This is a genomic window from Maribellus mangrovi (assembly GCF_037646455.1).
Classification (GTDB): Bacteria; Bacteroidota; Bacteroidia; order Bacteroidales; family Prolixibacteraceae; genus Draconibacterium; species Draconibacterium mangrovi_A.
The window spans coordinates 1-204,487 of record NZ_JBBIXN010000007.1 but is presented as its reverse complement, the minus strand read 5'-3'; the positions used below and the strand labels follow the sequence as shown (position 1 = coordinate 204,487).

Here is a 204,487-nt window from a genome sequence, read left to right as displayed (position 1 = left end):
AAGCCAAAACTCAACCTGGAAGAAATTGTCGAAGAAAGACGTGTTTGCTCTTTCTCTTAGATCGAACTCACGTTAATCTAATAAATAAAGATTTGCTTGTCTTTTATTGTTTGCTTAACTTGTATACGGACATTTTAATCTTAATACTACAGAAGTTACAAATACAAGCAAAAAGAAATAACTCTGTTTTGGAGTAAATATTAACTACTCGAAAATAACTGAATTTGTGACTGAGAGGGCGGAGCTGTGTATAGGCATTTATAATTTTACAGAATCTAAAAGCTAAAAATGGTATTATTAGTTGTTCCAAAAAAATAAAATGCTTCTTCTGAAGATGCCGATGTCGATCTGCGAAAGAATCTCTTTGAATCTATATATGAGTAAAAAGTAAGGGAAATGAAATATTATGAGCCAAAATAAAGAAAGATTCTGGTCGCGTATTTTCCGAAGTGCGGCGATATTTAATTTCGCCATGGGATTACCGATCTTTCTATTTCCGCTTTGGAGCAATCAAGTAGCCTATCTAACTCAAAACATAGATGTAGCCAATACATACAGGTTTTGGCGAGATTTCGGATTTACGGTTGTTGTAATTGGTATTGGCTATTATATTGTATCTCTCGATATCACTAAAAACCGAGGTATTGTCTGGCTTGGGATAATCGGAAAGTTATACGATGTTTCTATACTGAGCTATCGTTTTATCATTGGTATTGCAGGAGCATTTGTCCTTGTACCTGTAATTGTTGATGCAATATATGTTCTGTTATTTATTCTTTTTCTGCGTAGAAAATATCAAGATAATTCTGGTGAGTTCAGATTTTCTTAAGCCTTCATCAATACTTATTTAACAGGGTATTCCCTGAAGTTCACCGGTAACTAAAAGATCACATTTATGAAAATTAGAATTTCTGTAATAATGGTTTTGATTCTAGTGGCTGTACTGGGATTTATAGCATATACCAACCTTTTTCGGGAGGTTCCTGTAATTTACACTTCTGATGAAGACCTTTTTAAATATGGTTCGCTGGGAACGGAGAAGTCGGGTCTTCCTTTTTATGTGTGGGAAGTATTTCCTCAGCTGTTTCCCGAGTATTTACCGGCAGGAGCAGATGGGATGAGACCCTATTCCTACTTTGGTTTTATCTGGGAAGATGGCCGGGATATCCCGATTGGATTAAGTAAAAAGACGATTGGATTTCCTCGTTTAGGCGTTAATTGTGCCATGTGTCACACTGGCACTTTCCGAACTCAACCAAATGATAAGTCAAAACTGATATTGGCCGGCTCGGCGCCTCAATTTGATGTGCAGGCCTATCAGCGTTTTCTTTTTAAATGCGTAAATGATCCAAAATTTTCTCCGGAGAATGTTGTGAATGAAATCAAGAAGAATCACGACTTATCATTAACAAAAAAACTTATTTACCGGTATCTGATAGTTCCTAAAGTTAAGAATGCACTGCTTGAACGTGAGGAAAATGTAGCCTGGCTTGAAGATCTTCCGCCACATGGTCCGGGCCGGTCGGGACTGGGTTTGCTGAGTCTTCCACTCGGAATTCCACAAGAGGATACGGAAACGGTTGGCGGTTACGATATAATGACATTGTGGAATGCAAAAGCACACAGAGGGCAGCCGATTCACTGGGATGGATTTAACACCAAACGATTTGAGGTGTTTCTTTCGGCTTCAGCAACGATGGGGGCGGTAAAAAAAGATCTTGAAATGGACAACCTCCGGCAGTTGGAGAAATACCTCGATGAGATACAACCGCCTGATTATCCGTTTCTTATAAATAATGAGCTGGCCGGAAAAGGACAGAAGATATTTGTTGAAAACTGTGCGTCTTGTCATGCTGCCGGCCATGCAAATGTGGGGAAAGTTATTGATATTGATTTGGTTGGAACTGATCCGTATCGTTTAAGCTCATGGCCGGAATCGGCAGTAAAAGCTTTGGAAGAATGGAGCACCGAAGAAGAGTATGATTCAATATTTACACATTTCCGAAAGACCAATGGTTATAAGGCCGTTCCGCTCGATGGCATTTGGGCAACAGCACCGTACTTGCATAATGGATCGGTACCAACTCTAATGGATCTTTTACTGGAACCTGAAAACCGGCCAAAAGTATTTTACCGCGGTTACGATGTTATTGACAGCCTTCATGTTGGTTTTGTATCGGACGTGCCCGAAGAGAGCGGATACAAATTCTTCAGGTACAACACTTCAGATATTGGCAACAGCAACCAGGGACATACCTACGGAACGCACCTTTCGCTCAACGAAAAGAAGTCGCTGGTTGAATATATGAAAACACTTTAGCAACTTCGATTTTAAAGCTATGCAACAAGGCGCTTGCACCCTGCAAACGAGAATTAAATCCAAGGCCATCAACGATCTGGAAGCTTTACTGGCAGTAATCAATAATGACCTTGAAGGAAATGGTATTATTCCATTAAAGAGAATGAGTGATACTCACTTTGCCCGCTTTGTAATTCTCAAAGAATTAAGTGAAGAAAATGGTCAGGATATGCGTTTTAGCCTGGTGTTTTCCAGTAATTTCGATGGCTCCATAGAAAATCATTTGAGGCAGATCGTGGAATTGGCAGGCGAAGGGCTCGATAAAGTTTATCAGTTTTGTGAGGATTATCCTGACAAGCCTACTCCGGACAGCCGGTTGAATTATTTGCGCAGTCATCAAATTAAGTCACAGGCTTTCTATGTCAATACAGTCGGTAGAACTCTCCATCAGGTTAAACAGGATATCCAGCTTCGCGAACAAATTGAGCAGTTTCTGGATCAACGTGATTGGTCGGATTACGATGTCGAAAATTTGCGTTCTGCCATTCAGAATTTTGTCACAAAAACTCCGTCACTCAAATGGGCGACACCTTCCGACACAAAACGCAAGTCATTTTGGAGCGCCGGAGAAATGTTCAAGTTTGCTGTCATTGTAGTGGTGGGTATTGTTTTATTACCGATTATAATCCCTCTGTCTCTGATTGGGATTGTAGCTTTGAGAATAAAAGAAAAACAAGACAACCGGGCGAGCGATCCTGTAGTCAAAAATCTCAAACGTCATCCCGAGCTTGTCATTCGTGAAGACTTTGCAGTGCAAAATCAGTTCAGTGCAATAGGATTTGTGAAACCGGGTTGGGTACGAAACCTGACCATCAAAATTGTGCTTTGGGGAATCAACCTCGGTGCGCATTTCCTGTATAATAAAGGCAAACTTACAGGTGTAGACACCATTCATTTTGCCCGGTGGATCATGCTTGATCAAAACCGGCGGGTACTTTTTTTTAGCAATTACGACGGCAGCCTGGAAAGCTATATGGATGATTTTATCAATAAAGTGGCCTGGGGTTTAAATGCAGCTTTTAGTAATGGCATCGGTTATCCGAAAACAAACTGGCTGGTTAAAGATGGTGCAAAAGATGAACATGCCTTTAAAGCATTTATAAACAAACATCAAATTGTTACCCAGGTCTGGGATACCGCATATCCGGGGCTTTCTGCCGTAAATCTTGCTAATAATGCAAAGATCAGAGAAGGTCTTTGGAGTACGATGGGGATAACGGAAATTGAAGAATGGCTGCAAAGATTTTAATCGAATCTGATTTTTTGTTTCATAATTAAACAGAATCTGAATGGGAACTCAAGAATACACATTAGAAGTTGATGACATTCAAGGCATAATTGTGCGTGGATATTCAAAGCTCGAGGCGGCATGTTTTGTATTTCTGAAAATTACGGATGCTGGCAAAGCAAAACATTGGTTGGCAAATATGGCGAATAAAATAGAGGATGGTACTTCCAACCCGGCGGACTCTTGTATGAACGTTGCTTTTACTTTTGAGGGATTGAAGGCTCTTGGACTCAATTCATACACTTTATCTTTATTCTCGAACGAGTTTCAGGAAGGTATGACATGTGAATACCGTAGCCGGATTCTGGGCGATCATGGTGAAAGTGCCCCGGATAAATGGCAGTGGGGAGGCCCGAAATCAGAACCAATTCATATTTTATTGATGCATTATGCCAGTGACGAAGAAACGCTTCAAGCATTTTACGCAAATAGCTCCGATGCATTTAAAAACGACGGCCTGACTCAGGTTGGTCCGAAACTGGAGACCTTATCACTGAACGGAAAAGAACATTTTGGCTTTGCTGACGGTATATCGCAACCAATTATTGCAGGGTTGTCAAAAACCGGTGCCGAAGAAAATACGCTTCGTGCCGGGGAATTTATACTGGGGTACCCGAACGAATACGGTCAGTATACGGTAAGCCCCATGGTAAAATCTGCCGATGACAGCAAAGAAATTTTACACGGAGATATTAATGGTTCCGAAGACCATGACTTTGGTCGGAATGGAAGTTACCTGGTCTTTCGCCAGTTGCATCAGAACGTTCAGGAATTCTGGCAGTTTATGGATCATGAGACTAGGAATCCGGATAACAGCGTTAATCCTGACGAAAGAATAAAACTGGCATCAAAAATGGTGGGGCGTTGGCCAAGCGGCGCTCCTTTGGTATTGAGCGAAGACCACGATCGGCCTGAATTGGGGAAAGAAAACGATTTTTCGTACCACAACACAGATCCACAGGGTTTGAAATGCCCGGTTAGCTCGCATGTACGCCGGACGAATCCACGAGGTTCGCTTCCTCCAAATCCCGGATCGAAGGGTGCCATTGCCATTGCAAAGCGTCATCGTTTGCTTCGTCGTGGCCGATCGTATGGTAAACCCGTCGATCCGTCGCTGGCTCCCGAAGCCATGTTGGGAAGCTCGGATAGAAATACCGAACGCGGACTTCATTTTATTTGCTTTAACGGTAACATCAGGCGACAGTTTGAATTCATTCAGCAAACCTGGGTGAATAACCGGAATTTTGCCGGATTATATACAGATCCCGATCCAATTATCGGAGATTGTGACACATTGAAACACGGACAGCCTTCAACATTTACGATGCCCGCACATCCGGTTCGAAAACGTGTACACAATTTACCGCGCTTTGTAGATGTTCGTGGTGGCGCTTATTTTTTTATGCCCGGTATTCGTGCGATTAAATATTTGGCAACCAATTCCTGATTGTCTTTATAAATAACTCCGGAAATAGAAATTGGACAAATGGCAAAGTGGTTCCACAATGTTTTAATTCGCATCGTATATTTTATCCGGCGCTTAAATCCCGTCTACCGAAATACTTTTGATAAATTGTTTAGAAAGCAGATCTCGGCTGTCACCCAGTTTTTGATCAATCTGTGGCGAAAAAACGAAAAGCTGGGGATCGCTGAAGAGAAGTTACTTCTTAATGAAGAAGAGATAACGCAGCAGATTACCAAACAAATGACTGCGTTCTTGGCCAAACACTATCAGCACAGTACCGCTGAGCGAGCCGGTAATACAAAAACGTACGGTTTGTTAAAGGCGCAATTCGAAGTTTTACCTGAGCTGGAAGAGCATTTAAAAGTCGGAATCTTTAAGCAGGGAGCTACTTATCCGGCATGGGTAAGATTTGCCGGTCCAGGCCCTTTGGTAACGCCCGATATAAAAAATAACGGGGTGCTGAGTATCGGAATTAAACTGATGGGTGTCGAGGGCAAAAAACTGATCGATGATGAAAAACATACCCAGGATTTTACTGGAATAAGCGCACCTACATTTACAACTCCGAACATTATTGAAAACCTGAAACTACAAGAACAAATTTATAAAGGAACGCCGTTGTATTACTTTCTCAAACCGTTCGACTCCCATTATCTCGATGCGATTATGCAGGGATTGTACGCCAAAACGCATGCGAGTCCACTGGATTTGCAGTATTACAGCTGTGCAGCCTATTTATTTGGTAACGGACGTGCTATCCAGTATTCGCTAAGACCGGGAACACACGAGAAATCGAAAGTGCCAAAGCATCCATCCGATAATTATCTGAGGGAGGCCATGGTAAAAACACTCGGAAAGCAAGAAGTATGTTTCGACTTTTTGATCCAGTTTCAGACCGACACACATAAAATGCCTGTTGAAAACGCATCGGTAGTATGGCCCGAAAAATTGTCGCCCTACATAAAGGTGGCAACACTGCGTATCCCGGTACAAAAATTTGATTCTCCTGAGCAACTTGCCTTTGTCCGGAATCTGTCGTTTAATCCCTGGCATTGTATTGCAGAACACCGTCCGTTGGGCAACCAGAACAGGGCCCGGAGAACCATCTATTACGAAACATCGAAAGAGCGGCAGAAAATGAATGCCGAAAAAAGAATTGAACCGGGGCCTGAAGAATTCTTCAGTGAATCAAATGTCGATTTCAACATGAAAACACAAAATTAAGGAGGCAATATGTTACAAGCAAAAGTAAAAAAGACACAAAATGAGAAAATGACCAATGTACGTTTGGATGACCTGCCCAAAATGCGGCGCAACGAATTGGATGAACTGTATTTACTGGCAACAACACCAACAATTGAAGAGGTTAAAGGAGTTACAGACGGCCGGATACTCACGGGAGTTATTCCATTTAACAAGTATTTTTCCTGGATTCCCTGGAAGGGAAAAGTTTTTGAACCACTTACTGCAAATTCCGGAAAGGGAATAAACCGAATCGAAGTCGGGAGCTTTAAACGGAAATGGTTCTCTTATGAAACCAGCATTATTCCGCCTTTGTTTGGTAACGACGATGTACTCACGCTCGATTATTCCAACCAGGGAAATATCTGGCCCATTCGGCTTGTCAGGGATGATCTTAAAAAACTGCACGACGGTTTGTTTCTGGGGGCAGTTTATTTGAGATCAAAAAAAGGATACAAGTTCACGCTTTATTTTGCACTTGGCCTGGCCAAAAATAACGAACCATTTAAATCAAATAAATACAGATAGGACTCAATTCCCTGAAATCTATCTTTCAACTAATAAGGAGGATGTAACATGAAAAACGCCCAAGAAGCAATTGCTGAAGTACAACTGCTATTTAAGGAGAACAAATACAAAGAGGCTATCGAATTTCTTAAATCGAAAAAGTTGGGACAGCATGAAGAATTATTAGCCCTGGCTTATTTCAAATCAGAAAATTACAAACAGGCCTCGAAGTATTATCAGGATGCCCTGACAAAGGATCCGGAGAATACGGACTTGCAGGAGATGTTGGCCTTGTCAAAAGCAAATGCTGCAGCCGAAGTAAATGTTCAGGTTCCCGATTTGCATTATTACGACCGTGATACGCTGCTGGCAAAACCCAGTGTTCCTGAAGGTGCCTTGCCACCCAGGCCAGCGCCGGCGCCCGCACCCGGTTTAATGACGAGCCTTCGATTGGTGTTGGGGAATACTACCGGAGCAATCGTATCGGTTTTGATGGATGGTTTGACTCATTTGTGGGGAGGAATTGCCGGTTACCGCGACAAGGTTTGGACAAACTGGTACCGGCGCCCCATTACCTTGGGAATTCTGACCCTGGCTTTTATGCGTGATAAGCTGAACAAAAACAACCTTAAAAGTACCTATCCAAAAGGAAGTTTAATTGGATTTCAGCCTGAAGGACAAACACCGCCCGAAGGAGTATCGCATTACCGAACCGCCGACGGGAGTTGGAACAATCTCACCAACCCGATGGAAGGTGCAGCAGGTACGCGTTTTCCCCGAAATGTAGAAGACGAAGCGATTAAACCGGAAACAGGCGATCAATTAATGACACCAAATCCGAGAAAAATTAGCCGAACACTTTTAACGCGCGGAGAGAAGATGAAAGAGGTGCCGTTTTTAAACCTGCTTGCGGCATCCTGGATCCAATTTCAAAATCATGACTGGATTACGCACGGTGAAATGGATGGCCGTCCGGGTGTTAAGCTCCACGAAATACCGCTAGACGAAGATGACCCGGCGCGCAAAAAATTCTGGCAGTCGAAAATATTTGTTGCAAAAACCCAGGCTGACCCGACTTATATGTCCGACAAAGATAAGACCCCGGTTACTTTTATTAATGAAGTGACCCATTGGTGGGACGGTTCGCAGATTTACGGCAGCGATCAGAAAACCGTTGACAGTTTGCGTAGTGGTGTCGATGGAAAAATAAAGTTGAATGATGACGAAACCCTTCCTCTCGACGAAGAAGGAATGGAGAAAACCGGAATGGTGAGAAACTGGTGGGTTGGACTATCCATGTTGCACACCGTTTTTTCGCGGGAGCACAATGCCATCTGCGACCATTTAAAAAAGCATTACCCCGATTGGGATGACAATCGATTATTTAACGTGGCCCGGCTGATCAATGCTGCAATCATGGCGAAGATCCACTCGGTGGAATGGACACCGGCTGTTTTGCCCAATCCGGGACTCGATCAGGCACTAAACGCCAACTGGTACGGCATCTTAACCAATCTTTTCAAGACCGGCAAGCACCGAAAAACGCTCGCGGATATCAATGTCCGCAACCCTGAAATGGGCGGTGTCGTAGGAAATCCTATCAATAAACATGGTGAAGCCTATGGCTTAACCGAAGAATTTGTTGAGGTTTACCGCCTGCATTCATTCTTGCCGGAAACACTCCACATAAGAAAACACGATAAAGGCGAAATTGAAGAAGAAATTCCTTTTGCGGCATCGCGACAAGCCGGATCGGGAAAAATAACCAAGCGGGTAAAAATGGCTGATCTCTTTTATTCATTTGGCAATCAGCATCCCGGTCAACTAGTACTCAATAACTTCCCGAAGTTTATGCAGGAGCTTGGCATACCGGGTAATCCCTTATTCGATATGGGAGCCGTTGACATACTGCGGGCTCGTGAACGAGGTGTACCCCGCTACAATGAGTTCCGCCGGCAACTGGGATTAAATCCAATCCGCACCTTTGAAGATCTTTTTAATCCGAAAATGGAAGGAAGTGTTGGAAAGGAAATGTTACCGAAACTAAAGGAAATATATGCTAATGATGTTGAAAAACTGGATTTACTGGTGGGAACATTAGCTGAAGAAAACCGTCCTACCGGCTTTGGATTTGGCGAGACCATGTTCCAGATTTTTATATTGAATGCAACCCGCCGGCTACAGGCCGATCGTTTTTATACCGATTGCTACACGGCAGAATATTACACGAAAGAAGGACTGGAATGGATCGATAAAACGGATTTTAAAACCGTTCTACTGCGGCATTACCCCGAACTTGCCAATACAGGACTGGCCAACATCAGGAATGCTTTCGAACCCTGGGATGCCAACGAAAAACTCGATCCGGGCAGACATCCCTTGCGTGCATTTAACAAACAAACTAAAAAGAATCCGTGGCTGGGAGATGCTTACCAAAAGGCAAAATAAAAGGAGAGGGGAGGTTTACTTTTCCCGGCAGATGATATTTAAAGCAAAAGGCGTTTACAAATTTGTAAACGCCTTTTGCTTTTTTATTTTACTACAATTTTTGTTTCGGCCGGCTCTAACCAGTTGGCTGAAAACTTTACTGTAAATTCGGCAGGCTCGTCTCCTGCACGAACGTACGCGATCATTCTGCCGTGATAAACACGGTGTTCATTGTCAGTATAATCCGACATATCTGAATTATTGCTGGATTCCAGTCCCAGTAACCTGGCATCGCCAAAAACCTGACATCTGACTTCGTCGTCCGACAGCATTACCGGCACTCCCTGCTCATCAACCACCTGAATAACAATTTGAGCAACTCCTTTTTTATCGATCGTATTTTCTCCATCGATAATCTTAATGGCATACGGACGTCCGGAAGATTGAATGTTGTAACTGCTTATTTCATTTTCATCAGCATCCATTCCCACGACTTTTAATGTACCTTCCCGGAAGGGAATATCCCAGAAAATAATTCCTGTTTCAGTGTTATAAGCTTGGGTTTCGCCTACCTGCTTCCCATTGAGTAAAAGTTTGGCTGAGGCTGCGTTGGTATAACACACCACGCGAATCAGTTGTCCTTCATCATAGTTCCAAATTGGCCAGGCATCCATCGATGGCCCACGTCTTCTCCATCTTTCATTTATTGGGTAGGTTCCCAGATATGCCATAGGTTTATCCGACCAAAGCGACTGACGAAAATATCCTCTTGGTTTGATAAATCCACCAAAATCGAGCAGACCAGAGTAAAACCCGCGAGACGGCCAGCGTCCCGATTCACCCAGATAATCAATTCCCGTCCAAAGGAACTGCCCAAATATAAAATCACGTGAAGTAACCGCTTTCCATGCATTCATGTCGTGTCGGTTTTCACTGCCGTAAATCACGCGATCGGGGTATTTAGCATGATCCTGATCATACAGACTCTCTGTATAATTATAACCGGTAATATCCAAAGCAAAAGGGTATCCGGTCTGGTTCGACATGGCCACACCCGCCAATCCGGCTGTCGTTGGTCGGGATGGGTCGTATTTCTTGACCACTTTCACCAAACGTTCGGCAATGGCGCCAAGCCGCATTGCATCGGGTGCATCTTCTTTATAACCACCAAAAATTGGTTGTGTAAAACCGGTTTCGCCACCACCATCCAAAACCGGATGAGAGTATGGATCGTTCGGATAATCCACTTCATTTCCAATACTCCAGGCAAAAATCGACGGATGATTCCGATCGCGCTGTACCATATCGCCCAAATCCTTCTCTCCCCATTCCTCAAAAAAATCGTATGATCCCTGGAATCCCGGAGTACCAACATTCCAGCCTTGCAACCATTTACGTTTCGGAAATTCCCATTCATCAAATGCTTCATTTAATACCAGCAGTCCCAATTCATCGCAAAGCTCATACAAATCGGGAGCCTGCGGGTTGTGACTGGTACGAATGGCATTTACCCCAATTTCTTTTAATTTCAGCAAACGCCTTTCCCACACTTCGCGAGGAACAGCTGATCCCAGCACACCGGCATCATGATGCAAACAAACACCCTTCAATTTCATCCATTCTCCGTTTAAAGCAAAACCTTTGTCCGGATCGAAACTAAATTCACGGAAACCAGTTGTTGTTGTGGTTTCGTCTATTACGGTTCCGTTCTGTAAAATCGAGGTCTTCAGTGAATACAAGGTTGGATCATCGAGCGACCAAAGTTCGGGTGCAGCAACTTTAAGTGCTGTTTTTATTTTCCCCGATTGTTTGGCTTCCACCTCCAATTTCTCGGAAGAATTAGCTACAACCTTATTATACGGAGAGAGTAACTCATTTTGAATAACCAGTTCGGTTGGCGAATTTGTTTCGTTCAATACTTCCACTTCCACATTCAGGTTATATCCTTTTTTTTGATTTTCCGGATAGGCATAAACGCCCCACTGGTCGATATGAACCGGATTTGCATAAACCACCCAAACGTCGCGATAAATTCCTGAGCCGGTGTACCATCTCGAATCGGCCGATTGATTGTGATCGACCCTGACCGCAATCAGGTTATCTTCGCCAAAATTGATATAAGGAGTGGCATCGTACGCAAACGAGATGTAGCCATTCGGACGCTTCCCGAGCGACTTGCCATTTACAAATACTTCGCTGCGGTTATAAACGCCTTCGAAATAGAGGTAAACTTTCTCTCCAGATTTTTCCGTCGGGATAAAGAGCTGCTTCCGGTACCAGCCAATGCCGCCCGGTAAATAGCCCGTAGCGCTGGCCAGCGTCGGACTCAATTGTTGTGTCACACTCCAGTCGTGCGGCAGGTCAATCCTTCGCCAACGGCTGTCATCAATGCTTGTCTGTTCACCATTCTCCACATCTTGCAGTGCAAACTTCCAGTTTTGATTGATCTTTTCTGCCTGCCCAAATCCAATTTGAGCAATAACTGAATTAATACTGATTGTGTTAAAAATCACAATTCCAATTACAGCCAAAGTAAAACGGGTGATGATTCTTTTGTACGAGTTGAGTAATCGCATTATTAAAGTTTTATTGGTTTATATCTTTTTAAGGCTGATAAAGCTACTTAATATTACCAAATCTCCATATAGCTTTTAATCGTCAGTTTGTAGATAAAAATTTGTCAGCGTTCCAACGGTCGGCAATTCTTCAGAATATTCGTGCTCAATTTTTAACTATCATTTAAAACTCGGTTGTGGCAAAGTAAGAAGCAGGAGTTTTATATGTTTATTTTAATGTAGCCGATCATTTGAATCTGTAAATTATTCCTACGAAAGTTGCTATTCAGAGGTAAATAACTATTTTTAGTGCCAAAATCAGAACTAAACTATTCTGTTTGGTTTCTCGTAGATGTCTAGGGTTTTCTTTGGAGTTATGCTGAAAATATAATCTACGAATGATTTATTATAAACGTTTTTATTACATTTTTGAATGTAACTTGCATCGATTTTTTTAGGTATTATTTTAATATTTCGCTATGTTTTTTCGAATAATAAGTATTGCAGTTCTTACCCTGTTATTGGCAACATCCGCTTATGCTCAGGATTTTGATGATATGCTGACCGACGCAAAACTTGCGATGATGGATGGTAATTACGAAGAGGGCTTAAAAATCTGTAAGGAATTAATTGCCGCCGAAAATGCCGATTCGGTGCAAGTGGCAGAGGCATATGCATCGGCCGGAATGGCAAGTGAGGCCTTGAAGAACCGTCCCGATGCCATAAATTATTATGCAAAGGCTGTGGAATATCAGGTTCCGCAACTTGATATTTACGACAAACTGATAAGCCTTTCGAAAAGTGAAAAAAATGATTCGATTTATGAAATTGCTTTAATGGAAAAATCGAAAGCTTTTCCCGAGTATGAGGAGGACATTACTAAAAGTCTGGCCAACCTGTATGCAAAGAATCAACAATACGATAAGCTGTTGAATTATTCCGACAAATTGCTGGAGTGGTACCCCAGCGAAACAAAGTATTTGTTTTTTAAAGCAGTGTCGTTGCAAAACTTAAACCGCTTCGATGAGGCAAAAGAATACTATGGCAAGGTACTGGAACTTGATCCTGATCATCCGGGAGCAAACATGAGCATAGGGTTGGCTTTATACAACCAGGGTAGCGAGATTTTTTCTGCACGGAAAAAGGAGTATGAGGCCATTGCAAAACCTGATAGGGTTGACTATTCAAAGTACAATAAAGGCATTGAAGCCGGTAAGAAATTGTATCGCGAAGCTGCACCATATTTAATTAAGGCATATGAAAGTGGCTCCTATCCAAGTCTGAAACGGGTATTGTTTAATCTTTATATACTGTTGGAAGAGAAAGACAAAGCTGAACCATACAGATAATAAAGACGTTTTTATTCTATAATAAGGGGTGTAAAATTTCGCAGCTGACATGATCTGAAATCTAACCACAAAATTAAATTTTGTGCTAGAATTGAATTAAAATTGTAAAAGGTTGAAAAACATTTTCAAATATAAAGTGTATAAATTACATTTGTGAGATTGTGACACTATTTGACGGATTTGAGATGATTGAATTTTGATCCGGAAAGTACATTCGCAATATAGATAGAAGAGATTTATACTTATAAACTGTAAAACTAATTTCTAACTAAACAATGAGAGTAGTCGAACCAAATATCGGCCGTGCAAAAGTCCCTCTGACTTCAAATTTGAACAAATCCATAAGGATGCTTTCTGAAGCATTCAAACATCTTTTTAAAAAGTACATCCATTTTGCTGTTGTTAATACAAGTGAGTGTCATTCGCATTTGGCAGTTATACTAAACGTGCAAAGCTCTGGTAAGTTGGGAGCTAATGGTGTGGAGACACAGTTTTTCTATTCAAGCTGTAATGCTGTGTCAGGGATCGATTCACGTGATATCAAAAGCATCTGGTGGGAACGCATTAAAAATCAGTACAAACTATGAAAAGTAAAATTCGGATTCATTTTAAGCGATATCTTCTGGTAGAATTAGTTCTGCTGATAATAGGAGTGCTCGTAACGGTTTCCTGTAAAGACGAATATCTATACGATAACAGTGAACCGGAATGGCTTGGTGCAAGTATTTACGATTATTTGAAATCGAACGAGAATTTCACGTATTACACCAGGCTGGTCGACGATCTGCAGGAGTCGGACAAGTATAGAGATGTACTATCAAAAACAGGTAGTAAGACACTGTTTGTTGCCGACGACGCTGCTTTCGAGCGTTTTTTCCAGAACAATCCATGGAATGTTTCAAGTTATGAAGGTCTGAGTCTGACTCAGAAAAGATTGATCATCAAATTTTCGATGATCGATAATGCCTACCTGATCGAAACCTTGTCAAACTATTACGATGGTCAGTTGCAGGAAGGATCGGCAATACGTCGCGCCACTTCGGTTTCGGTACTCGATACGGTTCCTCATTTGTCGGGGGATATGTTGCCTGATGGACCATTCTGGAATGACCATAAAAATAAGGGCATGTATTTATTACAGGATGCCACGTCATGGCCAATGGTCCATTTTCTGGAAGGATCATTAAAAAGTATCGGAATAGATGACGCTGATTTTAGCCTGATTACAGGAGTTGAAAGAAATCCCGGCGATGCGCACATTTTTAGCGTAAAAGTTAAAGAGCGTGACATCACTTGTAAAAACGGATATGTTCATGTTTTAGAAGATGTATTACTACCTCCGGTTAACGTAGCTGAATACCTGGATGAAAATCCCGATTCAAGAATATTTTCGGACTTGCTGGATCGCTTTAGTGCACCGTATTACAATGCTGCACAGACCAACGCATATAACCAGGTTAATCCGGAACATCCTATCGATTCGATATTCGAAAAAGTATATTATTCCGAATGGATGGGACAACAAAGATATCCGGATGGAAGATTGATCGGTAGCGATTTATTGCTTCCGATTAACCCGGGAAGAAACGAATATGTTTCTTCAGCCGCCGGAAGTTCTATGCAGTCGGATATGGCAGCTATTATAGCACCTACCAACGAAGCAATGACCAACTATTTTGAAAACGGTGCAGGAGTAATTCTGAAAAACCGTTTTGGAAGTTGGGAAGGTGTGCCGGATTATATCATTGTGAAACTGCTGAACCGACACCTTCGTGAATCGTTTGTCGAAACCGTTCCCGGACGTTTTGACAAATTGGTCGATAGCAATAATTCACCTATTCCAATATCACCTGACGATATTACCAGTTCGTACGTCGGAGTGAATGGTGTGATTTATAATACGAACAAAGTATATCCACCTGATGACTATATTTCGGTTTACGCTCCGGTGCTGCTAAGTGATGCCACCAGAGTATTCAACTGGGCAGTGGATGTAAACGAATTCGACTTGTACTTAAATGCGCTAAGAAGTACTTATACTTTCTTTGTGCCAACAGATAAATATTTCGAGAATTATCTGGACCCGATTGCATATGCAAAAGACGTTAAAGGAGTAATGAAGTATTGGTACAATACCGAAACTTCTGAAGTTAATGCAACGGTTTATACATACGATCCGCTTACCGGGGAGGTAGGTGACTCTGTTAATACGATAGACAATACTAATTTTATCAGTAATCGCTTACTGGATCTGCTCGATACACATATTGTGATTGGCGATGTAGAATCAGGCTCAAAATATTACTTCACTAAAAATGGTAATATACTTCTTGTTGACGGAACCGGTGCAGACCTTAAAGTACAGGCAGGCTTCGATTTTGAATCGGGTAATTCAATTAACGTTGTGGAAGACGGAGTTTACCGACAGGAAAACGGAACAACATTTTTTATCGACAAACCACTTCAGGCACCTTTACAATCCGTTTATGGTGTGTTGAGCGGAACACCCGAGTTTAGCGAATTTTTTAACCTGCTTAGCGGATTTCCTTCAGGAAAAGAAATATTCTTAAGAACGACAAACTATTATGGTCTCGACTTCAATGTTGAATTCTTTAATACGTTTAACTATACGGTATATGTTCCTACCAATGAAGCTATCCAACAGGCTATTAGCGATGGATTGATCATGAACTGGGAACAGATCGATGCCATCCAGGACAACCAGGAGCAGGCTGCCGAGATTGATAAACTTGAGCGTTTCCTACGCTATCATTTCCAGGATAATTCCATTTTCGTCGATGGTGAAACCTTTTATAAGTTGTATCAAACAGCCACCATCAAACTAGATGAAGAAGCAACTCAATTCGGAACATACAAAGACAAATATTACCGGCTTGGGGTCAATAGCGATGGTCAGAACATAACATTGGACACCGAAAATTATGGCACTGCCCATCTCATTCGTGAAGACGGATTATACAACATTTTGACACGGGATTATATATTTAGTAACAGTCCACAATCTTACCGAGAGATTGACGGAACAGGAAGCGGTACTAATTTTGAGAATTCAACAATTATTACTTCTTCAACAGCGGTTATTCACCAGATTGATAATGTTTTGAGGTTTGAATAAAATGACAACAGATATGAAATTTAAAATTGTTGGAACAATTCTGTTTTTTTATCTACTGATACCCTTTGTTTCAACGGGGCAGACAACAGGAACCCAGCGAGTGGTAAGGGGGACGATTACTTCAGCAACTGATGGAGAAACCCTTGTTGGAGCCACCGTAATCGAAGCAGACGATAAAAAAAGGATTATTAGCGCAACCATCACTGATATAAACGGGCAGTATGTGCTCAGGGTCAAGAATCCCGAGAATAATATTGCTTTCAGTTTTGTGGGCTTCAAAACCGCAGGCCAGAAAATCGGAGATCAGACTGTGATCGACGTGGCACTTGTAGAAGATCTTCAGGTAATCGAGGATGTGGTGATTAAAGCCGAAAAGAAGGTGTCCGACGGAAGTTTTGAGATTCCTGAGCGGGAACTTTCCACAGCGGTTCAAACACTTAGCACAAAAGAGTTCGAAGGAGTTCAGGTAACTTCTATCGATGAGGCAATGCAGGGACGTATTGCCGGTCTTGATATTGTTGCTAACTCTGGTGACCTTGGTTCAGGTGCTACAATGAGGATCAGGGGAACTTCCTCAATAAATGCCAATACTCAGCCTCTGATAGTTGTGAATGGTATTCCTTATGAAATTAATATTGATCCCTCGTTTGACTTTTCTGCAGCCAACGAGGAACAATATGCGAATATGTTGAGTATCAACCCCGATGATATTGAGGAGATAACAGTATTAAAGGATGCTGCATCAACAGCGGTCTGGGGATCGAAAGGAGCCAATGGTGTTTTGGTCATTAAAACAAAAAAAGGAGCCAAAGGACCGACCCGCGTTCAGTACTCTTATCGTTTCACCGTAGCCAAACAACCTAAAGGTTTGAATATGCTTAATGGTGACGACTATACAATGATGATGAAACAGGCCTATTTTAATCCACAACAAAATGAGGATGCGGCCAATGTCCGCGAATTTCTATACGATCCGACCTTCTCGGAGTACGAAAATTTCAACAACAATACCGATTGGGTTGATGCTGTAATTCAGTTAGGTTTTAAGCACGATAACTATTTAAATGTTTCAGGTGGTGGCGATCGGGCCAGATACCGCGTATCAAGTGGTTTCCTGACGCAAACAGGTACCGTTATCGGTCAGAAAATGAACAGGATAACATCGACTGCTTACCTTGATTATTCAGTATCAGATCGAATAAAGTTTATTTCTGAATTGACTTTCTTTTATACCGATAACCAGCGAAATTACTCCAACATACTGGGGATGGCATATAATAAAATGCCTAACGTAAGCATTTATCAGCAAGATTTACAAGGGAATAAAACGGATGTTTATTACAACATCTCGCGTAATTCCAGCCTGCATCCCGATCAGCGCGATATGCGTAACCCGGTGGCTTTGGCCAACCTGGCGACTAACAACCTTAAAAACTACCGTATTCGCCCGATATTCAGGTTGCAGTACGATCTTTTGGATCCGGAAATTCAGACGCTTCGGTACAACCTCGATGTTTCATTCGATGTAAACAACGATAAAGTAAGCAGATTTCTACCTGCCGAGGTTTCTAACTCACCGTGGAATGGTGGTGACATTAATTTTGCTGAAAGTTTCGATTCAGAGAGTACTACGGTTTTGGCCGATAACAAACTTACCTGGCAACCAAAAATTTACAATCCCGATCATTCACTACTTGTACAGGGTGCTTTCCAGTTTATTACCGGAAACAGTTCATCACAGGGTATGGGAGTTACAAACCTTCCATCGGGTACTATTGTTGATGCCTCCTCTGAAGGATATTCAACAGGTATTTCCTCAAGTCGTTTTGCTTATCGTTCAAACGCGATAACATTCAGGGCTCACTATGTTTTCAAAGATCGCTATATTCTTGGAGCAACCTTCCGTAGGGATGGAAGTACTAAATTCGGTGAAAAATACAAATACGGTAATTTCCCGGGATTATCGGCTAAGTGGATCATTTCGGACGAATCCTGGATGCAGAGTACAAACAAATGGCTGAGCATGCTCGCCATCCGGCCAAGTTGGGGGATAACTGGTAACCAGCCCGATGCGGAATACCTGCACTTTAGCCGATATTCACCATACGGATCATATATCGATATGGCGGCAACTCGTCCAACAACCCTTCGATTGTCTGACTTGAGGTGGGAAAAATCAACTTCATTCAACTACGGTCTTGACCTTGCCTTGTTCAATAATAAATTGAACTTCGATCTCAACTTCTACAACAAGCGCACAGAGGATCTGCTGTTTAAAGATCTTAGGGTGCCAAGTTCATCGGGATTTGGGAATGTTCCGTGGCAAAATGTAGGTACTATGGACAATAATGGATGGGAATTGAACTTTTTCACTCAGCAAGCGATTAAAGCAAAGGATTTAACGATTGATTTTAACTTCAACCTGTCGAATTATGTGAACACGATCGTTGAGTTGAGAGACGATATTCTTGCCAATTACAATGCTGATTACGACTATACGAACGGAACTTACCTGTCGCGTTTACAGGAAAACAACTCTTACGGATCGATTTACGGATTTAGATATAAAGGAGTATATCAGTATAATGATTACATTGAAGGTGTGCAGGAAAATGCACCTGTAGCGCGTGATGAAAACGGAAATGTATTTACGGATGAAGAGGGGAGTCCGCTGCCTATGTATTTCGCATATGGAAAGAGTAATGAATATGAGTTCAGGGGTGGTGATGCCATTTATGAAGATATAAACAGCGATGGAAACATCGACGAACTTGACATTGTTTACCTGGGGAACTCCAACCCAAAACTTAACGGTGGATTTGGTTCAACCATTCGCTACAAAAACCTTTCGGTTACAGCCTTTTTCAATTTCCGCTACGGAAACAAGATTGTAAACAGGGCACGAATGAATGCCGAGAATATGTATTACCTGAACAACCAGAGTGTTGCGGTAAACTGGCGCTGGAGAAAAGACGGAGATGTAACCGAGATGCCTCGTGCACTGTATAATTATGGATACAACTGGTTAGGTAGCGACCGCTATGTGGAAGATGGATCGTTTGTGCGTATGAAGTACCTCACGTTTAACTATTCAATTCCAAAAGCGATATTGGATAAGTGGAACCTGCATCAGGTAAGTTTTTACATGACCATTAATAACTTGTTTGTATTAACAAAATACACCGGAGTGGATCCTGAGGTAGGTTACGGCTCGTTTGGTGTTAGTGTGGATAATTCTCCGACACCGCGTTCAAAAGATGCGACTTTCGGAGTTTCTGTGACCTTTTAAATGAATTAAGATGAATATGAAAAAAATAATTTCCATATTATCAATTGCAGGTCTTTTAATCACTTCGTCGGGTTGTACAGATTGGCTCGACTTAAGACCTGAGAGTGAAATCGTTCTTGAGGATTACTGGCAAAATGAAAGCCAGGTTAACCAGGTGCTTGCAGCATGTTATCGTTCGATAACCGAGAGTGATGTGATGGGCAAAATGCTCGTGTGGGGCGAATTGCGGTCGGACAATGTATGGTATGGCAATGGAATGCCATCTGACATGTCAAAAATACTCAATGTGGATATTACCGCAGATAATGGCTATTGTCATTGGGGATCGTTTTATACTGTAATAAATTATTGTAACAACTTTTTGTATTATGCACCGGGCGTTGTCGACATAGATGCCAATTTTACCGAATCAAAGCTGCATTCGATGGAAGCGGAGGTGCTGACTTTACGGGCACTCATGTATTTTTACCTGGTTCGCACATTCGAACGAGTTCCGTGGGTTAATGAACCGAGTATCGATGATGCACAGGATTACAATATTCCACAATCGCCGGAAGACGAAATCCTAAATAATCTTGTTGCTGATCTGCAAACAGCTTTACGCTATGTACGCGACAGTTACGAAACTACGGCATACACAAAAGGACGAATTACGACCAATGCTGTAAGAGCACTTTTGGCCGACATTTATTTGTGGCAGGAGGATTACAACAAGTGTATCGAAATGTGTGATCAGATATTGAATGATCCTGAATCGGACCTTGAACTTGAAATGGGAGAAGATGTAATATCAAATGTCTTTTACCAGGGTAATTCCAAAGAAAGCATTTTTGAATTGCAGTTCGACGACGACCAGATGTTCAACTCAACTGTTCAGAATTTTTATGGTGGTTTTGGTAATTCGACAGGGCAGTGGTCTTTTCCTGCTCCCTTAATTATCGGACGATACAGTCCCTTTAATTTTAATATAGGAAGTGGAACAGAAAGCAGTGAAGATTTGCGCGAGAAAGATTTTCTTCGTCAGTATGCAGGTGGTGATACATACTATGTGTTTAAATACGCCGGTGCCGACAGGCAGGAAGATCCTACAACAGAGGCCAGTACGTATTACTACCGCAATGTGACGGCTAACTGGATAGTTTACCGCCTTTCTGAAATCTATCTGATGAAAGCCGAGGCATTGATTCAACTTGGAGGTAACAAGGAACAAGCGGTTGAGTTGATTAATACCATATACATGAGATCCAATATTGAAGATGATGAACTTGGATTAATGCCCGATAATTACACAACCGATCTCCAACTCAATGAGTTGTATATGCGGGAACGTCAGCGCGAACTGATGTTTGAAGGGAAAAGATGGTTCGACCTGATGCGCTTGGCGCGTCGTGTTGATTCACCGGATCCATTGGTAAGTTATGTGACTAAGAAATTCTCCGGAGGATCTTCCGGTGATATTAACAAAATGTCGGTAATGGATGCATTGTATTTACCAGTGCATACCGATGAGTTGAAAGCGAATTCTGCTTTAGTACAGAATGAATTTTACAGGATTCAGGCAGAGGAAAATCAGTAAAGGTTTACGACATGAAAATCAGTAAAAAGAATACAACAGTAAGCAAACATAGCCTAGCGAAAGTGCGTTACAAAGGCTTGGCACTGTTAACCATCGCATTAGCGGGGCTTATCTCCGTTTTGCCTTCGTGTAACAGCGACGATATTGGTGATAACTACTATACGTTTACCGGAGAAACAGTTGGTCAGTACATCACGAACCGACCCGAGAATTACTCCGAATTCGCAAAAATACTTGAGAAGACTGAAGTAATGGGCTTATTAAATTCCTACGGCGATTACACCTGTTTTTTGCCCGATGATATTGCAATGATGCGTTATTACGAAAGTAAAGGAGCAAGTTCAGTGGATGACTTTACGGATGAAGAACTCAAGAAAATTGCGTACAACCACATTATTAAAGACTTTGAAATTACCAGTGATCAGTTTGCTGAGGGTTTCCTTCCAAATCTGACCATGAGTGGCCGGTATCTGGACATCAGCATTGAAACGGGTACTAATAACATTATCTATCGGGTGAATACAGATTCGGAAGTATTGAAAAAGGACATTGAACTTCATAACGGAGTGGTCCACGCTATCGATAATGCCATTTCTCCCACAGAAAATACACTGGAGGAAGCGATTTCTCAGGATGAGAAATATTCGCTTTTCTACGAAGCATTAGTAGCAACAGGATTGAATGAGAAATTAACTCCAATTAAAGACGATAGTTATGATTGGACCGATTTCGAAGATGAAGATGATATACCATATGGTGCTGGTTGGATAATAACAGTTCCCCGGGAGCGAAAATACGGCTTTACGGCTTTAATGGAAAGCGATGCTACCTTCGCTGAAAACGAGATTAATAATTTGGATGACCTGAAAGCTTATGCAAAACAGGTTTACGATGCAAAGTATCCCGAAGATGCATCGATCACTGATGTGACTGATCGTAAGAACAGCCTGAACCGCTTTGTGGCTTATCATCTCATAAATAAAAAACTATCGAGTAGACTATTCATTGAAAAGTATGATAATACCGGCCGGTATAATGAAACAGATGGAACAAGTCATTCGGTCAAAATCGTGGATATGTTTGAATACATTGAACCCATGTGTCCGAATACACTGATTGAAGTACGTACACTTCGTACAACCAACGAATATAATGTTTTCAACATGTTGGAAAGCGGGGAAGCGATCAGGCTGACTGATGATTTTGATAATGATGCTTTAAACGGAGTTTATCACGAAATCGACAATATCCTGGTTTATACGAATAACGTTGAACAAATGCTTTCTACCAAGCGGCTGAGAATGGATGCGGCCAGTTTTTTCCCTGAATTCACAAATAATAATATGAGGGTTGGACATGCATCCATTCAGAAACCTGCAGAACAGTGGTATATTCCACCCGGATATGCGGACAGATTGTGGATATCGAAAACCACCCGATTCTATTATTATAATCCGGATGACCGCTTTTGCGATTACCAGGGAGATGAAATATGGATGAGAGGCCTTTATGAATTTGAGGCAACAACACCGCCCATCCCGGCAGGAACTTACGAAGTACGCTTTGGGTATCAACCTACAGCTTACCGCGGTGTGGCACAACTGTATTGGGATGGGGTTCCTACCGGTATTCCGCTTGATCTCCGCCTTTATGCCGATAATCCAAAAGTTGGTTATGAACGACCTGGATCGAATGCAAGAGATCCCGAAGGTTTTGAAAACGATAAAGCGATGCGTAACCGGGGGTACATGAAAGGTCCGGCAAGTTTCAAAGCAGTTCAACAAGGTTGGTACACTGGTGAACCCGCAAGGATGGACGTTGCGGTTTTAAGACGGATACTGGGAATATATACATTCACAGAAAACACCACACATAAATTCACTGTACGGGGAGTTATTAGTGGAGAATTTATGTTTGACTATCTGGAGTTTGTTCCGCTGGAAGTACTCGAGTATGAGGACATTTATTAAGAAATGAAATGCAATTAGAAATGAAATACAAATATTTTAAGGGATTTATACTTCTCCCGGCTTTGTTCGCTTTGTTGCTGGCCGTGTCCTGCACAAAGGAATGGGATGATCATTATGATGAAAGTTCTTTTGATTTGCCCGATAAGACTGTGACCGAGTACATAAAGGAGCAATCTGATTTGAGCAGCTTTTATAACATGCTGGAGATATCAGGTTACGATGAAATTCTGAATGCTTCGCAATCTTATACAGTTTGGGCTCCAAAAAACGATGCATTAAGCGGCCTCGATATGTCCGACACTGAATTGGTGACAAGAACTGTTCGAAATCATATTGCCCGCAGCAGGATAACAACATCCGGGGTCGATAATTCCTTTATTCGGATGCTGAACAATAAATATGTCAGCTTTGCACATGAAGGATCTGGTTACACATTTGGGGATAATAGTATTTCTGATCCTAATCAACCGGCTAAAAACGGTTTGGTTCATGTAGTTGACGGTTATGCACCCTACGTGCCCAACCTGTGGGAATACATGGGCGAAACAGATGGACTCGATTCATTACGCGAATATATTTACGGTCAGACAAGAATGATCTTTGATGCTGAGAATAGTACCGAAATTGGAACTGATGAAGAGGGAAATGTTTTATACGACAGTGTTTTTGTGGTGTCGAATCCGGTTTTGCAACGACTTGGTAACATAGATGTCGAAGACAGTATTTACACGGCAATAATGCCGAACAATACAGCCTGGAATGAAGCTTATTCCAGAATTGAAAGTTATTATAATTTTCCGGATGATGCCGGTGGTTCTGAACGTCAAAAAGAAATGGCGAAGTTTACACTTGTTCAGGATATGTTCTATCGTGGCCGAATAAGCGAACCCGAAAATTACGATTCGTTGAGATCGACCTATGGAAACGTATTCCATGATCCTGCAGAATTGTTCAAAGGTCTCGATTATGAATCGCTCAGCAATGGTCTTGCATACGTAACCAACCAAATGCCTTTCCCCGATACTACATCGTGGTTTAAGGAAATTAGGGTTGAAGCAGAATACGGTTTTGGAAGATCCAATTCAGGAAGTAATATTTTTACCCGCTCAAGTTTCGGAACCGAATTTACGGCTTCGAACAACTATTACATTTTGGTCGACCCAACATCGACATCTCCTTCTGTAGAATTTTCAATTCCGAATACTTTATCAGCTAAATACAACATTTATTGTGTATTTGTACCCGCTAAAATCGTCGATCCCAACGACCTGACACCAACGAAAGCAAAATTTCAGATCACATACATTCGCAGATCCAGTGGAAGTACCTTTATCAGGCGTGTTACACCAGAGAATAATGTTACCGATCCTGAAAACATGACAAAGATGTTTGTTGATCAGTTTGATTTTGAATTTGCCAACGTAATCGATCAGGAAAACCAAAGAATTGCAGTTAAACTGGAGGTGAGTAGTGATGTGAGCACGCCGGAAGAGCAGTCGGGCGAATTTACCCGGACGATGAGAATCGATTGTATCATTTTAGAACCCGTACTGGAATAGAGGGTCTAACCAATATATAAGATGAGAATGAACATAGACACTAAAATAACTAATACGATGAGGAATCATTTCTTACGAAAATTCCTGCGTTCGATCTTTATAGCCGGATCATTGGCAATTGGTACTGTGGCTTATGGGCAAACAGATTTATCAGCAGTTGTAAATACTCCGGATAATGATACAACACCGGTTGTCGATCCATCGGCATACATGGTACAGGGTATTGTTCGCGATGCAAAAACTCAGGAACCGATTGTGGCGGCTCAGATCCGTTCACAAAACCACAATTCAGCGGCTACCACCGATGAAAAAGGGAATTTCGAGATTGAAGTTGCATCTCCCGGTGAAGTGCTGATTGTTGTTGCATACGATTACAACATGCGGGAAGTAGCGGTAAGAGGGCGGCAAAGCCTGGAAATAGATCTTTATTCTGATGTGTTCAATGACATGTATAAAGAAATCGAGAGCCTTACAGGACCCGTCCGCTCTGCAGCAACCGCAAACGCGATAAAAGGTTCGCAAGAAATGGATTACGTAAATTACTTATCGGTTGACGATTTGGTAAATTCAAAAATGAATGGAGATGTACGTGCTTTGAGCCGTTCAGGTAGTAATAGGATGGGATCCAATTTATTTATCCGGGGTTTAAACTCGGTAAATATGAATGCACAACCACTGTTTGTGGTCGACGGGGTAATCTGGAATAATTATTTCGACGTACAAACTGTTCACGATGGTTTTTACAGCAATCCGTTGAATGATATTGATTTAAGTGATATTGAAAGCTTTACAGTGATAAAAGACGGAACATCGATTTATGGTTCGAAAGGTGCCAACGGTGTAATCATTGTAAAAACCAAAAGAGGCGTTGATGTGGCTACTAAAATCGTTTTTAACGCCTACGGTGGACTTACCGAACCTGCATCGTCACTTCCTATGATGAACGGCGATCAGCTTAGGATTTACACAACCGACGTTTTGGGAACGGCCGACCTGAGTATCCCAATCGACGACATGCCTTATTTAAATGACGATCCAAACTCCATCGATTACAAAAAGTATCACAATAATACGGATTGGGAGGATGAAGTCTACCAAAACGGTATATCCCAGAGTTATAACATTGGTGTAAGTGGTGGTGACGAAAAGGCGCTTTATTACTTCTCTCTGGGTTATACAGGAAATTCGGGCACAGTTAAAACGACCGATTTGCAACGAATGAACGCACGTACCAATGCCGACTTTTTCCTTTCCGAGAACATAAAACTGGGCATGAACGTTGGATATACCAGCGTTGATCATACCTTGCTCGACGATGGTATTAATCAGTATACATCGCCTACATTTTTGGCAATGGCTAAGGCTCCATTCCTGAATCCTTATTCTTACACAGCAACCGGAACATTAACAGCTGACCTCGAAGATTCAGACTTTTTTAGAGTTGGTAATCCAACAGCAATCATTGAAAATGCATTAAATACCAGTAAGCATTACCGCCTTTCTATTGGTTTTAAACCGGAGTTCAGGCTATCCCCGGCGCTAGTAATAAGTACACAATTTCAATATGGTCTCGATAAGTTCAAAGAAACCTACTATAGCCCAATCATAGGTGTGGTGGATCGTGAAATACCTGGTATCGGAATCTCTGAAAATGTATTTAAAAGCCAGCAAATGCGTAACATTTCTATTTTCGACGATACGCAGTTGAAATTTGATAAACAGATCGACCAAGTTCATACCATAAACGCCGTTGCAGGTGTTCGTTATATTTCTGATTTTTATGAAGCAGATTACGGAGAAGGACACAATTCGGGATCTGATCAAAAACGGAACCTGCTAGACCAGATTATTCGCTTTACTGACGGTGCCAATAACCGGGTGAAGTCCATAACAAATTATCTTTCGGTTGATTACAGTTACGATAACAGATACATGTTATCTGCCGCTGTTTCTGTAGACGGATCATCACGATTTGGACGCGAAACCCAGGGAGGCTTCCAGTTGTTCGACCGCAGTTGGGGAATTTTCCCATCGCTTAATGCAGCATGGATGATCTCATCAGAATCTTTCATGGCTGATGCAAATGCCATTGATCTGTTAAAACTTCGACTTGGTTACGGATTAACCGGAAACGACGATATCGAACCGTACATTTGGAGTGCTTATTTTGAATCGACCCGTTACATGGACCGTGCAAATGGATTGATTCTGGCAAACATCGGTAATACCGAAGTTCAGTGGGAAACAACAGCTAAGATGAGTGTTGGATTAGATGCAATCCTGTTTAACGATCGTTTGTCTTTGACAGCAGATGGATACTACAACAAAACAAAAGACTTACTGTTTCTGAAATCGTTGCCTGAAATTGCAGGTAGCGGATACTACTGGGGAAATGGTGGTGAAATGTCGAATATGGGAATCGAATTCTCTGCCGACCTGAAACTGATCAACCAGAATAGTTTCAAATGGGAATTTGGTGCCAGCATCGGACATTATAAAAACAAAATTGAATCGTTACCCGAAGGTGATTACGTTACATCGATGTACGGAGCCGATATCCTTACCTCTGTTGATAATCCGGCCGGCGTATTTTACGGCTACAAATCATTGGGTGTTTTTACCGGAGGAGACGCAGCTTCAGAAGCCAATTTGAGAATAATTGACGAAGATGGTGTTTCGCATTATTTCGAAGCCGGTGATATGCATTACGAAGATATAAACAGTGACGGTATAATTGATGATAAAGACCGCCAGGTAATTGGTGATCCGAATCCTGACTTTTATGGTTCGTTCAACAGTACATTCACTATCAAGAACTTTTCCATTGATGCACTATTTACTTATTCGTATGGTAATGATGTTTACAACGCACTCCGTGCAAATCTGGAAGCAGGAAGTTACCCTATGAATCAGACAACTGCAGTTCTTAACAGTTGGTTCTATGAAGGACAGGAAACAAGCCAGCCTAAGGTGAATTACGAGGATCCGATGGGCAACTCAAGTTTCTCTGACAGATGGATCGAAGACGGATCGTACCTTCGTTTTAAAACACTGTCGGTCGGCTATACTGTACCTCTAAAAAGTACTGTAATCGAGGGGCTAAAGGTGTGGATTTCGGCTAACAATCTGTTTACCCTTTCAAATTACCTGGGACGCGATCCTGAAGTATCAGTGAGTAACGAAGTGTTGTACCAGGGAATTGATGCAGGTATGCTGCCACAAACCAGAAGTTATTTTATTGGAATAAAAATGAACTTGTAATCGGCTAAAAAATTGTTTGTAGCAAGCGGAATTGGAAACCGTATTAAAGAAAAAAAGATGAAGAAATTAAATCAAATACTACTCGGATTAATCGTACTGTCGGTAGTTGCCACAAGTTGCGATACCTTACTTGATGTGGATTCTGAGCGTATCATGTTTCCGGAAGATCACCAGATCGATTCGCCGAATGATTCGATCTATTCCATGATCGGTATTTTCTCTCATTTTCAAAAACTGGCTGATCCTTATGTTTTGCTGGGAGAATTAAGAGGCGACCTCATGGATGTGACTGAAAACGCAAGACTTGAGCTGCGAGAGATCAATGATTTGGAAGTATCGGCAGATAATCCATACAACTCGGTCGAAGATTACTACTCGGTGATCAACCACTGTAATTACCTGATTAATAATATTGATACTGCATTTACTTCAAGTGGGGAAAAATCGTTATTGAAAGAATATGCAGCCGCTAAATCGATTCGTGCCTGGACTTATGTTCAGATTGCTTTAAATTATGGCACTGTAAAATATTATAACGATCCGCTTTTAACTATACACGAAGCAGAGAAAGATTTGCCTGAGTATTCGATCAACGAGCTGGTGCCTATGTTAATACAGGACCTTGAACCCGTAAAATTTGTGGAAAATCCCGGTGCAATATCATTGGGAGCAGATATGAACAGCGGAAAGATATTCATTCCTGTTCGGTTAATGCTTGGCGAGTTGTACATGTGGAATGGGCAATATGAAAATGCTGCCCGCGAATATTATGCTTTGATTGAAGAAGAACGTTATGTTATTGATGATAACTACAATTCGACCTGGCTTGTTGACAATGGTGTTTTTGTAGGTAGACAATATATTGATTTCGTTGACATTTTTGAACTCACCAATAACGAACAGATTACCCTGATCGCCGGATCGAAGGAATTGGGAGAAGAAGACGAAATGTACAATATAACGGTTGAAGATTATGAAGTACTTCCTTCCCAGGTAGCAATTGATAACTGGGATGCCCAGACCTACTATTACAACGCGAACGTTACAAATCCAGGTGATCTTAGAGGTGAACTGGGATCGTATGTTGGAGGCAACACCGCTTATGTGATAAATGGTAATTTGATTGGTATTAGTAATGAAGATGTAATTTTAAAATATTTTCTAATGGGCGAGCGGGCTGAAGATGCAAAGGCGGCCATGCTTTATCGTGTAGCAACGCTTTACTTGCGTTATGCCGAAGCGGTTAACCGCGCCGGCAAGCCGAACCTGGCTTTTGCAGTTATAAAAAACGGTATGAACATGGAGGCTCTTGAAGTGGATACCATCGTTCCACCCCGTGAGAAATACAGCGCCTATACCGACTCTACCGGGACATGGCTCGATTATGTCAATTTTAGTAATATTGCATTCGATAATAACATTGGCATACATTCACGTGGATGCGGAAATGTGGAACGGGCAACCGATTTTGTAATTCCTGCACTCAATACTTTAGAAGATTCCATCCTTTTTGTTGAAGATAAAATCATTGAAGAACTGGCACTTGAAACCGCTTTTGAAGGCAACCGTTTTCAGGATTTGATGCGCGTTGCTTTGCGTCGGGGCGATCCGTCATTTTTAGCCGATAAAGTCGCTGCCAAACATGTGGGCAACGAAGAAGCAATCCGTTCAAAATTAATGGATGAAGCAAATTGGTATCTAAAGAAGTAATTATAGAAAAAGTTCTACTTTTTAGAAGATATTCTCAAAAGCACAGTTTTAACTGTGCTTTTTTTTGATCTAGACTAAATATGTTTGCTATTATATTTTACGGCTGTGATTAATCTTCAAAAAATTGAAATTGATGCTTTTAGAGAATAAAATAAAACTCATCCTGATTTTTATACTAATCAATTCGTTTGCTAACTGTTTTGCCCAACCAGCCGACGAATGGAATAATAATCCAGCTGTATTTCAGGTAAACCGACTTAGTGCACATGCAACACTGGTCCCGTATATCACTTTAGCAAATGCATTGCAATGTGATCTCAAAGTATCAGAAAATTATTTCTCTTTAAATGGCCAGTGGAAATTTAATCTGGTGAATAAACCTGATTTGAGACCACAGGATTTTTATGAAGTCAGTTTCAGTGATCAATCATGGGATAGCATTTGGGTACCTTCGAACTGGCAGCTCCAGGGATTTGATTATCCGATTTACACCAATGTTACCTATCCATGGAACGGGTATGAAAATATTTCACCTCCTGCAGCTCCCACTGTTTACAACCCTGTTGGTTCATATCGAAGAATATTCAATTTACCGGCCAGTTGGGAAAGCAAAGAATGTATCCTGCATTTCGATGGAGTGGAATCGGCGTACTATGTATGGATCAATGGAAACTACATCGGCTACAGCGAAAACAGTTATTCTCCAGCTGAATTCGATATCAGCAGCCACCTTACAAGTGGTTCAAACACTATTGCAGTTCAGGTGTTCCGTTGGAGCGATGGAAGCTGGCTTGAAGACCAGGATTTCATTCGATTAAGTGGAATCTTCAGGGATGTATACATCTATAAAATCCCGCAAGTTCATGTAGAGGATTTCGATTACACAACCGATCTGGTAAATAACTATCAGGATGCTCAATTTGATTTTTCGGCTCGCTTAATTTCCCGTGATACTATGCTGCCAGTCGGCTACAAGGTTAGTGTCCAGTTATACGATAGCCTGAATTTACCAGTTTTATCGTCTCCATTGGAACAAGATGTGACTTTTAGTCAGAATTATTCCCAGGTTACCGGGACCGTTCATGTAAATAATCCTTTGAAATGGTCAGCCGAAGAACCAAATCTTTACACCATGGTTCTTTCACTGATGGATGGCAACGGAGAAATAACAGAAATGGAGAGTTGTAAAGTAGGATTCCGGAAATTTGAATTGAAGAACGGACAAATGCTTATCAATGGTCAACCAATTCTGTTCAAAGGTGTAGATCGTCACGAAATAGATCCTCTAAAAGGGCGGGCTGTAGATAGGGAATCGATGTTAAGAGATATTCTCATCATGAAGAAGTTCAACATAAATGCGGTCCGCACCAGTCATTATCCCAACAATCCATACTGGTTAGACTTGTGCGATAGATATGGTATTTACGTGATTGATGAAAATAATCTTGAGACGCATGGAATAAGAGGGAGTGTTCCCACAAGTGATCCGAACTGGACTGCCAACTGTTTGGATCGTATTACCAGTTTGGTGGAGCGGGACAAGAATCATCCCAGCGTTCTGATTTGGTCGCTTGGGAATGAAGCCGGTGCCGGTTCGAATTTCAAGGCAATGTTCGACTGGATAAAAGCTAATGATCAATCGAGATTGGTGCATTACGAAGGAGACAATCAGTATGGCGATATGACGAGCCACATGTATTCTTCAGTTAACACGGTAGAAAACTATGGCAAATCGGGCAATCAAAAACCACTGATCCTGTGTGAATATGCTCATTCCATGGGAAATAGCACAGGGAACCTCTATAAATACTGGGATTTATTTGAGGAATACAAAAATCTCCAGGGAGGATTTATTTGGGATTTTGTCGATCAAAGCCTAAAAGACAGCATTGGATACAAATTTGGTGGAGACTGGGGAGATGATCCCAATGATGGTAATTTCTGCGCAAACGGACTTCTGAATGCGGACCGAACACCCAAACCGGCCATTTACGAAGTAAAGAAAGTTTATCAGAACATTAAGATGAAGCCCATTGATTTATCTGCAGGAAAATTTATACTGAAGAACTGGTTTCTCTTCACAAATCTAAATGAATTTGCAGGCCACTGGCAATTATTGGCTGATACGACCGTAATTGATGAAGGTAGTCTTTCGGCCGATGATCTGAAACTTTCTCCTCTTCACAGTAAACTGCTGACTATTCAATTGGCTAAACCGGAACTGAAAGCAGGAGTGAAGTATTGGCTCAATATCAGATTTACGATTACCAAAGATTACAACTGGGCAAGTGAAGGGTATGAAATAGCAAAAGAACAGTTCAATATTCCGTTCAGCACGCCTGCAATAACAAAATCCAGCGATTTCGGTAATGAAGCTCTTCAGACCGCAGTATCAGATAACTTATTGAGCATAAAAAACAGCAAGGTTAATTTAAAATTTGATACGAATTCGGGGATGATCAATTCTTATACTTATGATTCGTTGTTATTGATCAATCAGGGACCAACTCCTAATTTCTGGCGTGCGCCGCTTGACAACGACCGCGGGAATGGTGAACCTTCTCGTTGCGCCACATGGGAAAATGCAAGCAAACAAAGAACACTGGATACTTTTTATTTTGATGATAGCAATAATAAACGAATAAAACTTTTTGCTTACATGACCGTGCCAACTCAACAACCCTCTACCGTACTTTTGGAGTACGATGTGATGGCTAACGGCGAAATTCTTGTGACGGAGAGATTTTATCCGGGTAGCAGTTCCCTGCCTGAAATTCCATTGATCGGTAATACAATAAACCTGCCGTCAGATTTTGATCAGCTGACATGGTACGGAAAAGGTCCTTACGAAAATTATATCGACCGTAACCTGGCTTCATTCAAGGGAGTGTACAAAAAGAGCGTAGATGAAAATTTCTTCCCTTATATTCGGCCTCAGGAAACAGGGAATCATATTGCCACAGACTGGGTTAAGATCGTTAACCAACAAAATTCCGGAATTATGGTTGTGGGAGATAGTTTTGAATTTAGCGCATTACGCTACACAGCTTTCGAGATGCAGAGTAAGCTTCATCCCTTTGAACTCGAGAAAAGTGACAATACTATTTTGAACATCAATTACAAACAAATGGGAGTTGGTGGAGATAACAGTTGGGGGGCAAGGCCACATGAAGAATTTCTCATTCAACCTGATAAATTTTTTAGCTATTCTTACCGGATTGTTCCAATCACCATATCAGGTAATGAGATGGAAATCAGTAAAAAAGAGTACATTCCAACTCCAACATCTGAAGTTCCTGATATAACAGGCCTAAATGAAGAGGAGGCTTTGCAGCTTATCAATCAATATGGATTTGTTCCCGGAAAACGGACTTTTCAACTTGGCAATACATTCGAAAAAGATCTCATTATGCGCCAGGTTCCTAAATCGGGAGAAGAAATGCCTACCGGATCCATCATCAATTATACCATAAGTCAGGGGAAAAACATAGCTTTGAATAAACCTGCTTCGAGCAGCACGCAGGAATCCGGGAACTTTACACAGGATGGTAATGACGGAAGTTACACAACCCGTTGGTGTGCATCGAATGGGACCGCAAACCAGTGGTGGAGCGTGGACCTTGGCGGGAAATATGATCTTTCCTCCTATTCTGTCAATTGGGAATTCGCTGCCGATTACGGATATGTTATCGAGGTCTCCGATGATAATACAAACTGGGAAATGGCCGCTGATCAGCAAAACAATACTTCAACGGAGCAGACGCAGAGTGGCACATTACAAGCTAAAGCTGTACGTTATGTAAGAATCAGGATCACAAGCAATCCATCCTGGTACTGGAGTTCCTTTTACGAATTTGAATTGTATGGAACAACATCAACGGGAACTGATTTAGTTGAAAAAAGATATCCGGATGATTTCAGTTTCGAGATTTATCCCAATCCTGTGGAGAACAATGCAACAGTAAAATACATGTTACCGGAATCCGCTTCAGTGCGGATAGAACTTTTTAATTCGGCAGGTTTAAAAATAAAAAACTTATTTGCAGGGCATCAGAGTAAAGGAAATCACGAACTTTCGTTCAGCTTAAATAATAACAGTGGATTGTATATTATTAAATTGATTTCCGATAAATATGCAAGATCAAAAAGTGTGCTTGTGAAATAAATTAAAACTGTGTTTTTGATATTAACTTCATAGTTAATTTACCGTTTGTATACTTTCACAGAGGGATTTAAAATTCTGAGTCAAGATTTTTCTTAGTAAATATCCTCAAATTCAATAACCTCAAGAGGAACAAATTCGAGGTAGTCAAACATAAACTGACCAGTTTTAACGCCTGTTACAGTAAATGTATGATTGGTTGCTTCCTGAAAGGTGTAAATACCAAGGATTCGACGAAGTGCCCCCTCTTCACCACGGGCCGCTCCTCCATTAAACCATACAGGATCGATAGTGCCAAAGCAGGCTGGAGCTTTCATATAACCCCGGTTACGCATCGCTTTATCGTTTTCAAAACCCTCGGGGTCTCTTGCATCCGTGCCAGGTCGTACATAACCAATTTGCGGATTGTTGGCAAGAATTGTGAGGTCCAGCGGGATACCGGTAGGTATGCCATCCCAGAACAGTTGCGCAACACCCCGGTTTCCATTTGGTACGTACCCAAATCGTATTTCATAGGTTCCCGGAGGAACAGGGGGGGTGATAATCTCAAAATCGTATAATCCTTCAAGCAGAACTTCATCACCCTGGTAATCACAAAAGCGGTCATCAGGATCATAATATCCAAAGGTGGTTGTTTTAGAAGGTTTTACCCGATCAAAATAATCTCTTGTGAAAAACCATTGTTGCGAAATATAATTGGGTGAAGCATGTCCAATTCGAATGTTATTGTTGGTAAACTCAGGGAAGAAACTTGCTGCGTCCATCCTTAATCTTTTACTTGATAGCATTCTTTCAACATCGCCCGAGTAAACGAGGATATTATCGATTTCATGGTATACTCCATTTACTGCATCATTGTCAAAATCATCAGTTAAACGAATAGCATTCCCGGTTTCCTCAATCATATTAATGAGATTATACTCATTGTTGAATCGCCATGTCCTTACCTCTATAAGAGTATTCGGACACATGGGTTCAATATATTCACACATGTCTGTGGTCTTTATAGAATGTGATTCTCCAGTTGATTGATAATCACGGCCGGTATTATCATAGGCTTCAATTAACAACCTTTTGGGTAATTTTTTATTAACCAGATGATATGCGATAAAGCGATTTAGGCTATTTTTTTCGTCGGTAATATCTGTAATGTTCGCATCATCCGGGTACATCTTATCATAGACATCGCTTGCAAATTTCTTTAAGTCATCAAGATTATTAATGTTATTTGCTGCATAGGTTTCATTACTTTCAACAAAGGCGGTAAATCCATACCTACGCTCTTTGGGTACACGAATTATTGATCCAATCCAGTTAATATCACCATCCATTTCCATCAGGGAACCGGGATCGTAATTTTCATCCCTGATAAGTACTAATTTTTCAATGAGTCCTGTTTCGTTCAGAGCCTCAGTGAAAAGTGAAAATTTTGGATCATTGGCAAGAACTTCAACAAGAGTGCTTTCGGTTGGCATAAATGTTTTGTCTATCCTGTGAATAATTCCATTGTGGACTTCGATATCCTTTGAAGTAATGCTAGATGAGCTATTAATCTCGTATGTTAACTTGCCATCCTGCGTAGAAGTGGACATACTCAGATAGCTTCCGCTCATGGTGACATTTGGAAGTAAGCCATCAACAAAATTAACCGATTCATATAAAAATCCCTTTATAATATGATCATAAGCAATTTTCTTCAGCTCTTCATCCGTAAAATCTTCCAACGAATTCTTCCCTTTTGATTGATAGAAATCGTACATCGCCTCATTATCAGGTATAAAGCAGGTGTATTCGCCGTAAGCTTTCATTAAACCCATTACCTTGCTTTTTTCGAGTAATTGCGTGAATTCGGAGTAAATTTCAGGTCGATTGGATACATACTCACCTATCGTTTCACCGGTAAAGGTATAGTAAGTATCTCCTACATCGTCACTGTCGCAGCTGAAGGTAAATAGACATACCAACAGAAAACTTAACACTTTAATTGGGTATGATTTGATTCTGTCTTGTACAACAATGAAAGGCACTCGATACATTTTATTGATAGATTAGTTAGCGTTTAAATATGGTTAAAATAAACCATTAACGGGTTATAAGTAGTCAGCGATTAATCAAGAATTGTCGTTTATTCGTCCTTTAATTAAGATAGCACTGCCCAAAATAGTCAGTTAGAAATATAATTGGAATTACAAATCAATGTTTGGTTCCTTTGCCAGAACAAAACTCTGGTAATTACATACAAATTAGAAGGTTGCCAATTCTTAATCTTCATATTCGGTAACATTGATCAGATACCGTACCTGCTCAAAGATTTCTTTGGATGGCGGTAATAGTCTTGAATCGCGCCACTCTTCCGGGTGATATTCAGGTGCACTTGTAAAGACAAGACGTTGATTCATGGTTTCCGGAGATAAGGGCTTGTAATCTTTGCCATTTCCCGGTTTCCAGACCACTTCACGCGATATTTTATTTAGCTGTTCATTTTGGTGGAATGAAACTGTTGAAATCGCAATACGCGGAATCCAAAATTCACCGTTAAAACTCCAGGTGGTTTCATTGTGCTCATTCACCAGATTAAAAGTATTGGGATCTCCTCCGGCAGCCAGGAATTCGTCAGGCATCAGGTATTTTTTACCTTTATCGCTTATTTGCCAGGTAGCCCAAGCCAGGCCAAAGGTTTCTGCATCAATCAACATTTCTCCCTTATACAATGCCCACGGCGAATCGTCTACCTGATCGAATAAAATGTGGTACATTTTTCGGCCCTGAAACGTGGTCTCACCTTTCAAAATATATTCATACTGTTTTCTGGATGCCCAGCTAAGAAATGATAAATTGGCAAATATGGGATCCATTACCGGAATGGGGCCATTAAATCTGTTTTGTGGTGTAAAGCTGATTTTATCGTTTAACTCATCTGACTGAAACCTTCTTCCACCATAAACCTGGTAATCAGTCGTGAAATTGCTTGACGTAGGTCTTTTCCTTCGCTGCGCAAAAGAATAGTCGATTAGCTGATGCAATTCATTTTCGCTGAACAACAATTCGCGATAAGCCCCCTCAAGGAAATAATCCTTTTTATTGTAGTTTCTTTCAAGGTACCGATCAAAGTTTTTTAAAATGTCCTGCACATCCATCGTTGATGGAGAATTGGGTGATGGAACTAACATTGTTATGCTTGACTTACTGCTATCCATTAGTTGCGTTAAAGATTGATACCCCGGTTTTGCAATCACAATACTACTGGTATTTTCCGTACATTTATCATCCACCGAATAATAGCCTTCAGGCGATGTGAAAGTACACCAATCTTTACGAGGACACATGACCAATGCATATGCTGCCGCTGAACTGTCGGGCAATAAAACGCGGTCATTATCGGGTGAATAACTGGTAGAATCCGGCTGTTTCTGTTCTGCCAACGCTATCATAGAATCTACATCGAACATGGGCTCTGACATTTTATGTATTGTGGCACCCAAGGCTCCGATGTTTGATATTCCGTTTACTTCAACCCGGAAGGTACCGGATACATCGGAAGTATAAAACGAAAATTCGGCTTTGCCTGAGTAGTCGGTACTTAAATTCGGAAACCAGGCAAGTGTATTTCTACGATCACTCACTATACTATCGGCACTTGCAGCAGAATAATCAGGTTGATAAAACTCCTTAACCCGTGTGAACCCATGAAGTGTAATATTGGATAAGCCTTTGTAGTTAACAGAACTGTATAAACCGGCTCCATCCTTAGTGTAAATCGATAAAATCGCTGCCGGGGTACTCATGTTTTCCGAATCCTCCGTTAGTCCCTGCACTTCATCCGGTGGATTTTCTGCATCCAAAACCTCACTTGTATTATAAAAAGAAGCATCGTTGTTAAGTGTTGTTCGGTTTCCATATTTCCTCGGAAAAATTAAATCGATTGAGGAAACTACCTTTGGATCGAGCGAAATTAAATCGGAAAGTGAATAACTGGCTAAGGCTTCTTGTATCTGTCCGTTTGTGTTGGAAGAAGCAATTAACTCGCCATCGACAAAAATAAAAAAGCGGTGCTTTTTTTGCCCCAATAGCTGTAATGATATACTGGGAGAATTGGAATAGGAAATCGTTGAACCTTGAGGAGGTGAACCAACCCCGTTGTATCTATTATTTGTTAAAGTTGATTGCATAGTTTCAATACGAAGGTTAGGAAACGCATCGGAGAGGATGGTCATCAATCCGTAATGCCAGGGTTTCTCCTCTTCCAGTTCACTGATCCTCTTTTTGCCAAGCGAATTATCCGGCGGGCCATACTTTTGAGTCATTTCTTCTTTTAGCGTCTTTGTTCGTTCTCCTTCCACCGTAACCTCCCCAATGGAATAATCGGTAGTTATTACAAAAGTATCTTTCGAGATTGCTCGAACCAGTTGCTTCTCCAGCACGCCTTTTTCAATCGTAGGACTTTTCTGATTCACTTTAAAATCATCTGATGTCCGGGATTGTTGGTGCACTTCTACCAGGTTTTGATATTGATCAGTCGGTTTTATGTGGTAGTTGGTACTCAGGCTGATCATAAAATCCTTTTTAGCTTCAATCCTGTTTTTTGTTTGAACAACCGCTCTTAAAGTATCTTCAAAATCTTTCAATAAAAACGTAAATGCTCCATCTTCACCAACTTTCTCCGAAAAAAGTTCCATACCCTTTCCTCCGGTGACCATGGTTATAAAAGCATCATCGGGTATGCGTTTACTTTTTGGTGATTTTCGTACTGTTCCGTCTACATAAATCCCAGGTTCTTCCAGGTATTCCGGCATTGCAATGGTATCAGAGAGTACTTCTTGCCAGGAATACCGCCTCCAGCCGTTGGTTAACATGAGCAGCTCAGATTTTACGTTCCTCTCAACAGTATTATCAAAAAGTGAGTTCGCTTCACTTTTAAAATCCGGAAGATCGGAATACAGCGTCAGGTATTGAAAAATATTTGGTGAATTATAAGCGGCATCAGGTATACGCAACGCATCAGTTACCGACAAGGCAAAATCACCTATTACAGGACTGCCGTTCGGATCAGTAACCTGCAAGGATAGTTTTACTTTACCTCGGGGGCTGTCAGCCAATACTTCTTCTTTCAGGTCAATGGAAAGGAGGTCGTTATTTTTTATAAAAAGCAGCCTTTCTGCCCGAGGGTTTTTATCTCCATCAAACAAGGTATACTGGACAATACCCGATCTAAAATCTGACTTATCAATTAGTATGTCTACACTTTGTGTGTTGGTGAAATCGATAGCAAAAGCTTTTATAGGTATTCCGTTTTGCATGCTTAAAAGCGTGGCGGACGAATCAGAAGCCGAATTCCCTATTCTGGTTGCATTTACTTTAATTTTTTGTTGTTTGGTCAATTCCGTAACCGACATGGCTAATCCATCGGCTTGTGCTTCCGGAAGCTTAAATTGTTGTGCGTTTGGAGTTGAACCAAGAGGCCGGATAAAATAGTCTTTACCTGCCTGAGGTTTCAGCATGAAGAATCCCTTTCCTCTCCACAAGGTTTTTGCCGCCGTTATTATTTCTCCGGATTCATCAACAACGAGTGCATCCAGGTCAACCGTGTGGCCATTATCATTAACCGCCTCAAAAGCTACTTTTGAAAGACTTCCGTCCATCAGATCTCCTCCTTCAGGGAAGAACGACAAATGTATTTTTGAAGACGATGTCAATTCCTCCTGATCAACACTTACTTGTTTGTTTTCAGCAGTTGAAACTGAAATGGTATCCAATGTCAAGTTCGCTCTTTCTTCACCTATATGAATTTGTTTCGAAAAATAGTAGTCACTTCCGCTGTTTCTCATCCAGTTTGTATAGGCAAGCAAATAATAGTCGCCCGATTCCAACTGTTGATCAAGCGTTATGCTTCCCCAGGCCCTTCCTGCATTTAATTTGAAAATGTCTTTTTGGCGGGTAGTTCCTTCCGGCGAAACCAAATCCAAATACATGACCCGCTCAGTTTGATTGAGTTGCTGAGAAGAGGCATTTAACAAAAATGCACTGAACCAGAGTTCTTCTCCGGGCAAATACACCGGACGATCTGTTTGAAGAAAGATCTTTTCCTGGTAATTAATGGCCTGGTATTTGGAAATTTTTGAGAGGATACTTTCATCTGCCGATTGGGCTGATGATGAAAAACCAAGAATCAGGAGCAGGTACATTAACTGTAATGTCTTTGAACTGCTTCGCGACAAATGAAATTGAAGGCTCATTATTCAGAATTTAAGTACATTCTATAACCGGAAGTGACATAAAACTACCGTTTAGTTTGTCTTTTTTATTAGTAGTAGTGGGGGAGCGGTATTAAGTTACACCTTCTTAATTTCGATGATGAGCTGTTTTTAAAATTCGTCGATCAGAAATTGCTTCTAATTTTTTATGATCTTCTTAACAAAGGATTTCTGAGCCGTTTGAATTCTAAAAAAGTAAACCCCTCCTTTATAGCTACTAATATCTATCTTGTTAACACCTCTGGTCATTTCGAAGTTACTAATTTTTTGCCCGGTTTGTGTAAATACGGAAATCAGGGCATTGTCTTCACATTCAATGGTAAGTTCACTGGAAGCCGGGTTGGGATAAATGAGAACGTTTCCCTTATCATTCAGGTTATTAACAGAACTGGGACTTCCTTTTTGGGTGACCACAATCGTTTCAGATATTCCACCGTTCGATACCAGGTAAATCCGGTTTCGCCGGTCAGCGGCATCCGGGTTTTCATCGTAAATGAGTTTTAAGGTGTCGTTTTCTATACCCGAAGCATCCACACTCATCCATGTATCGTAAAATACCCTGGTACTCCACAAACCATTACTTTCCACAAAAATACTGGTATCGATCCCGGCCGAATGTTCAATCGTAATTCTTTTTTCAGAAACCGATAAAGTTTCCTCAAAAGGAATCATGTTCCACCGCAAATAGCTTTGCGTACCCGCTCTTCTCAGATAAAGTTTATTATTGCTATTTGTAAGTTGAGGAAGTCCCCAAACAACATCTTCAGTTGACGGGTAAATGATGGTTTGCTCATTCACAGTTGTCAGAGTGCGAAAACGTTGATTAATCGAACCATCATAATTTGAAGTGACCACCAGATTCGATCCGTCTGCTTCGACATACATTTCCGGATCGGCATAGTTTTGGATGGTATATTCACCACCGCCGAGAGGATTAAAAACCCATTTCTGGGTATTTAATAAACTATCAGGAGTATACTGATAAAGTAAAGTTCCTTCGTTTAAGGAATGAGAATAAACATCGACAAGTTTATTGCTGTATACATTTTCGACGTGATAAGCACCTTCGTCCACAAAATCGAGCGAAATTGAAGGCCAGCCATCTTCTCCCCAAACCAGTTTAGCCAATCCAAGAGTCGGCCCTCCCTGGTTGTTTACATCCGGGTTGGGGTAAAACCCGTTCGGATCGTAATAATGAAATGTTACGTAGTCGACACCATTTTCGCTGTACATTCCAAAATGTCCCGGACCGTAATATCTGTCGTCCTGTCCGCGCGAATTATCGTGTCTGAAAACCACAGTTCCGCCACTGGGCTGAGCGGTTAAGCGCAAGGCTTTTCCTTCTTTGTCAACGAACGGTCCTCTGGGGCTCTTCGATCGTCCCATAACCATGTAATAGGTGCTGGCAATACCGGCACAACATCCGCCTTTATTGTAAAAAAGATAGTAGTAACCGTCGCGGTAGATCATCGAGGCTCCTTCGCCTTCTCCATAATTTGAACTCTGCGGACCTGTCCACGAATTGGCGATACTTTTACCGGGCAGGTTACCATCGTATGTTTTTGGTTTTCCGGAAACAGAATCAATTTCGGTCACCACTATTCCTTCTGCATTAAAAGAACCGTAAACCATCCATATTTTGCCATCAGGCCCACGCATAAGCGAAGGATCGATCGCGTTTAGTGCCAGTCCAGGCTGGTACGACCAGATTCCGAGAAATCCGACATCAACCCACTCGTAATCCGGATCGTCAGGATTCAGGGTTTTATTCGTAACACAGCCAATTGTTGAGGTCATTGTTCCCCATTCGGAACATGAATAGTACAGGTAGTACTGGTTGTTCATGTAAATAATATCGGGAGCCCAGAAACCTCCCTGGAAACCACCAACAACATCATTGATCCAACTCGGATAAACCGTTTTTGTAAAAGGAGTGGGGCCGGATCTCCATGTAATCAGGTCTTTTGAATAAATGCTGTAAATCCCGTCACCTGTTCCAAAAATCCAGTAGGTATCGTCGCACTTTACAATGCTCGACGGATCGTGAATGCCTGCGGGCCAACTCTGTCCCGAAACAATTAATGTAGAAAAGATTAGAAAGGCGGATAAAACGACAGTTTTAATATATCTTTTTAATATCCAATTCATAGTTTTTCAGTTTGCAATAAATTAAGGTTGATCTCGCTTTTGAAGCAATTCAATGACCCATAACACAAATATAGAATTTTCGGTCATCCTATTATCTTCCTTCAATTCTATGATCATATCTTATTTTGATTTAATAACCTTAAAGGTTCGGAATGATTTTTTATTTTCAACTTTCATAATGTAAATTCCTCTGTCGCGAATCGTTACAGTTTCAAGGCTGCTCTCAATTTCTTTCTTAAGAACCAGCTTTCCTGTCAGGTTGTAAACAGTGATCATACCACGACCTCCGTCTGTTTCCACCTTAAAGTCGCCGGATGAATACGTTGGATATACTTTGATTGAGCCTGAATTTAAATCTTCGATAGCGGTAGCCAAAGTATAATTTACGGTGTAGGTATTTATTGTTACACCATCCTCGGCCATTACTTTTATGGTAGCTGTTCCGGGTAACGCGCCTGGATCAGTTACTTCAACACTTGCATACTCGTTGCTTCCAACTGCAACTAATTCGGGCATGGCAGCGCTATCCAGTTCCACATCGTATTCAAAATTATTCGGTTCAAATCCCATAACTGTGCTATCATTTACCTGAAGATCGGATAAAGTAGCATCGGATGACAGTTCATACAATTCCCAGTTATCGATATAACCGGTTCCTGAATTAAAAAATACGCCTTGCGACGATTTCAAGGTATTACCTGTTCTGAATGTAAAGTCCACATCCTGCCATGATTCTTTTTCATTGACTTCGTGGTAAATATCTTCTTTGGTTGCATCCCATCCGTACACCCCCAATCCTACACCCGGATTATTGGTGGGCAATTCGCAATCATCAACCAACATGGCTTTCATTAATTTTACCGCATCAGCTAAGGCTTTAGTTTGCACAGCAGAAGAGCCCAGTCCTGTAATTTCTTCTCTTTGATTGATCCCATAAGGCCAGTAGTGAACAGGCGAGGGGTTATTATCTCCTGAAACGTATTGTGAAGATCCTCCGGTAATAGACTTTATCATGTTGTTTCCATTACTTCCGGTCCATCGTCCGTTAACCATTGTACTTTGCCATTCTGAGGTTGTCCCTGAACCAAAATAATGAGCCATTTCATGGATGGCAGTTCCTACCCACATGTAACGTGGATTGGCTCCAAAACCGATCTCGCCATGATACCCGGCTTGAGCTGTCGGAATACCGGCATTGTATACAACCCGTATGTTTTCGATAAATGGCGTGTATTTGCTGAAATAGTAGCAGGCGCTGTCCATAGCCGTTTTTATCATCCTGTATTGATCTGGAAATGCTGCACTGTCGAAAGCCATGGTAAAGGTAACTTTACCCATATTTTCACCGGTTGTACTGACCTTGTAGATTTTTGCCTTCATACGATAGGAAGAATTGCGCTTAAGTTTACCGGTCAGTTGTCGGTCTAACGATCCCGAGCCACTTATTTTCCCACTTCTGCTTCCGCAATACACAAAATCAGGATCGGAATTAATGCTCTTGCTTCCCCAGCCATCGCTCAAATACGAGTTGCAGGTCGGATCAACAATAAGGTTTTCCCTTTCCGGAAATAAGGGAGTGAAACATTCGTCGTTTCGTTCGGCAAACACCTGTATGCTGTCTGTAGCAGAGCCACTGGTCAAATAAATAAAACCGGATGACGAGGCATTGCCGTTAAAAGTTACCGTTACCGTTTCTCCCGTTGTGTTAGCTGGTAGTGAGGCTGCCGAAAGCGAAATGCCTTCGGGTGCTGATAAGGTGATTGTGGTACTAAGGTTGTACCCATTAACCTTAAATTCAGCGCTTGTACTGATCTCGTCCACTGAGACATAATCTACCGATGCTTCAATGGCAGGATCAGAAGAGCCAGTCACCAGTAAACTGTCTTTAACGTCACCGCTTTCAAAATAAATATATCCTAAAGCAGAATTTGTACCGGTGAATTCAATCGTTAAAGCAACTTTATTCGCATCGGCGGGTAACGTCGATTGGGAAACCGAGAATCCCTCAGGACTGCTGATTGAAATGTCTTCTTCCAAACTCACTCCGCTAACTGTAATGTTTTTTGATCCCGGGCTTTTGAATTCCAGTGTAGACTGAGACAAATAAATGGAGGGTAGGGCATACATTTCCCAATTATCGATATAACCGGTAGTTCCGGATAATCCGTAATTATTGAAGAAAATTCCCTGATTAGATCCAAGCGTGGATCCGGTAGTAATTGTAAAATCTATAACCTGCCATGAGCCGGAGGTATTGAACGTTTTTACAAAATCGCCCTGTCCGGCCGACCATCCAAACATTCCGATCTGGAATGCTCCACCGATGGTATAAACCTGGGCTTTTATTCGATAAACTGTATTCGGTTTGAGTTTTCCGGTTAAAGGTACATCGAGCGATCCCCCGTTTGATCCGGTAACTTTGCCGCTTGTAGCTCCGCAATATATGTAGTCCGGATCGCTGTTGATGCTTCTGTTTCCCCATCCGGTAAAAGCTGATAGCATGCTGACATACGGATCAGGGACCAGATTTGTTAAATCGGTGTAAAGTGGAGTAAAACAGTCGTTTGAATAGGATCTTACGGGTAATTCCAGGAAGCCTTCTCCGCTTGTAAATGTGATATTCCCATCAACAGGTGTTGTTCCGTCGTAGGTAATTTTTACTTCTGAATTGCTGGCATCTGCAGCCAGTGTTGTCGGATTTACTGTAATTCCGATAGGTGTCGAGATTGTAATTACAGTATTAAGATTTAATGCGTTAATCGTAATTGTTTCTTCTTTGTGGTTACTATCAAATGCCAGAGATGATACAGATGCAGTGATTATTGCCGAAGATTCGGCCCCGGTTTGATATAAAAACAGAACCTCATCGTCTGAAAGGGCTTTGTTGTAAATGGAATATTTTTGAGTGTAGCCTTTCCAAAGTTCATCGCCGCTATATCCGCTTTTACATAAGAAAGCATTAGCGGTACTTACTGCCGAAAGTTTGTTCGATCCGGTTAATGGTGCTGACCCCACTTTTTCGCCGTCGACATACAAGCTTACCGTAGTAGCATCAATTATGCTTATCAATTGATGTAACTGCCCGTCATCAATGGTGCCGGAAGGATTATTAACACCGTCCTCGGCTGACCATGGTTCTGAAGTATTACCCGTTGAAATGGCCAGACGGCAGTTCCCTCCGTTCGAAGGAGAGGTGAAAATGTAGTTTGTCCCTTTCCAGCCATCAACATCTGCATCGCCAAAATAGCTTAACATGGGGTGACCAGTATTCTGTCCGGCTGATGATTTAAACCAAACTTCGGTTGTCAGTTCAGAATAAGTGTTAATCCCAATTTCACTGCCCGAAAATGACAGGTATCCGCCTGTAGAAGTATTTAAAGCTTTATTACTGACTGTGGCTCCACCCTGCAAAGTTCCGTCTGCCGATCCGATTACATCAACAGCAGTTCCATCATCAAATGTCCACTGATGCATCAGGTTCTCAGTGCCGGGATCCGTTTGACTTCTTACTGTTCCACAAATGAAAAGGAACATCAATAAAGCCGCCGTTTTAGTAAGGTTTGAATTTTTCATTTTTTAGAATTTGGTCCAATCAGTTTTCTTCCGGAGTGATGCTGCATAATTCGCCATTTTTTATCGGAATATTATTTTCAGATTAGGACTTTATATCTGCTGCAAAGTTATTTTTTGAGATAGAATAACAGGCAAACATTTTTAACTTTTACAGAATACAAATTCGTCAGAATAAGTGATGTATTTCAATAATCATAAATCAAGACAAAACAAAAGTTTGCCTCAAAGTATGCCGGCTTACAGGTGTGAAGAGAATATCAACAAAAAAGGGCTGTCGAATTCATTTTCGACAGCCCTTTAACTTGTTAACTACCTATGATTAAATCATCAAATCTTATCTTGTTTTGAAGACTTTAAAGGTTCTGAAAGATTCTTTGTTTTCAACCCTCATGATGTACATTCCCCGGTCGCGAACCGTAACAGTTTCAAGACTGCTTTCGATTTCTTTCTGAAGAACGAGTTTACCAGTCAGACTGTAAACACTGATCATACCACGACTTCCGTCGGTTTCCACTTTAAAGTCACCGGTTGAGTAAGTCGGGTAAACTTTAATGTTAGCTTCAACCGTATTTTGTACCGGTATCGCTGTTAAAAAGTCATCATACCTTTCAGCAACAGTTGCTGAGTCCATTGCACCTTCCCAGATGTTGAATTCATCAATTGTACCCATCCAGGTTGGGTCGGCAGAATATCCGCCTTTACAGAGCCATGCATTTGCAGTACTTAGTGCTGCAATAGAGTTAGGATCTGATACTTCAGCTTGGTCAACCAATGCACCATCAATATACAATGCAATTGTAGAATCAGTTAGTACACTTACAACATAATGTTTCTCGCCAACTGCAACCGGAGAACCGGTAACACCTTGTTCATTTAACCATGGTTCGGTAACATTACCACACGAAATAGCAGTTCGGCTTTCCGTCCAGCGATCAGGTGTTAAGAAATATCCATTTCCACCAACATCGTTCTCATTTCCACCAAAGTAGGCCATCATAGTCGCACCTGTATTATCAACATCGCTATAGATGTAGCTTTCCAGGGTAATTGCGTAGTAATTATTGATTGCGATATCGGCAGCGGGAAGTTCAATGTAATCTCCATTAGCAGCGGCAGTATACGCCCCGTCTGCGATTGTTCCGGCTCCCATAAGGGTTCCGTCTGCATCGCCAACAACATCATCTGCTGTTCCATCATCAAATGTGTAGGAATGCATTAAGGTCAAACCTCCTAAGTATTGTTTAGCATGTTTAGCTACGGTAGCTCCATCCATTGCTCCGGAGTAAATGTTGTATTCATGAACCTCGCCAAGATAAGTCGGATCAGCTGTATAGCCTCCTTTACACAAATAGGCGTAGGTAATATCAACCAGACTAAGTGAATTGTTTTCAGCCAATGCAGTAGTACCAGCCAGAACACCGTCAACATACAACTTAACTTCATCTTCGGTTACTATTCCAACCAAATGATGCGGATTACCATCGTCCATTACACTTGGAGTTGTAACACCAGATTCAACAGACCAAGGAGTTGAATCGTCCCCACAACTTATACTTGCTCTGGTATTACCACCGTTGCCTAAAGAAGTGAAGAAATAATTATAACCATAATTATTGGAAGCATTGGTATTACCGAAATAGGTTAACATGGTATTCGAACCATTGGTAGTTGTCGGATCATCCATCGTTTGAATTTCCACCGTGATTGCCGGATACATGTTAACAGCCATATCAGCCGCAGGGAAAGTAATATGATCACCAGCCTCTGAAGCAATATATGCACCACCTGAAATAGTACCACCAATCAGGGTTCCATCAGCATCTCCCACCTGATCAAATACAGTGGTATCTTCATAGGTACCTTCTTCGAACGTATAAGAATGCATTAAGGTGTATTCTGCCGGTGTACTAAATGTGATGCTGTATGTCATTTGAGTACCAAATTCGGAAGTAACCACAACATCAGTACTACCTTTACCTGAAGAAACATCTACGATGGTATCACCAACCGTTGTAGCATTTTCATCGTTTGGCACGGCAGTAACTGTAACCGTCTCTGTACCTGCAGGAACAAGTACCTCATAGCTTGTTACCTCAGGGTTGAATCCAGGAATAATTTCCCCAACATCAACAGTCAACGACGACAATGTTGCATCTCGTGAAGCATCGCCCAGGAATTCTATCGCACGGTCCATAATAGTGGCCTCATCCAATCCACCTTCCCAGAGGTTGTATTCATAAAGCGAACTGTTGTAGTTAGGATCGTTCCATCCATCAACTCCCCTGAAGATATTGGCTACATCGGTACCAATGGTACTGATATAATCCATTCCGTTAGTAGATGATTCTGCAATAATTTCTCCATCGAGGTAATACTTCAGCGATTCCTTGTCAAGTACTACAGCAACGTGGTGTTTCAGTCCATCGTCAATTTCGTATCCGGATAAAACTGCGTTAATCGTATTGTTTCCATTATTTGTTTCAACTCTGGTCTCGTTACCGGCTCTTGAAGGCTGAATCCAAAGACAACCGTTACCCGGAGTAGAAGTTCCAAAATAGGTTAACATGGTATAGCTTGAATTTGCCATGTTCTGAGCTTCAAGCATCACCTCTATCGTAATCTCAGAGAAAGTGTGAAGTGCCAGAGCCTCGCCATCCATAGAAATCCATCCCATACTGTTGGATGTAGCTCCACTTACCGTAGCTTTACCATCAGCAATAGTTATACTGTCGCCACCAATTGTTCCGTTAACCGAACCTACCTGGTCATAAACCATGTTTGCATCGTAAGTTCCGTCTTCAAAAGTGAACTGGTGTCTGATGCCCGGATACATATAATGAATTTTGTATTCACGGGTATATTGAGGATCAGAAGCTGCTACGGTAATGGTTATTACACCTGCACCATCTGAAACATCAATCGTTCCGGTACCTGTTACTGTTGCGGCAGCATCCATAGCTGTTGCAGCTATTTCAACTGAAGATACACCAGCAGGAATAGAAGCAATATATGAAGTGTAAGCAGGATCGAAAGCAGGTTTGAATGATGCACCGGTCATGGTGAGGGCTGAGAGGTGAGTTTCGTAGGCACTAACCACATCTTCCGGAGATTTAATGTTCCAAACAGTAAATCCTGCGGCATCCCAAACACCACCAGGAGCTTTGTCGCTGAACAATGCAGAACCAAGCTGACCATTGTTTGGTCCAACCATATTAGCTGTTGCACTGGCAGTTTGTCTGGCAACTGAAATAATCTTAAACCTGTCGGGCTCAAATTCATTAACCATAAAACGTGCACTGTCAGGATCACCAGGAAGTTCAGGATAAACCTCCATGTCGTAAACAGCACCTGAGTTAGAGAGAGCCATATAATGACCATCTTTGTTCATGATGTAATACTGGTCCGCAACACCGCTTTCCACAAATTGCCAGATTTGCGGAGTTGAATCATGAACGGCTTCAGCAAGTATAATCTGATTAAATGTCGTATCACCGCTTTCGGTGGCTACAAAACCATTAGTCTCATGTACGAGATAAACGTCGGTTCCAGGTTCGAAATTTGATTCAAATATCTCGAGCGTGTAACTCATTGTTGCTGAGCCATCTTCCGAAGTAACAGTGATTGTAGTTGATCCCATACCATCGGTAAGGGCAATGGTTCCGTCACCTGTAACACTTGCACCTTCCCAGTTTGGAACACCCGTAACATCAACTGAAGCACTTCCGGTAGGAACGAGTGCCACGTAAGCGGTATCAAACATATCGAAATCACCGATCAATTTACCGGCTGAAAGGTCTATACTTGATAATGTAGCTGCTGATTCTCCCGCTTCAGGGAAGACATCAACTAAATAAGTTTGTTCAGTGCTTCCATCCAGTGCTGTAACTACGATTTCCAGAACTTCACCAAGTTCCTTGTCAAATGTTAAAACTCCATCTGTCAGTTCTTCTCCCAAACCATTGTACATGGTTAAACTAGCTCCTCCAACAGTTGGTGTTGCAGTAAAGGTTACCGATGTAATTCCATAAGGTACTTCTACCTCATACAAATCATTATCGGAAGTAAAGGCTGGATTCAGAGTACCAGGTGATACTGTAATAGTATCCAGGGATGCATTGTAAAGATCGAGTCCTAAATATACACCGGCACGTTGTCCGATTGTAAATGCATCAAGTTCGCCATCGTAAATGTTGAATTCCAGAACAGAACCGTTATAGTTCGGGTCGGTCCATCCGTCGCATCCTTTGAAAATGTTAGCGATAACAGTATCAAGGTCTGGAATATGGTTTGTTCCATTGGTAGATACTTGAGCAACATTTACCCCGTCTAAGTAATATTTTACATCATCCGGGGTTAAGATAGCCACAACGTGGTGCGGATCACCATCATCCACTTCAGTCCCATCCAATTGCGCAACAGGAGAGGTGTTTTTGACTGCAACTCTCGATGCATTCCCATTAATTGTTGGCTGAAACCAGAAACTCCGGTCACCTGCATTATTGTTACCGAAGTAGGTTAACATGGTGTAGCCTGAGTTGGCTGATGGAAAGGTTTCAAGGTACATTTCTATCGAAATAGCATCGTAGGTATACAGTGCGATTTCTGCGGCATCGAGCGAAACGTATCCGTCGAACTGACCCGTAGCACCTGTAACTGTTACCTTTCCGGAGTCAATACTTACGGCATCACCGATAAGTTCGCCGTCAGCGTTACCTACCTGGTCGTAAACGATTGTCCCCTCGTAGGTACCTTCCTCAAAGGTATACTGGTGTTTTAGGGTTGCCTGACCAAAACTCATGGAAGAGGAGAGCATTCCTCCGACCATAAAAATTGTCATTAAAAGTAAGCGTAAATTTTTCTTCATAGTTGTCTAATTTAGATTTAACAATGTTTTTATCAGTTTTTATATCAAGAATTGGAAAGTTAAATTTATTAAAGTTTCTTAAATGTTTACATATTCACCTTTCAATAGTTACAAATTCGTCAGCATAATTTTACATCATTTTTATCGATATTTTTCAGTATTCTATATCGATTTAAAAATGAAGTTAAAGCTGCTGTCGATTCTGTCTTAAATATAATAAATTGTCTTTGCCCACTCAACTTTTCGCGCATAAAACGTTTAAACGCGCTTCTCAATATATCAAAATTCACCTTTTAGTTAGGCAACTAAATATACATTAAATGTTTAATCTACACTAATCAATTTGCCAAAATATTTTCCATCTGCTTTCATCAAATAAATTCCTTTTGGAAGCGATCTGATATTCAGTGAATAAACAACATTCGATCCCAGCATTTTTCGTCCGGTCATATCAAAAATTTCAATGTATGTTGGCGAAATAAAGTTAAAATATACTTCATCTTTTGCCGGATTGGGGTAAAATTTGATCGGGGATTCAGTTCCGATTTCTCCAATACTTGTTCCGATGTCGGGTTGATCGGTGGCCAAATCCATAACCATCCAACCAAAATCATCGGCTTTCATTTCTGATTCGCCACCCGACAATTCCCGTTGTTTTTTCAGCTCGATTCCGGAATCTCCGGTTAATGAATAGCGTAATGTAGAAGCGAAATTATCTTCTGAAGACAATAAACCTGCAAAAACAGCCGGCTCGGAGTAGCTGGAATCATAAACTATCTCGATGGGGATTGTTGAAATAAGTTGGCCTCCGTAATTTTTTCCAACCGTTATGCGCTTTCCGTCTATTCCCCCGGTGCCGGGTTCAACAGCCAGATAATTAACTATTTCTCCGGTTAAACTTGCCGTATTTGTTTCTTCACTTTTCAGGCTGATTTCAAATCCGGTGGAGGTCACGTTTCTAACGGCAACCGTGAGTGGATAAAAGTTTACCCGGGTGCCAACAGTACAAAATACTACCGGCGCTTCACTGAACGCTTCATCAAAGGTCACAGAAACCCATTCACGAGTCACTCCCGACACCGAACCGGCGTCGGCTTGCAGTCCGTTTAAATCGTGTGCACCGGCCGGCAGTGCCAGCGCCGAAAGAACCTCGGGTCTTCTCAATCCCGAATTTTCGATGTACGACCACGGAAAGAAATTAAACAGGAATTGTGTGGTTGAAATACTGCCTATTCTCTGGGTCATAGCTACATTGTTATTCATAGTTGGAATACCAAGCAAAACAATAGGCGTTGACGAATATTTTACGGGAAACACCGCTGTATTTATATCCGAATTGTCCACACTAAAATTTCCAACCTGAATTTCATCTTCACCTGCTGTTTGATAGTAAGATTCTATATTGGATGTCTTAAAATTTCCATCCGCCGTCTGCAACATTACCCGATACGAAATGGTACCGTAAATTTCCGGATCAAGCGGATCAAGATAAAAGTCTTCTGAAGGATCCTCCGTTGTAAAAGTGGTTTCGAATGCCCCTTCATCAATTTTCCTTTGCAGTATATATTGCCGGGAAAGTTCTCCGTTTGGATTCGTCCAACTTACCCGAATTGAATTTCTAAACGAAAAATACCGGTATGAAAGTTCAGGTGATTTGTAATTCCAGTGTGGTATTACTTCCTTCTTATTGTTGTATGCAATCTCCGATTTATTCTGTGCATAATACTCGCCTGCAAGTGTCAATTCTCCATTTAATACCATCGCGCGACAATCCTGCACCCAATCGTAAATGAAATAACGCTCGATGAAACTAGCCGTGTCCAACACCTGAAGGATTCCCTTCATGTCGTTCAATTGTTTTTGGGCATTGGCCGGTGTATATGCTTTGCTGTCATCGGGCCACCATTCGTTGGTCCAGTTCGCACCGTTGTTCCATTCCGTTATCCATAATGGCCGCCCGGTTTGTTCATGAATATATTTTAGGTCGTTGTACCAGTTTTGCGGCGATTTTCCTCCCCAGTAACAGTGCAATGCTACAAAATCGACGCGGTAATTCAGTTCGTCGCACTTATTTATGAAATCGAAAAGATTACCACCATTTCCTCCCCAGGGATTCGACCAGGCGGGCGAACCTATTCTTAAACCTGATTTCATCATTTCGGGCCACTGATCAATCATGGCCTGGAAATTCATGTCAGCCTGGTCCGGCCTGTCGGGCTCGTTAAACCCGAGAAGATGTGTTATATTCTGTTTTTCATTAATCGCACTCCACGAAGGCCATCCTCCATTTTGCCGAATAGCGACATACTCCACGTCACTCGACGAACTGCCTCCAATGTTCCAGTCGTAATAAGTAGGAGAGTTAATGTCATTTGGATTCCAACCGGCTTTCCCTTTTTTACTAACCCACTCGTATTTAAAAACTCGTATAAACGAAACAGAACCGAATAACTCTCCAGGCATTTCTTCAAAGAGTAAGTCTGCTTCATCGGCAATAAATACGCGGCTGTAACCACTTCCATCAGCGTTATTGGCAAAGGTTGCCATATATCCACGTTTCAATTTAAACGACTTGATGACATTATCGAAATCTCCCAGGTTGTTGTGATAGGTTTGAATTGAAAGTTGGGTAGAATTTCCATCGAAATTTTCTTCGGTATAAACAGTCAATGGCTTAAAAGAGCCGGGAAAAGGCATAATTACTGTTCCTTGCCCGTAAATGGCAACTCGCCCGTTCGAACCAACTTTCAGAACTGCACCATTAATCTTCACTGAAGAAGTATAGGTGGCAATAACCTCAGATGGCCTGATATTATCGAAAAACAACCAGGCATCTTCATGTTCAAGGTTGACGGTACTGTTAACCAATGGCGATTCGGCAGAAATTATATGTAATTCGATGGCCGAAGAAAGCACCCGGTCCTCATTTACCAGGTTGTCGACCATCTCCTTTTCAATGGCAGAAGCTAATAAGGTTCTGCTTAAAAATAGCCCTGCTAATAGTAAATATTTTGAAAATGATCTGGAATATTTGAATGTTCGTTTCTGTTGTGCCATAAATAATTCTATTATCGGTTTGTTTAGCTCAGTTTCAATTTCAGAATTTAGTCGTTTTATTTGAAAGTACCTTGTTTGAACTGGAAATCTTTATTTTTAAATGTTTCCGACATCGATTTTGATACTTTTTGTTTTAGTGTTGCATTACAATCTTTTTAGTTACTATTTCTGCTCCGTTGTTCAATTGAAGAATATAAGTTCCCGTTGGCATTCCTGAAACATTGATTTCTCCTTTCTCTTTGTTTCTTAATGTCTTCTGTAATACAATATTTCCATAAACATCGTAAATTTTCAAGTCCGACTCGCCTGGACTGGTAGCGGAATCATAATTAAATTTCAGTACATTATCGGCAGGAACAGGATATACTAAAAGTTTTGTTTTACTCACAGTCTTTACCGAAATATCCGTTTTAACATCTTCATAAATTGCGGAAATATCTTCACCGGATAATTCGTAATTGTATATCCTGAAATCATCGAGGTGCCCATTAAACAAGCGAATGTTTTTCTGGTCGCGACCAATATAGTTGAATATCGGTTTGAAATCAACAGGCCGGATTGTAACAGACGTTTCCTCTTTTATCAAATCACCATTCATGTACATTCGCGCTCCTGATTCTCCGAGGGTTACAGCAACATGTACCCACTCGCTTTCCGGCAAGGACGAAGCACTTAGTCTTTTCTCTGATCCTCCGTCGTTTATTACAAATCGCATAAAAGGTGTCAAATACATGTAGCCTGAGTCATCATTTCCAAACTCAAAAATACGTTGAAGAAGTGAGCCTCCATTCCAGTAAACCCATGTACTAATGGTTATCTCTTCCTGATTAGCGATAGTGGGGGGCAACTGAATAAATGCGTCATCTCCGTTTAGCGAAATTGCCTGTGCATCTACTTTCCCTTCAACATAGGCGATTTCGCCAAGTGTGGCCCCGTGATTCAGGTTGACACTGCTATCCAATGTATTCTCATTAAACATGAAATGTACCACAAGATCGTTTTCAGCTGTAGGAGTCGCCTCAATTTCTGCTGAATATGCTGAACTGTTTAACGATTTATCTATTGCTTTCACCGCATAAAAATACTGTACGCCGGCTGTGCAAGTGTTGTCGACAAATGCTGTTGACTTTACATTACGGGCAATGGTATTGTAAAATTCACCGGCAGTTTCGGAACGAAAAATGGTATATCCTTCTACATCTTCTTCAGTACTTTCTGTCCAGTCGAGGCGAACAGATGCAGCATTAGCTGTGGCAATCAGATTCGTTGGCGGGGCAGGGGCTTCGAATTCCACTGCAGCATCAACCGGGATTAAGCGCCAATGTTGGTTATGTCCACCATCAAGCTCCCATTGCTGAATGTTTGCTCCATTTGCAGTACTGTTGTTGGCTACCTCTAAACACAAAGCACTGTGTCGGCTTCGTATATAAAACCAGCCGTCTTCTGCATATTCAAGATACCACTGCTGGTTAGCTCCTCTGGTGTCATCCCAGATAGCTATGTTTCCTCCATTATCCAGCGACCAATTGTAAACATCAATCGATTTGCCGCTGTTTACGGCTTTTATCGAAAAATAACTGAAATCGCCACCAATCCGAGCGTTCACCGGAGTGACATTCCATTGCTGATAGCTGGCAGCTGTACTGGTTGCCTGTCTTACATTTGCTCCTGCAGCGCTTGATCCTCCCGCAACTTCCATTACTTTGCCGCTGTTCCGGTTTACAAGCAAGTATCTGCCGTTAATGGCCGGTTGTATATCATCACCCCAGGTAATGTTGATCACTTTTTCTGCATTGGTTTGTCCTTGCTGGTAACCGGTTCCACCCGGCATTTCCAGAATAAATTGTCGTTGAGGACCATAGCCGTCATAAAAAACATCTCTGTCTTTCGAAATGTATGTGTAAGTGGTTGTTACTGCCTGTCTTTCAGAAGAGCCGCAAAATGCCTGTACTTTACCATCTGTACCCCTGTAAACCGATGCCGCAGTCCAGTTAGGTCGATGTTCTGCATAACCCAGTCTTTCACCTCTTGTTGCTTTACAAAATTCTCCCCGGGTGTATTCAGCCCAGCCCCACCATATTCCGGTTTGCAGACCGTACTCCAGGCCAACCATAGCATCCATCACATTATGCATTTCGTCGGCAGTTGCATGATCATCGTTGGCCCTAACGGCCTCAAAGAATGCGGCATAAGTGTCAAAAATTCCTGCAAGCTGATGGGTATTGCCTTCTTCGAGCCCGGCCGGATTAAGGTAATTGTACCAGTATAAAGCTTCGTCGTTATTCAGTGTATTTCCCCCTGAAATTCGAATCGAGTCGAATCTGGAAATTTTATTCAGTTCACGAATAATGTTATAAAAATCATCAATAGTGCCTTGTCCCCAACCATAATCAGGTTCGTTAAACGGAGAAACTGTTACTACATTGAATCCGGCCTGCTGATGCATTTTTGCTGTTACATCAATCAGCTTTGCCCAATTAGCAGCATTCCCCTGAAAATAGGAATGTACGCTTGGGTGATCGCTGTTGAGCGATACCTTAGTATTTGGGCCCAACAAATCGTTGATAATTTTAATTCGTTCTTTTGTATAAGTCAAAGCATCGCCCTGTAATGCTGTATCTCCAAGCAAAGGGTTGGTTGGCATAAACGACGACCGGATGATGTCTACATTATCGTGGCCCATAAATGCCATTCCGCGAATTATATTGTTCTTGTCGCGCCAGGCCAAATCTAATCCCCAATTTACGTCTTTGTGTTCTCCAGCATCAGAAAGATTGAAATTGACCGTACGATCAGTAGGCGGGAAGGCTTGAATATTATCGCTGGTACTGGCAATATCATCAGTTTGATTAATATTTTGCGCTCCAAGCGGAATACTAAACGTTATCAGGATTAGCAAGATAAGTGTAGTTAGCTTTCTTAGTTTCATTGGTCTTATTTTATATTAAAACCGAAACAAACAAAATAGGTTTAAATACAGTCTGTTTCTCCCCGGCAAAACTAACAAGGGGATCATTATAAATGCGTCATGAATAGGTCAAATGAGAATCTTAAACTCTGCAAATTTTTTATCCTTAAACCTGACTTTGGCGAACACGAAAATTTCCTGTTGTTACTGAATGAATTTGTCGCCTGCAATAAAATGAGCAAAAACTACTGAATAACTAATTTTTTGATGATTTCTTTATCCGTAAAACGAACACTTAAGAAATATATTCCGGCCGGTTGATCTTGCAAATCCAATTTAATTCGCCGGGAAGAATTGGGAACATCAGAATAAATTGTGCGCCCTTCTAAATTCGTAACTGAAATGGATTTTATGACGTCCGCCGATTTCAGTTTTAAGTAAAAAGTTCCTTCTCCCGGATTTGGATAAATAACCAGGTCATCGTTTTCAAGCACATTTACAGACGTTATATTTGTTACGCCAAGAATACCTTCTGCGATACCCGAAAGATCCCACTTCAAACCTTCGCCTGGTGTTTCAGGTTCTATAGCCTCAAAAGTGCCTTCTATGCTATTGGCATCCAGAATTTTAAAGCTGTCTCCGGCTTCAAACGGATTACCGCTTAATTCGGAAACTGACAAAATCCCTGCAAGGGTAATTATTTCGGCAGATTTCAGTGCGTCATTCTCTTCAAATGATTTATTGATCTCGATTTCCAAATTCACATCACTGGCTAAAGTCACTTCCTTTGCAAATTCCAGCGTTCCAATCCCGTCTGTTCCCGGCGCAACTGTGGCTCCATCGAAAAGTGTTAATTCGCCATTCACCTTTCCTTCGCCCGAAAGTGTACCCCTGGAACGAACAACTACCGGTCCGTTTAAAATATTATCTCCTTTACGAATACCGCCCGATAAAATCGTTATCCTGTCGTTTATATTTCCTTTTCCAATAAGGCTGCCCTGAACATTTACTATACCGTTTAAATTGGCTAAGGCCCCCAAATTGCAGGTGGCATCTGCATATATCCCTACAGTTCCGTCGATGGATCCGTTGCCTTCGAGCGTAGCACCTGCACGAATAAAAACTCCACCCGATCCTGTGGCACTCCCCGAAGAATTGGCTACAGTTAAAATGCCTTCGTAAACATTTGTTCCACCGGTGTAGTCATTGGCGTGAGAAATTGTCCAGTTTCCTTTACCATATTTATTGATGTTTGATGATCCGGTGATCAAACCCGAATAGCTTGCATCCGCATTGTTGTATCCGACACTCCATGTTCCCGAAGCCAGGGTGGCACCGCTGCTTCCTGAAAGAGCGCCAATTTTGGTATTAACATTTATCAGGTTGTACGCATAAACGTTGTTGTTTAGTTTAACTGAAGCATTCTCATAACCATAACTGTTATTGATTCGCCAGTCTCCTCCATCACCATCTGTTGTAACTTCAATAGTTCCGTTAAAATTCGACCAGTTTCCGCTTAAATCACTTCGCACGAAAGGAGTAAACAGAATCAGTTTTCCTGAACCTACAAGCTTTCCGGTAAGTTCACTTCTGCTGTCCAGCCTTAGTGTTCCGGTTTTTCCTTCAGGTACTACTATATGCCAGCCACAACCATTGGTCCACGTACCCGAATTATCATTCATGGCAAGTGTTCCACCATTAAAAGTAACAGTATCGCCAAGTCCCGAGATGTTCGCAGCATCATCAGCTAACTGAATTGTCCCCTGATTGATGACGGTTCCTTTGTGTGAATTGTTATTTTGGATGGATAAGGTACCGCTTCCGTTTTTAATGAGCCGCCCATTTCCTCTTAAATAGCCTGAAATGGTAAGGTTCGAAGACGAACTGTTCATTTTTACTGCGCCATCGTTCTCGCCAAGAGTAATGCTTTTGTCGGTAGTAATATTACCAGTATTGGTTACTTCCAGTTCTCCGCCATTAATTACGAGGTTGGCTGCATCAACTGAGGCAGTTCCTATGGCCGAAGGATATGCGGCATTGGTCAATTCCGGAACTCTTAACGTTCCTTCTTCGATAATTGTCGCACCTGTGTAGGTATTCTGAGTTCCGATGGTCAAACTGCCTGCTCCTTTTTTTACAAGATCTGCTTGCCCCGTAAAAGAACCTGAGCCATAAATACTATAATCTTTATCTGAATCGAAAAGGAAATGACTGATGGCATATTCTTCCAGAATTTCGATGGATGTTGACTGTCCGTTATCGTCGAAAACAACCGAGTCTTCACCCAGGAAATAATCTGCCGATCCTTCATTTAACCAGTTCAGGCGATTGAAAAGGTCCCATTTGTTGTCAACCGCACCTTCCCAAACTACTTTCCCGGGAGTACGGGTATTCGCCACCACAAGTTTTAGCTGGTGATCATTAAATTCAAGCGTGTACGGAACTCCTGAAATACCGTCGATCGTTATGTTTTCAAGGTTTCCGAGCAAGGTATCGCTAACGGTCATCAAAACATACTCGCCAGGAGACAGATCACCGTCTATCCGATTTATATCGATGGAAGTTGCTCCGGCTATTTTCACCATGCCATCCACGACAATCAAATCGTTTACTTTGGAAATCGCTTCATAATCATCTGTAAGATCCATGAAAATGGTTGAACTGGCGTTGGTTTCCAATGTTCCGCTTACAAACATTGTGTCAGCAGCCGACCTGGAATCACTTACAATCAGGTTGGCGTAATTCTCCAGTACAATGCCTTTGTTAAAAGAACCATTTCCTGCGAGGTTGGCAAAACGTTTTACGTAAACTTTGCTATTCGAAAGTACTCCGTTATTGGTCAGCTGTCCATCCCAAATCCGGGTAACTCCGTTGTAATTGTTCGTGTTGTTCAGCGTTAGATTTCCACTACCTGATTTTGTCAAATCTGTTGTCCCTTCGATACTTCCGGATCCCGAAAAAACATAATCGGTGGGGGAGATAACCCGAATATCGGCCGGTGTAATAGTGCCTTCAAGAACTACATCGGTATTGCTGTCGCCTGAAATATCGAAAAGCACCTTATCATCTTCTTCAAATGTTGCAGTAACATTATCCAATGTCCATGCCGAACTCGATCCAGTGTCCCATTTCCCTGAGGTCCAAACCTTTTGACCGGGAAAAAGAATCGGTGAAGGTGGTACTGAATCCATATCAGTTCCAATAAAAAAGCTTGGGTGAGGAGGCTGGTTGTATGAATTGGGTTGCCACCCGATCGCTGCACGATATTGCGGATCGTGCATTAAAGTATAAATTTTTGTCGTTGTAATATCAGTAGTAATGTACAAACGCAGAGCACGGTTGTCCGAAGTTCGCCAGATCACTTCTTCGCGCCAGTCGCCAAGAATATCAGCACTTAACGACGGATTTCCTTTTGTCCAGTTATCCGACAAGGTCCCGTCGGCGTAAAGAAGTTGCGTGTTGGCGCCGTTGTTGTATTTTGTAATGGTGCCAACTCCGTAGTTGCTGTACCATGCATGATCGAGCATTTCGCGCGAAAGGTCGCCATCCCACCAGATAAAAAAGTTCATTGAACCGGGAGGAGTTAAATTTGAAATCGCTTCGCCGGTTGAACTCAAAAAAGGGAAACCACTGGGGCCCCACATTTCATTGCCCGGATAATCGGGTGTTATATCGGCACAGCCTGCCCGGCCCATATCGCGACCAATATTAGTATAATGCAGTATCTCACCGGTTCCGGCATCGCGGTAATCTCCACCTGTCGCATTTTCGAGGCATCCAAAATATTCCAGTCCATCGCGGTTGGGATTTATATCGGTTAAATGCTGGGCATCGCCGTGGCCTAATTTTGTTGAATACAAGCCCTGTCCGTTGTCATCAAGAACCATCGATCCGTAAACCACTTCGTCTCTTCCATCGAAGTCAACATCGCCCTGTGTGAGATTGTGGTAGCCCGAACCTGCATAGTCCGGATTATTGTTGGTGTCGAAATGCCAGTTTCTGCTCAGACTTCCATTTTTGAAATCCCACGATTCCATTACAATTCGTTCGTAAATACCACGGCCAAATACCACACTGGGTGTTTTTCCGTCCTCGTAGGCAACCGTAAACATACATTTGGTTGCACGGTGTCCACCATCGTCTGCTTTTCCCCAGTCGCCTAAATCTCCTCTTGGAATATAAGTTGCTCTGTCCAGTTCTTTACCGGTTTGTCCATCTAAAACCGAAAGGTAATCGGGGCCTTCCTGACGATATCCGACCCATGAAATGGAATATCTGTAATTGATGGTTCCATCATTGTCAGCATCTCCAATATTGTTTCCTTCGCCATCGATAAAACCATCAGAAGTACGCAGAATCACTTCAGCTTTTCCGTCGCAATCCAGGTCCCATACCAAAAAATTGAATTCCACATCGTTGTAAATGTTCGGACCCATATTAACCGCCCACAGGAAAGTACCGTCCAATTCGTAAGCTTCCAGGTAGTGATAATAGTTGGATTCCACTCCGTCGGTAGCAAGTCGCTTCACTACAATTTCGTATTCACCGTCGCCATCCAAATCTCCTACCGATGCATCGTTCAGGATGTAAGAACCTTCATTGATTTCCCTGACAGGAATATCGATGTAATTCTTTTCCCAAACATCTGCCGATTCGTTTGTTTCGTGCTCCAATCCATCAATTACCGTCTTGATGGTATAAGTTGAACCTAATTCTCCGTTCCTGTCCCACAAATTACTGGCCCCGGTTATTGGTTCACTATTAATTAATGAACCATCCCGATACAAGTTATAAGCAACATCATCCCATTCTGATCCAAGCACTCGCCAACTTACAATTACTCCACCCGGTTTTTTTACAGCAACCAGGCCATGATCGAGGTTTTCCATAAAACGTTGAGCCATTGAAGCATTGCTCACCAGTAAGATCAATAACGAGAGCAATATGGTATATGTTCTTTTATTTTTTTTCATCATAAGCTTGTTTATTCCTGACTAATTTTATGCGTCATTTTTGCTTTGAATTTAAAATCCACAAGGTGGAATTACCGTTTCCCGGAAGATTTTTTAAAGGAAGATCGGCCAAAGATAGAAAACATCTTTGATGAACAGTTTGTTTAGTTCTCAATCTTAAAATATGATCGTTAAATTCATAAGTCGGCTACAAAAGTACTTTTACCCGATTATTAAGGTAAATACAAACTCGTCAAAAGGTAATCAGAAAATGTGCATAACAGTACGCACGTCATTCATTGGTAAATTAGGTTACAGGACCTTCAAAGAAATAAGAAAATTCAATCTTTCTTCTGGCTTTTCGGAGGATCTTTAATAATTAGCCAAACGTGCTTGTATATTCCGGAAGCAGCACTCCAGTTTCCGTCTTCTTGTTTGGTATTCATTACCTGAATTGCAATTACATTTTTGCCATCGAAGTTCAGGTAAGGATTAAGCGGTGCTTCAAATACGCACTTTGCATGTTGTGGAGTCTTGATAGCAATTCCGTTGACGAAAATCTTATTTTGTTCGCAGATTCCTTCAAAATTAATAAGAATGCTTTTCTCGTGCCAGTTGTTGGGAATTTCGAAATGTTTGCGGTACCAGCCTATTCCTGAAGAGTCATTGCCGGCAGCTGTATTTGAGGTAGTTAACAGTAATTTTTTGTCATTGCTCCAATTGTGTGGAAGATCAACATCCCGCCAGTTTTTATCGTTCATTTCAAGCTCGGTGGCAAAAACATAATTACCGCGATTAAATTTCCAGTTCAGATCGAACAGTTGTTTTTGACTACTATCATCATGCCTAACATCGCAGCTGTTGAGACTACTTAATATAATCATCAAGCTAACCAGGCTTAGTCTTATTTTTGTGCACATGTTGATAGTTTCAGTTCGTTCGAAAACAGATTTCTGAATTTGTCAAATCAGCCACTTCGATGCTCACCCAGGGAGCTGATTTCTAATATCATCCAATCCTCTGTATTTTCTTCCTCGTAAAGCTACTTTACTTTACTATTAATGTACTAACAAGGACTCGTCATTGAGTAAACAGAAATTAGTCAATGATGAAAACTGTAGATACAAGTATTATGGCTAGGCAGTTTTTCATTAAATTTACGCCTGATCGAAACCTGAGAATAAAGATGGAGATGAGTAGACTAAAACGATGGGGGCTGTTAATTTGCTTTATAACAGGAGCTTTGGCGAATGTTTGGGCGATTGGAGTTCAAAAGCTGGGGGTTGAACAGGGACTGTCGAACAATAATGTGGTAAGCATAACACAGGACAGAGAAGGATTTATCTGGATTTGTACAAAAGATGGATTAAACCGATTTGATTCGCATACTTTTACGGTTTATCAGGCTTCGGAAACTGATCCCAATTCGATCTGCAGTAATGTTTTAAATTCTGTTTTAGCTGACAAATTTGATGACATTATATGGATTGCTTCAGAGAAGAATGGCGTTGATGCCTACAACTATAAAACACATGTTTTTACGCATTACGAACATGATTATGGAAATCCTGATGCCAACGACCTTTCGTCCAATGGAATAACGCAGATCCATCAGGATAAACAGGGGAATATTTGGTTTGCCACATACGGTGGCGGGATCGATGTCCTGGACAGAGAAACAAAACAATTTACCAATTACAGCCAATCCAATGTTTCGGGAATAGGATCGAATTATAACTGGTGTGTTATGCACGATTCGAATGAAAGGGTTTATGTAGGACATGTTACTGAAGGACTGAGTATAATTAACACCGTAACAGAAACTGCTGTAAATTTTAAGCACGATCCCAATGATCCTAATTCGCTGGCTGATAACACTGTAACAAGTGTGCTTAAAGACTCATCCGGTCGGATCTGGATCGGGACAAGAAACGGGCTTACTTTATTTGATCCCGAAACCAACAGGATGATCAATTTCAGAAACGATCCTAAAAATCCGCAGTCCATTTCCAATAATTTCATTCAGAAAATGATTGAAACTGATGACCACAAATTATACATTGGAACAGAAGGTGGCGGATTGAACATCCTCGATTTAAAAGAACTGAGCGTTCATCCAAACGCTTCAAATGCAAAATTCCAACACATTCTGGCTTCCGAAACGCAAGATGGATTATCGAGTTTGTCGGTGCAGACTGTTTTTCAGGATTCATTCGGGAATATCTGGCTTGGCGGGTTTGGTGGCGGATTGAACTTTATTCCTAAAAACGAGCCGTTTTTCAAAATAATTAACTACCTGCCTTTGATTGGTAATGCCAATAGCCTGAATGCGAAAGCGGTTATGGACCTGTGCAGCGATAAAGATGGAAATATCTGGATGGCAAACGAATCGGGAGGAATATGTATATATAAAGACAATCAAAAGATTAAAGATTTTAATCGTGTGTTAAACGACCCCAAACCGATTTTTGCCATTTCGCTTTACGAAGATCGAAATAATAATATTTGGATAGGATGCGCAGACGGTCGGGTATTTAAATACGATTACAATTCGAAAAGGTATAGTCGTTTCACACGTTTTGCAGATCTGAGAAACATTCCGGTGTACGACTTTTTTGAAGACTCAAAGCAAAATTTGTGGTTAATAACCGACCTGGGTTTGTACGTTTATAATATTAACACGAGCGAGTCGAAAGTATACAGCATCTCCAATTCCGACTTAATGGATAATAACGTTAGGGCCGTTGCGGAAGATGCAAACGGAAATATTTGGGTTGGAGCACTAGGTGGCGGATTGTGCGTGTATGATAAGGAGATCAACCTTAAACACGATTTTGGCAAAGATTATGATTTTTATTCGATTAGTTGCATTTACAAAGATTCGCGCGACAGGATTTGGGTAGGAAGTCAGAACGACCTTTTTCTGTTTAAAAACTATACGCAGGAGTCTGTTATGCGCATTGGACAAAGTTCGGGCCTGGCAGATAATTCAGTCAGGGCCGTTGTTGAAGGAGAAACGGCAGATGAAATGTGGTTGAGTACCTCGAGCGGAATAAGCCACATTGATTTGAATACCATGCATGTTAGTAATTTCGATGTGCGTGATGGAATTGTGTTTGGCGACTATTTAAATCGTGCAGTATTAAAAACCGCTGACGGAGAAATTTATTTTGGTTCGCAAAACGGAATTACCTGGTTCAATCAGGTGCTTGAACATACAGAGGACCAGGTGCCCCAAACCGTAATTAGTAATTTCTCGGTAGCCAACAACAAGAGTTATTTCAGTGAATTTACAAATATCCCGTTTACAGATGAGATTGAGCTGAACCACAATCAGAATTCTTTTGAAATCAGTTTTAATGTGCTGGATTATTCGCTCGTCAATAAAGTCGATTTCGCCTACCGGATGACTGGATTGGACGAAGGATGGTTTCTTGTAAATACCGGAAATGAAGTGACATTCAGAAACCTGAAACCGGGTAACTATACATTTAGTCTCAGAACCCGCTTACAGAATAACGAATGGTCGGAACATATCATTTCATTGTCCATACATATTAAGCCGCCGCTTTGGCTAACCTGGTGGATGAAAATGATATACATGGCTGTGGCAGTGTTTATTGCATTTTATGCAATGAGTTTTTACAAAAACAAGTTAAAAATTGAGAACGACCTGTTGCTGGAGAAAAAGAGCCGTCAGCAGGAACATGAATTAAACGAAGAAAAACTGCGGTTCTTTACCAACATTACCCACGAACTGCGCAGCCCGATGACCCTGATTCTAGGACCGCTTGAAGATCTGACTTCGGATGACAGCCTCAAACCGGATCAAGCTAAAAAATTGCAGATGATCCAACGGGTTACCAATCGTTTGTTGCAAACCATCAATCAAATACTCGAATTCAGAAAATCGGAAAATAAAAGTCGTAAACTAAGTGTGATACGCGATGACGTGGCAAAATTCATTTACGAGATCGGAGAAAAATACAAAGGTTTGAATCAGAATAAATCCATTGATTTCATCATTAATGTTCCCAACCATAAAATTGAAATGTACTTCGATCCGGATGTGATCACAATAATCACAGATAATCTGATTTCGAATGCGTTCAAGTATACTCAGGCAGGAACAATTGAACTGGAATTGAGAGAAATACAGGAAGGGAATATTAATTATACAGAAGTTCTTGTTTCCGATTCCGGCTTTGGAATTTCTGAAGTTGATCTGCCACATATTTTCGACAGGTACTATCAGGCAAAAAAAGCTGCACACCCAATAAAAGGTACGGGTATCGGCTTATCGTTGGTGAAAAATATGGTCGAGCTGCATGAAGCGGAAATCGATGTTAAAAGCAGCTTAAATAAAGGGACTGTGTTTAAAGTAAGATTCCTTACTAATAACAGTTATCCGGATGCAGTTCATTATATTCCCGAGGAAACACAAATTGAAGAAACGGAAGAGAATTCAAAAAATACAATTCTTGTGGTTGATGACGACCCGGAAATAACCGAATACATCAAAGATTCGCTTACTGAAACTTATAAGATCGTAACAGCAGAAAACGGAAAAGCCGGATTTGAACAGGCCACCGAAGAAATACCCGATATTGTTATCAGTGACGTGATGATGCCAATTATGGACGGTATTGAAATGTGCAAACAGTTAAAACAGGATGTTCGAACCAGTCATATTCCGGTAGTACTTTTAACGGCAAAAGGTACGCTTTACGATCAGAAAATAGGTTACGATGTTGGGGCTGATTCCTACCTCACCAAACCGTTCAGCAGCAATCTTTTAAAAAGCAGGTTGAGAAATATTATCGATGCCCGGAGCAAGCATTCGCTGGCTACATCCTCAAAATTTAAACAAAAACAGTCGGTTCTCAACGAATCGATAGGGGAGTTGGACAAGGAGTTTTTGCAGAAACTAACGACCGTTATTGAAGAGAATCTTGAAGACGAAGATCTGAGCATTTCGTTTGTAGCTGCCCAGCTGAACATGAGTCACTCCACGCTGTATCGGAAAATAAAGGCACTCACCAACCTGACCGCCAATGAATTTATTCGTAAAGTTCGTATTAATTTTGCCGAACAACTTCTGATCACCGGTCAGTACAACATTTCGGAGATCATGTATCAGATTGGAATTAACAGCAGCAGTTATTTCAGGCAGTGTTTTAAAGATGAGTTTGGAATGAATCCAAGTGAATACCTTCAGAAACTTAAAGAGGGATAATACGTAATCACTTATCATGTCATCGAATACAGATGATGATTGAAAAAGATTGTACTTAAACTTTAAGCGATGGCAGTATTTTTCTATTTACCGCTGATTGTTGCGGTGTACCTGGTTTATGTGCGAATCAGGTATGGTATGACACGAAGTATTTCGGCAAGCTACAAATTTCTTACCCGTTGGCAATCAGTATTCCCGATGGTGGTGCTTTGGATTGGCATTAGTTTACCAATAATGGTACTAGGACTTAGTGTATCGGACGGAAACCCGTTTCAGTTTCTATGGTTTTTTGCCGGCGGATTGATTGCTTTTGTTGGTGCAGCGCCTGTGGTAACTAAAGCTTCTTTGGCCGAAAAAGTACATGTGGTAGGAGCTACCGGCGGAATTGCGGCTGCCACGGCAGCAGTGGTACTGTCCATCCCTTCAACCTGGAGCTTTATCCTTGCCGGAGTGTTTATTGTATTTACGATTACGCAAACCATCGAAAAACTAAATCTGAAAATGAAAAACAATACGTACTGGATAGAAATAGCAGCAATGGTTATGGCCTGGCTGGCACTTTTTATTGATTTTAAGCAAGTATAAAACAGGCAGTCAAACAGGAAAGCCGGAGCTTGCAAACTCCGGCATTCCTGTTTTAAAATTGGAAAATACTTTAGTCGTATAACATCGTTGCACTGTCGTTACTTTGAATATCGTGGTTTTTAAGCAGTTCAATCATTTCGGCTCCGGCCAGTAAAACGGGGCCATAGCCATGAGCTGCAAAAACATGAACCGGGCGGTAATAGTAAAATGCAGGATCAAATCCCATTCCGGTTCCCACACAAGTTCCTTCTACCTGTCCCGAGTCGCTCACTTTGGTAGCTACTGCATTCCAGGCCAGACAAACCATCGGGCCGTAAACTTTGGCATCAACATATCCGCGATTAATTGCACGGGCAATGGAATAAGTATAAATGGCCGTTGCCGATGTTTCGAGATAAGTATCGTTTCGATCAATTAGCTGGTGCCAGAATCCCGTTCCATCCTGGTAGTTGGCCAATCCCCGAATATGACGCTGGAGAATGTCCAAAACCTGCTCTCGTCCGGGATGAACCTCGGGTAATACTTCCAGCAGTTCTACCATGGCCATAACTGCCCAGCCGTTGGCACGGGCCCAATGAAATTGCGGGTGTTCGTCCATTTCCTGAATCCAGCCGTGCATAAAAAGGCCTTTTTCGTCGTTAAACATTCGGTCTGAAAATTGAAGAACCTGTTTTACCGCATCTTCAAAGTATTTGGTTTCGCCACTGTAACTGCCCATCTGAGCCAGTGCCGGAACACTCATAAACAGATCGTCGAGCCACAGTGCATTAGGTTGCGGCCTGTTACGAGCCAGCGTATTGTCGTGCAAACGAAATTGATCGTTACTAATGTAGTCGATTTGGTAACTGATTATCCAGTCCAGGTTGTTGGCTTTATCTTCTTTGGTGGCCTTTATCATGGCTGCACAAATGGCTCCGCAATCATCCAGTGCATGCGGGTGCAAAGTTCGCATGAGTTGATATTTCGTATCCGGATTTTTATCTGCAAAGGCATCAAAAGCGGTCAGGGCTTTCGACAGAAATTCCAGACGTTCACTTACATAATTCGAATATTTTGATTCGCCGGTTTGTTTTGCAGCTAACAACATACCTGCATACGTAACTCCCCATTCGTAACTGGTTAATCGAAAATCACCCTGTTTCATAATGCTGTTTTCATCAACGGTTGTATAATCGGAGATTACTTTGCCCGATGTTCTGTCTACTAATTGTGCAGGAGTAACCCGGTTCAAATAGTCATACATCGTGCTTAACACTAGCTCAATATCATCAACCTCCGGAGCTCCGTAGGCATGCGGATAATCCGGTTTCAACATATGGAGAGGGGTTGTTACATCGTTGACCTGTGCTTTAGCTGCAAATCCAACGGCGATCAAAAAGCATGTAATTACAAATCTGTGTGGCATTTTTAGTAGTTTTTATTTAATGAATAAATGGAACGTCAAAGCATCATTTCTCAAATTTCCTGAATGATTTTATGGTTCTTAATTCGTCTTAGCGACGATTTCATCTAAAATAGGATAATTAGAAGAATTAAGAAACAAGAGAGGACAAGACTGTTATTTTTTTGTCGAAACCTGACTTAAGTTCGCTCTGTTTATTTATAAGTTACGTGTTAATTTTTAACACTGTAGAAATCTATATTCCGGATATTTATTTTGTAATTTATTTGGCAAAAAAAAGGAAGCCGATTACAGCTTCCTTTCTTATGTTGTGAAAAAATCTTGCTTACTGAAGTTGTACCAGAACAACTGATTTTGCCGGAATTTCTAGTGATAATTTACCTTCTATTGGTGTGTCTACCTTCATTTCTTTTAAGGTCACTTTTTCGTCTTGTCCAAAATCGTTGTAATCATTCATGTTTTCAGCAGTAACGATTTGTCCGCTGGCCGAAGAATAATCATTGCCAGTTACATTAAATTCAACCGATTGGCTGCTGTTGGGATTAAGGTTAACCAGTGTTACCGATAGCACTCCATCTTTGGTCGATGCTGAGGCATTTACCGACGGAACTCTTCTTCTTTCGACAGAATAGTCGTCTGTTTTCAGGTTCATTGGAACAAGTGTGGCGTCCTGGTGAACACTGTACATTTTAAAAACGTAGTAGGTTGGCGTTAGCACCATTTCATCTTCTTTGGTGAGGATAACGGCCTGCAGAACATTTACCATTTGGGCGATGTTCGCCATTTTAACGCGGTCGGCATGGTTGTTAAAAATGTTCAGGTTGATACCGGCAACCATGGCGTCACGTAAGGTGTTTTGCTGGTACAGAAAACCCGGATTTGTTCCTTCTTCCACATTGAACCAGTTTCCCCACTCGTCAACGATCAGACCGATACGTTTCCTTGGATCATACTTATCCATAATCGTTGAATGACGTTCAATCAGCGTTTCAATTCTTAATGTATTATCAAGAACTGAGATCCATTCCCTTTCGCCAAAATCGGTTGCATGTCCTTTATTTGTCCAACTGTTTGTGAATGTGTAATTGTGCAGCGATACACCCTGGACGAGTCCCCAGTGGCGGGATGTTTTTTGCATCAGTACTTCCATCCAGTTGTAATCATCCACGTTCGGACCACCTGCAATTCGGTAGATATCTCCTCGGCAGTAGCTCGCAAAACGGTTGTAAAGATCGGAGTAATATTCGGGTGTCATGTTTCCGCCACAACCCCAGTTTTCGTTTCCAATTCCCCAGTATTTGACCTCCCAGGGTTCCTCGCGGCCATTTTTCTTCCGAAGATCAGTCATCGGGCTAACATTTGATGAGGTAACGTATTCTACCCACTCACTGGCTTCCTGTACGGTTCCCGAACCAACATTGATGTTGATATAAGGTTCAGCTTCAATAAGTTCGCAAAAGTCGAGGAACTCGTGGGTTCCAAAACTGTTGTCTTCGGTAACTCCTCCCCAGTGAACGTTAACAATGGTTGGCCGGTCTTCGCGTGGTCCGATTCCGTCTTTCCAGTGGTAGGTATCGGCAAAACAGCCTCCGGGCCAGCGCAAAAGAGGAATCTCCATGTCTTTTAGTGCTCCGATCACATCATCGCGAAAGCCACGAATATTTGGGATCTCGGAATCTTCACCTACATAGATACCGCCGTAAATGCAACGGCCAAGATGTTCGGCAAAATGTCCGTAAATTTCTCTGTTGATTTGGGTCTCTGCTTCTTCAGGATGCAGGGTTAATTTTGTCTGTGCGAATGACGTGCTGAAAAACGCAGTAAACAGAAGGATTAAAGTAAATTTTAACTTGTTCATGTTGTTATTGTTTTAATTAAATGTATCCGATCACTATTTCAGAATTAAGGTAAATCTCTCAATATGAAAAAGAGTTATCTATTCAATAATTTTACCTTTTAACATGGTGAATGAGTGAGGTGGAAATTCGTAAGTAAATTTCTTTTTATTTCTCACGTTTATGGATTCCTTTTGAACGGTTTCAACGTTTGTAACATCAAAGTTATTTTCAGATTTTATATCCGGTCCATTCACTTCGAACACTTCAAACTCGCCATCAAATAAACCTTCCTGCGAGATGAGGTCGGTTGTGATTGAGTTGTCCTTGTCTCGGTTAATTACGGTAATGATAAGTTCTCCATTCTTGTTATACGAAGCTGCAACATCGAGGTAAGGTACATTGTTTTGCTGGGTTGCCTGTTCGGCGAGCCCGAGGTAGAATTCGTCCGTATCGTAGGTTTCGCAATCCACATAAACATCCAGCGAGATGCCGAACATATTATTGGCAAACAACTGAAGCGGATAATAAATGGTTTGCTTGAACATGTCGTCTTTTTCGGCAAAAATGGGTGCGATAACATTTACCAGCTGTGCCATGTTGGCCATTTTTACAATGTCGGCATTGCGAACAAATGCATTCAGGAATCCGGCGATCACCAATGCATCTTCTAGATTATAACGTTCTTCCAAAGCACGGTCTCCGGTCATGGTTTCTTCAGCTCTCCAGCGGTACCAGATGTTATATTCGTCCCAGGCAATGTAAATCGGATCACGGTCGCCACGGTCGGCCTTTTCCATTTCACGCATGATCATTCCTTTTACCACCTGCGTGCGTTCTTCCAAAACCAGAGGTGATGACACAAAATTGTAGTAATTATCCTGGTGGTTACCCACGTACATGTGCAGAGCAATATAATCCACCACATCTTTTAATTCCGAAAGTACAGTCGCATTCCATTCGTGCGGATCGTTATTTGGCCTGAAATTGGAAGCACCGGCTGCAACCAGTTTGATATTCGGGTCGGTAAGTTTCATCAGTTTGGCTGCTTCGCGAGCCTTTTTACTGTAGTCTTCAGCATTCAGGTGCCCCATTTGCCAGAAACCATCCATTTCGTTACCCAGGCTCCAGTATTTAATGTTATGTGGCTCAGGATAACCATGTTTCTTTCGGAGTTCGGCGTAGTACGGACCTTCTTTTACGTTGCAGTATTCTACCCATTCCTGCGCTTCTTTAATGGTTCCTGTTCCCAGGTTAACCGCAAAATAGGGTTCAGTTCCAAGTCGACGGGCAAAATCGATAAATTCGTTGGTGCCAAACTGATTGGTCTCTAACCTTGCCCAGGCCAGTTCCATTCGGGGTGGCCGGTCTTCTTTCGGACCCACTCCATCTTTCCAGTGATAGTTGGAAACAAAGTTACCACCCGGATAGCGTGTTAACGGAATGTTCAGCCCTTTGGCAGCTTCCAGCACATCGAGCCGGATACCTCTATCATCCGAGAGCGGAGAATCGGGATCGTAAATGCCGCCATAAACACAGCGGCCCAGATGTTCAACAAAATTTCCGTATAGGTTATTGTTGATCTCTCCAATCTGACGGTCGATATCAATCTTGATTCGGGCATTTTCCTGGGCGAACAAACTGCCCGATAATAACATAGCGGCAATGGCAAGGATTCTTAGTTTTTTTATTTTTAGTCGCATAATACTGTTTTTTCTGATTTAGTTTTGAACAACGGGCCAGCCGTCGGCATCCCATTGCAGTTCTTTTATAATTAGTTTTGGCCTTCCGTTTTCGTGAGCATCGTAACCATGAAAAATGAGGTAGTCTTTTCCGTTGAAAGTGTAGGTTGAATTATGCCCCACACCGTGCCAGTTTTCGTCGCCCTTCAACAATATCGTTCCACCACCTTTTGCCATATCTTTACCGTCTTTATCGAGATAGGGGCCCGGAATACTTTTTGAACGACCAACGATCATTTTATAGGTACTGTTCACTCCTTTACAGCAATAATCTATAGAGGCGAACAGGTAATAGTAGTTTCCTTTTTTGAAGATAAAAGGAGCCTCAATGGCATTCCCTCCGGCATCTTTAGGATTGTCGTCGATGGCAGGTGGATTCGTTTCTGAAGATGAACTTTTCCGCGAAGCGATGGTAGGAACCATACTCATATCCTCAGCAGATGCAGTGGCATCTTCATTCATTTTTACCAGTTTTAATCCGTCCCAGAACGATCCCCAGCTCAGGTACGGTGTTCCATCTTCAGCCACAATTAAATTGGGATCGATGGCATTCCAGTTGGTTTTCCCGGGAAAGGACTGTATGACTTTTCCGTGATCTACCCATTTAAAATCCGGATCGTTCGGATCGAGCGTTACGTTGGTGGCCAGACCAATGCAAGAGGTATTTTTCCCAAACGAAGATACCGAATAATAGAGGTAATACTTGTTGTTAAAGAACGCAATGTCGGGTGCCCAAATGTGACCTCTGAAACCTTTTACGGCTTCTTTCGCCCACTCCGGGGCTTCCGCAAATACCGGTTTTTCCCGTTTCCATTCTTTCATGTCTTTTGAAGACCAAACACTGATTCCCCATCCGGTACAAAACAGGTAATAGGTGTCGTTTTGTTTGGCCATTACAGGATCGTGAACCGAAATACTTTGGGCAGCAGCAATTCCTGTGATCAGGAACAATGCCACCAGTATGCTAACTGTCTGTTTCATATTATTTTTCTTTTTGAATTCCTTCAGAAGTCATAATCACACGTTTCATCGTACCGTCTTCGTTGTAATAAAGCCTGTCGATGCATACCGATCGGCGAAAGCTGCCACCATGAGGCTGAATTCCGCCGGTGTGATAAATAAAATACCATTTATCCTTAAACTCGATAATGGCCTGGTGGTTGGTATTTGAATTTCCCGCAAGTTCGTTAAGAATACCTTTGAACTCCCAGGGGCCTGTTATCGATTTGCTCATTGCGTAGGCTGTTTTCTCAGGGAACTGATAAGCGTACGATAAGTAATACCAGTCGCCACGTTTATGTATCCACGGAGCTTCTGTAAAATTTGGAAGATCTACCGTATGAATTTCGCCATCCAGTTCTATCATATTGTCCTTGAGTTTTGCCCAATAGCATGCTGTATTTCCCCAATACAAGTATGCCTGTCCGTCGTCGTCGATAAAAACCGTCGGATCAATGTCATCCCAGCTAATCCGGGTATGTTCTGTGGTCATATCATTTGTGATCAACGCTTTTCCAATCGCATCTTTAAATGGTCCTGTCTGGCTGTCGGAAACAGCTACCCCGATTGATTTGCCGTGAATGCTTCCGTGCTCAACCGTAACATACCAATAAAACTTACCATCTTTTTCAATCACTTCAGCTGCCCATGCGCTGTGTGCTGCCCACTCGAAATCGGCAGGTTTTAATGGTACAGGATGTTCTTTCCAGTTGACCATATCGGCTGAGGAATACACCAGCCATTCGTTCATAATGTATGAATTGTGATCGTTGGGACACTGGTCGTGGCCCACATACAAATACACCGAATCGCCATAAACCAGAGCGGCTGGATCGGCGGTGTATTTATCCGTTATAATCGGATTATTGATTTCTTTTTCCAGGCTCATTTGTGTTGAAGTATCACTGTTATTTTGGCGACTTTGTGTGCATCCAAAAATAACAATGAGCGCTGTAAATAAGATAAGCTTGTTGTTGATTAAGTTTTGAATTCGTAACATTTATACAAAATTTAGTTGTTATTAATTTCCTCTAAAATCGAACCACAGTTTTATCGGGTAACTATCGTCGCCCCAACGTTCGAAGAACATTCCCTTTTTAGCGGTCGGTCCTAAGCGATCTCTCCGGAAGAACTTGGTTCCAATGGCCGGAATCTCATATAAGAAGGAAATGTCTCCCTCAGGAAATGCCGGGAAAGTGCCGCCTGCCACGTGTTCTGGTTTTGCCGGTTTAAACAACTGGAAATACAGGTTTGGCGTTTCCGATATAATGGTTATCGGGCTTTCTGTCGTTTCCAGTGTTGCCCAGAACAAGTTTCCGTGATAACCTTTAAACTCGGGATAAACCATATTATTAAAGCTTTCGCCGGTGATGGTGTTGTTGTAATCTTTCTCCCAAACATCAATTTCGCTGCCTTTTAAACGGTTTTTCCAAACGCGGTAAGGTCCGCGACCCATCCATTTTACACCGGTACATTTGGTTTCTGGGTAGTTAAATGAGATTCCCACAAAATCAACATCAAAAACTCCGTCGCGAAGCGGGTTGGCATCCAGTTTTAGCAGACCACTTTTTTCGAGTGTCCAGGTCATTTTTCGCGGATATCTTTTGCTGGTAATCTCAAAACGGAAATTGCCTTCATTATCCATATTCCAATTCGTTCCGGTGACTTCATATTCAACGCCTGTGGCAACCGGTCCGCCTGTAAACGATACGTTTCCTTTACCGTTTTTCACCGATAATAATGTACCATCTTTTTTGCTGAATTCAATTATCACATCGGCTACCGAAGCAGTAACTGTTTCTTCAGTTTCCTGTATTGAGATTTCTGAAGTTCCGGCGTTGAGTTCGGCCAGCAATTCTTTTGCTTTGTCTTTTGGCTGAACAACCGGCCAACTCCAGGTATACACTTCGGCTCCGTGCGGATCGATGGCTGTAAAACGGAACAAATCAGCTTGTTGAAGTGCGTTGTTAAGTTCTATTTCCACCTGAGCGGTTTCTCCCGGTTTGGCATCTGGACTTTTGATAGTTCCCGAACCAACTTGTTTTTCTTCATCAGGATTTAGCCCTGTTTTTACTGCCTCCCATTTAAACGAACACTGATTTAGGTTGGTGTAAATGTATTTGTTCGATAAAAACAACCGACCATTCCAACTTTTTACAATGGCTACCGGCTCCACCTGTACAGGCGACCAGATTTCTTTGATGGTATAAAAGCTTCCTTCTTTCTCGCGGTGAGGCCCCAGAATTCCATCGGGAGCATGGTTGCCATCGCCGTCGAATACAGTTCCGGGATTGTCGGTGCGTAAAACAGCTTCATCAACCAAAACCCATAAAAATCCTCCGGCATGAAGTGGAGACGTTTGATAATTTCTCCAGAAATCTTCTAGTCCGGCACCATGACCACCGTCATACAATCCGTGCAAAAATTCGGTTGGCATAAACGGATCATTGCCAAAAATATACCTCCCGATGGCGTATTCAAATTCAGGATAATGATGTGTATCAACACCATTACGCAATAACCAGGGGTAAATTATCGGTCGGTGTTGAATGTCGTATCCCGGAAATGTTTTTTCGTTTCTGAAATCCCAGCCACCTTCATTTCCATGGTCCCAAATTACAACACTCGGGTGGTTTTCGTCTTTTAAAATGGTTTCTTTAATCAGCTTCGGACCAACAACTGTATCATAACCTTGCTGCCAGCCGGTCACCTCGTCAAGCACAAAAAGCCCCAATGAATCGCAAAGATCCAGAAAGCGTTTGTCGGGAGGGTAGTGCGAACTGCGAACAGCATTCATATTCATTTCCTTCATCAACTCGATGTCCATGATATGATTTCTGTCACTTAATGCACGACCTGTTTCCGGCCAGAATGAGTGGCGGTTTACACCCTTAAAAACTACTTTTTCGCCATTAATATAAAAACCGTCATGTTTACGCAATTCAACGGTTCTGAAACCAATTCGCTCCGTAACTTCATGTAAAACATCACTGCCTTTTTTAAGCAAAATCTTCATGTTGTACAATGTTGGCCACTCCGGATTCCAGGCTTTTATATTATCAAATTTTCCGGAAACCCGAGCTTCGTCATTTCCTTTTTCAATCTCAGCCTGAACAGCCGATCCAATTTGATTTCCTTCCAGGTCGAACAATTCAACTGTGGCTGACAAATCTGATATTGACTCATTCAAATTGATGAGAACGTTGAACGAGCCGTCGGCTTTTGGATCGATAGCTGTGCGGCTCATGTGGATTTCGGGAAGTACTTCGAGGAAAACCGGACGGTAAATTCCACCAAAAATCCAGAAGTCGGCCTGGCGCTCGGCACGATTGATCGATTCGTTGGCCGAATGTTTGGCAACGTCAACCTCAAGCAGGTTGGTTTGCCCATATTTTAGCAATTTGCTGATGTCGTATTTAAAGCGGTAAAAACCTCCCTGATGTATAACTCCAGCCGATTTACCATTGATTTTCACTTTTGTGTCGGTCATCGATCCATCAAAAACAATGTTGGTGGTTTTGCCTTTCCAGCTACGCGGCACTTCAAATTCGCGTTTATAAAGGCCGTGTTCTTTGCCCAGCTTAATATCTTTATTCGACCAATCGTGACCATAATTATAGGTGCCAAAGCCCTGTAATTCCCAGTTTGAAGGAACAGGTATTTTTGCCCATGTTTCGCTGTTTCGCCCATCCGTGCAATAGAAATCCCAGTCAACAGTATTGTCGGCATCAGTTCCCGACAAGTAAACGATTTCTGTTTTTTGAGAAAATACCTCAGAAAATGCAAAAACAAGTATGGAGATGAGAAATAGTAAATTTGATTTGTTCATTGGTTCATAGATTTGTTTTAAAGTTCAAGTTCATTCCATGATTTCTAAAACATTGCCGGGACGACTAGTGGAAATCAAAAGAATATTTTACCAATATAATAGAAAAAAATAAATTCAATTTATTATAATCGAATAATGAAAAGAAATAAGTGTAAAATTGACTTTTTTGATAATTATTAAATCAAACATAGCCGTTCTTTCGTTTCCCAAAAAGTTACTGCCTGTTTATTTTGCTTATTGTGAATCGCCTCCAGGTTGAGGAATTAAAAGACTATTAATAAAGTATTGATAGATGTGTAATGCATTCATTATTAGCGATATGTATGTGCGGAGCTTGGTGGATGAAAGATTCAGTGTTATCTGTAAAATTTTTGTTTTCATTTTTTTAAAGTGTATCTTGTACACTTAAGATGTATTAACTATCTTGCGCCAAAACTATTCCAATGAAACAGTACTACTTAAACTTGTCAGCTATCTTACTCTTTTTCCTGTCATCGTGCACAGGAACGAAACCCACAGAAAAATTTGAGAAAGGCGAATTTAAAACCTGGGCTCAAACGCCACCGATGGGGTGGAACAGCTGGGACTGTTACGGGCCAACCGTTGAGGAGCATGAGGTAAAAGCCAACGCCGATTACATGGCTGAAAATCTATCAGCTTATGGCTGGGAATATATTGTTGTGGACATCAGGTGGTTTGTAGAAAACGATAAAGCCGGCGGTTACAATCAGACTGATCCGCGATATGTAATCGATGAATACGGACGTTATCAACCGGCTGTCAACCGTTTTCCTTCGGCCGCCGATGGCAAAGGTTTTAAAGAACTGGCCGACTATGTGCACGGCAAAGGATTAAAATTTGGTATTCACATTATGCGTGGTATCCCAAAAGTAGCTGTTGAGAAAAAGCTACCAATTCTGGGTACTGATGGAATAACTGCCGATCAGATTTACTCCACCGAAATGCAGTGCCCGTGGTTGCGCGATAATTATACAATTGTAGCCGACAAACCGGGAGCTCAGGAATATTATAACTCGATATTTAATATGTATGCGCAGTGGGGGGTTGACTTCATAAAAGTCGATGACCTTTCGCGGCCCTATCACAAAGCCGAAATTGAACTGATACGGAATGCGATCGATCAGTGCGGAAGACCAATTGTTTTGAGCACCTCGCCGGGTGCAACGCCAATTTCAGCAGCTGATCATGTAAAAGAACATGCAAACATGTGGCGAATGGTCGACGATGTCTGGGATACCTGGCATCATTTTGCAAATCTGATAAAGGTAGCCGAGCAATGGTACCCATACATTTCTCCGGGTACTTGGCCCGATTGCGATATGATCCCGCTGGGTCGGATTTCAATTCGTGGAGAGCGCGGACAAGATCGCATGACAAGACTCAGCAAGGAAGAACAGTATTCTTTAATGACGCTTTTCACCATTTTTAAATCGCCGCTTATGTTTGGGGGAGATTTGCCTAGTAACGATGCATTTACACTTTCACTACTGACAAACAGTGAAGTATTGCGCATGCATCGCGAAAGTACTAATGTGCGCCAGCTGTTTCAAAAAGACGAAATGGTAGCCATAACTTCGGATAATCCCGAAACCGGAGAGAAATACCTCGCATTGTTCAACATTTCTGATGACCTTGAACCTAAAGAGGTGAGTGCTACATTTGATGATTCCGATCAGAATATTGAATATGCCGTTACCGATCTTTGGACGGGAGAGAATGTTGGTAACTGTTCAGGTACCTTCAGCAAAAGTCTGAATGCACATACGAGCGGATTGTATAAACTTGTGAAAGTGGAATAACTTTTTATGAGAGATGAAAACGTACATTTTATTTATACTGGTGATGATCGGTGTAGTCGCCTGCCAGAAGCAGGAAGACAATTCACCCATCGACTATTTAAAGCTGAGTGATGTTCGTCTGCTCGATAGCGAGTTTAAAAATGCGCAGGAACAGGACATCGCGTATTTAATGGCACTGGATCCTGACCGTTTGCTTGCACCTTTTCTTCGTGAAGCCGGTTTAGAACCAAAGGCTGAAAGCTATCCAAACTGGGAAAATACTGGGCTCGACGGACATATCGGTGGTCATTACCTGACTGCATTGTCATTGATGTATGCTTCAACCGATGATCAGGAAATCAAGCAACGTCTCGACTATATGCTGGTCGAACTGAAACGTTGTCAGGATGCTAATGGAAACGGCTACATTGGCGGTGTTCCGGGTGGAAATGCAATGTGGCAGGAAATTAAAGAAGGTAACATTCGTCCCGGAGCCTTTAGTTTGAACGAAAAATGGGTTCCTCTTTATAATATTCATAAAACATATGCCGGATTGCGCGATGCATGGCTGTATGCCGGGAATGAGGAGGCTAAGCAGATGCTGATTGCGATGACGGACTGGATGCTGGACCTCGTGGCCGATTTAAGCGACGATCAGATTCAGAGTATGTTGATAAGCGAGCATGGCGGATTGAACGAAACTTTTGCCGATGTAGCTGAAATTACCGGCGATGAAAAATACCTCACATTGGCAAAACAATTCTCTCACCGCGAAATACTCGATCCGCTGATTGAGCATCACGACGAATTGAACGGGAAACATGCCAACACACAAATACCTAAAGTGATCGGTTACCAACGCGTTGCCGAGTTGGGGGGCGATTCAGCCTGGTCGGATGCCGCACTTTTCTTCTGGAACGATGTGGTAAACGAACGCAGTGTGTGCATTGGAGGCAATAGCGTGCGCGAGCACTTTCATCCAAAGGGCGATTTTTCTGAAATGATATCATCCGTTGAAGGTCCAGAGACCTGCAATTCTTATAATATGTTGAAATTGACCAGGATGTTGTACCGAACTTACGGTAATGATAGCAAGTTTATCGACTACTTCGAAAAGACACTTTACAACCATATTTTAGCTTCAATCAATCCGAATAATGGCGGGCTGGTTTATTTTACGCCAATGCGACCGAATCATTACCGGGTATACTCGCAACCGCAAACCAGCTTTTGGTGCTGCGTTGGGTCCGGTATCGAAAATCCGGGGAAATACAACGAAATGATTTATGCACACAGCGATAATTCGTTGTATGTAAACCTGTTTATTCCTTCGGTATTGAACTGGAAAGCCAAAAACACGGAAGTGATTCTGGAAACGCAATTTCCTGATGACAGTAAAGTAAAGCTCACCGTTAATCCTGAAGCCGAAACAAATTTCAATCTGAAGATTCGTTATCCTGAGTGGGTAGCCGATGGAGAGATGGAAATGAAAGTAAACGGTAAGTCTGTTCGTTTTTACAAAACTTCAAATGGCTATGCGGCCCTTGAACGCCAATGGAAAGAAGGAGATGAAGTGGAAATTGTTTTGCCCATGAAACCGGGTTTGGACCAACTGCCCGATGGAAGTAACAATTTCGCCCTGACCTATGGCCCGATCGTTCTGGCTGCTGAAACAGGAACCGATGATCTGCGCGGACTTTATGCCGATGCCAGTCGGATGGGACATGTTGCTCACGGACACATGGTTCCTCTTAAAGATCGTCAGGTGATAATTGCCAATGAGAATGAATTGACGACAAAGCTTAAAAGAACATCGGATGACACACTCGAGTTTGAATTGGATGGTGTATTTACCGATGGGCATAAAACAAAGCTGAATTTGAAACCTTTTTACAGGATTCACGATTCACGATATAACATTTACTGGGCACAGGCCACTGAAGAAGAACTGCAGGCCAAGATTGAAGAAATGGAAAAAGCCGAACAGGCAGAATTGGCACTGAACAAGATTACGGTGGATAAAATTGGCTGTGGTGAGCAGCAACCCGAAGCGGACCATTTTATTGAATTCAGACGCTCCTGGACCGGTTACCACAACGACAGACATTTCCGCGAAGCCAATGCCTGGTTCAGTTATAAACTCAACAATAAAAATGAAGAAGGCAGGTATATTTACCTGGAATACTTCGATCGGGAAGTGGATCGCAAGACGGATATTTTTATCGACGATCAATTGCTGAGTACATTTGAATTGGATGGTGAAGGGGGAGAAGAGCCATTGGTTAAAATTCTGCCCTTACCCGAAAGTGAATGGGGTAAAGAGACAATTGAATTAAAGTTCGCGGCAATGGATAGACGCAAAACAATGCAGCTGATCGAGGTGAGGTTACTGGATTCGGAAAAGGGAATTTAATATTTAGGACAGGTACGCTTAAAATGTCATTACTTTTCGTAAGTTATAAGACAAATACAACTAAAATAAGATACATTTGTGCACTCAATCTGAAGAATTAATAAACTAAACAAATAGTTAAAAATGGCAACACTAGACTGGATTGTAATAGCAGGGTTCGCTGTGCTATTAATCGGAATTATTATCTGGGTATTTATGCAGAAAGAGGAAACCTCCGGCGACTACTTTCTGGCAGGAAGAGGTGCTACCTGGGTAGCAATCGGAGCTTCAATTTTTGCATCGAATATTGGCTCAGAGCACTTAATAGGATTAGCTGGAGCCGGCGCATCAAGCGGAATGGCGATGGCACATTGGGAAATCCAGGGTTGGATGATCCTGATCCTGGGGTGGGTGTTCGTACCGTTCTATTCGCGTAGTATGGTTACAACAATGCCCGAATTTCTGGAACGTCGGTACAACAAAGAATCGCGTTCGATTTTATCGCTCATTTCACTCATTAGTTATGTATTAACCAAAGTGGCCGTAACGGTTTACGCCGGTGGTCTGGTTTTCAAAGAAGTTTTTGGAATTGAAACGCTTTGGGGAATCGATTTCTTCTGGATCTCGGCAATTGGTCTTGTACTTATTACCGCTATCTACACTGTAATTGGCGGAATGAAATCGGTGCTTTATACCTCGGTATTGCAAACACCTATTTTGCTGCTGGGATCGCTGATCATCGTTGTGCTCGGTTTGCGTGCACTTGGCGGTTGGGACGAAATGATGCGCATTACAAGTGCGGTTCAGATAAACGATTACGGCGATAGTATGACCAACCTGATCCGAAGCAACCGGGATGCGGATTTTCCGTGGCTTGGAGTATTTATTGGCTCGGCAGTTATTGGTTTCTGGTACTGGTGTACCGACCAGTTTATCGTACAGCGTGTTTTGTCGGGTAAAGACGAAACTCAATCGCGCCGTGGTACTATCTTTGGTGCATACCTGAAACTCACTCCGGTATTCTTATTTATGATTCCGGGAATGATCGCATTTGCAATGGCTAAAAAAGGTGTGGTTGTTAATGGTGAAGTATTTTCATTAACATCAGCCGATGCGGCGTTTCCAACTCTTGTAGCCACTTTGTTGCCGGCAGGTGTTAAAGGATTGGTGGTAGCAGGAATTTTGGCTGCTTTGATGAGTTCGCTGGCATCGCTGTTTAACTCATCGGCCATGTTGTTTACCATCGACTTCTATAAAAAATTCAAGCCAACTGCTACTGAGAAAAAATTATTGCATGTTGGTCGTACTGCAACAGTTGTTGTAGTTATTCTAGGTATTCTCTGGATACCGATTATGCGAAGTGTTGGTAACGTACTTTACGAATATTTACAGGATGTGCAATCGGTACTTTCGCCCGGAATTGCAGCAGCATTCCTGTTGGGAGTAATTTCAACCCGGCCAACACCTAAAGGTGGAATGTGGGGTATGATTGCCGGATTTGTGATCGGAATTATTCGAATCGGCTCTAAAGTCATGTATACAAGTTTGGCTAAAGCCGATGGCTATACCGATGTAAAATTGTGGGCGGCCGATAATGGAGTCAATCACTTTTTCTATCAGTTGTTCTACGATGTTAACTGGTTGTTCTTTAGTGGAGGAATGCTCGTATTCAGTATACTGGTAATTGTAGTGGTGAGTAGGTTTACACCTTCTGCATCTGCCGCACAAATCCAGGGACTTACGTTTAAATCGATCACAAAAGAGCAGAAAATGGCTTCGCGGGCAAGCTGGAACGGTTGGGATTTATTCCATACTGCCGTTATCCTTGCACTAACCGTTGCATTCTACATATATTTCTGGTAAAATTCTGGATATAATTATAGAACTGGAAGAGGTTGTTTCATAAGAGACAGCCTCTTTTTTTATCGGCGTAAAACGACATATTAAAAGGTTGAAGCGTTTTTTGTAATGTTAATCGCTTGTTTGGAAATGGATGTGCACGAATAATTCCTTAATGATTGAGGAATTTCATAATTGATTTATTTCTGTTTCTTTATCCCTGAAGATTCCCGAACAATAAGTTCTGTCGGCATCTTTATTGTTTCGAAGGTTAGCGGAGCTTCTTTTACCAGAACTTGTTGAATGATAAGTTCGGCGGCTTTTTGCCCCATCTCAAAACCCGGCTGTTTTATGGTGGTGATGGACGGAGTAACGACTTCGGAAAAAGGTTCGTTGCTAAAACCTACAATGGCAATGTCCTCAGGAACCCTTATGTTTTTACCCCGCAGCGTTATGACTGCACTCAGTGCAGTAGTATCGTTGGCACAGAAAATGGCGTCTGGCAAGGTTTTATTCCGTAAAAGCTTCTTAACCGCTTTTTCTCCTTCTTCACGGGTCAGACTGTTATGGATGATCGCAGATTCATCAATTGGCAGCCTGGCATCATTCAATGCTTTTAAATAGCCTTCCTGTCGGTTTTGATAGATCTTCAGGTTCAATGGCCCGCCAATCATGGCAATTCTTTTTCGACCTTGATCAATGAGGTGTTTGGTGGCAATGTAAGCTCCTTCAAAATCATCGACTACAATTTTATGTGCTTCAATATCGTCCACCACGCGATCGAAAAATACGAGTGGAATATTGCGTTCTGAAAATAGCTTTAAATGTTCATAAGTGGTCGTGTTCATTCCAATCGAAAGGATCAAACCATCAACCCGGTTGGTGAACAGCGTTTGTGCAATTTTGCTTTCCTTTTCAAAATCGTCGTTCGATTGCGAAATGGTAACCGCAAATCCTTGCTGGTAGGCCACATCTTCAATACCACTGATCACCGCGGAAAAGAAATGGCGGTTGATCAAAGGAACAATAACACCGATGGTATTGGTTCTGCGGGTACGGAAATTGGCTGCAAGAATATTCGGCCGGTATCCCATCTCCTGTGCGGCTTTTTTTATTTTATAACGGGTAGCCTCGCTAATCAGTGGGTTGTCTTTTAGCGCCCGTGAAACGGTTGATGCCGAAATGTTAAGTGCCTTGGCTATATCGTGAATTGTAGTTTCCGGTTTCTGGCTCATTGCCTCAGAATTTGAGGATAAAGTTAAGAATTTTTCCTTAGCTATGCAATCGATTGCATTTTACTGATTTTCTTACTATTTTTGTGTTCATGAGGTTATAAGATCTTATATGATCGAATAACAATTTTGAAAACAATAAACATTTAAAATTTTAAAGACAGTAAGATATGGCTACAATTTATGAAGAAAGATTTGCTTATCATCCCGAGGATTTTAAATCGTACGGGACAGAGAAAATCAGAAAAGAATTTTTAGTAGAAAAGTTAATGGATCCAGGGAATATTCGTTTGGTATATTCTTCAATTGAACGATACATTGTTGGAGGCGCTGTTCCGGTGGAAGAGGCTTTGCCACTTGAAGCCATTGACCCCTTAAAAGCAGAATTTTTCTGCAACAGACGTGAGGTTGGAGTTATCAACGTGGCCGGTCCGGGATCGATTATTGTTGACGGAACTGAATATAAAATGGATTTTAAAGATGCCATTTACATCGGGCAAGGCAGTAAAGAAGTACTTTTCAAATCTGATGATGCTTCAAATCCTGCTCACTATTACATCAATTCGGCACCTGCGCACAAAGCTTATCCTACCAAACATGTAACCATGGGCGATGCCAATGTGTTGCATCTTGGAGCGCTGGAAACTTCAAACGAACGTAATATCAACCAGTTGCTGATCAACGGTGTTGTCGAAACCTGTCAACTTCAAATGGGAATGACCGAACTGAAAAAAGGAAGTGTTTGGAACACCATGCCTCCTCACCAGCACAGTCGACGTAACGAGGTTTATTTCTATTTTAACGTGCCTGAAGGACAGGCCATTTGTCACTTTATGGGACAGCCCGACGAAACACGTCACATCTGGATGGCCAATGAACAGGCTGTAATTTCACCGGAATGGTCGATTCACGCTGCTGCCGGAACAACAAACTACATTTTTATCTGGGGAATGGCAGGAGAAAACCTCGACTATACCGATATGGATGTAATTGCTCCAACTGATCTTCGATAAAAAATCAGCAGAATGCGCTTAATCTGCAATCAACCTGGTGTAGTTGCGGGCAGCGAACTCTGCACTTTTAACTTTAAACATTAAACTGAATTATGATACAGGAATTATTTGACTTAAGCGGAAAAGTTGCCCTGATTACCGGGGGAACTCACGGAATTGGAATGGCCATTGGTAAAGTATTGGGCCAGGCCGGCGCCAAAATTTGTGTGAACGATATTTCGGACGAAAAACTGGAGAGTTGCAAAGCAGAATATGCCGAAGCCGGAATCGATGTTTACGCGCTAAAGTTCGACGTGACCAATGAAGCAGATGTTGATGCTGGAATTTCAAAGATTGAAACAGAAGTTGGCGACATCGATATTCTGGTGAACAATGCCGGAATTATCAAACGGATCCCGATTTTGGATATGCCGGTAGCCGATTACAAACAAGTGATCGATATCGACCTTGTGGCACCGCTGATCGTTGCCAAGCGTGTAGCTCCGAAAATGATTGAAAGGCGATCGGGAAAGATCATCAACATGTGTTCGATGATGAGCGTTTACGGACGTAACTCAGTTTCGGCTTATGCATCGGCAAAGGGTGGTTTGAAACTGCTGACTGCCAACATGACTTGTGAGTGGGCGAAATACAACGTTCAGATCAACGGAATCGGGCCGGGATACATTGCAACTTCGCAAACTGCACCGATTCGTGAAGGTGGTCATCCGTTTAACGATTTGGTAATGACACGTACACCTGCAGGTCGCTGGGGTGAACCCGAAGATGTTGGTAATGCAGCACTGTTCCTCGCATCAAAAGCCAGTGACTTTGTAAACGGTCATGTATTATATGTCGATGGAGGTATTTTGGCCAACTTCGGTTATGTAAAAGGCGAAAACGATCTGCCGGAATAAGCTGTCGATCAAACGAAAATACAAAAACCGTTCTTAAGCAAAATGCAAAATAAGAACGGTTTTTTTATGCTTTATTGTAGTGAAATTCTACCCGAATATAGAAATTAATCCACGCAAAGTGCGCCAAGTTCTTAAACGCTAATTACGCAAAGTTTACAGTTTGTTTACGACGCGATGGATATTATCTTTTAGAGTTTTTGAGTTGAAATTTATTAACAGACCTAATTTAAGATTTGATAATTTAAGATAGGTTAATAACTGTGAATAATGGACCGGAGCTAAGGTTTCTACAGCTTTTATCTCAATAATCACTTTATTATTTACTAATAGGTCAAGCCGGTATCCAACTTCTTGCTTCACATTTTTGTATATAAATGGCATTGGAACTTGCTGTTTTACATCAAACCCGAAAGTTCTTAAATCATATGCCAAAGCATTTTCATAAGCTGATTCAAGTAATCCCGGGCCAATGGTCTTGTGAATTTCAATAGCGGCTCCAATTACCTGATACGAAATTTCATTTTCAGTCATCGTCTTAGCGAATTTTGCGAGTTATTTTGCGGTTTTTGCGAGGAATAAATTTAAGAATAAACTCATTATATTTCAAATAGTATTTGGACGAGTGAACTTAGAGCTTTAGCTTTTTTTTTCTATTTTTGCACCTCATTTTAAAAGAATTAAACGCATGTTCGAGAATTTAAGTGACAGGCTGGAGCGGTCCTTTAAACTGTTAAAAGGACAGGGGACGATTACCGAGATCAACGTTGCTGAAACTTTAAAAGATATCCGTCGTGCATTACTTGATGCTGACGTTAACTATAAAATTGCCAAGAAATTTACCGACGACGTAAAAGATAAGGCGCTGGGACAGCAGGTACTTACTGCTGTCAAACCCGGGCAGTTGATGGTAAAAATCGTGAAGGATGAACTCGCTGAATTGATGGGTGGGAAGGCCACCGAAATCGAGTTGAAAAGCAAACCTTCGGTAATTTTGATGTCGGGGTTGCAGGGATCGGGTAAAACCACCTTCTCGGGCAAACTGGCCAACCTGCTGAAAAAGAAACAAGGCCGTCATCCCTTGCTGGTAGCAGGCGACGTTTATCGTCCTGCGGCGATCGATCAGTTGAAAGTGCTGGGTGAGCAGATCGGTGTTCCGGTGTATATCGAAGAAGGGAACATGGACCCCGTGAAGATCGCCAAAGCTGCCATAAAAGAAGCCAAAGAAAAAGGTAACGATGTTGTGATCGTGGATACTGCCGGTCGTTTGGCCATTGATGAGCAGATGATGAATGAAATATCATCGATTAAAAAAGCGATCGATCCGGATGAGATTCTGTTTGTTGTTGACTCAATGACCGGTCAAGATGCCGTAAATACAGCGAAAGAATTTAACGACCGACTCGATTTCAACGGGGTGGTACTGACCAAGCTCGATGGTGATACCCGCGGTGGTGCAGCGCTTTCGATTCGTTCGGTGGTTGAAAAACCCATCAAATTTGTGGGTACTGGCGAGAAAGTGGATGCACTCGATGTTTTCCACCCCGATCGTATGGCCGACCGTATTTTGGGGATGGGGGATATTGTTTCGCTGGTTGAAAAAGCCCAGGAACAATTTGATGAAGAGGAAGCCAAGCGAATTCAGAAAAAACTTGCTAAAAATACCTTTGATTTTAACGACTTCCTGAAACAGATCAGCCAGATCAAAAAAATGGGTAACCTCAAAGATGTGGTTGGAATGATTCCTGGAATGGGAAAAGCCATGAAGGGAATGGATATCGACGACGATGCATTTAAGCACATCGAGGCCATCATTCATTCAATGACTTCTGCCGAGCGTCAGGATCCATCGATTATAAGTGGTTCGCGCAGAAAACGTATTGCCGACGGATCGGGAACCGATGTGCAGGAAGTAAACCGCTTGCTGAAACAGTTTGCTGAAACCCGGAAAATGATGCGCATGGTTTCGCAAGGTAAAAACGTACAACGGATGATGTCGGGTATGCAGCAGCGTGGAAGGCGATAAGAGTCACTGGTCGGTTTTAACTGGAAGACGAATTGGTTATATGATATTCAGAAATAACTTCTAAGAAGATAAAAATGGAATTAATTGACGGGAAAAAAGTGGCTGCTGAAATTAAGCAGGAAATCGCTGTAGAGGTAAAAAAGATTGTTGAAGGCGGAGGTAAACAACCCCACTTAGCGGCCGTTTTGGTGGGCCATGATGGTGGCAGCGAAACCTATGTCGCTTATAAAATTAAAGATTGCGAAGCGGTTGGTTTTAAATCGTCGTTAATCCGTTATGAAGATGATGTGACCGAAGAAGAGTTGCTGGACAAAGTCGATGAACTGAATAACGATGATGACCTGGATGGTTTTATTGTTCAGTTGCCACTTCCTAAGCATATTTCCGAACAAAAAATAATTGAGGCCATCGATCCGAAAAAGGATGTGGATGGTTTTCACCCGATCAATGTAGGACGAATGGTGATCGGATTACCTTCTTTTGTGTCGGCTACTCCTTACGGAATTGTTGAGTTGCTGAAACGCTACAACATTGAAACCAGCGGCAAGAATTGTGTGGTTCTTGGACGAAGCAACATTGTTGGACGGCCAATGAGTGTGCTGATGTCGCAAAAGGCGATGAACGCAACCGTAACTGTTGCACACAGTCGTACCGCTAATTTGAAAGAAGTTTGCCGGAATGCTGATATTCTGATCGTAGCCATGGGTGTGCCTGAATTCGTGAAAGGTGATATGGTAAAAGAAGGTGCCGTTGTAATCGATGTGGGTACAACACGTGTTAAATCGGATCTTACCAAATCGGGCTGGAAATTGAAAGGTGATGTACTTTTCGATGAGGTAGCTCCGAAATGTTCGTACATCACGCCGGTTCCGGGTGGAGTAGGACCGATGACCCGAACCTCACTTTTGCTGAATACTTTGCTTTCGGCTAAGAAGGAGATTTATAAATAATAGATTTTAATCGAAATAGTAAAGGCGGATGATCATCCGCCTTTTTTTGTGTCTGTAAAAATTCTATTTTTACTAAAAACCAATTTAAACATGTACAGAATTCCTGAACCTTTTTTTAAACTTCGATGCTTTTACTGCTTTGGAATTATAGTGCTGTTTACACTTCTTGGTATTTGTGCAACAGGACAAGAAATTATTGTTAATAAATTGCCCTATGATTCTATTTCTGCCATTGACGAATCCAACAATCAGTTGGTAGATCCGGAAATTTATCCTGAATGGGGTAATGCAAAGAATTTGCTATATGAACGTGTAGCTGCGGTTATTGATACATCATGGTGGATTCCTGAAATTCGCCAAGCAGTAAGCGAATGGAAAAGAACACACGAAGTTACCGATGACGGGAAAGAATATTATTTAAACACCCTATTTCAAAATCAAAAAGGTGAGTTTATCATAGAACGACTCCCCTATAAATTACAGTATTTGTTTGGTGAAATTGGAGGAGGTTATAAAGTGGAACAGGTAATGGTTTTAGAAGGAGCTGCTTCCAGAAACAAATTAATCCAGAATAGTGAAAAGCAAGGTAAGACATTTGATCCGACACACCTTTATCGTCCGATAGTCTGTGTTTTTGATAATGCGATAAGTTTAAAAGAAACAGTTATTAAAATAATAGATTTGAATGCAGCAATTCGTTACCCAAATCGAATACAGTATTTTTCCTATGGTAAGATTGTTCCGAAAAATATTTCGATTGCTTTTAATTTTGGGGATTCTAAATATACATTTGAATACATTTCGAAACTATGTGTTGATCAATACCAGTATAATGGATACGGCGCGATTCATCCCGTATTCTATAATATTCAGTTAGTTCTTAGTGAAGAAAAAAGCGGTCAGGAATGGATCATATACAAAAACCCTGACGACTGTAATTATAATATCTCAGGAATTAGCGTTGCTGATATTAATGGAGATGATTATCCTGATATTTTGTTAAAAGTGGTAAGCGAACTTGGAGAATGGAGGCTTGTATATTTTTCCAAAGTTGGCGAAAACATCAAGTTCGAATATCAAGGATTTACGGAAATCTATTTTATTGATCCATAATCAATTCTGTAATCAATAAGTTCGGAGCTGGTAATTTTACGAGCGAAACCGGCAGCTTTCTGGCCATTTGCTTACATTTCTAAAATATTTTTCTATTTTTGAGTTGAACTAAATCAAAAATCAAAAGAATTCAGAATGGAAAGTGTTGGCAATAAGGAGGGAGCAAATAAATCAGAAAGCAAATTCAAACAGGAAATTCATTCAAAAGTAATTCGGGCCGGAAAGCGCACTTATTTTTTTGATGTAAAAAGTACACGTAGTAACGAGTATTACCTCACCATTACCGAAAGTAAAAAACGCTTTGGCGAAAACGGTAAATTCAGCTACGAAAAACACAAAATCTTTTTGTACCGCGAAGATTTCGAAAAGTTTGTGGATAGCCTGAATGAGGTGGTAGATTATATCCACGAAAATCAACCGGAAGGTGTTATCGATGAGCCTGTGAAAAATGTGGAAGAAGAAGTAGTTGTGGAGGAAAAAGAGCCGGCCAAAGATTATACCAATGTCGATTTCGAAGACATTTAATTCCAGACTTCATTTTATTTAGTGCACCCCTTTTATAATATTCTGCAGGGGCATGTTTGTTAGTTGTTTCTGTGTAAGTTTGATCAGTACAGCTGGGTATGACTGTAACTAAAAATCCGCTTGAATTTTATTTGTTTATTGTAACTAAGCCAGCTCGCTTAATTCCAGCCATCTAAACTCTTTTTCATCCAGAAGGGCTTTGATTTTCTCCAGTTCCAGCGACTTTTCGTAGAGTTTGTCGTGTGGAAGTTCACCTGAATTCATGGCCTCTTCCAATGTTGTTTTCTGTTGTTCCAGTTCCGGAATCTCTTTTTCCAGTTGCTCAAACTCACGCTTTTCGTTGTACGAAAGTTTACGCTTGTTTTGCCCCTTTTCTTCAGATTTTATTTTCGCCTGGGCTTTTTCCTGTGCCTGGCTTTGAGCCTTCGACTTCGCCTGTTCCTTTACCTTTTGTTTTGCTTCGTCTTCCTCTACTTTATTACGATAAATGGTGTAATTCCCCGGAAAATCGCTAACAGCACCTTCTCCTTCAAATACAAAAAGATGGTCAACAATCTTATCCATAAAAAAGCGATCGTGCGAAACCAGTACCACGCAACCCGCAAACGACTTAAGGTATTCTTCCAGCACATTGAGGGTCATAATATCAAGGTCATTGGTAGGCTCATCCAGGATCAGAAAATTAGGATTCTGCATCAAAACAGTGCACAGGTACAATCTCCGCTGTTCGCCGCCACTCAATTTTTCAATGTAATTGTATTGCGTTTCAGGCGGAAACAAAAAACGTGTAAGCATTTGTGTGGCACTCATTTTCGAACCATCTTCAAAATAAATGAATTCGGCAATCTTCTGAACGGCCTCGATCACTTTTTCCTGTGGATCGAAAGATATGCCTTCCTGCCGGTAGTAGCCAAATTTAATGGTCGAACCAATTTCAATAGTTCCCGAATGGGGAGTAACGGATTTTGTAATTAAATTGAGAAAAGTGGACTTTCCCGTTCCGTTTTTGCCAATTATCCCCACCTTTTCAAAACGCTTAAATTTATACGTGAAATCTTCAATCAGTTTGACTCCGGGGTAGGATTTTGAAATGTGATTCAGTTCAACGATCTTTTTCCCCAGCCGCGATGATTTTACATTCAGTTCTACTTTTTCATCGCGGATATTCTGAGAAGCGGTTTCTTTTAGGTCGTAAAAAGCATTGATACGGTATTTGGCTTTGTGTCCGCGTGCTTGTGGCATTCGACGCATCCATTCAATTTCGGTACGTAACAGGTTTTTTGCTTTTGCAACGGTGGCCTGTTGAATCTGAATCCGTTCATCGCGTTTTTCCAGGAAATACGAATAATTTCCCTGGTAGCGATAAATCTGGTTGTCCTCCATTTCGACGATCTCGTTGCACACGCGGTCTAAAAAATAACGGTCGTGGGTTACCATCAAAAGTGTCGATTTGGTGTTATCCAGGTAATCTTCCAGCCACTCAATCATTTCCAGATCAAGGTGGTTCGTAGGTTCGTCCAGGATCAACAGATCGGGATGATCGATGAGAACCTTTGCCAGTGCCAGTCGTTTTTGCTGTCCACCCGAGAGCTGTGAAACCGGTTGATCGAGAAAGTTAATGTTCAGTTCGCTCAGTATTTGTTTGAACTCAGCTTCCACTGCCCAAGCATTCAACTCATCCATTTTGGCCGAAATGTGTGCAATCTCTTCCTGGTTATTTTTTGTTACTGCCAGTTCAAAAGCTTTTACGGTTTTTATCTTTTCGTTGTCGCTGGTAAAAATCTCCTCAAGTACGGTATGATTTGGATTCAGATCGGGGATCTGCTCAAAATAGCCCACTTTCACATCGTTGGTCAGTGTTACAACTCCGGAGTCAGCCGTATCTTTTCCCGCCAGAATATTCAGCAATGTCGACTTTCCTGTGCCGTTCTTTGCAATTAAAGCGACCTTTTGTCCTTCAAAAATGGTGAACGAAATGTCTTCGAAAAGCATTAATTCTCCCCATCGCTTCGAAAGGTTCTCGGCTTGCAGGTAAGGCTTCATATTTTTTTATGATTTATCGGCAGCAGCGTTTGCCGCTTTATTTTCGGCCAGCCTGTCTTGTTCTTCAAACATGATGTTCAGGAAAGCCGGAATGTTTTTGGCGGTTTCACTCATGGGGGAGTTGCATAAAAAGGCAATACCAAAATCATCTTCTTCGCAGTAGGCAATTTCGGCCTTGTAACCCAAAACATATCCGCCGTGGTAGGCAATTCTTCGTCCTTTGTAGTCAACAATTCGCCAGCCAATAGAATATTGTTTCGATTGAATTCCACGTCCCCAACTTCTGAAATAGGTACGGCGCAGCGGTGATTTTACCTGCGGCGTGAAGATGCTTTCGCGGGCATGCTTGCTCAATACTTTTGAATCGGGATCGGTGAGTTGAACCAATAAATGTCCGAGATCGGAAATACTGGCGTTAACGCCGGCTGCAGGAGCCGTATTGTAATAACGATCGTTTAAACGCATCGGGCTAAATCGGTTGTGACCGCGATTGTAATGTGGATAAGCTTTGTTCGGATTGTTTTTAAAATCTTCAAAGCCAATTGAAGCATCGGTCATGCCGAAAGGTTGAAAGACTTTTTCCTGCATCAATGCGTCGTAGCTTTTCTTTGTTTTTATCCGGGTTACTGGATCGTAAATGCTGTAAACCACATTCTGGTAACCATACAACTGGCCGGGAGGGGCAGTGATGTCAACTTCTTTTAACCGGTCCATTATTTTTTCGAGCGGAACATGGTCCTCCACCATTAAATCGTAAGCATGAGGAATCAATCCTGAAGTGTGGCTCAGCAAGTGGCGAATTCGCAATTCGTTGGTACTTTTCTGATCTTTCAGGGCGAATTCCGGAATGTAATCGACTACTCTGGAATCAAGATCCACAACATGTTCATCGTCGAGAATGCCGGCTAAAACACCGGTTATTGATTTCGATACTGACGCCAGGCGAAAAACAGTATTCCTGTCAACCGGTTCCTTGGTGCCGGCTTTGCGAACACCATAGCATTTTAATAAGGCGATCTGTCCTTTATATACAACAACGGCGGCTGCACCAACAACTCCCGACGTATTTACATTCGCATCGAGTAAACTGTCGAATCGTGTTAGAGGAGCTTGTATTTCAGTAACAGGATTATAGCGAGGCGCTACCGGTGCAACCGGCGGTTCCACTTGAATGGGTTCGCTTTTAAACGACTGCATTTTAAACGCAATCAGCAACAAAACCCCCAGAATAACAATAAAATAGTAGCTCTTTTTCCTCATCAATTGAAATATTCCCTTCCGCATTTCTCACAAAAATAAAATTTTATGGACGATAAGAAAGCGATTTGTAAGGAGAAGTTGAATGAATTATGAACCGGGTAATATTAATATCGACTGCCAAAACAGTTTTTGTATAAACATTCATAATCATTTGTTCGTTAATAATTTCGCTTTTTAGTTTGCGTGCTTTGCTTGTTAACTAACTTCAAGATATTGGTCAAAAACGTAAAACTAAAAAAGCCGGTCAACACCGGCTTTTTATACGTCTGTTTAATTATTAACTTAAAACCATTTCTATAAAGGGGAGAAATGGTGCTTAAGCGTTACAATATTATAGACACCACAAACTCGATTTTGTTACAACTTTCATTGAAAAAATCGATTATTTTTGAAAATAAACTGAATAAGTATGCAAAAACGGAAATTATTCGACTATGTGATTCAATACTTCGAGGAAACAATGCCCATTGCCGAAACCGAACTCGACTATGGAAATCCTTTTGAATTAATCGTTGCTGTAATATTGTCTGCCCAATGTACCGATAAAAGAGTTAACCAAATTACACCTGATTTGATAAAACGTTTTCCCACACCGCAGAAAATGGCGGAGGCTGAACCGGCCGAGGTTTTTGATTACATCAGAAGTTGTTCCTATCCGAATAATAAAGCAAAGCACCTGGTGGGAATGGCACAAAAACTGCTGGAGTTGTACGATGGAGTTGTGCCGAGCGATGTTGATGATCTGCAAAAACTGCCCGGTGTGGGGCGAAAAACAGCCAATGTAATTGCATCGGTGGTTTATAATAAACCTACGCTGGCGGTAGATACGCATGTTTTCAGGGTGGCGGCACGAATTGGTTTAAGCACAAATGCCAAAACACCGCTGGCTACCGAATTGCAGTTAATGAAATACATTCCCGAAGAATTGGTTCCGAAAGCGCATCACTGGCTGATTTTACATGGCCGCTATACCTGCGTGGCCCGAAAACCGAAGTGTGAAAAGTGCGGATTGACCGAGATTTGTAAATTCTATAAAAAGGAAGTTGCCGGGGCAGTTTGAATCGCAAAATGCCATAAATAAAACACCCGGCAAACCGCAGTCTGCCGGGCGTTGAATACTATACTATCAATACTAATCTATAAACCTTTTGCAAGCATATAATAAACTTCGTTCCATTTCAGTTCTTTTTTGAACTCCGGAACTTTAGTGTCTTTTCCGATAATCACAAATTCAACATCTGCATATTCTGCAAACATTTCGATGAAATCGGGTGTTAGTGCCAGTGTAAATACCGAGTGGTGTGTACCTCCGGCGTAAATCCATGCAGCTGCACCGTCGGTAAGGTTCGGATGTGCTTTCCAGAATGCGGAAGCTACTGGCAATTTTGGCATCGTATCCAGCGGATCGATCACATCCAGAGTGTTCACGATAATGCGGAAACGGTTACCCATATCAATCATGGTAACATTAATGGCATCGCCTGTTTCGCTTTCAAAAATCAAACGTGCCGGAGCGTCTTTACCGCCAATTCCAAGAGGCTGAACCTCGAGACGTGGTTTCTTCGCTGCAATCGATGGGCAGATCTCAAGCATGTGTGCACCCAGAACGGCTTCGTTAGCCGGATCCATATGGTACGTGTAATCTTCCATAAATGAACTTCCACCTTTCATGCCTGCCGACATTGTTTTTACAATGCGAAGCAGTGCAGCTTGTTTCCAGTCTCCTTCAGCACCAAATCCATAACCTGCAGCCATTAATCGCTGAGAAGCTAATCCGGGCAGCTGGCTCAAACCTGTCAGGTTTTCAAAGTTAGTGGTGAATGCTTTAAAGTTTCCTTCCTTCATAAAACGCTTTAAAGCAATTTCGTAACGCGCCTGCACACGCACGTTTTCATGAAATTCGCCACCCGGCTTGCAGTTTTCTGCTACTTCATACTCTGCTTCGTATTCTTTATACAATTCGTCTACCTGGGCATCGGTCACTTCATTAACGAGTTCAACAAATTCGCCAAGACTATAACCATTGATTTGCCAGCCGAATTTTATTTGTGCTTCAACTTTATCACCTTCGGTTACAGCAACCTCGCGCATGTTGTCACCAAAACGAGCCACTTTCAATCCTTGAGAATCGGCCCAGCCAATAGCAGTACGACACCAGTTTCCTACCTGAGTTTGAACTTTTTCGTCCTGCCAGTGACCAACAACCACTTTACGGTTCTTGCGCATGCGTGCATTAATAAATCCGTATTCGCGACCACCGTGTGCACTTTGGTGCAGGTTCATATAATCCATGTCGATTTCGCTCCATGGAAGGTCGCGGTTAAATTGTGTATGCAGGTGCATGTAAGGTTTACTCAGAGCTTTTAAACCGCCGATCCACATTTTTGCAGGTGAAAAGGTGTGCATCCAGGTAATGATTCCGATACAGTTCTTATCGGCGCTGGCTTCAACACAAATATCCAGAATCTCGTCGGGAGTTTTTACTACCGGTTTAAATACAACTTCAACAGGAAGTTTTCCTGAAGCGTTTAATCCTTCAACAATTTTTGAAGAATCTTCGTCGACCTGTTTTAAGGTTTTGGGCCCGTATAAGTGCTGGCTACCAGTAACGAACCAAACTTTCATATCGTTAAAATCTGTCATTTTTATTGATTTAATTTGATGCTAAAATAATAATAAATTTTAATAAATGTAAAAAATACACTTTTAAAATTCGTTAATTATTTACGAATTGCACAAGTGTACATACTGTTTAGTACTGAAAGTCGATATTAAAGTTTCGCTGCAATATCAGAAATTAGTTTCCAGGCTGCTTCCAAATGCGCTTCTTCAGTGTTGGTTTGGCCAATGCTCATTCGCAACACTATTTGTCCCTTAAGTTTTGTGTGCGTGAAAAAAAGTTTTCCGCTTTCATTTACCTCATTCATTAGTTTCAAATTGAAATCGTCGCCGTTTTTATGGCAGAAGCAGACCAGATTTAACGGGGGCTCAACAAACAGCTCGAAATCGTCGGATTCGTTAATCCATTGCGTAAACATTTTTGATAGCTGTACGTGTTTGCGAATGTGAAATTGTAATCCTTCAACTCCGTAGTGACGGATAACAAACCAGAGTTTTAAGGCCCTGAAACGTCTCCCAAGCTGAACATGCCAGTCGCGGTAATCGAAAACGGCACCCGATTCGGTCGCTTTATTTTTTAGGTATTCTGGAAGTATCGAAAAGGTATTGATGAGTTCATTTCGATTGGCGACCCAAAATACATCGCAATCAAAATTGGTAAACATCCATTTGTGCGGATTAAAACAGTAGCTGTCGGCCAGTTCTGCACCATGCATAAAATGCCTGAATTCGGGGCAAAGCATTGCCGTACCCGACATGGCTGCATCGATATGAAACCAGCAGTTCTCGCTTTGTGCGATTTCGCCAATCTTTCTGAGCGGATCCATGGCGTTGGAAGAAGTTGTTCCCAATGCACCACAAATAAAAAAGGGCTGCAGACCGGATGCTTTATCTTTTTGGATATGAGCTTTCAGAAGTTCAGGACGCATAGCAAATTTTTCGTCTACATCGACTAAGCGCAGGTTGTCTTTTCCTATGCCGGCCATTTTTAAAGCTTTTTCGAGCGAAGAGTGCGTCTGTGTCGAGATGTAGGCTACCAGTTTTTGCCGAACTCCCGTTTGGTTCGATTCCATATTTGTGGCTCTTTCACGCGCCGCTATAACTGCTGTTAATGCCGAAGTTGATGCTGTATCCTGGATAACACCGCCACCGCTGGATGTTGATTTAAATTTTTCGGGCATTCCCATCATATCAGCCAGCCAGTCCAGAACGCGCGTTTCCAATTCGGTAGCTGCCGGGCTGGTTGCCCAAATCATTCCCTGAACTCCCAGACCTGAGGAAACCAGATCGCCCAAAATAGAAGGAAACGAGGTGTTGGAAGGAAAATACGCAAAGAAATTTGGTGACTGCCAGTGTGTGATCCCGGGCATGATTTTTTCATCGATATCCTGCATCATATGCTCCATCGATTCGCCATGTTGAGGCGGATCTTTAGGTAAAGAAGAAAGAATTTCCCCGGGATTTACCTGCGACAGAACAGGGTATTTTTCAATATTCTCGTAATAATCGGCAATCCAGTCGATGATTTTTTTCCCTTCAGCCCGAAATTGTTCGGGGCTCATGTGGTAGTTATGGTCTTGCAATTTATTTGGTTTTTAAGATTCCCGTAAATATACCAATTCTATAACACGACAGTATAAATTAGGGGATGCCAGTACGATATTTATACGAAAGAAATAAAGTTTAATACTTCACTTTGAAATCGGGAAAATTGCTTGTAACCGGCATTTCAGCAACAGCTACTTTGGATACCCGCGAAGGGGGAGGACCGATGCGCAGGTAATCCACAAAAGTATCCAGCACGGCTTTTTCACCTTGAACCATAACCTGAACACCACCGGCCGGAGTATTTTTTACCCAGCCGCAAAGGTCGAGCATGGCCGCCTGTTTTTGTGTAAAATAACGAAAGCCAACTCCCTGCACTCGTCCGCTGATATTTATTTCGTATTGGATCATTGGAAAGCTTCTAAAAGCAAAAGTTAAAGCTAAAACGAATTGTTTGAATTTTTAACAGGAAAAATACAATCAAATTAATTCTCTACTTTTTTACAATGGTAAGATTCTTGAAATTTCCGTCTGAACCATTACCTACCCAAAAACCAACTTTGCCTTTTTGAAAAGTGCTTTTCATCGTTACGTTCAACGATGGTTCTTTCGCATCTTCAACAAAAACTTTCACATTTGGCCAGCTAACTTCTATTTTAGCATGGAACCAATCATTTGGGTCGGGGATCGGCGTGACCGGATTTTCAAATTGTTCTGGGAAATCGGATCGAAGTTTAAACCATGTGAATTCAGGGTGACTAATGTACTGGACGGAATGCCCTGCACGCTCCGGTTTTTTAAAATTAAATGGTCTGAAATAGGTCGCATTAAAAATGTTTTCATCCTGAATATGAAAAGCAATACCAAGAAAACTGCGTTGCAATACATCTTTCCCTTTTATATCAGCCTCTATCGTTCCGTTTTCAAATTCCAGGTTTTGATAAACGACCAATCCGTCACCTTCATTCGCATTTACTACGATGCTTTCTATTTTACCCAACTCCTTCATTACCGATACTATCTCCCGGTTGTAGACCACCCATTCATTATTGTCATCCGATCCGGGAAGGTCGGGCTGAATAGTCTGGGCAAACAGGTTAGTAGTAAGTAGTAATAGTGAACCGGTTAAAACAAGTAGTTGCGCCGTTCTCATTTTATTCGTTTTTAAAGAATTCAACGGTTTCGTTTTGCGAAAGTGCCCAAATGGAATATACACCAACGGCAGTTCCGATCGGGAAATTGATCAGTTCGAGCACCGAAATAATGAGCGTTAAGATCCGTGCCCATTCTTTTCGTTTAAAGAGTCCAATTCCGGCAATGATCGATGGCAGACTCAAGATGGTGCAAATCACGATCATGACGTTTGCGACAATGGTTAAAACAACGCGTGCATCGGGATCGCCACTAAAATCGCCAACAAAATGAAGGACGGCAAAAATGATTCCTACAATGATGAGTCGTAAAATGCTCAATCCAATTTGCAGGGAAGCTACAATGTTGATGTGTTTTTCCATGATGAACTGTTTTTTGTTTGTGATTTGAAATTACGAAAAGTTACGGGCTTTCTCCAAAGTTTTAGATCAACCACAACAAATCATCGATAAATTAGTTATTCTCTTAGGGATTAATTGATTGAAAAATATAATTTTGCAGCGTTAAAGGAGGGAGGAGATTTAAATGGAAATTTTGAAAGTGATATTATTGGCCGTTGCACTGGTAGCTATCGGAATTTTTGGGATGGCTGTACGCATTGTATTTCTGAAAGGTGGAAAATTTGTGAACACTCACGTTGGTGGAAACAAACACCTAAAACGCCAGAAGGTACATTGTGCACAAACACAGGACAAGATAGAACAACGCAACGCCTGGCGTGAGGTACAATTTAAGAATGCAACTTTTGCACAAAATATGAAGGCCGGTAAGTAACCGGCTTTTTTCATTTACAAAATTGACAAACTGTTAATTTGTAAAACTGATTTTCTGCGGACTACGACTGATCATTGAACACTTTCCTACTTCATAAGATACTTTTTGAATCCTTCCGACATATAAACCTGGTTATCACCGTTTTCGTCGGCAAAAATGAAATAGATCTCCATATCCGGGATTTTCTCCGCAATTTGTATCCCCTTATCTTTTCCCAGTACCATAAATGATGTGGCAAAAGCATCGGCGGTCATACAATCGTCGGCCAGAACTGTAGCGCTGAGCAGGCTGTGCTGCACCGGGTAACCCGATTTTGGATCGATGGTATGGGCATATTTTTTTCCATTTTCTTCGTAAAAATTAAGGTAATTGCCCGAAGTTGCCAGCGCATGATCGGGCAGCATTACGGCGGCATTTAAGTCGGTACTAAATGGATCTTCATTAGGTTCGCGAATACCAATAGTCCAAACTTTGCCTTTATCGTTTTTGCCTTTGGCCACTACTTCTCCGCCAATATCGATCATATAATTTTCACAGCCTTTCTTTGCGAGAAATTCACCGATCAAATCGCAGGTGTAGCCTTTGGCAATAGCACTCATGTTCAGTTGCATGGCCGGGTTCTCTTTAACGATTTTTCCATCCTGCAATTTCACCTTTGTATAACCGGTAAAGGTCTGGAGTGAATCTACTATTTCAGGTGTCATTTTTTTTCGGTCTTCAGGTCCGAATCCCCAGGCATTGATCAGCGGACCAGCAGTTATATCAAACGCTCCGTTCGTAAGCATCGAGATCTCTTCAGCCCGGGAAAAACATTTTGTGAATTCCGACTCCGGCACCACATCAATGTTGTGGTTTATTTTTGTAATGGTTGCTTCTTTTTCGTAGTGCGAGAAAATGAGGGTGTAACGTCGGAATTCGTCATCGATTTCATTTTGAAGGTCTTTCCCATCCGGACTTTGGTACTTGATGTTGTAGTACGTTCCGTAAACCGATCCGTTATTGGCCATGTATTTTGGTTTATGGGGATTGCAGGAGCTAAAAATAATTAACACCGCAATTATACTGAACAGGAAATACTGCTTCATTTGTTTAATAATTTTAGGCGAAATTATAAAAAACAGACCAGAACACGTTTTCAACCTTTACTTTTAATGAAATCAAATGCAAAAGCAGAAATGTTGGAACGCCAAATATGTTATTGTAAAAAATACATAAAAGCTGTGTTTTGTTGTTTCTGTTCAATGTTTTCTGTAATATTACGTCCGTAAAGTTCGGGGAATAAAACTCTCCGGATGAATTGCTAAATCATAACGACAAATCAACGATCTATGAAACTAAATCTGATAGACATTCTTATCATTTTTGCCTATTTGATTGCTACGGTTGTAATTGGACTGGTTCTCAAAAAAGTAGCACAAAAAAGTAAATCGAATTATTTATTGGGAGGGAACAAACTGCCATGGTACATGCTTGGCCTGTCGAATGCCTCCGGGATGTTTGATATTTCTGGTACCATGTGGCTGGTTACTTTGCTGTTTGTTTACGGGCTGAAAAGTATATGGATTCCCTGGCTGTGGCCGGTGTTCAACCAGATATTTTTAATGGTTTTCTTGAGTATCTGGTTACGCCGTTCGAATGTTACTACCGGTGCCGAGTGGATCAACACGCGTTTTGGCCGTTCGCGCGACAGTAATCTTTCTCACGGTGTAGTGGTTGTTTTTGCACTTATTATGTGTCTTGGTTATCTGGCTTATGGTTTTATCGGTCTCGGGAAATTCGTTATGATTTTTATTCCCTGGGACATTGTGGCACCTTTTATCCCTTTTAATGTACCGCTCCAATATGTTCCGCACATTTATGGAATTGCGTTTACCTTATTTGCCGTGTTTTATGCCGTTTTAGGCGGGATGACCAGTATTGTTTGGGCCGATGTGCTGCAATACATTATCATGACCATTTCTGCCATTTTAATTGGTGTTCTGGCCATGAAAGCGCTGGCGGTTGAGACGCTGAATGTCCCTGAAGGTTGGGCATCGCCGTTTTTTGGCTGGAAACTGCACGATTTGAACTGGACCGGAATTATTGACGAAGTAAATGCAAAAATTGCCAGCGACGGATATTCGCTCTTTTCCATCTTTTTTATGATGATGGTTTTTAAAGGTGTTCTGGTTTCTTTGGCAGGACCTGCGCCAACCTACGATATGCAAAAAATTCTTTCGACCAAGTCGCCCAAAGAAGCCGCAAAAATGAGTGGTTTTGTGTCGGTAGTGTTAATGCCGATCCGTTATTTTATGATTGCCGGTTTTGCGGTTTTGGCCATCCTTTATTACGATGAGTTAAATCTGCTGGTAGCTGGTCAGATCGATTTCGAACAAATTTTGCCGTCGGCCATTGCCGAGTTTGTCCCTCTAGGTTTTATGGGGCTGTTGCTTGCCGGATTGCTTGCCGCCTTTAACTCCACTTTTGCCGGAACCTTAAATGCCGCCCAGGCCTACATTGTGAACGACATTTATTTGCGCTATATAAAACCTGAAGCCGATAACCGTCAGCTTAAAAACATGAACTACCTCACCGGAATTCTGGTGGTGATCGTCAGCATAATATTTGGTGTTTTTGCCCAGGATGTGAACAGCGTACTACAGTGGATCGTGTCGGCACTTTATGGTAGCTATGTAGTATCGAATGTGCTGAAATGGTACTGGTGGCGTTTTAACGGTTACGGGTATTTCTGGGGAATGGTTTTCGGTTTGATACCGGCGCTGATCTTTCCATACGTTTTCTCCGAAACACTCGACTTGTATTACTTCCCTTGGTTATTACTTATTTCAGCGGCAGGTGCAATAGTGGGAACCATGCTGTCGAAGCCAACCGATGAAGAAACACTCAAGGAATTCTATAGAACAGTAAATCCCTGGGGATTCTGGGGGCCGATCCGTGATAAAGTATTGGCTGAAGATCCTGATTTTGTTCCCAATAAAATGTTTAAACGCGACATGTTCAATGTGTTGATCGGAACCATAGCACAAACGGCACTGGTTGCATTGCCCATTTATGTGGTTTTACAGGACGCACTTCCAATCTGGATCACTATTGGAATTACACTCGTTTGTTTATTCATTCTGAAAAAAACATGGTGGGATAAATTACCCGAAAAATAGCAGCAGACATGAAACCAACTCTGGAACAATTTGAAGAACGTCTTGCTCAGTTGAAAAAGGAGCATGAAAAATTGATCGGTAAAACGAATAAAAAAGTTACCAAAGCATACAACGGTATTTATTACCGTTACAAACGTCCGATTTTAACGGGTGATCATGCGCCGTTGCATTGGCGTTACGATATGAATTTCGAGAGGAATCCGTATTTGATGCAACGCATTGGAGTGAACGCTGCTTTCAACAGCGGTGCCATTTTCCTGGATGGAAGGTATTTGCTGATGGTACGTACTGAAGGCTGGGACCGAAAATCGTTTTTTGCTGTGGCTGAAAGTCCGAATGGAATTGACAACTGGCGATTTTGGGAACGCCCGATAACGATGCCCGAAACCGAAGATCCCGAAACCAATGTTTATGATATGCGACTCACTCAGCACGAAGACGGCTGGATTTATGGCGTTTTCTGTTCCGAACGAAAAGATAAAACCGCGCCTGACGGAGATACCTCACAGGCAACAGCAAGCGGCGGTATTGCACGAACTAAAGACCTGTTGAACTGGGAGCGTTTACCAGATTTTATTTCGCATCACGGACAACAACGAAACCTGGTTTTGCACCCCGAGTTTGTGGATGGAAAATATGCATTTTACACCCGTCCGCAGGATGGCTTTATTGAAGTTGGCGGTGGCGGCGGAATCGGCTGGGCACTGGTCGATGACATTACAAATGCTGAGGCACCCCAAGAAACCATTATTGACGAGAAGGTGTACCACACTATTAAAGAACTCAAGAACGGTCAGGGGCCTGCACCCATTAAAACCGAAAAAGGTTGGTTGCACCTGGCACATGGTGTACGAGGTTGTGCAGCGGGTTTGCGTTATGTGCTCTTTATGTTTATGACCGATCTTGAAGATCCTTCGAAAGTTATCGCAAAACCCGGTGGCTATTTTATGGCACCCAAAGGGGAGGAGCGAATTGGCGATGTGTCGAACGTACTGTTCGCTAATGGTTGGATACGCAACGAAAACGACGAAGTATTTATTTATTATGGTTCGTCGGACACCCGGATGCACGTAGCAACGACAACAGTTAAGCAACTCATTGATTACTGCATGAACACGCCGGAAGACGGATTGCGTTCGGCCACAAGCGTTCAAACCATCAATCAACTGATCGATAAAAACGAAGGCTGGTATTAATGCTTCAAACTGTGATATAAATTCACATGAAGATTTATCTTTTTGCGCCGTACTTTAGTGCGACGATCGATGAAATAATATCATCAATTTTGATTTTTCTGAAATTTTATATCATACAGAATACAAAATTCCAGAAAAATCATTGATAGGCTGCTGCTTGTTATCGCCGCACTAAAGTACGGCACATACCTTTTCAAACTCAATCCTCCTCTTGATATCAAACTCACAATAAATTCTTTACCTTCACAGGAGAATAATATTTAATCGACATCAACAATGAAAAAATACAACTGGGCCGTCCTGGGCTGCGGGAAAATCGCCCACAAATTCATCAGCGATCTTAAATTATTGCCCAATGCAAAATTATATGCCGCGGCATCGCGCGATTTGCAACGAGCAAAGGATTTTGCCGGTGAATGGGGCTTTGAAAAAGCTTATGGCAGTTACGACGAGATGGTGAACGATCCGGAAGTAGACGTTGTTTACATAGCAACACCTCATTCGCACCATCACGAACACACTTTGCTTTGCCTTAACCATAAAAAAGCTGTTTTATGCGAGAAGGCTTTTTCGCTGAACGGGAAAGAGGTGGCGGAAATGATCGATACCGCAAAAGCCAACAACACTTTTCTTATGGAAGCTTTCTGGACCATGTTCCAGCCTAGTTTTCAGCAGGCAATGGAGATCCTGAAATCAGGCGAGTTGGGAAAACTAAAAATAGTCCGTTCCGATTTTGCCTTTAATGCTCCCTTTCTGGAAGACAAGCGATTGTACAATGTTGAACTTGGTGGCGGTTCGCTGCTCGATATTGGTATTTATCCGGTATTCGCTGCACTCACTTCGCTAGGTGTCCCCAAAACCGTAAAAACCTTTGCTGACTTTAGCCCTACCGGATCGGAAGAAAGCATCAATATCATCTTTAAATATGCCGATGGTTCTCTGGCCAACCTTACCTCGAGTTTTGCAGCACATTCGCCAACGCAAACCGAATATTTGTGTGAAAAAGGATACCTGATACTGAATCCGCGCTGGTTTACGCCAACCAACATAACTATTATGAAGGAAGGCGAGGAGCCCAAAACACTTCCGAAGCAACACCGTGAAGGATGGGGCTACCAGTACGAAGCTGAACATGTAATGGAATGCCTCGATCAGGCGCTGATCGAAAGCCCTAAAATGACCTGGAAACTCAGTCAGGATTTGATCGATCTGCTCGACCGAATCCGAATTGATGCCGGCATATTCTTTGGCGACCGCGATAAGAATATATTTTCTGAGTTTTAGACGATGACGTTGAAAATATAAATATTTGTTTGACTTAATCCATTTCATTAACTTTTTCTTTACTAAAGAATTTCTGTTAATGATTAATACTTATGAAGACATTAAAAACCATCCGGATGCTTTTAAGCAGTTATCTGTAAGGGATTTACTGTTTGTGCATTACCATTGTCCGCAGATAGAAAGATTTGAGCAGTTATACAATCATTACAACCAGTTTACATTTTCATTGAAAGGTGAACGTATTTTGCACCAGGGGGAAAAATCGTGGAAAGTTACGCCCCAAACTTCCTATTTTCAGCGCAAGACGGCTTATGTTCAGGAAGTTACCAATGCAGAAGGCTGGGAAGTACTGGTTTTTCATATCCCGGATGAGTTTCTCATACAGTTTGCAAATGAATTCATCGATAATTTGCGAATTGGAAACTTGCCGGAGTTACCCACCGATATGTTTATTAAAATTGAACTGAATGAAATAACACGGACTTATTTTTACAGCATGCTTCCGTATTTCACCCAAAAGACGCCGCCTTCGGAAAAATTGCTTGAATTGAAATTTAAGGAACTTCTTTTGGATATTCTGTCCAATCCTTCCAATAAACAATTGTTAGCATATATTCTTCATCTCAGCGACGATATAAAGACCACCATCTGGCAAGTCATGGAAAAGAATTACACCTACCATTTAACCTTAAAAGATTTTGCCCGGATTTCAAGTCGCAGTTTGGCTGCTTTTAAAAGAGATTTTATGGAATATTACCATACAACACCCGGTAAATGGCTAACCAATAAACGATTGGAGCATGCCGGGACTTTGTTAAAAAGCACAAAAAAAAGTATTTCTGAAATCGCATATGATTCCGGCTTCGAGAACAGCTCACACTTCAGCCGGATTTTTAAAGAAAAATTTGGTTTATCACCTCTTCAGTATCGAAAAGACCAGGCTGCCATCGTGTAATAAATTTTAAAAAAGACAATTTTATCCTCTGAGCACAAAAACTGAGCTTTTAAGAAAAACTCCATCGCTTACGATCTCTTAACTTTGTAAATATTATAGGCTGTATAAGATCTTCAGATTAAGGTTTATTAGCCTCAATTCTCAAAGTGAACAGTATTTACCCCGGTATAATTCCAAAGTAAAATAAAACTAATCCAGGATATTGATATTCTGGTATCTATAAATTTAAAAAGGAGGTTAAAATGAAAAACAAGAGTACTTTCTACTTTGTGAGCTTACTCCTTTTCCTGTCTTTTCTTATTTCGTGTAACAAAGATGAAGGTGTAATTGATAATCCTACACTTAAGAATGCTTCAGTACATGGAAAAATTCCAATTGACAAGAAAGGTAATGTAAATGTGACGGTTTCAACTTTTGCTGAACAAATTATGTACCCTCGCGGACTTAAATTCGGCCCTGACGGGTACCTTTATGTGGCCACTGCAGGTGTCGGCGGAAACAATTCTACCGAAAGTTTATGTGAGCAGGTTATTCCACCGGTAGGACCTTATTTGGGAGGAAATACTGCATCGATTCTAAAATTCTCTCCGCAAGGAGATGCTTCGGTTTTGGCCAGTGAATTGCCCTCGGATATCAATGGGTTGGGTTTTACAATGGGTATTGCTGATGTCGCATTTATCGGGAACCAACTGTATGCTTTACTGGTTGCAGGTTGTTCGCACGGAAATCCAGACTATCCAAGTTCGGTTATTAAGGTAAATAATGACGGATCCTGGTCGGTAGTGGCCGATTTAAGTAGCTATTTGCTAACCAATCCTGTTGCATATCCTGAAGAAGAAGATTTCGAACCGGATGGATCTGCTTACGGTATGGTTAATTTACGAGGAGATTTTTATGTTATTGAGGCAAACCACGGAGAAATGCTTAAAGTATCGACTGATGGAGAGGTCTCCCGGTTAATTGATTTTTCTGCTTATTATGGACATATTGTTCCTACCGCAATTGCGTATCACGGGAATTTTTATGTTGGTAATTTGAGAACCTTCCCCCTTGAAGAAGGTAGCTCAAATATTTATAAAGTAACGCCGGATGGTGTTCCAAAAATATGGGCAACCGGATTTACAGGAATTTTGGGAGTTGCATTTGATGCTCAAAACAGAATGTATGTTCTTGAAACTTCGGCAGTAGATAACGGTCCGGTACCCGGAACGGGCAGAGTTGTTCGTGTAAACAATGACGATTCGAGAGACGTAATTGTTGACCATCTTCTTTTCCCGACAGGAATGACTTTCGGTCCTGATGGAGCACTTTATATTTCAAATGCTGGTTTTGGACCGCCAACCGGAGAGATTCTTAAGGTGGAGCTTAACTGATAGAAAAAGATTTTAGTGGCCCATCTGCACACTTGAAAATTCACGGGAAGATAAGCTCAACCCGTGAATTTAATTTCCGATAATATAACACCGGTAAATTTTTGATGGAAAAAGCGTATAAGAATACAGGATATTTTATGTTGCTTCTGATACCTGCAGTACTTGCAGGATTCTATGTAACATATTTCAGTCATTTATCTGATTTTAGTGAAGGTTTCACAGCACTGACAAATGGTAAGATTACTATATTTCATCATCTTCATGCTACATTGGCCACACTTTGGATCCTGCTCCTGGTGGCACAGCCGCTTTTAATCCGTTACGGGAAATTTAAGATCCATAAAACGATAGGGAAAACGACCTACTTACTTTTTCCTTTATTGATTATTTCCTTTATTCTACTGATTTTAAATATATTAAAGTCTGCTAATCCAATTCGTGCATATGGCGTAATATCAAATACATTAATGTTAATACTCTTTTATTCATTTGCCGTTAATAATAAAAAATATACACCTATTCACATGCGTTACATGATTGCAACAGCATTTAGTTTTTTGGGACCACCAATTGGAAGGTTTGGAGTATTTATAATGGGGATGCAGCCCAAGATAATTAATAACTCGGTATATATTATTGTCTATTTGATTTTAACAGGATTAATACTTCTTGACAAAAAGCACGGTAAGAATTTCAAACCTTTCATTTTAGTTTTCGCTGTGTGGGTAATTCGTCAAATTGTATATAATATAATTTAAGGAGGATATCATAATGGAACAAATAATAATAGATAAATTCAGGAAAAGTATCCACGGCCAGCTTATTCTGCCGGGTGATGAAGATTATGATGAAGTTCGAAAAGTGTGGAATGGAATGATAGATAAGCATCCTGCACTTATTGTTCGTTGTACTGATGAGGCAGATGTGATAGCGGCAGTTAATTTTGCCCGGACGCAGGAACTACTTGTGGCGGTGCGTGGAGGCGGGCATAATGTTGCTGGTTTTGGCACATGCGATGAAGGCATTGTAATTGATTTGTCTCCAATGAAAAAAATTGAAGTTGATACAGTGAACAGAACTGCTCGTGCCGAGCCCGGACTGACGTGGGGCGAATTTGACCAGGCAACGCAAGTACATAAGCTGGCAACAACAGGGGGCCTGGTGAGCACAACCGGAATTGCCGGTTTCACACTAGGTGGTGGTTTTGGATGGCTTGTACGAAAATATGGATTGGCCGTAGATAACCTGCTTTCAGTGAATATGGTTTTGGCAAACGGTCAAAAAATTAATGCCGGTCCTTCAGAGAATGCCGAACTTTTTTGGGGAGTGCGCGGTGGTGGTGGCAATTTTGGTGTCGTCACTTCATTTCGCTATCAACTTCACGATGTTGGTCACATGGTTTTTGGCGGAGCGTTTTTTTACACTGCTGAGAAAGCAATCGAGTTGCTAAGATTTTATCGTGATTGGACGCCTGAAATGTCCGACGAACTTACTACGATGGTCGCTTTTATTACTGCGCCTCCTGAGCCTTTTATTCCGAAAGAACTGGTTGGAACACCAATGATTGTATTGGCGCTCTGCTATACCGGACCTGTAAGCCAAGGCGAGGAGGTTATTGAGGCACTTCGGTCGGCAACAAAGCCGGATATAGAACACGTCGGACCGGTTCCTTATCTTGCACTTCAAACCATGTTCGATGACACAGCGCCCAACGGAATTCACTCTTACTGGAAAACCGAATACTTCGGGAATTTGAACGACGATACTATAAATGTGTTGGTTGAACAGGCCACTAAAATGAAAGAACTTTCGCATTTTTCAGCCGTACACCTGCACCATTGGGGAGGTGCGATCGATTGTGTTGATAAAAATAGAACTGCCTTTACAAATCGCAATGCACCCTACGTTTTAAATGTTATAGGGCAGTGGAATGATCCGGAAAGTGCAGACAAACATATTGCCTGGACTCGTAATTTCTCACGGGCAATGCAAGCATATTCAACCGGCCAAAAATACCTCAATTTTATGGGCGATGAAGACCGGTCGCGTGTAAAAGCGGCTTACGATCCTATAACTTATGAGCGCTTAGTCGCTCTGAAAAACAAATACGATCCTACCAATTTCTTTCGGCTCAACCAGAATATCGAGCTTACGGCAAATGGGGCATAATAATAGAAACATAATTACCCTTTAATTTTGAGAATACGTTTCTATTAGTTTTTCTGGTAAGGATAAATATGCAATCAGAAGTAAATCGAAAGCCCTAAAATGACCTGGAAACTCAGTCAGGATTTGATCGATCTGCTCGACCGGATCCGAATTGATGCCGGCATAAGCTTTGGTGGCCGCGATAAAAATATGTTTTTCTGATTCGACAAGCTGTGAAGCGGTTTTGAACGATTTCGACCTGGAATCAGCCTTCAGAGATAGGGGATTATTGTTCGGAGTTAAAGAATATCTATTAAGCAGCAAGGAATTATTATTAAGCGGTAAGGAATCATAGATGTTCTCTAAGGAATTGATATTTAGAGTTAGAGAATATCCATAAAGCAGCACGGAATTATCTTCCGGTTGCAAGGAATATTGAAATTTATAGGCTGATTTATTAGATTTCTCTGTATCCGGATCATAAAACAGAACGAATAATATTCTTGAAAAAAATTCTGAAACAATAAAACTGCTCTTAATCCGATTCAAAGCGCTTATCAAAATCCGTTCAGCCAAAGTTTTTTCTACCTTTGTCTTCGATTGGTGATGCGTAAGCATTAAGAGGGAATCCCGTTAAAGTCGGGAGCTGTACCCGCAGCTGTAAGCCTCCGCTATTTTGACTGCAACTTTCGCCACTTTTCGTCGACCGACGGAAGGGAAGGCAGCAGTTAACGAGGCAAGCCAGAAAACCTGCCGATCAGTTTAATTTTGATGAACGAACTCCGGGAATTGAGTTTCGGGAATCATTCCGATGATTCTGCACTTTCCGGATTTAATTTTAGTACGAATGAACACGAAAGGTGTCAAGGTTTTACTGCTTCTTTTATTGATAAACTGGAGTGCATTTGCTCAAAAAGTTCAGCGGGTGGTTTCGCTGGCTCCGTCAGTCACCGAGATCATTTACTTGATCGATGCGCAGGAGAAACTGGTGGGATGTACCAGCTACTGTCAGGTTGCCGACGAAGACACCGTAGCGGTAGTTGGAAATGCAGTAGAGGTAAACATCGAGGCTTTGTATGCTTTGCAGCCCGATATTGTTCTGGCTATGAAACTCACCAAACAGCAGGATGTTGCTGCCATGGAAAAACTGGGAATAAAAGTCGAGTTGATGGAATCGCCCCGAAATTTTGAGGAAATTTGCGGGCAAACACTCCACATTGCTAAAATCCTTGGGGAAACGGAAAAGGCGCACAAAGTGGTGTCTTTGGCTAAACAACGAGTTCACGAAATCAAACAACTTGCTCAAAAGCAGGAACACAATAAGATATTTTTTCAGCTGGGAGCCAATCCGGTTTTTTCGGTGCTCGATAATACTTTTATGAACGATTACATCACCATCTGCAATGGTGAAAATATTGCTGCCGGACTAACGAAGGGAACAATCACGCGCGAGAGTGTCTTGCTGAAAGATCCCGATGTAATTATTATTGCCACTATGGGAGGATTTGGCGAAGAGGAAATGAAGGTCTGGAAAAGTTATTCGGGAATTGAGGCCGTAAAAAATGAGAAGGTATTTTTGATTGATTCTGAAACCTCATGCAGTCCAACTCCTTCAAGTTTTGTGAGTGCGCTCGAAGATGTCTATAAGTTTATCAGTCAGTAAAACATTGCAGGTAAAATCCGATTCATGAGAAAACGAAACATAAAATGGTTGTTCTTTCTGCTCTCCCTGCTTTTATTGCTGGTTCTGTCAGTTGCGGTTTCTTTAACCAGTGGCGAAATTGACCTTAAAATTTCAGACCTAATGAATATTCTTGCTCAAAAAACCGGCGTTGAATATGCTGTTTTAACAAAGATCAGGATCCCGCGTTTGCTGCTGGCCATTGCTGTTGGCGGCGGGTTAAGTTTGTCGGGTGCTATATTGCAGGGCATTTACCGCAATCCATTGGTTGAACCCTATACTTTAGGAATTTCAGGAGGTGCTGCACTTGGCGTTTCAATAGCTATTGTTTTTGGATTGAATACCATTTCGTTTTTAGTATTGCCGCTTTTTGGTTTTGCAGGAGCTGTAGTTACACTCTTCCTGGTCTATTTTCTGAGCATCAAACGCGAGGGACTAAACATCAACAGCATGTTGCTGATCGGGGTAATGGTAAGTTTTGTTTCTTCGTCGGCCATGATGTTCCTGATGTCGACTACTACCACCGATAATGTGCAGAGCATTGTTTTTTGGGTGATGGGATCGTTGGATGAACCCAATGATGTGCTGATAAAAATTGCTTTGTACTCCTCGCTGTTCGGACTGGTTTTTACTTATTTTTTTGCGCAGCCTTTAAATGCATTGCGGCTGGGGCAGGCAAAAGCTAAGCACCTTGGAATTAACACAGGGCTCACCGTTCGATTGTTGTTTTTTCTGGCCTCGTTGTTAACAGGAATCGCTGTTGCTATAGCCGGAGTTATAGGATTTGTTGGTTTGGTCATTCCACATCTTATTCGCCTTTTAGCAGGTAACGATTATCGCGTTTTACTTGGCGGTTCATTTCTTGGAGGAGCAATTTTCCTGGTACTTAGCGATACAGTGGCCCGTACCATTATTTCGCCCAATGAGTTACCAATTGGCGTGATTACCGGACTGATCGGTGGAGTCGTGTTTATTGTAATTCTGAGTCGTTCGCGTTCTAATTTTAAACTGAATTGATTGGTGCAACTAATTTGATTTGAATGGAGTCGTTTTTTAAAATAGAAAAGTTTTCATGTGGTTATCCGGGCAAATTTGTGGTGGAAGATATCGACCTTGAAATTCCAAAAGGCGATTTTGTGGGAATTATCGGTCCGAATGGTTCAGGAAAAACGACACTTTTCAAAGGGATTACCGCCGAACTGCAACCCTTAAAAGGAAGGACAGTTCTTAATGGCGAATCCATACAAAAAATGAGCATCAAAAAACGCGCTCAGAATGTCGCCATTGTTACCCAGGTTATTGAAGCCGGTGCCATGACGGTAGAGGATTATGTTTTGATGGGTCGCATGCCTTATCGAAATCAATTCCAGTTTTTCGAGAATGATGAGGATGTGGCCGTTGCTGAAAAGTATATGAAGTTAACGGGAGTTGATCGTTTAAGGGACAAATTCATGAACGCGCTGAGTGGCGGAGAACAACAACTTGCTGGAATTGCGCGGGCACTAACTCAGGAACCACAACTTCTACTGCTCGATGAACCCACTTCACATCTCGATATCTCGCACCAGGTGCAGATCCTCAATCTTATTCGCCGGCTCAGCCACGAATTAAAGTTGACGATCTTGATGATCATTCATGATTTAAACCTGGCCGGAGAATATTGTGATTCGCTGATTATGATGGATAATGGACGGATGCGCAAAAAGGGAATGCCTTCTGATGTATTGAACTACAAAGACATTGAGGAAGTGTACAAGACCGTTGTTATTACCCGGACCAATCCATTATCTGGTAAGCCGGTTGTCTTTCTTGTTTCCGAAGATGTTATGCAACAAAAAAAGACGGCCAAATAAAATTTCCGGCCTTATTTTCTGAAGAAGAAAGTCATATTTAGTTAGAATGAGGCTTTTAATTTCAGGCAATCCGGACCTAATCGGGCGCACATATTTGTTACCTTTGCCGTGATTAAAAACCAATATGCTCAACATGAAAAAAATTGTCTTTATTCTACTAACCCTTTTCGTTTTTTCTTATTCTTATGCACAGGATACAAAACGACCTGATCCTCAACCTGCACCCGAAACAAGGGAGTCGTTCAAACTTGGAATGGCCGGTTGGACCTTTGTTAATTTCGATTTGGAGACCACATTAAAAACCATGCAACGATGCGATGTACATTATTTGTGCATCAAAGACTTTCACCTGCCGGTTGAAAGCACCGCTGCAGAAATTAAAGCTTTTCATAAGAAATGTGCCGAGTACGGTGTTGAAGGTTATGCCGTAGGGCCACTTTACATGAGATCGAAAGAGGATATCGATAAATATTTCAACTACGCCAAAAGGGTAGGCGTTAAACTTATTATTGGAGTGCCGAATTACGATCTACTGCCTTATGTTGATCGGAAGGTAAAGGAATACGATTTTAAATATGCCATCCATTTGCATGGCCCTGATCAGGAGATTTACCAGGATGCTGATGTTGTATGGGAGCATACAAAAGACCTGGATCCAAGAATTGGGATTTGCCTCGACATTGGTCACGATACCCGCAACGGAAAGGATCCGGTTGCTGACCTTAAAAAGTACCACACCCGCATTTTCGATATGCACCTGAAAGATGTAACCGGGACTACAAAACTTGGTTACTCAGTAGAAGTTGGTCGTGGTATTATCGATTTTCCTGCATTGGTTAAAATGATGCGTAAAGTTAATTATACCGGTGTAATCAGCCTGGAACATGAAAGAGACATGAAAGATCCTTTTCTGGGGATTGCCGAGTCCATTGGTTATTTTCGTGGGATCTTGGTGGCAACAAAATAAAATTCAGATTATAACGATTAATAAGTGTCGGCTAAATTTAGTCGGCACTTTTTTTATCAAATTATTGAAAGACCGAAAGCTATAACAAATACTAATATTCGCAGTGTTCACTGACTGAATGCCGCTTTAAGTACACTTTATTTTTTACTTTTGTGAAGTGCGATACTGGTACAAAATATACAAGCGAAACATTTATGGAGTGATGGGCACACTGGTGTTTCATATTCTATTGTTTCTAACCTTTTTATTGGCCGATATAGATATAAAAGGGGATGTAAAAGAAGAACCATTTATTATCGAATTTCCGGATATTTTGCCAGAACCGGAATTGCCGGAAGAGGAGCAGCAGGCCGAAGAAGTGGAACAAAGTGAAGCTGCCCCTGTGCAATCAAATCAACAAAGTAATGTGGCTTCAAATCAGCGCGCCACCGAAAATACCACATCATCAACGGACGAATTTTTTGATAACGAATACATGAAGGAGCTTGAAGCTGCCCGTCAGTTGCGATCGAGTGTTTCAAATAATTTGTCGAAAGAAGTCACCGACTTAAGCGATATTGAAATGCCTGTGGAAACCACTGAGGGCATGGATCGCGATTCCATAAAGAATGTAATTTATGCCGGCGAAAGCAACATTAAATATTACCTCGATAACCGCTACCACATTCGGATGCCCGTGCCTGTTTACCTGGCGCAGGAAGGAGGAACGGTGATTGTGGATATTAAGGTAGGCCGAAGTGGACAAGTAATTGATGCACAGCCAAGAGATGATAAGTCGATTCGCGACAAACAAATATTTTTATATGCTCAGGAGGCCGCTTCACGCACCTTGTTTAACGCGGATGAAAATGCTCCATCGCCCCAGAAGGGTACAATTCATTACACTTTCGTAGCTCAGTAACACTTCATGTTAAATTAATTTTTTCTTTAACATGATTTAACAACTTTTCTTTGTGTCATCACCAACGCACGCTTATCTTTGCAGTACGTTTATTTTCATAAGTTTAGGTTTAGTTAGGTTAGTTAGTTTAATGAGAAAAGGATGGGTTGTTGAACCCGTCCTTTTTGTCTTTATAGTCCTCCCCAAATTATTTTCAGATTTTTTCATCTTGTGAATATAATTTCTATCTTTAGCAATTAATGTAACGTATTAATAATAAGCTAAATTGACTTATTTGAGCTCGTTTGTTAATAAAGTTGTGGATAGAATAATTTTAAATAGAGGGTTACCTTTTCCCAATTAATCGAATAATATAATAGAAGATGATAAATTATACGGATGCGCAGATCCTGAAAGGAATCTTAAGACACGATAATTTAATTTTACAGTACATATACAAACAGTACTATTATAAAGTAAATTATTTCATTAAGAAAAACCAGGGAAATGAAGATGACGCGAGTGATATATTTCAGGAAGCAATCATCGTAATTTATAGAAAATTAAAAGAAAACGATTTAATTTTCGAAAAGAGTTCTTTTCAAGGTTATTTATTTTCGGTTTGCAGATTTTTATGGTTAAAGCAGCTCGAGAAACGGCGAATAGAGAGAGAAAGACTGAACGATTCGTTACCCTATCAGGAAGATCTTTATGACGACAACTTGGTAGAAATTGTTGACAAAAACGAAAAATACGGATTGTACCAGAAGCATTTTAAAACCCTAAGTTCTGATTGCCAGAAGTTGTTACAACTGTTTTTCGAGAAAGTTTCATTAAAAGAAATAGCTAAAATCATGGGATACAAAACAGAAAAATACGCAAAAACCCGAAAATATAAATGTAAGGAACTGCTTATCAAGCGCATTAAACAAGATACAGAATTTAAAAAGATACTTGAAGATGACACCTAAAGCAGAATTTTTTGGACGCATTGATGACTACTGTCTCAATTTACTGGACGCAAAAGAAAAACAAGAATTTGAACGAGAGTTAACCACCAACGAAGAGTTAAGAGAAGAAGTACAACTTCATAAAGACATCCAGGCCGCGGTGCTGGAGTCGGATGTTAACGACCTCAAAGGAACCCTCGAAGAAATTTACCACGAAAACGTAGTAACCCAGACGAAAGAAAGCGAGTTCGCATTGCTCGACGAGCTGGATGAAATTGAAGAGTTGAAAGAAGAACTCACATTTGAGGAACTCATCAACAGCTTTGAATCGCTACCTAAAGTTCATGTGTATCAGCATGAAAAAACTTCAAACGAAAACGTACACCGTTTCTACGAAGAGCAGCAGAATGGTGCTGAAGTGAACGGAAACGAAGAAGAGGAATTAAATGGTTTCGATATGGAAGGTCTCGATGGTCTGGAAGAAGCCATCATGGAAAAAGACATTCTGAATCTTCGCGATACGCTTCAACAAGTGGCCAAATCAGTTGAGCCTCAGTACTCAGCCGAGGACATCGACGCCTATCTGAACGGTGAAATGGGCGATGAAATCCTGGCGGAATTTGAAGTAGAAATGAAACAAAACAGTGCTTTGCTTGAAGAAGTAAGCATGCATAAAGATATTGAAGATGCTGTAGGAGAAGTGGACATCATGAAGTTGCGGGATGAAATGCGCAACATCATGGAAACCGAAACTTCGTGGAACGTCAGCGAAAAGAGTATCGAGGACTTTATCGATGGATTGCTCGAAGAAGATCTGCTTGAAGAATTTAGTGCAGAGTTGAAAGAGAATACCGACCTGATGGCTGAAGTGGCTCTTCGCGAGCAGATTAACAATGCCATAGGCGAAAAAGATATACAATCGCTTAGAGCCGGATTACAGGATGCACAGAGTGAAGCAGATAAGAAAGAAGTAAAATCGATCGTTATGCCGCAGTTCAAGTTGAATTCAACCCGATTCTGGAGAAACAGTGTGGCGATGATCATCGTTCTGGTAGGTCTATCAGGCTTGTTATTCAACAATGTGCAATCGGTCGACAGAACCTACAATAATTACTTTGAAACGCCTACATGGGCGTCTGAACGTTCAGCTGAAAGCAACATGGATAATCTGCAACAGGGACGGATGTACTTCCAGCAGTCCGATTACAATTCAACCATTGAAATGCTGAATAAGGTTCCGGACAACTCAAATGAAGCTTTTGTGGCTCAGTTCTACAGAGGGGTGAGTTATCAGAATCTGAATAAAATGGACAAAGCCATTCAGGAGTACTCAAAAGTACTGGAACATGGAAATAGCCTTTTCGTGGACGAAGCTCAATGGTATAAGGCTTTATGCTATGTGAAGTTGAACAGGAAAGAGGAAGCCAAGCAAGAACTTCTTGCAGTGATCGACCGAAAAGGTTATTACGAGAAAGATGCGAAGGCGATTCTAAGAAAATTAAGGTTTAATCTGAAATAGTAGAAGAATATGGACATATAGATTGATCAGTTTATAAATACACATTCACCTTTTCATTAGACTGATTCATCAACAAAAAGATACACATTCAAAAGAAAAAATAGATTGATTTTTTATACACATTCACGAAGCCCGTTGCTTGCGAAGGGCTTTTTTCATGCGCATAACCTGATCGATAGCAAATGCAACTATTAGTAGAATTAAGAGACCAAAAAAGTAAATGTCGTTACTGGTGTAAATAGGCGATGGGTCGCCGATGGTTTTAAAACTCATCCAGTAATGAGGGTGTGCCAAACGCGAATTGGCATTGTCGAGATAATCGATTTTGGCAAGTCGCAGCGCTTCGTCTTTTGTTTTTCCACTTTTCAGGTACTTGTAGAAGGAAGTCATTATTTGCGTACCGGCATTGTCTTCTACTTCCCACAACGACATAATGATGGAAGGACAACCGGCATACAGAAATCCGCGAGCCAGACTCATTAAGCCTTCACCTTTTTGCATTCTTCCAACGCCTGTATTACAGGCACTTAGTACCGTTAAGCGCACGTTGTGCAAATTAAGGTTATAGATATCCGCCGTGTTGAGCCATCCGTCCTTTTGCAGATCTTTCTCTCCACTAACAGGGGAGAAGGCAAGTCTGGAATAGGCAGGCAGCGAATCGTTAATGTACGCGTGCATGGCTAGATGAAGTATTTCATGGTTTTGACTGGCGGATCTGAAACATTCTTCCGTTGCTGCTGCACCCTGGTAAATATCGGTACTTACAGTTTCCGCAATTGCCATAACCTCATCCTGAACACCGGGCAGCGGTAAAAGCGTATACGTTGCATTTGATAGCTCGAACTTTTCATTGTTGTATTCAGGCGCGAAAGCCAGTACCTTATTTTTTATATTTCTGTTACTGCTGTTGTACTTTAATAAGATATTAACGGAATTGGCATAATTCACATTTAAATGACGTACAAGGTAATCCAATTTCGAAAAGTCGATAAAGCCACTGGTGTCCGGCATGGTTTTTATCAGTCCGTCAAATGCGATGTAATTGAGTTTGCCATCAGGGACAACGGTTAAATTTTTATTGATGAGGTCGTTTTCGAAAGGAGCAATCAGGAGTAAATAACTTTGATAGGCCGCACTGCAAAATGCTTTTGAATCCTCATTTTGTGTAAGCAGGTAGTTTTTTGTGCTCATAAAATTGTACACGTATTCAAGCGAAGCCTCTTTTTCTTTATTGATCGGTTGTCGTAAAAAGTATTTTTTGTCTTTTGTGATGAGGAAAGTAAATAGCTCATTTATAGAGTCGTTTTCGCTAAATACAAACTCCAGTATCGCATCTTTCTTATCCATCCTATTCCTGGCGTCATCAATAGTTAGCATCGACTTCGAATATTTCAGGTCATAATAATCGGGGTATTCCGATTCCAGAAAACGATTTAATTCATCGCGCTGACGAGTGGCCTCAAAGATCTTGTCGTTATATTCCTGCAGCAGTGCCGAATCCGCATCATCGTAACTATTTTCCTGAAATATTTTTTCGTTATAAATGGATATGGTGTTGTTAAGCTTGCTCTCCAATTCGAGCAAACTGTCTGGAATAAGGCTGTTTTCCTGTGCCAGATCGTTTGAGATCTTATCAAAAACAGCACTGCTTTTTATTTGCTCCGAGTTTAAGAACGCCAGACTGAGGTACTTGTCATCGTGGCTGACTTCATAGGCCAGGTATGCCGTTTCAATGGTTTTGGTAAACGTTTCATACTCCAATGTAGCCAGTTGGATCTTGCTTTCATCGCTCGAAATCTCCATTCTTGCGCGTTGAATTAAATTACCAATTACTTTATAATAACGCAAGGCTTTATCCAACGATGCAGTGTAGAACGCAGTTTTTTCTTCTTTATCCAACAAAGCCATTTCATTGTAAGTGTCGGCCATGGTTTTGAGTAGAACAATGGCTTCATTAAAAGATAAGCAATTGTCAATCGATAAATTTTCTAATTGGAGTTCAAAATCTTCCGTATAAAGGGCCTGTAGACTTTTGTTGTACCATTTGATAGCATCATTTAAATTCTGCTTCTTCCTGATTCTGAAAATGGAGATATTAGGGCTTTCTATTTGTTTATTTCGGTATAAATCACCCATGTATTCATAATATGAACTTAGCTCAATGCCTTTATTCGACTGATTATTTGAAATAATTTCATATGCTTTGCGCAATGCTGCTATTCCATTATCAAAGTCTTTTATTTCAGCATAGAATTCAGCATAGTTTAGGTATTCAATGGCAAGTTGCATATCTTCCGAGCCAAAATAATCAATCATTAGATTAATTGTGTTGGTGTAATACTGATCAGCTTTGTCGTATTCGTCAATTTCCTGGTATATAATAGCAATAAGCTCAGAAAAATAAATCTTATTGAAATCATCGGTTTCTTCATAATTAGTCATAAGAATTTCCAAAGATTTCTTATAATTATTCATAAGATAATAGACTTCAGCAATACCGTAATAAGCTTCATATATATAATATTTATCATCTTGATTTTCTTGGAGCCTATATGTTAACGCTTGCATAGAGTATTCTAATGCCATGTTATAATCTAATTTTGCTCTATAGACATTGCCAATATTTCGATACAAAGCTGCTAATGAACCTAAACTTGGTTTATCCCTCAGGTAATAACTTTGTTCTGCTAGTTCATAAAACTCCAAAGCTTTATCTATTTCACCAAGGTTAAAATAGCTAATTCCAATAGCGGAATAGGCCGCTCCTAACATATAATCATTTTCACCATAGGCTTTTTTACGAAAATTTAAAAAAAGTTTAAATGAGTCAAGAGCTTCTACATGATTTCCTTCGAAGGATAAGTCTCTTCCAATAGAATAGACTTCTGCTGCCTTTTGTTTATACAATTCAACTTCGTTCGTTTGAGAAAAAAGAAATGCAGGGAGAAAAGTAAGAAAAAGTAATGGGTAAAGTTTCCCTGTTTTTTTCATTAGGATGAGTGATTTTCGATACCAAAATAGAAGTTTTTTAATTTTTTTCAAAAATAGGGGGTTACCTTTTTGCTCTTTTTAGAATATATAAGTGAATGTGTATTTATAAAGTTTAACAAATCAATCTATATTACGATGAAAAGGGTACAGGGACAAACAACAGAAAATACTTTCAAAAGCTTAGGTTTTGACGTTTTATCAAACGAAGAAATGAACACTGTAAAAGGTGGAGTAGATTCAAAACCTAAATCTCGTCCCAGAGACGTTTTTGACTTGGAAGAAAATTAAAGAACAAGCCTATATACAGAACCAATTAAGTTGTTAGTACAGGGGGTTAAGACGGGACGCGTTTTAATTCCCTTTTGGTGTTTTTAGTGGCAACCTCATCTAATTTTTCTCTTTCCCCTAAATAGTTCATATTTATTATAAGTGCAATTTAGTGCGCCATTCATTAATTCCAGTTTTGAATCTGGTTTTAATCCAAAGTACTTCATACTATCAATAGATGAACTAAGGATCCAGGCTTCACTGCCTGCGAAATCTTTCTTGAGTTTATCTCCAATCATTTGATACAATCCATTGATATCATCCGGACGCAGCCTTTCTCCATAAGGAGGATTGGTAATAATGGTGCCGTTTTCGAACTCCGATTCCAAATCCTTAAAATCTGATTTTTGAAATTTGATCTTATTAAATACCATTGCTCTGCGTGCATTGGTTTGTGCATTTAATAAATTGCTCCCCGAAATATCAGAAGCATAAATGGTATGCCGGAATTCTCTTTTCGGAGAAGGCTCGGTTATTTTATCCCATAACAATTGATCGTAGTCGTTCCAGTTTTGGAAAGCAAATTCTTTACGGAATTTCGCAGGCGGAATGTTTTGTGCGATCATCGCTGCTTCAATGGCCAATGTTCCCGAACCACACATCGGATCCATAAAGTCGGAATTGCCATACCAACCAGCCAGTAGAATCATTCCAGCAGCAAGAACCTCACTAAGCGGTGCATCTCCCTGCTTTACACGATATCCTCGTTTGTGGAGCGACTCGCCTGAACTATCGATCGAAAGCGTGCAATTATTATTAAATATATGAACGTTGATAATGATATCCGGTTGATCGGTATCTACATTTGGTCGCTTACCTGTTTTTTCGCGAAAGTAATCGGCGATTGCATCTTTTACTTTTAGGGAAGCAAACATGGAGTTCCGAAAATCGCGGGAATTAACCACCACACTGTCGATTCTGAAATTTTGCTCAAGTGTTAAATGTTTTGACCAGTTGATATTTTTACACTTCAAATAAAACTGGTCGACATTTTTAAACTGGAAACGTTCTATTTCCTTTAAAATGCGAAGTGCGGTTCGCAGGTGGTAATTCGACCGATAAACAAGTTCAAGATCACCTTCGTAAAAAACGGCACGTTTTCCACGACGAACATTTTTTCCTCCAAGTTTTTTTACCTCTTTCGCCAGAACATCTTCAAGTCCGGCCAGAGTTTTTGCGATTAGTTGAAAATCCTTCAAAATAAGTGAAATTAAAATTATATGCCTGCACCGTCGGTGTATGGCAGATCTTTGGCTCGTTTCTGGACTACAAATGAATTTGCCGGAAGATCTTTTGTTACCCAGACATTACCGCCAATAACAGAGCCTTTTCCAATGGTAACACGACCCAGGATTGTTGCTCCGGCGTAGATTACAACATCGTCCTCCACAATTGGATGTCGCGGGATACCTTTGATCGGATTTCCGTTTTCATCAACAGGAAAACTTTTAGCACCCAGAGTTACTCCCTGATAGATTTTTACATTATTCCCAAGAATACAAGTCGAACCAATGACGACTCCGGTACCATGGTCGATGGTAAAACTTTCTCCGATTTGTGCCCTTGGATGGATATCGATACCCGTTTCGCTGTGCGCCATTTCCGCAATGATTCGCGGAATAAGAGGCACCTGTAACTGTAATAACTTATGAGCAAGTCGGTAGTTGGTGATCGCACGAATCCCCGGATAGCTAAAAATGACTTCACCAAAGTTTTTTGCCGCAGGATCATTTATAAAAGTAGCCTCAACATCCTTCACCAGTAAACTCCTTAATTCCGGTAGAAATTCCACCAATTCAACAGTTTTTTCTTCGGCTCGGGCTGTATGTTTGGAGATCTTGTTGGTGGTATCATCTTCACATTCGAAACACATACCAGCCAGAATTTCTCCGCTGAGCAAAGTGCAAAGTTCATCGACATAAACACCCATATAATGCTTGGTTGTTCCTTCGCGTAAGGTGGTATTGGCAAAATATCCGGGGAAAAGTATCTCGCGGACCAGTTCAATGATCCGGGCTATATTTTTGTTCGATGGTAAAGGTTCTCCCTTTAAATGTTCATGGCATACAAGCTTATAAGATTCCGGATTACTTAACTCTTCTATGGTACTGACTATTCGTGTATCAAAATTATTTGTGGTCATAATTGTAATCTATGTAGCAAAGCTAAATACAAAAGCTCGACAATTTAGTGTTAGAACGAAATAAATTGTTTTTTGTTGATTTATTTAATCAAGCGGTCCACTTCTGTGATGGCATTATCAACGCGTTCTTGTCCACTCCCCCGGATAATCACATGCCGAAAATGATGGTATTCAATCTCTTCTATGTATTTTTTTTGCAGCTTCTTGCGATTCTCTCCACCATTTTCACGTACCGCATCGGCTACCCAGGGTAGATCTGTATCGCACACCAGAAACAGGTCGATTTTTGCGTTTTGTATTTCTTGTTCAATCCAATCCGGAATTTGGTTGTAAACCACTTTAAACCAGATTTTGGTTATAAGCAACCAGGTATCGAGAAAAACTACGGGATGAGATGAGTTCTTCTTTAAATTGAAGCGTTCAACCTGCTTCCTGGCAATGAATTCAACATCCTCAAATGAGTATGGCCTGTTGAGTTCCAGAATGTAGTCGCGAGCAAATTCAGGCTCGAAAGGTACATCGTAGTGTTTTGCAAGCGCTTGTGCAAGCGAGCTTTTTCCTGTCGACTCAGCTCCTGTAATGGCTACTATTTTGGATTGGTGATTCAATGTCGGTTTAAATCTTTTTTCCATTCCAGGTAACCCAGAACGGCCATAACGGTGTAAATTACAAATAAGATTACTGTTGGCCAAAGACCTTTGTAAACATACAGACCGGCAGAAACTGCATCAACATAAATCCAGATTAGCCAGTGGCCAATGTATTTTTTAGCCAGCATCCAGGTCGCTACAATGCTTAGTGCAGTTGTCATGGCATCCATGTGTGGCACGTCGGAATCAGTGTAATTCACCAAAATAAATAGAATTAGAACGTATAAAACAACTGAGGCTGCAATTAATAAGTATTTTAACTTTCTGGAACTCACTCGAACAGGAACCTGCTCCTTCTCTTGTGGCTTTTTCCCTTTCAGCCAAAAATACCAGCCGTAAATGCTTATTACGACGTAGTACGCCTGCAAGCCCATGTCGGCATAAAGTTTGGCTTGAAAGAAAACAACAACATACAATGCTGAAGTGAGCAATCCTGTGGGCCAGGTAAGTATATTTTGTTTGATGGAAAAATAAATGTATAAAACACCAAGAATGGCCCCCAGTACCTCTGTTTTATTACCAAGGAGCCATTCCTGAACGATCGCGATCATAGATTAATATTCGGTTGTCACTAAAAGGTTGTTGTATTCGTTTTGATTTTTCAACACTTCAAGTGCTTTAAGAATAACATCGTCATCCTCGTTTAAAACCTTGAACATGTCGTTTCTTGAATACATGTCGCGGGCAATGTACGCTTTTAACTCTTCTTTCAGTTTTGTGATGCCCCAATTCAGGCTTTCTTCATCTTTTTCAACGCCTTCTTTTTGGCCGCGCAACACAATTTCATCGATCACCTCATCCGATATTTTAAAATCTTTGTTAAATGCTTCAAAATCGGGATACTCCTCTTTCAGCTTTTCACGGTTGCTGTCGACATAATCAAGTACATAATTATACGTCACATTTTTGCGGCGCAATTTGTTTAGGTAAGCGTAATGGCTTGAAGTATCAAGTGGAACAAAAATATCGGGCATGATACCGCCTCCGCCATAAACGTTTCTGCCGTTTACGAGAGTATGGTGTTTTAATTTGTTGTCGAAATGGATACTATCGGCACTGAACATTTCACCGTTCGATAAGCGGCTGGCGTAGTCTTTTCGGTATTCGCTGAGCCCTTCTTCATAGGGTTTCTGAATACAGCGGCCGCTTGGTGTGTAATAATGGGCGGTAGTGAGTCGCACCATCGAACCATCGGTTAAGAAGAATGGTTTTTGAACCAGACCTTTACCAAACGAACGACGTCCGATGATAAGTCCACGGTCCCAATCCTGAACAGCTCCGGAAACAATTTCGCTTGCCGATGCCGATCCTTCATTTACAAGAACGATCAGGTTTCCTTTTTGAAATAAGCCTTTCGGCGAAGCTTTGTAATCTCTTTTGGGATCATTCAACCCATCAGTGTAAACCACCATTTGATCGTCTTTTAAGAACTGATCCGAGATTTCAATGGCTGTTCTGAGGTAACCGCCACCGTTTCCACGAAGATCGAGAATAAGATTTTGCAGGTTGTCCTGGCTCAGTTCCTTCATGGCAGCCTCGAATTCCTCATTTGTTGTTGCAGAGAATTTATTCAATTTGATGTAGCCGGTTGATTCATCGAGCATGTACGAAGCATCAAGACTAAAAATCGGTATTTTGTCTCTTATAATACTAAACTCAAGTAACTCCGGTTCTGTTCTGCGAAGAACTTTGAGGTTCACTTCAGTGCCTTTATCGCCACGAAGCATATCAAAAACGTCGGAATTTTTTAGCCCGATTCCGGCAATATTTTTCCCATCTACATCAACAATTCGGTCACCGGCACGCAAACCCACTTTTTCGGAAGGTCCGCCTGAAATGGTAGTTGTTACCAGCAAAGTATCTTTGTATATGTTGAAAGAGATTCCAATCCCTTCAAAATTTCCTTTTAAGCCCTCATTCATTTTTTCAACCTCTTCCTTTGAAATGTAGGTTGAGTGCGGATCGAGTTCGCCTAAAAGATGCACAATGGCGTCTTCAGTTAATTGTGTCACATTGGCTGAATCAACATAATAGCCGTCGACCAGTCGAAGCAATCGTGCAAACTTAAGCTGATTTTCCTGCACTGATTCCTGTGCCGAACTTTGTATCGACGGAATTATTAATGCAAGTGCCAATAAAATATTTATACCCAATTTTCTGATTTGTGTAAATGAATTTTTTTTCATGATTTGTTTCTTTAAGCTGTCGACTATCACTAAATAGCCTGAGATAAAACCCTAACAATTATTCCCACTCGATTGTTGCAGGTGGTTTGGAACTGATGTCGTACACTACGCGGTTGATTCCTCTTACTTTATTAATAATCTCGTTCGACATTTTAGCCATAAAGTCGTAGGGGAGGTGCACCCAGTCGGCCGTCATGCCATCGGTTGAGGTAACAGCCCGCAAAGCCACTGTGTTTTCATAGGTTCGCTCGTCGCCCATCACACCAACCGACTGAACCGGCAATAACATCACACCGGCTTGCCAAACTTCATCGTAAAGTCCCCAGTTTTTCAATCCGTTAATAAAAATGTGATCAGCTTCCTGCAGCATTCTTACTTTATCAGGAGTTATGTCGCCAAGAATCCGAATACCAAGTCCGGGACCCGGGAAAGGATGACGCCCCAGCAGCTCCTGTTTAATGTTCATGGCTTTTCCAACCCGGCGAACTTCATCTTTAAAAAGCAGCTTTAGCGGTTCAACCACTTTCAGGTTCATTTTTTCGGGAAGTCCGCCAACATTGTGGTGCGACTTAATGGTGGCTGACGGTCCGTTCACTGAAACCGATTCAATCACATCAGGGTAAATCGTTCCCTGTGCCAACCATTTTACATCTTTTATTTTATGGGCTTCTTCGTCGAAAACTTCGATGAAATTGCGGCCAATAATTTTTCTTTTCTGCTCAGGATCAGTAATCCCGGCAAGGTCGTCCCAGAATTTTTGGCGGGCATCAACGCCAATAACATTTAATCCCATATCCTCGTAGGAATGCAAAACATCCTCAAATTCATTTTTTCGGAGCAGACCGTTGTCAACAAAGATACAGGTGAGATTTTTACCGATGGCTTTATTCAGCAGTACACCTGCAACCGACGAATCAACACCACCTGATAAACCAAGCACCACTTTATCATTTCCCAATTGTTCTTTTAACTCTTTGACAGTAGTTTCTACAAAAGAATCCGGGGTCCAGTTTTGCTCACAGCCACAAACATCGGAAACAAAGTTTTTTAGTAGTTGCTTGCCTTCTGTAGTGTGATAAACTTCAGGGTGAAACTGTATCGCCCAGGTGTTTTCGCCATCTACTTTAAAAGCCGCATAGTTTACATCTTCAGTTGAAGCGATAACTTTATAATTTTTCGGAAGTCGAACGATGGTATCGCCGTGCGACATCCACACCTGGGTGTGCAGGCTGATATCTTTAAACAAAATATTGTCGTGATCGATAAATCCCAGATTGGCGCGGCCATATTCGCGTGTGTCCGACGGAGCCACTTCTCCACCATAAAAATGGGCCATGTATTGTGCGCCATAGCAAACTCCCAAAACCGGCAGTTTACCTTTAATTTCAGAAAGATCGGGGTGCGGGGCATTTTCATCCCGAACAGAGAATGGGCTGCCAGATAAAACAACTCCTTTTACACTCTCGTCAATTTCAGGGTAATGATTGTATGGATGGATCTCGCAATAAACATTTAGTTCACGAATTTTGCGTCCGATTAACTGAGTATATTGTGATCCGAAATCCAGGATCAAAATCTTTTCTTGCATCTGATAAACTTTAAAGTGGTAAAACGACAAAAGTAAAAATATAGTCTCAAAAGTGGTGCTTTTATACCCTAAAAAGGCGGCCTTATTAACAAGTCATAAATTTTTATGCGATTACTGCATATTACGAAATTATTTTCAAAATCACTCGTTTCTTTTGTGTTGGGTATTATTTGTTAATTTTGGCCAATTATTTAAGTTAGTATTTCATGAAGTTCATACTTAGCGTAATATTTATATCGCTGCTTTTTGTTGGGATTGAACCTGTTTCGGGACAAAACCTGCGTGAAAACGAAATTGTTGTAATCAGTGGCGAGAAATTTATATTGCACGAGGTGAAAACAGGCGAAACGATCTATTCGCTTACCAAAAAGTATAAGGTTGATCGTGCAGAGCTGGAAAAGCACAATCCCGGCTTGGCAAAAGGACCAAGTATTGGCGACATACTAAAAATACCTTATAAGGAAGGAGCCGATCTGTCGCTTGCAGAGTCGCAGCAAAAAGGTGACCCCGATGGTTTTAAACCATACAAAATTCAATCGCGCAGAGAAACAGCCTATTTCGTTGCCAAGGAAAATGGAATTACCGTTGAAGAATTGTATAAATACAACCCGGATAAAAAGAAATTTAAAAGGGGTACAATCCTTAAAATCCCTTATTGGAATGCGCCTATAGAAAAGGAACCAGAAACTATAGCAGGTACGGCTGAACCTGAAATGATTGCACACCAAGTTGTATCGGGCGAAACACTTTACTCGCTTTCAAAAAAGTATGAAGTTTCAGAGACCGAACTCCTGCGTATAAATCCTAATGCCAATAACTTGAAAGCCGGATCGGTACTTTATATTCCGAAAAAGAAGGAAGAAGAAACCGTTGAAGAAGTTCAGCCTGCAAAGAATGAGTTTTCGGGAAAATATCTCGAGCATATTATTGAATCGGGGGAGACACTTTGGGGAACTACCCGCCGTTATGGAGTGTCGGAAGCTGAATTAAAGACCTTAAACCCGATCCTGAATACCGGCTTCCCGGCCGGGGCGGTTATTAAAATCCCGGTTCAGGATGCACCCGAGCCGCTTGTGAAGCCTTTTAATGATGAAGCGTTTAATACGCATCATGTTCAAAAGGGCGAAACGTTGTATGGTTTATCCCGACAGTTTGACGTAAGTATTCTTGATCTTAAAAAATACAATCCGCTGCTGGAACAACGCGGATTAGTAGAGGGAGAAAATATTTTGATTCCTGTTAAAATGGAAGAAACGCCGGAAGATACTGAAAGCGAGAACGAGGTCATTTCTGACGAGCCGACAGTTCCGGAACCCGACGAAGACTTTTATAAAGTGGATCTTACTGTGGAAATTCCGGAAGATTGTCGACCCGATTACACCAGATCGTTTGATCAGCAAACTTACAATGTGGTGTTGTTTCTGCCACTGTTTCTTGAGGCGAATGATACGCTGAACCGGGAGGCCGTAATTGATTCAACATTACTGGCCACCGAGGCCGAGGAAGAGTTTACCGGGAATGTTGTGGATTTTATGGCAGATACCACTTTCCAGGACACCATCGAGGTGGAACACATCGAAGTTTTCAAAAAGTTTTATGGTAACACCGAAAACTTTGTTCAGTTCTACGAAGGCGTTCTGCTTGCATTGGACCATCTGAAACTTCAAGGAAGGGATGTTCAGCTGAAAGTTTTCGATACACAAAGGAGTGCCGATTCTATTTTGCAATACATTTCAGATCCCGACTTTCTAAATACTGATCTTATTATTGGTCCGATTTATCCCGATGTTCAGGCGCCTGTGTCGCAAATAGCGGCTAAAAACCGTATCCCGATGGTTTCGCCGCTGGCATCGCAATCCCGGCTGATCCAAACGAATCCGTATTATTTTCAGGTGAATCCATCGAGAGAATACCTGGGAGTTGAAACAGCTGAAATGGTGGCAGAAGAATATTACAACAGCAATTTTATTGTTCTGAAAACTGAGGATTACAGCCGAACCGAAGAGGGTAAGTTGGTGAATTTGCTTCAGGAAAAGTTTTTTAATGCAGGTTTGATGAGTCAGCGCGAAGGAGTGAACTTTACGATTTACGATTTCAAAAATGAAGGGCCTTTTGGTTTACGCCGAATCATGTCGAAATCAAAAGAAAATGTGGTTTACATTCCTGATTCTAACGAAGGAAGTTTAAGCATTGCCATTTCAAACGTGAACAATCTGGCCAGCGATTATTCCATAACTTTGATCGGTTCGCATCGGTTCCCGAGTTTCCAGAGTATCCAGATCGATCATTTCCACAACCTGAAGTTGAAATACATTGCACCGTACTGGATCGATTATTCCAATCAGAATACCATCGCTTTTATCGAAGATTTTAAAACGAATTATGGAACAGAGCCTGATAACTTTGGCATACAAGGTTACGATGTCACTTCATATTTCCTGAAAGCCATTTCGGGATTTGGGAAAGAATTTGCCGATTGTTTACCTTATTTTCATGTCGATCTGATACAGGGGAATTACCATTTCGAGAAATATTCGCAGTTTGGCGGTTATATGAACCAGGGCGTTTCGGTAATAAGCTATACCCGCGATTACGAAGTGAAACGTGAGCGCGTAAAAGGCCAGCCACGATTGGTGATTGCCAATAGCTACGAATAGCCGTATTTCGCTTTTAGCTTAAAAGTATCATCTATATTCCGGCAAGGAGAACTGAAGAAAACTGTTCAGGAGACTTCACCGGCTTTTTTCAACACAAACCTTGATGCAATGGGGCCTGCGATCTCATGAATTAACGCGGCTCCAATCACAATACCAATGATCATTGAAGCTGTTTTGTCGTAAATGCTTTCGTTGGTGAGTAGCAGTGCCAGCCCGATGACAATGCCACCTTGAGGAAGCAGCCCGCCGGCAGCATATTTTTTTACCTTAGGATCGGCATTAAGTAAAACTGAACCCGTATAAATTCCTGAGAATTTGCCAATTGCGCGGGCTGCAATGTAAATCACGATCAAAACAAAACTACCCGAAATGGAAGCGAGTTGCAGGTGTAATCCTGAAAGCGTAAAAAACACGACAAAGATGAGTTCATCGGTATAACGTTCGATTAATTTCAGGATTTTTTCGGCAAGCGGATTAGAGTTCACAACCATTACACCCAATGTTAGTGTTGCCAATAAGGATTCAAATCCAAAAAACTCCGAGATACCGTAACTCAGCAGCACTAATCCAAAAGTAAGAACGATGAGCGATCCTTCGGTCTGTTTACGGAACCATTTAACAAGAAAGTTAAATGCATATCCGACCAAAACTCCGGTTAAAATTGCCCCGCCGATTCCCTTTCCCATTTCGAGCATGCTCGATTCAAAATCAACAATGGAGTTTCCCAGAAAGAAGGCCGCAAATGTGGTTACCAGGGTGTAAATTACAATGCCAACAATATCATCGAAGGCTGCAATCTCGAGCATCGACGAGCTTACTTCACCTTTTGCTTTGTATTCATGAATAATCGCCAGAGTCGCAGAGGGATCAGTAGGTGCAGCAAGAGAAGCCAGTAAAAGACTTACGGCAATGTTCACAAAAACCGAATCGAAAAGCGTGATGAAAAACTGCAGGCTTAAAAACATAAATACAAAAACGGACAGGAAGGCAAACAATGCTTCGGCAAGTGTCAATAATAAAATTTTTTTCCCTGTTTTTTTAAGGTTTTTGGCCGACAAAGAACCACCTATCGAAAAGGTGATGAATGATAAGGAAATAGAAAGTAGGGGATCGGTATGTGCTACAAATTTATCGGAGACAATGCCCAGTAAATCGGGATTGAGGAGGATGCCTGCCAAAATATATCCGGAAATTCGTGGAAGCTTTATTTTCTCGGCCAACTCGCCCAATATGAAACCGGTAAATATTAAAATTCCTATGCTGAGAATTATATTCATTCCGTGAAATAAACATGGATAAGCCCGAAGTTAGCAAACATGATTGTCAATCCTAACTTCAGGTAAGAAGAAAATGCAAATTACCTTTTTGAATGTTCTGTCACATTAAGCTTATAACCCGCACGATAAGGATATTTATCGAATTCAATTCCGTTCTTTAAAATACGGGGATCTCCTGTCCGACGCAATTCATCCATCAGCAAACTGGCCAAACTATCCCTGATATTTTGAAATTTAGCATCCACGGCAAGATTGTGCACCTGATAAGGATCGGCAGCTACATCGTACAACTCTTCCTGTGGCCTTTTGGCAAAACAGAGATCGTAAAAAATCCGGTATTTGGGATGGTAATAATTTTCGAGTAAAAACGATTTTGTTGGGCCGTTGTCACAATCGGCAAAGTTGTTCATCGGGTGAGTAGCACCATCGGGAGCACCGGCGGGCCAGCGATCCGGGAAAAAGTTCAGGATGTATAAATACTCCTTTGTGCGGATTGCCCGGCCCGGGTAACCACCCATCGAAGGTGCAGCCTGCGCTGGCGTGTGTCTTTCGCGGCCGTATACGACAAAAGATTCGTCATTGTTATTATCTTTTTGTTGAAGTAAAACGGTTTTTAGTGATTTACCGGTCATCTGTTCGGGTACTTCTACACCTGCAAGTTCGAGAAAAGTTGGTGCCAGGTCAACCAGGGTTACGGGTTGACTGCTTACATGAGGTATGGTTTTTTCCCCCCAGCTAATGGCAAGTGGAACATGTACTCCCATATCGTAGAGATTGGCTTTACAGCGCGGAAACGGTGCACCATTATCGCCGGTCATCACAATAATTGTATTTTCCAGTTCTCCGATGCTATCGAGCAAACGAATGGCTTCAGCTACATCGGCATCAAAACGTTGTACTTCGTAATAATAATCCGCAAAATCATTTCTTACTTCTTCTACATTAGGAAGAAATGGCGGAACAGATATTTTATCCGGATTGATACCCGATTCCCTGCCACTATTTTTTTTATACGGGCGGTGAGGATCGGAAGCCCCAAGCCAAAAGCAAAATGGACTGCCATCAGGGCGGTCTTGCAGAAAAGCTTTGAATCCTTTTGTGTAGACTTTCCCTGTGGGATGAATGCTGTCGTAGCCACCGGCCGAAAGGTCCCCGGGACCCCACGATTTTCTCCACGATCCGGCAAAATAACCGGCTTTCTGCAAGAGAAGCGGAAATACCGGGAATTTACGGTCGAGTGTGGACCAAAGGTTTGCACCTTCTTCCAGCCGCCAAATGTGTTGACCGGTTAGAATGGAGTTTCTGCTTGGAGTACACGAAGGACTAGCCACAAAGGCATTCTCAAAAACAACACCTTCGCTTACAAGTCTGTCGAAAGTTGGTGTTTTTATCACCGAATCGCCATAAGCCGGAGCATGCGGCCAACCCCAGTCGTCGGCTATGCAGAAGAGGATATTTGGTCTTTCAGCTTCCTGCGGTTGTTTACAACCACTTAGAGTCAGCACGGACAGAAGGACAAAATAAAAAAGCTTGGTTAATTGGTTTAGTTGAACAGATTTCATTTTAGCATGATCTTACTGAATTATATTTCCAAAAAACACCGAATTTGAGAACAATTTTGCAGTTCCCAGCCAAAAGCCACGGAAATTCATATTGTCCTGATAACTGATCAGTTTTCCTCGACCAATGGATTCAACACTCACCACCGGCGCATTTTTAATACGTTCGAGGTTAGGCTCCGAAACCCAGCCGCTTCTGTAAGGCGAAGAAGTGAATTTGACGGGCTCAATGTATTTTTTCTCCAATGAGTTCGCCACTGAATTATCCGTTTTAAAAATTGCGATCTCATTATCAGTGTAACCATAGCAAAGCGGATGAGTCAGATCCATTTTGGCATTAAAGATCGCACCACTGACCAGGTTTAATGTGCGTTCTTTTCCGCGCTCAGCGTAACTTTGGTAGATGGTTGTATCGGCTTTTACCTGCTTTTTAAAGGTATTCTTTCCAAAACCGTTTTGGGCAGCCCAGCGTGCTCCGCTTTTAGAGGCAATCAAAGTTCCGCCCTGTTCGGCCCAGGTTTTTAGTTTTTGTATCTCGTTATTGTTCCATCCCCGAAAATTTCCGGCCAGGATTATTGTATTGTAGCGGTTCAGGTTTGTGCGCGATAAACGGTTGCTTTCAACCAGGGTTAACGGTATATGGTACCGTTGATCGAAGAGGTGCCAGATTTCGCCAACGTCGCTGCTTCTGGCGCCATCGCCAACAAACATCAACACTTCGGGTTTGCTCAATAATGCAAATCTGTTGCTCCCCAAATCAATGCCTTCCGGAGATAATCCGGTGGAAAGTCCATAGAAATCAACTCCGGTATTTCGGGCAATTTCGCTTATCAGGGCAAAGAGTTCAGCCTCGCTTTTATTCTGGTCGCTCACCGGAACCAATATCGTTCCGTATTTAAAGTCTTCTTCCTTGTTATCGATGTTAAAGGAAAATTTCTCTGTCGCTACTTCGGCACGTAAACCCGTCGCTTGCAAATGATACAAAGCGGTAGGGCAGGAGTATTCGTTCCATCGGAATAAATAGCCCAATGTACTTTTACCTCCGATTACCCGGCCATTAATCTTTTCAGCCTTAACCGGATCACCCAGTGAAATTTGTTTGGTGCCCGTGATTTTGGCATAATTCAGATCGTAAGCCAGTGGCATTGTCCAGGTAGAAACATCGTAAAAAGTAGTATCGGCGAACGAAGTTACTTCTTCGAATAGAGAAAGAATCAATCGGGCCTGCTTTTGTTTTACAGGAACAATAAAACTGCTGCCGCTTTCAAATTCCTTGTTATCGATGCTTATGTCTTTGCTGTTCTCGTAAACTTCAATCTGGTGTCGATTTAACAGATCAATAAACAACTGCGTTTTTACCTTATCGGTTGCGCTGCCAAAAACATAAGCTTTTGCCGTATTTTCTTCAGCTACATCCAGCGCAGTTGCATAGAAATCTTTTTGCATATCGAGTAATTCATCGTGCAGGTTTATGGCTGCCTCAAGTGTTGACAGGGAGGCAGTGAACTGGTTTTTTATGGCAAATGATAATTTCTTCGTTCCGTTTTCGGTTTGTCTGATTCGCCCTCTGAAACCGGCCTGCTCGAACAGAATGCCGATCGAGCCATTTACATCGGGGTAGGACGAACCTTTTCCGTAGTAATAATCGTCGAACGCCTCTTCGCTGAAATAATACGAACCGATCTTGTCAAGAAATTTAGCGTGGTATTGTGCGATTTTATGTGTGAGTTCGTAGTTCTTTTCCGGTGTCAACGGATTATTCCGGCTGGGTACACCGGGTTGAAAAAAGAACGTGGAATTAGCTCCCATTTCGTGATGATCGGTAACAATATTGGGTTTCCATTCGTGAAATTTGGCAACGCGGCCTTTGCTTTCCGGGTGAACCAGCAGAAGATAATCGCGGTTCAGGTCGAACCAGTAATGATTGGTTCGTCCACCGGGCCAAACTTCGCTAAACTGGCGTGAATCGGAATTGCCATTGGCTGCCGCACTTTGGTGCATGTTGGCCCAGGTACTGTGGCGGGTAAATCCATCGGGATTCAGACAGGGATCGACAATGATTATGTTGTTGGCCAATAAACGATCGATTTTTTCTCCTTCGGCAGCTGCCAGGTAGTACGCAGTTAGTATCGATGAATTCGTGCCGCTCGATTCGTTGCCATGCACTCCGTACGTCAGGCTAACCACCAAAGGAATATTGTCTTTTGAAAGGTCGTTGCCGGGTTCCGAAAATTCATAATGTTGCTTTTTCAGTTCTTCCAGATTTTGCTGATTATCGGTCGAAGTAAAAACCAGGTGCACCAGCGGACGATTTTCATACGAGCGGGCATATTCATACATGATAGCACGATCCGACAACATGTTAATTTTTTTGATGTAATTCAGAACCTGATCGTGAGTGAGATGCCATTCGCCCATTTGCTGATTAAAAAAGGCTTCGGGTGTAGGAATATCCGGATTATAACTTACATCATCAGGAAGAAAATAATCCATTTTATCCTGTGCCGATCCCACAAAAAACAATAACAATACAAATAAACTCGCAGCGATTCTTTTCATACTATAATGCTTAATTTGAAATTTATAAGGTCTTTAGGTTTTATTGGTGCTCCTAAATTTGGTAAATATTCAGGGATTAACAATAAAATGATACTAATTTTATTGAGAGAAGTTTGTCCGTAAGTTAGCGATGATATCAGCTTTTGTAAAATAATTTACCGGTTAATAAGAGACTTCCAAATACCACTACAGCAAAGATCAAACTGCTGATGGACAGTTGCATGCCGCCCGAAATTACATGGCCACTGGTACACCCGCCGGCCATTCGTGCTCCAAAAATGAGGATGAAACCGCCTATAAAAGCCCAGACTGCACGTTGTACTTTTGAGGTCCCGCGGTATTTTTCCCAATTTTTGTGAACCAGTTTAAGTTGGAAAGATTTTGTAAGTAACGAACCGATCAGGCCGGCCAGAAAAGCTCCTCCTAAAAAGATCAATTCCCAATGCCCCGGTTTTTTTATTTTGATGAAATAGTCGTTATGAATTAATCCGGACAGTGAGTCGCCAACATACGGATAGCTGGTAGAGGCGCCAATTGGTCGGTCGGAACCAAAATGCGAAAAAACAATGGTATTTAAAACCGCCAGCAGAACTCCGGCGATCAACCAGCGGTAGTTCCTTTGTTTTTCGAAAGTATGCAACCAAAATGCTGCAGCTATAAATACCAGCCCAATGACGACAAGCAGGACGTAAAAAAATGCGTTGGAATCGATCAGTGAACGAACAGAAATGGCACCTAAGTCGGGACCAAGGATACTTTTGATGGAGGGCAACAAAAGTGTAAAAACCAAGCCGCCCAGCAATCCGCCAACAATACCGAGTAGTGCATCAAGCGATCCTTCGCCAAGCGAGATGGCCAGTGTTCCCGGACAATAACCCAGAATGGCCATTCCGGCTCCAAACAAAAGACCTCCGAGAACTATTCCGCCAAGAATCAGCAGTTTAACATGAAAGGAAGCGAGTCCCAGGCCTATTTCAATATTCAGCAAAATTGCTCCCAAGCCAATGGCTACTGCAATTGCTTTGGCTACCGTGAGGTTATCAAGCGTAGCCATTCCACTAATCGTATTGTACTTGTTCAGACTTGCATATTGTAAGATCAGCCCAAATAAAAATCCAAAAATCAGAATTGAAATAAACATAATGAATGCTTTTAACGGTTTATATTGCTTTTCGGCAGCGTTGAGTTGGTTGCGAAGTTTAAAGGTAAGGGCTTATCTGCTAAATTATTCTTTAAGAGCTGCTTTTTTTTATAATCAAACGTTTATTTAACCTGAAATCGATTTTATAGTTTGTGCAGGATATAATACCCGTAAACCATGTCAATTTTCAATTTGTCGTCGGTGAAGGTGTAAATTGCCGAACCTTCAGCCCAGGCATTGTTACCAAGATAAGTTGTAATGGTATCCGGTACTTCCGAACCTTCGGGCAAAAGGGTAAAACCATTTTCCAATGCTTCTATATCAAGCGTGACCTCACGACCTCGCACAGGGCCCGAATATTTTCCTGTGTAATGCTGTAGGTCGACTGCTTTGTCCATTGCTTCGGGTTGCGATTTGTCAAGTAATTTCCAGGTCAGCTGGTCGGCAAAATAGCCAGCTCCTTTTGGTCCGGTAGTATTTACCAGGCAAACTACATAAAGATTGGCGCCCGGGAAATAGCGGGTTTCGGTCAAAAATCCGTTTATTCCACCGGCGTGGGCTATCATTTCATTTCCCGATAGTTTGAAATGTTCGAGTCCCATGGCGTATCGAAGTGGAGTGCCGTCGTTCAAAGTACCTGGAGTGGTCATTAATTCGTAGCCTGATTCATCTAAGACACCGCCTCCATGAAGGGCTTCCAGCCAAGTTAAGAGGTCTTCCTTTGTACTGCACAACGAACCGGCGGCATAGGGCCAGGTGTGATCGAGATAAGGTTTTTGTACCAAACCTTTGGGCGAATAACTGTAGCCGTATACTTTCCCTGTAACAGGTTCCGAAATGCTGCAGTAGTAGCTGTGATCCATCCCGAGAGGCACAAAAAAAGCTTCGTTCAAATAATCTTCGTAGGACATTTCACTGATTTTCTCGATGATCAATCCCAATAAAAAATAACCGGTATTGCAATAAATCATGGCTTCGCCGGGTTCAAAAAGAAAGTCGTGTTTTTCCACCACTCGCAATAAAGTGTCTCTCTCATGTTGCTCGATACTCAGGTCTCCAAATTCGGGCAGTTCAGTGTAGCCGGGAATTCCCGAGGTGTGATAGAGCAAATTGTTAATAGTAACCTTTCTTCCTTTGGTATCGAAATCAAGGTATTTTGTGATGTCGTCGTTTAGCGACAGCTTGCCTTCCTGATTTAACTTTAGTATGGCGGCGGCAGTAAACTGTTTGGTTACCGAACCGATTTCAAAAGAAGCGTCGGCTGGAATCGGCACTCCGAGTTCGATACTGGCCAAGCCGTAGGATTTATCGAGCAATAGTTTTCCGTGCTGGGCCACCAGTACTGATGCTCCGGCAATAAATGAACTGTCGATGTCCGCCTTGAAAATGGAGTCGGCAAAAGCTTGTAGCCCGGTTTCTGTGGGTTGTTGTTCTTTGGGAGAACAGGCAAAAATCGTTGCGGTTATAAGGGAAAGAAAGAGTATTCTTCTCATGATAAATGATTTGTTCTGAACAATTTACGACAATATCATGAATGCACGGTAAAATAATTCAACAAAGCTTTTAATCACGATATCGTTTTAGTAGCTCGTCGTATGCATCGATGCGGCGATCGCGAAGGAAAGGCCATATGCGGCGCACATCTTCCGTGCGTTTCCGATCAATTTCAACCACTTCGATCTGCTCTTTATCGGCTTCGAATTTTTTGATGATTTCGCCCTGAGGACCGGCAACAAAGGAGTTTCCCCAAAAATTAATCCCGGCTGAATTTCCGGTAGGATCGGCTTCAAAACCGACGCGGTTCACACTGATCACCGGCAATCCATTGGCAACGGCATGCCCTCGTTGAGAGATGGTCCAGGCATCTAACTGGCGGAGTTGTTCGTCTTTGGTATCGTTCGGATCCCAGCCTATGGCAGTAGGGTAGATCAGTACTTCGGCACCGGCCAATGCCATCAGACGTGCTCCTTCTGGATACCACTGGTCCCAGCAAACCAACAATCCAAGTTTTCCAACCGACGTTTCAATCGGTTCAAAGCCCATGTCGCCGGGAGTGAAATAAAATTTTTCATAAAATCCCGGATCATCGGGGATGTGCATTTTCCGGTATTTCCCGGCTATTGAACCGTCCTTCTCAAAAACTACGGCGGTGTTGTGGTACAAACCGGGAGCGCGTTTTTCAAAAAGCGAAGTCACCAAAACCACACCGGCTTCTTTTGCAGCCTGTGCAAAAATATCGGAATCCGGACCGGGGATCGGTTCAGCAAGATCGAACAGCGAAGTATCCTCCACCTGGCAAAAATAAAGACTGGCGTGCAGTTCCTGCAGTACCACCAATTCGGCACCCATTGAAGCTGCCTTACGGATAGCTTCCAAACTTTTTTGAAGGTTTTCTTCTTTGTTTGCCGTGCGCTTTTGTTGTATCAGTCCTGCTTTTAGTTTGTCCATGGTGTGCTATTATTGATAGTTCGATCTTTTTTTCTTTTTACATCGCCCTATAGAAAGGTGCAAAATATATTTTAAAGTTTCTTCTTCTAACTATTCAATTTTACTGCTTCCGGATATTGCATGGTCACACAATGCAACGATCCGTGTTGTTCGATCAGTACCCTGCAATTTACAGGTATTATTTCTCTTTCCGGAAAACAAGTTTTTAAAATTTCCACTGCTTCTTCATCCTGCGACACTCCATACACCGGAACTAAAACCACCATGTTTATAATGGTGAAATTGGCATAGGTAGCCGGGAGCCTGTTTCCCTCACTGTCGTAACAGGCATCGGGGAGTGGAAGTTCAACCAGTTTATATGGTGTTCCGTCGGCTTGTGTGAACTGCTGTAATTCGACTTCCATTTTTTGCAGCGACTCGAAATGTTCATCTTCCGTATCGTTGCAGCCTACATAAGCAATGGTGTCTTCCTTGCAAAAACGGGCTAGTGTGTCGATGTGCGAATCGGTATCGTCGCCGGCCAGATAGCCGTTATTGAGCCACAAAATACGATCGGCACCAAAATTATTTAGCAGGATATTTTCAATTTCCTCTTGTGAATATTGGGGATTTCTATTCTTTTCCATCAGGCATTCCGTGGTGGTCAGGATCGTTCCTTTACCATCGCTTTCTATCGAACCGCCCTCCAGTACAAAATCAAAACTTTCAAGTTCACAATCCTGAACAAGTTTGTTCTCGAACAATTTACGGGTGATCTGGTTGTCCAAACCGGCCTCGAATTTATTCCCCCAGCCGTTAAAAATATAATCCTGAACAATGGCTTTGCCGCCTTCCAAAACGGTGATGCCGCCATGATCGCGTGCCCAGGTATCGTTCGACGGGGCCACGGTAAAGTGAATGTTCTTAGTGGTGCTGAAAAAGGAACGCACACGTTCAATATCATCGCAAACCACCAGCACCGGCTGATAGGTTGCTGCTTCATTTATGATGTCGACAAAACACTGTGTGGCTTCATCGAGCATATCACTCCAGTCGCTGTTGGCATGTGGAAAAGTGAGTTGCAAAAACGATTGCGGCTCCCACTCAGCAGGTAAACGCCTATCGTGCCTTGATGTATTGTTCATGCATTCAAAGTAATATTCAGGCGGTAAAAATACAAGGAAATAGATAATATGATACCATGGGAACTCATTTCATGAAATACTACAATTATTTTGCGCTTCCACTTTCTGTTCACTAATCCAGGGAAAAGTGCTTTTGTCCCCCGTTTTTTTGCTGTGCGCCCCTGGGGGCAGATTACGTGCCCCCAGGGGATCGCTCTGTGAAAACAGGGGCACATCATGCGCCCCATGGGGATTGTGTTGCGAAAGAAGGGGATTATCATGCGCACCCCGGGGATTGTGTTACGATAACAGGGGATGGACAAGTGCCCCTTGGGGATTGCTCTGTGAAAACAGGGGCACATCCTGTGCCCTAAGGGGATTATATTGCCAAATCAGGGGATTATTACGCGCCCCTAGGGGATTGTGTTTCGAAAACAAGGGATTATTGTGTGCCCCACGTGGATCGACCTTAAACGTAAAGGGCAAAACTCCCGTAACCAACCACCCGGCTTTTATCGCCGGCGGTGTCGCCCGAGTTGCGAAGATCGAGCGTAACAAGCTTGCCACTGTTGGCTTTGGTCCATTTCAGCAAGCCGGCCAGCGGATGAAAACCACAGGCCATGTTTCCGTTCAGGCTTTGGTAGTCGAGTGCTTCAATCCGTTCTTTTGTGTGGTGATCAATTTCGCAGGCTTCAGTGTACAGATGAAAATGCGACAGATCGGTACTGATAATGATAAAGACATCGAGTTTGATCAGTTTGTCGATAATGAGTTCAACTTGTTCTGCGCGCGTTTGCCCTACAATCAGCGGGATGATCGTTGCTCTCGGCGCTACCTCGCGGATAAAAGGCAACTGCACTTCAAGAGCATGTTCCTGTTCAAACACTTCCGGCATTTCGCTTACAAGTTCCGCATCGAGGAGGTGTTGAACCGTGTTTTTATCGATAAGGAGGGGGCCCAAAGGTGTTTCGTAAACATCTGTTTGCAATGTGGCTACTTTCCCAAATCCATAAAAGTGGGAGGGAGCCAGTACAGCCACCGACGCCGGTTTTTGGGGCAGCTGAGAAAGTAAATAATAACCAACTCCGGCCACCGGTCCCGAATACACGTAACCGGCATGTGGCACGATCAGTGCGCTTAGTTTTCCGTGAGTTTCTTTGCCTGCTTTTCCCGGCTGAATGTAACTTCTTACAGCTTGTTTCAGCATTTCCGGATCGCGGGGATAAAAGGTTCCGGCTACATTCGGATGTTTTACCTTTAACATTTTCAGTCGGCTTTCGTAAAGTAAAGTTACCACATCTTATCGAGTATTATATGGAAACAGCAGCTATTGATACGAAGTATTGGCACCGTTTGCCGGAAGGGAAGGTGCAGTGCGACCTGTGTCCGCGGAATTGTAAACTACACGACGGTCAACGGGGATTTTGTTATGTACGTGGCGCTAAAAACGGCGAAGTGGTGCTGCACGCTTATGGCCGAACAACCCGACCGGCAGTCGATCCTATCGAGAAAAAGCCACTCTACCATTTTTACCCGGGAACGCCAGTGCTGAGTTTCGGAACCATTGGTTGTAACCTGGCCTGCAAATTTTGTCAGAATGCCCACATTTCAAGATGCACCGATACCAATGCCATGTACGAGACCAGTGTGGAACAGATCGTGGGTACTGCTGAGAGTAAGGGAACGCAACATATTACTTTTACTTATAACGAGCCTGTTGTATTTTTGGAATTTGCCCGTGATGTGGCTGAACTGGCACACAGCCGAGAACTGAACACGGTGGCGGTAACGGCGGGTTATATTTCGGAGCAGGCCCGTTCTGATTTTTTTTCGTTTATCGATGCGGCCAATGTCGATCTGAAAGCCTTTAACGATGAATTTTACAAGAATTACACCGGAGGGCGCCTGCTTCCCGTTCTCGATACCCTGAAATACATTAAACAGGAAACTGATGTGTGGCTTGAAATAACCACGCTGCTGATTTCCAGTCTTAACGATTCGGAAAGCGAACTGCATGAACTGAGCGAGTGGGTTGCGGAAAACCTGGGCGAAAATGTACCGCTGCACTTTAGCGCTTTTCATCCGGCATATAAAATGACCGACCGGCCACGAACGCCGCTTTCGACTTTGCGAAAGGCACGGCGGATCGCCCGTTCAAAGGGTTTGAATTATGTCTATACCGGCAATATTTACGACCCCGAAGGTTCGGCAACCCGTTGCCCTGCCTGCAGACAATTGCTGATAAAACGTGACGGATACTCCGCAACTAAAAAGAATATGGATGAAATGGGCTGCTGCCTTAACTGTGGGACTCAGGTTGCGGGCAGGTTCTGATTAAGTGACCATGGTTGATTATCTCTCTTCAAACGAGCTCAGTCATCAACGCATTAAATTTCTCGCGAAAAAGCCCGTTGAAATTGGCTTCGCTCAGACGGGTTTCCATCATGGCTTTCGGATCATCCTGTAGGTCGTCGGGCATGGTCATTGTAATTGGTAAAGCTGTGCATTTAATGTTCAGGTCGGGAAACATGTCGCGTATTTTTCTGGATACCATCTCGTGTCCGTATTTGTCTTTCTTCAACTTATAACTGCTGCCACAGCAGGTAACAAACAGCCATTGTTTTACTTCGTTGCGGTGTTTGGAAATAAATTTCCGTAGCGGGTATATAAAACTTCCCATCCACACCGGACCAACAAGTATAACCCGGTCGTATGCCGAAAGGTCTTTTTTTATCGCTTTGTTTCCCAGTCCAATGCCCGACAAAAGCAATAGATGAACATTAATAACAGGTACAATCTCTTCGATTTCGCAGTTCAGGCGTTTGGCAATCTCGCCGGCCAGGAATCTGTTGTTCCCGGTATTCGAGTAGAAGGTTACCAGAGTTTTAGGCATGATATCAGTTTTTTAGGTTTACTATAAAGTTACAAGTTTTGTGAGGCGAATCCAATAAATAACGTCCGGAACAGAATAAACCACTTACAGAAACATGTTGATTAAAACGTGGATGAGTGGAATAAAAAAATGCCAGATGTTTTCACAAATGGCACTTTGGTAAATACAAAACAAGGTAATTTATACCTCAAATTCTTTAAATGTTTTTTTGATGATGTCGATGGCTTCCATCATTTGCTCCTCGGTGATTACCAATGGCGGCGTAAACCGGATGATGTGCTCGTGCGTAGGTTTGGCGATCAGTCCGTTTTCTTTCAGCGCGAGGCACACATCCCAGGCGGTTTTTCCGTTGGTGGGTTTTATGGCAACGGCATTCAGCAGGCCTTTCCCGCGAACAATCTCGATCAGCGGTGAGTCAATCGCTTTCATTTCAGCACGGAAGATTTGTCCCAGGCGTTCGGAATTCTCCACCAGTTTTTCTTCCTGAAGCACATCGAGCGCAGCCATGGCTACTTTGGCGGCAATCGGGTTACCACCATACGTGCTTCCGTGTTCGCCGGGTTTAATGGTAAGCATGATCTCGTCGTCGGCCAGCACACACGAAACCGGGTACATTCCGCCCGAAAGCGCTTTTCCCAAAACCAAAATATCGGGGCGTACATCTTCGTGGTCGCAGGCCAGCATTTTACCGGTGCGGGCCAGCCCGGTTTGTACTTCGTCGGCAACAAAAAGTACCTTGTATTTTTTGCACAGGTCGGCCGCTTTTTTCAGGTATCCATCCTCGGGCACGTAAACACCTGCTTCGGCCTGGATGGGCTCAACAAGAAATCCGGCTACATTAGGATCTTTTAATTCTGCTTCCAGTCGTTCCAGATCGTTGTAAGGGATATTTACAAAACCCGGAGTGTATGGTCCGTAGTCACTGTAAGCATCCGGATCGGACGACATGGAAATTATGGTGATGGTACGTCCGTGGAAGTTGCCGTCGCACACCACAATTTTAGCTTGGTCGGCAGGAATTCCTTTTATTTTATAGGCCCACTTTCGGATGAGTTTTAAAGCGGTTTCGTCGGCTTCGGCACCCGAGTTCATCGGCAACATTTTATCGTAGCCAAACAGCTTGGTCATGTACTCTTCCCAATCGCCCAGAACGTTGTTGTAAAAAGCCCTCGATGTAAGCGCCAGAGTTTCGGCCTGGTTGGTTAAAGCTTTTACAATTTTGGGGTGACAGTGACCCTGGTTTACCGCAGAATAAGCAGCCAGAAAATCGAAATATTTATTTCCTTCCACATCCCAAACAAAAACGCCTTCGCCTTTTGCCAGAACAACGGGTAGCGGATGGTAATTATGTGCGCCAAATTGGTCTTCTTTGGCCATAAAATCCTTCGAAGTCAATGTTGTCATCTTTTCAGTTTTAAGTTTATGCAGAATTACAATTTTTAGCCTGAAAAAGCAACCGTGTTTTTCGTGTTAAAAAGCAGTGAGAAAAGTCAGGGAAAGGAGTTGAATGTTCTGAGTTCAGGTTCAGAGTTTAGAGTTCAGTTGCAGTGTTCAATCCTTCTGTCCCTCAGCCCATGAATTGGGAAAAGGCAAAATTACGGTTGGCAATCACAATCACGATTTCCCGAATATCTAAGCATCAAGGCAGTAATGCATTTTATTCTTATCTTGTTTAGTCTCTCAGAGTATCCAGTTTACTTCCAGAAACGGGCCAGCAGAGCTTCAACGAGAATGAAAAACAAGGCCAGAATGATCATCAGTTTCCAGAGTTGTTTGCCGTTTTGGAGTTCATCCAACACTTCCGAGAAATTGCGCTCTACTTTCGAAACCACAGTGGCATTTTTTAGTTGAAACTCATCAATGCGGTTTTGGAGTTCTTCCTCGCTGTAATAACGAAGATCGGATTCCTGACGGTTGTAATTAAAGGCCATAGAGGCTACAACATCGCCGTCGTTTTCAATGAGGTAGTGACCGTCGCTAGCGATTTGTCCACCAAATTCGAGGCGGGTTTTTCGGCCTGTAACGGTATTGTTTGGAACAATTTTATCTCCGGTTTTCAGGTTCTCGATCTCGAAAGCAGCGTTTAGTTTGTACTGAATATTTCCGGGCAGATCGTAAAAATTATTCTTGCCTACAATCAGGGAGATCTCTTGCTTGGGCAGGCTGTTCAGAACAAAATTGTAAAGCGTGGGTACAAACAGCACATCATTGGCAAAATCCTCGTTGGCCGTGTTTATCGGAAAGCTGAATGTCCATACTTTTCCATCGCCGTAACTGAGCTGCGATAGAGCCTTGTCGCCATTCTGGAAGGCCAGTAAATTCATTTCGTCGCTACGTGTTGCGTTTTCAAAACGCAGGTGGTTCTTTATTTCCGGCAATATGGGATTCTCTTCCCGCTTTTTAAATACATTTTTATAGAAGGCATTGTCGTACTCAATCTGTGCAATTTCCTGTATGGTAGAATCAATGCCCAGAACCTGATTGGCATCGAAACGCGAAAGCAGGTTGTTGATCAGCTGTGTGTTGTTGCCCATCTCGGGGAAAATAACCACTGATGTACCTTCTCCGACGACGGTTTCCAACTCGTTCAGAAAACCACTTGAGTAATTTTCAAGGTTTACGAGGAAGATAGTGTTGTAATCACCAAGACGGTTCACCTGCAGGTTTTGTACGTTCATTTGGTCGAGCAGCACATAGTCGTCGTTTTCGAACAGTGCATCAATGTATTGCAGCCCTTCCTGCGAACTTGCGGTATTGTTGTAAATCGCAAGCGCCTTCAGGTTTTTATCCACCTTGTAACTGATGTACCAGTTGTTGTCGTGGGTAAACGGGTAATCCGTTATCTCGAGGCGACCCATTTGCAAACCGCTCGAATTGTTGTTGTACTTCAGTTCGGCCACAATATTTTCCTGCGCCTCCACCGAAAAATTGGTGATCGACTTTAGCGAGTCGTTCAGGAACATTTTAATGGGCAGGTTTTGATAATCCTGGTTCGAACTGTTTTTGATGCTAACGTAAATTGTCTCTTCCTGACCAAGACGATGAGCAGGAACTTCCACCCAGCAAGAATCGATGTAGAGGTTGGCCACCTCGTTGGGAACAAGTGGCAGGTAATAACTAAAAATATTATCTGCTTCAAATTCATCAATATCGGTTATTGTGCGCTGAAAATCGGAAATGAAGTACAGGTTTTTATCGGTGTTTTCGGCATCCTCAGTTTGCTGTTCGGCAAAGCGGTTATAGATCATCGATAAGGAAATAACTGCCGGCGTTGCTTGTATTTCGGATACCTGATTTATAAACTGTTCTTTGTTTAATACATGCTGATGAATGGGTTTCAGATCGTTGGTGAACAGGCGGAATTTTGTTCCGGCGGGGTAGGCCAGACAAATTTCAAGCGCTTTGTTTCGTGCCACTTCCAGCAATTGCCCTTGTTCAGAAATGGCATTCATACTGAATGAATTATCGACATAAACAGCTACCAGTTGATTGGGCTGTTTTTGGGTTTCGCCACCGGTAGGAATGTAGGGTTGGGCAAAAGCAAAAACCAGGAAAATAATGGTCAATATGCGCGCAGCCAGAATCAGTAGTTGTTTTAGCCGCGACTGTTTCTTCGATTCCTTTTTGATGTCTTTTAAAAACTCAACATTACTAAAATAAACGGTTTTATGCCGTTTAAAACTAAACAGGTGAATGATCACCGGAATGGCAATCGCCAGAAGTGCAAAAAGAAATGTTGGAAAAAGAAATTTCATATTCCAGTTGGAAGTTAGAAGTTGGAAGACCGAAGTCTGTTACTATTTTTATTATTCATTTTTAAAAATCGCAATGTCTTTTTCGCCCGAGGATTTTATGTATCCCCGGAACATGCCACTGGTGTTGAATTCCATGGCTATATTTCCGTCGGCATCAAGTCCGATAACACCACCTGTTCCTCCCATTTCCGAGAGTTTTTTAATCTCTTCATGACAGGCTTCTGCAACACTGAGGTTTTTATATTCTACCAATGCCGAAATATCGCGGGCAAAACCAAGCCGGATATAGTACTCGCCATGACCGGTGCACGAAAGCGCGCAGGTATTATTGTTGGCATAAGTCCCCGCTCCAATGATCGGTGAATCGCCGATCCGGCCGTATTTTTTATTGGTCATCCCACCGGTTGATGTTCCTGCACACAGGTTACCATCCTGATCAAGTACCACGCATCCTACTGTTCCCATATTGTCTTTTTTTGTTCGTTCGCGTTCCTTTTTTAAAAGTTGCTGCAACGACTGATACCTTCTTTCGGTATAGAAATATTTATTGGGAACAATTTCGAGGCCCTGAAGTTTTGCAAATTCCGAAGCTCCTGCTCCGCTCAGCATTACATGCTCCGAATTATCCATGACGGCGCGTGCTGCACAGATCGGATTTTTAACATCTCTTACACCCGAAACTGCACCGGCATTTTGTGTTTTTCCTTCCATGATAGAAGCATCAAGTTCGTTGACCCCGTCGTGGGTAAAAACGGCACCTTTACCGGCGTTAAATAGCGGTGAGTCTTCCATAACGTTGATTACTTTTACTACAACATCTGTGGCCGAAGCACCTTCCTGCAACATTTTCTTGCCCAAAACTAGTGCCTCGTTGAGCTTTGCTTTGTATTCAGTACGAAGTTCTTCGCTCATTTTATCGCGCGACATTACACCTGCACCACCGTGAATGACGATGGCGTATTTTTCGCGGGCCGATATTGTTATAGTGGTAAGTACCAGTGCCAGTACAAACAGTAAAAGCTTTTGTCTCATTCCATTAAAATTGGTTCTACAAAAATGACATAATAATAGCGATAATAAAATAAAACGATGTACAATTTGGTGGACGTGCAGGAATGATTTCAATAAAATTGTGCACTGCCGTTAATTGGTGAAATGAAAAATAAAGCCCGTTCTCTTATTTATCGGTTTCGAAAACGTGTACTTTGATAAGAAAGAACAAGAGTAACAACACAATACCAATCGACAGGTAAATGATGGCTTTGTAAATTTCTTTATTGTCGAATGCTACCGGGAACAACAGCACTGCGGTTACACAAAGCAAAATAATGGCCAGAATGATCCAGATGTTGTAGCGTTGCGTTTTCATGATATGGAATACCCTCCCTCTTTTTTTGTCCTATATACAATTTAGGAAATAAGACAATACGACACAATAGTCTGAAATCGATTGTTAATTAATATCGTGGTTATCAACAGTTAGTCCTGATCAATTTTAGTCGATTACTACCTCAACGGGTAAGCCGGTTGATCATAAGACTTTTACGTGTAAACTGAAGGTTTAATCTCTATTCCAGGGCATCTTTTTTTTGCCATGGCTATGGAACACTTATCATAGTAAGTTACCATAAAAGTCGCAAGCAGGAGGGGAAGAAAGAAATAGAACCGGGCACCTTCCCAGAAGCCGAAAAGGGAATAGGTAAAGTAGACTAACCTAACTTGACCTGGGTATCGAATGCGAACAAACTTTTTTCTCTGATGGTAAAAAAAATCACCTGTACGGCGCTTATCAGAATAACCAGGTCATATCCATCTTCCCAGCCGGCCAAGGCTGCAACTATACAAACCAGGGTGATGGCCCAGAACCACCACGCCGGTTGCTTTGGTTGGATTGTCAATTTCACAATTTTTGTTTCAAATAATTTTACCACATATCCCACATTGTTATCAGATCGCACATCTGAACCTGGTTTTTCTTGTCGTGATATTTATCCGAGAATTTACCATCTGTCATTACATCGCTATTCATATATGCCGCAATCGGTTTAGCTACAAAAACGGTGTGATCGCCGGTAACAAACTGGTCAAATACTCTACATTCAATATTCATAAAACACTCCCAGATCAACTGCGCACCTATCTTTTTCCCGGGTATGGCAGTCAACCCGCTTTCGGCAAATTTATCCACCTCATTACTATGGGTTGTGCCAATTTTGAACAGTGCTTCGGTAAGTTCAGGTGTTGGTATGTTCAATCCGAATTCTTTGGTTTCGTTGATCAACGAGTGGCAAAAACGGTAGGCTTCGGTGCCCTCTTTCCCATTTCCAATTGACGCTGTCAGTAGTAGCGGATTATGAGAAGTAGGAGTTACCCAACAGGCTGTGATAATGCCATTGACAGATCTTTCGGCATTGGAGCAGGTAAGCATAAAAACCTGCCCGTTACTCAGTAGCCAGGATAGCTTGATCGCATCCGGCCCGTTCAAGTCGAATTCAATTTTTTTCATGACTATTTGTTAATCAGATTTAGTCCAATTTCACATATTTCTCAATGGAGTAATTATTTTCATCGTAATTGCCGCTGTCATCCACCGGATAGATTTGGGTTAGTGTATTTCCTTTTACTTCTATATGCATTTTTATTGAAGTGCCGATGAGTGGTTCTGAAACATGGTAGTCAATATTCTCGGTGTAAATATTTCCATTTAGAGAATAGGTTCCTTCACCGTAATTATTCGATGTTTCATTATTCATTGCGTAAGTTCCGGTGAAGGAAAAGTGCCCATCTGTCCAAATTTTTACTTGTTGCATTTGAACATTACCATTTGGAAAACTATTTGTCACAGCGCCATCATTTATGTTTTTTATTTCTACTAAATTCCAGGCTCCCTTTATCGGTGACTCGGGTACACTGGTATTCCAAATATCGTTATGTAACTTCCATTTACCGTCTACTTTCATCCAGCTTACAACATATTTCCCATGGTCAATCATTTGGTCATTCTGTGCATAAAGTTTGTAATGGCCGGTTTCCACGGCCATGGCTCCAACTGCTTCTGCTTTTGTCGTCTCAAGTTCAGCTTTTGCAACTCCCATCTCTTTGGCACCGTTCCAAAAGACTTCAATGTTTTCCTGTCCTTTTATAACATCGCTGTTACTTGGGAAAAGTTGGCCATCAGCGGTGTATTTTATGGCTAGTTCATGAGCATCGCCGCTGTTGAATGCTTCCATAAAAGCATTATTCGCTGTTTGTATCTGTTCGGTGATATCTGTAGGCGACTGGTTACAGGCAGGTAGAAACACAAATGAAAAAGCAAGGAGGGTTAAGAAACTCAGTAAATTTTTAAAGTTTTTCATGATATTGGTTTTTTAGTATTGAATGTTGACAAAGCCAACATTCAGTGGAATTAAAAAATGATTGTTTCCTCTTTTTCAAAAAACAAGGTGTTCCAGTTCGGCTTCGTGACTAGCATCCATCATGGTCCAGAAATGCATATCTCCGGCCGATACTCTAACAATTTCGAAGTAGGGTTCCAGGTTTTTGCCGGCAATTTCGTCAAGCATCAGTCTTTCTTCGTGCAAGCGGTGTTTGAGTGCCGGATCGTCAACAAATTCTACTTCTCCGGTAACTCTCATTTGTTTGGCTTTCGCGAGTTCTGTCGGATGATTGTAAAAGCAAATTTCCACCTTAGGATTTTTGTGCAGTTGTTGGCACATTTCCTTGGGAGATAAAGTTCCAAAATAGAAACCTGTTTCATCGGCAAAGAAGAGAATTAGTGTGCGGACGTGAGGTTGGTCGCCATCGCATGTGGCCATAAAACATGCCGGATTTTCCCGGGCAAAATCAATAAATTCTTGTTTCTCCATGACGTTAATTTTTTTTGGTTTTTTGCTCTGAACATCACGAGAAATCGGGCTTGCGAATGGAGACGTTAAATAAAGTTATGAAAATTCGATCTTAAATACAATGGATAAGAGCTTTAATATTAGGCAAATAAAGAGCGGCTGGAAGGTGATGTTATAAGCTTTATTTATTGTTATCGCCAAGTGTTGTCAAGTTCGGTTTTAACGCGATGCGTTTAATATCGCTGGTGAAAATTTCAAGCATCTCGTCGTCGTGACTTTCGGGTGTCGGGCTAAAATAAAGGTTGTAGTTGGCATTCATCGGGACCACAACTTTACATTCCATTTTTGGTGGAATGCGAATGTCCATAAAATCACAGTAATTGCTTTCGTCCCAGTACAAATCGGTCAGCATATTCACATACATAGTGTCTTGGGTAGGATTGATAAGAATGATCTTCTTAAATTGCTGTTCGGTGGGGTAAAATTCAACCTCGCCATCAAAAGCTGCTGCCATGCAAACCGAGGTAACACCTAAAAATATATCGCCAAAAACATTGGCCGAACGGGTATTTTTTAATTCTTTCTGACGTTCGAAACTTGATGTATCGTGAAAGTATTGTGGACTTGAACAAGCCGCGAGAAGAATGACACCAAATATAAATATATAGGTTAGAAGTCGTTTCATGGCAATTCATTTAATCTTGATAATACAATTTCCGTGCCTGAGATTTATCCGCATAAATGTTCACTCTCAGTTATAGGCAAATTGATTATTCCGGCAAAAGAGAATACGTGAATTCCGGTAATTAGTTCTGTTTTAGTAGTTTTTGACGCTCGTGATACTCTTTAACCTGAAACATAAAAGCCTCGAATCGTGTATCCACGCCAATGTTATCGTTGCCGTCATAGGCAAAATTCTCCCAGGGCAGACCGTGATACTTTTGCCTGAAGTTTTGTGAAACCGTGCAGTTTATTGTTCCGGGCATACATGTAAAAGGCAAAATGTTTACTACGCCTGAAATTTGTTTTTCGGCCAGCAATACGGCCGATCCTATGGCGAGTGGCGGGTCGCCATCGTAATCTTTATGAATGAATTCACCACAATTCTCGAGCATTTCTTCCACTTCCACTTCCCGTGTTAATTTGAAAATGGAATTGAGACTGTTTGTAATTTTTTTCTCAATTGCTTTTTGAAAGAAAAGCTGAACTTTTGCTTTTAACAGGTTTTTCATGTTTCCTTTCCAACGGCTATCGCGCACAAAACGGATGGTGGAATAATTGATCCACTCGCCAAAAGGAGCCATTACGGTTTCGGCACCGAGTTTTTCCATTCGGTCGACGAGGAAGTTCGAACAATAAGGATTATCGCGCATAAAGATCTCGCCAACAATGGCAACAATCGGTTTGCTACCGGGATTTTCGACGGGGATAGATTTAAATTCCAATGCTGCTCTTTCCAGAACTGAAGTTAGTCCTTTGCAGTTGTTTTCTACTGAATGAATGGCTTCCTGAAGGTACTTTTCATAAACCCTGTTGGTGTGCCCTTTTTCAATTTCATACGGTCGTGTTTGTTCCTGCATCTTTCGAAGCAAATCACCGGCCACAATTCCCTGCCAGGTATTTTTCCTCCACCGGGTCGATTGTCCGGGTGCAATGCTGGCATACGCATCTTCGTTGCTGGGGTGAACTATTTTTGCTTCTTCATATCCCAGTTTATCAAATACTTGTCGGTGAAGTTTATTGTATTCTCCAAAACGGCAGGGACCATTATGATCGGGCATAAAAAAGCTGCTTTTTGACGGATCTGTTCCCGGTTGTCTGAGTTTTTTCAGAAAGCTTCCAAGGGTGCATACAAAGGGGAAACACTCCTGCCCGTCGGTATATTTTCTTCCCAGTTCCAGATCTTCTTTATCGGCCATCGGAAGGACCTCGCTCGGAATATCGCAACTGCGGCAGGCAGCCGAAATAAAATGTACGGCATCCCTTGCATATGGAAAATATATTGTTCTGGCGTTAAAGCGTTCTTTTGATTCTTTATTGGTGATCTCAGGTTGTTCTGCAGTTGCTACAATTTCATTATTTAATTTCCAACCTTTTAAACTGTCGAGAAACGCTTCAATGCGAGTTATCATTCCTGCATCTGCACTGTGTTCATCCACTTCGAGGTGCATAAACGGTTTGCCGTTCATTTCTTTCTTTACAAAATGAAGGAGGAAGGAATCTGGACCGCAGCGAAAGTTACTGAGGTATATGCTAAACAGATTTTTAGTGCGGGCGATGATCCGGCATGCCTGTAAGATCTTTTGTCCGTTGGGCCAGTACATTCCCGGGTATTCTTCAAAAATATTTTCTTCTTCAAGCGGCAAAAAGTCCATAGGAATGGCCTGAACATTCATGTTTTGCAGTTTTTTTATCAGCCGCAGGTTCAGCGATGGATCGCCGGTGTTATATGGGCGCCCCATGATGATCAGGTTCCAACGGTTCTCATCCAGTTGGTTTAATACTTGTTTGCCTTTTAGTTTGATATTCTTTTCAAACAACTTTTGTTTCTGATCGGCCTTGTTGATGGCTTTGATGATCTGAGATTTTGGGAGGTCGAATTTATCCGTAAAAAACTGGCTCAGTTCTTTTTTTAGTGCTCGTTCGAAATACCTGAAATGCAGGGAAGGGATGAGTAATTTATCTCGTATTTTCTGATCGGTGAATGCCGATTTAACGAGATAGGGATGCGATTGTACCCAAGGGCAATTGCAGTTATTGGTAGGATTGCATTTATCGCCCTGAACATTTACCACAAACGGCAGGAAAATAAAATCCACATCCTTTTCTACCAGGTTGAGCACGTGGCCATGCACCAATTCAACCGGTAGGCAGGTTTCCGACACCATGGTTTCAAGCGAACTGGTAATGATCTTTTTATCGGTTTCATCGGAAATAACGAGGTTAAAACCGAGTTCTGTAAAAAACGTTTTCCAGAATGGAAACAACTGGTAGTAATTCATTAAAGCTCGTGGAATCCCAATTGAGGTTTTTTCTGTTTCCATGTTGTTTTGAAATCCCTCGGCCAGCATTTCCTCTCGTTCTTCGAAAAAATTGGGCAAGTCGGCACCGGCATTTTTTCGGTCGTCAACTTCATATTTATCACAAATACCACCGTAGAACAGTGGTTTGGATTCACCTTCAATCTTTACTCGCTTAATTTCGCAGTGATTGGCACACGATTTACAGACAAAATTATCGGTTTCGTAATTGGTTTTACTGATCTCGAATCCTTTAAAACGACTTGCTGTGCCATTCATCGATTTGCGGGCAAGAATTGCTGCGCCTATGGCTCCGGTAATATCGAAATGCGGGGGAACATGGATGGGTTTCCCGGTGACTTCTTCGAAAGCTGCCAAAACAGCTTTGTTGTTGGTTACACCACCCTGGAAAAAGATTTTATTGCCAACAGGTTTGTCCCGAACCACGCGGTTCAGATAATTATGGACAATGGAATAGGCCAGTCCGGCAATGAGGTTGTCTTTTTCGGTACCATTTTGCTGATGGGTATTTAAATCACTTTCCATAAATACCGTACAGCGTTCGCCCAGTTTTGCCGGCTGTTCGGCCGACAATCCTTTTTCACCAAATTCATTGATTATATTGATTCCTAGTTTGTCGGCCTGTTCTTCCAGGAATGAGCCCGTTCCGGCAGCACAAACTTTGTTCATCTCGAAATCGACAATCACACCGTTTGAGATGCTGATGTATTTTGAATCCTGGCCACCGATCTCAAAAATGGTATCCACCTCCGGATCGATCTGAATGGCAGCTGTAGCCTGGGCTGTTATTTCGTTTTGAATGGTATCGGCACCTACGAAATCGCCGGTAAGATAGCGCCCCGATCCGGTTGTTCCTACTGCTTTAATTATTACTTTGTGTCCTACTTCTGCCCCCACTTCTGCCAGTCCCTTTTTAATGGCTTCCAGTGGCCGGCTCGCAGTTGGCAGGTACCTTCGCGAAAGTACATTGTTGTTTTTATCGATAATCACAACATTAGTACTTAAGGATCCCACATCGATTCCGAGATATGCTTCCACATCTTTCTGCCCGTTCAGCGAAAAAACTCCTTTAATCAGTTGGTGATTTTTATCGCTTAACTTGAGTAATGTTTCTTCACTGTTTGATCCGGTTTGCAAGTGCTTGTTAAGTTTATCGAGTGAAATTATATCGTTGGAAATGTTGTTTGTTTCAAGCGCATACAACACTGCCCCGATTGCGCCCATCGATGCAAAGTGTTTCGGAACAAGAAGTTCGCCGGGTAACAGGTTGTAGGTTTCGGTAAACGCACGGATCATGCCCTGATTAGCAGCAACACCACCTTGAAAAATTATGGGTTTTACCAGTGGTTTGCCCTTGCCCAGTGTGCTTTTGAAATTTCGTGCAACAGCAAAACACAATCCTGCAATAATATCGTAAACTGGTGTGGCAACTTGCTGGAGGTGTATCATATCGCTTTTGGCAAAAACCGAACATCGTCCTGCAATACGCGGCGGTTTTTTCGATTTCAGTGCCATTTCACCAAATTCCTTCTCAATGGAAACTCCGATTCGTTTTGCCTGCTGGTCGAGGAAGGAACCGGTTCCGGCGGCACACAAACTATTCATAGTGAAATCGGAAAGTTTCATTCCCTCCTTCACTTCATTCTCTTCTAAAAAAATAAGTTTTGAATCCTCACCACCCATCTCAATCACAGTTCTGGCTTCAGGATAAAACTCCATGACTGCTATCGACTGAGCAACAATTTCATTCACTGCAATTCCGTTCAAAAGTTTTGACGCAAGTTTACTTCCTGTGCCCGTTAAAGCAATGATTCCTGAAAGATCTTTATGTTTTTTAAGAAGTGAAGATAAGCGATCTTTCAAGGTATTAAAAGGCCTGCCGCGACTGTAATCGTAGTATTCTTCAACTACCTCTTTTTTATCATTAAGAATTACTGTATTAACTGAAATTGAGCCGATGTCTGATCCGAGATACTTCATTATAGTAGAGAATTTAGGTGAGTAAATCGAGTATTATAATGGTGACGGGATATAAGCTGAGTAAACGTTAAATATTGTTGGTATATGTTTAATATAATGATACGACTTAATTCTGTAACTGGCAAGTATAATCAGTATTTTACGTCTTATTCAGAATTAATCTTAATCGATAATATGCAAAAATTATGCAGGTTTTTTTACACGTGGTGTTAAGATGGTATAAAATCGAATTGTAATAAGATAAAATTCAGTGACTTAAAACTGCGCATAATTTCAACAATCATATTTTTATTAAACGTGATTTTATTGAAGTCTTATTGGGGCAATGAAGTAAAGAATCGAACAGGGCGATTTAATTTTTTAAAATGCGGATTGGGTGAGTTGATATACTTATATTTGAAATAAAACGTTAGTTGATTAAAGAAAACTGGGACTATGAAATGGATTCTGATTCTCGCTGTGTTAAGTGTTTTTGCAATGTCTTCATCGGCACAGCTCATTTTCGATCTGGGATTAAAAGGTGGAGTGAATTTTTCTAAAATCAGTTTAGATATTGAAGATTATAACGAAAATGCCGTCACCAAAATGCATTTTGGGGCTTTTGGGCGTGTTGGAGTAAGTAAAGTCTTTCTACAGCCCGAAGTGTATTTTACCAAAAAAGGAGGTGAATTTTCCTCGAATCCGCTTGATTTTGCCGGTGAATTCGATTACAGTGCGGTAGATGTTCCGCTGCTTTTCGGAGTTCGTTTGTTGGATGCCAAAGTCCTTGAACTGCACCTGCTGGCCGGTCCGGTTTTTGGTTTTGTTACGGATAAGTCATTGAGCGGAGATCACGAATTTAACAAGGAGTATTTTAACGATCACTACGTGGGATTGCAGTACGGTGCCGGTATTGATGTATTGTTTCTCACCCTCGATTTAAAAATGGAGCACGGAAATACCATATATGAAGCACCTTCGTTCGACGGGAAAAATACCACTTTTATGGTTTCTGTCGGTTTCCGCATTCTTTAATCTGCGGTCGAATCTTCCTTGTCATCGACCGATTCTTTCTTTTTAAACCAGTTTCTCGGATTAAGTTTTTGCTTGTAACGTGTAAAAAGTTCTTTTCCTACAAGCAATCCACCCAACCAGAATACAACTTCCATAAGCACAAAGCTTGTAGTTGAGGCAATTACTTTTGTTTTGGTAGGCAGATCGAAAAACGGAATGATCAGTGTAGCGGCAAAAAACACACCTGAAAAAACCATCAAAAAAATTCCAAGTTTTATGTATTTATTACTGCGTTTATTCATAGTTGAATGTGTGAATTGATACTTTTGATGAGCAGGGTATAAGCGTTGGGCCCTTCGTTAAAAAGCAGGTCGAGGATACTGAGGTTAGGAAGGAATCCGAATTTCTCGCTAAAAACCTGAGTGTAACTTGCAGGCTTAAATTCGGGATCGGTATTTTCCTTGTTTTTTGGTGAAATGCCTTCACGCAAATTGTAGGTACTGTCAGGAACATCCTCAAAATCCGTAGTTAGTATTATTTTGTTTTCGAGCTCCAGCACCTCGCAAATCATTTCATGAATTTTCAGGTTGTAATCGAGTAGGAATTGAGTTTTGTTCCGGAAAAAAAGAAACAGATCATCCTGGTAATATTCGAAATAAGGCGAAGAGTTGTAAGCCGAAACGATAGTTTGCCAGTGATTTCGCTGCCATTCGGTATCATAGGAGATTTGCAGGTCTTTCATCAGGATTTTAGGCCCCCGTCCTTTAACAACTGGAACTACTAACGAAATTGGTCCGTTGCCTCCCGAAATTACACAGCGGTTACGATAGGTTTGTTTGGTGAAATTCTCGTATTGCTCGATGTAAACCGGCTCGTGTTGCAGGTAACGGGCATAGAAATGAACCGGGGCAAAATAAGCAGTACTTAAAAGTATTGGATTCGAAATCATTGGCTAAAAATAATAAAGAAGAAAAATCCTCAAAAGGCAACATTTGAAATTGTTCTTTTGCCACTTATCTAAAGGGCAATGCAAACCCATCGATCAGTCCTTGAAAAACGAATCATCTTCTTCATCGTCGTCATCAAATTCAATGCCTTCCGGATCGGTAACTTCATCTTCAGGTTTTTGCGGATGCTCCAATTCGTGTAGTTGCTTTAGTTCGTCGTTAAAACGAATGAGTTTTTTATAGTCTTTTTTCAACTTCCACAGTCGCGGGTAAAAATAAATGGCCGACAAAATGTAGCCCAGAAAAATACAACCTAACAATACCAAGACCAGCGGAGCTTTTTCAATGTCCCAGAAAAAAAGATGAATGGTGATATCCATTTGATTTTGAAGTGTAAAAATCACCAGCAACACTGCAAGAATAAGAAGAAGGATGACTACGGCTTGCATAATAACGTTTTTACAAATATAAGTAAAGGATAACAGTTGCCTATTATCCTTTAAACGAATATCTTATGAGCCAATTGTGAAGCCGGCTCTTTTTCTTTCTTATTGTGCCGTTTATTTTACTGTGCTGAACATTCTCCTGAGGCGAATATTTGCCGGGAAACCTTTGTCTTTATCCAGCGACAGCCATATAAATTTTGCTTTACCAACAACGTGGTCCTCGGGAACAAATCCCCAGTAGCGCGAGTCGGCTGAATTGTGGCGGTTATCGCCCATCATCCAGTAGTAATCCATTTTAAAGGTGTAAGTGGTGGCCACTTCTCCGTTAATCTTAATTACATCGCCATTCACTTCCAGGTCGTTTTGCTCGTATACATCGATGATACGTTTGTACAGCGGCAGATTATCAACGTCAAGATCGATGGAAACTCCTTTTGCCGGTATTGTAATCGGTCCGAAATTATCAACGTTCCACTGGTAGCGTTTATCCGATGGAAAGATATCGGGTTCCCATTGTCCGGGTTCTTCCAGGATTTTAGTTACCGATTCAACATTGGCAAAAGCACGTAATTTCTCCGCTGCATCGTCGGTTAATGGCAGCATGTATCGTTCACTTGAGTATGTGCCGTTTCTTCGATCGGCCTCTGAAATATGCAATTTGTCCAGAGCCTTCGGATTAATTGATGTTCCGCTGGTTTGTATCAGGTAGTTGTATTGCATTCCGTCGAAATGTTTCTGTGGTTCATCATTCACATAAACCTGGCCTTTCTTAATTTCAATTTTATCTCCCGCAATACCAATACAGCGCTTAATGTAGTTTTCGCGTTTGTCTATCGGACGAGAAATGATATCTCCGAAATTCCGTTTGTCCGTCCAAACCCTGTTTCTGCCGTAATGCCGCACCATTTGATAATAGCTTTGCGTGGGCATTCCCAGTGCAACAGTATCTCCTTCAGGAAAATGGAATACCACCACATCGTTGTTTTTTACATCACCAAAACCGGCCAGGCGGTGGTATGGTCTTTCAATGGCTTCAGAATATGATTTTCCGCCGATGATCGGCATGGTGTTATGAACGAACGGAAACGAGAGGGGAGTGTTGGGTGTTTTTGGTCCGTAAGCCGTTTTGCTTACAAACAGGTAATCGCCGACAAGCATCGATTTTTCCATCGAAGAAGTGGGAATGGTGTATGCTTCAATAAAGAACATACGGATAAAAGTCGCTGCGATCACTGCAAAAATGATGGCGTCGACCCATTCCACAACCTTGGTTTGTTTTCCGTTTGGCGGATTTTTCTTTTTCCAGAATGCCCAGTGAACTTTCTCGGTAATGTAGATGTCGAAAATTATGGCAAGTCCCAGAAACCATAGGTAGCTTCCTAGCCAGATCACCCACAAGGCATAAAGTGTTCCAACGGTGATGAACTTGAACCACTTGTTTGTAATTATAGAACGTATCATTTACTCTGATTTTATAAATTAAGTAAGTCTTTCATGGTAAGAATACCCTTATTCTCTGCACTGAATTCGGCGGCCAAAACTGCCCCGAATGCAAAGCCTTTCCGGCTTTTTGCACTATGGGTAATTTCAATGTAATCCACTTCCGATTCGTACTTTACTGTATGTATTCCCGGAACCTGTCCTTCGCGTTCCGATGTAATATTGAGTTCGTTGCTTGCAGGTACTTTGTCGTTAACCCATTTGTTTTTTGTTGGCGAAACATTTAGGATATCTTCTGCCAGGCTGATTGCTGTTCCGCTCGGTGCGTCGAGTTTTTGTGTGTGGTGAACTTCAGTCATTTCCACATCGTACTCACTTCGGTCTGACATTAGAGCCGCCAATTTCCGGTTTAGTTCAAAAAACAGGTTAACGCCAACCGAAAAGTTACTGGCGTAAAAAAAGGTGCCGTTTTTTGATTCACAATTTTCATACACTTCTTCTTTCCTGTCGAGCCAGCCTGTTGTTCCGCTAACCACTGGTATACCGGCCTCAAAACATAACTTATAATTATCGATTGCTGAAGCAGGAATGGTAAATTCGATGGCTACATCGCATTTTTTCAGATTGTCGGCAGTAAGATCCGACTGGTTGTCTACATCAATTTTCAAGCTTATTTCGTGGCCCCGGTCGAGTGCGATTTTTTCAATTTCTTTTCCCATTCGGCCGTAACCAATCAGTGCTATCTTCATCTGTTTTTTTATTCTATCCTAATTAAAAATAAGCCACAAAGATATAATAATACACAAATCTATAAACCTTGCTTTCAAACTTAAAAAGATTTCGATGAACGCATTTTTTAGCCCGACAAACAGGTTCATCAGAATTTTGCATGACTTTGATTTAATGTGGTGCTTATTTGTATATTTTTACAGTTGAGAAAAGGCACACAATGAGAGACGTAAAACTGGTTGCAACAGATTTGGATGGTACTTTTCTTCGAAACGATCGTACCATCAGCAAAGCCAATTTAAGGGCATTGGAACGGCTTGGCGAACGAAATATTATTCGTGTAGCCGCTACGGGTCGCAATCTAAAAAAAGTAAAAGATGTGCTGAATACGGATATACCGTTTGATTATATTGTGTTTTCGTCTGGTGCGGGAGTTTACAACTGGCAAAAACAGGAACATATTTACAGTCAGAACATTGTTGCTGATTCGGCACGTAAGTTGCTGAATTTTTTTGTGGATCAGCAGCTGAACTTCCATGCTTTTTATCCGGTTCCCGACAATCACAAACATTTTTACTTCAGAGGCGCGGAACTCTGCGAAGAGTTCGAACGTTATTTCGAGTTCAACAAAGCGCATGCTACGGAACTTGAAGAGCATACGCTGCCCAGCGGTGAACTGTGCCAGTTTTTGGTCATCCTGCAAGAAAATGAAGAGCGTTTCCGAAACTTAAAGGCAGCTATTGAAGCGCTTTGCCCCGAGATTCGTGTGATAAGAGCTTCATCGCCGTTAACAAAAGGTTACATCTGGCTCGAAATTTTTCACCGCTCGGTTTCAAAAGGAAACGGTGTTCTGGAAATATGCCGACGCAATGGAATTCACGCCGATCAAACCTTAGGTGTAGGGAATGATTACAACGACTTTGATTTGCTCGAAACTACCCGGCATTCGTTTCTAACCGATAATTCGCCCGATAAGATAAAACACCGATATCCGCTGGTCCCCAGTAACGAACAAGATGCTTTTGCCGTCTCGGTAAAGCCATTATTAGAATAATTTGTAACTTTCAATCAAATTTCAGACACATTAGTTAAATTCAATTGAAACATATTAAAATGAAATTCCTATTAAGTACATTTCTGATGTTGAGTGTCCTGATCCTGGCCGCTCAACCCAATTTAAGTTTAAGTGATAAACTTCCGGAAGATCCGGCAGTGAGCAAGGGCGTTCTCGATAACGGAATGACCTATTATGTGCGGGCCAACGATGAGCCCGAAAACCGTGCCGAGCTAATGCTGGTTGTTAAAGCAGGTTCGGTTGACGAAGACGACGACCAGCAAGGACTGGCGCATTTTTGCGAGCACATGTCGTTTAATGGCACCAAAAATTTCCCAAAACACGAATTGATCAATTATTTTGAATCGATCGGAATGGAATTTGGGCCGGAAATAAACGCTTACACCAGTTTTGACCAAACCGTTTATATGTTGAAAGTTCCGCTCGACGAGGCGGAATACATGGAAAAAGGCCTTCAGGTTTTATACGACTGGGCTTGCCAGAATACAGATTCGGATGAAGAGATTAATGCCGAAAGAGGCGTTATTTTGGAAGAAGAGCGAATGGGACGAGGTGCCAATGATCGTATGATGAAAGAGTGGTTGCCTGTATTTTTAAAAGATTCAAAATATGCTAATCGTTTGCCAATCGGGAAAGTTGATGTACTTGAAAATTTCGAGCCATCGGTTTTAAGACGTTACCGGAACGACTGGTACAGACCCGATCTGCAGGCATTGATTGTTGTTGGTGATTTTGATCAGCAGGAGATGGTGGCAAAGGTAAAAGAAAAGTTTTCTTCCATTCCCACTCCTTCAAATGAACGTACGAAAGAGTATTTTGATATACCGGGACATCCAGAAACTTTGGTGAGTATTAATACCGATGAAGAAGCTCAATATCCGATTGCCTACGTTTATTATAAGCACGATTTGGAAAAGTCGAAAACCATTGCCGATTATCGAAAGCAAATTGTGGAGAACCTGTATATGGGGATGATTAATAATCGTTTGTCGGAGAAAACGCAACAAGCCGATCCACCTTTCTTGCTTGGACAATCGGCTTATTCCCATCAGTTCGGACCTTTAAGTACTTATATGTCAGTAGCCGTTACTCAGGGTGATAAAATTAGTACCGGATTGAAGGAAGTATTGCTGGAAAACGAGCGTGTAAAGAAATTTGGTTTTACCGAAACTGAGCTGGAACGTCAAAAAACGGCAGTGCTGAATAATATGGAAAAGGCCTATAATGAGCGGAACAATACCAAATCGATCAGTTACGCCAACGAGTATCAGCGTAATTTCCTGCTCACCGAGGAGCCTTTCCCGGGCATGGAAAATGAATACACCTATTACAAGGAGTTTGTTCCTGGAATAACTGTCGATGAGGTCAATCAACTGGCCAAAGAATGGGTCACCAAAGAAAATCGTGTGGTAATTATCACCGCTCCTGAAAACGAAAAAACTATTGTTCCAACAGAAGATGAAGTTTTAGCCTTGCTCGATGACGTTGAAAACACCGAAGTTGAACCATATATTGATGCGGTTGCCAACGTACCTTTATTGGCAGATGAACCTTATGGCAGCAAAGTTTCTGCAGAAAAATCGTTGGATAAAGTAGATGCCGTAGAATGGAAACTGGAGAACGGTGCCACGGTAGTGGTGAAAACCACCGATTTCAAAGACGATGAAATCCTGCTCAACGCCTGGAGTTTGGGAGGTAGTTCCCTTTATCCGAACAGCGATGTATTATCTGTTGGTTTTACCACCGATGTAATGTCACAAAGTGGTATTGCCGATTTCGATGAGATCACCTTAAATAAAATGCTTTCCGATAAGGTGTTTAGCCTCTCTCCGTACATTGGCGAGTTGCGCGAAGGTTTTAATGGATCATCGTCGGTGAAAGACGTTGAGACTATGTTGCAAATGTTGTACATGTATTTTACCGAGCCCCGTTTCGACGACGTGAGTTTCCAGTCGCTGATGAAACAATACGCTACCATTCTCGAAAACAAGTCAACATCGCCTGAAGCCAATTTCAGAGATACCTTAAATGTGGTTTTGTCGAATTATAACGAACGCGAAAAACCAATGTCGGTCGATCGTTTGAGTGAAATTTCTTTCGACCGCATCAAACAAGTTGGCAAGGAACGTTTCAAAAATGCTTCCGACTTTAAATTCTTCTTTGTTGGAAACATCGATTTGGAAATTTTCAAGCCATTGGTTGAGAAATACATTGGGGGAATTCCGACACTCGATAAGCAGGAAGAATGGGTTAATCTGGGTATCGAAAAACCGGATGGAGTAATAAATAAAGTAGTACACAAAGGTCAGGAAGATAAAAGCATACAATACATTGTTTTCCATGGCGATCTCGATTATAACGCACAAAACAAAGTACAGCTCGATGCACTCGGCCGCATACTTACGACCCGACTGCTCGAAGTGATTCGCGAAGATAAAGGAAGTGTTTACTCCATTGGTGCGAGCCCGTCAACATCGAAATTTCCGGAAGCTGAATACACGTTAGCAATTTCTTACGGAACTTCACCCGACAAACTGGATGAATTGAAAACGGCAATTTTTGAGATCATTCAGGAATATGCCAATAATGGTCCTTCACAGGAAGAATTGGATAAGGCCAAAGAAAAAATGCTGCGCGAACGTGAATTGGCGCTGCGCGAAAACCGCTTTTGGATGAACATACTAAGCAGTACGTATTACATCAAAAACGGCGATTTCTCACAATTCGGAACGTATAACGATTTGGTGGAAAACCTGAGTGTAAAAAGTACGAAAAAAGCATTTAAAGACTATTTTGATTTCGATAATGTGATCAGTGTTGCACTGGCGCCCGCCGAGTAGGTGAATATCGACAACAGGAAAGCCGGAGTTTGTTAATGCTCCGGCTTTTTTTATGCCTTAAAAATTATAATTTAGGTGCTTCAAATCTATTGTATGAAAATCTACTCACCATTATTTGTTGTATTACGAGTTCTCGTTTACGGCGCGCTTTTGTACGGCATGGCTCAGGGCATTTTTTTCGACGCTGCTTTTCCGCAGGAGGAAGGTTATTTTGGCGAACTGACCTTTACCGAAATCACACAGGAAACTTTGCTTTTCATTCTTTTTGTTGCCTACATTTTCATCGGTTACAGGTGGAAAGAAATACGCGTGGTGAGTAATTTTGTATCCCTGTTTTTTCTGATGGCATTTATCCGCGAATTCAATTTTCTTGTCGACAAATGGATCTTTCCGGTGCTGGTTGTTCTTGTCATTTTGGTGTTGCTCTTTATCCGCGATTTCAAGAAAATAAAACAGTCGTGTATCGAATTTTTTCGAAATCCGGCATCGCACTGGTTCCTGGCGGGGCTGTTGGTTACTCTGGTGTTCAGCCGATTGTTCGGGCGCTCGAAATTCTGGCGCCTGCTTTATCACGACGAAAGTTACCGGCTGGCAAAAGCCGCAACCGAAGAAGGAATTGAACTTTTGGGCGACACGCTCATGTTGATTTCGGCCATCGAGTTTTTCCTGTATTTTATGGTGGAGAAGAAAACTAAAAAATCATGAAAGTTTGCGGATTTACTTTTATTCGGAATGCCGTAAAATTTGATTTCCCGGTGGTGGAAGCCATTTCATCGGTATTGCCACTTTGCGATCATTTTGTGGTAGCAGTCGGAGAATCGGATGATAATACCCGCGAGTTGATTGAAGCTGTTGCTCCCGAAAAAATATCGATTGTTGATACCATTTGGAACGAGGATTTGAAAGAAGGTGGTCGTGTGTATGCCGACGAAACGAATAAAGCACTCGACGCTGTGCCCGACGAATACGACTGGTGTTTTTACATTCAGGGCGATGAGGTACTCCATGAAAAGTACCTGCCGGTGGTGAAGCAAGCCATGGCTGAAAACCTGGAGCGAAAAGCGGTGGAAGGACTGCTTTTTGATTACCGTCACTTTTATGGTTCATACGATTTTGTGGGCGACTGCCGCCACTGGTACCGTAAAGAGATTCGCGTGATACGAAACGACAAGTCGATCAGGTCGTACAAAGATGCACAGGGATTTCGAAAAGCAGGGCAGAAGTTAAAAGTCGTTCAGGTAGCCGCCGAAATCTATCACTATGGCTGGGTGCGGCATCCGCGCGAAATGCAGCAAAAAGTGGAGGCGGTAAAGGAGTTTTACAGCGGTATTTCGGAAGAACAGGCTGCCAACAAAGCACTGGAAGAATTTGATTACGCGGCCGAATACGATGCACTGACGCGTTTCGAAGGAAGTCATCCCAAAATTATGCAGCAACGCATCAAGCGCTTAAACTGGAACTTTCAGCCCGACTTGAAAAAAGTAAACATGAAACTGAAATACCGGCTCTTATACTGGATTGAAAAACGTACGGGGGTACGACTTTTTGAATACCGGAATTACAGATTGACTGAATGAGGGATTGAAGGACTGAAAACTGCGACTGAATACTGAACACTGATTACTGAACACTAAACCTTTTCCTCGCTGCTTTAAGTTCTGCCGGTTTTCCCACATCCATCCACAGATCCGATGCATCGAAATAACCTTTTATTGTCTTGGTTTTTGCCAGTTCCAGGTACCAGTCGGTGATGGAAAAACGATCTTCCGAAGGGAATAACTCAAATATTTCAGGTTGAACGATTTGAATCCCGCTGAAAGCCAGTTCTTTAGATTGTTCAAACACATCCGGTCTGGAAATTTTGGTTTCGCCGCTTGATTTATTCAGCCAGCCCGAAAGTTTCATCTCCTCGTCGAATTTCAGGTAGCGGCTTGTCTCCCGGTCTCTGACTACCAGAGTAGCCAGGGCACTACTTTCGAGATGCGATTGGTACAAAAGCCGCAGATTTAAGCTACTCAGGATATCGACATTGTAGATGAGAATGGCTTCTTTTCCGGAGAACAGCGGTGCAGCTTTTTTTAGTCCGCCTCCTGTTTCGAGCAAGCGGCCCGATTCATCCGAAACCTGCACATCAACTCCCCAGCTGTGTCCTTTTATAAAACCTGTTAACAGTTCCGCGTAATGATGCACATTCACCACTATTTTTGAAGCTCCGGCATTTACCAGCTTTTCGATGGCATGCTGAATCAAAGGCTTTCTGCCCACATCAACCAGCGCTTTGGGTTTATCAGCGGTTTCACCTTCCAGGCGGGTACCAAGTCCGGCAGCAAAAATCATGGCTTCCATCTCGTCGGATTTTGATGCTTTTAAAGGATTGAAATTCTATCGGATACGATTCAGGCTTCTGATTAGTGCTTCATCTTTTCCGATGGCACGAATGGCGAGCCAATCAAGAATAACAGCAATGAGCGGAAAAGCAACAGGAATTTTGAATGCAACTTTTGCACCTTCGAAACCGGCATAAGTAAAGTAAAAGAACATGCCGAACAGCCCGATTAAAAGGATAATGGTAAATACCAGGATCCGGATTTGAAGAACTCTTTTCTTAAAAAGAAAAATAATGACGAAGTGCAGTAAAGTGATCAGCCCAATGAAAAGTATAATGGGCAAGCCGTCAAAAACAACTTCTTCGCTTTTAAAAATACCTTTGGCAAAAAATTGCATCAATTCGCTGTTTACCGACAAGTCGGCAAGCTTAAATTTAAAAAGGGTTGCTGTCAGTAAACCTGCAAGCAAAATATAAACGGTTTGAATTCGCTGTAACATCGTTGTAATTTTTGAGCAAAAATAGCCAATCCAATTCTTTCTCAAAATCAAATATGACGCTGATTAGAAAAAAAGCGAATAAACCGCTATTTTAGCCCTAAAAAGTAAAGTTTCGGCTAAACAATAAAAACCAAGCATTGTTTTTCTGAATATCAATCAAATGTTAATTGAAAATCAACAATGGATAAATTTTCTTCTGTGGGAAATCAGGAATTAGAGGCGGTTGAGGACCTTTACCGATCGTATTTGGAAGATCCGAATTCGGTGGACAAGAGCTGGCAGCATTTTTTTGAAGGCTTCGAACTGGCACGCAAAAATTATCCTGAAAAACCTTCCGCAGTTAAACTCGATAATATTGACAAGGAATTTGCCATCCTTAATCTGATACATGGTTACCGTCAACGTGGTCACCTTTTTACCAAAACCAATCCGGTGCGTGCACGACGCAGATACCTGCCAACACTGGCACTTGATAATTTTGGTCTTGAGAAGAAAGATCTTGAAACTACTTTCCAGGCGGGAAACGAAATTGGAATAGGTCCTGCTAAATTAAAAGACATAGTTGCCCATCTCGAACAGACTTATTGCGAATCGGTGGGTGTGGAATACGTATACATGCGCCATCCGGAAGTAGTGCAGTGGCTTCGCGAAAAGATGGAGAGCACCAAAAACACGGGTACTTATTCTGACGAGAAGCGCAAACACTTTTTTTATCACCTGAAACTGGCGGTAGGTTTCGAGAACTTCATTCATAAAAAGTTTGTTGGTCAAAAACGTTTTTCGCTTGAAGGTGCTGAAGCTTTGATCCCGGCACTTGATTCGGTGATCGAACGTGGATCGGAACTTGGTATTGAAGAGTTCGTTTTGGGAATGGCACACCGTGGTCGACTCAACGTACTGGCAAACATTCTTGAAAAACCTTACGAGAATATTTTCAAGGAGTTTTACGGAAAACAGTTTGAAGACGATATTGCCCAGGGTGATGTAAAATACCATTTGGGCTACGAGAACGAAGTAACTACCGATTTTGATAAGCGAGTGAAACTAAAGTTGTTGCCCAACCCGTCGCACCTTGAAACGGTTGCCCCGATTGTCGAAGGGATGGTACGCTCGCAAATTGAAGCCGCTTATGGCGGAGATTACGAAAAAGCTGCGGCCATCATTATTCATGGCGACGCAGCCATTGCGGCGCAGGGAGTAGTGTATGAAACCATCCAAATGTCGCAGCTTCCGGGTTATAAAACCGGTGGAACCATTCACCTTGTCATTAACAACCAGGTTGGATTCACAACGCCGTATCTCGAAGCACGTTCGAGTACTTATTGTACCGACGTGGCGAAAGTAACCCGTTCTCCTGTTTTCCACGTGAATGGCGACGATGTGGAAGCGCTGGTTTATACCATTAAGTTGGCCATGGAGTTCCGTCAGAAATTTCATACTGATGTGTTCATCGACATCTTGTGTTACCGGAAATACGGGCACAACGAAGGTGATGAACCGCGTTTTACACAACCCATGTTGTACAAGGCCATTTCGAAGCATAAAAATCCGCGCGATATTTACGCCGACAAGCTGGATAAACTAGGGGTGATGTCGCTTGAAGAATCGAGGAATAAAGTAAAAGAATTCGACCAGTTTCTGGCGGAGAAATACACTGCTTCTGAGAAAATCGATAAACTGAAGATCCGACAATTCCTGATCAAGGAATACGAAGCCTACAAGATGCCTTTAGAGGGAATGTTCAATGAAGCCGTTCATACCGGCGTTGATATTGAAACGATCAAAACGATTGCTGAAAATATGAATACCCTGCCTGAAGAACTGCCTTTCTTCAAAAAGGTGGATCGAATTATTTCTGATCGTAAAATGATGATTCACGATGATCGTTTGGATTGGGCAATGGGCGAGTTACTTGCCTACGGAACTTTGGTATCAGAAGGTCATCCGGTGCGTGTAAGTGGGCAGGACAGTGAACGAGGTACTTTTGCTCACCGTCATGCAGCCTTCATCATCGAGGGAACGGAAGACAAATATTGTCCCTTGAAGCATATATCTGAAAATCAGGCATCGTTTAATGTCTACAACTCATTGTTGTCGGAATACGGTGTAATGGGATTCGAATATGGTTATGCACTGGCACAACCTAACGGATTAACGATTTGGGAGGCCCAGTTTGGCGATTTCTTCAACGTAGCCCAGGTAATTATCGATCAATACATTACATCGGCCCTGGAAAAGTGGGGACTGATGAACGGATTGACGTTATTCCTTCCGCACGGTTACGAAGGACAGGGACCGGAACATTCGAGTGGACGAATTGAGAGGTTTCTCGAATTGTCGACCAAAAACAATATGCAGGTGGTTGTTCCGACCACGCCTGCCAATATGTTTCATTTATTACGCCGACAGGTGAAAATGAATACTCGCTTACCACTGGTGGTGTTTACGCCTAAAAGTTTGCTGCGTCATCCGATGGTTACTTCCACCCTTAAAGAACTATCCGAAGGAGGTTTCCAAAAGGTAATTGATGATTCTACTGCCGAACCTGATTTGGTTGAAAAGGTGGTTTTTTGCAGCGGCCGCTTGTATTACGATCTTGCAAAACACAAAACCGAAAATGGGATCAGTAACATCGCCCTGGTTCGAATAGAGCAGTTAAATCCTGTTCCTGCCGAACTTATTGATGGTATCGTAAAAAGATACACCAAAGCAGATGAGTTGATCTGGGCACAGGACGAACCACAAAATATGGGAGCCTGGCCATTTCTCAGCCGAAGACTTGCAACGCTGGGATTAAAAGTGGTGGCCCGACCTGAAAGTGCCAGTCCGGCTGCAGGTTTAATGGAAATACACAAACAAAGTCTGGAAAAACTCATCCAAACGATCTTTCAGCAAAAGGAAGTTGCCGTTTAATGAGCTCCAATTAGTTAGATAATAAGCTATTAGCGAAAAAATAAAACCATGATCGTTGAAATTAAAGTTCCCAGTCCGGGAGAATCAATAACCGAAGTAGAAATAGGTACCTGGCTTGTTGAAGACGGAGCCGTTGTTAACAAAGATCAGGAAATTGCCGAGGTAGAATCGGATAAAGCCACCCTGACCATTGTGGCCAGTGAAGGTGGAAAAATTGAACAAAAAGCTTCAGAAGGTGAAGCCGTGGAAGTTGGGGCCGTAGTTTGCACTATTGATACCAGCGTGGCTCCGGAGCCGAAAAAGGAAAAGACAGATGAGAAGGAGAAGGCAGAGACAAAGGAAGAAGAAACAAAGAAAGAGGAAAAGAAAGAAGCTGCCCCGGCCAAAGAGTTAAAAGCATCGGAAGAATATGATAAAGTAAAGGTTACTTCGGTAGCTAAAGAGATGCTGAAAGAGCATAATCTTTCGGTTGACGATGTGATCAGTGGCCTGAAGCGCCTTGGTAAAAAAGAGGTGGAAGCTGCCATGGGTGCCCCGAAATCAGCCGAATCGTTTGTGCCTAAAAAAGAAGCCAGCCGTGATGAGGATCGCGAGCGGATGACGAGTTTGCGCAGGAAACTGAGTGCCCGCCTGGTCTCGGTAAAAAACGAAACCGCCATGTTGACCACTTTCAACGAGATCGACATGAGTTTTGTAATGGACATGCGCAAAAAGTACCAGCAGCAGTTCATCGACAAGCATGGTTTTAAACTTGGCTTTATGTCGTTCTTTACTAAAGCTGTTGCCGTGGCTGCCGAATTTCACCCGATGGTTAATGCACAGATTGATGGCGACGAAATCGTTCAGCCTCAATTTGTTGATGTGGGTATTGCCGTTTCAACGCCAAAAGGATTGATGGTGCCGATTGTGCGCAATGCCGAAAGTAAATCGGTGCCTGAAATTGAACTTGAAATAAAAGAGCTGGCCGAAAAAGCACGTAACAAAAAAATATCGGTGGAAGAATTAACAGGAGGAACATTCACCATTACTAATGGTGGTGTGTTTGGTTCGCTACTTTCAACGCCGATCATCAATCCGCCGCAATCGGCAATTCTGGGGATGCACAACATTGTTGAACGTCCTGTTGCTGTCGACGGGCAGGTAGTTATTCGCCCAATGATGTACGTGGCACTTTCATACGATCACCGCATCATCGATGGTAAAGATTCGGTGGGCTTCCTGGTAAAAGTCAAGGAAATGATTGAAAATCCGGAACGTATGTTTACCAACGGGAAAAATGCCGGTGAGTTGTTGCTTGGAATCTGATAAACATTCATTGTTAAAATATGCTGAACCGTTTCTTCATTCGAGGGAACGGTTCTTTTTTTGCGGTGGTTGTTCGGCTGGAGCTTCTCCGGAAACGGCAATGAAATATTTCGTGTTGTAAAATAATCCCTTCTTTCTTGGAGTAGCTTTGCGAATTCAGTAAATTCAAGAGAAATTAAAAACAGGCAATATGAACGATTCGTTGAAACAAAAGATCAAAACATTTATACTGGATGGGATTAATGAAGCAAAAGTGGCTGCTGTGCCCGATCCTTTTTGGCAGGGACTCCGGGATGTTGGCACCGAATTGTGGCTGGATACCGGTGACATGGAAGAGGCTGAAAAAAACTGGTCGGCTGAAATGACCGCTTTAACAACCAACAACACATTGGTAAACAAAGAAATACAGAAAGGTATTTACGACGATTTTATTGAGGAGGCCAGGGCCATTGTGAGCGAGTTGCCGCTGGAAGAACAGATTGTTGAGATCGCTTTTATTTTGAATGCCCGGCATGGAATGCGGCTGGCGAAGAAGTTTGGAGGATTTGTTAGCGTAGAATTGCACACCAACACAGCCCACAACTTCGATGCGATTGTTGATTACGGCCTGCGTTACCACGATATCAATCCCGATCAGTTTATCGTAAAAGTTCCGTACACTGCAGTTGGTCTGATCGGAGCCCGTCGTTTGCGAGAACTGGGGGTAAAAATTAATTTTACGCTCGAATTTTCGGCGCGGCAAAATGTGATGGTAGCTGCCATTACCAAACCAAATTACTGCAATGTTTTTCTGGGTAGAATTGGTGCATATATAAAAGATAACGGACTTGGAAATGGCGATGGCGCAGGTGAACGGACCGTAATTTCGAGCCAGCGTTTTGTTACCGAATTAACAGAAAAGAATGCCGTTCCTACTAAATTAATTGCAGCCAGTTTACGTAATTACGATCAATTAGATGCACTGGCCGGAACCGATGTTTTTACCATGCCAACGAAGGTTGCAGCCGGTGGAAAACAGAACCTCGATGGTAAGTTTGCTTCAAAACTTGGTGTGGTTTATCCCGTCGATCTTACCGATGAAGCTGTTGTATACGGCCCCGAAAAATTATGGGATGTAACTGACGGTGAAGTGGCACTCGCTAAAAGTCTGGATAAGAATTGCCCGAAATCAGGTAACGAACTCATCGACCGTGTTCATCAGGCCGGGTGTGGCGATATGTTTCCATACCTCAGCGAACGCGATCTGAAATTTATTTCCGATGACGGAAAGATTCCGAATCACGAACGATGGGCAAAACGTATTGAAAATGGAGAGTTGGCCATCGATACACTGTTGAACCTGGCTGGACTGGCCAGTTTTACTGCCGATCAGGCAGAGCTCGACGAGCGTATTCGAAGCATAATTGCCAAATAAAGTGCACTTAGATTTTATTTTACTTTTCCGTCATTCCGTCCGTCAGTTGACGGATTGGAATCTTTTTAGTGTTATAAGATGCTGAAACAAGTTCTCCCAAAGGGATCACGATGCGGAGCATGACGTGATAGAGTGAAAATATTCAGCAATAAACATTTTTTCTATTTTAGCCAAAAACAACAAATATGTCGATTCTGAAATTTGACGAAGTTCCCTACGAAGTGGTCAACGAACGCGTTAAACGCAAACTTATTCACACAGATAATTTGATGACGGTAATTGTAGATTTTGAAGGCGGTCCATGGCCTAATGCTGATCCACCACATAACCATCCACACGAACAAACCAGTTATATTGCCGAAGGCGAGGTGATGTTTTTTTGTGAAGGAGAACCTGATCGGCATCTGAAAACGGGAGATATGTTCGCTGTTCAACCTTATAAAATGCACAGCATTAAGTTACTCAGCAAAACTGCCCGCCTGGTCGACAGTTTTAATCCGATTAGGGAAGATTTTTTGAAGTAGGGGAAAGGATAAGGAACAGGAGTAGGCGGAGGCGAAGGAGGAAGAGACCAGTGTTCAGCGTTCAGAGTTCAATATCGTAGAGTGAATATTTACTTTTCAAGTTATCTTTAAAGATTGGCAATAAAAGTCCCCTTTAGGGGATTTAGGGGTAATGTAAAGGTTGATTTTCTACCTCACGAATACTATCTGCAATCATAAATCGTTAATCATCATTCATAATATCAAAAGCTAATAGCTAAAAGTTATATACCAGTGTCAACCCCTTTTGCTGGCCGACAGAAAACGGAAAAATATCAAAGTGTTTAATGTGTTCCCAGTCCCATTTATACTGGTGAGTGAGATAAACCAATTCAGTTGAAAGCATGCCAATTCCTGCACCGGCCAGCACATCCGAAGCCCAGTGTGCACCTTTGGCAATTCGCATTAACCCAACCGTTGCAGCACACGAATAAGCACCAACACTGTACCAGATGCTTTGCTCGCCATATTCGTGATGCATAATCTGCGCAAAAGCAAATACCACCGACGTATGCCCTGAAGGAAAAGAATGCTGTCCTCCGTTTGGGCGTTCCTCATTTACAGCTTTTTTCAGACTGTACACAAGCAAATCATTCAGGATGAAACTCTTTAATGAAATAGCTGTAAGGTTGCCAAAATTATTTTCCCCTTTAATGCCTATCGCATTGAGCGAATAAACAGCTGCCAGCGGAGCAAAACGCAGATAATCGTCGGCACCTCCTTCGTAATGGAAATTGTCCTGCACCCAGTCGTTGAATTGGTATTTGGAATCGGAAAAATGAAGGGCAGTTCCACCGGCAATCAACACTGTCGGTGCTATGTAAGGTTTAAATCCCCGCTTTCTGTCTGCATATTTAAAGTTTAGGACATGAATTGAATCATTATGAAACAACTCCGCTTTTTTGAGCACAGTGCTAAATTCGCCTCCTGAGAATTTAAGGGGTTCGCCCGCACGACTTGATCCACAGACGATAATTAAACTTGCAATTAAAAGAAGAAGAATTCCGGTTTCACGTTTCATTCTTCAAAAATATAAAAATCATACTAAGCCATTCGTCGTATTGTTAGATACGGGAAGATAAGTCTGGGCCAACTTTTACAAATTATCACTATATTGGCGCAACAACTATAAACATAACCAACAATGCAAATCCAATTCAAGCTGTTAACCAGTCTCATTTTATTATTTATTTCAGGAACCATTTACGCACAAAGCCTTTCAATAGTGGGAGGTGGTAATTACACCAGTGTCGAAGTAACTTCTGCCAGATCAGATACCTATAGTAGTAAAATTGGCTTCCATGCAGGAGCTTATCTCGACTATGTTCTCAAAAAAGACAAAAGTAACGAACTTGTAATTGAAACTGGTTTGCTTTTCGATGCTAAAGGTGCCGTTCAGGAGTTATCGGGTGTAAATATCGAATACAATACGTCATTGTATTATGCCGATATTCCTTTGTACTTGAAATACCGTTACCGTTTTCGTTCGCTGAATAAAGTATATGTAGGAGTTGGTCCCTATGTAGGGATGGGACTTTTTGGTACTATTAAAGGAACAGGTGAAGATTATTCTGAAAAAGAAACAGTTCGATGGGGAAGCAGTACCGGTGATGATCATTTTAAACGTCTCGATTACGGGCTATCGGCCAGGGTTGGATTCTTATCAGTAGGAGGGCTGGATTTCGCGGTATCTTATGATTACGGCCTTCCCAACATTTCTTCACTGAACGACAATGACGAAATGAAAAGCCGTATGATACGATTATCGGTAGGCTACCACTTTAGTTTGGTGGATTGATGTCGTTTCCCTGATGAAAAAAGCTGAGAACATACCGGTATACAGCCTTCGCAGTTTTAGTAGTAGCGATCGCGAAAGCCAGCAGTTTCAGGTTGAAGTTTTCGATGCCAACCGGCATTTTGCAGTGAAGTATCCGCATCGTCACGATTTTTTCGAGGTGTTGTACCTTGCACGTGGCTCGGGTTTTCATGTTATAGATGGTAATAAGTATGAGATTAAACCGCCGTGTGTGTTTTTTATGTCGCCCGGGCAGGCTCATAAAATCGAGTTTTCCCATGATATCGAAGGTTTCATTTTTATTTTTACACCCGAATTTTATTTGATCGATTACAACAATCCCAACCGGCTGATCGAGTTCCCTTTCTTTTTTACGATCCGGCAGGATAATCCACCGCTTGTGCTTGAGAATAAAGAGGATGTAGAATTTCTGGAAAGTCTTTTTATGAGTGGAATTGCGGAAGTTCAGAAAGATGTCGACTTATCTATTGGTTTCCTGCATTCGCTGCTTGATTTGATTCTTACCTACTGCGCGTCGCGTTACAAGGGCGAAGAAAATGTGCTGAGCGGGAAAGGTCATATGGTAGTTAAACAGTTCTATCAGAAGGTGGAGGAAAATTACGAGAAAAATCTGAGTGTGGCCCAGTATGCCGACCTGATGGCGATCACGCCAAATCATCTCACCCAAATAGTGACCCGGCTCACCGGAAAGACCTCGTCACAAATCATAAAAGCCAAACAAATACTCGAGATAAAGCGCTTGCTGGTGCATACCAACCTGAGTGTAACCGAAATTGCTACTCAACTTAATTTTCCCGACCAGAGTTATTTTGCCAAATTCTTTAAACGCGAAACCGGTATTTCTCCGCTTCGTTACCGTTCGAAATCGGTGTAGTCCTTTTAAAATTACTTATCGAAGATTATTTTAACACCTTGAATTACAGTTTTTTTTTGTACTACAGGTAATATTTTATTAAAGTAGAATCCATGAAAATTACCTAAAAATCATGTAATTTTACAATTCATTTAATCAGGAATTTTGTTGCTTTGTATTTGATGAAATTACAATTTCAACAAATAACTTTTTTTGAACGTCATCCTGTCTGTCAGCTGACGGAATCAGGATCTGTCAAATTAGATTCCGAAACAAGTTCGGAATGACGAATACATGTTTTAACTTTTTAAACAATATATCAGATGGCAAATTATTTTAATTCTCTCCCCTTGCGACTTCAACTCGAACAACTGGGGAAATGCGATTTTATGGAAGAAGCTGAATTCGCAAATGGTGTTGAAAAACTGAAAGGAAAACAAATAGTAGTGCTGGGGTGTGGTGCCCAGGGATTGAACCAGGGACTTAACCTGCGCGACAGTGGTTTGAACGTAGCGTATGCTTTGCGTCAGGAAGCGATCGACCAAAAACGAGCTTCTTTTGTAAATGCTACTTCTAACGGTTTTGAAGTAGGTACTTTTGAGGAATTGGTCCCAAAAGCTGATTTGGTACTGAACCTTACACCCGATAAACAACACTCTCCGGTAGTAAACAAAGTGGTACCACTGATGAAAAAAGAGGCTTGCCTGGCTTATTCGCACGGTTTTAATATTGTAGAAGAAGGCATGCAGGTTCGCGACGATATCACCGTAATCATGGTGGCTCCAAAATCTCCGGGATCGGAAGTTCGTGCTGAATATGAACGTGGTTTTGGTGTGCCTACTTTAATTGCCGTTCACCGCGAAAATGACCCGAATGGTGACGGGCTTGAAATCGCAAAAGCTTATGCTGCCGGAACAGGTGGTCATAAAGCCGGAGTTCTGCATTCGTCGTTTATTGCCGAGGTAAAATCGGATTTGATGGGTGAGCAGACCATTCTTTGCGGATTGCTGCAAACAGGATCTATCCTGAGTTTCGATAAAATGGTGGAAAAAGGAATCGATGCCGGATATGCGTCAAAACTGGTTCAGTACGGTTGGGAAACCATCACCGAGGCGCTGAAACTGGGTGGCATAACACATATGATGGATCGTTTGTCAAATCCTGCAAAAGTTGAAGCATACAAACTGGCTGCTGAAATGAAAAAAATTATGCGTCCTTTGTTCGAAAAGCACATGGATGATATTATGAGCGGAGAGTTTTCATCGACCATGATGGAAGACTGGAAAAATGATGACGAAAAACTACTGGGATGGAGAGCTGCTACCGGCGAAACAGCCTTTGAGAAAACTCCTGCCAGTGATGTAGAGATCAGCGAACAGGAATATTTTGATAACGGAACATTGATGGTAGCTTTTGTGAAATCAGGTGTTGAACTGGCTTTTGAAGTGATGACGGAATCAGGCATCAAAGAAGAGTCGGCCTATTACGAATCGTTACACGAAACGCCGCTGATTGCAAATACCATTGCCCGTAAAAAACTATACGAAATGAACCGTACCATTTCGGATACTGCCGAGTATGGTTGTTATTTGTTCGATCATGCATGTAAACCTTTGCTAGCTGATTTTATGAAGAAGATCGATACCAATGTAATTGGCAAAAACTTTAACGAAGGAAAAGACGGACACGTTGATAATAAAGAACTGATCGATATTAATGACGAAGTTCGTTATCACGATGTGGAGATTATCGGAGCTGAGTTGCGTGAAGCAATGGGAGCGATGAAATCCATCATTTAGAAGATGCTGTAAAAACAGACTTTATATAAATACTCTTTAGGCCTGCTCCATTTTTTAGGAGTGGGCTTTTTTATCTGGCAGTTTCCCGAAATTCAATAGTTAATTAAAGTTCTAAGTTTTCATACTCACGCTGATCCCGAGCACTCGGGATGATTGTTTTATTTGAAATAGGAGTAAACCTCCTCGTAGTTTTTTACCTCCATCAAATCGGCGCGCATTTTTGCTGCTCCCGGGAAACTGTTCAGGTAAATTTTATAGAAACGTTTCAGGATATTGAAATTCTTGTTAGGGCTCCAGGTTTGTTCGAATAAACGCGTGTGTTCGAGCAATTTTTCAATCCGGTCTTCCATCGAAATATCGGTTTTATCAGGATCGTAAAACCAGGGATTGTGAAAGATGCCACGACCTACCATAACACCATCAACTCCGGTATGCTTTATACGTTCGAGCCCTTGTTTATACGACAGAACATCGCCGTTGCCATGGAATGGAATGTGCGGTTTCAGGCTGTTTTTAAGCTGAACAGCCTTGGCAATCTCTTCCCAACTGGCCTCTCCTTCCGACTGCATACGTTGCGTACGACCATGCAATATTATGGCTGCCGGATCAACCTCCAGTAAATTGGCGATCCAGTTCTCAGTGATGTGTTCTTTTATTCCGGTGCGTGTTTTAACACTTACGGGCAACGAAGTTCCTTCTTTGGTGGCCAGTACAATTTCTTTGGCTCGTTCCGGTTCGCCAATCAATGCACTACAGGCACCAATTTTAAATACCTTTTTTACCGGGCAGCCCATGTTGATATCGATGCCGTCGAAATCGTAGTTTTCGGTGATGTATTTGGCAATGTTGTGGTAAATTTCCGGATCACGTCCCCAGATTTGGGCGACAATTTTAATGTTGAGTTTTCGAAGAAGTTCGCGTTCAGAATCATTAACGATCAGCCGTTCTGAAACCCGCTCACGACCAACCGGGTGATTCATCCCTTCAACCGAAGTGAATTCGGTAAACACCACATGCAATTTACCCGGAGCCGACATGCCCATCACGATCTCGCGAAAAACCGTATCGGTGACATCCTCCATAGGAGCCAGGGAAAAAACAGGGCCATTAAATGTTGTCCAGAAATTATTCATTGCGGTGCAAAAATAGGAATTGTCGGGAAATACCGTCATCCTGAACCTGGTTCAGGATCTTTTTAGGATTCAGAAACATCCCGATACTTATCGAGACGCAATGACAATCTGGTTAAATTTGACTTAGCTTGGTTTTCTCCTGCTCAGCCTTAATAAGCGAGAGGCTTTTACGGTATTTACGGCTGTTGCCAAATACAATTCGTTCTTTTTCCGATCGGCCGGTTCCGTTTACTTTTTCTTCGGCACATTCGGGAGTACAACAGCCGTAGTATTGTTCGGCGCAATCGGCACACTGTATAAACAGAATATGACAACCCCGGTTATCACAGTTAGTATGCGAATCGCAAGGTTTGCCGCACTGGTGACATTTCGAAATAACCTCGCCATTTACACTTTCGCCCAAACGCTCATCGAAAACAAAATTCTTACCAATGAACTTAGAATCCAGACCTTCAGCTTTTATCTGGCGCGCATATTCCAGTACTCCGCCGTGCAGCTGATTCACATCTTCAAATCCTTTGTGTTTCAGGTAGGCGCTGGCTTTTTCACAACGGATTCCACCGGTACAGTATAGCAGAACTTTTTTATCTTTCTTATCTTCGAGCAGGTCGGTAACAATTTCCAGTTCCTCACGGAATGTATCAGCTTCTGGGCAAATTGCATCTTCAAAATGACCGATCTCGCTTTCGTAATAATTACGCATATCCACCACTACAGTGTTTTCCTGCCCGATGTAATTATGAAATTCAACTCCGCTTAAATGTTTTCCAACGTTGGTAACGTCGTAAGTTCCGTCATCCAATCCATCAGCCACAAGTTTTGGTCGAACTTTAATGGTGAGTTTATAAAATGATTTTCCATCGTCTTCTATGGCATATTTAACAGGAATGTCATTTAAAATCTCGTGTTTTTTCATTGTCTCCACAAAAGCTTCCCAATGGTGTTCGGGAACACTCATTTGTGCGTTAATGCCTTCACGGGCCACGTAAATTCGGCCAAAGCAGTCGAGCGGAAACCAGTCGCGAAACAATTCGTCGCGAAACGTTTGTGGATCGTCGAGAATATGATAACGATAGAATGAAATGGTACGTCGCTTAAAGGTTTCTTCTGAAAGCCTCTTTTTTAACTCTTCCTTATTTATCCGGTTGTATAAAAACATCTTACAGGCAATTTAAAAATGCGGGGCAAAAATACATAAATCGACAGAAAGAGCAAAAAAGAGGTTTTATTCTTTTGTAGCTCGTGTTTTTTTCGAACTTGTTTTTCTTGTAACTTTAAGATTGTTCTGAATTCGAATACTTTAAACCGCTGATTATGACAAAATTATTACCCGTAATTTTTATTACGCTTTTGTTTCTGAGTGCTTGTGAAAAAACTGATCCACGAATTGCGAAAGCTGAAGATTACATTGAACAACTTCGGGTTGAAAGTGAATCTGTTGGGTGGACAGCTACTGTTTCGGTTGACAATGAGATCGTTTTCTCGACAGGCTTTGGGTTGGGAAATTACGAGCAACAGGTGCCGGTATATCCCGGTAAAACCAAGTTTCGGATTGGTAGTATATCAAAAGCACTGACCGCTGCAGGACTCGGAATTTTAATCGAAGAAGGGAAAATTGATTTGGATGCGCCGGTACAAAAGTATGTTCCGTATTGGCCCAAAGAACGATATGAAATTACTACTCGTCAGGTGGCCGGTCATCAGGCGGGAATAAGACACTATCGGAATCAGGAATTTCTTTCTTCAAAATTTTATCCGACTGTTCGCGATGGACTGGAAATCTTTATGAACGATACACTGCTTTTCGAGCCGGGAACAAAATACAGTTATTCCAGTTACGGATTTAATCTTTTAAGCGCTATTATGGAAGGAGCTTCAGGAGAAGAATTTCTGCATTTTATGCAAACCCGTGTTTTCGATCCGCTTGAAATGACTGAAACCACCGCCGAACGCATGGACTCTCTGATTATTTATCGTGCGGGTTTTTACGATATGGATCATGGAAAGGTTATTAATGCGCCTTATGTAGATAACAGCTATAAGTGGGCCGGCGGAGGATTTATTTCTACCTCGGAAGACCTGGCGAAATTTGGAAATGCGATGCTAAATAATACATTATTTTCTGAAGAAGTCAAACAGCAACTTATAACACCGCAGACGCTTGTTAACGGAGATAAAACAAATTACGGTATGGGCTTTTCTTCAGGAACCGATGAATTTGGACGTAACTATTACGGACACGGCGGTGGTTCGGTAGGTGGTTGCAGCAACCTGATCATTTACCCGGAGGAAAATATGGTGGTGGCCGTAATTACCAACGATACCCGCGCGAAAGTGGGAGGCGAATTGCATAAAATAGCAGATATTTTGTTGGGAGAGGAGCCATAAAAAACCCTGACGTTTACGCCAGGGTTAATATTCTTTTATGTGGTGGTTAGAAAGACAAATCCAGTGTATTGGATGTAACATTAGCTTCGTCTACAATGTAATACACATAGTCGCCACCGGCAATTTTTCCCAGGTTCTCAATGTAAGAGCCACTGTTTGGAATAACAGTTGGAGTACCGTTTAAATAAAGTGTTACCGTTGCTCCGCTTGCTCCGGTCCAGGTTAGCGTTACTTTCATGACTTTATTTCCGGTAATTGCTCCGTCAAGAAGAATCTCTCCTCCTCCAGTGTTTTCGGTTACTGTAACAGATTGTGTCGAAGAATCAGAATCTCCGTCATTATCGGTTACAGTTAATGTAACACTATATGTTCCTTCGTTAGCGTATGTATGTGAAGGACTTGCACTTGTTGATGTATTTCCGTCGTCAAAATCCCAACTCCAGGAATCTACGGTACCATCCGTATCAGTACTTTCGTCACTAAAGCTTACATCAAGCCCGCTGGTTGTATAAGAGAAATCGGCAGTTGGAGGATCATTTGGTGTTGGCTCCAGACCTCCACCACTTCCAACAACACCAATCGGATCAGGATTTCCATCAGGATCTCCGATAACATATCCATCAGTTGAAGGATTTCCCCATAATAAAATACCAGCCATGTGTGGAGCTGCCATCGATGTTCCACTTGCGTATGCGTATTGTCCGTTTATGTAACACGACAGGATATCGACTCCTGGTTCACAAAAATCAACCGGAGGATTCCCCGAGTTTGAAAAATCGGCCCAGATATCGTTATCGTCCATGGCCGAGATTGTATATATGTTCGTCCCATTCACTCTACCCGGAGAGTGATCATTGGCATCGCCATATTCATTTCCAGCTGCTAATGCAAATTTACAGATGGAAGATGCATTTAAAACCGCATTATCCAAAGTTGTTGAGATACCACCACCCAGGCTCATGTTTGCAACATCGTCACTGGATGCATTGTTAGCTACATAATTAATACCGGCAAGTACCCATGAAGTATAACCGCTACCACGTCTATCGAGAACTTTCACCGGTACAACCGTTGCCCCGGCTGCAACACCAACGACTCCGCTGCCATTACTTTTTGCGGCAATAGTTCCAGCTACATGGGTTCCATGTCCGTTATCGTCATCAGCACTTTTTGCACGTGTGAAGTTTGCAGCGTTATTTGTGTCAACATTCAAATCAGGATGGTCATAGTCAATACCTGAATCAATTATCCATGCTTTGCCATTCCCGTCATAAGTAGCTCCACCTCCAACACGTAAAATACCATACGGCATATTATCAGCAGTTGCAGTAATTTCACCTGCGGCACTTTTAAACGTTGGTTTTCCGAAAGAAACGATTTTATCCTCTTCAATATATTTGACAGCCGGGTCCGCTTCCAGATTCTTCAATTGGCCCGGAGGAATTTTAACAGAGAAACCTTTGAGAGCAGTTCCGTAAACATGTTCAACGTCACCATCCAGAACTCCGGCACGTTTTAATATTTTAGCTGAAGCAGATTTTACTGCAGCTTGTTTCTTTTCGTATCCTTTTAATTTAACCAATTCTGCATCAAGATCAGCGTCCTGGAGGACTACAATGTAGCTTTGCTTTCCATTGTTAGCCGATTTTAAAGTGAGTTCATCACCGATGGATTCATCGGTGATCAAAGTTTCGTTACAAGCATTTGCAACGACTAATACTATCGCAATTGCGAAAAGTCTAAACAGCAAATTTTTCATATTGTTTGATTTTAGAGATTATAAAAAGCGTTTGTCCAATTTAGTCAAAATATAATAAACGACTCATAATGAGAAATAAAAAAAGCCGTTTGCGATAACAAACAGCTTTCAGGTCATATTGTTTACTACTTACTTTAATAGATCGGCCACTTGCTCTTTAATTTTCTCAAAATCTTTCTCGTTAAATCCAATAGAAGAGAAAGCGATTTTTCCCTCTTTATCAATAATGAAATTTCGCGGGATGTTTTGTTTGGCATATACTGCAAACACCTCGCGTTTTGGGTCGGGATAAAACGGCATGGTAAATCCCTGCTCGGTTTTAAATTTATTTACTTCTTCCCAGTTGTGCTCGCGACCTAATATGATTAGTACAAAGTCATCCTTGTCGGCATATTTGTCATACACTTCTTTTTGAAGATGAGGAAGTTCCTTGCGACAGGGAGGACACCAGGTGGCAAAGAAATTGATCCACACGACTTTACCTTTTAAATCCGAAAGTTTCATGGTTTTACCCGGAGCGGTTTCAAATGTAAAATCGGGTGCCGCTTGCCCTTCTTTGGCCAAGGTAAATTCGTCTTGTGCAAAAGCTGAACTTGCTATTAACAGTGCCGTAATGATTGTGAAGAATGTTTTCACTTGGTTTTGTTTTATGAAATTCCAAAGTGCGCAATTTAGCAATATTGCTTAACAAAAAGAAGCGCTCAACAAAACTGTTGAATGCTTCTTTCATAAACTGAAAAGTTATTTTCTATTTTTTCAAAAAATCGTTTACCGCAGCTTCAATACGATCTTCGATGCTAGAAGTATCCGATTTTTCGAATTTATCTCCTGTAATGCTTTCGTAAAGTTCAATGTATCTGTCTGAAACCTGATTTACAAAATCATCCGGTATTTCAGGAAGTACATCGCCTTCACGTCCCTGGAAATTGTGTTCCATCAACCATTCTCGAACAAATTCTTTCGAGAGTTGCTTTTGATTTTCACCTTTGTCGAAACGTTCCTGGTAACCGTCGGCGTAAAAATAGCGCGACGAATCAGGAGTATGAATCTCATCGATCAGGTAAATCTGACCATCTTTCTTACCAAACTCGTATTTGGTATCCACCAGGATCAGCCCTTTTTCTTTGGCAATTTCGCTGCCACGTTTAAACAGTTCCAGCGAAATGCGTTCTAGTTCCAGGTAGTCTTCTTCCGAAACCAGTCCTTGTTTTATAATTTCATCGCGTGAAATATTTTCGTCGTGGGCACCCTGCTCGGCTTTGGTTGTTGGTGTCAGCAGCGGTTCCGGGAATGCCTGGTGTTCCTTTAATCCTTCGGGTAGCGGAACTCCGCAGATGTCGCGACCACCGTTTTTATACAATCTCCAGGAGCTTCCGGTCAAATAGCCACGAACGATCATTTCAACCGGAAACGTTTCGACAAAATGACCAACCGTTACATTGGGATCGGGGCTTGCAATTTTCCAGTTCGGAACGATGTCGGAAGTTGCATCAAGAAATTTTTCTGCAATTTGGTTCAGTACTTGTCCTTTGTAAGGAATTCCTTTTGGAAGCACAACGTCGAAGGCCGAAATACGGTCGGAAACTACCATAACCAGGTATTCGTCGTTGATGTTGTATACGTCGCGAACTTTTCCTTTGTACAGGCTTTTTTGCCCGGGAAAATTAAATTCTGTTTTTGTTAATGCGTTACCCATGCTAAACTTGTTTTAATTTATCGTTCGTAATTGTTTTTAATTATTTTCAAAACTACCTAAGGGACAATTTCAAGTTGATTTTGTTTACCGGTTTGTCCTCAATTATTCGTTGTCTTTTTCTTCAATTTCGCGCGATTTAATTTCCCTTGTCGATTCGCTGTGTTTATCGTAAGCTTCCACAATATCGCGCACCAACCGGTGTCGTACTATGTCTTTTTTATCAAAGTAAATGGTGGATATCGCTTTTATTCCTTTCAGTATTTTTAAAGCCTGTATTAGTCCTGAATTACTTTTACGGGGCAGGTCGATCTGTGTAACATCGCCTGTAATGATAAATTTAGCATTCAATCCCATTCGCGTTAGGAACATTTTAAGCTGGTTTACCGTGGTATTCTGTGCTTCGTCGAGAATAACGTAAGCATTACTGAGTGTACGTCCACGCATAAAAGCCAGCGGTGCAATTTGTATGGTTCCGTCCTTCAGAAACTCCTCCAGTTTTTTGGGCGGGATCATATCCTGCAAGGCATCGTACAGAGGTTGTAGGTACGGATCGATTTTTTCTTTCAGGTCGCCTGGCAGGAACCCGAGATTTTCACCGGCTTCAACAGCGGGACGACTTAAGATGATCTTGCGTATCTCTTTGTTTTTAAGCGCTTTTACGGCCAGCGCAATTGCGGTGTAGGTTTTCCCTGTACCGGCCGGACCAATGGCAAATATCAAATCGTTTTTCCCTGATTCTTCCAACAAACGGCGCTGGTTGGGAGTTCTGGCGCGTACCGGTTTACCGCTGTTCCCAAAAACAATGATGTCAGGTTCGTTGCTGCCGTTCTCTTCCATCGACGAAACACCGGCATTCATCAGTTCCAGTATAATTTCTTCGGTTAACACGTTGTATTGGTAATAGTGTTCGAGAATGAGGGCGAATTTTTTTTCGAAGGCATTTATTTCGGATGGTTCACCCTGTACGTAAAGCGAATTGCCGCGTGCCGTAAGATTTATTTTAGGAAAGAGTCGTTTTATCAGATCGAATTTGGCATTATTTATCCCAAAAAACTCAAGCGGGTCAATGCCTTCCAGTAAAATTTGTTTATCCAAGCCTTTGTATTAAAATGTGAGTTGGACAAATTTACTAAAATATATTTCTACTACCATCATTTGCGTGTGTTGTTGAGATAGTAAAAAGTGGGGAGAATTTAAACGAAATACAACCGGGTAAAAATGTTTTGCTGTGTCTATTTCGAAAACATTTTTACGATCCACAATATCAGGTACAACCCAATACCGGCGCCAAAGAAGAGTACTGAAACAACAAAAGCGATTCTGATAATTTTTACATCCTAGCCTAGTTTTTCGCTGAGCCATCCGGATACTCCTAAAATCATTGAATTAATTTTTAATTATTGACGAATACAATATATGTAATTCTGCCTAAAAGGAAATTTTCATCACATTGGATTTAAGGTTTGTTAACCTTAAAATGAATTTGAACCTTTTTGAATTGGGGTGTATTGTTCCCAAAATATATCTTCATGAAAAAGCAATTTTTAGTCCGGTATTCAGGAATCGGAATTTTTCTTTTTGCGCTTGTACTATACATCCTTACCCTCGAACCCACCACCAGTTTTTGGGATTGCAGTGAGTTTATTCTTTCGGCGAATAAACTGGAAGTAAATCATCCGGCGGGAGCACCGCTTTTTATGTTGATTGGCCGGCTGTTTACCCTGCTTTCATTCGGAAATCCCGAAAGAATTGCCTGGACCATCAATTTCTCTTCAGGTGTATTTAGTGCACTTACTATTTTCTTTTTGTTCCATGTTATCGTAAAACTTGTAAAACGCTTCTCGGCAAATACTTTAGCGATTGTTGGCAGCGGCGCGCTTGGGGCTTTAACTTTTTCCGTTAGCGACTCGTTTTGGTTTTCGGCCGTAGAAGGCGAAGTGTATGCTCTTTCCATGTTTTTTATGATCGTGTCGTTTTGGGCAGCACTGAAATGGGAGGAAGGTTACGGTGATCCGGGAAATGAAAAATGGATCCTGTTCCTGGCACTTCTTACCGGGCTTGGAATCGGCGTTCATTTGCTTAACCTGCTGGTTTTACCTTCAGTGGTAATGATTGTTGGTTTAAAAAAGAAGAAGTATTCCCCGCTGCGAATGCTTCTGTTTTTTGGAATAGGAGTATTGGCGCTGTTAACAATTTTGTATGTACTAACACCGCTGGTGATGCAAACCCTGGCACGCTTCGATTTCGTTTTTGTTAACCGTTTGGGTTTGCCTTTACACTCGGGAACACTGGCCGGCGTTGTGTTCTTTATGGCATTGTTTACTTTTTTGATCCGTTACTTTCGAAAACACAATAAAAAAGTTGCCGAGTTGGCTACGCTTTCGGTGGCACTTGTCCTGGTCGGCTTTTCAGTTTATGCTGTGAATATCATTCGTTCGTCGGCGAATCCGCCGGTTAATTTTGGCCGACCGAGCAACATCTACTCGCTTATTGATTACCTGAATCGCGAGCAATATCCGAAACGGCCTTTGTTATACGGGCAAAACTATAATTCGCCAATCACCGGATCAAACGAACGTTTATCGAAAGATTTTCTTGAAGGCAAATACCGCGATATTGATTTAGCTCCAAGCTACGAATACGATGACCGGACCTGCACCTGGTTTCCTCGAATGAGCAGCCGGGATGACAATCATGTAAAAGCATACAACAACTGGGTGAATATTAAAGGGAAAAGGATTTCGGTGAGGCAGGGTAATGGCGAGCGTGAAACACTGGTGGTACCTACTTTTTCCGAGAACCTGAAGTTTTTTGTCAACTACCAGTTTGCCTACATGTTTGGTCGGTATTTTATGTGGAATTTTGCTGGACGGCAGAACGACCGGCAGGGCAGGGGCGATGTAGTAGAAGGGAATTGGTTGTCGGGGATTAATTTTATCGATGAAGCCCGACTTGGGCCGCAGGAAAATCTGCCCGACTGGTTATCTGAAAATGAGTCGAGAAACGCCTATTATTTTATCCCGCTTTTAATCGGATTGGTCGGTGCCTGGTTTCACTTTAAAAAGCACCGACCGGGCTTTTATGTGGTATTGGCGCTGTTCATTATGGGCGGATTGGGACTAACGGTTTACATTAACGAAATTCCCGTAACTCCGCGCGAACGCGACTATGTTTTTGTCGTGGCTTTTCTGGCTTTTTCCATTTGGGTGGGCATGGGATTTTGGGCATTGTCCGAGCTGTTGAAACGACTGCTACAAGCCAAAATGTTAACGGTGCCGCTACTAATTTTGTTGTTACTTATCGGGCCGGGAATTATGCTGTGGCAGAACTTCGATGATCACGATCGTTCAGGAAGAACGGCAGCCCGCGATTTTGCTATGAACATTCTTGAATCGTGCCCGCCCAATGCGATACTCGTTTCCAGTGGTGATAACGATACTTACCCGCTGTTGTACTGCCAGGAGGTAGAGAACTTCCGTACTGATGTACGTATTGTTATCGCTCCTTTTCTTTCGGCAAACTGGTTTATCGATGGGCTGAGAAAACAGAAATACGAAGATGCCGGATTGAAGATGACACTGCCCCAACAAAAATACGATCGGGGAGAATTGGATTTTGTACCGGTACTCGATCGACTGAAACGCGATACCTCGTGGCAGGAAGCTTTGAATTTTCTGAAGATGGAAAAGGACCAGGCAAAAGTACGTTTAAACTCAGGACAGAAGGTGAATTTTATTCCGCTCAAAGAAATGTCGTTTACTCTGAAAACCGACGATACCACAGGGGAAATAGATGTTTCGTTAAAAGACAAAAACTTCCTGTATAAAAACGAGTTGGTTATGTGGGACATTATTTCTTCCAACGCTTCCGAACGTCCGATTTGTTTTGTGTCGAAAGCCGAGGCGCAAAAGTACAAACTGGACAGGAACCTGGAATGCGAAGGTTTTGTCTATCGTTTGGTTACGGAAAAGAGCCAACGCAGCGATATTTTGTCTATCGGTCGTTGTGAACCCGAAAAACTGTACGCGCGGCTAATGAACGATTACCGGTTTGGAAACCTTGCCGATCCCGCTGTACATGTTGACTGGAATTCGGTACTGAACGTTAGCCTGTTTCGCGGAAGAAATGTTTTTAATGAAGTTGCGGCCTTGCTGCTCCAAAATGGTGAAAAACAAATGGCAGCCGATCTACTGGCTAAAAGTTCCGAGGTGTTTCCGCTGGCAAAAATTCCTTACGACGTATTCAGTCTTCGACAAACACAGCTAATGGTGGAAGCCGGAATGCAGGAAGAGGCGCAGCAGCAGTTTGCCTACCTTGAAGATGAAATTGTTAGATCGCTGAACTATTTTTCAGCCATTCCGCCGGAGTTGCAGCGGGGAATAAGAAATGATAAAAACAATCAGTTATACTACCTGAATAACCTGGTAATGATTGCTTCCCAAATGGGGGATAAAGAAAAATCGCAAGAACTAAAGAAACGCCTGGAACAGTTTGTCGGGTAATTAATACATTCAGGAATAAAAAAGGATTCCATCTCGCAAGGTGGAATCCTTTTTTTATATATCAATAGTTGTTTTCAGGATTTTACATTCACACAGGTGTCGCCAAAAAACGGTAGCATCCCTGAAGTATCAATACGCAAAGGGACACTATTAAGCGTAGTGTCGCTGCCGGGCATTATAAATTGCTGGCTTTTGGGTTGAAAATTAATGAGCGAAACCATTAAAAGCAGGCTTACAACAGCCACTTTGGCCGGAAGATGCGACCACGAGAACAAGGAACTGAACAGACTAAGAAATGAATTCTGCGTGGTTTTATACGAGCTGCGGTTTAACAGGAAAGCGTATTCCAGTCGCTCCTGAACAGCAGTATCGGGTTCAATTCCACGGGCATCGTGGGTAAACATCCGCTTTAGTTCCTCTTCACCTACAAATTGATTATTCATAACTATCCTGTTTTAGCGATTCTTTATTCGTAATTCTTTTCGACAATTCGAGCCGTGCATAATGCAATCTCGATTTTATAGTTCCAACGGGCAGTTCCAGTATTTGTGCGATCTCCTTTAAACTAAAATTTTCCTTGTATTTTAGAATCAGGATCGAGCGCTGGCTTTCATCCAGCATTTCCAGTTCGTTGAACACCTCTGCAATCAGGTTTTCTTTTTCGATTATGTTTTCATGCGAGTTCGTCAGTTCAAACTGATCGGGATTTTCTTCCGATTGAATGTGTTTGCGTACTTCGCGCCGGCGGTATTCGTTTTTACACATGTTATGTGCCACCGAGAATATCCAGCCCGAAAACTTGTTGCCGGGTTTGTACAGTTCAGGTTTTTGAATGATTTTCAGAAAAAGATCCTGTAGAAAATCGTTGGCCAGTTCGTTGTTGCTGCCCAACATACGGTAAAAAAAGTAGAAAAGCCGTTGTTTGTAGCGCTCATACAATTCAGAAAAAGCCTGCTGGTCGCCGTTTGTCAGCAATGCCATCAGTTGTTCATCGCTAACACTTTTTTTATGTTTTTTCCTGAATATCACGACTTCTTAAAAATAATAAAAACCAGCGAGGCAAAAGCACTCAAAATCAGAAGCGGCGCCAATGTTAATCTTCTAACATTAAAAATGGCAGTATTAAACTCACCTGCGTTCTCTTTAGGGCCGGCCATTAATGCAAATCCGGCAATTAAAACCACTACCACTAAAGTGAACAAAAAATATTTTTTACGACTAAAAATTTCCATCTTTACCTATCGAAAACGAACATACGGGCTGAATTATTTTCGCATGATGTTCTTATTTTGCCTAGATACACGCGAAAAATAAAAGGTTCAGTTTTTTCTGAAAATTTTTAAAGTTGATCATTTTATGGATAAAAGATTGGAGGCTTTTAAAGAGCTGCTGGACATTATGGATGAGCTGCGTGAGAAATGTCCGTGGGATAAAAAACAAACGCTGGAATCGCTGCGAAAGCTTACCATTGAGGAAACTTACGAATTGGGAGATGCCATTTTGAAAAGCGATCTTCAGGAAATAAAAAAAGAGTTGGGCGACCTGATGCTTCACATCGTCTTTTATGCCAAGATTAGTGCTGAAAAAGAAGCTTTTGATATTGCCGATGTACTCGAAAGTATCAATAAAAAGCTGATCTATCGTCATCCGCACATTTTTGGGGATGTAGATGTTGATGGTTCTGCCGAAAAAGTTGCCGAAAACTGGGAAGCTCTAAAACTTAAAGAAAAAGGTGGTAACAAGAGAGTACTGGAAGGTGTTCCGGCAGCTATGCCCGCGCTGGTGAAAGCCAACCGTATTCAGGAAAAAGTGCGTGGCGTTGGGTTCGACTGGGAATACAAAGAACAGGTTTGGGACAAAGTAAAAGAAGAAGTCGACGAGCTAAGCCACGAAATTGATAAGGCCGATAACGACAAAATGGAAGCCGAATTTGGTGATCTGCTTTTTGCTGTTGTAAATGCTGCGCGTTTATATGGCATCGATCCCGAAGCCGCGCTCGAACGCACCAACCTGAAGTTTATCAAGCGTTTTAATTACCTCGAAAGTCAGACCATGCTTAAAGGCAAAAGTCTGCACGATATGAGCCTGGAGGAAATGGATAAATTCTGGGACGAGGCGAAGAAGCAGGAGTGATCAGAGTTCAGTCGAAAGAGAAAAAAATTAGAAAGGGCAGATCAAATAAATGATGCTGCCCTTCGTGCTCGTACATATATCGTGTCGAATTGATTGATTTTCATTAATAAATTTAGAGCGTAACCCCGGTTTTAAATATCGCTATTTCTTTAAATCCTGTTTTTTCGTGATTTAACTGTTTGCCGCTGGCGACCTCAATCAAAAAGTCAACAAATTCTTCCAGTACTTCTTCCATGGATTTACCTTCAAGCAACTGACCTGCATTATAGTCAATCCAGTTTTTCTTACGGTTGTACAGGTCCGAATTGGTCGAGATTTTCATGGTAGGTACAAAACTGCCAAACGGTGTTCCGCGTCCAGTGGTAAAAAGTACCATTTGGCAACCGCTAAACCCAAGTGCCGATGAGGCTACCAGGTCGTTGCCCGGTGCCGACAGCAGGTTCAAGCCTTTTGTTTTGATCGGCTCGGCATATTTCAACACATCCATTACAGTGGCAGTTCCACCTTTCTGGGTACATCCCAAAGATTTATCTTCGAGCGTGGTTATTCCTCCTTTTTTATTTCCCGGCGATGGATTTTCATACACCGGCAGATCGTGCTGCAGGTAGTAATCCTTAAAATCGTTGATCAGGCTAACCGTTTTATCAAACACTTCTTTGTTTTGGGCGCGCTCCATTAACAAGGTTTCGGCACCAAACATTTCCGGAACTTCGGTAAGAATGGTAGCCCCGCCTTGTGCCACCAGAAAATCGGAAAAGGCACCCACCAGCGGATTGGCCGTAATTCCCGATAAACCATCAGAAGCACCGCATTTTAGTCCGATGCTGAGTTCGGATATCGGAACATCTTCACGCTTGTCGTTGTGCATTACCTCATAAATCTCCTTCATGATTTCCAGACCAGCTTCAATCTCATCGTCCACATCCTGAGCAGCTAAAAAGCGCACCCGGCTTTCGTCGTAATCGCCAATAAATTTTTTCAGATGATCGATCTGGTTGTTTTCACATCCCAATCCGAGCACGAAAACGCCACCTGCATTGGGGTGATTAATCACGTCGGCCAAAGCTTTCTGCGTGTTCACATGGTCGTCGCCCAATTGCGAACAACCGTAACTGTGTTTAAATACATCCACACTGTCGATATCAACCGGATTAACTTCCTGCTTGAACATATCGACAATCTGTTGCGCCTGACCATTTACACAGCCCACTGTTGGAACGATCCAAAGTTCGTTGCGGATACCAACTTTTCCGTTGCTGCGCTTATAACCTTGAAAAGTACGGTTGCTTCTCTCAATGCTCAATTCATTTAGGTTTTGATCGAACGAATAGTTGATTGTTCCCGACAGGTTTGTCTTCAGGTTCTGAACATGAATGTGTTCACCGGCTTCGATATTTTGCAGTGCGTGTCCAATGGGTGCCCCGTACTTAATAATATCCTCGTTTTCGGAAATCGCGTTCAGTGCAATTTTATGGCCTCTCGGAACATCGCTTTTCAGATTCAGTTCCTGCTCATTCACTTGAATTGTTTCACCTTCGGAAAAGTTCTTCAAGGAGATAATTACATTGTCGGCAGGATTTATTTTAATGAAATTTGCCATTACTGTTTTATGCTGTAACTGTTTCTTCGTTTTTGCTCATTTTGTCGATGGTGATCTGCATCAACGGGTTGTTTTCGTCGAGTACCGCTTTTACCGCTTTTTTCATTCCTATCTGCGTGATCAGAAACAAGTAGTGGCTTACTGTTATCGTAAGGTTTGGAATTTCGTTCAAATTTTGCTTCCATACTTTATCGAGGCTCAGTACTTTTTCGCATAACTGGTAGATCGAAATCGGACGTCCGTCGCATTGTGCCCAGGCTTCTTTGTAGAAATCAACGATCCACTCATCGTCCTGAACATTGTAGGCTTCTCCGTTAGCTTCTCCTTTAAAATAGGCAATCATGGCTGCCAGCGAGAATACGAGTTTTTGCGGTAACATGCCATGTTTCGCTTCAAAATTGATCAACGATGGCAGATTGCGTGTTTCCCATTTCGACATGGCGTTGAGTGCAATACTTTGCCACTGGTGGCGTATGAATGGATTGGCAAAACGTTCCAGGATTTTATTTGCGAATTTCTTCAGCTCTTTTTCAGTGCCGTCAAGAACAGGCAGTACTTCGTCGTAAACCAGTTCTTTCATAAAATTACCTACTTCCAGGTTTTCGTAGGCATCGCGCACGGTATCGATACCGCTTAAGTACGAAACGGCGTAGCTTCCGGTATGACAACCGTTCAATACCTGTACTTTTTGCTCGCGGAAACGTTTCATGTCTTTTACGAACTTCACTTCAAGACCTGCTTTTTCAGCCGGGAATTCATCTTTTATCCAATCCGGTGCTTCAATAACCCAGAGGTGAAAATATTCGCCAACAACAACCAGGTTGTCCTCGTAACCTAATTCCTGTTGAATATTTTTTATCTCGTCTCTTGGGAAGCCAGGAACAATGCGGTCGACCAGTGTACTGCAAAAACAGTTGGCTTCATTTACCCAGTCAATAAACTCTTGTTCGAGTCCCCATTTTTCGGCATGCTGAAGTACAAATTTCTTGAGGATATCGCCGTTTCTGTCAATCAGTTCGCAGGCAAAAAATATCAGTCCTTTCGATTTATCGCCGTTAAATTCTTTGAAGCGCATGTACAATAAAGCCGCCACTTTAGCGGGAAAAGAATTCTGAGGCTGCATATCCAGCGTTTCGCCATCCTGCCAACTGATTCCGGCTTCAGTAGTATTCGAAAACACAAAACGCAGGTCCGGATTAAGGATGCTTTTTTTGTACGATTCAAATTCAGTGTAAGGATTAATTCCGTTGTTTACGCAATCAACAAGAGTGAACTCGGTCACCGGCTTGCCTTCTTTTATTCCTTTTAAATAAACGTGATATAGCCCGTCCTGATCGTTTAGCATATTTACCATCCCGTTTGGCAACGGCTGAACCACATCGATTCCTGCATTAAAATCGATTTCCTTATTCATTTTATTTACGATCCAGTCGGTAAAAGCGCGTAAAAAGTTTCCTTCACCAAATTGAAGTATTCGCGTCGGGTACTTAACTGTTTCAGTTACATTCGCACGATTTAATTTCATCATTATTCCAAAATTTTTCTTGTTGCCTCTGATAGTCAGAGTTGTTGATTGATTTCTTTTTTTGAGGAGGCAAATATAGGTTTTAAAAATGTTCCGTTAACGTTAACGAAAATGAAATAATTGATAAAAAATGCGGTTGGAGATTAATGCTAAGGTTTGTAAGTATCAGTAATATAGGTACATAGGTGTATTATTTTGAATAAGTATAAATTTATTGCGGGTTAAATCAATGTTAATCCAAAAATTGATCTGAATACGAGTAAAATTTTCAATAAAACGAAAGTGAATAACAACGAAATGGTTTTGTAAAATTCAGCATTGAATAAGCATTTCATCAGTAGTTTGAAATGGTTGATATTAAGAAACAGACAATTTTGTCCGAGTTCTTGTTTTCCTTTTGAAAAGACATTAACTTTAAATCGAATTTAAAGCCGGGTACACTTTTATCAAACTCCGCGTTCAACGTACAGCAGGTTGTATTCATTTTCCAAAACCAAACCCCGAAGAATATTAGTTTAGTTTATTGAATGCCACCGGTATTCATGTATTAATACCCAATAGGTTATGGAAACCAGAGAAAAGATAAAGGTGGAAACTACTTTAAAAGTGCCTGTAGAAAAAGCCTGGGAATGTTTTACCGAACCACAGCATATTACTCAATGGAATTTTGCATCTGTCGATTGGAAATGTCCGGAAGTGGATAACGATCTGCGGCCCGGTGGTAAATTCAATTACCGCATGGAAGCACGCGATGGTAGTGTGGGATTTAACTTCAAAGGTCGTTACCTGGTTGTAGAGGAATTTCAGAGCATTGTTTACCGTATTGCCGACGAACGCATGGTAAGCGTTGAATTTGTGCAAGAAGGAGACGAAACCCGGGTTTCAGAAATCTTTGAATCCGAAAACATACATCCTGCCGAGGAGCAACGTAAGGGCTGGCAGGCCATTCTTGATCACTTCAAAAAACATACAGAAAAAGTTTTTGAAAGTGCCGGTTACGGAATTAATACTTAGTGTATGTGACTTTCAAAATGAAATTCCAAAACAAAATACTCGGCAGTTAAGCGAACAAATTGCGTTTTAGTTTAAATACGTTTTTAGGATGTAATCTCTCCGGTTTGGCGGCGTTTAATTGCCGCTAAGCAAGTAACTTTCATGGAATAATCTCGTAAATTAATTATTCTTTTCAACCCGGTCGAGTTGTGGATTCCAGGCACATATTTATTCACCAAAAATCAATGTTATGAAAAACCTATGCATTTTTCTTGTTGTGCTTTTTGGGGTGTTTGCCTGTGATGCCCCTTTTGAAAATGAGTCTGAAATGGATTTGAAATCAGGCAAAATGATTGAACGGACAATTAAGTTTCAGAAAGCAACCGGTGTAATGGAAATTGTTGTGAATCCGGAAGCCTGTTCTACGGAAGGATTTCAACTGGTTATTAACGGTGAAGGAAATGCTACATTTCTTGGAAAGCATACCGTTTATAATTCTGTTTGTGTTGATGCGAATCTGAATCCGGTCTCTCCTATTATGGGGGAAATCACTGCCGCGAATGGCGATAAGATTTATACCATGGTGACCACACCTCCATGGGTAGATGAAGATGGAACTCACTACCTCTATGACATTATTGAAGGAATGTGTACCGGAAGGTTTGAAGGTGCTACCGGGTATCTTGACATTTATGGAGTGATAGATTTTAGTACCATGACCTGGGATTTGCAAGGTACAGGAAAAATAACTTTTTAAGTTCTGTTTGTTTAGATAAGTTGTCACTAACCCTGGTAATCAGCAAAAGCCGCCACTCCCTTGAAGCAGCGGCTTTTGACTTTATCCTGCTCACAACTCCATATTCATTTAAACAAATAGCTTCATTTTTTGTGGGTGCATTAAATAAACATTTCGAAAGTTTGCGCCGGTAAATACAATTCGAAAAGTTAGATAGCCATATTAACCTTTCACTGTATTTCTTCACGTTTTATGAAATACGCAAAAAACTGAAAATTTTTTTTTCAACTATCGCGAATAAACGTATTATAATACCGATTTGAACATACAGTCAAGTATTGTGAACAGCTTTGTATGCAACATTGACAATATGTTACCTAATTTTGACTTTAGAAAATGACACATCTTTCTACCTTAAATGAAGTTTATAAACTAAAACTGATTATTATGAAAATGTTTAAGCCGATCGTTGCATTTATACTTGGTATTTGTACCTGGGGTACAAACGCTGTATTTGCACAAAGCGGTGATCAGATGCTGGACGGAATTGGGGAAACCGGATTAATAGCCCGTTATACCCTCGAGGAGAATGCAAAAGACTGGTCGAGGAATAATTTGCATGGAAGTATTCAGGGGTCGGATTTTAGCTTTGTTGAAGATGAAACTTTCGACAAGGTACTTTCATTACCCGGCGATGGTAAAGCATTTATTACCATTCCAGGAGAAATGCTGGCAGGGGAGGAGTCGCTAAGTATTTCGGCCTGGGTTTTTCTGCGTTCGGCAGAAGGTGGTGCTCCACTTTTCGATTTTGGAAAAAACGGTAAATCGAGTTTTTATGCAACTCCTGCAGATAAAGACGGTTTTCTTGCAAAGGTAATCACCAATACCGCTACTTATGAAGCAAGTTCGGCGGCGGCAGCTTTAAATGAATGGAACCATATAGTTGTGGTTATTAATGTACCGTCGAAAACCTTTTCTACTTATCTTAACGGAGAAAAGGTGAGCGAGGTAAAAGATGTGGAGGTGGAGTTGGAAGAGCTGTTCGAAAGCCGTAAAGGGAAAGATGATCAATTTATTATCGGAAAATCATTGGCTTCGAAAAATGCCTCCCTGGATGCAAAACTCCACGATTTCAGAATTTACCGAATTCCTTTGAACAGAAGACAAATCAGGTGGATTAACTTTAGTGCTTTGCACAAGGAAGAAGCAGAAGAAATTATGCGAAACAGACCGGATCCGGATCTTCCAAAGTTCCCGGAATCAACACCACAGTTGTACAATGCCTGGTTAACCTCAGTTCCTGATATTGAGGTGGAAACCGAAGTGGGTTATCTTCCCCGCCTGCCACGCTTTGTAAAAGGCATTTACAGCAACAATTTTCAGGGACCGGATGTGCGCGTGCTTTGGCCGGCACCGGAAGACAACAGCTCGGTTCAAAGTCCGGGGAAATATACCATAAGCGGAAAAGTTGCCGGAACCGATATTCAACCTAAAGCTATTGTTACAGTATTTGATGATAAAGCGCATGCACACGCTGCACCTCAGCGTGCTTTGGAGGCTTTTGATTTGGCTGATGTACAGTTAACCGAAGATCTTCATCATCACGAAACAAAATTTGTAGAGAACCGCGATAAGTTTGTGGATGGTTTACTGCAAACAAATCCCGATAATTTCCTTTATATGTTCCGTAATGCCTTCGGACAGCAACAACCTAAGGGCGCAGAACCTCTTGGCGTATGGGACAGCCAGCAAACAAAGTTACGCGGCCACGCAACAGGACATTACCTTAGTGCTCTGGCCCAAGCCTATTCGAGTGCGGCTTACGATCCGGCGATACAGACTCAGCTTGCCGAGAAAATGGATTATATGGTGAATACGCTGTATGAATTATCGCAATTGTCGGGGCAGCCAAAAACCGAAGGTGCTGAGTTCGTTTCCGATCCTTTGGCAGTCCCTCCGGGACCGGGAAAAGATGATTATAACTCAGATTTGAGCGAAGATGGTATCCGAACCGACTACTGGAACTGGGGCTTAGGATTTATCAGTGCCTATCCGCCGGATCAGTTTATTATGCTGGAACATGGCGCAAAATACGGAACAGATAACGATAAGGTTTGGGCTCCATACTATACCTTGCACAAGATACTTGCAGGTTTGATGGATGTTTATGATGTGAGCGGAAATGAAAAAGCGTTGAAAATTGTTGAAGGTATGGGAGATTGGGTACATGCACGTTTAAGCGTGGTTCCAACCGAAACGCTTATTAGTATATGGAACACCTACATTGCCGGTGAATTTGGCGGAATGAACGAAGCACTGGCAAGATTGAGCCGCCTGACTAATAACGAGAGTTACCTTGAAACGGCTAAATTATTCGATAACATCAGGGTGTTTTTTGGCGATGCTGAACACACGCACGGACTTGCGAAGAACGTGGATATGTTCCGTGGATTACATGCCAACCAGCACATCCCGCAAATTATGGGAGCACTCGAGATTTATCGTGATTCGGATGATCCTAAATATTTTAATATAGCCGATAATTTTTGGAACAAAGCTACGGGCGATTATATGTACAGTATTGGTGGTGTTGCCGGAGCACGAAATCCTGCCAATGCCGAATGTTTCACTGCTCAACCGGCAACGCTTTACGAAAACGGTTTTTCGGTTGGCGGGCAGAATGAAACCTGTGCCACTTATAACATGCTTAAATTAAGCCGAAATCTGTTTCTGTATAATCAGCATACTGAATTGATGGACTATTACGAACGAGGGCTTTATAATCATATTCTGGCGTCGGTTGCGGAAGACAGTCCTGCTAATACTTACCACGTGCCTTTAAGAGCCGGTTCGATTAAACAGTTCAGTAATGCGCATATGGACGGTTTTACCTGTTGTAACGGTACAGCACTCGAAAGCAATACAAAACTTCAAAACACCATCTATTTTAGAAGTGCAGATAACAAAGCTTTGTATGTGAACCTTTTTGTGCCTTCAACCTTAAAATGGACGGATAGAGATATTACTCTTACGCAAACAACAGCCTATCCGAAAGAAGACCATACAACATTAACCATTAGCGGAAGTGGAAAATTTGATTTGAATGTGCGTGTGCCACATTGGGCAACCGAAGGATTTTTTGTAATCATTAACGGCAAAAGAGAAAATGTGGAAGCAGTTCCCGGAACTTACCTTACCGTCAGTCGTAAATGGAAAGATGGTGATACTGTAGAGTTGCGCATGCCATTTCACTTTTATTTAGAACCGGTAATGGACCAGCAAAATATTGCAAGTTTATTTTACGGGCCTGTTTTACTGGCTGCCCAGGAGGAGGGACCTCGAAAAGAGTGGCGCAAAGTGACCTTGGATGCAGAAGATATTGGTAAATCCATTTCTGGCGATCCTGAAAAACTGGAATTTATGATCGACGGTGTTGTTTATAAACCTTTTTATGATACTTACGGACGTCATTCGGTTTACCTCGATGTAACTCTAAAATAGTGGATCTGCGATTTTCATTCGCAGTTTAAAAAAAGGATCCGATCCGAGTATTTTTAACAAATACGGATCGGATCCTTTGTTTTTAAAGCCGTTTTAATTTACTAGAAGGGTTTTTGCCTTTGATTATTTAAATGATGATAGAGCTTTTTCTATTGATATTCGTTTCATCGGTCTATAGCGACTGGTTAAGCATAAAAAAAGCCGCTTCGGAAAATCCCGAAGCGACTTTTAAATTTATGGTAAGGTCTTTTTTTATTCAGCAGACTCTTCTTCAGCTTTAGAATAATCCATAGCTGCCATACGTACATACGACTGGTAACGCCATTTTGCGTTGTCTTCGGCTGCAGCAAATAATTCGTCAGCTTCTGCCGGGAATGATTTTTTGAGTGAAGTATAACGCACTTCGCCGTTAAGGAATTCCTGGAATTTGCTCCAATCCGGAACTTTTGAATCCAGTTGGAAAGGATTTTTTCCTTCTTCTTCCAACAGCGGATTGTAGCGGAACAATGACCAGTATCCTGATTCAACAGCTTTTTTCTCTTCAGCCTGAGAAGCTCCCATGCTTGCACGCAGACCATGGTTAATACATGGCGAATATGCAATGATCAGTGATGGACCCGGATAAGCTTCGGCTTCTTTCAGCGCTTTGAAATATTGCGACTGGTTAGCGCCCATTGCAACCTGTGCAACGTAAACATAACCGTAGCTCATCATCATAGCACCTAGGTCTTTTTTACGGATCTTTTTACCTGAGGCAGCAAATTTTGCTACTGCTCCAACAGGAGTCGCTTTCGACGACTGACCACCGGTGTTCGAATACACCTCGGTATCCATAACAAGTACGTTCACATCTTCGCCACTGGCCATTACGTGGTCTAGACCACCATAACCTATGTCGTATGCCCAACCATCGCCACCAAATACCCAAATCGATTTTTTGATCAGATATTGTTTCAGTTTCTTGATCTCTTTGGCGTAATCACTACTACTTTTCTCGATAGCCTTAAGAACTTTATTTGAGGCTACAACTGAAGCTTCAGCATTGTCTTTACCTGCGATCCACTCGGCAAATACTTCTTTCTCGGCATCAGAAGCACCGTTAGAAAGGGCAGTTTGCATAATGTCTTCGATACGGTTGCGCTGAGCAGAAACACCTTCAGCAAAACCAAAACCATATTCGGCATTATCTTCAAACAAGGAGTTAGCCCAGGCCGGACCGTGTCCCGATTCTTTGTGTTTACAGTATGGAGTTGATGGAGCTGAACCACCGTAGATTGAAGAGCATCCGGTAGCATTGGCCACCATCATGCGCTCGCCGTAAAGCTGAGTAATCAATTTAATATATGGAGTTTCACCACAACCTGCACAAGCTCCCGAGAACTCGAACAATGGTTGAGCGAACTGCGAGTTTTTAACCGATTTGGTTTTATCAACCACTTTTTCTTTAATGCTAACTTTTTTGTCCATGTAGTCCCAGCGTTCAACTTCAGCCTGCTGCGATCCAAGCGGCTTCATGATCAACGATTTCTCTTTTGAAGGACATATATCGGCACAATTACCACAACCTGTACAGTCGAGTGGTGAAACCTGGATACGGAAACTCAAGCCACCGAACATTTTCGAAGGAGTAGCCGTCCTTACTTCTGTACCTGCAGGTGCAGCTTCAACTTCTTCCTCAGTCAACAGGAACGGACGAATAGCGGCGTGAGGACAAACGTAAGCACATTGGTTACACTGTATACAATTGTCGGCCTGCCATTCAGGAACGTTAACCGCAATACCACGTTTTTCGTAGGCTGCTGTTCCAAGTGGGAACTGACCATCTTCAGAACCAACAAAAGTTGAAACAGGGAGGTCGTCACCTTGTTGTGCGTTAATAACATCAACAACTTTAGCTATGTATTCCGGACGATCACTCTGACCATTTTGATCTTTCAGCGCAATCTTTTTCCATTCTTTTGGCACTTCCACTTTGGTAACATTCGTTCCACCGGCTTCAACAGCGGCAAAGTTCATGTTTACAATGTGCTCACCTTTTTTCCCGTACGATTTTACGATGGCCGATTTCATTTGCTCAACAGCCATATCATAAGGAATTACGCCGGTAATTTTGAAGAATGCCGACTGCATAATTGTATTGGTACGTGTTCCCAAACCAATTTCTTCACCCAGTTTAGTACCGTTGATGATGTAGAAATTAATGTCGTTGTCCGCCATGTATTTCTTCATCTTATCAGGCAACTGATTTTTGGTTTCTTCCTCGTCCCAGATCGAGTTTAAGAGGAAGGAACCGCCTTTTTTCAGGCCTTTCAATACATCGTATAAATGCAGATATGCAGGAACGTGGCAAGCAACAAAGTCGGGAGTGGTTACAAGGTAAGTCGAGCGAATTGGTTTATCACCAAAACGCAGGTGAGAACAGGTAAAACCACCCGATTTTTTCGAGTCGTACTGGAAGTATCCCTGGCACGATTTGTCGGTTGCCGAACCGATAATTTTAATCGAGTTTTTGTTAGCACCAACAGTACCGTCAGAACCTAAACCGTAGAATTTAGCCTGGTAAGTTCCTTTAGGAGTCATATCCACTTCTTCTTTTAACGGAAGCGAAGTGAAAGTAACATCGTCAACAATACCGATGGTGAAAGCGTTTTTAGGCTCTTTCATTTCCAGGTTTTCGTAAACCGCCATTATTTGTGAAGGGGTAGTGTCTTTTGAACCTAATCCGTAGCGTCCTCCAACAATCTCAGGCGCGTTTTCTTTTCCGTAGAAATGTGAGCGAATATCGAGGTATAATGGTTCGCCGGCAGCTCCCGGTTCTTTTGCACGGTCGAGTACAGCAATACGTTTTACTGACTCAGGAAGTGCTTCGACAAAGTGTTTTGCCGAGAAAGGACGGAAGAGGTGAACAGAGATCAAACCAACTTTTTTACCTTGAGCAGCCAGATAATCGATGGTTTCTTTTATGGTTTCGGTTACCGATCCCATTGCAATGATCACGTTTTCTGCATCGGGTGCACCGTAATAAGTAAATGGACGGTAAGTTCTACCGGTCAATTTACTGATCTCATCCATATAATCGGCTACGATATCCGGAACAGCATCGTAGAATTTATTGGCTGATTCTTTTGCCTGGAAGAAAATATCCGGGTTTTGAGCCGTACCACGGGTTACCGGATTTTCAGGATTTAACGCTCTGTCGCGGAATTCCTGTAAAGCTCCCTGGTCAACCAGTGGAACCATGTCTTCCATCTGAAGCGCTTCAATTTTTTGAATTTCGTGCGATGTACGGAATCCATCGAAAAAGGCAAGGAACGGTATTCTTGATTTTATGGTTGCAAGGTGAGCAACACCTGCAAGGTCCATTTCTTCCTGAACCGATCCGGCTGCCATCATTGCAAATCCGGTTTGGCGTGCAGCATAAACGTCGCTGTGGTCACCAAAGATCGAAAGTGCGTGACCTGCCAGTGCACGTGCACTTACGTGGAATACGGTTGGCAGCAATTCGCCGGCAATTTTGTACATGTTAGGGATCATTAGCAGCAGTCCCTGAGAAGCTGTGTAGGTTGATGTTAAAGCACCCGATTGCAATGCTCCGTGAACAGCACCGGCTGCACCGGCCTCACTTTGCATTTCGGCCAAACGTACCGGGCGACCAAACATATTTTTCTGGCCAAAAGCGGCCCACTCGTCTACATACTCGGCCATCGTCGAAGACGGTGTAATAGGGTAGATACAAGCTACCTCGCTGAACATGTAACTCATGTACGCCGCAGCGTAATTACCGTCACATGTAATGAATTTTTTTTGTTTTGCCATCTTATTGATTTTTAATTTATTTAGTTTCAAGTTGTTTCTACAAATTTAATTATCAGGTTAATGTTTGAGATTCCTCGCTTTGCTCGGAATGACAGTTTACTTGGAGAATGGGCTTTTGGGAGGTGGGGGGGGGGGGGGGGGGGGGGGGGGGGGCGCCCCCCCCCCCCCCCCCCACCACCACCCACCAAGAAAGACGCGCCTCGAGGCAGGGGGTACAGAAAGAACAAACATAAATAAAATTTTTTTAGA

At 41.9% G+C, this 204,487-nt stretch carries 137 protein-coding genes and 1 riboswitch; of the genes, 64 read left to right on the top strand and 73 right to left on the bottom strand.

All coding sequences use genetic code 11. The features are described from left to right. The first annotated feature begins 406 nt into the window (after positions 1-406). From WFY05_RS20715 to WFY05_RS20685, 7 genes are all read left to right on the top strand, one after another. The gene (locus WFY05_RS20715) at positions 407-829 is read left to right on the top strand and encodes a hypothetical protein (protein WP_340114848.1); all 423 of its coding nucleotides are present in this window, start codon (positions 407-409) and stop codon (positions 827-829) included. A 66-nt stretch (positions 830-895) separates the two neighbouring features. Continuing rightward, positions 896-2,320 carry a c-type cytochrome gene (locus WFY05_RS20710; RefSeq protein ID WP_340114847.1) on the top strand — a complete coding sequence of 475 codons (1,425 nt, stop codon included), beginning with the start codon at positions 896-898 and terminating at the stop codon, positions 2,318-2,320. 19 nt (positions 2,321-2,339) lie between these two features. Continuing rightward, positions 2,340-3,608, top strand: coding sequence for a hypothetical protein (locus tag WFY05_RS20705; protein WP_340114846.1), 1,269 nt, complete (start codon positions 2,340-2,342; stop codon positions 3,606-3,608). 40 nt (positions 3,609-3,648) lie between these two features. After that, complete coding sequence (locus tag WFY05_RS20700; RefSeq protein ID WP_340114845.1) at positions 3,649-5,094, top strand: Dyp-type peroxidase; 1,446 nt, start codon at positions 3,649-3,651, stop codon at positions 5,092-5,094. Positions 5,095-5,133: 39 nt separating this feature from the next. After that, the gene (locus WFY05_RS20695) at positions 5,134-6,336 is read left to right on the top strand and encodes a catalase family protein (RefSeq protein ID WP_340114844.1); all 1,203 of its coding nucleotides are present in this window, start codon (positions 5,134-5,136) and stop codon (positions 6,334-6,336) included. A gap of 9 nt (positions 6,337-6,345) precedes the next feature. Beyond that, on the top strand, positions 6,346-6,882 hold the full coding sequence (locus tag WFY05_RS20690; protein ID WP_340114843.1) for a hypothetical protein: 537 nt from the start codon (positions 6,346-6,348) through the stop codon (positions 6,880-6,882). Between the two features lie 48 nt (positions 6,883-6,930). After that, on the top strand, positions 6,931-9,309 hold the full coding sequence (locus tag WFY05_RS20685) for a peroxidase family protein (protein ID WP_340114842.1): 2,379 nt from the start codon (positions 6,931-6,933) through the stop codon (positions 9,307-9,309). Between the two features lie 83 nt (positions 9,310-9,392). Here the strand turns inward: WFY05_RS20685 and WFY05_RS20680 are convergent, their stop codons facing one another. After that, positions 9,393-11,864 carry a glycoside hydrolase family 2 TIM barrel-domain containing protein gene (locus WFY05_RS20680; protein ID WP_340114841.1) on the bottom strand — a complete coding sequence of 824 codons (2,472 nt, stop codon included), beginning with the start codon at positions 11,862-11,864 and terminating at the stop codon, positions 9,393-9,395. A gap of 458 nt (positions 11,865-12,322) precedes the next feature. On the opposite strand from WFY05_RS20680, the gene WFY05_RS20675 reads away from it, so the two are divergent. The 9 genes from WFY05_RS20675 to lacZ all read left to right on the top strand — a co-directional run bounded on the left by WFY05_RS20675 (position 12,323) and on the right by lacZ (position 33,858). After that, positions 12,323-13,192 carry a tetratricopeptide repeat protein gene (locus WFY05_RS20675; RefSeq protein ID WP_340114840.1) on the top strand — a complete coding sequence of 290 codons (870 nt, stop codon included), beginning with the start codon at positions 12,323-12,325 and terminating at the stop codon, positions 13,190-13,192. Between the two features lie 583 nt (positions 13,193-13,775). Beyond that, entirely contained in the window at positions 13,776-16,328 is a 2,553-nt protein-coding gene (locus tag WFY05_RS20670; protein ID WP_340114839.1) for a hypothetical protein, read from the top strand. 13 nt (positions 16,329-16,341) lie between these two features. After that, entirely contained in the window at positions 16,342-19,617 is a 3,276-nt protein-coding gene (locus WFY05_RS20665; protein WP_340114838.1) for a SusC/RagA family TonB-linked outer membrane protein, read from the top strand. A gap of 16 nt (positions 19,618-19,633) precedes the next feature. Next, positions 19,634-21,193, top strand: coding sequence for a RagB/SusD family nutrient uptake outer membrane protein (locus tag WFY05_RS20660; protein WP_340114837.1), 1,560 nt, complete (start codon positions 19,634-19,636; stop codon positions 21,191-21,193). An 11-nt stretch (positions 21,194-21,204) separates the two neighbouring features. Continuing rightward, positions 21,205-23,163, top strand: a complete 1,959-nt coding sequence (locus WFY05_RS20655; protein WP_340114836.1) for a fasciclin domain-containing protein — start codon at positions 21,205-21,207, stop codon at positions 23,161-23,163. A 20-nt stretch (positions 23,164-23,183) separates the two neighbouring features. Continuing rightward, positions 23,184-24,722, top strand: a complete 1,539-nt coding sequence (locus tag WFY05_RS20650; protein WP_340114835.1) for a fasciclin domain-containing protein — start codon at positions 23,184-23,186, stop codon at positions 24,720-24,722. Positions 24,723-24,779: 57 nt separating this feature from the next. Then, positions 24,780-27,983, top strand: coding sequence for a SusC/RagA family TonB-linked outer membrane protein (locus WFY05_RS20645; protein ID WP_340114834.1), 3,204 nt, complete (start codon positions 24,780-24,782; stop codon positions 27,981-27,983). Between the two features lie 57 nt (positions 27,984-28,040). Beyond that, positions 28,041-29,693 carry a RagB/SusD family nutrient uptake outer membrane protein gene (locus WFY05_RS20640; protein ID WP_340114833.1) on the top strand — a complete coding sequence of 551 codons (1,653 nt, stop codon included), beginning with the start codon at positions 28,041-28,043 and terminating at the stop codon, positions 29,691-29,693. 133 nt (positions 29,694-29,826) lie between these two features. Beyond that, a complete protein-coding gene (gene lacZ / locus WFY05_RS20635) occupies positions 29,827-33,858 on the top strand; it encodes a beta-galactosidase, LacZ type (RefSeq protein WP_340114832.1) in 4,032 nt (1,343 codons plus the stop codon). 92 nt (positions 33,859-33,950) lie between these two features. Here lacZ and WFY05_RS20630 read toward each other — a convergent pair whose 3' ends face one another. From WFY05_RS20630 to WFY05_RS20590, 9 genes are all read right to left on the bottom strand, one after another. Further along, positions 33,951-35,834, bottom strand: a complete 1,884-nt coding sequence (locus tag WFY05_RS20630; protein WP_340114831.1) for a fasciclin domain-containing protein — start codon at positions 35,832-35,834, stop codon at positions 33,951-33,953. Positions 35,835-36,116: 282 nt separating this feature from the next. Beyond that, positions 36,117-40,088: an MG2 domain-containing protein gene (locus WFY05_RS20625; RefSeq protein ID WP_340114830.1), complete on the bottom strand. Its 3,972-nt coding sequence runs from the start codon at positions 40,086-40,088 to the stop codon at positions 36,117-36,119. Positions 40,089-40,244: 156 nt separating this feature from the next. Continuing rightward, positions 40,245-42,254, bottom strand: a complete 2,010-nt coding sequence (locus WFY05_RS20620; RefSeq protein ID WP_340114829.1) for a family 43 glycosylhydrolase — start codon at positions 42,252-42,254, stop codon at positions 40,245-40,247. 120 nt (positions 42,255-42,374) lie between these two features. After that, positions 42,375-45,827 carry a LamG-like jellyroll fold domain-containing protein gene (locus WFY05_RS20615; protein WP_340114828.1) on the bottom strand — a complete coding sequence of 1,151 codons (3,453 nt, stop codon included), beginning with the start codon at positions 45,825-45,827 and terminating at the stop codon, positions 42,375-42,377. 334 nt (positions 45,828-46,161) lie between these two features. Continuing rightward, complete coding sequence (locus WFY05_RS20610) at positions 46,162-50,691, bottom strand: LamG-like jellyroll fold domain-containing protein (protein WP_340114827.1); 4,530 nt, start codon at positions 50,689-50,691, stop codon at positions 46,162-46,164. A gap of 324 nt (positions 50,692-51,015) precedes the next feature. Further along, positions 51,016-53,748 carry a glycosyl hydrolase gene (locus WFY05_RS20605; protein WP_340114826.1) on the bottom strand — a complete coding sequence of 911 codons (2,733 nt, stop codon included), beginning with the start codon at positions 53,746-53,748 and terminating at the stop codon, positions 51,016-51,018. Between the two features lie 133 nt (positions 53,749-53,881). Beyond that, complete coding sequence (locus WFY05_RS20600) at positions 53,882-56,677, bottom strand: RICIN domain-containing protein (RefSeq protein ID WP_340114825.1); 2,796 nt, start codon at positions 56,675-56,677, stop codon at positions 53,882-53,884. A gap of 224 nt (positions 56,678-56,901) precedes the next feature. Next, positions 56,902-61,629 (bottom strand): rhamnogalacturonan lyase family protein, encoded by a 4,728-nt coding sequence (locus WFY05_RS20595; protein WP_340114824.1) that lies wholly within the window; start codon positions 61,627-61,629, stop codon positions 56,902-56,904. A 320-nt stretch (positions 61,630-61,949) separates the two neighbouring features. Continuing rightward, on the bottom strand, positions 61,950-62,528 hold the full coding sequence (locus tag WFY05_RS20590) for a sugar-binding domain-containing protein (protein WP_340114823.1): 579 nt from the start codon (positions 62,526-62,528) through the stop codon (positions 61,950-61,952). Positions 62,529-62,800: 272 nt separating this feature from the next. Between WFY05_RS20590 and WFY05_RS20585 the strand changes: the two genes are divergently transcribed. Continuing rightward, positions 62,801-66,844, top strand: a complete 4,044-nt coding sequence (locus WFY05_RS20585) for a hybrid sensor histidine kinase/response regulator transcription factor (RefSeq protein ID WP_340114822.1) — start codon at positions 62,801-62,803, stop codon at positions 66,842-66,844. A gap of 69 nt (positions 66,845-66,913) precedes the next feature. Then, positions 66,914-67,429, top strand: a complete 516-nt coding sequence (locus tag WFY05_RS20580; RefSeq protein ID WP_340114821.1) for a hypothetical protein — start codon at positions 66,914-66,916, stop codon at positions 67,427-67,429. Positions 67,430-67,499: 70 nt separating this feature from the next. Here the strand turns inward: WFY05_RS20580 and WFY05_RS20575 are convergent, their stop codons facing one another. The 6 genes from WFY05_RS20575 to WFY05_RS20550 form a co-directional block, all read right to left on the bottom strand. Continuing rightward, the gene (locus WFY05_RS20575) at positions 67,500-68,834 is read right to left on the bottom strand and encodes a glycoside hydrolase family 88/105 protein (protein ID WP_340114820.1); all 1,335 of its coding nucleotides are present in this window, start codon (positions 68,832-68,834) and stop codon (positions 67,500-67,502) included. Positions 68,835-69,156: 322 nt separating this feature from the next. Further along, positions 69,157-70,689, bottom strand: coding sequence for an alpha-N-arabinofuranosidase (locus WFY05_RS20570; protein ID WP_340114819.1), 1,533 nt, complete (start codon positions 70,687-70,689; stop codon positions 69,157-69,159). 78 nt (positions 70,690-70,767) lie between these two features. Next, on the bottom strand, positions 70,768-72,369 hold the full coding sequence (locus WFY05_RS20565) for an alpha-N-arabinofuranosidase (protein WP_340114818.1): 1,602 nt from the start codon (positions 72,367-72,369) through the stop codon (positions 70,768-70,770). Between the two features lie 18 nt (positions 72,370-72,387). Continuing rightward, positions 72,388-73,389 (bottom strand): arabinan endo-1,5-alpha-L-arabinosidase, encoded by a 1,002-nt coding sequence (locus WFY05_RS20560; protein WP_340114817.1) that lies wholly within the window; start codon positions 73,387-73,389, stop codon positions 72,388-72,390. A 1-nt stretch (position 73,390) separates the two neighbouring features. Further along, positions 73,391-74,407: a glycoside hydrolase family 43 protein gene (locus WFY05_RS20555; RefSeq protein ID WP_340114816.1), complete on the bottom strand. Its 1,017-nt coding sequence runs from the start codon at positions 74,405-74,407 to the stop codon at positions 73,391-73,393. A 21-nt stretch (positions 74,408-74,428) separates the two neighbouring features. Beyond that, a complete protein-coding gene (locus WFY05_RS20550; RefSeq protein ID WP_340114815.1) occupies positions 74,429-77,236 on the bottom strand; it encodes a glycoside hydrolase family 2 protein in 2,808 nt (935 codons plus the stop codon). A 443-nt stretch (positions 77,237-77,679) separates the two neighbouring features. Here WFY05_RS20550 and WFY05_RS20545 point away from each other — a divergent pair, with 443 nt between their 5' ends. The 3 genes from WFY05_RS20545 (at position 77,680) to WFY05_RS20535 (ending at position 83,290) form a co-directional block, all read left to right on the top strand. Next, complete coding sequence (locus WFY05_RS20545) at positions 77,680-79,056, top strand: glycoside hydrolase family 27 protein (protein ID WP_340114814.1); 1,377 nt, start codon at positions 77,680-77,682, stop codon at positions 79,054-79,056. Between the two features lie 13 nt (positions 79,057-79,069). Next, positions 79,070-81,448 carry a beta-L-arabinofuranosidase domain-containing protein gene (locus WFY05_RS20540; RefSeq protein ID WP_340114813.1) on the top strand — a complete coding sequence of 793 codons (2,379 nt, stop codon included), beginning with the start codon at positions 79,070-79,072 and terminating at the stop codon, positions 81,446-81,448. Between the two features lie 123 nt (positions 81,449-81,571). Continuing rightward, on the top strand, positions 81,572-83,290 hold the full coding sequence (locus WFY05_RS20535) for a sodium:solute symporter (RefSeq protein WP_340114812.1): 1,719 nt from the start codon (positions 81,572-81,574) through the stop codon (positions 83,288-83,290). 176 nt (positions 83,291-83,466) lie between these two features. Here the strand turns inward: WFY05_RS20535 and WFY05_RS20530 are convergent, their stop codons facing one another. Then, positions 83,467-84,501, bottom strand: a complete 1,035-nt coding sequence (locus WFY05_RS20530; protein WP_340114811.1) for a LacI family DNA-binding transcriptional regulator — start codon at positions 84,499-84,501, stop codon at positions 83,467-83,469. Between the two features lie 167 nt (positions 84,502-84,668). On the opposite strand from WFY05_RS20530, the gene kduI reads away from it, so the two are divergent. Both kduI and WFY05_RS20520 read left to right on the top strand, forming a co-directional pair. Then, complete coding sequence (gene kduI / locus WFY05_RS20525) at positions 84,669-85,511, top strand: 5-dehydro-4-deoxy-D-glucuronate isomerase (protein WP_340114810.1); 843 nt, start codon at positions 84,669-84,671, stop codon at positions 85,509-85,511. A 92-nt stretch (positions 85,512-85,603) separates the two neighbouring features. Continuing rightward, entirely contained in the window at positions 85,604-86,407 is an 804-nt protein-coding gene (locus WFY05_RS20520; RefSeq protein WP_340114809.1) for a gluconate 5-dehydrogenase, read from the top strand. Positions 86,408-86,560: 153 nt separating this feature from the next. Here the strand turns inward: WFY05_RS20520 and WFY05_RS20515 are convergent, their stop codons facing one another. Then, positions 86,561-86,938, bottom strand: coding sequence for a GxxExxY protein (locus WFY05_RS20515; RefSeq protein ID WP_340114808.1), 378 nt, complete (start codon positions 86,936-86,938; stop codon positions 86,561-86,563). Positions 86,939-87,092: 154 nt separating this feature from the next. Here WFY05_RS20515 and ffh point away from each other — a divergent pair, with 154 nt between their 5' ends. The 4 genes from ffh (at position 87,093) to WFY05_RS20495 (ending at position 91,018) form a co-directional block, all read left to right on the top strand. After that, positions 87,093-88,430, top strand: coding sequence for a signal recognition particle protein (gene ffh / locus WFY05_RS20510; RefSeq protein ID WP_340114807.1), 1,338 nt, complete (start codon positions 87,093-87,095; stop codon positions 88,428-88,430). 74 nt (positions 88,431-88,504) lie between these two features. Next, complete coding sequence (gene folD / locus WFY05_RS20505) at positions 88,505-89,380, top strand: bifunctional methylenetetrahydrofolate dehydrogenase/methenyltetrahydrofolate cyclohydrolase FolD (protein WP_340114806.1); 876 nt, start codon at positions 88,505-88,507, stop codon at positions 89,378-89,380. 90 nt (positions 89,381-89,470) lie between these two features. Continuing rightward, positions 89,471-90,493 carry a hypothetical protein gene (locus tag WFY05_RS20500; protein WP_340114805.1) on the top strand — a complete coding sequence of 341 codons (1,023 nt, stop codon included), beginning with the start codon at positions 89,471-89,473 and terminating at the stop codon, positions 90,491-90,493. Between the two features lie 135 nt (positions 90,494-90,628). After that, positions 90,629-91,018 (top strand): DUF3276 family protein, encoded by a 390-nt coding sequence (locus tag WFY05_RS20495; protein ID WP_340114804.1) that lies wholly within the window; start codon positions 90,629-90,631, stop codon positions 91,016-91,018. A 144-nt stretch (positions 91,019-91,162) separates the two neighbouring features. Here WFY05_RS20495 and WFY05_RS20490 read toward each other — a convergent pair whose 3' ends face one another. Then, complete coding sequence (locus WFY05_RS20490; RefSeq protein ID WP_340114803.1) at positions 91,163-93,061, bottom strand: ABC-F family ATP-binding cassette domain-containing protein; 1,899 nt, start codon at positions 93,059-93,061, stop codon at positions 91,163-91,165. Between the two features lie 6 nt (positions 93,062-93,067). Then, positions 93,068-94,321: a serine hydrolase domain-containing protein gene (locus WFY05_RS20485; protein WP_340114802.1), complete on the bottom strand. Its 1,254-nt coding sequence runs from the start codon at positions 94,319-94,321 to the stop codon at positions 93,068-93,070. Between the two features lie 409 nt (positions 94,322-94,730). On the opposite strand from WFY05_RS20485, the gene nth reads away from it, so the two are divergent. Next, entirely contained in the window at positions 94,731-95,381 is a 651-nt protein-coding gene (gene nth, locus WFY05_RS20480) for an endonuclease III (protein ID WP_340114801.1), read from the top strand. A 77-nt stretch (positions 95,382-95,458) separates the two neighbouring features. On the opposite strand, the gene araA is transcribed toward nth, so the two are convergent. The 5 genes from araA to WFY05_RS20455 all read right to left on the bottom strand — a co-directional run bounded on the left by araA (position 95,459) and on the right by WFY05_RS20455 (position 99,999). Next, positions 95,459-96,964, bottom strand: coding sequence for an L-arabinose isomerase (gene araA / locus WFY05_RS20475; RefSeq protein WP_340114800.1), 1,506 nt, complete (start codon positions 96,962-96,964; stop codon positions 95,459-95,461). A 128-nt stretch (positions 96,965-97,092) separates the two neighbouring features. After that, a complete protein-coding gene (locus WFY05_RS20470) occupies positions 97,093-98,523 on the bottom strand; it encodes a pyridoxal-dependent decarboxylase (protein ID WP_340114799.1) in 1,431 nt (476 codons plus the stop codon). A gap of 100 nt (positions 98,524-98,623) precedes the next feature. Beyond that, the gene (locus WFY05_RS20465) at positions 98,624-98,896 is read right to left on the bottom strand and encodes an acylphosphatase (RefSeq protein ID WP_340114798.1); all 273 of its coding nucleotides are present in this window, start codon (positions 98,894-98,896) and stop codon (positions 98,624-98,626) included. An 82-nt stretch (positions 98,897-98,978) separates the two neighbouring features. Continuing rightward, a complete protein-coding gene (locus tag WFY05_RS20460) occupies positions 98,979-99,638 on the bottom strand; it encodes a hypothetical protein (protein ID WP_340114797.1) in 660 nt (219 codons plus the stop codon). Between the two features lies 1 nt (position 99,639). Next, the gene (locus WFY05_RS20455; protein WP_340114796.1) at positions 99,640-99,999 is read right to left on the bottom strand and encodes a hypothetical protein; all 360 of its coding nucleotides are present in this window, start codon (positions 99,997-99,999) and stop codon (positions 99,640-99,642) included. A gap of 172 nt (positions 100,000-100,171) precedes the next feature. Here WFY05_RS20455 and WFY05_RS20450 point away from each other — a divergent pair, with 172 nt between their 5' ends. Then, a complete protein-coding gene (locus WFY05_RS20450) occupies positions 100,172-100,411 on the top strand; it encodes a hypothetical protein (protein WP_340114795.1) in 240 nt (79 codons plus the stop codon). 86 nt (positions 100,412-100,497) lie between these two features. Here the strand turns inward: WFY05_RS20450 and WFY05_RS20445 are convergent, their stop codons facing one another. Beyond that, positions 100,498-101,496, bottom strand: a complete 999-nt coding sequence (locus WFY05_RS20445) for an FAD:protein FMN transferase (RefSeq protein ID WP_340114794.1) — start codon at positions 101,494-101,496, stop codon at positions 100,498-100,500. Between the two features lie 243 nt (positions 101,497-101,739). Here WFY05_RS20445 and WFY05_RS20440 point away from each other — a divergent pair, with 243 nt between their 5' ends. The 14 genes from WFY05_RS20440 to WFY05_RS20375 all read left to right on the top strand — a co-directional run bounded on the left by WFY05_RS20440 (position 101,740) and on the right by WFY05_RS20375 (position 118,375). After that, the gene (locus WFY05_RS20440; protein WP_340114793.1) at positions 101,740-103,569 is read left to right on the top strand and encodes a sodium:solute symporter family protein; all 1,830 of its coding nucleotides are present in this window, start codon (positions 101,740-101,742) and stop codon (positions 103,567-103,569) included. 8 nt (positions 103,570-103,577) lie between these two features. Beyond that, a complete protein-coding gene (locus tag WFY05_RS20435) occupies positions 103,578-104,765 on the top strand; it encodes a glycoside hydrolase family 130 protein (protein WP_340114792.1) in 1,188 nt (395 codons plus the stop codon). A gap of 276 nt (positions 104,766-105,041) precedes the next feature. Next, complete coding sequence (locus WFY05_RS20430) at positions 105,042-106,049, top strand: Gfo/Idh/MocA family protein (protein WP_340114791.1); 1,008 nt, start codon at positions 105,042-105,044, stop codon at positions 106,047-106,049. Between the two features lie 79 nt (positions 106,050-106,128). Beyond that, on the top strand, positions 106,129-107,004 hold the full coding sequence (locus WFY05_RS20425) for a helix-turn-helix domain-containing protein (protein ID WP_340114790.1): 876 nt from the start codon (positions 106,129-106,131) through the stop codon (positions 107,002-107,004). Between the two features lie 242 nt (positions 107,005-107,246). Further along, entirely contained in the window at positions 107,247-108,377 is a 1,131-nt protein-coding gene (locus tag WFY05_RS20420) for a ScyD/ScyE family protein (RefSeq protein ID WP_340114789.1), read from the top strand. Between the two features lie 104 nt (positions 108,378-108,481). After that, positions 108,482-109,135 (top strand): hypothetical protein, encoded by a 654-nt coding sequence (locus tag WFY05_RS20415; RefSeq protein ID WP_340114788.1) that lies wholly within the window; start codon positions 108,482-108,484, stop codon positions 109,133-109,135. 13 nt (positions 109,136-109,148) lie between these two features. Continuing rightward, positions 109,149-110,546 carry an FAD-binding oxidoreductase gene (locus tag WFY05_RS20410; protein WP_340114787.1) on the top strand — a complete coding sequence of 466 codons (1,398 nt, stop codon included), beginning with the start codon at positions 109,149-109,151 and terminating at the stop codon, positions 110,544-110,546. Between the two features lie 563 nt (positions 110,547-111,109). Beyond that, a riboswitch (cobalamin riboswitch) is annotated at positions 111,110-111,297 on the top strand. Positions 111,298-111,372: 75 nt separating this feature from the next. Further along, positions 111,373-112,188, top strand: a complete 816-nt coding sequence (locus WFY05_RS20405; protein WP_340114786.1) for an ABC transporter substrate-binding protein — start codon at positions 111,373-111,375, stop codon at positions 112,186-112,188. Between the two features lie 24 nt (positions 112,189-112,212). Further along, entirely contained in the window at positions 112,213-113,223 is a 1,011-nt protein-coding gene (locus tag WFY05_RS20400) for a FecCD family ABC transporter permease (protein WP_340114785.1), read from the top strand. Positions 113,224-113,246: 23 nt separating this feature from the next. Then, a complete protein-coding gene (locus tag WFY05_RS20395; protein WP_340114784.1) occupies positions 113,247-114,059 on the top strand; it encodes an ABC transporter ATP-binding protein in 813 nt (270 codons plus the stop codon). A gap of 133 nt (positions 114,060-114,192) precedes the next feature. After that, positions 114,193-115,026: a sugar phosphate isomerase/epimerase family protein gene (locus tag WFY05_RS20390; RefSeq protein ID WP_340114783.1), complete on the top strand. Its 834-nt coding sequence runs from the start codon at positions 114,193-114,195 to the stop codon at positions 115,024-115,026. A gap of 157 nt (positions 115,027-115,183) precedes the next feature. Beyond that, positions 115,184-115,927: a hypothetical protein gene (locus WFY05_RS20385; protein WP_340114782.1), complete on the top strand. Its 744-nt coding sequence runs from the start codon at positions 115,184-115,186 to the stop codon at positions 115,925-115,927. Positions 115,928-116,289: 362 nt separating this feature from the next. Beyond that, positions 116,290-116,877 (top strand): RNA polymerase sigma factor, encoded by a 588-nt coding sequence (locus WFY05_RS20380; protein WP_340114781.1) that lies wholly within the window; start codon positions 116,290-116,292, stop codon positions 116,875-116,877. After that, on the top strand, positions 116,867-118,375 hold the full coding sequence (locus WFY05_RS20375) for a tetratricopeptide repeat protein (RefSeq protein WP_340114780.1): 1,509 nt from the start codon (positions 116,867-116,869) through the stop codon (positions 118,373-118,375). The genes WFY05_RS20380 and WFY05_RS20375 overlap by 11 nt, the downstream gene beginning before the upstream one ends. Positions 118,376-118,498: 123 nt before the next feature. Here WFY05_RS20375 and WFY05_RS20370 read toward each other — a convergent pair whose 3' ends face one another. After that, positions 118,499-121,366 carry a CHAT domain-containing protein gene (locus WFY05_RS20370; protein WP_340114779.1) on the bottom strand — a complete coding sequence of 956 codons (2,868 nt, stop codon included), beginning with the start codon at positions 121,364-121,366 and terminating at the stop codon, positions 118,499-118,501. 135 nt (positions 121,367-121,501) lie between these two features. Here WFY05_RS20370 and WFY05_RS20365 point away from each other — a divergent pair, with 135 nt between their 5' ends. Further along, positions 121,502-121,654, top strand: coding sequence for a bacteriocin (locus WFY05_RS20365; protein WP_340114778.1), 153 nt, complete (start codon positions 121,502-121,504; stop codon positions 121,652-121,654). A 95-nt stretch (positions 121,655-121,749) separates the two neighbouring features. Here the strand turns inward: WFY05_RS20365 and WFY05_RS20360 are convergent, their stop codons facing one another. From WFY05_RS20360 to guaA, 6 genes are all read right to left on the bottom strand, one after another. After that, positions 121,750-122,892, bottom strand: coding sequence for a THUMP domain-containing class I SAM-dependent RNA methyltransferase (locus tag WFY05_RS20360; RefSeq protein ID WP_340114777.1), 1,143 nt, complete (start codon positions 122,890-122,892; stop codon positions 121,750-121,752). 17 nt (positions 122,893-122,909) lie between these two features. Then, a complete protein-coding gene (gene epsC, locus WFY05_RS20355) occupies positions 122,910-123,836 on the bottom strand; it encodes a serine O-acetyltransferase EpsC (RefSeq protein WP_340114776.1) in 927 nt (308 codons plus the stop codon). 80 nt (positions 123,837-123,916) lie between these two features. Next, complete coding sequence (locus WFY05_RS20350) at positions 123,917-124,444, bottom strand: AAA family ATPase (protein WP_340114775.1); 528 nt, start codon at positions 124,442-124,444, stop codon at positions 123,917-123,919. Next, positions 124,441-125,037, bottom strand: coding sequence for a nicotinamide riboside transporter PnuC (pnuC, locus tag WFY05_RS20345; RefSeq protein ID WP_340114774.1), 597 nt, complete (start codon positions 125,035-125,037; stop codon positions 124,441-124,443). Before pnuC ends, WFY05_RS20350 begins: the two co-directional genes overlap by 4 nt. Before the next feature lie 3 nt (positions 125,038-125,040). Next, the gene (locus WFY05_RS20340; RefSeq protein WP_340114773.1) at positions 125,041-126,672 is read right to left on the bottom strand and encodes a S41 family peptidase; all 1,632 of its coding nucleotides are present in this window, start codon (positions 126,670-126,672) and stop codon (positions 125,041-125,043) included. Positions 126,673-126,730: 58 nt separating this feature from the next. Further along, on the bottom strand, positions 126,731-128,260 hold the full coding sequence (gene guaA / locus WFY05_RS20335) for a glutamine-hydrolyzing GMP synthase (RefSeq protein ID WP_340114772.1): 1,530 nt from the start codon (positions 128,258-128,260) through the stop codon (positions 126,731-126,733). Positions 128,261-128,466: 206 nt separating this feature from the next. Here guaA and WFY05_RS20330 point away from each other — a divergent pair, with 206 nt between their 5' ends. After that, positions 128,467-130,917, top strand: a complete 2,451-nt coding sequence (locus tag WFY05_RS20330; RefSeq protein WP_340114771.1) for a LysM peptidoglycan-binding domain-containing protein — start codon at positions 128,467-128,469, stop codon at positions 130,915-130,917. A gap of 65 nt (positions 130,918-130,982) precedes the next feature. Here WFY05_RS20330 and WFY05_RS20325 read toward each other — a convergent pair whose 3' ends face one another. From WFY05_RS20325 to amrB, 8 genes are all read right to left on the bottom strand, one after another. Continuing rightward, a complete protein-coding gene (locus WFY05_RS20325; RefSeq protein WP_340114770.1) occupies positions 130,983-132,194 on the bottom strand; it encodes a cation:proton antiporter in 1,212 nt (403 codons plus the stop codon). Positions 132,195-132,274: 80 nt separating this feature from the next. Next, positions 132,275-133,756 carry a sulfatase family protein gene (locus tag WFY05_RS20320; protein ID WP_340114769.1) on the bottom strand — a complete coding sequence of 494 codons (1,482 nt, stop codon included), beginning with the start codon at positions 133,754-133,756 and terminating at the stop codon, positions 132,275-132,277. 12 nt (positions 133,757-133,768) lie between these two features. Further along, a complete protein-coding gene (locus WFY05_RS20315; RefSeq protein ID WP_340114768.1) occupies positions 133,769-136,312 on the bottom strand; it encodes a M14 family zinc carboxypeptidase in 2,544 nt (847 codons plus the stop codon). Positions 136,313-136,448: 136 nt separating this feature from the next. Next, on the bottom strand, positions 136,449-137,453 hold the full coding sequence (locus WFY05_RS20310; RefSeq protein WP_340114766.1) for a YeeE/YedE thiosulfate transporter family protein: 1,005 nt from the start codon (positions 137,451-137,453) through the stop codon (positions 136,449-136,451). Between the two features lie 143 nt (positions 137,454-137,596). After that, on the bottom strand, positions 137,597-138,946 hold the full coding sequence (locus tag WFY05_RS20305) for a serine hydrolase domain-containing protein (RefSeq protein ID WP_340114765.1): 1,350 nt from the start codon (positions 138,944-138,946) through the stop codon (positions 137,597-137,599). A gap of 70 nt (positions 138,947-139,016) precedes the next feature. Continuing rightward, entirely contained in the window at positions 139,017-139,901 is an 885-nt protein-coding gene (locus tag WFY05_RS20300) for a carbon-nitrogen hydrolase (RefSeq protein WP_340114764.1), read from the bottom strand. Positions 139,902-139,987: 86 nt separating this feature from the next. After that, the gene (locus WFY05_RS20295) at positions 139,988-141,025 is read right to left on the bottom strand and encodes an agmatine deiminase family protein (RefSeq protein ID WP_340114763.1); all 1,038 of its coding nucleotides are present in this window, start codon (positions 141,023-141,025) and stop codon (positions 139,988-139,990) included. A gap of 448 nt (positions 141,026-141,473) precedes the next feature. Beyond that, positions 141,474-142,268: an AmmeMemoRadiSam system protein B gene (gene amrB / locus WFY05_RS20290; RefSeq protein ID WP_340114762.1), complete on the bottom strand. Its 795-nt coding sequence runs from the start codon at positions 142,266-142,268 to the stop codon at positions 141,474-141,476. A gap of 50 nt (positions 142,269-142,318) precedes the next feature. On the opposite strand from amrB, the gene amrS reads away from it, so the two are divergent. Next, complete coding sequence (gene amrS, locus WFY05_RS20285) at positions 142,319-143,338, top strand: AmmeMemoRadiSam system radical SAM enzyme (RefSeq protein ID WP_340114761.1); 1,020 nt, start codon at positions 142,319-142,321, stop codon at positions 143,336-143,338. A 28-nt stretch (positions 143,339-143,366) separates the two neighbouring features. On the opposite strand, the gene WFY05_RS20280 is transcribed toward amrS, so the two are convergent. The 11 genes from WFY05_RS20280 to WFY05_RS20230 form a co-directional block, all read right to left on the bottom strand. Beyond that, positions 143,367-143,897 carry a flavodoxin family protein gene (locus WFY05_RS20280; RefSeq protein WP_340114760.1) on the bottom strand — a complete coding sequence of 177 codons (531 nt, stop codon included), beginning with the start codon at positions 143,895-143,897 and terminating at the stop codon, positions 143,367-143,369. A 180-nt stretch (positions 143,898-144,077) separates the two neighbouring features. After that, on the bottom strand, positions 144,078-145,301 hold the full coding sequence (gene rocD, locus WFY05_RS20275) for an ornithine--oxo-acid transaminase (protein WP_340114759.1): 1,224 nt from the start codon (positions 145,299-145,301) through the stop codon (positions 144,078-144,080). Between the two features lie 290 nt (positions 145,302-145,591). Beyond that, a complete protein-coding gene (locus WFY05_RS20270; RefSeq protein WP_340114758.1) occupies positions 145,592-147,652 on the bottom strand; it encodes a BatA domain-containing protein in 2,061 nt (686 codons plus the stop codon). Positions 147,653-147,703: 51 nt separating this feature from the next. Continuing rightward, complete coding sequence (locus WFY05_RS20265) at positions 147,704-148,684, bottom strand: isoaspartyl peptidase/L-asparaginase family protein (protein ID WP_340114757.1); 981 nt, start codon at positions 148,682-148,684, stop codon at positions 147,704-147,706. Positions 148,685-148,829: 145 nt separating this feature from the next. Next, positions 148,830-149,021 carry a hypothetical protein gene (locus WFY05_RS20260; protein WP_340114756.1) on the bottom strand — a complete coding sequence of 64 codons (192 nt, stop codon included), beginning with the start codon at positions 149,019-149,021 and terminating at the stop codon, positions 148,830-148,832. Positions 149,022-149,361: 340 nt separating this feature from the next. Further along, positions 149,362-149,550, bottom strand: coding sequence for a hypothetical protein (locus tag WFY05_RS20255; protein WP_340114755.1), 189 nt, complete (start codon positions 149,548-149,550; stop codon positions 149,362-149,364). 26 nt (positions 149,551-149,576) lie between these two features. Continuing rightward, positions 149,577-150,158 (bottom strand): flavin reductase family protein, encoded by a 582-nt coding sequence (locus WFY05_RS20250; protein WP_340114754.1) that lies wholly within the window; start codon positions 150,156-150,158, stop codon positions 149,577-149,579. Between the two features lie 19 nt (positions 150,159-150,177). Then, positions 150,178-151,008 carry a YybH family protein gene (locus tag WFY05_RS20245; protein ID WP_340114753.1) on the bottom strand — a complete coding sequence of 277 codons (831 nt, stop codon included), beginning with the start codon at positions 151,006-151,008 and terminating at the stop codon, positions 150,178-150,180. A 75-nt stretch (positions 151,009-151,083) separates the two neighbouring features. Then, the gene (locus tag WFY05_RS20240; protein ID WP_340114752.1) at positions 151,084-151,518 is read right to left on the bottom strand and encodes a pyridoxamine 5'-phosphate oxidase family protein; all 435 of its coding nucleotides are present in this window, start codon (positions 151,516-151,518) and stop codon (positions 151,084-151,086) included. A gap of 160 nt (positions 151,519-151,678) precedes the next feature. Continuing rightward, positions 151,679-152,182 carry a hypothetical protein gene (locus WFY05_RS20235; protein ID WP_340114751.1) on the bottom strand — a complete coding sequence of 168 codons (504 nt, stop codon included), beginning with the start codon at positions 152,180-152,182 and terminating at the stop codon, positions 151,679-151,681. 121 nt (positions 152,183-152,303) lie between these two features. Continuing rightward, complete coding sequence (locus tag WFY05_RS20230) at positions 152,304-156,518, bottom strand: acyl-CoA dehydratase activase (RefSeq protein ID WP_340114750.1); 4,215 nt, start codon at positions 156,516-156,518, stop codon at positions 152,304-152,306. A gap of 435 nt (positions 156,519-156,953) precedes the next feature. Here WFY05_RS20230 and WFY05_RS20225 point away from each other — a divergent pair, with 435 nt between their 5' ends. Continuing rightward, positions 156,954-157,532, top strand: a complete 579-nt coding sequence (locus WFY05_RS20225; RefSeq protein WP_340114749.1) for a porin family protein — start codon at positions 156,954-156,956, stop codon at positions 157,530-157,532. Here the strand turns inward: WFY05_RS20225 and WFY05_RS20220 are convergent. The 5 genes from WFY05_RS20220 to dapB all read right to left on the bottom strand — a co-directional run bounded on the left by WFY05_RS20220 (position 157,529) and on the right by dapB (position 161,093). Beyond that, entirely contained in the window at positions 157,529-157,813 is a 285-nt protein-coding gene (locus WFY05_RS20220) for a transporter suffix domain-containing protein (protein WP_340114748.1), read from the bottom strand. The two genes, WFY05_RS20225 and WFY05_RS20220, sit on opposite strands and share 4 nt — an antisense overlap. Next, positions 157,810-158,460: a WbqC family protein gene (locus WFY05_RS20215; RefSeq protein ID WP_340114747.1), complete on the bottom strand. Its 651-nt coding sequence runs from the start codon at positions 158,458-158,460 to the stop codon at positions 157,810-157,812. The genes WFY05_RS20220 and WFY05_RS20215 overlap by 4 nt, the downstream gene beginning before the upstream one ends. 93 nt (positions 158,461-158,553) lie before the next feature. After that, positions 158,554-158,907: a LapA family protein gene (locus WFY05_RS20210; RefSeq protein ID WP_340114746.1), complete on the bottom strand. Its 354-nt coding sequence runs from the start codon at positions 158,905-158,907 to the stop codon at positions 158,554-158,556. A gap of 111 nt (positions 158,908-159,018) precedes the next feature. After that, positions 159,019-160,365, bottom strand: a complete 1,347-nt coding sequence (gene lepB, locus WFY05_RS20205; protein ID WP_340114745.1) for a signal peptidase I — start codon at positions 160,363-160,365, stop codon at positions 159,019-159,021. Between the two features lie 11 nt (positions 160,366-160,376). Next, entirely contained in the window at positions 160,377-161,093 is a 717-nt protein-coding gene (gene dapB, locus WFY05_RS20200) for a 4-hydroxy-tetrahydrodipicolinate reductase (protein WP_340114744.1), read from the bottom strand. 200 nt (positions 161,094-161,293) lie between these two features. Between dapB and WFY05_RS20195 the strand changes: the two genes are divergently transcribed. The 4 genes from WFY05_RS20195 to WFY05_RS20180 all read left to right on the top strand — a co-directional run bounded on the left by WFY05_RS20195 (position 161,294) and on the right by WFY05_RS20180 (position 166,565). After that, entirely contained in the window at positions 161,294-162,127 is an 834-nt protein-coding gene (locus WFY05_RS20195) for an HAD-IIB family hydrolase (RefSeq protein WP_340114743.1), read from the top strand. A 59-nt stretch (positions 162,128-162,186) separates the two neighbouring features. Next, positions 162,187-164,988 carry a M16 family metallopeptidase gene (locus tag WFY05_RS20190; protein WP_340114742.1) on the top strand — a complete coding sequence of 934 codons (2,802 nt, stop codon included), beginning with the start codon at positions 162,187-162,189 and terminating at the stop codon, positions 164,986-164,988. A gap of 93 nt (positions 164,989-165,081) precedes the next feature. Beyond that, positions 165,082-165,693, top strand: a complete 612-nt coding sequence (locus WFY05_RS20185; protein ID WP_340114741.1) for a hypothetical protein — start codon at positions 165,082-165,084, stop codon at positions 165,691-165,693. After that, positions 165,690-166,565: a glycosyltransferase family protein gene (locus WFY05_RS20180; RefSeq protein ID WP_340114740.1), complete on the top strand. Its 876-nt coding sequence runs from the start codon at positions 165,690-165,692 to the stop codon at positions 166,563-166,565. The genes WFY05_RS20185 and WFY05_RS20180 overlap by 4 nt, the downstream gene beginning before the upstream one ends. Positions 166,566-166,608: 43 nt before the next feature. Here WFY05_RS20180 and WFY05_RS20175 read toward each other — a convergent pair whose 3' ends face one another. Together WFY05_RS20175 and WFY05_RS20170 are read right to left on the bottom strand one after the other, a co-directional pair. Further along, a complete protein-coding gene (locus tag WFY05_RS20175; protein ID WP_340114739.1) occupies positions 166,609-167,334 on the bottom strand; it encodes a nucleotidyltransferase family protein in 726 nt (241 codons plus the stop codon). Positions 167,335-167,370: 36 nt separating this feature from the next. Further along, positions 167,371-167,814: a DUF4293 domain-containing protein gene (locus WFY05_RS20170; protein WP_340114738.1), complete on the bottom strand. Its 444-nt coding sequence runs from the start codon at positions 167,812-167,814 to the stop codon at positions 167,371-167,373. Positions 167,815-167,994: 180 nt separating this feature from the next. Between WFY05_RS20170 and WFY05_RS20165 the strand changes: the two genes are divergently transcribed. From WFY05_RS20165 to WFY05_RS20150, 4 genes are all read left to right on the top strand, one after another. Next, the gene (locus tag WFY05_RS20165) at positions 167,995-170,727 is read left to right on the top strand and encodes a 2-oxoglutarate dehydrogenase E1 component (RefSeq protein ID WP_340114737.1); all 2,733 of its coding nucleotides are present in this window, start codon (positions 167,995-167,997) and stop codon (positions 170,725-170,727) included. Between the two features lie 48 nt (positions 170,728-170,775). Beyond that, the gene (odhB, locus tag WFY05_RS20160) at positions 170,776-172,032 is read left to right on the top strand and encodes a 2-oxoglutarate dehydrogenase complex dihydrolipoyllysine-residue succinyltransferase (protein WP_340114736.1); all 1,257 of its coding nucleotides are present in this window, start codon (positions 170,776-170,778) and stop codon (positions 172,030-172,032) included. A 190-nt stretch (positions 172,033-172,222) separates the two neighbouring features. Continuing rightward, the gene (locus tag WFY05_RS20155; protein ID WP_340114735.1) at positions 172,223-173,446 is read left to right on the top strand and encodes a transaldolase family protein; all 1,224 of its coding nucleotides are present in this window, start codon (positions 172,223-172,225) and stop codon (positions 173,444-173,446) included. A gap of 185 nt (positions 173,447-173,631) precedes the next feature. Continuing rightward, complete coding sequence (locus tag WFY05_RS20150; protein ID WP_340114734.1) at positions 173,632-173,970, top strand: cupin domain-containing protein; 339 nt, start codon at positions 173,632-173,634, stop codon at positions 173,968-173,970. Between the two features lie 235 nt (positions 173,971-174,205). Here WFY05_RS20150 and WFY05_RS20145 read toward each other — a convergent pair whose 3' ends face one another. Continuing rightward, positions 174,206-175,009 (bottom strand): phosphatase PAP2 family protein, encoded by an 804-nt coding sequence (locus WFY05_RS20145; RefSeq protein ID WP_340114733.1) that lies wholly within the window; start codon positions 175,007-175,009, stop codon positions 174,206-174,208. A 123-nt stretch (positions 175,010-175,132) separates the two neighbouring features. On the opposite strand from WFY05_RS20145, the gene WFY05_RS20140 reads away from it, so the two are divergent. The 3 genes from WFY05_RS20140 (at position 175,133) to ilvC (ending at position 178,456) form a co-directional block, all read left to right on the top strand. Further along, the gene (locus WFY05_RS20140) at positions 175,133-175,786 is read left to right on the top strand and encodes a porin family protein (protein ID WP_340114732.1); all 654 of its coding nucleotides are present in this window, start codon (positions 175,133-175,135) and stop codon (positions 175,784-175,786) included. Between the two features lie 13 nt (positions 175,787-175,799). Next, a complete protein-coding gene (locus WFY05_RS20135; protein ID WP_340114731.1) occupies positions 175,800-176,678 on the top strand; it encodes a helix-turn-helix domain-containing protein in 879 nt (292 codons plus the stop codon). 302 nt (positions 176,679-176,980) lie between these two features. Further along, on the top strand, positions 176,981-178,456 hold the full coding sequence (ilvC, locus tag WFY05_RS20130) for a ketol-acid reductoisomerase (RefSeq protein ID WP_340114730.1): 1,476 nt from the start codon (positions 176,981-176,983) through the stop codon (positions 178,454-178,456). A 158-nt stretch (positions 178,457-178,614) separates the two neighbouring features. Here ilvC and WFY05_RS20125 read toward each other — a convergent pair whose 3' ends face one another. Together WFY05_RS20125 and trhO are read right to left on the bottom strand one after the other, a co-directional pair. Further along, positions 178,615-179,628 (bottom strand): tRNA dihydrouridine synthase, encoded by a 1,014-nt coding sequence (locus WFY05_RS20125; protein ID WP_340114729.1) that lies wholly within the window; start codon positions 179,626-179,628, stop codon positions 178,615-178,617. A 73-nt stretch (positions 179,629-179,701) separates the two neighbouring features. Further along, positions 179,702-180,748: an oxygen-dependent tRNA uridine(34) hydroxylase TrhO gene (gene trhO, locus WFY05_RS20120; RefSeq protein ID WP_340114728.1), complete on the bottom strand. Its 1,047-nt coding sequence runs from the start codon at positions 180,746-180,748 to the stop codon at positions 179,702-179,704. A gap of 155 nt (positions 180,749-180,903) precedes the next feature. On the opposite strand from trhO, the gene WFY05_RS20115 reads away from it, so the two are divergent. Further along, complete coding sequence (locus tag WFY05_RS20115) at positions 180,904-181,977, top strand: serine hydrolase domain-containing protein (protein WP_340114727.1); 1,074 nt, start codon at positions 180,904-180,906, stop codon at positions 181,975-181,977. 46 nt (positions 181,978-182,023) lie between these two features. Here the strand turns inward: WFY05_RS20115 and WFY05_RS20110 are convergent, their stop codons facing one another. The 5 genes from WFY05_RS20110 to WFY05_RS22340 all read right to left on the bottom strand — a co-directional run bounded on the left by WFY05_RS20110 (position 182,024) and on the right by WFY05_RS22340 (position 186,757). Further along, complete coding sequence (locus WFY05_RS20110) at positions 182,024-183,736, bottom strand: S8 family serine peptidase (RefSeq protein ID WP_340114726.1); 1,713 nt, start codon at positions 183,734-183,736, stop codon at positions 182,024-182,026. 129 nt (positions 183,737-183,865) lie between these two features. Further along, on the bottom strand, positions 183,866-184,372 hold the full coding sequence (locus WFY05_RS20105) for a TlpA family protein disulfide reductase (protein ID WP_340114725.1): 507 nt from the start codon (positions 184,370-184,372) through the stop codon (positions 183,866-183,868). Positions 184,373-184,484: 112 nt separating this feature from the next. After that, positions 184,485-185,432 (bottom strand): phosphoribosylaminoimidazolesuccinocarboxamide synthase, encoded by a 948-nt coding sequence (locus WFY05_RS20100; RefSeq protein WP_340114724.1) that lies wholly within the window; start codon positions 185,430-185,432, stop codon positions 184,485-184,487. A gap of 102 nt (positions 185,433-185,534) precedes the next feature. Further along, entirely contained in the window at positions 185,535-186,527 is a 993-nt protein-coding gene (locus tag WFY05_RS20095; RefSeq protein ID WP_340114723.1) for a PhoH family protein, read from the bottom strand. A gap of 137 nt (positions 186,528-186,664) precedes the next feature. After that, positions 186,665-186,757 carry a PspC domain-containing protein gene (locus WFY05_RS22340; RefSeq protein WP_437127414.1) on the bottom strand — a complete coding sequence of 31 codons (93 nt, stop codon included), beginning with the start codon at positions 186,755-186,757 and terminating at the stop codon, positions 186,665-186,667. A 204-nt stretch (positions 186,758-186,961) separates the two neighbouring features. Between WFY05_RS22340 and WFY05_RS20090 the strand changes: the two genes are divergently transcribed. Beyond that, positions 186,962-189,934, top strand: coding sequence for a glycosyltransferase family 117 protein (locus WFY05_RS20090; RefSeq protein WP_340114722.1), 2,973 nt, complete (start codon positions 186,962-186,964; stop codon positions 189,932-189,934). A gap of 74 nt (positions 189,935-190,008) precedes the next feature. Here WFY05_RS20090 and WFY05_RS20085 read toward each other — a convergent pair whose 3' ends face one another. Genes WFY05_RS20085 through WFY05_RS20075 form a run of 3 tightly spaced genes read right to left on the bottom strand, consistent with a single transcriptional unit; the run spans position 190,009 to position 191,166 of the window. Continuing rightward, complete coding sequence (locus WFY05_RS20085; RefSeq protein WP_340114721.1) at positions 190,009-190,377, bottom strand: hypothetical protein; 369 nt, start codon at positions 190,375-190,377, stop codon at positions 190,009-190,011. Beyond that, entirely contained in the window at positions 190,370-190,963 is a 594-nt protein-coding gene (locus tag WFY05_RS20080; RefSeq protein ID WP_340114720.1) for an RNA polymerase sigma factor, read from the bottom strand. The genes WFY05_RS20085 and WFY05_RS20080 overlap by 8 nt, the downstream gene beginning before the upstream one ends. Beyond that, positions 190,960-191,166, bottom strand: coding sequence for a DUF3098 domain-containing protein (locus WFY05_RS20075; RefSeq protein WP_340114719.1), 207 nt, complete (start codon positions 191,164-191,166; stop codon positions 190,960-190,962). Before WFY05_RS20075 ends, WFY05_RS20080 begins: the two co-directional genes overlap by 4 nt. A gap of 124 nt (positions 191,167-191,290) precedes the next feature. On the opposite strand from WFY05_RS20075, the gene mazG reads away from it, so the two are divergent. Then, the gene (gene mazG, locus WFY05_RS20070; protein WP_340114718.1) at positions 191,291-192,067 is read left to right on the top strand and encodes a nucleoside triphosphate pyrophosphohydrolase; all 777 of its coding nucleotides are present in this window, start codon (positions 191,291-191,293) and stop codon (positions 192,065-192,067) included. Between the two features lie 112 nt (positions 192,068-192,179). On the opposite strand, the gene WFY05_RS20065 is transcribed toward mazG, so the two are convergent. Both WFY05_RS20065 and WFY05_RS20060 read right to left on the bottom strand, forming a co-directional pair. Next, entirely contained in the window at positions 192,180-193,667 is a 1,488-nt protein-coding gene (locus WFY05_RS20065) for a UxaA family hydrolase (protein ID WP_340114717.1), read from the bottom strand. 7 nt (positions 193,668-193,674) lie between these two features. After that, positions 193,675-195,195: a tagaturonate reductase gene (locus tag WFY05_RS20060; RefSeq protein WP_340114716.1), complete on the bottom strand. Its 1,521-nt coding sequence runs from the start codon at positions 195,193-195,195 to the stop codon at positions 193,675-193,677. 561 nt (positions 195,196-195,756) lie between these two features. On the opposite strand from WFY05_RS20060, the gene WFY05_RS20055 reads away from it, so the two are divergent. From WFY05_RS20055 to WFY05_RS20045, 3 genes are all read left to right on the top strand, one after another. Further along, the gene (locus WFY05_RS20055) at positions 195,757-196,206 is read left to right on the top strand and encodes an SRPBCC domain-containing protein (RefSeq protein WP_340114715.1); all 450 of its coding nucleotides are present in this window, start codon (positions 195,757-195,759) and stop codon (positions 196,204-196,206) included. A 229-nt stretch (positions 196,207-196,435) separates the two neighbouring features. Continuing rightward, a complete protein-coding gene (locus WFY05_RS20050; protein WP_340114714.1) occupies positions 196,436-196,942 on the top strand; it encodes a hypothetical protein in 507 nt (168 codons plus the stop codon). Between the two features lie 426 nt (positions 196,943-197,368). Continuing rightward, positions 197,369-200,422 carry a beta-L-arabinofuranosidase domain-containing protein gene (locus tag WFY05_RS20045; RefSeq protein ID WP_340114713.1) on the top strand — a complete coding sequence of 1,018 codons (3,054 nt, stop codon included), beginning with the start codon at positions 197,369-197,371 and terminating at the stop codon, positions 200,420-200,422. 252 nt (positions 200,423-200,674) lie between these two features. Here WFY05_RS20045 and nifJ read toward each other — a convergent pair whose 3' ends face one another. After that, the gene (gene nifJ, locus WFY05_RS20040) at positions 200,675-204,238 is read right to left on the bottom strand and encodes a pyruvate:ferredoxin (flavodoxin) oxidoreductase (protein ID WP_340114712.1); all 3,564 of its coding nucleotides are present in this window, start codon (positions 204,236-204,238) and stop codon (positions 200,675-200,677) included. Between the last annotated feature and the right edge of the window lie 249 nt (positions 204,239-204,487).

Coding starts and splice junctions, on each gene's coding strand:
- ffh (WP_340114807.1), top strand. CDS start 87,093: ATGTTCGAGAATTTAAGTGACAGGCTGGAGCGGTCCTTTAAACTGTTA.
- WFY05_RS20620 (WP_340114829.1), bottom strand. CDS start 42,254: ATGAATTGGATATTAAAAAGATATATTAAAACTGTCGTTTTATCCGCC.
- WFY05_RS20180 (WP_340114740.1), top strand. CDS start 165,690: ATGAAAGTTTGCGGATTTACTTTTATTCGGAATGCCGTAAAATTTGAT.
- WFY05_RS20545 (WP_340114814.1), top strand. CDS start 77,680: ATGAAACAGTACTACTTAAACTTGTCAGCTATCTTACTCTTTTTCCTG.
- WFY05_RS20490 (WP_340114803.1), bottom strand. CDS start 93,061: ATGAAGCCTTACCTGCAAGCCGAGAACCTTTCGAAGCGATGGGGAGAA.
- WFY05_RS20435 (WP_340114792.1), top strand. CDS start 103,578: ATGAAACCAACTCTGGAACAATTTGAAGAACGTCTTGCTCAGTTGAAA.
- WFY05_RS20585 (WP_340114822.1), top strand. CDS start 62,801: ATGAGTAGACTAAAACGATGGGGGCTGTTAATTTGCTTTATAACAGGA.
- WFY05_RS20225 (WP_340114749.1), top strand. CDS start 156,954: ATGAAATGGATTCTGATTCTCGCTGTGTTAAGTGTTTTTGCAATGTCT.
- WFY05_RS20485 (WP_340114802.1), bottom strand. CDS start 94,321: ATGAGGAAAAAGAGCTACTATTTTATTGTTATTCTGGGGGTTTTGTTG.
- WFY05_RS20085 (WP_340114721.1), bottom strand. CDS start 190,377: ATGAATAATCAATTTGTAGGTGAAGAGGAACTAAAGCGGATGTTTACC.
- WFY05_RS20685 (WP_340114842.1), top strand. CDS start 6,931: ATGAAAAACGCCCAAGAAGCAATTGCTGAAGTACAACTGCTATTTAAG.
- WFY05_RS20420 (WP_340114789.1), top strand. CDS start 107,247: ATGAAAAACAAGAGTACTTTCTACTTTGTGAGCTTACTCCTTTTCCTG.
- odhB (WP_340114736.1), top strand. CDS start 170,776: ATGATCGTTGAAATTAAAGTTCCCAGTCCGGGAGAATCAATAACCGAA.
- WFY05_RS20370 (WP_340114779.1), bottom strand. CDS start 121,366: ATGAAAAAAACAGGGAAACTTTACCCATTACTTTTTCTTACTTTTCTC.
- WFY05_RS20390 (WP_340114783.1), top strand. CDS start 114,193: ATGAAAAAAATTGTCTTTATTCTACTAACCCTTTTCGTTTTTTCTTAT.
- WFY05_RS20245 (WP_340114753.1), bottom strand. CDS start 151,008: ATGAAAAACTTTAAAAATTTACTGAGTTTCTTAACCCTCCTTGCTTTT.
- WFY05_RS20440 (WP_340114793.1), top strand. CDS start 101,740: ATGAAACTAAATCTGATAGACATTCTTATCATTTTTGCCTATTTGATT.
- WFY05_RS20530 (WP_340114811.1), bottom strand. CDS start 84,501: ATGAGCCAGAAACCGGAAACTACAATTCACGATATAGCCAAGGCACTT.
- WFY05_RS20580 (WP_340114821.1), top strand. CDS start 66,914: ATGGCAGTATTTTTCTATTTACCGCTGATTGTTGCGGTGTACCTGGTT.
- WFY05_RS20595 (WP_340114824.1), bottom strand. CDS start 61,629: ATGAAAAAAAATAAAAGAACATATACCATATTGCTCTCGTTATTGATC.
- folD (WP_340114806.1), top strand. CDS start 88,505: ATGGAATTAATTGACGGGAAAAAAGTGGCTGCTGAAATTAAGCAGGAA.
- WFY05_RS20560 (WP_340114817.1), bottom strand. CDS start 73,389: ATGAAACAGACAGTTAGCATACTGGTGGCATTGTTCCTGATCACAGGA.
- WFY05_RS20540 (WP_340114813.1), top strand. CDS start 79,070: ATGAAAACGTACATTTTATTTATACTGGTGATGATCGGTGTAGTCGCC.
- WFY05_RS20250 (WP_340114754.1), bottom strand. CDS start 150,158: ATGAAAAAAATTGAATTCGACTTGAACGGGCCGGATGCGATCAAGCTA.
- dapB (WP_340114744.1), bottom strand. CDS start 161,093: ATGAAGATAGCACTGATTGGTTACGGCCGAATGGGAAAAGAAATTGAA.
- WFY05_RS20655 (WP_340114836.1), top strand. CDS start 21,205: ATGAAAATCAGTAAAAAGAATACAACAGTAAGCAAACATAGCCTAGCG.
- WFY05_RS20175 (WP_340114739.1), bottom strand. CDS start 167,334: ATGGAAGCCATGATTTTTGCTGCCGGACTTGGTACCCGCCTGGAAGGT.
- WFY05_RS20520 (WP_340114809.1), top strand. CDS start 85,604: ATGATACAGGAATTATTTGACTTAAGCGGAAAAGTTGCCCTGATTACC.
- WFY05_RS20500 (WP_340114805.1), top strand. CDS start 89,471: ATGTACAGAATTCCTGAACCTTTTTTTAAACTTCGATGCTTTTACTGC.
- guaA (WP_340114772.1), bottom strand. CDS start 128,260: ATGCAAGAAAAGATTTTGATCCTGGATTTCGGATCACAATATACTCAG.
- WFY05_RS20115 (WP_340114727.1), top strand. CDS start 180,904: ATGACAAAATTATTACCCGTAATTTTTATTACGCTTTTGTTTCTGAGT.
- WFY05_RS20065 (WP_340114717.1), bottom strand. CDS start 193,667: ATGGCAAATTTCATTAAAATAAATCCTGCCGACAATGTAATTATCTCC.
- WFY05_RS20045 (WP_340114713.1), top strand. CDS start 197,369: ATGAAAATGTTTAAGCCGATCGTTGCATTTATACTTGGTATTTGTACC.
- WFY05_RS20055 (WP_340114715.1), top strand. CDS start 195,757: ATGGAAACCAGAGAAAAGATAAAGGTGGAAACTACTTTAAAAGTGCCT.
- WFY05_RS20460 (WP_340114797.1), bottom strand. CDS start 99,638: ATGAGAACGGCGCAACTACTTGTTTTAACCGGTTCACTATTACTACTT.
- ilvC (WP_340114730.1), top strand. CDS start 176,981: ATGGCAAATTATTTTAATTCTCTCCCCTTGCGACTTCAACTCGAACAA.
- WFY05_RS20215 (WP_340114747.1), bottom strand. CDS start 158,460: ATGATTTCGAATCCAATACTTTTAAGTACTGCTTATTTTGCCCCGGTT.
- WFY05_RS20150 (WP_340114734.1), top strand. CDS start 173,632: ATGTCGATTCTGAAATTTGACGAAGTTCCCTACGAAGTGGTCAACGAA.
- WFY05_RS20410 (WP_340114787.1), top strand. CDS start 109,149: ATGGAACAAATAATAATAGATAAATTCAGGAAAAGTATCCACGGCCAG.
- WFY05_RS20330 (WP_340114771.1), top strand. CDS start 128,467: ATGAAGTTCATACTTAGCGTAATATTTATATCGCTGCTTTTTGTTGGG.
- WFY05_RS20295 (WP_340114763.1), bottom strand. CDS start 141,025: ATGAACAATACATCAAGGCACGATAGGCGTTTACCTGCTGAGTGGGAG.
- WFY05_RS20575 (WP_340114820.1), bottom strand. CDS start 68,834: ATGCCACACAGATTTGTAATTACATGCTTTTTGATCGCCGTTGGATTT.
- WFY05_RS20315 (WP_340114768.1), bottom strand. CDS start 136,312: ATGAAAAGAATCGCTGCGAGTTTATTTGTATTGTTATTGTTTTTTGTG.
- WFY05_RS20640 (WP_340114833.1), top strand. CDS start 28,041: ATGAAGAAATTAAATCAAATACTACTCGGATTAATCGTACTGTCGGTA.
- amrS (WP_340114761.1), top strand. CDS start 142,319: ATGGAAACAGCAGCTATTGATACGAAGTATTGGCACCGTTTGCCGGAA.
- WFY05_RS20610 (WP_340114827.1), bottom strand. CDS start 50,691: ATGAAGAAAAATTTACGCTTACTTTTAATGACAATTTTTATGGTCGGA.
- WFY05_RS20100 (WP_340114724.1), bottom strand. CDS start 185,432: ATGGGTAACGCATTAACAAAAACAGAATTTAATTTTCCCGGGCAAAAA.
- WFY05_RS20050 (WP_340114714.1), top strand. CDS start 196,436: ATGAAAAACCTATGCATTTTTCTTGTTGTGCTTTTTGGGGTGTTTGCC.
- WFY05_RS20430 (WP_340114791.1), top strand. CDS start 105,042: ATGAAAAAATACAACTGGGCCGTCCTGGGCTGCGGGAAAATCGCCCAC.
- WFY05_RS20325 (WP_340114770.1), bottom strand. CDS start 132,194: ATGAATATAATTCTCAGCATAGGAATTTTAATATTTACCGGTTTCATA.
- kduI (WP_340114810.1), top strand. CDS start 84,669: ATGGCTACAATTTATGAAGAAAGATTTGCTTATCATCCCGAGGATTTT.
- WFY05_RS20300 (WP_340114764.1), bottom strand. CDS start 139,901: ATGGACAAACTAAAAGCAGGACTGATACAACAAAAGCGCACGGCAAAC.
- WFY05_RS20190 (WP_340114742.1), top strand. CDS start 162,187: ATGAAATTCCTATTAAGTACATTTCTGATGTTGAGTGTCCTGATCCTG.
- WFY05_RS20075 (WP_340114719.1), bottom strand. CDS start 191,166: ATGGAAATTTTTAGTCGTAAAAAATATTTTTTGTTCACTTTAGTGGTA.
- WFY05_RS20650 (WP_340114835.1), top strand. CDS start 23,184: ATGAAATACAAATATTTTAAGGGATTTATACTTCTCCCGGCTTTGTTC.
- WFY05_RS20380 (WP_340114781.1), top strand. CDS start 116,290: ATGATAAATTATACGGATGCGCAGATCCTGAAAGGAATCTTAAGACAC.
- WFY05_RS20700 (WP_340114845.1), top strand. CDS start 3,649: ATGGGAACTCAAGAATACACATTAGAAGTTGATGACATTCAAGGCATA.
- WFY05_RS20400 (WP_340114785.1), top strand. CDS start 112,213: ATGAGAAAACGAAACATAAAATGGTTGTTCTTTCTGCTCTCCCTGCTT.
- WFY05_RS20535 (WP_340114812.1), top strand. CDS start 81,572: ATGGCAACACTAGACTGGATTGTAATAGCAGGGTTCGCTGTGCTATTA.
- amrB (WP_340114762.1), bottom strand. CDS start 142,268: ATGTTAAAGGTAAAACATCCGAATGTAGCCGGAACCTTTTATCCCCGC.
- lepB (WP_340114745.1), bottom strand. CDS start 160,365: ATGATACGTTCTATAATTACAAACAAGTGGTTCAAGTTCATCACCGTT.
- WFY05_RS20425 (WP_340114790.1), top strand. CDS start 106,129: ATGATTAATACTTATGAAGACATTAAAAACCATCCGGATGCTTTTAAG.
- WFY05_RS20515 (WP_340114808.1), bottom strand. CDS start 86,938: ATGACTGAAAATGAAATTTCGTATCAGGTAATTGGAGCCGCTATTGAA.
- WFY05_RS20235 (WP_340114751.1), bottom strand. CDS start 152,182: ATGAAACGACTTCTAACCTATATATTTATATTTGGTGTCATTCTTCTC.
- WFY05_RS20625 (WP_340114830.1), bottom strand. CDS start 40,088: ATGAGCCTTCAATTTCATTTGTCGCGAAGCAGTTCAAAGACATTACAG.
- WFY05_RS20715 (WP_340114848.1), top strand. CDS start 407: ATGAGCCAAAATAAAGAAAGATTCTGGTCGCGTATTTTCCGAAGTGCG.
- WFY05_RS20195 (WP_340114743.1), top strand. CDS start 161,294: ATGAGAGACGTAAAACTGGTTGCAACAGATTTGGATGGTACTTTTCTT.
- WFY05_RS20665 (WP_340114838.1), top strand. CDS start 16,342: ATGAAATTTAAAATTGTTGGAACAATTCTGTTTTTTTATCTACTGATA.
- WFY05_RS20670 (WP_340114839.1), top strand. CDS start 13,776: ATGAAAAGTAAAATTCGGATTCATTTTAAGCGATATCTTCTGGTAGAA.
- WFY05_RS20590 (WP_340114823.1), bottom strand. CDS start 62,528: ATGTGCACAAAAATAAGACTAAGCCTGGTTAGCTTGATGATTATATTA.
- WFY05_RS20145 (WP_340114733.1), bottom strand. CDS start 175,009: ATGAAACGTGAAACCGGAATTCTTCTTCTTTTAATTGCAAGTTTAATT.
- WFY05_RS20395 (WP_340114784.1), top strand. CDS start 113,247: ATGGAGTCGTTTTTTAAAATAGAAAAGTTTTCATGTGGTTATCCGGGC.
- WFY05_RS20210 (WP_340114746.1), bottom strand. CDS start 158,907: ATGCAAGCCGTAGTCATCCTTCTTCTTATTCTTGCAGTGTTGCTGGTG.
- pnuC (WP_340114774.1), bottom strand. CDS start 125,037: ATGATCGCGATCGTTCAGGAATGGCTCCTTGGTAATAAAACAGAGGTA.
- WFY05_RS20140 (WP_340114732.1), top strand. CDS start 175,133: ATGCAAATCCAATTCAAGCTGTTAACCAGTCTCATTTTATTATTTATT.
- WFY05_RS20405 (WP_340114786.1), top strand. CDS start 111,373: ATGAACACGAAAGGTGTCAAGGTTTTACTGCTTCTTTTATTGATAAAC.
- WFY05_RS20135 (WP_340114731.1), top strand. CDS start 175,800: ATGAAAAAAGCTGAGAACATACCGGTATACAGCCTTCGCAGTTTTAGT.
- nifJ (WP_340114712.1), bottom strand. CDS start 204,238: ATGGCAAAACAAAAAAAATTCATTACATGTGACGGTAATTACGCTGCG.
- WFY05_RS20445 (WP_340114794.1), bottom strand. CDS start 101,496: ATGAAGCAGTATTTCCTGTTCAGTATAATTGCGGTGTTAATTATTTTT.
- WFY05_RS20230 (WP_340114750.1), bottom strand. CDS start 156,518: ATGAAGTATCTCGGATCAGACATCGGCTCAATTTCAGTTAATACAGTA.
- WFY05_RS20550 (WP_340114815.1), bottom strand. CDS start 77,236: ATGAACAAATCAAATTTACTATTTCTCATCTCCATACTTGTTTTTGCA.
- WFY05_RS20690 (WP_340114843.1), top strand. CDS start 6,346: ATGTTACAAGCAAAAGTAAAAAAGACACAAAATGAGAAAATGACCAAT.
- WFY05_RS20090 (WP_340114722.1), top strand. CDS start 186,962: ATGAAAAAGCAATTTTTAGTCCGGTATTCAGGAATCGGAATTTTTCTT.
- WFY05_RS20570 (WP_340114819.1), bottom strand. CDS start 70,689: ATGAACAAGTTAAAATTTACTTTAATCCTTCTGTTTACTGCGTTTTTC.
- WFY05_RS20375 (WP_340114780.1), top strand. CDS start 116,867: ATGACACCTAAAGCAGAATTTTTTGGACGCATTGATGACTACTGTCTC.
- WFY05_RS20645 (WP_340114834.1), top strand. CDS start 24,780: ATGAGGAATCATTTCTTACGAAAATTCCTGCGTTCGATCTTTATAGCC.
- WFY05_RS20310 (WP_340114766.1), bottom strand. CDS start 137,453: ATGTTTATTTCAATTCTGATTTTTGGATTTTTATTTGGGCTGATCTTA.
- rocD (WP_340114759.1), bottom strand. CDS start 145,301: ATGACAACATTGACTTCGAAGGATTTTATGGCCAAAGAAGACCAATTT.
- WFY05_RS20110 (WP_340114726.1), bottom strand. CDS start 183,736: ATGAAAAATTTGCTGTTTAGACTTTTCGCAATTGCGATAGTATTAGTC.
- WFY05_RS20060 (WP_340114716.1), bottom strand. CDS start 195,195: ATGATGAAATTAAATCGTGCGAATGTAACTGAAACAGTTAAGTACCCG.
- WFY05_RS20605 (WP_340114826.1), bottom strand. CDS start 53,748: ATGGCACAACAGAAACGAACATTCAAATATTCCAGATCATTTTCAAAA.
- WFY05_RS20705 (WP_340114846.1), top strand. CDS start 2,340: ATGCAACAAGGCGCTTGCACCCTGCAAACGAGAATTAAATCCAAGGCC.
- WFY05_RS20270 (WP_340114758.1), bottom strand. CDS start 147,652: ATGAAATTTCTTTTTCCAACATTTCTTTTTGCACTTCTGGCGATTGCC.
- WFY05_RS20165 (WP_340114737.1), top strand. CDS start 167,995: ATGGATAAATTTTCTTCTGTGGGAAATCAGGAATTAGAGGCGGTTGAG.
- WFY05_RS20615 (WP_340114828.1), bottom strand. CDS start 45,827: ATGAAAAATTCAAACCTTACTAAAACGGCGGCTTTATTGATGTTCCTT.
- trhO (WP_340114728.1), bottom strand. CDS start 180,748: ATGTTTTTATACAACCGGATAAATAAGGAAGAGTTAAAAAAGAGGCTT.
- WFY05_RS20240 (WP_340114752.1), bottom strand. CDS start 151,518: ATGGAGAAACAAGAATTTATTGATTTTGCCCGGGAAAATCCGGCATGT.
- WFY05_RS20660 (WP_340114837.1), top strand. CDS start 19,634: ATGAAAAAAATAATTTCCATATTATCAATTGCAGGTCTTTTAATCACT.
- WFY05_RS20695 (WP_340114844.1), top strand. CDS start 5,134: ATGGCAAAGTGGTTCCACAATGTTTTAATTCGCATCGTATATTTTATC.
- nth (WP_340114801.1), top strand. CDS start 94,731: ATGCAAAAACGGAAATTATTCGACTATGTGATTCAATACTTCGAGGAA.
- WFY05_RS20125 (WP_340114729.1), bottom strand. CDS start 179,628: ATGACGGTATTTCCCGACAATTCCTATTTTTGCACCGCAATGAATAAT.
- WFY05_RS20710 (WP_340114847.1), top strand. CDS start 896: ATGAAAATTAGAATTTCTGTAATAATGGTTTTGATTCTAGTGGCTGTA.
- WFY05_RS20675 (WP_340114840.1), top strand. CDS start 12,323: ATGTTTTTTCGAATAATAAGTATTGCAGTTCTTACCCTGTTATTGGCA.
- WFY05_RS20565 (WP_340114818.1), bottom strand. CDS start 72,369: ATGCGACTAAAAATAAAAAAACTAAGAATCCTTGCCATTGCCGCTATG.
- WFY05_RS20185 (WP_340114741.1), top strand. CDS start 165,082: ATGAAAATCTACTCACCATTATTTGTTGTATTACGAGTTCTCGTTTAC.
- WFY05_RS20415 (WP_340114788.1), top strand. CDS start 108,482: ATGGAAAAAGCGTATAAGAATACAGGATATTTTATGTTGCTTCTGATA.
- WFY05_RS20555 (WP_340114816.1), bottom strand. CDS start 74,407: ATGTTACGAATTCAAAACTTAATCAACAACAAGCTTATCTTATTTACA.
- WFY05_RS20600 (WP_340114825.1), bottom strand. CDS start 56,677: ATGAAACTAAGAAAGCTAACTACACTTATCTTGCTAATCCTGATAACG.
- araA (WP_340114800.1), bottom strand. CDS start 96,964: ATGACAGATTTTAACGATATGAAAGTTTGGTTCGTTACTGGTAGCCAG.
- WFY05_RS20305 (WP_340114765.1), bottom strand. CDS start 138,946: ATGAGAAGAATACTCTTTCTTTCCCTTATAACCGCAACGATTTTTGCC.
- lacZ (WP_340114832.1), top strand. CDS start 29,827: ATGCTTTTAGAGAATAAAATAAAACTCATCCTGATTTTTATACTAATC.
- WFY05_RS20170 (WP_340114738.1), bottom strand. CDS start 167,814: ATGTTACAGCGAATTCAAACCGTTTATATTTTGCTTGCAGGTTTACTG.
- WFY05_RS20455 (WP_340114796.1), bottom strand. CDS start 99,999: ATGGAAAAACACATCAACATTGTAGCTTCCCTGCAAATTGGATTGAGC.
- WFY05_RS20220 (WP_340114748.1), bottom strand. CDS start 157,813: ATGAATAAACGCAGTAATAAATACATAAAACTTGGAATTTTTTTGATG.
- WFY05_RS20260 (WP_340114756.1), bottom strand. CDS start 149,021: ATGAAAACGCAACGCTACAACATCTGGATCATTCTGGCCATTATTTTG.
- WFY05_RS20280 (WP_340114760.1), bottom strand. CDS start 143,897: ATGCCTAAAACTCTGGTAACCTTCTACTCGAATACCGGGAACAACAGA.
- WFY05_RS20680 (WP_340114841.1), bottom strand. CDS start 11,864: ATGCGATTACTCAACTCGTACAAAAGAATCATCACCCGTTTTACTTTG.
- epsC (WP_340114776.1), bottom strand. CDS start 123,836: ATGACCACAAATAATTTTGATACACGAATAGTCAGTACCATAGAAGAG.
- WFY05_RS20265 (WP_340114757.1), bottom strand. CDS start 148,684: ATGAGACAAAAGCTTTTACTGTTTGTACTGGCACTGGTACTTACCACT.
- WFY05_RS20155 (WP_340114735.1), top strand. CDS start 172,223: ATGAACGATTCGTTGAAACAAAAGATCAAAACATTTATACTGGATGGG.
- WFY05_RS20365 (WP_340114778.1), top strand. CDS start 121,502: ATGAAAAGGGTACAGGGACAAACAACAGAAAATACTTTCAAAAGCTTA.
- WFY05_RS20340 (WP_340114773.1), bottom strand. CDS start 126,672: ATGAAAAAAAATTCATTTACACAAATCAGAAAATTGGGTATAAATATT.
- mazG (WP_340114718.1), top strand. CDS start 191,291: ATGGATAAAAGATTGGAGGCTTTTAAAGAGCTGCTGGACATTATGGAT.
- WFY05_RS20495 (WP_340114804.1), top strand. CDS start 90,629: ATGGAAAGTGTTGGCAATAAGGAGGGAGCAAATAAATCAGAAAGCAAA.
- WFY05_RS20465 (WP_340114798.1), bottom strand. CDS start 98,896: ATGATCCAATACGAAATAAATATCAGCGGACGAGTGCAGGGAGTTGGC.
- WFY05_RS20320 (WP_340114769.1), bottom strand. CDS start 133,756: ATGAAATCTGTTCAACTAAACCAATTAACCAAGCTTTTTTATTTTGTC.